The organism is Altererythrobacter sp. CAU 1778, assembly GCF_054482795.1.
In genome coordinates this window covers 1,270,899-1,497,618 of sequence record NZ_JBTLRP010000001.1, presented here as the reverse complement: position 1 = coordinate 1,497,618, position 226,720 = coordinate 1,270,899, and the positions used below count along the sequence as shown (strand labels likewise).

The following is a 226,720-nucleotide window of genomic DNA, read 5'->3' as shown; positions in this document are numbered from 1 at the left end:
TGCCGACGTCGAAGCAGCTACGCGGCGTCTTCTCGGACCGTAGTGAATGGCTGGCAGGCTGACCCATCTCGACAGCGCCGGACAGGCCCGCATGGTCGATGTCGGTGCGAAGCCGTCTACTCAGCGGACAGCTGTGGCGACGGGATTCATTACTATGTCGGCGGCAGCCCTCGAGGCTGTACGATCGGGCGATGCCGCCAAGGGCGATGTCTTGGGCACAGCGCGCATCGCCGGGATCATGGCGGCCAAGAATACCAGCGGGCTGATCCCCCTGTGCCACCCGCTTCCGCTGAGCGCGGTCGCGGTGGATTTCACCTTCGAGGCTAACGGCATTCGCGCCGCGGCCACAGCCAGCCTGAATGGCCAGACGGGCGTGGAGATGGAGGCGCTGGCCGCCGTGTCCGTCGCGCTTCTGACCGTCTACGACATGACCAAGGCCATCGACAAAAGCATGGTGATCGACGGCGTGCGCCTGCTCAGCAAGACTGGCGGCAAATCCGGCGACTGGCACGCCGACGCACCGTGAGCGATCAGGCCGACGACCTTCCCGTTCCGCTTCCACTGGAAGATGCGCAAGAGCGGATGCTCGAAACCGTCGGACCGCTCGGGTCCGAGAGAATTTCAATCAGGGAAGCCGCAGGTCGTTTTCTCGCCGAACCCGTCGTGGCGTGCCGGTCCAATCCCCGCGCCGACTTGTCGGCGATGGATGGCTATGCCGTGCGCGCAGGAGATGCCACCGGCTCGCTAGTCGTGATCGGTGAAAGCGCCGCCGGAAGGCCGTTTCCCGGCGCGATTGGCGCAGGTGAGGCGGTGCGCATCTCCACCGGCGCGCACTTGCCTGCGGGCGCCGATGCGGTCGTGATTCAGGAAGTGGTGACACGCAACGGGGAGCGAATCTCGACGCAATCCTCCGCTGCCCAAGGCCAGAACGTGCGACGCGCGGGCTTCGATTTCGCGGACGGTGACACGTTGCTCGAACGTGGCTGCCGCGTCACTCCGGCACGGATGGCGCTCGCCATGGCCGGCGGAGCCGAGACACTCGCGGCCGGTCGCCTGCCGAGCCTGACCGTGATCGATTGTGGCAATGAGCTGTTGTCGGGCGCCGGTGAAGCATCGATCGTGGCTACCAATGCAGCGATGATCGCGGCCCTCGCAAAGCCGTTTGCCTCTCTCGTGCGATCGGTTGGCCCCATCCCAGACGATGCCGCCGCCCTCGCAAATGCCCTTGCTGGGGCCGACACCGATGTGGTCGTAACCTCCGGCGGAGCTTCCGTGGGGGACCATGACATGCTGCGGCCGGCGCTGGCTCTATGGGGTGCGGAGACGGGCTTCTGGCGAGTATTGATGCGGCCGGGGAAGCCACTGCTCTATGGCACGCGCGGGCAGCAGCGCGTGCTCGGTCTTCCGGGCAACCCGGTCTCGGCTTTCGTCACGACCCATATGTTCCTCCTGCCGTTGCTGCGGGCATTGGCGGGTGCTTCGATTGCGGAGGCTCTTCCACGCTTCACCATCGCACCGCTGGCAGGCCCCTTGCCCGCAGCGGGCAAACGGCTGGAGCTGGTTCGTGCACGCTGGAGCGACGGTGGAGTGGAAGCGCTCTCTTCGCAGGACAGCAGCGGTCTATCTGCGCTTGCCAACGCTGAACTGCTGATCCGGCGCGAGCCGCAGGCGATTCCGGCCAGCATTGGAGACATGGTCAGGATTTACCCGCTGCGATAGGCGTGTTGACATGGCAACAGAAGTTTCCTAATTGTTCCGCATTCGTTCACTGTAAAGACCGGAAAGCGACGGACAGGATGTTGACAGCCAAACAGCACGAGCTGCTTCGTTTCATTCAGCAGAAACTGGAAGAAACCGGCATCTCGCCTTCATTCGAAGAAATGAAGGAAGCGCTGGATCTCAAGTCCAAGTCCGGTGTGCACCGGCTGATCTCTGCACTAGAGGAGCGCGGTTTTATCCGCCGTCTCCCCAATCGTGCACGGGCACTGGAAGTCCTCCGGCAGCCTGAGGATGCCACCGCGCAGGGTCCGAAGGTCGATGACCGGTCCGGTGCCATTTCCCGCACCGTTTCCGTTCCGGCGGTTGCTCCGCAACCGGCAAACGATGTGATCGAGGTGCCGCTGCACGGCCGGATTGCTGCCGGTGCACCGATAGAAGCTCTGGAAGATCATCAGTCGCTTCCCGTTCCTGCTGCCCTTCTCGGCGCAGGCGAGCATTACGCGCTGGAAGTGTCTGGCGATTCCATGATCGAAGCGGGCATTCTCGACGGTGACTTCGCTCTCGTCCGCAAGGCGGACGCCGCGCGCGATGGCGAGATTGTGGTTGCTCTCGTCCGCGGTGAAGAGGCGACGCTAAAATACCTGCGTCGCGAGAACGGCATGGTTCGTCTGGACCCGGCCAATGGCGCTTACGAACCACAAATCTATCGCGCGGACGAGGTGCAGGTTCAGGGCAAGCTAGCCGGGCTTCTGCGCCGGTACCACTGATCTGCCGAGGCACGGTCAACGGCGATCTGCCGGATAAACATCGGATTGCGAGTTCGTCAGCGTCGCTGCGCTCCCCGCCACCAGCCATGCGCCCCTCGGCTGTCGGCGACGCTGACGACCCTCTCCTGTTCCAGATAAATAGCCAGCCCACCGCTTTCGCTCAGGTGGCGGCGGTCAGCGGTCAACCAGCGCGACTCGCAGCTGCGCGGCAAAAAGCGATCGGCCACGACGATGTCCGCGCGCTCGCACGCGGCGGCAAGGGCCCGTTCCTCGACGACCTCCCCCGAACGGGCCGCGAGCACGTTCCAGTCGCGACCATCCCGGCGGAGGGTAAAACTACAAAAGTCCGCGCTGCACCGCGCACGGCTCCAGCTGTCGATAGTGCGGGTTTCGTCGCCAGCGCTGGCCAGTTCCAGCAGATTGTCGCGGGCGTAACTGCTCTGGGTATCACGGAGAAGGAACAGACCTGCATCCGCGCCGTCCTCGATCACAGCCAGGTGACGCCCATCAGCGCTGACGAGAAGGTCGGGGCCGGGGTTAGTCAGAGTCACAAGCAGCGCGATTCCAGCGGGCAACAGTCCCAATAGGCGCGCCCTCCCCTTCCACAGCGCAAGCCACAGACCACCAAGGACGAAGAGCGCGAAAGTCATCTCGCTCATCTGCGGAAGACGTTTCACCGCCCCGGGCTGCGCGGCCGTCCAATGTGCTATCCATAGAAGGGCGTCGAGCGACTTACCCACCAGCCACCACGCCGGAGCGCCGGCTCCCACCGTGTCCAGCAACAGTCCGAGCGCAATCAGCGGCATCGACACGAATGTCGTCAGCGGAATGGCGACCAGATTGGCGAATGCGCCGTAAACACCGGCCTTGTGGAAGTGGTACAGGCCAATGGGCATCAGTGTGACCTCGATGACGATGCCCGTCAGGAAAAGCATGGCCGCGCCGCGAGCGACACGCCTGCCGAAACTCTCCTCACGCGGTGCCAGGAAACGCTTTACCGGCGCGCTGCCAGACAGTGCGACAATGGCAAGAACGGCAGCGAAGCTCATCTGGAAGCTCGGCCCGACGACTGATTCCGGCCACAATATCATCACGACCATCGCTGCAACCGCGACCATACGCATCGACAGCGCTTCCCGGCCGATGACTAGCGCGCCCAGCACCAGAAGTGCGGCGATGCAGCTTCGGACCGTCGGAACCTCCGCCCCGGTCAGCAAGGTGTAACCCAGCCCTGCAAGCGCCCCCACGGCGGCGCCCGCAATCGGCAATCGCATCCGCAACGCCAGCCAGGGGAAGAGTGCGAGCAGGCGGATTGCAAGCACATAGGTCGCCGCGATCACCGCGCTGACGTGCAGGCCGCTGATCGATAGCAGGTGCGTCAGGCCCGAATCTCGCATGGCGTCCTCGTCCGCCGCAGAGATGGCCCCGCGATCGCCGCTGGCGAAAGCCGCGGCAATTGCGCCTGCCGAGCCGGTAACCTCCCCTCGCACATGGGCGGACAGGCGCCGCTGCAATTGCGCCGTCGCGTCGCCATCGCCCGCCGAGGCCAGCAGTTCCACTTCGCCGACAGCCGAACCGGTCGCCGCGAGACCGTCGAACCACGCCGTGCGGGCAAAGTTGTAAGCGCCCGGCAGCATCGGCGGCGCTGGCGGCATCAGCCGGGCGCGGAGACGCACCGTGCTTCCCTCTCCCACGCCATCCGGCAATCCTTCGGGCTCGACATTGACGCGCACCTTGATCGCTTCGCCGCTATCGGGTTGACGTGTGGCGACAACTAATCGCACGCGGTCTTGCGCGGGTTGCTCGATCCGCTCCAGCACCCGTCCATCGAACTCTGCGAAAACCGGTCGTTCCAGCGGCTCCGCGCCGACCATTTCGGAGCGCGCCCAGATCAGCCCGACCCCCAGCGCGAAAGCGAACGACAGCCCGACGGCGGCCAGCAGGAGATTCGCCCGATCCTCCCGTCCGCGCCACGCGGACAAGGCGGCCAGCGATACGATCGCCGCAAGTGCCAGCAGCAGAAGCCACTGGTCACGGCCCGAAGTGCCGAACCAGGCCGCTATGCCGGCCAGAACAGCCGCCGTCAGCCATGGCGCGCGGTCGAGGCCGGCGCGCCCAAGGAAACGCTCGGAGGCTTCCGCTGCGCTGGACAAACGCCAACGCATTCGCCAAGGCCTTTGCCGCACCGCAACATCGGCGGCGGCCGGCTCCGGCCCGATCGGAATGTCAGGTCTACCGGTTGCCCCCATATTCGTATTGGAAGGGAAATTCAGTCACATGGCAAGCGCTGGCAACACCGCTGCTCCTACCGGAAAAGCCGTCGTCACGCGGTTTGCCCCCTCCCCAACCGGTTTTCTGCACATTGGCGGTGCGCGCACTGCGCTGTTCAACTGGCTGTTTTCCCGCCACCACGGCGGCAAGGCGCTGTTGCGGATCGAGGATACGGATCAAAAACGCTCCACCACGGAAGCCATCGATGCGATCATGGACGGGCTGGACTGGCTGGGCCTAGAATATGACGAGGAGCCGGTCTTCCAGTCGGCACGGGCCGAACGTCATGCAGAGGTCGCCCACAAGCTGCTGGAAGCGGGGCACGCCTACAAGTGTTTCGCCACCGCAGAGGAACTCGAACAGATGCGCGCCGATCAGCGCGCGGCCAAGCAGCCGATGCGCTACGACGGCCGCTGGCGGAATCGCGATGCTTCCGAAGCGCGGGAAGGTGCGCCCTATGCGGTCCGGCTCAAGACGCCGGAACATGGCGAAAGCGTGATCGAAGACGCCGTGCAGGGCCGCGTGAAGGTCCGCAACGAGGAAATCGACGATTACATCATCCTGCGTACGGACGGTACGCCGACCTACATGCTCGCGGCTGTGGTCGACGATAACGATATGGGTTGCACCCATATCATCCGTGGCGATGACCATCTGAACAACGCTTTCCGCCAGCTTCCGCTGATCCGCGCGATGGCAGAGATCGAGGATGGCTGGGCGGAACCGGTGTATGCCCATATTCCGCTGATCCATGGTTCGGACGGGGCCAAGCTGTCGAAGCGCCACGGTGCTCTCGGCGTCGAGGCCTATCGCGACGAGATGGGCCTCCTTCCCGAAGCGGTCGCCAATTACCTGCTGCGCCTTGGCTGGGGGCATGGCGATGCCGAAATCCTCTCCATCGAAGAGGCTATCGCGCTGTTCGACCTCGACGGCGTGGGCAAGAGCCCCTCGCGGCTCGACATCAAGAAGATGGAAAACATGAACGCGCACTACATCCGCGAGGCGGACGATGCGCGGCTGACGCAATTGGTTGCGCCGCGGATCGATGGCGAGGTCGATACGGCTTTGCTGGAACGCGCCATGCCGGTGTTGAAGGAACGGGCCAAGAATCTCAACGAACTGGCCGAGGGCGCAGCGTTCTTGTTCAAGCAACGACCGCTCGAGATTTCGGAGAAGGCGAACGCCCTTCTGACCGACGACGCGCGTGCGCTTCTGGCTAGGATTTCTGCCAGTTTCGCAACGGGAAATGACTGGACAAGCGAGGCGCTGGAGGCCAATCTAAAGGCGATGGCCGAAGATCTGGAGCTGGGTCTCGGCAAGCTGGCGCAGCCCCTCCGGGCGGCGCTGACCGGGCAGACCACATCGCCCGGAATTTTCGACGTTCTGGTTCTGCTCGGCAGGGAGGAGAGCCTTGCGCGGATTGACGCGCAGGCCGCCTGAGCCGGGATAACGCACAAGTGAAATGAGGAGTAGCATCTTGGCGGACAAGCAAGCGAAGCTGGCGATTGGCGGTTCGGAGCACGAATATCCCGTTCTGGAAGGTTCGATCGGCCCCGATGTCGTCGATATTCGCAAGCTTTACGGGCAAACCGGCACATTCACCTACGATCCGGGCTACAAGTCGACCGCGAGCTGCGAGAGCGCGCTGACCTATATCGATGGCGAAGAAGGCGTGCTGCTGCACCGCGGCTACCCCATCGGTCAGCTGGCCGAGCAATCGAGCTTCATGGAAACGGCCTATCTGCTGCTGAACGGCGAGCTGCCGAGCGGCGACGAACTCAACGACTTCACCTACACCATCACGCGGCACACCATGCTGCATGACCAGCTACGTCAGTTCTACCAGGGGTTCCGCCGCGACGCGCACCCGATGGCGATCATGTGCGGTGTGGTCGGCGCTTTGTCCGCGTTCTACCACGACAGCACCGACATTTCCGATCCCGAGCATCGCAAGATCTCGAGCCATCGCCTGATTGCCAAGATGCCGACGATCGCGGCGTGGGCCTATAAATACTCGATTGGCCAGCCCTTCATGCATCCGGACAATTCGCTCAGCTACACGGGCAATTTCCTGCGCATGACCTTCGGCGTACCGGCGGAGGAATACGAAGTCATTCCGGCGATCGAAAAGGCGATGGATCGCATTTTCATCCTCCATGCCGATCACGAGCAGAATGCCTCGACCTCGACGGTGCGGCTTGCCGGTTCTTCGGGAGCAAACCCGTTCGCCTGCATGGCGGCCGGCATCGCCTGCCTGTGGGGGCCCGCGCATGGCGGTGCCAACGAAGCGGCGCTCAACATGCTGCAGGAGATCGGCACACCCGACAAGATTCCGCACTATATCGAGCGTGCCAAGGACAAGAACGATCCGTTCCGCCTGATGGGCTTCGGTCACCGGGTCTACAAGAACTACGATCCGCGTGCGACGGTGATGCAGCAGACGCTGCGGGAAGTGTTCGACGCGCTGAACGTGAACGATCCGGTATTCGAAACCGCGCTCCGGCTCGAGGAACTCGCGCTCAGCGACGACTATTTCAGGGAAAAGAAGCTCTTCCCGAACGTCGATTTCTACTCGGGCATCATCCTGAACGCGATCGGCTTCCCGACGACGATGTTCACCGCATTGTTCGCTCTCGCCCGCACCGTTGGCTGGGTCGCGCAGTGGAACGAGATGATTTCCGACCCCGGCCAGGTCATCGGTCGTCCGCGTCAGCTCTACACGGGTCCGACGCAGCGGGATTACGTGCCCGTCGACAAGCGCTAGGAGCAGTCCGTGAAGTACATCCTGCAGGTCTTCGGTGTCGCCCTGATACTATCGGGCGGGCTGTGGACCTTGCAGGGGCTCGGGCTGGTGATGTGGCCTGCGGAAAGCTTCATGCTCGCAGAGCGCCAGTGGGCGGTCTACGGGCTTATCACGGTCGCTATCGGGGCCGGTCTGTTCTGGCTGGGCAGCAGACGCCGCCGGCGCTGAGGTTCAGCGCCTTGCCGGGACCAGCAAGGTAAATCGGGCACCTTCGCCGGGCGCGGTGTCGAGCGCGATGTCTCCGCCCATCGCTCGCGCAAGCTGGCGCGAGATGTAGAGGCCGAGGCCCGATCCCCCGTCGCCCGAGCGCCCGAGACGTTCGAATTTCCCAAACGCGCGCGCCTTCTGTGCGTCGTCCATGCCCGGCCCTTCGTCGCCCACGGTCACGCTGGCCATGCCCACATCACTGCCAAGAAACACGCGGACGCTGGTTCCGCGCGGCGAGTAATTGATGGCATTGCCGATCAGATTGAGAAGCACCTGGAGAACCCGCCGGAACTCTCCTGTGGCCGGGGCGGTCTCGCCTGCATCGGGGCCGACAAGCGTAATTCCCTTGTCCTGCGCACGCACGCCGAGGATTCCGATGGCCCTCCGCACGACGTCGGCGAGGTCGATCTTGTCCGGCGCGGTGCGAAAATCGCCCGCTTCGACCACCTCCAGATCGGCCAGATCGTCGATCAGCGCGAGCAGGTGCTGGCCCGCGTGCGAAATGTCTGCGGCATATTCGCTGTACTCGTCCGGCAAAGGTCCTGCGAGGCGGCCACGGATGGTCTCGGCATTAGCGATGATGCGATTGATCGGACGGCGCAGGACACCGGCAAGGTCGCGTCCTACCGAAATCTCGTCACCCGGCTCCGTCGCCACGGCGGGTGCAGCCCTTGCAACCCTGACCGACTGATTTGCAGGCGTGTCCGCCACCAGCACAAGTTCGAAACCGTCGTCGCCGGGCAGACCTCGGCCTGCCGGACGCAGCGCAGCCTTCCAGCTTCGGTCGCTGCCGGCGATGGCCAGCTTCGCGCCGTCGAGCAAGCGCCAGTGGAGAGGCTGGCGATGGGCGCTGCCTTCGACCTGCACGAAGTCCGTCCAGGGCTTGCCCCGCCCCTTCGCCATGGTGCGCGCCAGGCTGGTGAGCGCCGGTCCCTGCGCCTGCACGGCAAGAATGTTCTGAGATGCATCCAGCTGCGCGATCAGTTCCGCACATTGCCGGTCGATCTGGAAATGCCGGTCCGCCGTCTCGCGCAGGTCTTCCTCGGCCAGCGGCTCGGTGTGCCAGGTCGCCAGACCGATCCGGCAACTGCCGTCGGCGGGATCGGGCTGCACTTCCGTCCATGCAACGATCTTCTCGTCCTGATCGACCGCCATGATCTCGCGCGCGAGCTTTCGCTCCGTACGCCGCGCGCTCGCGACGAGATCAAGCAGCATCGGCACGGCGAGCGGCCCCGGAATCGTCCCGCCGCAGCGCCGTTGCAATCCGGCCAGCGGCTCGTCGGCGCGAACCAGGCGGTTTTCTGCGTCGCAAGTTCCGCTTGCGATGAAGGCACGATCCGCCATCCCCTATGCCCCTGCCGTAAGATTGCTGTCCGCGAGCAGCATGGCTGCGCGGTCGACCGACAGGTGATCGAAATTGGGCGGCAGCGAGACTTCGGGATGGAGGTAGAGAAACTGCTGTTCGATGGCATCCGGCTTCAAGCCGGCAGCACGCAGGGCGATGGCCAGCCGCGCGAGCTGGCGCTCGGTGGTCGACAATGTGACCGTCTCGCGCGGTTGTCCCGAACCCATCGCGAGTGCGGTCAGGAACAGCGCCACACCCGCGCGATCGACATCGAGCGCGGCAAGGAAGTTCGAACCGAGGTTTTCCGCTACCTGCGTCATCAATTCGACACGGGTGCTTTCACCTTCCGCACGTTCCTGCAGGGCGGACAGTGGCGAGACGTCCACATCCGGGAAGGCTGCGGCCGCCTGAAACGTCGCTCTCAGGAGCATCCTCGGCAATTCGGTCAGCGGAAGCTCCATGCGGCGCATCTGCTGCATGAACCGCGCTTGCGCTGCCAGTGCCTGCATTGCGACTTCGGCCGCCTGCGCGTCCCTGGTCGCGAGCATCGACTGCAAGACGGAGGACACCACCGGATCGGTGGCATTGCGGGCGTTCAACCGCTCGGTCAGTTGAAATTCCAGCGCGAGCGCGTGAACGTGCTCCAGCACGCGCGCATCGCCGAGGAATTGCTCGTTAAGATGTTGCCGGGCATCGGCTGCGCCTTCGCTCCCGTCCCGTCCGAACAGTTCCTCCGAGAGTTGGCGGGAGACATCGTCGACCATGCCGCGAACCCGGGCCATGATCTGGTCGCTGAAGATGCTGCTGTCGTCGCTGATCAGGAGGTGGCGCACGATCCCGACGGTCGACGCAAGTGCAGCGTCGCCCAGCGCGAGTTCTTCGCGCAGCACCGCCTCGACCGGCGGTAGACTGGTATCCATGGACGCGCCCTGTATCACCGCAACTTGCTAGCCTTGGTTCGGTTAATTCGCAGTTAGCCTTGAACCCGCGTTTTTGCGCGAGGAAACGCCGCTCGATACCAACGGTAGAAGCACGAGAGCCGCAGTCAGGTATTGCAACCCGCCTTCCAGCCAACCTCCGTAAACGATCACCGCAAGCAGCAAAGCCCAGGACAGGCGGTCTGTCACCCAGTCCCGGACTTGTGTCACCAAGACCATCTCCGACACACGGATCAACCCCACCAGCAGCAAAGGCAAATACCAGACCTGGCCCCAACGATAGTAAAACGCGAACAATGCCAGCGCCAGAACCGCGAACAATGCCCCATCGCACGCCCACTTCAGCGCCTGGCTTGCTGTCGTCGCGCCGTTGTCCCCCGCGGCACGTTGCAATTGTTCCGCTATCGCCTTCAGCAGCGAAGCGACGCCGACGAGGAGGATTCCGGCGACTGGCGACCAGAACCAGGCCAGCATTACGGCCAGCAGGAGCGCCACAGCCGTCACCACGCGGAAACGGCCCGCGTTCCACCCCCGATTGAGCAGCTGCGCTCCGAAGCGGCGCATGATTGCATCCGCAATCGTCTGCTCCAATCCAGCGGCAGGCGCGCCTCCGCCGCGAAACATGGTCTGCGAGAGCTCGTCGAGCTGCTCGCCCGCACCGATCAGCGCCCACTGTTCTTGCCGGCTATCGCTCAGCTCCAGCGGAACCACCGGCACCCCGCCCTGCAATCCGATCCGCAGCAGGGCAGAGGGAATGTCGGTATCACGCGGCAAATCGCCGAGACGGTCGATCAACCTTCCCGGCAACACCATCGCACCGGACCAGTGACGGTCACGGTCGATCCGCTCGAAATCGGCGCTGTGCACGGCATGGTCGCTGGCGTGGTAGAGGATGGCAGGCTTCTGGCCGAGAACGCCCAAAACGCTCTCCGCGCGCGGCAGCAAATCGCTTGCGATCACCAGCACCTGATCTTCGGTATGCACCATGCCCAGCAAGCTTGCGACGTCTGCTATGACATCGAAGCGCGCCCCGCCCTTCTCTGCCGTTTCCTGCAAAGCGAAGGCGGCAGCGTCGGCTTTTGGCGCGACCACGACGATGCGTTCGCACCCGGCTGCGCAGGCGAACCGCACTTGATGCTGACCGAGAGTCAGCCCGAGCAGTTTCTTATCGGCAACAACGGGACTTGGCGTTTGGAGGAGAGCGATACGCATGGCGCCGCTGATATGGCATTGCGCGCGCCGTGCAAAGCGCCAGCGCAGTCAATCGGACGGGCTAGTCGGCCAGTTCGGCAAACTCTTTGGCATAGGCGGACAATTGGCGCACGACGACCGGGTCACCCGGCGCGCTCGACAGGGCCCGGTCTGCCAGAGCGATAAGGTCGTCGGCGTGGAAGCTGGCGGCGAGGCCCTTGATCCGCATGGCCGCGACGTTCCAGTTCCCGTCGCAGCGAGCGCGGGAAAGAAGGTCGATCTGCCGGTCTAGACTATCACGAAATGCGCTGCGCAGTTCACGCATCAGCTGGGCGTCATCCCCAGCCGCAGCGGCGAGATTCGCGTCGAGAGCTCCACATTCGATGGCCATAATGCCACACCTATCGGCGGAATGGTTAAGGCAGGGTTACGGTCCTTCAACATGGTGATATATTGGCAGGATGGTGGGGAAATCGCACATCGTCTCGATTGGCGCTGATCAGCGCGACAAGGATCCGCTCGAGCTTACGGAGGCGCTGCCTGACTACGGCCCCGCCTCCGCGATCGAGGCCGAGCCCGAAACCGTCGCGGAGAGCGATTGGGATACGGATTGGGACGCCGAGGTCGCTTCGCGCGGTGCCAATGGATCTGCATATGCCCTTCCCGCGCTGGCCGGTCTTGCGATTGCCGGTTGGACGGCGGTTTTTGCCTACGGTCATCGGGCGGAAATGATGGCTGGGGCCGGTCTGACCCAATGGCTCGACTGGATTTCGGCCTGGGCGATGCCAGTCGCGCTCATCGTTGCATTATGGCTGCTTGGCTTGCGTACGAGCCGGCGCGAGCAGTCGCGTTTCGCGGATACCGCCGCGCTGATGTCGACGGAATCCGCGCGCCTTGAGGAGCGGCTCAGCGTCGTCAACCGCGAACTCAGCCTCGCGCGTGAATTCATTGCCAGCCAGTCGCGCGACCTTGAATCGCTCGGCCGCGTCGCGGCGGAGCGCCTGTCTGCCAACGCTGCGGAACTGCGCGAACTCATCGCCGACAACGGCCAGCGTATCGACCAGATCGCGGACGTCAGCGAAGCCGCGATGGAGAACATGACGCGCCTGCGCGGCGATCTGCCTGTCATCGCGAATTCAGCGCGCGATGTGTCGAACCAGATCGGTGCTGCCGGCCGGACGGCGCATGGTCAGGTCGAAGAACTCGCCACCGCTCTCCAGCGGGTCAATGAATTCGGCAAGGCGAGCGAGCGGCAGGTGCAGAGCGTGAAGGATCATGCTTCGGGCACGATCTCCTACCTCGTGGAGCAGGTCGACAACATGGCCGACCTGGCCGACACGCGCTTCGGCGAACTGAAGGCGCGCGGCGAGGAATTCCGTTCCGACCTCGACGGGCAGGAAGTTGCCGCGCTCGCCGGTATCCGCCGCCGGGCCGAAACCTTGCGCGAGGAATTGCAGGCGAGCGGCAATGCGCTCGAAGGCGAGGAAGAGCAGGCGCTCATTTCGCTCCGCGCCCGGCTCACCGCTCTGCGAGACGAAGGCGCGACCATCTCGCGCGCGATGCGGGAGACAGAAGAAAGCGCCGGCGCGGCATGGGACGAGGCGATCACGCGGATCGATGGGCAGATCGCACGGCTCGACCGCGACCTCGCGACCCGCGGCGAGCAGGCTGCAGAACGCGAGGCCGAGGCTCTCGAAGCGACACAGGCCCGCCTGGCCGACTTCGATGCTGCGACTTCGGAACGTCAGGCTGCGCTGATCGGTCGTGCGGATTCGCTGGCGGAGCGTGAGACCGTCCTGGCCGAGCGCATGGCCGCGCTGGTAGAGGAAAGCGAGCGCCTGGCGGAGTTCGGCGACCGGGCGGAGCGGACGCTTTCGCAGGCTCTTTCCGATCTGCAGGCGCGGTTTGCGACGGGCCGCACGACCTTGGCCGAAACCGAGACTGCGATTGGCGGTCTGACGGATGCGAGCGTGCGTTTGCTAGAACTGGTGCAGGCGACCGCGCAGCAGAGCCAGACCGATCTTCCTCGCGCCATGGGCAACGCCGAGACAACGCTGACGGATCTCGAACAGCGCACCGCCTCCTTGGGCGAATTGTTCGAGCGGCTTCGCGATACCGGAGCGGCCACGGTCAGCACATTGCACGAAAGCAGCGCCGCCACGGTCGAAGGGGTGGAACGGCTGACCGACCTGCGCCGCAATGCCGAGGCAGATCAGACAGCGGCAACGCAGCGCCTGTCGGATCTGCAAGGCAGCATCGCAGAACTCGATACGCAGACCAGGGCGCTGTCGGGCCGCGTGAGCGCCGATCTCGCGGATGCCATCGCAAAGCTTCGCGCTGCGCATGGCGAGGCGATCAGCACGCTCGAGGACGAAAATGCCGCGCGCGTGCAGACGCTAGCCGACCAGCTGGGCCAGCGGAGCGCCGATGCCATCGAACGTGCGCTAAACGAGCGCAGCCGGGTGGCGATCGAGCAACTCGACAGTGCCATCACCGACGCCACCGCGCGTAGCCGCGAAGCGACTGGGCAATTGCGTGACCAACTTGCGAAAGTCGCCGAACTCACTGCCAATCTCGAAAGCCGGATTGCTCATGCCCGCCAGCGGGCCGAAGAGCAGGTGGACAACGAATTCGCGCGCCGTGTCGCCCTCATCACCGAGAGCCTCAATTCCAACGCCATCGACATCAGCAAGGCGATGTCGAGTGCGGTAACGGATACCGAATGGAATGCGTATCTGCGGGGCGATCGCGGCATTTTCACCCGCCGTGCGGTGCGCCTGCTCGACAAGGAAGATGCGCGCGACATCGCGACATTGTTCGAACAGGACAGCAATTTCCACGAACACGTCAGCCGCTACATCCACGATTTCGAAGCGATGCTGCGGACGATGCTGTCGACCCGCGATGGCAATGCCCTGGCGGTCACGCTGCTCAGCTCGGATATGGGCAAGCTCTACGTTGCGCTGGCGCAGGGAATAGAACGCCTGCGGAGCTGATCGTTCAGCGGTATTCCGGCTCGCCCGCCGGGGCGTAGCTCATGATGTCGAAGTCAGCTATTTCGACCCAGCCATAAGTGTAATTCAGCACGAAAATGCCGGTGACGATGGCCGAGAGGATGGTCGCGCGGATCGCCACGCGACCGGGCCGGAAATTCGCAGGGGCACTGTCGGCCTGACCTTTGATCTTGGCGACGCCCTCCTCATCGTGGGTACGAATGCCGACAGGTAGCAGCACGAAGGCGCAGAACGTCCACGCGAGCGCATAGATGGCGATTACGGAGGTCCAGTTCATGCGCGCTCTCAGCCTGCCAGGATGACGCGGGTCTGCGGCTTCTTGCCGGACCAGCGTTGCGCTGCGCGGCGGGCGGCCAGTCGCGCAGTTTCCTGAACATCGGCGTCCGTCGTCTTGTTGCGCGACAGCTTCTTCAGCGCTTCTCGCACGTCCTGCGTCGCCTCGGCGATGAAGTCCGGCATATCCTCGTCCAGCGGCAGGCCCAGCGCTTCGATAGAGATACCGCGGTTGGCGTCGAGCACCACAATCAACACTCCATCGCGCGCCAGGCGGCGGCGCATGGTAATCGCCTCCCCGTCGGCAGGCGCGATGATGTCGCCGTCGAGGACGAGCCGGCCCGTCGCAATTTCACCGATCTTGCCCGGCTTACCGGGCGCCAGGCGAACGATATCGCCATTCTTCTGAAAGACGTTGTGCGGAATTCCGGCAGCTCTGCCGACGCGCGTCTGCTCCTGCATATGCCGTATCTCACCGTGCACGGGCACCAGGATCTCAGGCTGCAGCCAATCGTAAAGAGCTTCGAGTTCCGGGCGACCGGGATGACCGGAGACGTGGATGAAGCTCTGCCGGTCGGTGACCATTTCTATTCCGCGCCCGGCCAGCTGGTTCTGCATTTTCCCGATGGAAATCTCGTTGCCGGGTATCTGGCGGGACGAGAACAGCACGACATCGCCGCGCGACAGTTCGAGCGGGTGGTTCTCTTCCGCAATGCGAGAGAGGGCTGCGCGCGGTTCGCCCTGCCCGCCGGTCGCGATGATCAGAACCTCGCCGCGCGGCAGGCCCATGGCGGTATCGAAATCGATGGGGTCGGGGAAATCGTCGAGATAACCATGCGTTCGGCCGACCTCGATCATGCGGTCGAGCGAGCGTCCGGCCACGCACAGCTGGCGATTGGTCGCCTTGGCAACCTCTCCGAGCGTTGCCAGCCTCGCGACGTTGCTTGCAAAGGTGGTGACAAGCACGCGCTTGCCGGAGTGCTTCGCAACTTCCTCCATCAAGCCGGTATAGACCGCGCCTTCGGACCCGCTCGATTGCGGATTGAACACGTTCGTCGAATCGCACACCAACGCCAGCACGCCTTCGTCACCGATCGCGCGCAATTCCTCTTCGCTGGTCGGTTCGCCGATGATCGGTTCCTCGTCCAGCTTCCAGTCGCCGGTGTGGAAAATGCGCCCGTGCGGGGTCTCGATAAGCACCGCGTTGCCCTCTGCAATCGAATGGGCAAGGGGGATGTAGGTTACCTCGAACGGGCCGAGTTCGATCGAACCGTGATCGTCGTCGATGACGATAAGTTCGATGTCTCCGGCAATGCCGGCTTCCTCGAGCTTCCGCCGGACAAGATCCGCGGTGAAGGGTGTGGCATACAGCGGCACGCCCAGCTCTTCGGCGAAGTACGGGATCGCGCCGATGTGATCTTCGTGCGCATGCGTGATGACGATGCCGAGAAGGTCGTCGCGCCGCTCCTCGATGAAGTCGAGATCCGCGAAAACCAGCTCGGTGCCGGGATATTCGTTCGCACCAAAGGTCATGCCGAGATCGACCATCAGCCATTTGCCCTGACAGCCGTAGAGATTGACGTTCATGCCAATTTCCGCCGACCCGCCAAGCGCGAGAAAAAGCAGTTCGTCTTCCGGGGTGTAATCCTTCTTCACGCTGCGCTGCGCCCGGCAAGAATGGCCAGGCCCTGTATGGTGAGATCGGCGTCGACGGCGTCGAAGATGTCTGTCGCTTCGTCGAAAAGGATGGCGAGGCCGCCGGTTGCGACGACCTTGACCGGACGGCCGATTTCCACGCGCATCCGCTCTATCAGCCCCTCCATCATCGCAACATAGCCCCAGAATACGCCGATCAGCATCTGGTCTTCGGTGTTGCGGCCGATGACACTGTCGGTGTCGGGCGCGCGGATGGCGATGCGGGGCAGCTTCGCAGTCTTGCCGACCAGCGCGTCGAGCGAAAGGTTGATGCCCGGCGCAATGATCCCGCCCTTGTAGGCGCCGTTGAAGTCAACCGCCTCGAACTTGGTGGCGGTTCCGAAATCGACGACGATCAGGTCGCCGCCGTAGATCTTATGAGCGGCGATGCAGTTGAGCGCGCGGTCGGCCCCCAGCGAGCTAGGCTGCTCCACGTCGATCTCGAAGCCCCAGGCGGCGCTGCCCTGCCCGGCCACGAGCGGTTCTATGCCGAAGTATTTCTGGCATAGTACGGTGAAATTATGGTCGGCGCGGGGGACGACAGAGCCGAAGATAATCTGCGTGATCTGGTCGCGCGACACGCCCTGGATCGACAGGAGTTGAAGCAACCAGACGGCGTATTCATCGCCCGTGCGTCGCGGATCGGTCGCGATGCGCCAGCGCGCGCGGATGTCCTCGCCTTCGAACAGGGCGAAGACGACATTCGTGTTTCCGACGTCGATGGCTAGCAGCATTGGTTGGGTATCGTCCTCAAGCTTCAAATGGTGTCGCCGAGCACGACGTCGCCCGCGTGGATAGTGCGCCGCTCGCCATTCGCCAAGGTCAGTCTGAGTGCGCCGGCCTCGTCCAGCCCGGCGAATGTTCCGCTCAGCCGGTGACCGGAGCCGTCGTGCACGCTGAGCGCCGTGCCGAGCGGGTGCGCTGCGGCCATCCAGCGCCGAAGCATGGGGGCGAGGCCGAAATTGCGCCAGCGTTCAAGTTCGATATCGAGCGATCGCGCGATATTGCTGGCGAAAAGGTCCCGATCCGGAGCCGGTCCGAAGGCGGAAAGAGTGACGGTTGGGCGATCGGGCACGTGCGGCGCATGGGCAAGATTGACGCCGATGCCAACGACGATGACCTCGCCCTCCCCTTCGAGAAGAATGCCGGACAGCTTCGCCCCGTCGACCAGCAGATCGTTCGGCCATTTCAGCATGGGCTGCGACGTCGCCGGGCAAATCGGGGCAAGAGCTTCGTAGAGGGCCAGACCGGCGAGCAGCGACAGGCTCGCGGCAGGCGGGTCGCCCGGGCCGGGGCGAACGACCGTGGAGCCCATGAAGTTGCCGTATCCATCGGACCAGACGCGGCCCTGCCGACCGCGCCCCGCAACTTGCCTGTCCGCGACGAGCCAGTCACCTTCGCCAACGAACTGACCGGATTTCAAACGGTCGATCAGGTCCGAATTTGTCGAGCCGGTCTCCGCAACGGTTTCGATCAAGGGCAGGTCAGGCAGCGAAGAAAAGCGCGGCCGATGCCGTATCGGTCAGATTGCCCAGCCAGCCGTTCAGCAGATATCCGAGCGGCGAAACGAACAGCGTGGCGATCAGGAGAAGCACGCTATGCGAAAGCTCCGACTTCCCGGTAATCACGCCGACGGGCTCGTCGAAATACATGATCTTGACGATCTTGATGTAATAGAATGCGCCAATCACGCTGGCTGCGATGCCGATGGCGGCAAGCTCGATATATCCTGCGGCAACGGCAGCCTGGAAAACCACGAACTTGCCCCAGAAACCGAACAGCGGCGGGATACCGGCGAGGCTGAACATCAGCACTGCAATGGCGAGTGCCAGCCAGGGCCGCGTATTCGAAAGGCCACCAAGCTGCGCAATATCCTCGACATGGGCGCCAGCCTCGTCCTTCAGCATCAGCACGGCAACGAAGCTGCCCATGGTCATCGCGACGTAGATAGCGAGGTAGAACAGCATCGCGCTGGCCCCTGCCTGCGTCGCCAGAGCGAGGCCGATCAGGATGAAGCCGACGTTGTTGATCGACGAATAGGCCAGCAGCCGTTTGACGTTGCTTTGCCCGATGGCGCCCAGGGCACCGATCACGATGGACGCGAGCGCGGCGAACATCACCACTTGCTGCCAGGCAAACGCCTGCGTGCCGAATGCATCCAGCGCAACGCGCATCGTCAGGGCAAGCGCCGCAACCTTAGGGGCACTGGCAAAGAAGGCGGTTACTGGCGTCGGCGCGCCTTCGTAAACGTCGGGCGTCCACATATGGAAGGGCACCGCGCTGATCTTGAACGCGAGGCCTGCCAGCACGAAGATCACGCCGAACAGCTCGCCGGTCGAGAAATCGCCTGCGATCGCGGCCCGGATGCCCGTGAAGTTGGTCGTGCCCGCGAAACCGTAGACGAGGCTCATGCCGAACAGCAGGATGCCCGAAGCAAGCGCGCCGAGGACGAAATACTTGAGGCCCGCTTCCGCAGAACGATCGTCAGGCCGCAGGAAGGACGCCAGCACGTATGCCGCAAGGGAGTTCAGCTCCAGACCGATGTAGAGCGTCATAAGGTCGCCCGCGCTGACCATAATCGACATGCCCAGCACAGCAAAAAGCACAAGCACCGGATACTCAGTCCGCATCGCACCGTAGCGGTCGAAAAACGAGGGTGCGACCATCAGCGCCGCGGCGCCGGAGATGAAAATCAGGATCTTGGCGAAGGCGGAGAATGCGTCCGCGCGGAACTGGCCGGCAAAGGCGGTGGCCTCTGCGCCCATGGCTCCGCCAGACAGAGACGGGATGACCAACGCCGCAGCAGCTACGAATGCAGCCACGGTCAGTATGCTGACGAGACGGGCGCTCTTCGAACCGGTCCATGCCGCGACCAGCAGCAGTACGAGGCCCGACAGGCTGAGTACAATTTCCGGGGCGACCAGCGACAGGGAGGAGGAGAAGTTCATCAGTGTGCTCCCTCGCTCGCTTCGCTGCCTGGTCCGGCACCATGTTCGGCAGAGTGCTCCCCGGCCATGTAGTTCGCGGCGCGGGTGCGAGCCTGACCTTCGCGGGCCGGTGCAGGCTTGGCGTCGCCTTCAGGGGCAGCGCGGGCAAGGCGCGCGTCGAGCGCGGCAATGTCGTTACGCATCGGTGCAAGGAAGCTTTCGGGGTAGACGCCCATCCACAGGACGGCCGCGGCGATCGGTCCAAGCATCAGGTACTCGCGCAGGTTGAGATCGGGCATGGCGGCGGCGTCGGCGTTTTTCTGCACGCCGAAGGCCACGCGCCAGTAAAGATAGAGCATGTATCCAGCACCAAGGATGATGCCTGTCGTGCAGACCAGCGTGACCCAGCTCGATACTTCGTAAATGCCTGCCAGCGAGAGAAACTCGCCGACGAAACCGCTCGTGCCGGGAAGGCCGATGCTCGCCATGGTGAACAGCAGGAAGAACACCGCGTAATGCGGCATGTTGATGCTGAGGCCGCCGTAGCGCGCGATTTCACGCGTGTGCAGCCGGTCGTAGATCACGCCTACGCACAGGAACAGAGCCCCCGAAACGAGGCCGTGGCTGAGCATCACGATCATCGATCCTTCGAGACCCTGGACGTTGAAAGCGAAAAGCCCCACCGTCACGATTGCCATATGCGCGACCGAGGAATAGGCGATCAGCTTCTTCATATCGTCCTGGACCAGCGCGATCAGACTCGTGATCACCACCGCGGCCATGCTGAGCGCGAACACCAACCAGGCAAACTGCGCCGAAGCCTCCGGGAACATCGGCAGGCTGAAGCGGATGAATCCGTAGCCGCCCATCTTCAGCAAGACGCCCGCGAGAATGACTGAGCCGGCAGTCGGTGCCTGAACGTGTGCCGCCGGGAGCCACGTGTGGACCGGCCACATCGGCATCTTCACCGCGAAGCTCGCGAAGAAGGCCAGCCACAACCACGTCTGAGCATCGACGGGGAAGTCGTACGCCATCAACGTCGGGATGTCGGTGGTGCCCGTCTCGTTCACCATCCACAGCATCGCAACCAGCATCAGCACCGAGCCGATCAGCGTGTAGAGGAAGAACTTGTAGGCGGCGTATTTGCGGTCCGCCCCGCCCCAGATGCCGATGATGAGATACATCGGGATGAGACCGGCCTCGAAGAAAATGTAGAACAGGATCAGGTCCTGCGCTGCGAAGACGCCGATCATCAGCACTTCCATGAACAGGAAGGCTGACATGTATTCGCCCACACGCTTGGTGATGCTGTCCCAGCTTGCAGCGATACAGATCGGCATAAGGAAGACGCTGAGCACGATCAGCAGCAGCGCGATCCCGTCGATCCCGAGCGCGTAGGAGAAGCCGGAGAAAATCTCGGCCCGCTCGGTGAACTGCCACTGCGCGCCGCCGATGTCGAAGCTCGCCCACAGCAGGATGCCTAAGGCCAGATTGGCCAAGGTGGCGAACAGGGCAATCGAACGTGCAAGGCGGTCGCCGGCGAACAGGCAGGCAATCGCACCGACCAGCGGCACGGCGAGCATCAGCGATAGGATTGGAAAGCCCCCCATGTCAGCGCACCAGCACCCAGGTCACCGCGGCAACCAGGCCCAGCAGCATGATCAGCGCGTAGGAATTGAGATAGCCCGACTGCACCCGCTTCGCGAGGCCGGAGCCCTGCGAGACGACATTGGCGACGCCATCCGGCCCGAACCTGTCGATCACGCCGACGTCCAGCTCTTTCCAGAACACCCGGCCGAACCAGAACGCCGGACGGACGAACAGGAAGTGATAGAGCTCGTCGAAATACCACTTGTTGTAAACGAAGGCGTGCAGTTGCGGCAGTTTCTCGACGAAGGAGGCAGGCACGTCAGGCCGCTTGATATAGGAATACCACGCGCCCAGCAGGCCCAGCAGCATGACGAATGTCGCCGTCAGCTTCACCCAGTAAGGAACGCCATGCAGGGCGTGGATCAGGTTCTCGTTGTAATAGATCGATCCGGCCCAGAAGCCTTCGTTGTCGATGAAGCTGGGCGCGAAAAGCCAGCCCGCGAAGACTGCGCCGAGACTTAGCACACCCAGCGGGATGAGCATCGGCCACGGGCTTTCGTGCGGATGATACCCACCGTCGCCCGCGCCATAGGCCGGGGTCGGCAGCGGAGCTACGACGTCGTGGCCGGAGTCTTCCTGCTTCGGAGGATTGTGATCTTCCGGCTCGTCATGCCCGGCGTGAACGGCGTGCTGGATATGCTCCGACGCGGCCCAGCGCGGCTTGCCCCAGAAGGTCAGGAACATCAGGCGCCAGCTGTAGAAGCTCGTCAACAGCGCGGCGAAGGCACCGAGGAAGAAGGCAAGCTGGCTCAGCTCGGTCCCGCGACCCCATGCCGCTTCGAGAATGGCGTCCTTCGAATAGAACCCTGCGAAGCCGAACACGTAGAGTACGCCCACACCGGTGATCGCCAGCGTGCCGGCCATCATTGCCCAGAAGGTCAGCGGGATTTCCTTCCGCAGCCCGCCGTAGAAGCGCATGTCCTGCTCGTGGTGCATGGCGTGGATCACGCTGCCCGCGCCGAGGAACAGCAGCGCCTTGAAGAAGGCGTGCGTGAAGAGGTGGAACATCGCCGCACCGTATGCTCCCACCCCGGCGGCGAAGAACATATAACCGAGCTGCGAACAGGTCGAATAGGCTATGACCCGCTTGATGTCCCACTGCGTCGTGCCGATCGTCGCTGCAAAGAAGCAGGTGGCTGCGCCGATGAAGGTGACGAAAATCAGCGCAATCGGTGCCGTTTCGAACATCGGCGAAAGGCGGCAGACCATGAACACGCCTGCGGTCACCATCGTAGCGGCGTGGATCAGGGCGGAGACTGGCGTGGGGCCTTCCATCGCGTCGGGCAACCAGGTGTGCAGGCCCAGCTGCGCGGATTTGCCCATCGCACCGATGAACAGCAGAATGCAAATCACGTCCATCGTATCGGCGCGGTAACCCAGGAAGCCGATCGTGTTGCCCGCCATGCCGGGTGCTGCTGCGAGAATCTCCGGGATGGAGACCGTGCCGAACACCAGGAAAGTCGCGAAGATGCCGAGCATGAAGCCGAGGTCACCCACACGGTTGACCACGAAGGCCTTGATCGCGGCCTTGTTGGCGCTGGGCTTTCGGAACCAGAAGCCGATGAGGAGGTAGCTGGCCAGGCCGACGCCTTCCCAACCGAAGAACATCTGCACGAGGTTATCGGCGGTCACCAGCATCAGCATGGCGAAGGTAAAAAGGCTCAGATACGCGAAGAAGCGCGGCTGATCCGGATCCTCGTCCATGTAACCCCAGCTGTAGAGGTGGACGAGCGCGGAGACGGTGGTGATGACGACCAACATGACCGCGGTCAGCGTGTCGACCCGCAGATCCCAGTCGAAGGTGAGTGTACCCGACTGGACCCATTGCAGCACACGCACGACTTCCGCGCTTTGGCTGCCGCTCACGAACCCGAGGAAGATCGGCCAGCTGAGAGCGCAGGACACGAACAGCGCGCCGGTCGTCAGCAGCTTGACCGCCAACGGACCCAGCGACTTGTTGCCCAGCCCGCCGACGATGGCGGCCAGCAGCGGCAGGAAAACGATGAGGATTATCGGATGCACGCGCGCGTTACCCCTTCATCCGGTTGACGTCGTCGACCGCGATGGTCCCGCGGGTGCGGAAATAGATGACCAAAATGGCAAGCCCGATCGCTGCCTCGCCCGCCGCGACGGTGAGTACGAACATGGCGAAGATCTGCCCCGTCAGATCGCCGAGGAAGGCGCTGAAGGCGACAAGGTTGATGTTCACCGACAGCAGGATCAGCTCGATCGACATCAGGATGACGATCACGTTCTTGCGATTGATGAAGATGCCCAGCACGCCAAGCACAAACAGCAGCGAACTGACGACGAGGTAATGTTCGACGCCGATCATATCTCGACCCCCTGCCCGACTTCGGGCCGCGTGTTGACTGTCGCATCTTCCGGCCGCCGCTGAACCTGCCGCGACACGATCTGCGGCCGCTGGTCCTTGCGCTCGCGCAGGGTCAGCACGATCGCGCCGACCATTGCGACGAGCAGGATGATCCCCGCGGTTTCGAACAGGAAGAGGTACTGGCCGTAAAGCAGCGCACCGATGTTCTTGATGTTACTTTCGCCCACGATGGGCGCCGCAGCGCCATCGGGCGTGCCCAGGTCGAGCGAGCCGGCCTGCCACGCCCCGATGCCGAGCACCAGTTCCGCCAGCAGGACGAGCGCAATCGCAATGCCAAGCGGGAAGTTTCGAATGAACCCGGCCCGCAGTTCCGCGAAGTCGATGTTGAGCATCATGACGACGAACAGGAACAGCACGGCGACAGCGCCGACGTAGACAATCACCAGCAGCATGGCGATGAACTCCGCCCCCACCAGCACCATCAGGCCGGCAGCATTGAAGAACGCCAGGATCAGCCAGAGGACCGAATGCACCGGGTTCTTCGCCATGATGACGAAGACCGCGCTGCCGATCACGAAGGCGGCAAACAGGTAAAAGGCGAAGATTTGGATCATGAGGCCCCGTTCAGTGTGCCGCGCCGTTAGCGATAGGGCGCGTCGGCTTCAAGGTTCGCGGCAATCGCACGCTCCCACTTGTCCCCGTTCGCCAGCAATTTTGCCTTGTCGTAGAGCAACTCCTCGCGCGTTTCGGTCGCGTATTCGAAGTTGGGCCCTTCGACGATCGCATCCACCGGGCAGGCTTCCTGGCAGAAACCGCAATAGATGCACTTGGTCATGTCGATGTCGTAGCGAGTGGTCCGGCGGCTGCCGTCTTCGCGCGGTTCGCTCTCGATGGTGATCGCCTGCGCCGGGCAGACGGCCTCGCACAATTTGCACGCGATGCAGCGTTCCTCGCCATTGGGATAACGGCGCAGCGCGTGCTCACCCCGGAAACGCGGGCTGAGCGGGTTCTTCTCGAACGGATAGTTGAGCGTCACCTTCGGCTTGAAGAAATACTTCAGCGTGAGGGCGTGCGCCTTCACGAATTCCCATAGGGTGAACGACTTTACGAGATGGGCGACGTTCATGCCGCACCTCCATAACGGGTAAGCATGAGGTAGCCGCTGATCACGACGACGAAGATGAGGCTCAGCGGCAGGAAGATCTTCCAGCCCAGGCGCATCAGCTGGTCGTAGCGATAACGCGGGACGGTCGCCATGACCCAGCTGAACATGAAAAAGAAGAAGAAGGTCTTCAGCAGGAACCAGACGATGCCCGGGATCCAATAGAGCGGCGCCCAGTCGATCGGCGGCAGCCAGCCACCGAAAAACAGCAGCGTATTGAGCGCGCACATCAGCAGGATGTTGGCGTATTCACCCAACCAGAACAGCGCGAAACTCATGGAACTGTATTCGGTCTGGTAGCCGGCAACCAGCTCGCTCTCCGCCTCGGTGAGGTCGAAGGGAACGCGCGCGGTTTCCGCCAGCGAGCTGATGAAGAACATCACCCACATCGGGAAGAGCAGCAGGTTGAAGGCGAAGCCGTTTACGATGCCGAGCCCATGCCCGCGCTGCGCCTCCACGATTTCGCTGAGGTTGAACGTTCCCGCCCACAGCACGACGCAGATCAGGATGAAGCCGATCGAGACTTCGTAACTGATCATCTGCGCGGCGGCGCGCATCGAGGAGAAGAACGGGTATTTGGAGTTCGACGCCCAGCCCGAAATCACCACGCCGTAAACGCCGAGCGAGCTGACCGCGAGGATGTAGAGCAGGCCGACATTGATGTCCGCCAGCACCACGCCCGCATCGAATGGGATTACCGCCCATGCGAGCAGCGCCACCGTAAAGGTGACGATCGGCGCAAGCAGGAACAGGCCCTTGTTCGCCGCACTCGGCACGATGGTTTCCTGCAGGAAGACCTTGAGGCCGTCGGCGAAGCTTTGCAGCAGGCCGAAGGGGCCAACCACATTGGGCCCGCGTCGCAGGTTGATCGACGCCCAGACCTTGCGGTCGACATAGATAATCATCGCCACGCTGAGCATCAGCGGCAGCGCAATCAGCAGGATACCCGCGATGGTGGCGGTGAACCACGACCATTCGTAGTTCATGCCGAGGGATTGGAAGAACTCGGTCATTCCGCTGCCTCCGCCAGTTCCTCGCTGTGGAGCAGTTCGGCGCTGCATTGCTGCATCACCGCGCTGGCCCGCGCGATGGGGTTGGTGAGGTAGAAGTCGGCAATCGGATAGCGTTCCATCGTGCCTTCCGCTTTTGCCTTGGCGTCTGCCTTGGGCAGCGTGCCGTAGTCTGCGAGGCCTTCGACGCCCAAGGCCGGCACTTCGGCCACCATTGCGGCGCGCAATTCGTCGAAACTGTCGAAACCCACGTCGACTTTCAACGCATCGGCCAAGGCGCGGAGGATGGTCCAGTCTTCGCGCGCGTCGCCCGGCGCAAAGACCGCCTTGTCCGCGAACTGTACGCGTCCCTCGGCGTTGACAAAAGTGCCGTTCTTCTCGGCGAAGCTGGCAGCGGGGAGGATGATATCCGCCGCGTGCGCGCCCTTGTCGCCGTGGTGGCCGATATAGACTTTCAGGCTGCCGTCGAACTGGCTGAAATCGACCTCGTCCGCGCCCAGCGCCAGCAGCACCTTGGGAGCAGCCTTGGCGATGTCGGCCACGCCGCCCTTCTGCGCGAAGCCGAGCATCAGCCCGCCCATGCGCGCGGCGGAGAAGTGCAGGACGTTGAACTCCGCCCCCCAGCCCTGCGCGAGCGCCAGCGCCTTGCTATGCGCGCCCTTCAGCGCGCCACCGCCGACGATCACCGCCGAGTTGTCTGCGTTCTCAAAAACGTCCGACACGTCGCTGGAGAGATCGTTCAGAACCGCCAGATCATTGCCGAGGAAGGTCGCGGGGAACGTCGTGTCCCACTCCGGTCCGACGACGAAGACCCTGGCCCCGCGCTTCACCGCCTTGCGGAGGCGAGCATTGAGCAGCGGCGCTTCCCAGCGGATATGGCTGCCGACGATGAGGATCGCCTGCGCGGTCTCGATCCCTTCGAAGGTCGAGTTGAAAATGACCGCCGCGAGGTTCGAGGTGTCGTAATCCATGCCGGTCTGGCGACCCTCGATCAGCGAGGAGCCGCAGGCGTTTAGCAGCGCCTTGGCCGCGAACATGGTTTCGCAATCGACCATGTCGCCCGCGATGGCAGCAATGCTCGATTTGTCGTTGCCCTTCAGCGGCTTTGCGATGGCCTTGAAAGCCTCATCCCAGCTTGCTTCGGACAGTTTGCCGCCCTTGCGGATGAACACCTTGTCGAGGCGGCGGCGTTGCAGGCCGTCCACCTGATAGCGACCCTTGTCCGAAAGCCACTCCTCATTCACCGCATCGTTCACGCGCGGCAGGGCGCGCAGCACTTCGCGGCCACGCGAATAGAGCGTGATGTTGGCGCCCATCGCATCCGACACGTCGATGCTGAGCGTCTTCTTCAGCTCCCAAGGCCGCGCCTCGAAGGCGTAGGGGCGCGAGGTAAGCGCACCGACCGGGCACAGGTCGATCACATTGGCGGACAACTCGTGCTCAGCGGCGCGTTCCAGATAGGTGGTGATCTGCATGTCCTCGCCGCGACCGATCGCGCCGATCTCGTCAACGCCCGCGATTTCCTCGCTGAAGCGCACGCAACGGGTGCAGTGGATGCAGCGCGTCATGATCGTCTTGATCAACGGGCCCATGTATTTCTCGGTCACCGCGCGCTTGTTCTCGTGATAGCGCGATCCGCCGCGACCATAGGCGACGGACTGGTCCTGCAGGTCGCATTCGCCGCCCTGATCGCAGATCGGGCAGTCGAGCGGGTGGTTGATGAGCAGGAACTCCATCACCCCTTCGCGCGCCTTCTTGACCATTTCGCTGTCGGTTCGGATTTCCTGACCTTCGGTCGCGGGCAGCGCGCAGGAGGCCTGCGGCTTGGGCGGCCCCGGCTTCACTTCGACCAGACACATGCGGCAATTGCCCGCAATGCTGAGGCGTTCGTGGTAGCAGAAGCGCGGGATTTCCTTGCCCGCAAGCTCCGCCGCCTGCAGCACGGTGGCGCCGTCGGGAACCTCGATTTCCTGTCCGTCTACGGTGACTTTGGGCATTAGCGAATGACCTCAATATCTTTCCAGCAGAGGGACGGTGTTGATGTATGCGGACCCACCATCCGGATGCCCCAGCCTTGTTCAATTAGGTAGGCTGCTTCCTCCAATGTCGCCACGGACCGGGAATTGGGAAGACGATTCCAACGACGTTTTCCATCGTCACCCATCACTCCTTCCGGAGAGAAAAGACGGTACATGCCATCGCTATGCTTGTGAGGGTGACGCACCTCGGTGAGGCCTTTACGCGGACCACGGTCAAACGCATGCTTTTTGCGGATCACAGTCATTCCGCCGCCTCCGCCATATTGCCCGCTTCGGCAATGCGCCGCTCCAGCTCCGGGCGGAAGTGGCGCAGCAGGCCCTGGATCGGCCAGGCCGCCGCATCGCCTAGCGCGCAGATGGTGTGGCCTTCGACCTGTTTGGTCACTTCGAACAGCATATCGATCTCTTCCGGCGCGGCGTCGCCGGTTTCAAGCCGCTTCATTACGCGCCACATCCAGCCCGTGCCTTCGCGGCAGGGCGTACACTGGCCGCAGCTTTCGTGCTTGTAGAAATAGCTTAACCGGCTGATCGCGCGGACGATATCGGTGGACTTGTCCATCACGATCACCGCCGCCGTGCCGAGTCCGGAGCCAAGTTCCTTCAGCCCGTCGAAATCCATCGGGGCGTCCATGATCTGCGCTGCGGGCACAAGCGGAACGGAGGAGCCGCCGGGGATCACCGCCAGCAGATTGTCCCAGCCGCCGGTGATTCCGCCGCAATGCTTCTCGATCAGCTCGCGGAAGGGGATGCTCATCGCTTCCTCGACCACGCACGGCTTTTCGACATGGCCGCTGATCTGGAACAACTTGGTGCCCGCATTGCCTTCGCGGCCGAAGCTGCTGAACCAGCTGGCGCCGCGCCGCAGGATCGTAGGCACCACCGCGATGCTCTCGACATTGTTGACTGTCGTCGGGCAGCCATAGAGGCCCGCGCCGGCCGGGAACGGCGGCTTGAGGCGGGGCTGGCCCTTCTTGCCTTCGAGGCTTTCGATCATCGCGGTTTCCTCGCCGCAGATGTAGGCGCCCGCACCACGGTGCATGAAGACATCGAAGTCAAAGCCCGAGCCGCTGGCGTTCTTGCCGATCAGGCCGGCGTCGTACGCTTCCTGGATGGCTGCCTGCAGCGTTTCCGCCTCACGAATATATTCGCCGCGAATGTAGATGTAGGCCGCGCGCGCGCGCATGGCGAAACCGGCGACAAGCGCGCCTTCGACCAGCTTGTGCGGATCGTGGCGGATGATCTCTCGGTCCTTGCAAGACCCCGGCTCGGATTCGTCGGCATTGATGACGAGGAAGCTCGGGCGACCGTCCTTGCTCTCTTTCGGCATGAAGGACCACTTGAGGCCGGTCGGGAAGCCCGCCCCGCCCCGTCCGCGCAGGCCAGACGCCTTGATCTCGTCGATGATCGCGTCCTGTCCGCGCGCGATCAGCGCCTTGGTGTCGTCCCAGTCGCCGCGCTTCTGCGCAGCCTTCAGCCCCCAGTCCCGGAAGCCGTAGAGATTGGTGAAGATGCGGTCCTTATCGGCGAGCATCGAGGCCTCCGGGCGGTGTGCGCGAAAGAAGGATGGCGGAAACGAACAGCAGCAGCCCGCCGAAGATCATCAGGGCATCGCCAGCATCGGCAACGCCCTGCCAGATCATCAACCCGCCCACGACGAAGCACAGCGCGCCGATGCCGACGCCGATGCGGGCAAATTTCCGGTTGCGTGCAATGTGCTTCACCACTCGCTCCGGTAATCGTGATTGGCGTCGACCATTGCGGTCAGCGTGCTCGGCCCGCCGCTCGGTTCGCTGGTGTGGCGGCCGGGTTCCTGCGTGCCGGCCTTGGGCGTCTCGCCCTTCGCCAGCGCGTCGAGCACGGCGTCGAGCCGTTCCGGCGTCAGGTCTTCGTAATTGTCGTCGTTGATCTGGACCATCGGCGCGGTGGCGCAATTGCCCATGCATTCGACCTCGGTCAGGGTCCACAACCCGTCTTCCGAAACGTGGCCCTTTGTCATCCCGCGCGCCTTGCAGGTATCGAACAGTGCGTCCGATCCGCGCAGCATGCAGGGCGTCGTGCCGCAGACCTGCACGTGGTACTTACCCACCGGCACGAGGTTGTACATGAAGTAGAAGGTTGCGACCTCGAGCACGCGGATCACCGGCATGTCAAGATAGGCGGCGACATATTCGATTACCGGCAGCGGCAGCCACCCTTGCGTATCTGTTTCCGCCCCGACCTGCCGCTGGGCAAGGTCGAGCAGCGGCATAACCGCGCTTTTCTGCCGGCCTTCGGGATATTTGGCGATGTGCCAGTCGGCCGTCTTGCGGTTCTCGTCCGTCCAGGCGAACGAGCCCCACCGCTCGCGCAGCTCGGGCGTATCGGGTGCGGGGGAACGATCAGCCATTGCGGCGCCTCCAAGCAGCGGAGGTTGCACTCTCCGTCGAGTGATATTCGTTCGACAATTTGAATTTCTCGGAATGGTCGTAAGTGCGATCAGAACGGATCGCAGTCGCTTTCATCATGCGCCAACCACGCCAAGCAACGAACGCAAACCAAGCGACCGCGAGAGAGATTGCGATAACCCACACGAAGGCGTTCGACCCGGTAAATGCCGGGAGAAACAGCGGCGGGAATGCTGGAAGGAGGACGCCGCGCGAACGAACGCCTTCGGCAAGCATGTGGTCGACCCAATCACGCATCGAGCGATACACACTCACCGGTCACACTCCCCGAACACGACGTCGATGGCGCCGAGGATCGGCACGGCGTCGGGCAGCATGTGGCCCTTGCTCATGAAGTCCATCGCCTGGAGGTGGCTGAAGGCCGTCGGGCGGATCTTGCAGCGGTAGGGTTTGTTGGTGCCGTCGCTGACGAGGTAGACGCCGAACTCGCCCTTGGGGCTTTCGGTGGCGACATAGACCTCGCCTTCGGGCACGTGGAAGCCTTCGGTGTAGAGCTTGAAGTGGTGAATCAGCGCTTCCATCGACTGCTTCATCTCGGCCCGTTTGGGCGGGACGATCTTGCGGTCGGTGCTGGCGACCGGGCCTTCGGGCATTTCGGCGATGCACTGCTTGATGATCTTGGCCGACTGGCGGACTTCCGCGATCCGCACCATCAGACGGTCGTAGCAATCCGAATTGGTGCCGACGGGCACCTCGAAATCCATGCGGTCGTAGACGTCGTAGGGCTGCGACTTGCGCAGATCCCACGGGATGCCGGCGGCGCGGATCATCGGGCCGGAAAAGCCCCAGGCCAGCGCGTCTTCCTTGCTCACCACGGCGATATCGACGTTGCGCTGCTTGAAGATGCGGTTGCCGACGACGAGGCTCATGGCGTCGTTGAATCGCTCGAAGAAGTGGTTGTCGAGCCAGTCACCGATGTCGGTCAACAGCTTCAGCGGCACGTCCTGGTGAACGCCGCCGGGGCGGAACCACGCCATGTGCATTCGCGCGCCGCTCGCGCGCTCGAAGAAGTTCATGCAGTCTTCGCGCAGATCCATGATCCACAGGTTCGGCGTCATCGCGCCAACATCGAAGACATGCGCGCCGATGTTAAGCATGTGGTTGGAAATGCGCGACAATTCGGCAAACAGCACACGCAGGTACTGGCCGCGCAGCGGAACTTCGAGGTTCAGCAGCTTCTCGATCGCGAGCACGTAGGAGTGCTCCATGCACAGAGGCGAGCAGTAATCGAGCCGGTCGAAATACGGCAGCGCCTGCAAATAGGTCTTGTGCTCGATCAGCTTTTCGGTGCCGCGGTGAAGCAGGCCGACGTGCGGATCGATGCGTTCGATGATCTCGCCGTCGAGTTCCATCACCATGCGCAGCACGCCGTGCGCCGCAGGGTGCTGGGGGCCGAAGTTGATCGTGTAGTTGGCGATTTCCTCGTCACCGGTGGTGGGCGAGGTTTCCTGGATCAGAGTGCTCATGCCTCGTCTCCCTTCGCGTCATCTTCTTCGAGGGCCGGAGGATCGGATTCGGTCCTCTCGGCAGCCTTCTTGTCCGTCGCTGCGCCCGCCCCGGTATCGGAGGGTTTTTCGGTGGTCTTCGGATCGTTGATCAACGGTGCGCCCTTCGATCCCGCATCCGCCACCTCTGCGCCTTCGGCCTTCTCGTCGCCCGGCAGCACGTAATCCGCGCCTTCCCACGGAGAGGTAAAGTCGAAGCTGCGCATGTCCTGCGCCAGCTGCACCGGTTCGTAGACCACGCGCTTTTCCTCTTCGGAATAGCGCAGCTCGACATAGCCGGTCATCGGGAAGTCCTTGCGGAAGGGATGCCCTTCGAAGCCATAGTCGGTCAGGATGCGGCGCAGGTCCGTGTTGCCGTCGAACACGACGCCGTACATGTCGAACACCTCGCGTTCCAGCCAGCCGGCAACCGGCCACAGCCGCGTGGCGGTGGGGACCGGCGTGTCTTCGTCCGTGGTGACCTTCAGCATCACGCGGTGGTTCTTGGTGACCGAAAGCAGCATGTAGACGACATCGAACCGCTCGGCCCGCTGAGGATAGTCGGCCCCGGCAATTTCCATGAGCTGCTGGTAGTCATGCTCGTCGCGAAGCAGGCGCAGCGCATCTTCGATACGGTCGCGCGCGATGGTGAGCACGATTTCGCCATGATCTTCCTTGGCGGAGAGCATCATGTCGCCCAGCGCCTTGCCGAGCGTGTCGCGCACGCCCGCATTGCTCGCGAACTTCGGAGCTGGGTGAACCACGGCGGCCATTTCAGCGCGAGCCCCCCTCATCGTTCAATCGTACCGGTGCGGCGGATCTTCCGCTGCAACTGCATCACGCCGTAAAGCAGCGCTTCGGCGGTTGGCGGGCATCCGGGAACGTAGATATCGACCGGCACGATCCGGTCGCAGCCGCGGACCACGGAATAGCTGTAGTGATAGTAACCGCCGCCATTGGCGCAGCTGCCCATGGAGATCACGTATTTCGGCTCCGACATCTGGTCGTAGACCTTGCGCAGCGCCGGGGCCATCTTGTTGCATAGCGTACCAGCGACGATCATCACGTCGTTCTGGCGCGGCGATGCGCGCGGCGCGGCTCCGAACCGTTCCATGTCGTAGCGCGGCATATTGACGTGGATCATCTCGACGGCGCAGCACGCCAGGCCGAAGGTCATCCACCACAGACTGCCGGTGCGCGCCCACTGGAACAGGTCCTCGGTGCTGGTGACGAGGAAGCCCTTGTCATTCACCTCGGTCTGGAGCGCGTTGAAATAGTTCGCATCGGGCTGAAGGACGTCGCCCGGTTGCGCGGTGGGCTGGATAAACGCGTCGCGCCCGTGCGGGCTGAGTGTGCTCTGCTCGCTCATGATTTCATTCCCACTCCAGCGCGCCGACCTTCCAGGCGTAAGCCAGGCCGATCGCGAGTTCGCCAAGGAAGAACATCATCGTGATCCAGCCCGGCCAGCCAGTCAGGTCGAGGCTGACTGCCCAGGGAAACAGGAACGCCGCTTCCAGATCGAAGATGATGAAGAGGATGGCGACGAGGTAGAAGCGCACGTCGAAACGGCTGCGCGAATCTTCGAAGGCAGGAAAGCCGCACTCGTATTCAGCCAGCTTGTCACTGGTGGGCTGGTGCGAGCCGGTCAGGCGCGAGACGCCCATCGGCAGGAACACGAACAACGAGGACAACGCGACCGCGATGAAAAGGAAGATCAGGATCGGGAAATACTGGACGAGGTCGACCAAGGGGCTTTTCCTGCAAGCTTTGCGTGGTTTGACCGCGCCCTAGTCCCCTCCCCCGCGAGGCGCAAGGGCACGAATCGCGAAATCCGCGCACGTTGGCTTGCGCGGCGTTTCACCTAGTCGGAGGCGGCGTTTTCCCGCGCCTTGCCATAGGGCGGTTTCATCTTGGCGAGCTTCGCCACATCGACCTTTGGCTGGTGATAAACGCTGCGTGCGTGGCTGAACTCGCGAAAGCCCTCTACCCCGTGGTAAGAGCCCATGCCGGACGGGCCGACGCCGCCAAACGGAATGTCTTCCATCGAGACGTGAAAAACCACGTCGTTTACCGTCACGCCGCCGGAGATGGTGCGCGACAACACTCTTTCGCGATCCGCTTCGTCCTGCCCGAAGTAGTAGAGACCCAGCGGTCGGTCGTTGGCGTTCACGTAATCCACCGCCTCGTCGAGCGAGCGGTAGGTCTTCACCGGAAGCACGGGACCGAAGATTTCTTCCTGCATTGCCTGCATGTCGTCGTTGACATTCTTCAGGATGGTCAGCGGCATCTTGCGAATGTTGGCGTTGGAGAAATCCTCCCCGGCCGGATTGACCTCGATCACTTCCGCGCCCTTTTCCCTCGCATCTGCCACCATCGACTGAAGCCGCTCGAAATGCCGGTCGGAAACGAGCGAGGCGTAATCGTCGTTTTCCAGCAGCGTCGGATACATGGTGTGGACGCCAAGCTCGACTGCGGCGATCGCGCCGTCCGCAGCCTCTTCAGGAACCATGAGGTAGTCGGGCGCAAGGCAGATCTGGCCCGCATTCAGCATCTTTCCGAGTGCGATGCGTTCCCCCGCCTGTTGCAGGTTCGCGTCCTTGCCGAGGATGACCGGCGATTTTCCGCCCAGCTCCAGTGTGACGGGGACGAGGTTCTTCGCAGCCGCTTCCATCACCTTGCGGCCGGTGGCGGTGGAGCCGGTGAAGATGATGTGATCGAACTTCAGTTCGGTGAACTTCGCGGCGACGTCCGGGCCGCCGGTGATGACCGCCAGCTCCTCCTCGGCGAAATACTTGGCGGTTAGTTCCGCCATGAGCTGTGAGGTGCGCTCGGTGAACTCGCTCGGCTTGATGATCGCGCGATTGCCGGCGGCGAAGACCTGCATCAGCGGACCGAACGCCAGATTGACGGGAAAATTCCACGGGCTGAGAATGCCGACAATGCCCTTGGGTTCGTAACGCACTTCGGCTCGAGCACCGAGCAGACCGAGCGGAAACTGCACCTTGCGGCGCTGCGTGCGCGACCAACCGTCGATATTCTTCAGCGCGTATTTCCCCGCGCCGATCGTCCCGGCAATATCGGTCAGTTGCGACTGATAGAGGCTGCGATTGCCGAAGTCCGCGCTCATCGCGCGGTTGAGGGCATCGCCGTTGTCTTCGAGCAATGCCATCGCCCGCCTTATGCGATCCTTGCGGACGGACAGTTCCTCTGGCCGCGCCGTGTCGAAACTGGCGCGCTGCTTGTCCAGAATGCGCTGCATCTCTTTGCCAGAGTCATCGGCCATGGATCGTCTCCGTTTGATTTCGCTGCGGTGCAACACTACACCATTTGCAAGTTCGCAATCAGGTTACGTTTCGAACAGCAACAGGTTTCAAGACGAAAGGCAAGCAATGGCCCAGTTCTCCTCCTCCGACCCGGTGGTCATCCTCTCCTACGCGCGCACGCCGATGGGAGGCATGCAGGGCGTCCTCTCCGATGTCTCCGCGACGGAGCTTGGCGCAACGGCGGTCAAGGCTGCGGTCGAGCGGTCGGGCATTGCGGGTGACAAGTTCGACCGCGGTTACATGGGTTGCGTGCTGCCGGCAGGGCTCGGCCAGGCGCCCGCCCGCCAGGCGATGATCAAGGCAGGTCTGCCGAAGTCGGTGCAGGCGACGACCGTCAACAAGGTGTGCGGCAGCGGAATGCAGACCGTTATCATGGGCGCCGAAGCGCTCGCCAGCGGCTCGGCCGACTTGATTATCGCAGGCGGGATGGAGAGCATGACCAATGCGCCCTACCTGCTGAAGAAGCACCGCAGCGGCGCACGTATCGGCCACGACACGGTCTATGACCATATGTTCCTCGACGGGCTCGAAGATGCCTACGAGGAAGGTCGCGCGATGGGCACCTTCGCCCAGGAAACCGCCAACGAATATCAGATGACGCGCGAGGAAATGGACGATTATTCCATCGAATCGCTGCGCCGCGCCAATGCCGCCATCGAAGGCGGCGCGTTTGAAGGTGAAGTGGTTCCGGTGACCTTCTCCACCCGTGCGGGTGAACAGACGGTCGACAAGGACGAGCAGCCAGGTCGCGGTCGCCCCGACAAGATCCCCACCCTGCGCCCCGCGTTCGCCAAGGACGGCACGATTACCGCGGCGACCTCCAGCTCGATCTCGGATGGCGCGGCAGCCATCGTCCTTGCGCGGGAAAGCGTCGCGAAGGAAAACGGTGCGACCCCGGTCGCGCGGATCGTCGCCATGGCCGCTCATGCCCACGAGCCGGCGAAGTTCACCACCGCCCCGATCGGCGCGATCGAAAAGGTGCTCGACAAGGCCGGATGGGACAAGGACGACGTCGACCTATGGGAAGTGAACGAGGCGTTTGCCTGCGTTGCCATGTTCGCGATGCGCGACATCGGCATCCCGCATGAAAAGATCAACGTGAACGGCGGCGGCACCGCGCTCGGTCACCCGATCGGTGCGAGCGGTACGCGCATCCTCGTCACCCTGCTCAACGCACTGAAGAAGCAGGGCAAGACGAAGGGCGTTGCCAGCCTGTGCATCGGCGGCGGAGAGGCCACCGCGGTCGCAGTCGAGCTGGTGTAGTCGGTTTGGAGAAGCCGCGAAGCGTGCTACGCCTCGCGGCTTCTCGCACATGAAGGGAGAGTCGAATGAAGAAATTTGTGATCGCCGCCGGTGCCATCGCGCTTGCCGCCTGCAACCAGGCAGAAGCGCCTGAAGCACCCGAAGCGACCGAAACCGCACAGACGCAGGCAGCGCCTGCGGCGACGGGAATGCAGGCTGGCATGTACGAAGTGACGCTCGCCAATGGCGACACCGGCACCACCCGTATCAACGCCGACGGCACTTATACGGACATGAATCCCGACGGCACGGAAGGCGCCAGCGGCACCTGGCGTCAGGACGCGGGCCAGACCTGTTTCACTGCCGAAGGTGCGACCGAAGCGTGCTGGAACGACGGCCCGATCGGCGTCGACGGAAGCTGGACTTCGACCTCCCCCGATGGGGATTCGGTCACCATTCGGCCGATGGCGGAAAGCAGCGCGATGTAATTGCCCGGCTTCTGCTGGATTTCGGAAAAAGGCGGCTTTCGGGCCGCCTTTTTTCATTCGGGGGAGAGTTCCTCGCTGCCCCACAGGCGCGCGGACTTGATGAAGCCGCGCTTTCCCGCGACGTCGAACTCGCACCAGCCGTCTTTGCATTTGCCGAGGGCGCCGGTGACGCCGGGCTCGACCTTCCAGAGCATCCGGCCGCCTCCGGCCTCGCTCCGCATCTCGGCCAGCCCTTCCCCGCTCACGATAGCGCCGCGATCGAGGCGCAGTGACCGGGCGATGACCCACCCCTGTTCCCCATCCGGATCCTGCACCAGACGCCAGCCTTCGACGACACGCACGACCTTCAGCGGCAAGCCACGGCGCTTGTAGACCCAAGAGATCGGAAAGGATTCGCTCGGGCCGACCCGCATGTTGACTTCCTCCCAGCGGATCGACGCCCAGTAGGGCACCTCGCGGTCCTGCGCGAAGGCTGCGGTCGGCGCGGTGGCGAGACTGATCGCCGCGAGCATGGAAAGCCATTTCATGCGCGCCGCATTACCGCGTTTGCGGGAATTCTGGCAACCGGCTTGACCTCGCGCGGCTGTCGGCCCAATCGGCGTTGCGATGACTTCGACAGCGCCCGCGTCCGAAACTCGCAAAGCCGGTGCCCGGCGCTTTGTCGGCACACCCCGCATCGTCGTGACCCGCCATCTCGCGCCCAGCGTGGAAGACCGGATGGCGGAACTGTTCGACGCGCAGCTCAATCGCGACGACACGCCTCTATCGCGCGAAGCCCTGCTGGCGGCGGCCGCCGATTGCGACGTGCTCGTTCCGACCGTCACCGATCGTATCGACGCCGAACTGATCGAACACGCCGGCGAACGGCTCGGCCTGATCGCGAGTTTCGGCGCGGGCGTCGATCACATCGACCTTGCAGCCGCCCGTCAGCGCGGCATCATCGTGACGAACACGCCGGGCGTCTTCACCGACGATACGGCGGATCTCACGCTTTCCATGATCATCGGCGTTCCGCGGCGCGTGCGCGAAGGCGTGTCGCTGATCCGCCGCGGAGAGTGGACCGGTTGGGCGCCGACCGCGCTGCTCGGCCGCCAGCTGGGGGGAAAGACGCTCGGTATCATCGGCATGGGCCGGATCGGACAGGCCGTCGCCCACCGCGCGCGCGCGTTCGGTCTGAATATCATTTACCACAATCGCCACCGTCTGCCCGAAGCGATCGAGAATATGCACGGGGCAACCTACGTCGCCGATCTCGACGAACTCGTGGCGCAAAGCGACATTCTTACCCTGCATTGCCCGTCTACCAAGGACAGCCATCACCTGCTTGACGCCCGGCGCATCGGTTTGATGAAGGACGGCGCGTGCCTGATCAACACCGCCCGAGCGGATCTGGTCGATCACGAGGCGCTGATCGCGGCCCTTGAAGCCGGTGTGCTGGCGGGCGCCGGCCTCGATGTCTACCCGGACGAGCCTGAAGTCGATCCGCGGCTGATAGCGCATCCCAATGTCATGACGCTTCCGCATATCGGCAGTGCCACGCGCGAGGGGCGCGAGCGTTCGGGAGAGAAGGTCATTGCCAACATCCGCTTCTGGATGGACGGGCATCGCCCGCCGGACCAGGTGCTGGAAGGCATTTCCTGAACAGCGGACTATCGGGACTTACGGGGGCGGAATGGGAACGAAGCAACGGGCTGCTCTGGCCGCAATAGTCGGCGTTTCCGCCATCTCCGCCGCGAGTCCCGCCGCAGCGCAGGTAACGCAGGAGGTGCTTTCCGACGGCGGCGACACGGCGTGGGTGCTGGTGTCGTCTGCGCTAGTGCTGCTGATGACCCTCCCTGGCCTCGCGCTGTTCTATGGCGGACTGGTCAGGGCGAAGAATGTCCTGTCCGTAATGATGCAGATCGGCGCGGTTGCCGCCTTCGCCAGCGTGCTGTGGATCGTGGTCGCCTATACGCTCGCTTTCGGTGGCGTTAGCGGAGGATGGATCGGCGACGGACGCGCTTTCATGCTGATCGACCTCGGGGCTTTGCGGGAAGGAACGACCCTTCCCGAAAGCACCTTTGCGCTGTTCCAGATGACATTCGCTGCGATCACGCCTGCGCTGATGGTCGGCGCCTGGGTCGACCGCGCGCGCTTCGGATGGGTCGTGGCATTCTGCGCATTGTGGGGCCTGATCGTCTATGCGCCCGTCGCTCACTGGATCTGGGGCGGAGGGTGGATGGCGCAGCGCCTCGCCGTGCTCGATTTCGCCGGCGGGATCGTGGTGCACACCACGGCAGGCGTTTCCGCGCTGGTCATCGCGCTGCTGCTCGGGCGCAGGCGGGGTTTTCCCAGGACGTTGATGCTGCCGCACGCCCCTGCCCTGACAATGCTCGGCGCAATGCTGCTGTGGGTGGGCTGGTTTGGCTTCAACGGTGGATCCGCGCTTCTGGCAACCGACGATGCATCGATGGCGATCATCAACACGCACGTTGCGGCTGCAACGGCGGCGCTGGTCTGGATAGCCATCGAACGGTTCAAGGTCGGCAAGGCAACGACCGTTGGTTTCGCCACCGGCGCGATTGCGGGGCTTGCCACGATCACGCCTGCTGCCGGTTTCGTCTCGCCGGGATCGGCGATCGTCCTCGGCCTGCTGGGTTCGGGGGCCTGCTACGGTGCAATCCAGTTGGTGAAAAACAAGTGGCACATCGACGATTCGCTCGATGTGTTTGCCGTTCACGGCGTCGGCGGAATGATCGGTTCGGTCCTGCTCGGCATCTTCATCGCACCCACGTTTGGCGGCGTCGGGTACGATGGCGGCGGCAGTTTGATCAGCCAGATCATCGCGGTTGCCATGGTCGCGCTCTATTCGGCTGTCGCAACCTCGATCATCGCGCTCGCAGTGTCGCTGTTCATGCCGATGCGGGTCAGTGACGAGGAAGAGGTCGAAGGCCTCGACATCACCAGCCACGGCGAGCGTGGCTGGGATTTCGATTGAGCCTTGATCAGTCTCCCGTCAGGATGCGCTCGACCAGCTCCTTCACGCTGGGCGTGTAGTTGTTCGAATAGAACGGATCCTGCTTGAAGCGGTAGGCCGCGTGGCCTGCAAAGGCGAGATTGTCGTCCGGATCTCCGCCGTGCGCGATGTCCTGCAAAGTCTTCTGGATGCAGAAGCTGCGCGGGTCGGCAAGGCGCCCGGTCGTGTGGTTGTCGTGATCCATCCAGCTCGAGAACTGGCAGTGCGACAGGCAACCCATGCAGCCCTGCTGGTCGGCACGGATGTGCTCGGCGCTCTCGGGGGTGACGAAGACGACCGTGTCGTCGGGCGTCTTCAGCGCCTCGGTGAAGCCTTCGTGCATCCAGCTCTGCGCCTTGCGCTGATCGCCGGGGTGCACGAAGAAATACTTGGCCTTGCCGTGGTCAGCCAGCGGAATGGTACCGTCTTCCTCGTCGCGCTTGAAGATCGGAATCTGCCGCTCGCTCCGGTGCATCAGATCGTAGAGGAACGGGGTCTTGACCGCGCTCGAATAGAAACCGGTGGGCGAGAATTTGTGCAGCAGGACGTCGCCCGGCTCGACCGTGCGGAGCATATCCTTCCACACTTGGGGGATCGGGCTTTCGCGGGTCAGAAGCGGCCGTGTGCCGAACTGGAAGGCGATCTTGCCGAGTTCGGGGTTATCGATCCAGTCGTTCCATTCGCGCAGGAACCAGACGCCTCCGGCCATGACGATGGCGGTTTCTTCCGAGACGCCTTCCTTGCGCATGGTGTCGCGAAGGTCCTTCACGCGCGGATAGGGATCCTGCGGCTCGCGCGGGTTCTCCGCGTTGGAAAGGCCGTTGTGCCCGCCCGCCAGCCAAGGATCTTCGTAAACCACTGCCGCCATGAGGTGCGGGACCTTCGAATAGCTGCGTTTCCACAGGGCGCGGAACGCGCGCGCCGAGCTGACGATCGGCAGGTAGTGCACGTTGTAATGCGCCGCGATCTCAGCAAGCTTGTAAGGCATACCCGCCCCGCAAGTGACGCCCGTTACCATGCCGGGACAGTTTTCGAGCACGCCTTCCAGCACACGCTGAGCGCCGCCCATTTCCCACAACACGTTGATGTTGATGGCGCCGTTGCCGCCAGCGATCTCGTGCGCGCGCTTTACCTGTTCGGTCGCGCCGTCGATGGCGTAGCGCACCAGCTGCTCGAACCGCTCTACGCGGGTCGCCTGCGGATAGATTTGCGGGATGGGGTTGCCGTCTTCGTCATAGCTGTCCGCATTCACAGCGCTGACCGTGCCGATCCCGCCCGCCGCAGCCCAGGCGCCGGAGCTTTCATGGTTGGTCGCAGACACGCCCTTGCCGCCTTCGACCAGCGGCCAGACTTCGCGACCGCCGTAATTGATCGGCTTCAAACCTTTGAAAGTCATAAATTTTCCTGTCCCTACGCCAGCAGGATCACTCGCTGGCGGCAATGGTTTCGCCGGGCTGGCTGCACGGTTCAATGTCGCCCGGATCGGGGCGCTCGCCTGAGGCTTCGAATTGCGCGTAATAGCCGGCGATTTCCGGCTTTCGGATGAATTCGACGAGCCTGAAGCCTACGGCCTCGAACTCGCAGAAAAGAAGTTTCGGATCGATCCCATGCTGGTCGGTCGGCCGGTCGACGTCAACCACGATCACCTGACCGCCACGCTTAAGCGCGGGTCGCAGACGCCACAGAAAAGGATAAGGCTCGCTGACCTCGTGGTACATATGGACGAGGAAAATGCGGTCGAAGCTCTTGTCGGGCAGCTTCGGATCGTCGGGCGAGCCGGGCTTGAGCGATACGTTGTCGAGCCGTTCGCGCTCCACCCGCGCGCCGAGACGCTTGAGCGCGCTCTCGTCGATGTCCTGCGCAAGGACCCGGCCCTGCTTGCCGACGCGGGCGGCCAGGCGGACGGTGTAATAGCCGTCCCCTGCGCCGATGTCGGCCACCGTCATGCCAGGCGCAATCTGGGCGAGGTCCATCACACGTGTCGCTTCGCGCCTGTCGTCGCGGGCCTGCTCGGTCGAGAAGGCATTGCCGCCAAGAACGGATACCGGGCGATAAGGGCGCGGAAACTCCATTGCCGTTGCCGGGCGATCATTGTCGGCAGGGCTGCAGCCTGCCAGCACCGCGAGCACGGGCAGCAAGACTGCGGACGGTTTCACTCGACGTCCTCTATCTCGACTTTCTCACCCGTCACGCGCTGCGCGAGAGCGGCGGAAACGAACGGATCGATGGCCCCGTCGAGCACGTCGCCGGGTGCGGTCGAGGTGACGCCGGTGCGCAGATCCTTGACCATCTGATAGGGCTGGAGGACGTAGCTGCGGATCTGGTGGCCCCAGCCGATCTCGCTCTTTTCCTGGTATTCGCCGCTGGCCGCCGCCTCCCGTTCGGCCATTTCACGTTCGAACAGGCGCGCCTTCAGCATCCCCATCGCGGTTGCGCGGTTCTTGTGCTGGCTGCGGTCGTTCTGGCTGGCGACGACGATGCCGGTCGGTTGGTGCGTGATGCGAACGGCGGAGTCGGTGGTGTTCACGTGCTGACCGCCTGCCCCGCTGGCGCGGTAGGTATCGATCTTCAGATCGCTTTCGTTGATCTGGATATCGATGTCGTCGTCGATGACCGGATAGACCCAGACCGAGCTGAAGCTCGTGTGCCGCCGGGCGGAACTGTCGTAGGGGCTGATCCGCACCAGGCGATGCACGCCGCTTTCGGTCTTGGCATATCCATAGGAATTCTCGCCCTTGATCAGCAGGGTGGCGGATTTGATGCCGGCCTGATCGCCTGCCTGATATTCGACCGTCTCGACCTTGAAACCGCGCCGCTCTGCCCAGCGTGCGTACATCCGCAGCAGCATTTCGGCCCAGTCCTGGCTTTCCGTCCCGCCCGCGCCGGCATGAATTTCGAGGTAGGTGTCGTTGCCGTCCGCTTCTCCGGACAGCAGCGCCTGAACCTTGTCGGCATCGGCCCGGTCGGCCAGCTTTTCCAGCGATGCGAGGCCGTCCGCGACAACATCGTCATCGCCTTCCGCCTCGCCCATTTCGATGAATTCGACTGCGTCGGCCATCTCCGCGGAGATCTGCCGGACGGTGTCGATCGCGTCCTTGAGCTGTTTCTGCTCGCGGCTGATGGCCTGTGCTTCCTTGGGATTGTCCCACAGCTTGGGGTCCTGCACACGCGCATCGAGTTCGTCGAGGCGGCGCAGGGCCTGTTCCCAGTCGAGCGACTTGCGGACCAGCGCCAGCGCGGCTTCGATGCGGTCGATATGGGCCTGCCCTTCGGCACGCATTACGTTCTCTCCATGACAATTGAGGCCCGCTTAGCGGAGCGTCGCGGCAGGCGAAAGTGCCCGAATGGACATTCGCTGACCCAAAAGCGCGCGTCTAGCGGCGTGCGGCCTTCATGGCCCGGACACGGGCGAGCGTGAGGCGGACGTGGTCGCGCCAGTCGAGGTCGGAGTGGACGAAGGCGATGCGCCCGTCCTGCCCGATGACGTAGCTCACGCGATTGGTAAGACCTGTCGACTTTCCTTCACGAATAAGATCGACGTCATACGCCTTGACCAGCGCGCTGCTGGCTGAAGCGACGGCAAATTCGTCGCGACATTCCTCGCGGCTGAAGCGGATCAGCGTGGGCAGATCGTCGTTCGACATACCGACGACCGTGGCGCCCGCAGCGCGGAAATCATCCATGGCTTCGGCAAAGGCATTGGCTTCCAGCGTGCATCCCTGAGTGTATGCTTTGGGGAAGAAATAGAGCACAACCGGCCCGTTACGCAGGGCCTTCTTCAAGTTGAAGCTCATGGGCTTGCCCGCCTTGGCACCGCGTGCCGTGAAGCCGGGAGCGTCTGCGCCGCGAGGCAACTCAGCTGCGAGCGGGGCGGAGGCGAGTGCGGCGAGGGCTGCCGTCAATGCGATCTTGCGAAACATGGCCGACTGATGGGCTTTCCTCGCGCCTCTGTCCAGCGCGACTTAGCGGCGCCGCACCGAGATCAGTAGATGCCGCCCTGCTCTTCCACGAAGTCGATCTGCTCCTCGACCACCTGGTTCTCGCGCGGGGCTGCGCGACGGATGGGTTCGCGCGCTGCGCGCAGCTGGGCGATGATCGTGCGGCGCAGCACTTCGACTTCGTCCTGTCGCTCCGTCCGGCGGGGTTCGGTATCCGGCTTGAAGGCTTCCCAGATAACATTGGCGCGAGGATCGTCGGACGGCGTGCCGTCGAACACCCGCGTTCCTGAGATACGGTCGACGCGCACCATTCGCACGCCTTCCGGTGCAACGAACGGACGCCCGCTCCACTTGTCGCGGCTTTCGCGCACGAACTGCTTGAAGATCGGCGCGGCCAGCGTGCCGCCCTGTGCGTAGCCGCCCATGTTGCGCGGCTGATCGAAGCCGAGATAAACGCCGGCCACAATGTCGGGCGATCCTCCGACGAACCACACGTTCGTCGGCCCGGTGGTCGTTCCGGTCTTGCCGAACAGCGGCATGTCGAGATCCCGCAGCACCGTCGCGGTGCCCCGCTGCACCACGCCTTCAAGCATGTGGACGGTCTGAAAGGCGGTGCGCGGGTCCATCACCTGCTTGCCCCGGGGCTTGAAGCGAGGCATCGCCTTGCCGTCCCACTCGGCCATGTTGCAACGCCCGCATTCGCGATTGTCGGCTTTCCAGATCACCTTGCCGCGGCGATCCTGCACGTAATCGATAACCGAAGTCTGGTTGAGCCGCCCGTGGTTCACCAGCGCAGCGTAACCGGCGACCATCTTCTCGACCGTCGTGTCGCCCGCACCGAGTGCGAAGGCAGGATAGGGTTCGTAGCTGCCGATGCCGACACGCTCGAACGTCTTGATGACATTCGGCATACCGGCGTCCATCGCGATGTGGACGGTCATCAGGTTGCGCGATTGCTCCAGCCCCCAGCGCATCGTGTGCTCTCCGCCACCGCCAGCGCCGCCGAAATTGCGGAAGCACTTCTGGCCGAGTTGCGAGCCCTGATAGTAGCAATAGGTCTTGTCCGGCACCATCGAAGCCGGGGTGAGCCCGTTGTCGAGGCCGGTTGCGTATACGAAGGGCTTGATCGTCGAGCCGGGCTGGCGCTGGGCCTGCGTCGCCCGGTTGAACGAACCGAGGCGGGAGTCGAACCCGCCCTGCATGGCAAGGATGCGGCCGGTGTGCGGATCGGCGGCGAGGAACGCGCCCGACACTTCCGGCACCGTGCGGACACGATAGCCGTTGCCGCTTCTGGAGGCCGCGACGACGTCACCGGCCTTCAGCGCATCGGGCAAGCCGGTCAGTGGAAGCTCTTCCCCGTTGGTAAACCCGATGGAGGCCGAGTTGCCGCTGCGCTGCGTGACGACACCGACGCGCCAGTCGTCGTAACTTATGCCGAGGTATGAACTGGCGAGCTGGCTCCGCCAGGGGCCGTCGTTCAGATCGATCGTCGCGATCGGACCCGTCCAGTCGCGCCCGCCCTGATAGCGCAACAGGCCGGCACGCAGAGCATCGCGAGCGGCGTTCTGCAACTCCATGTCGAGCGAGGTCCGCACCCACAAACCGCCGGCGTACACGCTGTGCGGGCCGTCTTCCGCTTTCTCGCCGTACTGGTCGATCAGTCGCCTGCGCACTTCCTCCAGGAAGTACCCTGCGTCGACCGAGCGAGTGCTGGATTGCTGCTCAACGAGGCCAAGCGGTTTGCTCTTGGCTTCGGCGGCTGCCGCGGCGGTTGCGAAATCATTGTCCACCATCTGGTCGAGGACGAAATTGCGCCGCGACAATGCGAGCTGTTCGTTCTGTGCGCGGCCATAACGCTCCGGCGCCTTGGGCAGGATGGCGAGGAAGGCCATCTCGTGCAGGTCGAGATCAGCCACGTCCTTGTCGAAATAGGCGCGCGATGCGGCCTGGACGCCAAAGCTGCGTCGGCCGAGCGGGATTTCGTTGAGATAGAGCTCGATGATCTGCTGCTTGTTGAGCACCCCTTCGATGCGGCGAGCGAGCAGCATTTCCTTCAGTTTGCGCGTGATCGAATATTCGTCACCGACGAGGATGTTCTTGGCCACCTGCTGCGTGATGGTCGAGCCACCGACGGCGCGTTCGCCGCTGCCGATCTTGCTGACATAGTCGATGACGGCGCCGACAAATCCGCCGAAGTCGATGCCGCCGTGGCTCCAGAAGGTCTTGTCCTCCGCTGCCAGATAGGCGTTGATGAGCGGGCGCGGAAAATCCTGGAACTGCAGCTGCACGCGGCGTTCGCGGGCGTAGGAATGGACGATCTCGCCATCCATCCCGCGCACCACGGTCGGCAAGGGCGGTTCGTAATCGACCAGCGTTTCGGCGTCGGGCAATCCGCTCGACAAGGCTATCCAGAGTGCGAGGAACGCGGCCAGCCCCAGCGCCACGAGGTAGCTCAGCCAGCGCAGCCACCGCTTTTCTCGCCAGTGAATTTTCGCGAACGACAACGCGCCCGACGCGTCGCGCCTGATTTTGTAGCGAAAATCGGTCTGTACGGATGCGTCTGACATGGTCGGCGCGGGCCTTAGCACGCCATTTCTGTCAAGTGCCAGAACGAAAAAGCACCCATCGTCAATTGCTGGACTGGCGGGCGAAAAAGACCCTGATCGCCTGCTCCAGCGTCTCCGACAACTTGCTGCGCTCAGCCTGCGAATTGAGCCGCTCGGCATCGCTCTCGTTGGAGACGTACCCAAGCTCGAACAAGACGGAAGGCATGTCAGGGCTGCGCAGCACGACGAAAGCCGCGGAGCGCACTGGATCGGTGTGGAACGGAATGTCGCCCCGCCCCTCCCGCACCAGGAGTTGTGCGAATTCGCGCGAACCGGCCTGCTTGCGGCGCTGGGACAGGTCGATAAGGATGTCGCTGACGGCGTCGCTCTGCTCCGCCATGTCGACGCCGTTGATACGGTCGGCGCGATTTTCGCGCGCGGCGAGCGCTGCTGCTTCGGGATCGCTGGCACGCTCCGAGCGGGTGTAGACGGTCGCCCCGGTCGCTTCCGTATTGTCGGCAGCGTCGGCGTGGATCGACACGAACAGGTCCGCGCCCAGGCGTCGGGCGATCGAGGCGCGTTCCTCCAGAACCAGAAAGCGGTCATCCTCCCTTGTCAGCGCCACGCGGATGCCGCCGTTTTCGACCAGGCGGTCGCGCACCTGCTTCGCCAGGGAGAGAACAATGCGCTTCTCCTGCACCGATCCCCGCACGGCACCCGGATCATGCCCGCCATGGCCGGCATCGATGACGACCAGCGGGCGGGACAGGTCCTGAGGTCCGGAAATATCGGGCAGGCCGATGCGGCTGTCGGGATCGGGCAGGCCGACCCTCACCACATAACCGCGTCCCAGCTCGGGGACGGGAATGGAAAGGCCAAACGCGTAGAGCGCCCCCATCAGCACCAGCGGGAGGGCAAACAGTGCGGGGATGGCTAGCCGCTGGAACATTGCTTGCGGGTTCTGAAGCGGTCGGGTCCTCGCGACAAGCAGGTTTTGGAAACTAACCACAAGCGCGACGCAATATGGTTGTGCAATGCAACCCATGCTGCTAGCCATATCGGTGCAAAGCGTTGCGACCGCTGAGCAGATCGGCATGGTTCGTTTTACCGAACTCTTTGCCGCCAACCTCAGCAGGCCCCGCCCCGCCCTATGCAATCCGTCTGCTGAAGAAAGCGGACGGCAATGAACAGGTTGATGCCGAAATGAGAAGTCCTGCACTTGCGCGAACGATACGGCTTTCCGGCCGTGTCGCCGTGTCGCCGTGCAGCACAGCGCGCTGGAACGATCCGCGCATTCTCATCTCCGCAGACGCAATTCGCACAGCGGCTCCGCTTTACGCGGGCCGCCCGAACCATCCATCCGCCCGACCGAGCGTCAATCGCTCCACCATCGGCGGATTTCATACAGAGAACCGCGCCGCTTCCTTCCTCAAGGGGGCGAGGCCGCGCGGACGGAGACATTTGAATGGCTACGCGCATGTTGATCGATGCGCGCCACGCGGAAGAAACCCGGGTGGCGGTGCTCAAGGGCAATCGTATTGAGGAATTCGACTTTGAATCTGCTGATCACAAGCAGATCAAGGGCAATATCTATCTCGCAAAGGTAACCAGGGTCGAACCCAGCCTTCAGGCTGCGTTCGTCGACTTCGGCGGCAATCGCCATGGCTTCCTCGCCTTCAGCGAAATCCACCCGGACTACTACCAGATCCCGCAATCGGACCGCGAAGCACTGCTCGCGGAAGAAGCCGAAGCTGCCGAGGAGGAAGCGCGTCTTCGCGCCGAGGAAGAAGACCGCGGGGAAATGCCCGGCGACGAATACGACGCCGATGACGAAAGCTCCGAATCCCTCGCCGAGGAAATCGCCGAGGACGGGCTCGAAGAAATTGACACGTCCGAAAAGGACGACGTCGCGACGATCGAGGAAGGCCATCTCGATGGCTCCGACGACGACGATGACGACGATCCCGACGAGGAAGAAAGCTCTCGCGGCAATGGCGGCCGTAGCCGTCGTGGACGCGGTCGTGGTCGCGGCCAGCAGAAGGCGCGCGACAAGAAGGTCGACGAAGTGCGCGAAAAGCGCATGGCGCTGCGCCGCCGTTACAAGATCCAGGACGTCATCCAGCGCCGCCAGGTTCTGCTGGTTCAGGTCGTCAAGGAAGAACGCGGCAACAAGGGTGCCGCACTGACGACCTATCTCAGCCTTGCCGGTCGCTACACCGTGCTGATGCCCAACAGCAGCCATGGCGGCGGTATCAGCCGCAAGATTTCGAGCGCGGCGGACCGCAAGCGTCTGAAGCAGATCGTTTCCGATCTCAGCCTGCCGAAGTCTATGGGGCTGATCGTTCGTACCGCTGGCCTCAGCCGCACCAAGACGGAAGTGAAGCGCGACTTCGACTATCTCGCCCGCCTGTGGGACGAGATACGCGAAAACACGCTCGGTTCGGTCGCGCCGGCGATGATCCATTCGGATTCGGACCTGATCAAGCGCGCCATCCGCGACATCTATAATCGCGAGATCGAGGAAGTGGTCGTCGAAGGGGAGGAAGGCTACAAGGCCGCCAAGGCCTTCATGAAGCTGCTCATGCCTAGCCACGCCCGGCGGGTGAAGGCCTATTCGGACCCGGTGCCGCTGTTCCAGCGCTACGGCGCGGAAGATCAGCTTTCGGCCATGTACGATCCGATGGTGCAGCTGAAATCCGGTGGCTACCTGATAATCAACCCGACCGAGGCGCTGGTGTCGATCGACATCAACTCGGGCCGGTCGACCAAGGAGCACGGGATCGAGCAGACCGCGCTGCACACCAATCTGGAAGCCGCGCGCGAGATCGCCCGCCAGCTGCGCCTGCGCGACATGGCCGGTCTCGTCGTGATCGACTTCATCGACATGGATTACACCTCCAACGTGCGGAAGGTCGAACGCGCGATGAAGGACGCGTTGAAGAACGACCGCGCGCGCATCCAGGTCGGTCGCATTTCCAGCTTCGGCCTCATGGAAATGAGCCGCCAGCGTCTCCGCACCGGGGTGCTGGAAGCGACGACGCGCGAATGTCCGCATTGCGACGGGACCGGGCTTGTCCGCCTTGCCTCGTCTGCGGGACTTTCGGCCCTTCGCCTGATCGAGGACGAAGCGGCCAAGGGCAAGGGTTCGGTGATTTCGCTTTACGCTTCGACCGAAGCGGCGGTGTACCTGCTCAATGCCAAGCGCGCCGACCTCGCCGAGATCGAGGAACGCTACAACGTCACCGTCGAAGTGATCCCCGAAGGCGAGAACGAAGGCGCGAAGATGCGCGTCCAGAGTTCCGGCCCGAAGCCCAAGGATCCGCCAAAGTTCGAACCGATTGTCGAAGACGACGATGACGATGTGGTGATCGAGGAAGATTACGACGACGAGGAAACGTTCGAGGAACGCGGCGACGATAACGGTGGCTCGAAGAAGCGCCGTCGCCGCCGTGGCGGTCGTGGCCGCAACAAGGGCCGCACGGGTGACGAAGGCGAAAGCTCCACGTCGGACAATGGCTCGGACTCCAATTCGGACGCCGGATCGGACAGCGGTCGTGACGAGGACTCGCCCTCTGATAATGAGGACGATGGCGAGCCGCGCAAGAAGCGTCGCCGCCGTCGCGGTGGCCGCGGGCGGAAGAAGAACGGCGAAGGTGCCGCTGTCTCGGAAGACAATGCCGAAGGCGACGCAGAAGCCGAGGCCGAGGCGGTGACTCGCGACGAGACGCCTGCCGAACCGCAAGCGGAAGAAGCGCCGGTCGAAAAGCCGAAGCGCAAGCGGGCGCCGCGCAAGAAGAAGGTCGAAGCGACCGATGAAGTCGCAGAGCAACTGCAGGACGACATCGCCGTCGTTGCCGGACCGGACGATGCTCCGCAGACAGCCGAAGCGGCCCAGACCGAAGCGGCGGAAACCGTGGAGAAGCCCAAGGCCAAGCGCACGCGCAAGCCGAAGGCCGATACCGCCCCGAAGAAGCCGCGTGACAAGGCCAAGGCCGCTGTCGAAGCAAAGCCGGAAGCCGAGCCGGAAGTCGCACCGATCGCTCCGGCTCCGGAAGTCGCTGCCGCTCAGGCGGAGGTTGCCGAACCCGTTGCGAACGATGCCGCTGGCGACAGCGAAGCCAAGCCGCGCCGCGGTTGGTGGCAGCGCACCTTCGGCGAATGAACCAAAGATCCCGCGCACGGTGTTGCAAAACCTGCGCGCGGGACTTTCCCATTTTGCGAGGCTCCGGCGCTTGAGTTAGCCCGGACTTGCGTTAGATAGGCGTCCAAACCAACGCTGGATCGAGACGACGATGGCCACTTTCACGCTCCCCAAGAACAGCAAGATCACCAAGTCCGGGCAGGTGCACCGGGCGCAAGGGGCCAGCCGCGTCAAATCCTTCAAGATCTATCGCTACGATCCCGACAGCGGCAAGAACCCGCGCTACGACACCTTTGAAATCGACCTCGACGAATGTGGTCCGATGGTTCTCGACGCGCTGTTCAAGATCAAGAACGAGATGGATCCGACGCTGACCTTCCGCAGGTCTTGCCGCGAAGGCATCTGCGGTTCGTGCTCGATGAACCTCAACGGCAAGAACGGGCTCGCCTGCACCACGGCGATCGAAGATCTGAAGGGCGAGATCCGCATCACGCCCCTGCCCCACATGGAAGTGATCAAGGATCTCGTTCCCGATTTCACGCACTTCTACGCCCAGTATGCCTCCATCCGGCCCTGGTTGCAGACGGTATCTCCGACGCCGAGCGGCAAGGAGCGTCTGCAATCGCCGGAACAGCGCGAGCAGCTCGACGGGCTTTATGAGTGCATCCTGTGCGCCTGCTGTTCGACCGCATGTCCCAGCTATTGGTGGAACAGCGACAAGTTTCTCGGCCCCGCAATCCTGCTCCAGGCCTATCGCTGGCTGGCAGACAGCCGCGACGAGATGACGGGAGAGCGGCTCGACGAGCTAGAAGACCCCTTCCGCCTCTATCGCTGCCACACGATCATGAACTGCGCGAACGTCTGTCCGAAGGGTCTTTCCCCGGCCAAGGCGATTGCCGAAACGAAAAAGATGATGGCCGAACGCCACATCTGACCGGCAGGTGAAAAACCCGCCGAGCTTTTTCGATTGTGCGCCTGTGCCCGGTGAACCGGGCTGGTTCAGCTGGAACTTGGTCGACGACCGCCGCTTCAATCAGCAGGTCATGGGGCCGCTCAAGGTGCGCAGCGACGGGGACCGTGCGCGCCTGCGTATGACGCCGGAATTGCGGCACTCCAACCTGCAGGACATGATCCACGGCGCGGTGACGCTTTCGCTGATCGACATTGCCCTGTTCGCCGGAATGCACGTGCTGGGCGACGGGGATGCGGGCATGGCAGTGACGCTCGAGTTGTCGACGCAGTTTGTTGGTGCCGGGCGCATGGACGAACCGTTGGATGCCGTTGTCGAGAAAGTGCGAGAGACCGGGCGATTGATGTTCCTGCGCGGCGAAGTCGTCCAGAGCGATCATGTGGTCGCGGCCTTTTCCGGCATTATTCGCAAGGCTTCCCGAAAGTGAGCGGAATGCTGCGCCGCTATATGGCATTGGTTTCGGCGGGCGAGCTTCGGCCGGATCCGAACCAGCAGGCGGCGGCCACCGCGCTCGACGATCTGCAAAGCTCGCTTGAACGCAGAACGGAAAAACCGGGCCTGCTCGGTGGCCTGTTCGGCAAGAAGCCTGCCCTTCCGCGCGGCCTGTACATCTGGGGCGGCGTCGGGCGCGGCAAGTCGATGCTGATGGACCTGTTCATCGAGACGCTCGATATCGAGCGCAAGCGCCGCGTACATTTCCACGCCTTCATGCTGGATGTCGACGAGATGATCCGCGGCGAGCGGGCGAAGGAGACCGGCGACCCGATAATGCCGGTCGCTGCGCAGATCGCAGACAAAGTGCGCTGCCTCGCATTCGACGAAATGGTGGTAAACAACACAGCCGATGCGGCGATCATGAGCCGCCTTTTCACCGCTCTCATCCGCGACGTAGGCGTGACGGTCGTCACCACGTCCAACCGCCCGCCCCGCGACCTCTACAAGGACGGGCTGAACCGGAGCCTTTTCCTGCCCTTCATCGACCTGATCGAAGAAGAACTCGACGTGATCGAGCTGAACGGACCGACCGACTATCGCCTCGACCGGCTTGGCGGGCTCGACAGCTGGCACACGCCGCTGGGGGAGGAGGCGACCGCGCAGGTGCGCGAGGCTTTCTTCCGTCTGACCGACTACAAGCCCGAAGATGCCGATCACGTCCCCTCGACGGAGCTTGACCTTGGCGGGGGGCGCTCCTTGCACGTTCCGAAGAGCCTGAAAGGGGTCGCCGTTTTCAGCTTCGCCCGGCTTTGCCGCGAGAACCGTGGAGCGGCGGACTATCTCGCGATCGCCCGCGCCTATCACACCGTCATCGTCGTCGGCATTCCCCGCATGGGGCCGGAGAACCACAACGAGGCGATCCGTTTCACCAAGCTGATCGATGCGCTTTACGAAAATCGCGTAAAACTGTTCGCCACCGCCGCTGCGGACCCGGAGGAGCTGTACACCTCTGGCGAAGGCAGCTTCGAGTTCGACCGCACGGTCAGCCGCTTGAAGGAAATGCAGAGCGAGGCGTACCTTGCGCTGGGACACGGCGCGGAGGCTTGAAACCGCTCCGGCGCTGACTACCTCAGGCGTATTCCGGCGGTCCCCCTTTTCACTCCAGACCCGCCGAGGTGGATGATTGCCATGATCGACGTCCGACCCTTCGACAGCCTTGGTGCTGCCGACCACGGCTGGCTGGACGCCCGCCATCATTTCAGCTTCGCGAATTACTACGATCCCAACCGCATGGGCTGGGGCAGCATTCGCGTGTGGAACGATGACACGATTGCCGCGCGCAGCGGCTTCCCCCCTCACCCGCACAGCGACATGGAGATCGTCACCTTCGTTCGTACCGGAGCGATCACGCACAAGGATTCGCTCGGAAATCAGGGCCGCACCGGCGCTGGCGACGTGCAGGTGATGAGCGCGGGTACCGGTATCACCCATGCGGAATACAACCTGGAAGACGAAGCGACGACGCTGTTCCAGATCTGGATCATGCCCGACCGACAGGGTGAGGCACCCGGATGGGGCCAGCGCGAATTCCCGCGCTCCAACCGGGCGGGCGGGTTCTCCATCGTCGCCAGCGGCACACCCGACGCGGACGACGCCTTGCCGATCCGCACCGACGCGAAGGTCGCGGCCGCGACGCTCGAGGCTGGGCAAAGCGCCGTGTGGCAGACCGATGGCTCGCGCCACCAGTATCTCGTTTCGCCCACTGGCCGCATCCGCGTGAACGGGGTCGAAGCGCAGCCGCGCGACGGTGTGGCGATCACCGGAGAAGACGAGATTACCGTCGAGGCAATCGACGATTGCGAAATCGTGATGGTCGACGCGCGCTAGTCTATACCGAGATGCTTGAGCGATCGTTCGAGCATCAGCAACTGCCACAGCGTGCGGCCATGGTCGCGGCGGCCGGAGATATGTTCTTCGGCCATCCGCTCCAACGGCTTGCGGTCGAACCACCCCGTGCGGGCGATTGTCGCATTGTGAGCAATCGCCCGCGCGTCCCCCGCAAGCGGCCCGCGCAGCCATTGGGCGACCGGCGTCACGAAGCCCTGCTTGGGCCGGTACAGGATGTCGTCGGGCAAGTAGCTCTCCATCGTTTTCTTGAGCACGTACTTGCCTTGCGCGCCGCGAATGCGCTGCCGTTGCGGCAGGCGCGCGGCGAATTCGATCAGGCGGTGGTCGAGCAAAGGCTCGCGCGCTTCGAGGCTTACAGACATGCTGGTGCGGTCGGTCTTGGTAAGAATGTCGCCCGGAAGCCAGAACTTCAGATCGGCATATTGCGCGCGGTCCAGCCCGGTTCGAGCGGGTGCGCCCTCCATCATGGCGATCAAAGGATGCTCAGCCCGATATTCGCCCCGGATCCGGGCAAAGTCGTCAGTGTAAAGGTGCTCTCGCTGTTCAGGTGAGGTGATAGCGAGCGCCCGCGCGTAACCTTCCGCCCCGTCGCTGGCGAGTGACTGGAATGTCGATTTGAACCGCAGCGGTCGCGGGGCCCAGTCGGCCTTCGGGTAAAACCGTCCAAGCGCCGAGAATACGGGCTGGCGCACGGCGGAGGGAAGCAGCGCCCTCGCCTGTTCTTCGCGCGCGTGGAACACCTGGCGACGGTAACCGGCAAAGGCTTCGTCCGCCCCATCGCCGGACAGCGCCACGGTGACCTGCTCGCGCGCGAGTTGCGAAACCCGCCAGGTCGGCAGGGCCGATGCATCGGCGAAAGGCTCATCGAACATGGCGCTCAGGCGGTCGATCTCGACGAAATCCTCAGAGCCGACCCTGCGCATACGGTGGTCGCAGCCGAACAGTGATGCGACCTTTTCGGCGTGGCCCGTTTCGTCGACCTCGGCAGCGTCGAAGCCGATAGAGCAACTGCGAACAGGCGCACGGCTCGCTTCCGCCATCAACGCGACGACGGAGGAGGAGTCTACCCCGCCGGAGAGGAACGCCCCAAGCGGTACGTCCGCCACCATGCGCGACGTGACCGCCTGCCGCATCAGGTAGAGCAATTCCGCCTCGATATCGGCGGGTTTGCGAGTGTCGCGTTCTGCAAAGGACACGTCCCACCACTGGCGCGGTTGCGGTAGGGGCTTGTCGTGCTCCAGCAGCATGGCATGACCCGCTGGCAACTTGCGAACCGACTTCAGAATGCTGCGATGGTCAGGAACGTAGCCCCAGGTCAGATAGTCCTCGATGGCGAGCGGATCGACGTCGCGCCGCAACTGCGGATGCGCCAGCAAGCCCTTGAGTTCCGAAGCGAACGCGACGCTGCCGTCGCTGAGTTCCGCATAGAACAATGGCTTCACGCCCAGTCTGTCGCGCGCCAGCAAGAGGCGGCGCTGGCGATGGTCGTAGAGCGCGAAGGCGAACATTCCGTGCAGGTGTTCGAGACAGTCCACGCCCCAGCGCGCGTACGCCGCAAGGATGACTTCGGTGTCGCCGTCCGTGCGGAAATTTGTGCCTTGTGCGACAAGCTCCTTCCGCAACTCGCGGAAGTTATAGATCTCGCCGTTGAAGACGATCGTGGCCTGCTCGTCCGTCGAATGCATCGGCTGCGGCGAGCCTTCGAGATCGATGATGGAGAGGCGGCGATGGCCGAGGCCCACGCCCTGCGCGGTCCACACGCCCGATCCGTCCGGCCCACGATGAGCGAGCGCATCCGTCATGCGGCCGATGCGCGCGGGATCGACCGGCTTGGCCGTTCCGCAGTGAAAGATCCCGGCGATGCCGCACATGGTGCTTGCGTTACTGCCCGTGCATCGCTGCGTCTACTATCGCGCCCGGCCCGCCGGCATCGCGCAGGAATTGCCCCATTGCCCTGCGAGAGGTGACTTCACTGCCTTCACCGGAGACTATGACCATCGCAACCGGCTGCGCATCGAACAGCAGCTTGTCTGTCAGCACGCCGAGTTTGAACTGGGCGCGGGAGGCGCTGATCTTCCCGTCTCGGATGAAAGCCGTGGCGGCGGATCGCCTTGTCGTGCCCTCGGCTTGCATGACGGTCGTCGGCAGCCCGGCAAGGGGCGCAGCATCCTGCAACCAGCGCCAGGGGCTGTCCGGAGTAAGGGCGCCTTCGCCATAGCTCGCCGGATCTGCTTCGTCCGAAGTGTGCGAATACATGGCTACGAACAGGTCGACGGTCTGACCGTCCCCGCTGCGATAGCGGGCAAGGATGCGATGGTCGGCTCCGCTCGCACGCGGTTCCCACCAGATATCGGGCGCGTAGTCTTCCTGCGTCCAGCCCGGAACGGCGGGTGCATAGATCTGCTCCGGCACCTGTGCGCGACTGGCGCTGGCGAGGTACGCCCAGCCTCCGGTGATCAGAACCAATGCCCCCGTCGCCAGGATTAAGAATCGGGGCAAGACCTCGCGACGTTCCAATGCCGCGATCCACCGGTTGGAGCGGATCGCCTCCAGATCCACCACCGCCGCCCCCGGCGCGCGGTCGAAGAACCGCCAGCCGAGCGCCAGCGTAAGTGCCATGACGAGTGCGAAGAAGATCCAACCGTAAATGATATGGTCGAAGCCGGCGGCCCGGTCGATGCCCACGATCTGCGCCATGTAGATCGTGCCCCAGGCTCTTAGCCCGTTGGCAACGATCGGGACCGCGATAGCCAAGGCCAAGAAGCCCGCACGCCGTTTCCAGCTTCGGAACGCGACGTTGCAGACAAGCGCCCCCAGCGCCACCATCGCGACGAGGAACTTCACTCCGGAGCAGGCCTCTGCCACCTCGAAAAGTCCCGCTGGGGTGTCGATGAAGACCCCGTCGATCTCCGCCGGAATGCCGCTTGCGTGAGTGAGCCAGATGACGATCCGGGCCGTGACCATCTGCATGGTGGGGACCAGTTCGTCACCGAACGGAACGAGGAAGACCATGTACAAGATCGGAAATATCAAGGCATAGCTGGCCCGAAGACCCAACGCCGTGATGACCGCGAACTGAAGCATCGCCACCGCCGCAGCCTGCGCGCCGAGATCGAAACCAGCGAGCCGCGAAAGCAGCCAGACGAAGCACGTCCCCGCCAGACCGATCAGACCCGGCCACCAGACCCGCGGTGCGACCGTTCGCACTTGCTCCCAACGCATCGCGACCAGCCAGCCGAGTATCAACGGCACCAGCAGGATATGGTTGTAGGTGGAACTGTTCCACCATTGCCCCAGCATGTTGGCCCAGTCGCGACCTGCCAGAATGACCAGCGCCGCGGCGACAAGGGCCAGACGCTTCAGCGCCGATTGCCACTCACGCGGGATGGTGCGCGAACCCGGTTTGGCAGCGCCGCCCATAGGCACAGCGGCTTCATGCGGCATCGCGCGTCTCAGCCGTCGGTCGCGGCAGCACCAGTTGCGGGAGAGCGGCCAATTGCGCATCCCAACTCTTGTGCACCAGCACGAATTTGCGAGCGGACATGGCAATCGCAGATCGCTTCGCAGGATCGGTGCACAGGCTGACGAGGTGTTCCGCGAGCTGTTCGTCGCGCTCTCCGATCAGCAAATGTTCGCCATCCGTGGCACCGATCCCCGTCGCGGCCTGCGGCGTGAGCACGACAGCGCATTTCATCGCCATGCCTTCCAGCACCTTGTTTTGCACGCCACGCGCAATCGCAAGAGGAGCCACCATCGCCGTTGCATGCGCGATGAAGGGGCGCACGTCCGCAACTTCGCCCCAGACGGTCACACCGGCGACGCGGTCAAGTGCCCTGACTTCTCCCGTAGGAGCGCGTCCGACGATGTGGAAATGTGAGGCAGGCAGGCGTTTCCGGACGAGCGGAAGTATATGCCTGGCTGCCCGCTGTGCCGCGGCGACGTTCGGGGCGTAGTCCATCTGCCCGGTGAAGACGAAGTGCGGCCCCTCGCCTGTGTACGGCGAACCGTCGGAAACCTCGGCGGGATCGAAATGGGTGGCGTCTATGCCGTTGGACACCGCTGCCACCTTCGCTTCGGGAGCGTCGATCCGCTGGCGCAGCAGCTCAGCCTCGCTCTCGCTTACGAGAAGGGTGACCGCCGCGCGTCGCGCGAGCTTTCGTTCTTCACTGGCGAGGAGACGTCCTTCGCGCGCATCGATCCAGCTGCGCGGACCTTGGCCATCCTTGGCGTAGGCTTCGAACTTGGCAGAATCGACGTCGCAAAGGTCGATCACGACGCGCCGGCCAAAGCTGGCAGGGATGTATTGCCCCATCTGCCCGGAGAAAACGAAAACTGTTTCGATATTGCGTTCCGCTATCGTGCGCTCGACGAAGCGCGAGATTGCGGGGTTATGGAACGCCGTCAGGCTTACCGGCAGGCCGCGCAGAAGTGCCTGTGCCCCCGCGACCGCCATCGGCTTGCTGCGGCGAACCAGGCAGTGGCTGGCGCAGTTGTCGTTCAGCCATCCGGCGGCGTTCATGTCGGCATCGCTCTCGCCGAAGCAGGCGAGATGCACCGGCGCCAGCTGGGCCAGGGATTTGAGCAGATGGTGCGACCGGATCTTGTCCCCCCGGTCGGGCGGCCATGGCACGCGATGCGCTAGGAAGAGAATGTCGCCCATTGATGTGCGCTTCTCAGCCCAGCCCGCGCGAGATCATGGGACCAAGCCGGTTTGCGACTGGCAGTGGCAGCTTCTGCCACAAAGCGCTGAGGAGGCTGTTGCCCGCGCTCGTCGGATCGGCGTCCCGCTGCGGCGTTCCGGGTTGGTTCCAGCGAGAATAGGTCAGAGGTTGCGGTTCGAATCCCCAGTTTCTCTTGAAGTTGTAAGGCCCGCTTCCGGTCTTGGATCGGCCAAAATCGAACCGTGAGCACCCGCGCTTCCCCGCGTGGAGCATGAGCCGATAATACATCACGTCGTTGGCGCGCAGGAAGCGGGCGGAAGGCGTACCACCGCCCCAATACGGCAGTACAGCGCCGTCATGGTAGAGCGACAGTACGCTGGCGACCGGCGCGCCTTCGTGCAGAACGGTGAGAATATCCGCGTCCAGGCAGTCCAGCACCGCATCAAACAGGGCGCGCGGAAACACCGGCGTGCCGAGATTGCGAACGCTCTCCGCGTAAACGGAGTAATGCGAGGCGCGGTCCTGTTCGCCCTTACCGATCCGCACCTCGAGATCGTTCGCCAGTCCCTTGCGAACCTCCGCGCGCTGCTTGCGTGGAATGGAGAGGAGTTGCGCCTCGTCGTCGTCGGCAAGATCGCTGGCGAAGCCGCTGTGTTTGCCCGAAATTGCATCCCAGCCGTCGGGCGTCATGCCGCCGCGCAGTTCGATCGTCGGACAGGAACGCGCAATCGCGAGGTCTTCAGCCGCTAGGTGCAATGCGCGCGCGGCGCGAGCGTCGCTTGCCAGGATGCCGCCTCCGACTGCGAAACCGCTCGACGCGAGCATCCGTCCGAAGATCGGGCAGTGAATGAGGTGGAGGGGGAGCCAACCCCGGATCGCAGCACCTTCCGTTGCCAGAAGGCCCAATGGCTCGTTTCCGGTTCCTTCGGCAATCGCCGTCAACCATGCCGGACGATGGAACACGCTGCCGCCATTTGCCGCGACGAACGCTTCGATCCGCGCGACCTCGTCAGGCTGATCGAGCCGGACTTGCCCGACTGTTGGTCCGATATGGCGGAACGGCGCGTTCATGCCGCCTCGGCGGCAACGCGCTGCGCCTCCCGGTGCGCGATTACATCCATACGGCTCCACTCGAACTCGGCGATGACGTCGCGCAGCTTGTCCGCCATTGTGTCGAGATTGGTGTAGTGACGCAGGCGCGATTTCAGGCGTGCTCCGGCAACGCGGGGCTGGCCGGGGTCGATCTCCCACGGGTGGAAGTAAAAAACTGCCGGTCGCTGGTCGCGCGTGTTCACCTGCCGGATGGCCCAGCGCGAGAAGGCGTATGGGAGCACGCGGAAGAAGCCCCCTCCCCCTGCGGCCAGGCGCTTGCCAGCGAACTCCGCAGTGGTGACGGGGATTTCCACGATGTCGGCCCAGGGCAGCGGCTTGAAAGCGAAACGCGGGGCTTCGCGCCAGCCGTAATGGTCATGGGCAATCGGAGCGACGCTGCTGGAGTAGACATAGCCCTGTTCCGCAAGTTCGGCGTAGGCCCACGGCGTGCGATGATCGATCGAGAAACTGGGTGCTCGATACCCGGAAATGCTAACGCCTGATGCATCCTCCAGCACCTTGCGCGAGATCTCAAGGTCCTTTGCGAACGCCTTCCGATCAAGCGTAAAAACTCGCGCGTGGTCCCAGCCGTGGCTGGCAAGTTCGTGTCCGCGTGCGACAATGTCCTGCATCAAGGCGCCGTGGCGTTTTGCCACCCATCCCAGCGTGAAGAATGTCGCCTTGACGTCGGCTGCATCGAACAGGTCGAGCACTTCGCGCGTGTTGCGATCGACCCGGTCAGTCAGGCCCGACCAGTCGTCGCGCGCAATCACGTCCTCGAACGCGCCGACCTGGAACCAGTCTTCGACATCGACCGACAGGCCGTTCACGATGCGGGGGAAGGAGGACACGCGCGGTTCCTCCGTCACGCCGCCATGGAGGCGCCGGTTTCACCCTCGACCCACTCGATCAGCATGATCAGCGTGTGGCGCATGGCCGCTTCCTGTTCGGAGAGCTTGGCTTCGAGCGCAGCGAAGCGGTCGTTCAGATCCTCGCCGTCACCGCTCGAGCCCTTCGCTGCCTGTATGGAGGAAAGTTCGTCGGAGAGTTCGATAACCGCCTGTTGCAGTTCGGCAATCTTGTCATCACGGTCCTTGATCAGCGCGACCACCTCGTCCGGATCGACTGCCTTTGCAGCCAGGTCCGCCAGGCTGGCGTCTTCGCGCCGACGACCGAGGGAGCGGCGCTGCACCTTGATCGGTTCCGGAGCCGGGCCCGGCTTCGGCATCGGCTTCGGCGCAGCGGCGGGAAAGGCATTGTCCTCGCTCATCTCGTCGAGGACGGCCTTGAGCATGGCTGCATCGATGCGCGAGCGCTGCTCCACCGCGCCAAGCAGCATCAGCCGATTGGCGAGCTGGTTGATCTTGCGTGGCACCCCGCCGGTAGCCTTGGCGAGCTCCGTGAAAACACGCTGATCCCATGCCGGATTGCCCTGCCACCCTACGTGGGCGAGACGGTGCTTGATGTAGGGCTCGATCTCCTCCGCTTCCATCGGGTCGAGGTGATGCGTGGCGATAACCCGCTGGCGCAGCTGCTCCAGCGCGTTGCTGTTCTGCAGCGTGTCGCGAAACTCCGGTTGCCCCAGAAGCAGCGTTTGCAGCAGCGGGTGAGAGCCGAGCTGAAAATTGGAGAGCATCCGCAGCTCTTCCAGCGCATCGACCGAAAGGTTCTGGGATTCGTCCATCACCAGCAGGCAGCGACGCCCCTCGCGCGCCTCGCTGTGGAGGAACCCCTCGATGGCGGCGAGCGCGGAGGCCTTGTCATGCCCGTCGATGTCGAGGCCGAAACTGCGCGCGACGACGTGAATGATCTCGTCCTCGTCCAGCTTGCTGGTAACGATCTGCCCGATGGTCAGCTCTTCGGGCGACACGCTGGAGACGAGATGCGCTACCAGCGTCGACTTGCCTGCCCCGACCTCACCGGTGATGACAATGAAGCCTTCGCTCTGCGCCAGACCGTATTGCAGGTAGGACAGCGCCTTGCGGTGCGTGCCGCTGGGGAAATAAAAGGCCGGGTCCGGCGTAAGCTGGAAAGGCTTGGCGTGGAGGCCGTAAAAGTCTTCGAACATCATTCTTTCCTTGTGCGACCTCAGAACGAATAGCGCAGGCCGAGCTGGGCCGAGGCGGTCCAGTAGTCTTCGAGCTGATCGCGGGTAATGCCATCGAGGCTGACCGCGACGGAGCCTTCAAGCGCATCGAGAATATTGCGAGCGTAGATCCCGTTCGCGCCGTAGATCGTGGCGTCGTTCAACGGGCTGAGCCCGCTTTCGAACCAGTTGGCGTAGATTGTCCCGCTGAAGCTGGAGCGCCGGTCCAGCTGCGCGCCGACGAAGGCATTCACCCAATAGGTTTCGTCTGTGAGACCGTCGGCTGCCTCCAGGACGGTGCCCTGCGCGGCATAGAAGCGGCGACGGTCGTATCCGGCGCCGATGCCGGTGGAAATGCGGCCAAGCTGCTCCGTGGCGCTGACCTGCACGCCCCGACCGCGGAATAGCGAGGAACGGACCGATCCAAGCACGCCGGAAAGGCAGTTGCCGCCCTCCTCGCTCGCCACGCAATTGTCGAGATCGCCAGTAACGGAATTGCGGATTGCGCGGAAGCTGGTGGGCAGGTTGTCCAGCGCATTGGTGATCTGGCCGCCGAACCCGGTAACATTGTCATAGGCCGACACGTTGATCGAAAGCCGCTGGTTCGGCCGATAACCGAAGCTGCCGTAATAGGTCGTCGAGCCGTAGCGGCGACCGACGTGGGCTTCCAGTGCGGTACGGTTGCTGGGGCGCCACATCACGCCTGCGTCCCAGATAATGCCGTCCGCTTCGTAAGCGATACGCCGCGGTGCGGTGCCGTCGGTCACGTAGCGGCCATCGTTCCCGATGACCGCTGCACCGGAGGCTTCGCGAACCGCGTCCCGGCTCGATAGCTCGACATTCTCGTAACCCACACCGCCCATCAGGGCGACGTCGCGCGTGATCGGTACGGTCACGTCGACGCGGCCGTAGAGATCGCGCGCCCGCTGATCGAGATTGGAGATATCCTCCTGAAAAAGGCCTGCCGCCGCAGTAACGCCGACAGGCAGAACCTCGCCCGCGCGCGTTCCAGCGCTGAGCTGGGCTGACTGCACGATGCTCTCGTCAAAGGCGTCGATCGGGTCGGAGCCCGGCCTGATGGCGACCGCATCGTTGCTGTCGACGCGCGTATAACCCGCGCGATAACCTGCATTGACTGCGACATCGCCCGCGCGTGTCGATACGCTCGGACCGGCGTATACGGAATAGACGGTGCTTGTCTGGCTGTCGTCCTGCGTGACCAGTGGCGAGACATTGCCCCGGTCGAAGCGGGACCGGGTGGCGAGTGCGCCCGCGTCCACCGTCACCGTTTGCGGCACGACTTCGGCGGAAATGCGCGCAACGCCGGAGAGATAGTCGCCCTGCACCTTGTCGTCGCCGTAACCGATGCGCCGCTCGTAGCGCAGCGAGACGCCGCCAGCGGTGCGGTTGCCGACGATATTGGCTTCGACGCCCGCCGCCACGCGCGAATAGGTGACAGTATCGTCACCCGGCGAAAGTTCCGTCGTCAGAACCTGTGCCACTTCGATGTAGGGCGTCACTTCGGTGCGGGCAGCGGCACTGCCGCGCGTGCCAGCTTCGTCCAGGCCGGAGGAATCCTGCGCGAATGCCGTTTGCGGCACAGCACTGGCTACAAACAGGGTAGCGAGGCGCAAAGTGGTCACCTTTGCCACGATCATCCGCCGTATCCGTAATAGGATCCAAACCGGCGACCGCTGGGGCTGAAGTGCGCGGCATTGAGCAGCAGCTTGATATCCGGGCAGTTCGACAGCAGTTGCACGGCATCTTCCAGCGCGGACTGACCGGTGCGGTCCGCACGCGCTACCAGCAGCGCCTGCCCGGCGTGACGCGCCAGATCGGCGGCAGGCGAAGCAGCCAGCGCTGGCGGGCTGTCGAACAGGATGATGCGCCTGGGCGCACCCTGCGTCAGCCGGGCAAGCACCTTTGCGGTTGTGTCCGAGGCGATATATTCGCTGTCGGCATCGGTCTGTTTGCCCGCAGGCAGAACGAACAGGCCGGGGATGTCCGTGCGGATCACGAAATCCTCGACCTTGGCCTGAGGATCGACGATCGCGTCGAGGAACCCCGGACCGGTGGCCAGGCCGAGGGTGGAAAGCACGCTGGGCTTGGCGACATCAGCGTCAACCAGCACCACTTCGCACTCCCGCTCCGCCGCCATGGCGAGCGCAAGGTTGACGGCGCAGAAGGTTTTTCCCTCACCGGTGTGAGGCGAGCAGACCAGCACGCGCTGCGCGCGCTCGCGCGTCTTCACGTCGCTCGACGCCTGCCCCTGCCGCGCGGACTGGAGCACCTGCCGTTTCACGATACGGAATTCTTCGAGCAGACCGCTGACGGGCGCTTCCGGCACGATCATGCCGAGATCGGCCAGGCCCGCACGATCGACCGTCTGGATGGGACCGCTGAACGAAACGGGGTCGGGCTCCGGCACGCGCGCGGCGGGCGCGGTGGCCTCTTCCGCGCGGGTTGGCAAAGTTTCCTCGGCATCCGCATCCACCGCTGGCTTCACCATCGGCACCTTGATCGCGGGGCGGGCCATGCGCTTGCCAGCCTTGGCGATCAGATCTGCGGGCACGGGCGCGGGCTTGAAGCCCTTGTCGTCCCCGGCCTGAGATCGTTCGAGCAGTGACTTGCCGCTCGGCAGCGGGATCTTGCTGTGTTCAGTCATAGTCCCTGCCCCCTCAAGCCACGGTCACGCGCTGGGCGAATTCGACGACAAGCAGCAGGACGAACATTCCGCCCAGTCCCGCGCACGCGCCCGCAAACTGCCGCGCGCGCTTGCGGCGCAGTTCGCGACCGGCCTGGTTGAAGGTCATCGAGATCGTGCCGAGCACCGGCAGGTCGAGCGCGTCTTCCAGCTTGCCAGCCGTCGCAAAGGTATTTCGAAGCAGGCTGATGGCAAACCCAGCACCGATGCCGCCGGCAATCCCCAGAACGAGCACACCGAAGAGCCACAGCGGCCTGTTCGGCGCTGCGGGCGAGCGAGGCGCTGTGGGCGGATCGATAACCTCGAACTTGATGGCGCTACGCTCGGTTTCGACCTGTCCGCGCAGTTTCAATTCTTCGCGATCCTGCAGCAACTCTTCGTATTTCTTCTGCAGCACCTCGTAGTCGCGGCTGATGCGCTGCGCCTCTGCGGCAACGGCAGGCTCCGCGGACTGGCTCGCGGTCGTGGCCATGATCTCGGACTGGAGCGCCGCGCGGCGGGCGTTGAGCGCCTGCAGGTTAGCATCGCGCTCCGACTTGATCGACAGAAGCGAACTGTACGCCGGATTGGGCATGGAGCTGGTCCCGCCGCCTCCCGACATGAGCTGCTGTTCGCGCATCAGTTCCACCTGCTTGCGCGCGGCAACGACGTCGGGATGGCTGTCGGTCAGACCGCGTGCCCACAGACCTGCCAGATTGGCCTGCGCCTGCGCGAGCCCCGCCGCCGGGCCGCTTTCCGCCCCGCCGGGAATGGCGATGGTGCGGGGTGTTCCGGCAAGCTGGCCGTTGATCGAGGCAAGCGCGCTTTGCGCGGCGGCAAGGTCGGCCTCCACGCCGCGCAGTTCGGTGCGCGTCGTGTCGAGCTTGCTCGCAATGGCCGTGGCCCCGCCCATCAGGTCGGGATGCTGGGCTTCGAAAGCGAGGCGGCTCTGCTCGGCCGCTTCGAGTTCCTTCTGACGTGCAGCGAGTTGCTGATCGAGGAAATCGAGCGTTTCGCTCATCTCGCCGCGCCCGCTGGTAAGGTTCTCCTCGCGGAAGATGTCGATCATCTTCGTTACGATGTCCTGCGCCAGGACCGCATTCTCCGCCTCGGACAGTTCGGAACGTCCGGACGCTGCCGTGATCTCGAACAGATCGTCCTGCTCGGACTTGACGGAGATGTCCTTGGCGAGCCGTTCGATCGCGATCTGCATTTCACGCGGCGAGGTGACCGTTTCACCGATGCGCGTGTTCTTGATAACCTGTTCCAGATTGACCGCGCTGACGAGCGTCTGGCGCACGCGTTCGATATCGCGCTGGCGGCTCCCCGCGCCGATGCCGATCTGGTCGGCAAGCACGTCGTCGAGCTGCACGAACAGACGCGCGCGCGATTCGTAGCTGTTCGGAACCATCGCGACTGCCAGCCAGCCAAGAGCGCAAATGCCCCAGGCGACGGCGATCACCAGCCACCGTCGGTGCCATACCGAGTAAGCGGCGGAGCGCAGTTCTTCGAAGATCTGGTTCATCGGATGCGGCTTCCGGTCAGAACATGCTTTCCGGGATAATCACGACATCGCCGGGCATGAGCATCACGTTGGCGCTGCTGTCGCCATCCTTCAGGAGGTCGGAAAGGCGCAGCTTGTATTCCTTCTGCGCGCCGGTCTGCTTTTCGAACCGGATCAGCTTGGCGCGGTTACCGGAGGCATATTCCGAAAGGCCGCCAACCGCGATCATCGCGTCGAGAATCGTCATGTTGGCGCGGTAGGGAATGGAAGCCGGCTTCTCGGTCGCGCCGACGACGCGGATCTGCTGACTGAACGTCCCGGCAAATTCGTTGACGATGACCGAAACGATCGGGTCCTGGATATATTGCGACAGCGCGACCTTGATGTCGTTCTGGAGCATGGTCGGCGTCTTGCCCACGGCGGACATGTCGGTAACCAGCGGGGTGGTAATCCGTCCGTCAGGGCGGACCTGGACCTTCGCGCCCAGTTCCGGATTGCGCCAGACATGGATGGTCAGCTCGTCGAGCGGACCGATCACATACTCTTCACCCGGCCCCTCTTGCGCCGTCACGAACTGCGCGGGGCGCAGTTCGTTGGTCGCCGTGGAAGATGCACAGCCACTGAGGACAAGGCCGCTCAAGGCGATGGCGGTGACGGGAAGATTCGTGCGGAAAATCGACATGGAAAGCCCTTGCAAAAACTGCCCTGTTCCGCGTCAGCCGCCGACCGGCCGATCCGCGGAGATCGGTTCAGAAGCGCTGATCGTCGAAAAGGGTGAACATCCCGTTAGTCTTGGCGCAAAACCACGCGAAACGGCGGGCCGAATACGGCACCGTCTCATTTCTGGACTGAGGGCGCAGGGTTTCTAAACGAGGATTTCTGCTGCCGGGCCGTGGCCCAGAAAGGCCGAAGGACTGGCCGTGGCACCATAGGCCCCGGCACAGAACACTGCGACGATGTCGCCGACTTCCGCGCGGGGCAAGTGCGCCTGATCGGCCAGACGGTCGAGCGGGGTGCACAAGCATCCGACAACGTTCACGACCTCTTCCGGCTCGGCATCGAACCGGCTCGCGATGGCGAGCGGATAATTTCGCCGTACGACCGTGCCGAAATTGCCCGATGCAGCAAGCTGGTGATGCAGTCCGCCGTCGGTGATGAGAAACGTCGTACCGTGGCTCTCCTTCCGGTCGACGATGCGGGTCAGGTAAACTCCGGCCTGTCCGGCGATGAAGCGTCCGAGCTCGACACACAGCTCAGTTTCCGAAAGTGGTTTCGACAGGTTTCTCAGTTCGTTGGAAAGAGCTTTTCCCACAGCATCGAGGTTTAGCGGTTCGTCGCCGGGGAAGTACGGGATGCCGAACCCGCCGCCCATGTTCAACTTCGGCAGCGGCAGTCCCACGTCACCGGCGATCCGTGCGGCCAGCTCCAGCGTACGCGCCTGCGTATCGATAATAGCATCCGCAGACAGCGCTTGGGAGCCTGCGAAGATGTGCAGCCCGCGCCATTCCGCTCCCGCCGAGATCAGCTTGCACGCCAGGCCGGGCACCTTATCCTCATCGATCCCGAATTGCTTGGCTCCGCCACCCATCTTCATGCCCGAGCCCTTGATCTCGAACGAGGGATTTACGCGCAGGGCAATGCGGGCGGTGGTATTGGTCTCCGCAGCGATTGCCAGCGTACGGTCCAGTTCGCCCTCGCTCTCGCAGTTCAGAGTAACGCCGCTCGTCAGCGCGGCGCGCAATTCCTCGTCGCGCTTGCCGGGGCCAGCGAAGCTCACGCGCCTGGGATCGATGCCGCAGTCCTGCAGGATGCGCAGTTCGCCACTCGAAGCAATGTCGAAACCATCGACGAGACCGGCAAGATGTCGCAGCACATCCGGATGGGGATTGGCCTTGACCGCGTAGTTGACCCGGACACGCTCCGGCAGATGCTTCCGCAGCAACGCGATACGGTCGCTCAGCAGTTGGCGGGAATACACGAACAGCGGCGTGCGGCCCGCATCATCGACCAACTGCGAAGTGGTCAGGCCGCCGACTGAAAGCTGACCTTTGATCGCCGTATATTCCGAAGGAATGGGGCCGACTGGCTTCACGACGTCAGTTCCTGATAAAGCATTGTTCTGTCGATCTTTCCATTCGGATTGGTCGGCATGGCATCGCGCCAGTGTATGGCGCTGGGCTGCATGAAGTTGGGCAATTCCCGCTTCAGATGGGCGATAAGTGCTTCCGCGACGTCGCCCTCGCCTCGTGGGGTCGCGATGAGATGGATGGCGTGTCCAAGGCGTTCATCGGGAATACCCAGAGCAACTGCCTGCGAGACGACGCCCGAGGCGATGGCGCAATCCTCAAGCTCCTGCGGACTGATCCGATTGCCCGCGGACTTTATCATCGCGTCGCGGCGGCCAGCGAAATAGAGTAACCCGCTGGCCGATCGCGTCACGCGGTCGCCTGACCATACCGCCGTCCCGCCGTGCGTCGATGCAGGGGGAGCAGGCCGGAACCGCTCCGCCGTCCGCTCTGCATCCTGCCAGTACCCTTGCGCGACCAAAGGACCGCAATGGACAAGTTCGCCCTCCTGATCGTCGGCCGTGATCTGGCCTTGGTCATCAACGACAAGGATTTCTGCGAACGGGATCGCCCGACCCATCGATGTCGGGTTTGCGTCAACCAGTTCCGGTTCGAGATAGGTCGAGCGAAATGCCTCCGTCAGACCATACATCGGATAGATGTTCGCCGCCGGAAAGAGTTCTTGCAAGCGCCGCACCATCGGTTCCGTCAAGGCACCGCCGCTGTTCGTCAGACGGCGCATGGTCGCGGCGACCTCCTCCGGCCAGTCGAGTTCGGTCAGCTGCGACCAAAGCGGCGGGACCGCGGCAAGTGTCGTGACGCCATGCTTTGCACAGGCCTTTATGACGTCACGCGGCATGAGGTAATCGAGCGGCGCCACGCGCCCGCCAGCGTACCAGGTGCTCAGAAGCTGGTTCTGACCGTAATCGAATGACAGGGGCAGCACGCCGAGCACGACGTCGTCGGATTCGAGCCGCAGGTAACTCGCCACGCTGACTGCGCCGAGCCACATATTGGCATGGCTGAGCATGACCCCCTTGGGCCGGCCCGTCGAACCGCTGGTGTAAAGGATTGCCGCGAGATCCTGCGGATCGCGCTGCGAGAGCGGAGAAGGGTCGCACCGCGCTGCTTCCGCGAGAAAAGCCGTGTCCTCGATCACGGCGCAATCGCCCGGCGCATCGCCCGCTTCCAGAGAGTCGATCCGCCCGTTGTTGGCAATCAGCCCTCTCGCTCCGCTATCCGCGAGGATATGGGCCACTTGCGCCCGCTTGAGCAGCGGGTTGATCGGCACATGGATCAGCCCCGCCCGCGCCGTGGCCAGTGGCATAAGGCAGGTGAGTTCCCCCTTGCCCGCCCAACTCGCCACACGCGCGCCGTTCGAACCGAACCGCTTTGCCAGACAGTCCGCCATCTTCCCGACACGGGAGTTTAACTCCTTGTAGCTAAGCACCTCGCTGCGCAGGACCAGCGCAGGCGCATCATCCTGCCCGCAAGTGGCAAGATGATCGAGCGGCCTGGGTTCGGGATCGAGCGCGACGGGCAAGGAATTCTCCGGTTGAAACGTGCAGGCGTAAGTTCGGACAGCTATCATCGCGACGCAGGGGTTCTGCAACCCTTCGATGAGGCCGCCACTGCGCCGTTTCAGCGTGCCGAGTGGTTCTCCTTGCTCGCGGAAGGTAAAAATAATGCTGTCTTCGTCCAGGCCGAGCTTGGCGATGCGCGCGCGGCCATGGCGCTATGGCAGCATGGCAAACGTCTGGAAGCTTTGACGAACTGGTACAGTTTCAGCTGGACACCACTCATCGCTAATGATCCAGGCTGCGCGGCATTGGTCGCGCTCTGCAAGGCACTGCATTCCAGGGCTGCCAGCGTCCACCTGTCCCCGCTCCCCGACGAACACGGAACGGCCTCTCGCCTCGAAAGCGCCATGCAATCGGCAGGCTGGATCGTTTTCCGTCAGGCGTGCGATACCAATCACTTCCTGTGCATCGAAGGGCGCAGCAGCGCAGAGTGCCTTGCTGCGACGCCAGGCCGCCTTCGCACCACATTGAAGCGGAAGGCGAAGAAAGTCCGATGCCAGATTATCACGGAATTTTCGGACGATAGTTGGTTCAGCTATGAAGAAATCTATGCCGAGAGCTGGAAACCGGAAGAAGGCGACGCCTCACTTTTGCGCGCGTTTGCAGAGGCGGAGGGAAAGGCAGGCCGCTTGCGTCTCGGTATAGCTTATGATGGTCATCAGGCTGTCGCAGCGCAATTTTGGACAGTCGATAACGGCACGGCCTACATCCACAAACTGGCTTACCGGGAAAACGCCAAGCCATTGTCTCCGGGATCGAGCCTGACAGCGGCGCTGATGCAGCACGTCATCGACGTGGACGGCGTCCAGTTCGTCGATTTCGGTACGGGTGACGATGGCTACAAGGCGGACTGGATGAACGACGCCAGGCCGCGTTATCGCCTAGACTGCTACCGCCTTTCCGAACCGCGCAACTGGCCTCGCATCGCCAAGGCTGCAGTGCGGCAACTTGCGTCGAAGCGCGGTAGCGGCTAGTCGGCGGCCCGATTTCGGCACCGGGGGTTATGGTGACAGACGACACGCCATCGCAGGCTATCATCGTTCGCGACGCGGACCATCAGCAGACCGATCTGGTGCTGCGGCAGGTTCTCAGCGATGTGCTGGGGCTCGACGCGGAGCGTGTGGCGGCATTCGAAGCCGAGACCGGGCTGTTTGGTGACTTGCCAGAACTTGATTCGATGGCGGTCGCCGGATTGCTAACCGAATTGGAAGATCGTCTTGATATCATCATCGACGATGACGAAGTCGATGGCGAAATGCTGGAAACCTATGGCGGGCTGCTCGCCTTTTGCGAAGCGAAGCACAAGGGCTGACCGCGCCGCGGCGGGCTACGTGAGGCGTCGCCCGTGATTTCCAGCTGGACCACTCCTGATGGGTTGCAGGAACTGGCGATAGCCTTCGACCGGGCACGGTCGCGGCGTGTTCTCGTAATTCCCGCCCTGTTCGACGAGGCGAGCAAGATGCGGCGCCTGACGGTCGAGGTCATGCGGCGGCTCGACGGGGCCGGCATCGACAGCTTCCTGCCCGACCTGCCCGGAACGAATGAAAGCCGTCTGCCGCTGTCCGAGCAGACTGTTTCCGGATGGCGAGCGGACGTTATTGCGGCGGCAGGCCTATTTGGTGCGACGGGAGTCCTGGCGATCCGGGCCGGAGCGATCCTGGCCCCGGCCCCCCTTCCCGCGCGGCTTTACGCGCCACAATCCGGCACGAAGCTGCTTCGCACCCTGCTACGCGCACAGGCGTTATCCTCCAAGGAGGCGGGTCGGCCCGAGACGATGGAAGAATTGCTCGCGCGCGGGCGATCTGACGGAGTGACGCTGGCGGGATACAGTCTGGGAAGCGCCATGGTGGAGCAGCTTGAAAGTGCAGGGATTCCATCACACGAGCGTCTCGAGACCGTCACCCAGCCCGCCGTTGGCGGCGCTGGACTATGGCTGCGGGCGGAGCCCGATTACGATGCGGCGCAGGCTGACGCCTTGGCAGACGTCCTTCTTCGGACCGCGGCAGCATGACGCGGCGGCATATGGCATTTTCCTGCGAGGGGGATACGCTCGTCGGGACGCTGGACGATAGCGATGTGGCAATCGGATTGCTGATTGTCAGCGGTGGCAATGAACTGCGATGCGGTGCGTTTGGCGGATCGGCAGACCTAGCCGCTCACATGGCGCGAGAAGGCTTTCCCATATTCCGATACGACCGCCGGGGCATTGGCGACAGCGAGGGAGAAAATCGGGGTTTCGCGAACTCGCGAGAGGATATCGCGGCCGCGCTTGCCGCCTTCCGCGCAATGAAGCCGAACCTCCGTCATGTGGTCGCGCTCGGCAATTGCGATGCGGCAAGCGCGTTGATGTGCGCGAACCTGCCTTTCGACGCGATGGTGCTGACCAATCCGTGGACCTACGACGAGGAGGCGAAGGAGGGTCCGCTACCCGCAGCAGCCATTCGTTCTCGCTATATCGCCAATCTTCGCAATCCGCGTGAAGTATGGCGCTTGCTGCGCGGCGGTGTGGATCTGCGCAAACTCGCTGCGGGACTTCGGCAGGCCGCCGCCCCCTCGCCCACCGTTTCGGACCTGTCGCGGGAAATGCGCTCGTCTCTCGACGCGTTCGGCGGCAAGACCACTATCCTTCTGGCAGAGGCCGATCGTACTGCGCAGGCATTCGATGCCTGCTGGAATGCAGGTGCCGAAACCATCATCCGACGCGCTGCTGCAGATCATGCATTCAGCAAGCCGGCTGATCAGGTCTGGTTGCGCGACCGGATACTCGAAGTGCTCAAGACTTTCGCGTCAGCAGACTGACCAGCTCGACGTGAGTGCTCCAGGTGAATTGCCCGACGGGGCGCACTTGCTCCAGCGTGAAGCCACCTTCGACCAGAGTACGGACATCACGCGCCCAGCTCGAAGGATTGCAGCTGACGTAGACCACTGTCTGCACGGAACTCTGCGCCAGTGATGCGACCTGTTCGCGCGCACCGGCACGCGGTGGATCGAGCAGAACTGCATCGAAAGCCGCCAGCTCTTCGGATTGCAGCGGGTTCCGGAACAGGTCGCGGTGCGATGTTTCGACATTGCGGCCGCTGCGTCGCGCAGCCGTGGTGCAGGCAAGATGAGCGTCGCGCGCGGCTTCGACAGCGACAACGCTGGACTGGTCCGCAAGGGCAAAGGCAAAAGTGCCCAGACCGGCGAACAGGTCCGCGATCCTCGCACAGCGGGAGAGCCATTCGCGCGCTTGCGCGACCATTACCGCCTCGGCGTCTTCGGTGGCCTGAAGAAACGAGCCCATGGGATAACTCACGGCAACACCCGACAGGGTAATGCTGACCGGCTCGGGCTCCCAGACAGGTTCGGGGCCGTAGCCGTAGTCGATTGCCAGCCTTGCCAGCGATTGCGCCTTCGCGAACTGGGTCAGGGCCTCGCTTGCAGCGAGACCTTCGAACGCAAAACCACGGATCGCGCAGTCGATACCCTGATCGGTCACCGCAAGGTCGATGTCCCCGGTCTTGCCGTCTGCCAAGTCCAGCAGCTTGCGGAGCGGCGCGACGAGCGCAAACAGTTCCGGCGCGAGAACTTCGCACTGCCGCATATCGACCACCGCGTGCCCTCCCGCCTGCCGAAACCCGACGGAGAGGTTCTTGCCTTTCCGCTGGACGTGCAGCGTGCAGCGTCGCCGGGTGCGCAGTGTGCTGAGGTGAGGTGACAGCAGCTCACCGATCTCGAGTTCTTGACCGGATGCTGCGTATTCAACACGTTGCGAAACAAACTGCGCAAGCGATACGAAGTCGCAATGCTGCAACTGGCACCCGCCGCATTCGCCGAAGTGACGGCATGGCGGTGTGACGTAATGTGGCCCGCGTTCGATCTGCTTGCCATCGGCCAGCACTCTGTCGAGTGGCGCGGTATTGGGCACGTGCCGACCGCTGGCGGTAACGCCATCGCCCTTCGCCGCAATCCGTTCGATAGTTTCGTATTCGCTCACAGGAGCCGCGCGTAAGCTTCCGGCAGGCAATCGACAAGGCCGCTTGCGCCGAAAGCAGAGCCGGCGAGATGCGCGGCCTCACGATTTAGGAAATACCCCTCGATCGCCGCGCGCGATGGCGTGACGCCGGTGGCGAGACGACTGGCGATGATCCCGGCAAGAACGTCTCCGCTGCCCGCAGTGCTGAGCCACGGGGATGCTGGCGGAAAATACGTCAGCTGGCCATCGGGTGTTGCCAGGATCGTGTCGGAGCCCTTTGCGAGGATGTGACCATTGGTAGCGGCAGCAAGCGCGCTCGCCCGCCCGGCTTTGCCAGATGCGTCGACGCCAAACGTCTCGCACAGCTGGCGAAGTTCGCCTTCGTGGGGTGTGAGGAGGACGGGCGCGCGCCTGTCCCTGAGAAACGCGGGATCGAGCAAGATCAGGGCATCGGCATCGATCACGGTCGGCTTTCCGATAGCTAGAACCGCGCGAAGCTTGGCAGCGGACTCTTCCGAGCGTCCGAGGCCCGGACCAATCAGCGCGGCACGCACACGATCGTCGCTTAATCCGTCCGCATCTTTAACGATCTCTGGCGGCAATTCGCTGCTTGAGGTGCTGCCGACCGCCTTTACGTATCCCGCCCCGGCGTGAAGCGCCGCGCGGCTTGCCAAGGCGGCAGCGCCAGGCATTTCTCCAGCGACGATGGCGACAAGTCCGCGGGTGTATTTGTACGAGTCGCGCGAAGGCGCTGCGAGTTTTGGCCGGTTGGCCAGCTGCGCCGCGCCCTCCACGAACGGGATGCCAAGGTCGATTAGCCGCCGTTCTCCCATGATTGCCGAAGCAGGCATGGTCCAGTGGGCGGGTTTCCACGCCCCCAACGCCAGCGTGAGATCGTACGGCGGGATTGCACCATTGGCGAGGCTGCCGTCATCACTGAACACTCCGCTCGGAAGGTCCACTGCGATCCTGCACTCGTGCGACAAGCGAAGCACCCGCAGTCTATCCTCCAGATCGTCGGGGATAGGGCGCGACAGACCGGTTCCGAACAGACAGTCGACCAAGATGCCATTGGCGGGATCGACACTCGCTTTCCCGCCCCATGCCTTGCAGGCAGCAATTGCGGCGTCCGTTGCAGGAGGCATCGGCGCGACGACGTCGACGGGCAACCCTCTTTCCGCCAGCACGCGCGCTATGACGTAGCCGTCGCCGCCATTGTTGCTTGGGCCGCACAGCACGGTGACCGGGCGGCCGCCCGCCATGCGCCAAACCCATTCGGCCGCGCCGCGCCCGGCGCGTTCCATCAGCGCATCGACAGAGGAGCCCGCGTCGATCAATTGCTGCTCCGCCGCGCGCATTTGCACGGCGGTGAGGACCAGCTCAGCGTCCATCGGCCTGCACGCCCAAAAGAGAAAACGGAATGACGTATCGGTCCTGTTCGACAGCAATCGAGACCTTGTCCGCAGACACAGCCACAATTGCCGGGTCGGCACCGTCGGCGGTCTCGATTGTCGCCGGATCGTCGTTGTATCGGAACCGGCGAAAGCCACCGTCCTGATGTCGAACCGTCAGAATATGTGCTCCGCCATCGAGCGCCACCACGGCATGGCATTGCACCTGATAGGCTTCGTTGCCGGATGCGCACTCGACCGGCGTGCCGATTGCGGGCTCACCTTCGCCGTTGCAGGCTGCCAGCCCGGCCATTGCGAACGCGGCGCAGAGGCCTGCGCATCTCATTTGCCGAGCTGATCGACGTCCCGCACCGCGCCGCGTGCGGCGCTGGTGGTCATTGCGGCATAGGCACGGAGGGCTGCCGTGACCTTGCGCGGGCGATCCTTCGCGGGTTTCCAGCCGGCTTCATCCTGCGCGGCGCGGCGCGCGGCGAGCTCGGCTTCCGGTACGTGAAGTTCGATGGTGCGCGCGGGAATGTCGATGGCGATCATGTCGCCTTCCTGCACCAATCCGATCACGCCCCCTTCCGCGGCTTCGGGAGAGACATGGCCGATGGACAGGCCCGACGTTCCGCCGGAGAACCGGCCATCGGTTAGCAGCGCACAGGCCGCCCCCAGTCCCTTCGACTTGAGATAGCTGGTCGGATAGAGCATCTCCTGCATACCCGGCCCACCGCGCGGCCCTTCGTAGCGGATCACGACCACATCGCCTGCGATGACCTGATCGGTCAGGATGGCCGCGACGGCGGCATCCTGGCTTTCGAAGACCTTGGCAGGGCCAGTGAACTTGAGGATGCTCTCGTCCACGCCGGCGGTCTTCACGATGCATCCGTCGCGGGCGATATTGCCGTAGAGGACGGCGAGCCCGCCATCCTGGCTGAAGGCGTTATCGGCGCTGCGGATCACCCCGCCCTTGCGGTCGAGGTCGAGATCGTCCCAGCGGCGCGACTGGCTGAAGGCGGTCTGCGTCGGGACGCCGCCGGGCGCGGCCATGTAGAATTTCTGCACCGCCGGGCTGTTGGTGCGGGCAATGTCCCATCCGTCGAGCGCGTCTGCCATCGTCGGGCAGTGAACGGTGGGCAAGGCGGTGTGAAGCAGGCCTGCGCGGTCCAGTTCGCCAAGGATCGCCATGATCCCGCCCGCACGGTGCACGTCTTCCATGTGCACGTCGGACTTGGCCGGAGCGACTTTCGACAGGCACGGCACCTTGCGGCTCAGCCGGTCGATATCGGACATGGTGAAGTCCACCCCCGCCTCGTGCGCGGCGGCGAGAAGATGGAGCACGGTGTTGGTCGAGCCTCCCATTGCGATGTCGAGACTCATGGCATTCTCGAACGCTTCAAAGCTGGCGATGGAGCGCGGCAGCACGCTTTCGTCGTCCTGCTCGTAATAGCGGCGGCACAGTTCGACCGCGAGTCGCCCGGCGCGCAGGAACAACTGCTTGCGGTCGGCATGGGTCGCCAGGGTCGAGCCATTGCCCGGCAACGAAAGGCCCAGTGCCTCGGTCAGGCAGTTCATGGAATTGGCGGTGAACATGCCAGAGCAGCTGCCGCAGGTCGGGCAGGCGCTCCGCTCGATCTCGGTCACTTCCTCATCGGTGTAGCTTTCGTCAGCCGCTGCGACCATCGCGTCCACCAGGTCGAGCGCAACTTCCTTGCCCTTCAGCACGACCTTGCCCGCTTCCATCGGTCCGCCGCTGACGAAGACGACCGGGATGTTGAGCCGCATTGCCGCCATCAGCATTCCCGGCGTGATCTTGTCGCAATTGGAGATGCAGACCATCGCGTCGGCACAGTGGGCGTTGACCATGTATTCCACGCTGTCGGCGATCAGGTCGCGGCTCGGCAGGCTGTAGAGCATTCCGTCGTGACCCATCGCAATACCGTCGTCGACCGCGATGGTATTGAACTCCTTGGCGACGCCGCCCGCATCCTCGATCTCGCGCGCGACCAACTGTCCGAGATCCTTCAGGTGGACATGGCCCGGCACGAATTGCGTGAAGCTGTTGACCACGGCGACGATCGGCTTGCCGAAATCCTCGTCCGTCATGCCGGTTGCGCGCCACAGCCCGCGGGCGCCGGCCATGTTGCGGCCATGGGTGGATGTGCGGGAACGGTAGGCGGGCATCGGGTCTGTCCTGTCGGTTATAGCGCCGCGCTACACTAGGGGAGCGTCGGGGCCAAACCGAAGCGGAAAATCTTCATCGCGGGCAAGCGATGGCTGATGTGAGTCCCTACTCGCTTTCGAGCGCGAGCGCGGTCAGTCCAGCAACCTCGGCGATCAGCGAGGCCCAGCGCGCCTGCGCCGCCTCGTTTCCGATCTGGTCCTGCCGCACCTCGATGGCGAGATAGGGTCGGCCATGCGCCTCGGCGTGGCGGTTCATCGTCGCGTTCAGTTCCTTGCCCGAATAGGGCTGGTTGTCGCCAACCAGCAGGCCGCGCTCGCCGAACAGGCGGATGGCGTGGCGCGCGGCGCGGTCGTCCCGATTGTAGAGCAGCGCGACTTCCCAGGGACGTTCCTCCGCGCGGGATTCCAGTTCGGGCGTGAAGCTGTGCAGCGAGAGGATCAGCGCAGGCTCGGCAGCGTCGAGCCACTCGGCCAATGCAGCATGGTAGGGGCGATGGAAGCGGTCGAGCCGCTTGTCGAGGTCCGCGCCGATGTTGCCGGGGATGAGGATGCCGTCGCTTTCGGTAGGCACAACGGCAGGATGGTCTTCCTCGCGGTGCAGGTCGCAGACGAGGCGGCTGACGGTCGCGATATGCGCTGGCACGGAATGGCGTCGTGCGAGGCGCTCGGCGACGCCCTCAACTCCGATATCGACCGCAATGTGCTTCTCCAGCGCCGAAGGATCGACGCCGAGGCTGATGTTGTCCGGCACGTGGTTGGAGGCATGGTCCGCCACGCACACGATCCCGCCGCGCACGGGTTGCCCGACCTGGCGGTACGGAAGGTCGTCGATCATCATGCGCGCAATTGTCCTGTCATCTGCCACCATTCGGGATGTGCGGCGGCGATCTGTTCGGCGGCACGGTCGCGGGCTGCGGCATCGTCGAACAGCGCAAAACTCGTCGCGCCCGAACCCGACATACGGGCGAGCACCGGCTGCGTTCCGCGCAGGGTGGCGAGGACATCCGCGATGACAGGACAGAGCGCGGTGGCAGGCGCTTCGAGATCGTTGCGTCCCTCCAGCGCGATTTGCATGGGGTTGCCTTCCGGGAGGGGGCCGCGATCCTTTCCGTCCCACGCCTTGAACACCGGTCCAGTGGAAAGAGGCAGGCGCGGATTGACCAGCAGGACAGGCGTGCCTTCCAGACTACCCTCCACTGGCTCCAGCTCCGTCCCCGTCCCGCGCCCGATGCAGGTGCGGCTTTCGACGCAAGCCGGAACATCGGCCCCGAGCCGCGCCGCCCGCTCGCGCCAGTCGTGGGGCAAGCCGTAAAGATCGCGCACGATCCGAAACACCGCCCCTGCATCAGCCGAGCCGCCGCCCAGCCCCGCTGCGACGGGGAGGTTCTTTTCCAGCGTAATCGCAAGACCATCGGAGCGCGGCAAAACCGAAAGAGAGCGCGCCACGAGATTGTCGAACGGATCGTCCAGCCCGCCAGCAAACTCGCCAACAGTCTGCACGCTGTCCTGCCTGGTAGATCGTGCCGTCAGCACATCGCCAGCGTCCACGAATGCGAACAGTGTTTCGAGTTCGTGATAGCCATCATCCCGCCGCCGCCGGACATGCAGCGCGAGGTTGATCTTGGCGAAGGCGGTCTCGGCGGACACTTGCGCTTTCCTACTTCGCTCGACCCACCAAAACCACTGCGGCTCCTTGGAATTGCTGGTCGGTACTTTCACATTTGCGGAAAAGTTCTCGAAAAGCGTCAACTTCGCTTTGTCGCCGTTTTCGGCGGTTTTCCGCGCTCAGGAAGCGACGATCAGCGCTCTCACTGTCTCAACTTCGTCAGCCTTACCCTTCCGCTTCACATATTCGGATAGTTCGGCCCGCCGCCGCCTTCGGGCGTGGTCCATTCGATGTTCTGGTTCGGATCCTTGATGTCGCAGGTCTTGCAGTGGACGCAGTTCTGCGAGTTGATCTGGAACTTCGCCTCGCCCGTGTCCTCGTCGGTCAGCCATTCGTAGACGCCCGCTGGGCAGTAACGCGTCGAGGGACCGGCATATTCGCCAAGCTCGCTGACCTTCTGCAATTCCATGTCGCAGACCTTGAGGTGGACCGGCTGATCCTCCGCGTGGTTGGTGTAGCTGTAGGCGACGTTGGTAAGACGGTCGAAAGTGATCTCGCCATCGGGCTTGGGATAGTCGATGGGCTTGTAGAGGTCCGCGCGGTGCAGATGCTCGTAATCCGGCTCGTGCTTCATCGCGATCGGCAGGCCGATCTTGAGGTAGCGCATCCACATATCGACGCCCGCAACAAGCGTGCCGAAATCGCCGCCGAACTTGGCGACGGCAGGCTCTGCATTCTGCACCAGCTTGAGCTCGTCCGCGATCCAGCTGTCGCGCACGGCGGCGTCGTATTCCATCAGTTCGGTCTTCTCGCTCCCCGCTTCGATTGCGGCAGCGACGCTCTCAGCAGCGAGCATACCGCTCTTCATCGCGGTGTGGCTGCCCTTGATGCGGGGCACGTTGACGAAGCCCGCCGCGCAGCCGATCAGCGCGCCGCCGGGGAAGGCGAGTTTCGGCACGCTCTGCCAGCCGCCTTCGTTGATCGCACGCGCGCCATAGGCCACGCGCTTGCCGCCTTCGAGGTATTCGCGGATCGCCGGATGGGTCTTCCAGCGCTGGAATTCCTGATAGGGCGAGACGTAGGGGTTTGCGTAATCGAGCGCGGTGACGAAACCGAGCGCCACCTGACCGTTCGCCTGATGGTAGAGGAAGCCCCCGCCCCAGCTCTCGCTTTCCGAAAGCGGCCAGCCTTGCGTGTGAATGACGCGGCCCGGCACGTGCTTGGCCGGGTCAATGTCCCACAATTCCTTGATGCCGAGCCCATAGACCTGCGGCTGGCAGTCCGCCTCGAGGTCGTATCGCGCTTTCATCTTCTTGGTGAGATTGCCGCGCACGCCCTCTGCGAAGAGCGTGTACTTGGCGTGGATTTCCATGCCGGGCTGGTAATCGGGCTTATGGCTGCCATCGGCGGCGATGCCCATGTCCTGCGTGATGACGCCGCCGACCGCGCCGTTTTCATCGATGATGACCTCTGCCGCCGGGAAGCCGGGGAAGACCATCACTCCAAGTGCTTCGGCCTGTTCGGCCAGCCAGCGTGTCAGATTGCCGAGCGATCCGGTGTAGCAGCCCTTGTTCGAAAGGAACGGTGGCATCATCAGATGCGGCATGCCGTACTGCTTGGTCTTGCTGAGCACCCAGTGCCAGTTATCCGTCACCGGCGTTTCGGCCATCGGGCAACCCTGATCGCGCCACTCGGGCAGCAGCTCGTCGAGAGCCTTGGGATCGACCACTGCGCCGGAAAGGATGTGCGCGCCGATTTCGGAGCCTTTTTCGAGCACGACGACTTCGAGGTCTTCCTTCACCTGCTTAAGCCGGATTGCAGCGGCCAGCCCGGCAACTCCGCCGCCGACGATGACCACGTCGCAGGGCATCGATTCACGTTCGCTCATGGAAGTCCTCTTATATTCGATCGATAAAGCGCATCCGTGCCTTGATTGCTGCCGTGCGGCAGGTCAAGACCGCAACAGGTTCACCTATGTCCGCCACCGAAACACAAAATCTCGCCTCTGCGCTGGCTGCCGCTACGGATTGGTGGCGGGAGGCGGGCGTTGACTGCGCCTTCGTCGATGAGCCGCAATCATGGCTGCAGGCGAAAGAGGTTGAAGCCGCTGTCAATCCGGAGCCTCGGCGCGCAACAGACGTGCTTGTGAAGGCACCGGAGCCAGTGCGTCCTTCTATCGGCGGAGCGGCGTCCGAATGGCCCGGCGATCTTCCCGCCTTCCAGGAATGGTGGATGACGCAGGACACCCTCGCCCCGCCCGGCGCGTTGCGGGTAAGACCGTCAGGTCCGGTGGGCGCAGAGCTTTTGCTCGCCGTCGCCCATCCCGAGCAGGCAGACGGCGACACGCTTCTTTCCGGCCCATTGGGACGCTTCTTGCGCAGTTTCACGAAAGCGGCCGGGCTGGACGAAACTTCGCTGTATTTCGCGAGCCTGCTTCCCGCCTGCACTCCGCATGAGGATAGCGCCGAACTTGCTCAGGCGGGTATCGCAGATATCTTTGCGCACCACGTCTCGCTGGTAAAGCCCAAGCGCTTGCTGGTCTTCGGAGCAGACGCTTTGTCGCTCATGCAACACGATCCGGCGCAAGGCCCTGCCGAAGTGCGGGAATATGCGATTCAGAGCGGGACAGTACCAATGCTCTGCGCCTGGGGACCGGACCGGCTCGGCCAGCGGGCAAGAGCGCGAAAGGCATTCTGGAACACATGGCTTCAATGGACCGCCCACGCCGACTGATCCTCGCGGCAGCTGCGCTCGCCACGGGAACCGCGCTTGTGCCGACCGGCGCGAGTGCAAGTTCAGCAGAATACTTCATCGCCAAGGCGCGCGGCACCGAGGTGCCAGCGCAGCTTTCGGCCGAGGACCGTGTTTATTACACCAACCTTTTCGACGCTGTCGACGCGGAGGACTGGGCGCGCGTGGATAGCTTGCTTGCAAGCCGTACCGACGGGCCGCTGCATGGCACGGCACGTGCAGAATACTACCTCCACGCAAACAGCCCGCGCGTTGAGCTTCCGCAGATCGAGGCATGGCTGGCCGCCAATCCGAACCTGCCTCAGGCCGAGCAGATGGCCGCGCTTGGCGCGAAGCGCGGCATGGTGTCCGCACCCTACCTGCCGCCCGCTCAGTCGCTGACCTGGCAAGGCAGCGCGCCAAAGCGGATGCGCCCGCGCGAAACCGACGACGGGACGATGCCGCGGGACATTGCCAACACCATCCTCCAGCATATCAAGGATGACGATCCGGACGGCGCCCGGCAGCTGCTCGACGGAATCGACGCGGCGCTAAGCAGTTCTGCGAGGGCTGAATGGCGGCAGCGCGTGGCATGGTCTTACTATATCGAAAACCGCGACACCGCCGCGCTGGCGATGGCCAACACGGTCGGCGAACGTGGCAGCGGGCCCTGGGTTTCCGAGGGCGATTGGGTCGTCGGATTGGCTTCCTGGCGCCTGGGCGATTTCCAGACGGCAGCAGCAGGTTTCCACCGCGCGGCGAGCAGTGCCCACAGCCTGGAGCTGGGGGCCGCGGCCTATTACTGGGCGTCGAGAGCCTACGTCCGCAGCCGCCAGCCCGAAAAGGCGGCGGAAATGCTGCGCGGCGCGGCGCGGATGGATGAGACGCTTTACGGGATGCTCGCCGCCGAGCAACTCGGCAGCGATCTGCCGCGGCGCACGGCCGGCTCGGACTTCACCGCACAGGATTGGGCAGGGCTCAGCCAGATCGATAACGTGCGCGTTGCTGCGATGCTCGCCGAACTCGGTCGTGACGAACTCGCCGATCAGACCTTGCGTCACCAGGCACGGATCGGCGATCCTTCGCAATTCGAAGCGCTTTCGCGGCTCGCCCGCGCGATGGGATCTCCGCAGACACAATTGTGGATGGCCCACAACGCTCCTCGGCGGGCGAGCGCGGATCCGGCTGCGCGCTATCCCGTCGCCCGTTGGCAGCCGATCGCGGGCTGGAAGGTCGATCCCGCACTGGTTTACGCCCATGCGCTTCAGGAATCGAACTTCCGAGCCTCGGTCGTCAGCCCGGCAGGTGCGCGCGGCCTGATGCAGATCGTCCCCGCCGCCGCGCGCGATCACGCAGGCAAGTTGGGTGTCGCCGGCAATGCGCGCGACCTCAACCAACCCGAAGTGAACCTTGCTTTCGGCCAGGAGCATCTGGGTATGCTCAGCCGTTCCGGCGCGACGCAGGGTCGGTTGCCGAAGATCATGGCGGCCTACAACGCGGGGCTGACCCCGGTGACCCGCTGGCAGGGCGAGATACGCGATCAGAACGATCCGCTGCTGTGGATGGAGTCGGTTCCCTATTGGGAGACGCGCGAATACGTCGCGATCGTGATGCGCAATTACTGGATGTACGAGCGGCAGGCCGCTGCCACGTCACCAAGCCGCGTTGCGCTGGCGCAAGGGCAATGGCCGGGGTTCCCGGCGGTCAGCGCGAGTACCCGCCTGTCCTACAGCGGTGCGGACTGAGCGTGGCGATCGACGAAAGCCTGCCCTTCAAGCCTGTCCGAATCGCCGTTCTCACGGTGTCCGACACGCGCACGGCGCAAGATGATACGTCCGGCGACATCCTGACCGAACGGGTCAAAGGCGCGGGCCATATCCTCGCAGCGCGCGCAATAGAGCGGGACGACGTCGCCGGTCTGGCTGCGCGGTTCAGCAACTGGATCGACGATCCGCAGATCGACGTGATCGTTTCGACCGGCGGTACCGGCATGACCGGGCGCGATGTGACGCCGGAAGCGCTCGACCGCATCAAGGACAAGGACATCCCCGGGTTCGGAGAACTGTTCCGCTGGTTGAGTTACAAGACCATCGGCACCTCGACGATCCAGTCGCGCGCCTGCGCGGTGCTCGCTCGCGGGACCTATATCTTCGCCCTGCCGGGTTCCAATGGCGCCGTGAAGGACGGTTGGGACGGCATCCTTGCCGAGCAGCTCGACAGCCGCAACCGGCCCTGCAATTTCGTCGAATTGATCCCGCGTTTGCGGGAGCGCTAGATTTCCCGGAGGCCCGCACGGCGGGCACGCCGCTTCATTTCCTCGATCTCACCTGCCGCAAATGCGCGCTTGGGGAACATCGAATAGAGCATTTCGGACTGATAGAGGATCAGGAGCGAAGCGGTATCGGCGAATGCGTGGAAGTCACTCCAGGCGAGCCTGCTGTTACCGCGTGCCGAAGCCATCCTCACGCCCTCATCGTCCCAACGCAGGGCAATCTCGTCGCGCAAGGCCGCAGTCTGGCGATAGTGCCGCCGCGCCTGCCAAGGCACGACCCACCACAGGGTCACGGCGAAAGCGATCGGCAGGGCCAGCGCCGCTGCGATGGCGAACAACATCACCTGTCCCTTGCCGACCGAAATTGCGGCGACGGCAAGAACCACGAGAAGTCCGATCAGCAATGGCAGGAGCGGGCGCGAGAACAGTCGCTTCATCGAGGTGAAACGGGCGGCTTCGACCACCTCGTCCTCTGCGATGAAGAAGACTGCTTCGCCCAATCGACTAACGCGCGAGGCGACCGAAAGCGCCCTCGCCTGCGTAACGGGCCGTAGAGCCGAGCTCTTCCTCGATGCGGATCAGCTGGTTGTACTTGGCGAGCCGGTCCGACCGCGCGAGCGAACCGGTCTTGATCTGCCCGCAATTCGTGGCGACGGCGAGGTCCGCAATAGTGGCGTCCTCGGTCTCGCCCGAGCGGTGGCTCATTACGGAGGTATAGCCGTTGCGGTGCGCCATATCGACGGCTTCGAGGGTTTCGGAGAGCGTGCCGATCTGATTGACCTTAACCAGCAGGGAGTTCGCAAGACCCTTGCCGATGCCCATTTCGAGACGTGCGGGATTGGTCACGAACAAGTCGTCGCCGACCAGCTGTACGCGCTGCCCGAGCTGCTGCGTCAGCGCGTTCCATCCATCGAAATCGTCTTCGCTCATGCCGTCCTCGATCGAGCGGATCGGATAATCGTCACACAATTTGGCGAGGTATTCTGCCATGCCCTGCCCGTCGAGCGTGAGGCTTTCGACAGAAATCTCGTATTTGCCGTCGCGGTAGAATTCGGTCGCTGCGCAATCGAGCGCGAGTGCAATGTCCTCACCCGGCGTGAAGCCGGCAGCCGCGATCGATTCCATGATGAAATCCAGAGCGGCGCGGGTGCTGGCAAGATCGGGGGCGAAGCCGCCTTCATCACCGACAGCCGTCGCCAGGCCCTTCTGCGACAGGCCCTTCTTCAGCGTATGGAACACTTCCGCGCCCCAGCGCACCGCCTCTGCAAGGCTTGGCGCGCCGATCGGCATGATCATGAATTCCTGGATGTCGATCGGATTGTCCGCGTGTTCGCCGCCATTGATGATGTTCATCATCGGCACCGGCAGCACGTGCGCCGATACGCCGCCGATATAGGAATAGAGCGGCAGGCCGCGCGCATTGGCAGCGGCCTTCGCAACGGCCAGACTCACGCCGAGAATGGCATTCGCCCCGATAGCGCCCTTGTTGTCCGATCCGTCGAGGTCGATCATCGCCTGGTCGATCTCGCGCTGATCCTCGGCGTCGCGCCCGAGCACCGCGTCGGCAATCGCATCGTTCACGTTGTCGACCGCCTTGGTCACGCCCTTTCCAAGATAACGGCTCGCATCACCGTCGCGCAGTTCGACAGCTTCGTATGCGCCGGTCGAGGCGCCCGAAGGAACTGCCGCACGACCGAAGCTGCCGTCTTCCAGCAGAATGTCGACTTCGACGGTGGGATTGCCCCGGCTGTCGAGGATTTCGCGGCCGTGAATGTCGATGATGGCGGTCATGAGAATCTCCGGGTGAATGTTGCGCTGCAACCTAATTTCGTCGCGGTCCCTAATCAGTGGAACCTTGGCAGGCAAGCTGCGTTACTTAGATAAGACACGCGCGTCACCTGACGCCGCTATCTGCGCATTCATTTTAGGGAGCTCAACACGATGGCCGATACCCCCGCCAAGAAGACCACGAAAACCGCAACCGCCCAGCCGGTGACCGCTACTGCCACCGCTGCAAACGTTGGCGTCGTGGATAACAAGGCCGAAGCCAAGACCCGCTTCAACCGCGCGCTCGACGAGGCAAAGGCCGGTGCCGCCGCTCTGCGCGACGAAGCCAAGGTCCGTGCCGACGGCTACCGTGGCAAGGCCAAGGCAAAGGGCGATACCTATCGCTCCGATGCCGAAGACTACGCCGGTCAGGCGAAGGTCAAGGCAGTCGAACTCGCGCGTGATGGCAAGACCACGGTGAGCGACGGCCTCAGCGGCCTCGGCAAGCTGGTGTCGGACAATGCCGCCACGCTCGATGAAAAGTTCGGTCCGAAATACGGCGATTACGCCCGCACTGCTTCGCGCACCCTGCAGGAAACCGCGGTAAAGCTCGACAACAAGGAACTCGACGAACTCGCGGAAGATGCCCGTGCGGCCGTCCGCAAGAGCCCGGGCCTCGCAGTCGGTCTGGCGGCAGTTGCCGGCTATATGCTGGCCCGCCTGTTCACCAGCAACCGCGATTGATCGTGGCGACAAAGCCCGAAGACGGGCGTGTCGGCACGTACAGCGATACGGACGCGGTCGGGGTGGGCTACACTCCGACCGCTGTCCCGCATGACGAAACCCTGGATGCACCGGCGGGCCCCGATCATTCTCTGATCGACGATGTGAAGGCCATGATCGACGATGGCCGCACCTACGTCGAGGCCGAACTGCATTTCCAGAAGAGTCGCGCCAAGTTTCTCTCCGGCCGCGTAGGCCGCGCCGCAGTTCTTGGCGGCATCGCCGCGCTATCGGCGGTGCTTGCCCTGGTCGCGCTGACGGTGGGGCTCGTGATCGGGCTGACCCCGATCCTCACCATCTGGGGCGCGACGGCGGTGGTGATACTCCTCTGGCTGATTGTGCTCGGCATATGCGCGATCAAGCTGCGGACACTTTCCAAACAGCTGTCGGCAGCGTTCACGGAGGAGGAAGCATGAGCGCCCTGCCCCCTGAGCTCGTTCGCGACCGGGTGCTGCGCAATGCGGCCCTGACGCTGTTCAAGACCGACATCGCCCAGTTCCGCGCTGACATATCCGGCAAGGGCCTTGGCGAGAGGTTGTCCGATCGTATCGGCGAAGGCGCAAAGGACATGGCCGAAGAGGCAGCCGAGCTGGCGGAGCGCAATCCGGGCAAGATCGCGGCCGTCATCGCAGGTCTCGGCCTGTGGTTGTTCCGAGGCCCGTTGCTGGACTGGCTTTTCGGAGACGACGAGCACGACACAGCTTCGGAACATTCCGCGTCACAGGACCATTGGGATAACGACCCACAATTTTACGGAGACGAACATGACTGACGACGCCAAACGCGAAGAACTCGAACGCCGGATCGAAGAAGGACAGGCGCGACAGGAAGAACGCACGCTCGCAGACAAAGCCAGCGAAGCCGCTGAACAGGCGACCGAATTCGTCAAGGCTCACCCGATGGCCACCATTGGTGGCGCTATCGCTGTCGGCTTGCTGATCGGCGCGATGACTCGCCCGGGGCGTCGCCTCGGCGCAAAGGGCGTATCGCTTGCGAGCGCTGCGGCTGATCTGGCAATGGTCTACGGCCTGAAGGCTCTCGACGCCGCCGAAGATGCCGCACGCTACAGCGGCGACCGGATCGAGGACATCGGCGACACGCTGGGCGACAAGGCTCGCAAGGCCCGCCGCGAACTCGGTTACCAGCTTGGCGGGGCGCGCGATGCGGCCGGCATTACAGCGCGCGAAGGATCGAAGAAGGCGGGCCGCACGACCCGTTCGATCCGCGACCGCATCGGTGTGTGACCGCGACCATCGGGTGACTTGCGAAAGCCTGTGATCCGTCTATGGCGCGCCGCCATGTGCAACCCAATTGATTGACGGGGCGACCAGATGAAAGAACAGGAAACGACGCAGCAGCTCTACCTGGTGATGGGCGGGCGCGTCACGGATCCCCGCGGTTCGGAATTTCAGGACCCCGAGAGCATCCACGCCGCCGGCATCTTCAGCGATTACGACGTAGCTGTAGACGTCTGGCGCGCCAACGCCCAGCGGACGGTCGACGATGCGGAGATGAAGTACGTCATCGTCCACCTTCACAAGCTTCTGACGCCGGAAACCTGAAGCTCATCGCCGGAAACAGAAAACCCCCGGATCGCTCCGGGGGTTTTTCTTTGTTCGTCTCAGAGCGAAATGCTCAGATGAACTCGATCTTGTCGATCATGTAGAACTTGTCGCCGGACGGCACCGTCACCTCGACCTCGTCACCAACCTGCTTGCCGATCAGCGCGCGGGCGATGGGCGAGTTGTAGGAAATGCGACCCTTGTTCGCGTTGGCCTCCGTCTGACCGACGATCTGGTATTTTACCGGCTTGTCATCTTCGTCGAGCAGGCTGACGGTCGCGCCGAACACGATACGGTCGCCCGAAAGGGTCGAGGGGTCGATAATCTGCGCGCGGGTAACGCGGTCCTCGATATCGCCGATCATCGCTTCGACCTGGCCCTGCCGTTCCTTGGCAGCGTGGTATTCGGCGTTTTCGGAAAGGTCGCCATGCGCGCGCGCTTCCTCGATCGCATCGACGATCTTCGGCCGTTCGTCACGCAGTGCCTTGAGTTCACGGGTCAGCTGTTCGTAGCCTTCCGCCAGCATCGGCACTTTTTCCATCGTCATCCTACCTCTTGAAGCTGTGCTATCCGGCGAAAAGCACCCTCCCCGCCCCCGTTTCGGGAGCGGCGGGCGGGCCTGATTGTCGGGAATTCGCGTCTATTCGTCAGCTATAATAGTCTTGCAGCGAGCGGACTTCAAGCTGGCTTGCCTTGACCGATGCGATTGCGCGCACCGCAGCGAGCGAAGCGGCCGCCGTCGTATAGTAGGGCAGCTTCATTTGCAGCGTGGAGCCGCGGATCGACTGGCTGTCTTTCAGGCTCTGCCATCCCTCGGTCGTATTGAAGACCAGGTCGACCCCGCCATCGACGATCCGGTCGACGATATGCGGACGGCCCTGGGCGACCTTGTTAACCAGTTCGACCGGAACGCCCTGTTCCTCGAGGAAACGGTGGGTGCCGGAGGTGGCGATGATCGTGAAGCCGAGTTCGACGAGCTGGCGCACGGCGGGCAGAATGACCGGCTTGTCGGTATCCTTCACCGATACGAACACCGTGCCGCTTTCCGGCAGGATCACTCCTGCACCTAGCTGCGACTTGACGAAGGCGGCAGGAAAATCCCTGTCCAGCCCCATCACCTCGCCCGTGGACTTCATTTCCGGCGAAAGCGCCGGATCGGCACCCGGGAAACGCGCGAAGGGGAAGACCGCCTCCTTCACAGCCATGTAAGGCAGGTCGCGGCGGAAAGGCTCGAAATTGGTGAGCGGTTCGCCCGCCATCACGCGCGCCGCAATCTTGGCGATGGGCTGGCCGATGGCCTTCGCGACGAAGGGCACGGTGCGCGAGGCGCGCGGATTGACCTCGATCAGATAGACCTCGCCATCCTTCACCGCGAACTGCACGTTCATCAGGCCCACGACGTCCAGCGCGAGAGCCAGCGCCTGGGCTTGGCGTTCCATCTCGTCGACGATCTCGGCATCGAGGCTGTAGGGCGGTATCGTACACGCGCTGTCGCCCGAATGGACGCCGGCTTCCTCTATATGCTGCATCACGCCCGCGATGCGGACTTCCGTGCCGTCGGAAACGACGTCCACGTCGCATTCCACCGCGTCGCGCAGATACTGATCGATCAGAACCGGGCTTTCGCCCGACACGTTGACCGCCGTGGCGATGTAGTCGTCCAGCTGCGCTTCTGAATCGACGATCTCCATCGCGCGACCGCCGAGCACGTAGCTGGGTCGCAGCAAGACGGGATAACCGATCTTCTGCGCCACCGCAGCAGCTTCGTCACGGCTGCGCGCAATGCCGTTCAGCGGCTGCTTCAGCTTCAGCCTGTTGACCAGCTGGGCAAAGCGTTCGCGGTCCTCGGCAAGGTCGATGGCGTCGGGCGACGTGCCGAGAATGGGAATACCCGCATCCTCCAGCGCCTGCGCCAGCTTGAGAGGCGTTTGCCCGCCGAACTGAACGATCACTCCGACCAACTCGCCTGCCTGCTGTTCGACGCGCAGGATTTCCAGCACGTCTTCAGCAGTCAATGGCTCGAAATACAGGCGGTCGGAGGTGTCGTAATCCGTGCTGACCGTTTCCGGGTTGCAGTTGACCATGATGGTCTCGAACCCCTGCTCGGCCAGCGCGAAGCAGGCGTGTACGCAGCAATAGTCGAACTCGATGCCCTGCCCGATGCGGTTGGGTCCGCCGCCGAGGATGACGATCTTCTGCGCGTCGCTGGGGATTGCCTCGTCCTCGGCCTCTCCGAAGGTGGGCGCTTCGTAGGTCGAGTACATGTAAGGCGTGATCGCCTCGAATTCCGCCGCACAGCTGTCGATGCGCTTGAAGACCGGCAGCACGCCGAGCTTGTACCGCAGCTTGCGAACCTCGTCTTCGCTGGTCGCGCCAGCCATGGCGCGCACGGCGTCATGCAGCAGGCCAGAGCGGGTCGCCTGGGTTTCGCCCAGCCCGCCCGCGACGTGGACGGAACGAACCGCGAGGGTCGCCAGCCGCTTATCGGAGAAGCCCATCGCCTTCAGGCGGCGTAGCCCCTCGGCGTCGGTCGGCAGTCCGTCGCGCGACACCTGCGTTTCGGCTTCGATAATCGCTTCGATCTGGCGCAGGAACCATGGGTCGTAACTGGTAATGGCGTTGATGTCCTCGACGCTCATCCCCTCGCGGAAAGCCTGTGCGACCTTCAGCAGGCGGTCGGGCGTACGCTGACTGAGCGAGCCGGTAAGAACATCGCGGCTGACGCCTTCCAGTTCGACCACGCGGTTGAAGCCGTCGAGCCCGGTTTCCAGCCCTCGCAGCGCCTTCTGCATCGATTCCGCGAAATTGCGGCCGATCGCCATGACCTCGCCCACGGACTTCATCGCCGTGGCAAGTTCGGGCTTCGCGCCCTTGAACTTCTCGAAGGCGAAGCGCGGGATCTTGGTGACGACGTAATCGATTGTCGGCTCGAAGCTCGCCGGCGTCGCGCCGGTGATCTCGTTCTCGATCTCGTCGAGCGTGTAACCCACCGCCAGCTTCGCCGCGACGCGCGCGATGGGGAAGCCGGTGGCCTTGGACGCCAGCGCGGATGAGCGCGACACGCGCGGGTTCATCTCGATCACGATCAGTCGCCCGTCCTTGGGATTGACCGCGAACTGAACGTTGGAGCCGCCCGTCTCCACCCCGATCTCGCGCAGCACCGCGATGCTGGCGGAGCGCATGATCTGGTATTCCTTGTCCGTCAGCGTCAGCGCCGGGGCGACCGTGATGGAATCGCCGGTGTGGACACCCATCGGATCGACATTCTCGATGGCGCAAATGATGATCGCATTGTCCTTGCGATCGCGCACCACCTCCATCTCGTATTCCTTCCAGCCGAGGAGCGATTCCTCGATCAGGACTTCGGTGGTGGGGCTGGCGTCGAGGCCGGAGCGGACGATCTGTTCGAACTCGGCGCGGTTGTAGGCGATGCCGCCGCCCGTCCCGCCGAGCGTGAAGCTGGGGCGGATGATCGCGGGCAGGCCGGTCGTCTCCAGCACTTCGTAAGCCTGTTCGACCGTATGCGCGACGCCGCTGCGCGCGCTTTCGAGGCCGATGGCGTCCATCGCGGCGCGGAAACGCTGGCGGTTCTCCGCCTTGTCGATGGCGTCGGCCTTGGCGCCGATCATCTCGACCCCGTATTCGGCGAGCACGCCCATTTCTTCAAGCTTCAGCGCGCAGTTGAGCGCGGTCTGCCCACCCATCGTCGGCAGGACGGCATCGGGCCGCTCCTTCGCGATGATCTTGGCGACGATTTCCGGCGTGATCGGCTCGATATAGGTGGCGTCGGCGAACTCCGGATCGGTCATGATCGTGGCCGGGTTGGAGTTGACGAGGACCACGCGGTAGCCCTCCTCCTTCAACGCCTTGATCGCCTGCGTGCCGGAGTAGTCGAACTCGCAAGCCTGGCCGATGATGATCGGGCCAGCGCCGATGACGAGGATCGAGGAGATGTCAGTGCGTTTGGGCATTCAGGTTCCAAAAATCTTAGTAGCAGCTACGCCAAGGGCGGCACCAAGGCCAATCTTGAATAGATCCCACCCTGCCGAGCCGAGTGGCAACTTTTTTAGTCGACCAATGAACGTTCGCGATGATCGAATGAATTCCGCTTGCTCAATGCATTGCCCACCAGCCTTAAATGAGACCGCGAACGGACTGAACGTCCCATGTCCCAAGCCGCTTACCTGTAAATCGCGAACCAGCTGATCGGCCCAGCCCCGAGGACAAGGAGTCCCTCGATCGACAAGATACTTTTCCAAATCTGGTGTTCCAGTTTTCCCAGCGACAGCATCTTCCGCGAGGGCAACTATTAGGTCGGCTCGAACCTTTCCATAGTTTGGCAGGGCCTCGCTCACCCCAACATCCCCACGAACTTCTCGAACAGGTAGAAGCTGTCCTGAGGGCCGGGGCTCGCCTCCGGGTGATACTGCACGCCGAATGCCTTCTTCCCGCTGATCGCGATGCCGCAGTTGGAGCCGTCGAACAGCGAGACATGGGTCTGCTCCACACCCTCCGGCAAAGTATCGCCATCGACCGCGAAGCCGTGGTTCATGCTCGTGATCTCGACGAGGCCCTCAGTCTCGCCCCAGCCGTCGCCTACGCGCTGGACCGGGTGGTTGGCGCCACGGTGACCCTGGTGCATCTTGGCGGTCTTCGCGCCTGCGGCCAGTGCGAGCATCTGGTGGCCGAGGCAGATGCCGAACAGCGGCACGTCCCGCTCCAGCAGCGCCTTGATGATCGGCACGGAATATTCGCCCGTCGCCGCCGGATCGCCGGGGCCGTTGGAGAGGAACACGCCGTCCGGCTCCAGCGCCAGCACATCCTCCAGGCTGGTGCGCGCCGGGACCACGGTGACCCGCGCCCCTGCCTTCACCAGATTGCGGAAGATGTTGTCCTTCGCGCCATAATCGATCGCGACAACGTGCGGGCGGCTTTCGTCGCGCGAGCTGCGGCCGTAGCCTTCGCCGAGCCGCCAGTAGCCGCCTTCCCACCGCTCCTTGTCCTTGCGCGTGACACGCGGGGCGAGGTCCATCCCCTCCAGCCCCGACCATTCGCGCGCGCGCTTCACCAGCGCCTCGATATCGAACTGGCCGTCGGGGTGGTGCGCGATTACAGCGTTGGGCGCGCCGGACTTGCGGATCATGCGGGTCAGAGCGCGCGTGTCGACGCCCGAAAGGCCGATCTTGAGGTGGCCCTTCATCCAGTCTTCGAAGCTGCGGTCGCTGCGGAAGTTGCTCTGCTGCGTCACATCCTCGCGCACGATGCAGCCGACTGCGCCTTCGACCGCGCTTTCCATATCTTCGTCGTTGGCGCCGACATTGCCGATATGGGGGAAAGTGAAGGTGACGATCTGCGCAGCGTAGCTGGGGTCCGTCATGACCTCCTGATAGCCGGTCATCGCGGTGTTGAAGCACACCTCGCCCACCGCGTCACCGACATGGCCGAAACCGCGTCCGGGAATGACGGTGCCGTCCGCCAGCACGAGAACGCCGGTCGCCACTTTGGCTTGCGCGCGAGTTGATGCGGGGTCGGCCATTGTGGGCGCTCCGTTCCTATAGTTTCCGGCGATGCTTGCTAAGGCCCACCCGCTAGGCTTGCCCCCGCCCGGCGTCAACCTATCTCGGCATCGCAAAAGCGGCTATGCGCGCCGCAATCCCGATCCATCCACAGGAAAGACTTTCTCATGCCCCAAGCGACTCTGCGCGATGATATCAAGGCCGCCACCGTGACCGCCATGAAGGCCGGCGACAAGGAGCGGACCGCCGCGCTCCGCCTGATCGGCGCGAAGATCAAGGATCGCGACATCGAGGCCCGGACCGGCAAGGCACCGGACAATGACGACGACCTAGTGATCGACGTGCTCACAAAAATGGCGAAGCAGCGGCGCGAATCGATAACCATGTATGTTGACGGTGGCCGCGAGGAACTGGCCGAGAAGGAACGTTTCGAACTGGCCGTCATCGAGGAGTTTCTGCCGCAGCAGATGAGCGATGAGGAAACCCGTGCCGCAATCGAGGAGGCGAAGGTAACCACTGGCGCCACCGGCGTTAAGGATATGGGCAAGGTGATGGCGGAACTGAAGGCCAGGCATGGCGCTTCTCTCGACATGAGCAAGGCGAGCGCCTTGGTGAAAGGGAGTTTTTCATGAGCCGTCTGACTACGCTTTTGGCCTGCGCCGCGCTGGGCTCGCTGGCCGCCTGTTCCGCTGCCGAGGACGATAAGGACAACGACACCGAACTCGAAACCGCCACCACCGATGGAGAGGCGGCCGCGCTTGCACAGGCGATCGAGGCTGGCGACTTCGCCGACCTTCAACTGGGCGCGCGGGTCGAGGGGCCGCAGGGAGCCGAGGTCACCTCCGCCATGTCCAACGCGGAAGGCAATTTCGCAGACATCACCAGCTTCGTCGCCTGCCCTGCAGGGATGGATCCATGCGATCCTGCCAATGCGCCCGAAGGTACCGTCTTCACTTACGTTCACACCGTCTATCCAGGTGAGGACAACGATCCGGGAACGGGCGTCGGCTCCGGCAATAGCTCTTCCGACATCGAGCGCGCAGCGGGCTTCCGGATGACGCAGGCCGCGCACGGCTTTACCGGCGCAGCGGGCTATTCGAAGGGCGAAGTCGTCGCGGCCACCGGCGCCACCGGACAGGTCGTCGTCACCTGCAACGATGGAAAGCTGCAATGGACCGTAGATTCGGGGGATGGCGGCGACCAGTGGGAGAATCGCGAGCCGATCACCTTCTGGTGGCAGTCCACCCTGCCCCCGGCCGGACCGGCCAAGGCCTACGCCATCGATGCGAACTACACCGAAGCAAGTGGCGACGGTCCGTATCCAGCGGCGCGCGAGGGTGCGGTCAACGCGTGTGATGCACAGGCTAAGCGCCCCGCTTGAATTTCAGGCCATGCGCGCGCAAGGGTGTGTGCATGGCCCTGTCCCCGCAATGGCTGGATGAATTGCGCGCACGCGTCACGCTTTCGGGCGTGATCATGCGCACCACCAAGCTGCAACGTGCGGGTCGCGAATGGAAGGCGTGCTGCCCCTTTCACGACGAGAAAACACCCAGCTTCACCGTCAACGACGCCAAGGGTTTCTATCACTGCTTCGGCTGCGGCGCGCATGGCGACGTGATCCGCTGGATGACCGATCAGCGCGGCATGGCCTTCATGGACGCCGTGAAAGAGCTTGCGGCGCAAGCCAACCTCGAAGTTCCCGCTGCCGATCCGCAAGCCGCGCAACGGGCGGAAAAGCGCGCCAGCCTTCACGACGTGGTCGGCGCAGCGCAGGAATGGTTTGTCGACAACCTCGCCTCGGCAGATGGCGCGGATGCCCGCGCCTATCTCGAGCGGCGCGGCTTTTCGCAGCGGATATGCCGGGAGTTTGGCTTCGGTTTCGCGCCAGACAGCAAGACCGCCCTCGCCCGCAACCTGTCGCGCATCGAGGAACCGATGCTGGTCGAAGCCGGGCTGCTTATCGATGTCGAAGACAAGGCGCCCTATGATCGGTTCCGCGGACGGCTGATGCTGCCGATCCAGGATGCGCGCGGCCGCGTGATCGCGTTCGGTGGGCGCATCATGGAAGATCGCGCCAACCAGCATGGGGGCGTTGCGAAATACCTCAATTCCCCCGACACGCCGCTGTTCGACAAGGGGCGCACGCTCTACAATTTGCACCGCGCGGCGCCTGCCTCCCGCCAGACCGACCGCGTGGTAGTGGTCGAAGGCTATATGGATGTCATCGCGCTGGCCAATGCGGGGATCGGCGATGCCGTCGCCCCGCTCGGCACCGCGCTGACGGAGAACCAGATCGAATTGCTGTGGCGGCTCGTCGACAAGCCGGTCCTGTGCTTCGATGGCGATGCCGCGGGACAGCGCGCGGCGATGCGCGCCGCGAGCCGGGCCTTGCCGTTGCTGCGGCCGGGCAAATCCCTGCAGTTCGTCTATCTGCCGACCGGCCTCGACCCGGACGACCTTCTCAAGCAACGCGGGCGCGGCGCAATGGAGGAACTGCTCGCCAATCCGCGCAGCTTGCTCGAGGCAATCTGGTTGCACGAGCGCGAGGCAGCCCCGCTGCACTCGCCGGAGGACAAGGCGGGCCTGAAGCAGCGGATGCTCGAACATTCCGAAGCTATCGGCCATCCCGACATCAAGGCGCTCTATCGCCGTGAGTGGATGGAGCGGTTTTCCGCGTTCGCCTTTCCCCCCCGCCAGCAGTCAGCGCGTTTCAACGGACAGGGCAAGTGGCAGCCGCGTACCCCAAGCCTTGCTCCGGCCAATGCCGCTGCCATGCGTCAGGTCGGCACCGGCGGTCATGATCGCCTGCTGAGCGCCGTCATCGCAGGTCTGGCGCGCCACTCGGATCAGCTCGCCCGCCATGCGGAGCGGCTTGCCGGCCTGAAAACGGCAGATGCGAAAATGGCACGGGCGGTGGATATCTTGCTCGACCACGCGGAAATGCTTGAAAAAGAGGGGGGCGACACCATAAGAGAACTGGAAGACTTCGCCGCGCCGCAGGATAAACTCCGCTATAGCTTCCTTATGGAAGGCACAGATCCGCTGGCCGCCCGTGAAGACCTTGCCGAAGCCGTCGCCCTGGTGGTGGAACGGCCCGCCCTCGAAGCAGCCCTTAAGGCGGCGACGGAGCGGTTCGATTCCGATCCCGAAGGGGCGTTTGCGGAGCAGCAGCGACTGCGGCAGCGCAAGCAGCATTTCGACGAACGGCTGAAGCAGATGGGGCGCCGCCGCATGGCATCGTCCGACGATGGGGTAGAAACTATCGGCTCTTCCGGGCACGGCGCCCAGGCAGACGCCAATGAACAGACAGTGGACTGAAACCGGACATGGCCACCAAGGCAAAAACGAAGACCAGCAAGCAAGACGATGACGCTCCGCTGATCGATCTCAATGAAGCTTCGGTCAAGAAGCTGATCGCCCAGGCGAAGAAGCGCGGTTACGTCACTTATGACGAGCTGAACGAAGCGCTGCCGCAGGACCAGATGAGCTCCGAGCAGATCGAGGACGTGATGTCCGCGATTAGCGAAATGGGCGTCAATATCGTCGAGAACGACGAAGAAGCCGAGGCCGAGGCCGAAGCCGAACGCGATTCCGAGGTCGAGGAAATCGAGACCGGGAAGGACGAGAAGAAGGACGGCAAGAAAGCTCCCGCCGCCGCCAAGAAGACTGCCACCGGCGATCGCACGGACGATCCGGTCCGGATGTACCTGCGCGAAATGGGCGCGGTCGAACTGCTCAGCCGCGAAGGCGAGATCGCGATTGCCAAGCGCATCGAGGCGGGGCGCGACATGATGATCATCGGCCTTTGCGAAAGCCCGATCACCTTCCACGCCATCATCCAGTGGTCCGAAGCGCTGAACAACGAGGAGATGCAGCTGCGCGAGATCCTCGATCTCGACGCCATGCTTTCCAAGGAGCCGCCTGCCGACAAGCTGTCGGACGATGCCGACGACGATGACGACGGCGAAATCTCCGAAGAAACCGCCGGCCCGACCATCCGCGACGACGATGACGACGATTCGGATCACGAAGAATCGGACGAAGACGACGAGGAAGGCGGCGAAGCCAAGTCGAAGGACGAGGACGACGAGGAAGACAACACCATGTCCCTCGCCCAGATGGAAGCGGCGCTCAAGCCCGACGCCATCGAACGCTTCGCGCGCATTACCGCCCTGTTCAAGAGCTTCGAGAAGCTGCAGAACGAGCGTGTCGAAACGCTTGCTCGCGGCGAGGAATTGCCCAAGGCGAAGGAAGCGAAATACGAAAAACTCGGCGAAGAACTGACCGCCGAGGTCGAAAGCATGCAGTTCCACGCGACCAAGATCGAATTCCTGGTCGACAATCTCTACGCCTTCAACCGCCGCCTGACCACGCTGGGCGGCCAGATGCTTCGGCTTGCCGAGCGTCACCGCGTCAAGCGCGCCGATTTCCTCGAAGCCTATATCGGCAACGAACTGGATGACGCGTGGATCGCCGAACGCGCGAAGAAGGACAAGAAGTGGGCGGCCTTCGCCGATAAGGAAGCCGACGCGATCGAGCGTATCCGCGTGGAAATCGCGGACATTGCCAGCCAGACCGGCATGGCGCTGCCCGAATTCCGCCGCATCGTGAACATGGTGCAGAAGGGCGAGCGTGAGGCACGCATCGCCAAGAAGGAAATGGTCGAGGCGAACCTGCGCCTCGTGATTTCGATCGCCAAGAAGTACACCAACCGCGGCCTGCAGTTCCTGGATCTGATCCAGGAAGGGAACATCGGCCTGATGAAGGCGGTCGACAAGTTCGAATACCGCCGCGGATACAAGTTCAGCACCTATGCGACATGGTGGATCCGGCAGGCCATCACCCGCTCGATCGCCGATCAGGCGCGCACGATCCGTATCCCGGTCCACATGATCGAGACGATCAACAAGCTCGTCCGCACGAGCCGCCAGTTCCTGCACGAGCAGGGCCGCGAACCGACGCCGGAGGAAATGGCAGAGCGCCTTTCCATGCCGCTGGAAAAGGTTCGCAAGGTGATGAAAATCGCCAAGGAACCGATCAGCCTCGAAACTCCGATTGGGGACGAAGAAGATTCGCATCTCGGCGATTTCATCGAGGACAAGAACGCGATTATCCCGGTGGACGCGGCGATCCAGGCGAATCTCAAGGAAACGGTTACGCGTGTCCTTGCCAGCCTGACCCCGCGCGAGGAACGCGTGCTGCGCATGCGTTTCGGTATCGGCATGAACACGGATCACACGCTGGAAGAAGTCGGCCAGCAGTTCTCGGTCACGCGCGAACGTATCCGTCAGATCGAGGCCAAGGCACTTCGCAAGCTCAAGCATCCGAGCCGCAGCCGCAAGATGCGCAGCTTCCTCGACCAGTAAGGGCCAGTATGGGCAAAGCCGCCGCTGCCGTCTTGCGGCGCGGCGGCGGCTTGCATATATCGCGATTCGCTTGCGTGACTGACGAGAACAGGCGGAGTACCGCCGTGGAGCGTGAGCCTTGATTTGCCGCTCGTCTGGGCACCCTCGAAAATGAAAGGTGTGCCATGCGTATTGCCATAGCTTCCGACCATGCAGCCCTCGATTTGAAGGCCGTCCTGCGGGACTGGCTGATCGAACAGGGTCACGAAGTGGCCGATCTCGGACCGGACACGACTGACAGCGTCGACTATCCCGATTTCGGCTACAAGCTCGCCAGCGTCGTCGCCGACGGCACGGCAGAGCGCGGCGTTGCGCTTTGCGGAAGCGGCATCGGAATTTCCATGAGCGTCAATCGCAACCCGGCAATTCGCTGTGCCCTCGTTTCGGAGCCGCTCTCCGCCGCTCTCGCGCGTGAGCACAATGATGCGAACTGCATCGCCATGGGCGCACGGCTTACCGGCGTGGACATGGCCAAGGCGTGCCTGACGGCATTTCTCGGCACCGAATTCGCCGGCGGCCGTCACCAGCGCCGTGTCGACAAACTTTCCAATCCGGAGATCTGAAGTGGCAACCCAGCCTGCACCCGAAACCCGCGAAACGATCGACCGCTTCTGGCACGACTCCCTTGCCGAAGCCGATCCGGAAATCCACGCCGCGATCCGCAACGAACTCAAGCGGCAACAGGACAAGATCGAGCTGATCGCATCGGAGAACATCGCTTCGAGCGCGGTTCTCGAAGCGACCGGCAGCGTCTTCACCAACAAATATGCCGAGGGTTATCCGGGCAAGCGTTACTACGGCGGCTGCGATTACGCCGACGTGGTCGAAACCCTGGCAATTGAACGCGCCAAGCAGTTGTTTGGATGCGAGTTTGCAAATGTTCAGCCCAATTCCGGTTCGCAGATGAACCAGGCCGTGTTTCTCGCGCTCCTGCAGCCGGGCGACACGTTCATGGGTCTCGATCTGAATTCCGGTGGGCACCTGACGCATGGGTCGCCGGTCAACATGAGCGGCAAGTGGTTCAACCCTGTCGCCTACGGCGTTGGCCAGGACGACGAACGGATCGACATGGACGCGGTGATGGCGACCGCGCGGGAACACAAGCCGAAACTGATCATCGCGGGCGGCACCGCCTATTCGCGCGTGTGGGACTGGGAAGCCTTCCGCCGCATTGCGGACGAGGTCGGCGCGTATCTGATGGTCGACATGAGCCACATCTCCGGCCTTGTCGCCGGGGGCGCGCACCCTTCCCCTTTCCCGCACGCTCACGTCGTTACGACAACCACGCACAAGAGCCTGCGCGGCCCGCGATCGGGTGTCATTCTCTGGAACGACGAAGCGCTGACGAAGCCAATCAACATGGCGGTGTTCCCCGGAATGCAGGGCGGTCCGCTGATGCACGTCGTCGCCGCAAAGGCCGTTGCTTTCGGTGAGGCGCTGCGTCCTGATTTCAAGGATTACGCCCACCGCGTGGTCGAGAATGCCCGCGCGCTCGCGGCCAGCATCGAGGCGAACGGCCTGCGCGTCGTATCGGGCGGCACGGACAATCACTCCATGCTGGTCGATCTCAGCGCCAAGGATGTGACCGGAAAGGCTGCGGAGAAGGGTCTCGATCGCGCCTGGCTGACCTGCAACAAGAACGGCATCCCGTTCGATACGCGCAGCCCTTTCGTGACCAGCGGCATCCGCCTCGGCACCCCGGCGGGCACGACTCGCGGGTTTGGCCCCGAAGAGTTCACCAGGGTTGGCGAACTTCTGTGCGAAGTCGTTGAAGGCCTGTCGAAAAACGGCGACGATGGCGATGCCCAGATCGAACAGCGCGTGCGCGACCGCGTGAGCGAACTGTGCGCCGCGTTCCCGGTGTATCCGGGACGATAGGACCGACCCATGCGTTGCCCTTTCTGCGCGCACGATGATTCGCAGGTCAAGGACTCGCGACCGACGGAGGACAGCACCTCCATCCGTCGCCGGCGCCAATGCACCAGCTGCGGGGCCCGGTTCACGACCTTCGAACGCGTGCAATTGCGTGAAGTCACTGTCGTAAAGTCCGGTAAGGATGGCGATATTCTGCGCCGCGAGGCTTTTGACCGGGGCAAGATCGAACAGTCGGTGGCCCTCGCTTGTCGCAAGCGCGATGTACCGCAGGAACGGATCGACCAGTTGGTTTCCGGCATCCAGCGGCAGGTCGAAACGGCAGGTGAAAGCGAGATTCCTTCAAGCCGCATCGGACAGATGGTGATGGACGGCCTTCGCCAGATCGACGCCGTTGCCTACATTCGTTTCGCTTCCGTCTATCGCGATTTCAGCGAGGCCCGCGATTTCGAGGAATTTGCCGGGACGGTGCAGGAAGCGGGCAATCCCACCGCAACCCATGACTGAGCGGCCCGCCATCGTGCTCGTCCGTCCGCAATTGGGCGAGAACATCGGCAAGGCTGCGCGCGCCATGCTCAATTTCGGGCTGACGGACATGCGGCTCGTCGCTCCGCGCGATGGCTGGCCTAACCCCTCCGCCGGGCCCGCCGCCTCGGGGGCGGACGAAGTGCTCGCCAACGCGCGAGTGTTCGAAACGACGGCTGAAGCAGTGGCGGACTGTGCCAACATCTACGCCACGACCGTGCGGAAGCGCGGCGATCACAAACCGGTGGTCACGCCGGAGCAGGCGGCACAGGAAATTCACGCGTTGCCTGGACGCTCTGCCTATCTCTTCGGAGCGGAAAGGTCCGGCCTGGAGACAGAGGATGTGACGCTGGCGCGCAAGATCCTCACCGTCCCGGTCAATCCCGGGTTCGGCTCGCTCAATCTCGCTCAGGCCGTGATCCTTTGCGCTTACGAGTGGTCCAAGTCATCGGATGCCGTCCGGCCGGGCATTGGAGAGGAATTGCCGCCTGCTCCGCAGGAAGATCTCGAAGGCCTGATTGCCGAGCTGGACAGAATGCTAGAGCCGAAGGGCTATTTCCTCCCCGAAGATCGCGCTGTGGCGACCCGCCGTACGCTGCGGAACGTCCTGACCCACGCAAGATGGAACCACCTGCAGGTGCGGACCCTTCGTGGGGTTCTGTCGACGCTTCGACGTTCGCCAACCAGCGATCGCTGATAGCGGAATATGCGATTGGTCGAAGATCGACCAACCTTTGCTTCGTGGCTCTTGACCCAAGCAGCGCCGGATCGACGGCGCAGGTTTCACTTCTGCCGAAGACGGTCCCATTCGACCAGTTCGTAGAAGATGGAGCTCTCGACCAGGTCGTTCCAGATCGCCGCGACGTCAGCTGACGGGAGGCCCGCCTTGTCCGCGCCGGTTCGCATCGCCTCTATCACGGCAGCCTTGCGCGCTTCGTCGCGCACTGCATCGCGCGTTGTCTTTATGCGCGCTGCGGCGCGCATATAGCCGTAGCGCCGCTCCAGCAGCGCAAGCAGCGCCCGGTCCGTTTCGTCGACGCCCGCGCGCACGTCTTCCATGGAACAGCAATCTTCGGGCATTTTCGCTCTGTCGCTCATGGTCTGCGCCCTTGCCGACTGGCGCCTGCAAAGTCGAGCCTCGTCTCCATCGCGCTTGACCTGAGCGACGATCATGGTAGGGCGCGCGCTCGCAATTGGCCCCGCACCCCGGTGAAGCGGTGGCCGCGCCGGAGGATACTCCGTCGGTGCGATGCCGGGTTCAATGGCGGGCATCGGGTCCGTCCAGCAAATCGAAGGAAAGACTTATGTCGAAGCGCAAGAGCGCCAAGTACAAGCTCGACCGCCGGATGGGCGAGAACATCTGGGGTCGGCCCAATTCGCCGGTCAACAAGCGTTCCTACGGTCCGGGCCAGCACGGCCAGCGCCGCAAGAGCAAGGTTTCGGACTTCGGCCTGCAGCTTCGCGCCAAGCAGAAGCTGAAGGGCTATTACGGCGACGTTACCGAAAAGCAGTTCAAGCGCACCTACACCGACGCAACCCGCATGAAGGGCGACACCGGCCAGAACCTGATCGGCCTGCTTGAGCGCCGCCTCGACATGATCGTGTATCGCGCCAAGTTCGCCCCGACGGTGTTTGCCGCGCGCCAGATCGTCAACCACGGCCACATTTACGTCAACGGCGTGAAGTGCAACATCCCGAGCCGCCGCTGCGACGTCGGTGACGTCATCAGCCTGGGCAAGAAGGCACAGGAAATGGCGCTGGTGATCGAAGCACAGAGCCTGCCCGAGCGTGACATTCCCGACTACGTTGCCCCCGACGGCAACGAAAAGGTGACCTTCAACCGCGTGCCTTCGCTCGACGAAGTGCCTTACCCGGTCACGATGGAACCGAACCTAGTCGTCGAGTTCTACTCGCGCTGATCGTTCGCCATCATTTCATTCGAAGGGGCGGTCCTGCGGGGCCGCCCTTTTCGTATCAGGGTGCGATCCTTTGACCGTCCCATGCAAAGTGCCCTCCGCTGTCCCTTGGCTCCAAGCCATCCAGAACATCGAGCATGGATCGTGCAGACTGGCCTGGTGTGAACAGTTTGGCGGCAGGCACATTGGCCTGGAACGGCTTGCTCAACTCCGTGTCGACCGTGCCGGGATGCAGTGCAACGCACAGCGAATGCTTGCGCGAACGCGCCAGTTCAATACTGAGCGTTTTGACGAGCATCGCCAGCGCAGCCTTGCTGGCACGGTAGCCGTACCAGCCACCGAGCCGATTGTCGGCGATACTCCCGACGCGGGCACCGATGACAGCAAAGGCTGACCGCCCTTCCCTCGGCAACAGCGGGAGGAAATGTTTGGCAACGAGTGCCGGCCCGGTCGCGTTCACCGCAAAATAGGTCGCAAGCTGGCTCGCGGAAAGGTCGCGCCAGCTCTTTTCGGGTCCAGCCCCATCGACGTGGAGAATACCGCTCGCAACGATCACGAGATCGGGCGGGTCGTCCCGCATTCGGCGGACGGCGGTTATGATACTGGCTTCGTCCTCCAGATCGACCGGCTGATCTCCCTGCCTACTGAAGCGGGAAACCCTGCAACCTCGCAGCTCCAGCTCATCACAGAGCGCTGCACCGATACCGCCCGATGCACCGACGATGGCAGCGTGCTGCCAGCTCATAACGATTTGAGGTAATCCCGCCGGAACGCGTCCGCGAACACGGCAAATTTGCCTGCCGCGATTGCGTCCCGCATCGCCTGCATCAATTGCTGGTAGAAGCCGATGTTGTGCTCGGTCATCAGCATCGCACCGAGGATTTCTCCCGATTTGACGAGGTGGTGCAGATAGGCACGGGTGTAGGTGCCGCAGGTCGGACAGGCGCAACGGCTGTCGAGCGGCTCCTGATCCTCAGCGAAACGCGCGTTCCTGAGATTGAGTGGCCCGTTCCAGGTAAAGGCCTGCCCGTTGCGGCCCGAGCGGGTGGGCAGCACGCAATCGAACATATCAACGCCCCGCTCTACCGCGCCCACGAGGTCGTCGGGTTTGCCGACGCCCATGAGATAGCGCGGGCGGTCAGCCGGCAACTGCCCGGGAGCGAAGTCGAGCGTGGCGAACATCGCCTCCTGCCCCTCCCCCACGGCCAGACCGCCGATCGCGTAGCCATCGAAGCCGATCTCGGTGAGAGCCTGTGCGCTCGACCGGCGCAAATCTTCGTCTAGCGCGCCCTGCTGGATCCCGAACAGCGCAGAGCGCGCCGCGTGCTCTTCGCCCGCATCGAACCCGTCACGGCTGCGCTTCGCCCAGCGCATCGAGAGTTCCATGCTGCTGGCAATGACTTCGCGTGGCTGATCGGCACGCGGACATTCGTCGAAGGCCATGACGATATCGCTGCCAAGCAGGCGCTGGATCTCCATGCTACGCTCCGGCGTCAGCATGTGTTTCGAGCCATCGATGTGGCTGCGAAATTCGACGCCCTCTTCGGTTAGCTTGCGTAGGGCGGAAAGGCTCATCACCTGATACCCGCCGCTGTCGGTCAGGATCGGGCGGTCCCAATTCATGAACCGGTGCAGGCCGCCGAGGCGTGCCATCCTCTCTGCGCCTGGCCGCAGCATGAGGTGGTATGTGTTCCCCAGAATGATATCCGCGCCGCTGGCCCGCACGCTTTCGGGCTTCATTCCCTTGACGGTCGCCGCGGTGCCAACCGGCATGAAGGCGGGCGTCCGGATCGTGCCGCGCTGCATGGCGATCTCGCCGGTGCGCGCCCTTCCATCGGTCGCATGAATCTCGAAAGCGAAGCGGGTCACCGGGTCAGAACCCGTAAACGAGCGAAAAGCGGGATAATGTGTCGGTGTTCTCGGTCCCGGTAGGAGGACTGCTTTCGTAATCGACCTGATAGGTCAGACGCGTCGAGACCTTGTCGCTGACCTGGAATTGCAGGCCGCTGATCAGATTGACCGAAACGTTGCTCGAATCGATGAACACTGTCGCAGCGCCGCCGGTCTCGGACGTGACATTGCTGTCCTGCGTAAACTTCACGCGGTCGGTAATCGACCAGTCGAAGTCCAGCCCGGCGAGAGCGGCAATGCGGCTCTGGCTCGTACCATCGGTGTATTCGGTATGGCGGAATGCAGGGCCAAGCTTCGCGTTGAGCGTCAGGTCGCTTTCCTCGATCACCTTGAGGCCCAGTCCCGCGGACACGGCGTAGCGGGCGTCGTATCCCTGGAAACGGTCGCCTTCATATTGCGCGAGCCCATAGGCAAACAGGTCCTCGTCGATCTGCTTCCTCGGCTCGTAAGCGGCGAGATAACGTTCGCGCGTGGTTGTGCCGTTGCTGCGCTGATAGTCGCCGCGCAGGCGCAGGGCATGGCTCCAGTCGATACCCTGCCGCTTCAGTTCGAGCGCGCCAGACAGACCGGTGTTGGCGTTGCTGCCGGTGGAGCGGAAAGCCCCGACTTCGCCCTTGCCGGACCAATTTTGCCATAGCGACGCCTGCAGAAGCTTCTCGCGCTGGGCAGCCTGCTCCGCGGCTTTCGCCTCCGCCCGCGCCTGACGGAAAGTCTTGTCCATCGCGGCGATTTGCTCGACGTCGTCGGGATTCGTCGCTTTCGCTATCTCGACCACTGCGTCGACCTTCGCGGGATCGCCGGTGGCAATCGCAGCTTCGATCATGGCGCGTACGGGATCGGGAAGTTCTGCCGCCACGGGGGCGGACAGCACCAGGGCGGAGAGACCGAGGGCGGCGAAACGAACAGGCATGTGCCGCGTGCTAGCCGAGCCTCGGCTCGCGATAAACCCCAGAACTTGCCGCGAATCAGGCGCGCAGCCGCCATCCCGTTCGGAAAATGAAGGCGATGACGCCCACGCAAAGCGCCAGGAACCCCAGCGTGATTGCCAAGGATATGCCGAAGTCGACATCAGCGCTGCCGTAAAAGGTCCAGCGCAGTCCCGACACCAGATAGACGATGGGATTGGCCAGCGCGATCTTGTCCCAAGGCGAAGGCAGCATGTCGATCGAGTAGAAGGTGCCGCCGAGAAAGGTCAGCGGCGTCAGAAAGAGCATCGGAATGATGCCGAGTTTCTCGAAGTTGTCGGCCCAGATCCCGAGGATGAAACCGAACAGGCTGAAGGCCGAAGCGACGAGTATGATGTAGATCAGCGCCAGCAACGGATGGGCTATCGAGTAATCCACGAACAGACGCGCGGTGAGCAGGATGATCGCGGCCAGTATCAGGCTCTTGGTCGCGGCGGCGCCGACGAAGCCGATCAATGTCTCGGCCACGCCCACCGGCGCGCTGAGCAACTCGTAGATGGTGCCGGTGAACCGCGGCATATAGATACCGAAGCTGGAATTGCTGGTCGTCTCGCCCAGCAGTGTCAGCATGAGCAGTCCGGGAATGATGAAGGCCCCATAGTCGACGCCGCCCAGATCGGGCATCCGCCCGCCGATCGCCGCCCCGAACACGATGAAATACAGCGAAGTCGTCAGCACCGGCGCGAGGACGGATTGGAAAGCCGTGCGCAAGAAGCGCCACAGTTCGCGATTGTAGATCGACCAGGTGGAGCGCCAGTTGATCATGCCGCCTCCTCCTTCTCACCCAGCAAGGACACGAAGATGTCCTCCAGACTGCTCTCGCGCGTCTCGATGCCCGTATAGTCGATGCCGTGCGCGATTAGCGCCTTGGTGAGTTCGGCCACTTCGGTCTTTCCCTTGCCGGTCCCATCGCCGCCCCGATAGACGAGCGACGTGCCCTCGCGCTCCAGCTCTACGGGGTAACGAGCGAGCGCCGCAGGTATCTCGGTAAGCGGCTGGGCCAGCGCGATATGGGCCTCGGTTCGGCCGAGACGCGCCATCATCGCGTCCTTTTCATCGACCATGACGATCTGCCCCTTGCGGATGATACCTACGCGGTCGGCCATTTCCTCGGCCTCTTCGATGTAATGTGTGGTCAGGATCACCGTGACACCGCGTTTGCGCATTTCTCCGATGATGGCCCACATGCCCTTGCGCAGCTCGACATCCACGCCGGCTGTAGGCTCGTCGAGGAACAACAAGTCCGGTTCGTGCGCCAGCGCCTTGGCAATCAGGACACGGCGTTTCATTCCGCCCGACAGCGCCATGATCCGCTCGTCGCGCTTCTCCCACAGACTGAGGGAACGCAGGATTTCCCCGATCCGCGCAGGATCCGGCGCAAGTCCGAACAGGCCACGTGAATAGGACACCGCGTTGCGGACCGATTCGAACATGTCCGTGCTGAGTTCCTGAGGCACCAGTCCGATGCGCGCGCGGGCCTTGCGCCAGTCAGTCGCGAGATCGTGGCCGAAGGCTGTCATGGTGCCGCCGGTCGGACGCACCAGCCCGCACACCGCGCCGATCAGTGTCGTCTTGCCCGCCCCATTGGGCCCCAGCAGCGCGAAAATTTCGCCCTTGCGGATCTCGAGATCGACGCTGTCGAGGGCTTTCAGGCCGCCCGGATAGACCTTCGACAGGCCTGCGAGCGTCAGGATAGGTTCGTTCATGCAACGCAGTTAGGGCAGCAGCAGCGAGGAGTCACCATAGGAATAGAAGCGATACCGCCCGTCTATCGCATGAGCGTATATCTCCAGCATCCGCTCGCGCCCCATCAATGCGCTCACCAGCATGAAGAGCGTTGATTTCGGGAGGTGGAAATTGGTCATCAATCCATCGATGGCGCGGAACCGGTAGCCCGGTGTGATGAAGATGGCCGTATCGCCTTCGAACGGGGCAATGACCCCGTCCTCCGCCGTCGCGCTTTCGAGCAGGCGCAAGCTGGTCGTTCCCACCGCGATGATCCGCCCGCCCCGTTGGCGTGCGCCATTGAGGCGGTCGGCGGTGGCAGCGTCGATGCGGCCCCACTCGGAGTGCATGGCGTGGTCGGCGGTGTCCTCCGCCTTGACCGGCAGGAAGGTGCCCGCGCCGACGTGCAGCGTCAGGGTCTCGCGCTGAACGCCTGCGTCGTCGAGAGCTGCGATCAGTTCCGGGGTAAAATGCAAAGCTGCGGTGGGTGCCGCGACGGCCCCATCCTCCCGCGCGAACATCGTCTGATAGTCGCTCTGGTCACGCTCGTCGGTAGGCCGTTTGGCTGCGATATATGGGGGCAGCGGCATACGGCCCGCGCGTTCGAGCAGCACTTCGACCGGTTCGTCGCCTGCGAAGGCGAGCGTCGCGCTCCCATCGGCATGGCGGGCTTCGGCAACCGCTTCCACGCCGCCGCCGAACACCAGCGTGTCGCCTTCGCGGACACGTTTGGCGTTACGCAGGAACGCCTGCCAGCGCCGCAGGTCGAGCCGCTTGTGCAAGGTGGCGCCGATCCGTGCCTCTCCGCGCCGCCCTTCCAATTGGGCGGGGATGACGCGGGTGTCGTTGAAGACCAGGACATCCCCTTTGCGCAACAACTGCGGTAGGCGGTTCACGACCGAGTCCGCTATGTCGGAGGGGCCTTGCGCCACCAGCATACGCGCGCTGTCGCGCGGCGACGCAGGGCGCAGGGCGATCAGGTCGTTGGGAAGGTCGAAATCGAACAGGTCCACGCGCATGGCGCGCGACCTAGTCGTTCAGACCCGCAAGGTCACTCGGAAACCGAATTGCTCAGCATATCGGCGGTAATGTCCCCCGCTTGCGGGGCGACCGGCGCGGACATGCGTTGCGGCTTGTTGTCCGAAGCGAGCGAGGCTTGCAGGATGCGGGTCGGGTTCGCGGGCGGCTCCCCACGGGTGATCGCATCGACAGCAGGCATGTTGCCGATCACGCGGCCGAAATTGGTGTACTGCCGATCGAGCTGCATCCGCGGGTAGAAGACGATGAAGAACTGGCTGTTGGCACTGTCTTCCTCTGCCGCGCGGGCCATCGAAACCGTGCCACGAATGTGCGGCATCTTGTTGAATTCCTGCGCAAGGTCCGGAAGCTGCGAACCGCCACGGCCTGTGCCCGTCGGATCGCCGGTCTGCGCCATGAAGCCTTCGACCACCCGGTGGAAGATCACGCCATCGTAGAAACCCTGCCGCGTCAGCGTCTTGACCCGTTCCACATGATTGGGCGCCCAGCTGGGCATCAGGCGAATTGCCACGCGCTGGCCGTTCGACAGATCCAGCAGCAGCACGTTCTCCGGATCGACCGAAACGTCGTAATTGATCGGTTCGAAGACGCGCGGAGCAGACTCCGCCGCGGGGGCCGCTTCCTGCGCTGCCAGAGCCCCTGCCGAAGCGGCAAAAGCAAGCGAGGCGACGGCGGCTAGGATACGCTTCATGAATTCAGGTCTCGGTCGATAATTTCGGGGAACGGTGGCGCATTAGCCACGCAGGAATGACGGCGCAATGAACAGCTTTCAGTAGTCGCCCAGACGGCCGTTCTCATCGACACGCGCGACGACCGCATCCTTCACCGCCGGGCTGACAAACGGCGCAATATCGCCGCCGAACATCGCGATTTCCTTCACCAGCTTCGACGCGATGGGTTGAAGGGACACGTCGGCCATCAGGAACACCGTCTCGATCTCGTCGTCGAGTTGCTGGTTCATGCCAGCCATCTGATATTCGTATTCGAAGTCCGCGACAGCCCGGAGCCCACGGATGATGACATTCGCGCACTGCTTGCGGGCGAACTTCATCAGCAGCGCGTTGAAGCCGACGATCTCGACATGGGCAATGCCGATCCGGTCCACTTCCGCACGGACCATCTCGCAACGCTCCTCGAAGGTGAACATCGGGTTCTTCGACGGATTTGTGGTGACGCCGATGATCAGCTTGTCCACCAGCTTGCTGCCGCGCCGGATGATGTCGGCGTGGCCCAGCGTGATCGGGTCGAAAGTACCGGGATAAATGCCGATCCGTTCGCTCATCAACGGTCCCTCTCCACGATGAAACGTGCCAGCTCGCGCAGCAGGTCCGCCTCGCGATCATACGGCGTCAGGTGACCGATGGCCTGATCGATCAAGGCGTGCGCCTGCTGCCGCGCGCCGTCGATACCCATCAGCGAGACGAAGGTGGCCTTGCCCTGCCCCTCGTCCTTGCGGAGCGCCTTGCCCGCCTTGTCCTCGTCTCCGGTCGCATCGAGCAGGTCGTCGACGATCTGGAACGCAAGCCCGATGTCGCGCGCGTACAGCCGCAACTGGCCGCGGTGATCTTCGGTTACGTGCCCCAGGATTGCGCCCATCTCCACCGCTGCGCCGAGCAAGGCGCCGGTCTTCAACTGCTGGAGGCGCGTGATCGAATGCAGGTCGAAATCCTGTTCTTCGGCCAGCATGTCCATCATCTGGCCACCGGCCATTCCGTCATGGCCACTGGCGGTGGCGAGGCAGGAGATCAGTTCGACGCGCGTATGCGGCGCGGGGCTGGTCGCCTCGTCGGCCAGTATCTCGAATGCCAATGCATGGAGCGAATCGCCCGCGAGCACGGCCGTCGCTTCGTCGTACTTGCGGTGCACCGTCGGCTTTCCGTGGCGCAGCGCGTCATCATCCATGCAAGGCAGATCGTCGTGCACCAACGAGTAAGCGTGGATCGCCTCGACTGCGCAGGCCGCGCGAATCGCAGCCTCGCGTGCCACGCCGAACATATCCGCCGTTGCCGTCAGCAGAAGCGGGCGCACCCGCTTCCCTCCGCCGATCGCCGCATAGCGCATAGCCTCGACCAGCTTCGCCCGCGCATCGTTCGGCACCGGGAGCAGGTTATCGAAGCAGGCATCGACCTCGCCCTGGACCTGGCGCAGCGCTGCGCGCAGATGGTCGAGATCGGCAGCGCCGGCTGCGGCCATGTCAGCCAACCTCGTCGAAAGGCGCAGTGCCGGTGGGCTTGCCATCCGGACCGGCGACAATCTTTTCGATCCGCGCCTGCGCCGCGTCGAGCCGCGCCTGGCAATGCAGCCTCAGCTTCTCTCCACGCTCGTAAAGCGCGATCGAATCGTCGAGCGGCACGTCGCCGCTTTCGAGCTTGGCCACCACTTGTTCGAGCGAACGCAGCGCATCCTCGAACGACATTTCGGAAAGGTCGGATGATTGTTCCGTCATGGCGCCGACCATTGGCGGCGAGCATCGCGCGGGTCAAGCTGGCGCCTTACGCCAACGAAGAAAACCGGCTCTCGGCTTTGGACAAGTTCGCAAGCGCTCTAGCGAGAGCACGGGCGGCGGGCTAAGGGGGCGCGCATGGCTACCCAGACTTCCGAAATCACACCCGAGATCGTTGCCCAGCACGGCTTGTCCGAGGACGAGTACGAGCGGGTTCTGAACGCGCTCGGCCGCGAACCGAACCTCGTCGAACTCGGCATCTTCTCGGTCATGTGGTCCGAGCATTGCAGCTACAAATCCTCGCGGCTGCATCTCAAGAAACTGCCGACAGAAGCACCTTGGGTGATTTGCGGTCCGGGCGAGAATGCCGGGGTCATCGACATAGGCGACGGGCAGGCAGCGATCTTCAAGATGGAGAGCCATAACCACCCGTCCTACATCGAGCCCTACCAGGGCGCCGCGACCGGCGTGGGCGGTATCCTTCGAGATGTTTTCACCATGGGTGCGCGTCCGGTGGCGAATGCCAATGCGCTGCGCTTCGGGCGGCCGGATCATCCCAAGATGCAGCATCTGGTCAAGGGCGTGGTCGCGGGCATCGGCGGCTACGGCAACTGCGTCGGCGTACCGACCGTCTGCGGTGAGACCAATTTCCATCCGGCCTACGACGGCAACATCCTCGTCAACGCGATGACGGTGGGCGTCGCCGATGCGGACAGGATCTTCTACTCCGCGGCGACGGGCGTCGGAAACCCGATTGTCTACGTCGGCTCCAAAACCGGGCGCGACGGCATCCACGGCGCTACGATGGCGAGCGCGGATTTCGAGGAAGACGCCGACGCCAAGCGTCCGACAGTGCAGGTCGGCGATCCGTTCACCGAAAAGCTGCTCATCGAAGCTTGCCTGGAACTGATGGCAACCGATGCCATCGTCGCGATTCAGGACATGGGCGCGGCTGGCCTTACCTCGTCCAGCGTCGAAATGGCGACCAACGGCAAGGCAGGCATCCGGCTCGACATGGACAAGGTGCCGTGTCGCGAAGAGGGCATGACGCCCTATGAAATGATGCTGAGTGAAAGCCAGGAGCGTATGCTCATGGTGCTCAAGCCCGGAAAGGAAGCAATGGCCGAAGCCATCTTCCGCAAGTGGGAACTCGATTTCGCAGTGATCGGCGAAGTCACCGACACGCGCCACATGGTGCTGGAGTTCGGGGGCGAGGTGGTGTGCGACATTCCGCTCGGCCCGCTGGCAGCCGATGCGCCGGAATACGACCGGCCTTATCTCTCGCGCGAGGAATATGCCGAGTGGGCCGGCATCGTGCCGATGTCCGATCGTCCCGACAGCGCCGACCCCGGCGCGGACTTGCGAGCCATGCTCGCCAGCCCCGCCCTCGCCTCACGCCGCTGGATCTGGGAACAATACGACAGCCAGGTCGGGGCCGACACGCTTCAGACCGGGGGCGATGCAGGCGTCGTGCGCGTGCACGGAACGAAGAAGGCGCTCGCGATCAGCACCGATTGCACGCCGCGTTACGTTCACGCCGACCCCTACGAAGGCGGCAAGCAGGCCATTGCCGAGGCATATCGCAATCTTTGTGCGGTCGGCGCGCGTCCGCTCGCTGTGACCAACTGCCTCAACTTCGCCAATCCACAGCGCCCGGAGATCATGGCGCAGTTCGTCCACGCGCTCGACGGCATGGGCGATGCCTGCCGCGCGCTCGACTTTCCGATCGTGAGCGGCAACGTCAGCCTTTATAACGAAAGCAAGGCGACGGGCGGTGGTTCAGCCATTTTGCCTACCCCCGCAATCGGCGGTGTCGGCATTATCGACGACTACGCGAAGATGGCGACCGTGCCGTTCAAGAAGGCCGGCGATGCGATCTATCTGCTCGCGCCCGAATTCTGGACGCGGCCCGATCCGGTGCGCTCGCACCTCGGCAAGTCACTGTGGCTTTCCATCGTACACGGGCGCGATGAAGGCCGTGCGCCGCCGGTCGACCTCGCCGCAGAGCGAGGCGCGGGCCAGATTGCGCGTCGCCTGATCGACGAAGGGCTGGTTTCCGCCGTGCACGACGTGTCGGATGGCGGCCTGGCGGTTGCGCTGGCGGAAATGGCGCTGGCTGGCGGCATCGGCGCCGAGCTTCAGGCCGGGGCGAACTACACCGCGGCACAGTGGTACTTCGGGGAAGATCAGGCGCGTTACGTGCTTACCGTCTCGCCTGAGAACGACGAGGCGTTCCAGCGCATCGTTGCCCAGGGGCCGGAAATCGAGGAGGCCGAACTTATCGGCTTCCACCGGATCGGTACGGTTGGCGGCGACAGCCTGCTCGGCCAGTCGCTCTCTGATCTGCGCGAGGCAAGCGACAGCTTCTTCCGCGACTGGATGGAGGGTTGAGAGGCGGAGGGTAGCTCTTCCCGCCCTCACCGCCGTTCAAGCGGCGGCGAGCTCTTGCTTCTCAACTGACTTGCCGAGCAGGTCGTACGGGTCGATGCCTTCCTGAGCCCATACGCGGTGGCATTCGCGATACCAGTTCGGGTCGGGAATATTGAGCTGACGCCGCGCTTCGGCGAGGTCCATCGCGAGAAGATCGCGGATCGACATCCCGACCAGAGACGGGCAGGCTTTGCCCGTGCGATGCGCCTGCCGGACTGCCTTGAACACCGGCGCATTGCTTTTGACCTGACGGGTCATGTGCGCTGCACCGGCATAGCCGATCAGCATATGTCCGTGGCTGGGGTTCTGGCCGTGGGTGAACAACAGCACGCACTGTTCGCCCAGTGCATCGCGTCCATAGCCGGTCAGCACGTGCATCAGATCGTGCGTGTCACGAAGGCGGAAGCCGTACCATTGCAGCAGATCGTCGAATTCGTCGCGTCCCGCCTTTTCCGATTCGGCCACGAGCCCGGCGGCCGTCAGCCCTTCGCTTTCCATGAAATCGCAGTAGGCGTGCGCAACCGATCCGCGCGGCAATCGGCGCAGAGCGTCGTGATCGTCGAGAAGGCCCGGCAGGTCGCTCTCGCTCGCACGCAAGCTTTCGCCGCGCTCGCTCAAAGCAAGACGCTCGACCCGCGGTTCAAAATCTTTGTGCGGAAGCGCTTCGAAGATCTTGAAGACCTGCGAAGTGTCTTCCTTGTCCTTCAGCAGGGTGCGGAAGTGGTGCCAGGCCTTAAGCGGGCGATATCTCGCCTCCGGCCGGTCGGCTGCGCGCAAGGGCGTTCCGTCACTGGCGGCGGAGGTCGAAGTGTGGTGCTGGGTCATCGCGAAGCTCTCTACTGACACAATTGTCAATATAGAGTTTCCAGCGAAGTCTGCAATCGTGACGGGCTCAGGCGTGCACCCAGTCGGTCTCTCCGATGCCGAGCAGTTTGAGCACCGAGGTCAGAGTGCCGCTCTGTATGTCCGCGTCCGCTGCGGCACGCGCCTTGGGTTTCGCATGGAAGGCGATACCGTATGTCGCCGCTTCGATCATGGGAATGTCGTTGGCGCCGTCACCTGCCGCCATCGTGACGACGTCGTGGCCAAGCGCGCCCGCTTCATCCAGAAGGACCGACAGCTTCGTCGAGGCGTCGCTGATCGGCCCGTCCAGCTGACCGGTCAGTTTGCCGCCTGCCACTGCAAGCCGGTTCCCGACGACCCGGTCGAACCCCAGCGTCGCGCCCACTTCGTCCGCGAAGTGATGGAAGCCGCCGGTCACCAGAACGCAGCGGCACCCCCTGGCCCTCAGCGTGGACACCAGCGTCTTCGCGCCGCGCGTCGGGCGAATGCGATCGTCGAGGCATTGCGTAATCGCGCCTTCATCCAGCCCGCCGAGCAGGCCCACCCGCTCCCGCAGCGCGCTTTCGAAGTCAAGTTCGCCCTGCATGGCACGTTCGGTAATTGCGGAAACCTGTTCCTTCAGCCCTGCGAAATCGGCCAGTTCGTCGATGCACTCCTGCCCGATCATGGTCGAATCCATGTCCGATACGAACAGGTGAGGCATCTGCACCTCGCGATCGCTGATCAGCGTATCGGCGCCCGGAAAATGCTCTGCGAGCACCGCGCGCAGGCTTTCACGATCCCCTTCCGGCAATGAAATCTGCAGCACGTCGCCGCAGAATTCCAGCATCCCGGCCATTGCCACGGACATGCCCTTTACCTCCAGCGCCGCGATCGCGGCGTCGAGCCGTGTTTCCAGCCCGGTAGAGAATCGTTCGTCGTCTGCTATCAGCCGCGCAATGAGCAAGGCGCAATCTCCGGTAAAAACAGGCGGGAAGCCGCCGCTCGCGCTCATCGCAGGGCCGACTGCCAGCGGCAAGAGCGATCTGGCCGTGAAGCTGGGACAGGGCATTGCAGATGCAGGTCGCCGCGCCGTCGTCATCAACGCAGACAGTCAGCAAGTCTATCGCGACCTGCGCGTGCTTTCTGCACGACCGAGCGAAAGGGACATGGGCGGCATCGAGCATCGCCTGTTCGGAACGTGGGATGGGGCAACGCCATGCAGCGCCGCAGAATGGGCCGCCGCAGCGAAGCGCGAAATTGCCGCCCTGCATGCCGAGGGCGCGGTGCCGATCCTCTGCGGCGGAACCGGGCTTTACATGCGGACGCTTCTGGACGGAATTTCGCCCGTCCCGGCCATCGATCCCGCCATTCGAGAGGAGGTGCGGCGCTTCTCCGCAGCGGAGCTGCGCGAGCACCTCAAGCGTGAAGACCCCGCAGCGGCGGCCCGCCTCGGCGAGAACGACGTCCAGCGCATGAGCCGCGCGCTTGAAGTCGTCCGCTCGACCGGACAATCGCTCACGCAATGGCAGAACAGGAGCGAGGGCGGGATTGGCGGTGAGGTTTCTCTGTTTCCCGTCATTTTGCTGCCCGAACGGGAGGAATTGTACCGACGCTGCGACCGGCGCTTCGAGGCGATGCTTGACGAAGGCGCAATCGAAGAGGTCGTCAGATTGCTGGAACGCGGGCTGGCACCATCCCTTCCCGTCATGCGGGCAATCGGCGTTCCTGAGATTGCTTCGCTGATTTCAGGTTGCATGACGCGAGAGGAAGTCGTGATCGCGGGTCAGATGGCGACGCGTCAATATGCCAAGCGACAATTCACCTGGTTCCGAAACCAGCCTCCGATCGAATGGCCTAGGCTGCAATATGAAAATGTCAGTTTGACCCTGCTGGTTGAAAATATCTTGCGCGTATAGCTATTGACAGGATATTTTCTGTCTCGTAGCAAGAGCAAATCCAATCCCCTTGGATAGCGATCATGACGATCAGCATTTGACCCGGCACCACCCTGTGCCGGGTCAGTTTTTTGTGTAGAAGCGCAGCGAATTGAAAACGGGAATTTTGAAGTGAGCCAGGAACGCAGCGGCGCGCAGATTTTGGTGGAAAGCCTCGTCAAGCAGGGGGTCGAATTCGTGTTCGGCTATCCCGGCGGTGCGGTGCTGCCGATCTATGACGAGCTTTTCGCAGAAGAACGACTGCGGCATATTCTCGTGCGCCATGAAGCCGGCGCCGCACACGCGGCGGAAGGTTACGCCCGCTCGACCGGCAAGCCGGGCGTCGTGCTGGTCACATCCGGCCCCGGCGCGACAAACGCGGTCACCGGGATTGCCGACGCTTTCCTTGATTCCATTCCTCTGGTGGTCATCACCGGACAGGTTGCGACCAATCTGATCGGCTCCGACGCCTTTCAGGAAGCCGACACTGTCGGCATCACGCGGCACTGCTGCAAGCACAACTACCTGGTGAAAGACCCGGAATCGCTTGCCGCGACCATCGAGGAAGCGTTCGAGATCGCAACCACCGGCCGTCCTGGACCGGTCGTGATCGACATCCCCAAGAACGTACAGGTCGCGAGCGCCGTCTGGAGCGGCGAGCCGAGCGGCCGTAACATCCGCTACGCTCCGCAAACCCGTGGCGAAGATCGCGCCATTGCCCGTGCCATCGAACTGATCGCCAACGCTCGCGCGCCCGTTTTCTACACCGGCGGCGGCGTCATCAATTCCGGCCCTCGTGCGACCGAATTGCTGCGCGAATTCCAGCGCCTCACCGGCGCGCCGGTCACCTCTACGTTGATGGGCCTCGGCACTTTCCCCGCCGACCATGCCGACTGGCTCGGAATGCTGGGAATGCACGGCACTTACGAAGCCAATATGGCGATGAACCGCTGCGACGTGATGATCAATGTCGGCGCGCGGTTTGACGACCGGGTAACGGGACGGCTCGACGCCTTTTCACCGGACTCGACGAAGATCCACATCGATATCGACCGCAGCTCGATCAACAAGACGGTGCCGGTCGACCTGCCGATCATCGGCGACTGCGCCGAGGTTCTGGAGCAGCTGATCGCCGCATGGGGTGATCGCAAGGGCCAGGATCTTACCGAGTGGAAGGCGCGCATCGACGGCTGGCGGGCGCGCGAAAGCCTCGCCTTCCCCGACCGCGAGAGCGAGATCATGCCGCAAAAGGCCGTGCAGCGACTGTTCGAGCTGACCAAGGCGCGCGATCCGATCATCACCACCGAAGTCGGCCAGCACCAGATGTGGGCGGCGCAGTATTTCGGCTTTTTCGGCCCGAACAAGTGGCTGACCAGCGGCGGTCTCGGCACGATGGGCTACGGCCTGCCTGCGGCTATCGGCGCGCAACTGGGCAACCCTGACAGCCTCGTCATCGACATTGCGGGCGAGGCGAGTATCCAGATGAACATCCAGGAACTCGGCACGGCGAGCCAGTATCGCCTGCCGGTCAAGATCTTCATCCTCAACAATGAATACATGGGCATGGTCCGCCAGTGGCAGGAACTGACCTACGAAAGCCGCTATTCGAACAGCTATTCCGACAGCCTGCCCGATTTCGTCGCACTGGCCGAAGCCTACGGCTGGAAAGGCATCCGCATTACGGACAATGACGGCCTCGATGCGGGGATCGAGGAAATGCTGGCTTATGACGGCCCGGTGATTGTCGACTGCGTGGTGTCGAAGGACGCCAACTGCTTCCCGATGATCCCGAGCGGTGCGGCGCATACCGAGATGCTGCTCTATGGCGATGCCCATGCGGGCACGATGGCCGACGAAGCCAAGGCTCTGGTGTAGGAACGCAGACATGAAAATTCAGCATCGCGAGACAGAGCGGCACGTGCTTGCCGTTACCGTCGACAACGAGAGCGGCATCCTTGCCAAGATCGCCGGTATGTTCACCGCGCGCGGTTACAATATCGACAGCCTGACCGTGGCGGACATTTCCGAAGACCACGCGATCAGCCGTATCACCATCGTCACCAACGGCCCGCCGCACGTGATCGACCAGATCCAGGCGCAGCTCGAACGGCTGGTGCCGGTTCACAAGGTCGTGGACCTGACCGAGGAAGGGCCGCACGTCGAGAGAGAGCTGGCGCTGGTCAAGGTCGCCGGCACTGGCGATCACCGCGTCGAAGCTCTGCGTCTTGCAGACGTGTTCCGTGCCAAGCCGGTCGATACGACGACGGAAAGCTTCATTTTCGAAATCACCGGCGCGCCGGAAAAAATCGACAGCTTCGTCGCTCTGATGCGCGGCATCGGTCTGGTCGAGGTGGGACGCACCGGCATCGTGGGCATGATGCGCGGGCCTCAACCGGCTTAAGTCGACACAAGAACAAATTGGTCGCCCTGAACTTGTTTCAGGGTCCATTTCTCCACTAGCGCGGGCGCTGATGGCTGGATGGATGTCGAAACGAGTTCGGCATGACGGTCCAACGAGGAAAAGAACATGAAAGTCTATTACGACGCCGATGCCGACCTGAACCTGGTCACCGAAAAGAAGATCGCCGTCCTCGGCTACGGTTCGCAGGGCCATGCCCATGCGCAGAACCTGCGGGACAGCGGCGTGAAGGACGTCGCCATCGCGCTTCGCCACGGATCGGCATCGGCAAAGAAGGCGGAAGACGCGGGCTTCAAGGTGCTGTCGAACAGCGAAGCTGCCGAATGGGCGGACATCCTCATGATCCTCGCGCCCGACGAACACCAGGCCGCGATCTGGGAGAACGACCTGAAGGGCAAGATGAAGCCTGGCGCCGCGCTAGCCTTTGCGCATGGCCTGAACGTCCATTTCGGCCTCATCGAGCCGCCGCAAGATATCGACGTCATCATGATCGCGCCCAAGGGCCCCGGCCACACGGTGCGCAGTGAATATCAGCGTGGTGGCGGCGTACCCTGCCTGATTGCGGTGCATCAGGATGCCAGCGGCAACGCACATGACGTCGCCCTCGCCTACGCCAGTGGCGTCGGGGGCGGTCGTTCAGGGATCATCGAGACCAACTTCCGGGAAGAATGCGAAACCGACCTGTTCGGCGAGCAGGCCGTACTGTGCGGCGGTATCACTCACCTGATCCAGGCCGGATTCGAAACGCTGACCGAAGCCGGTTACGCGCCCGAAATGGCCTATTTCGAGTGCCTTCACGAAACCAAGCTGATCGTCGACCTGCTGTATGAAGGCGGCATCGCCAATATGCGCTATTCGATCAGCAACACCGCCGAATATGGCGACATCACCACCGGCCCGCGGATCATCACCGATGAAACCAAGGCCGAAATGAAGCGCGTGCTGGACGACATCCAGTCGGGCCGCTTCGTGAAGAACTTCGTGCTCGACAACCGCGCTGGCCAGCCCGAACTCAAGGCTGCCCGCAAGCGTGCCGAAGCCCATCCTATCGAACAGACCGGCAGCAAGCTGCGCGCGATGATGCCCTGGATCGGCAAGAACAAGCTGGTCGACAAGGACAAGAACTAAAGGGCAGGCTGCGTCCAGCGAGGTAAGCTTGGATGGACGCAGCCCCCACCCTACCCTTCCATTGTGCCTGCGAGCAAATAGCCGGAAGCGTGCGCGACACGTCGCCGGGGCGGACGACCTTCGTCATTTGTCATTGCAGCAGTTGCCAGGCCTTCGCCCGACTTTTCAGTGCGGAGAATCGGATTCTCGATGACGCTGATGGAACGGAGCTGCTCCAGATACCCTGCGCCAGTCTCAGGCTGGATCGCGGCGCCGACAAGCTCGGCTGCATCCATCTTACCAACAAGCCGACCTTGCGGTGGTACGCAACGTGCTGCGACACGCCGCTATTCAACAGCTATAGGAATGCGCGTTGGCCGTACATCACGGTCTTGCTTGCCAATACCGAGGAAAGCGCTCGCCGGCCCTTCGTTGCAAGACCGGCTGGCCATCTCTTCTTGGGGGATACGGACAAGCCGACGGCGCATCTTCGTGCGGCCTTCGTGCCACAACTGGTCGGCGGAGTGGTCAAACGTATGGTACGTGACGTATTGTCGGGCGACCGCAAGCGGACAGCCCTGTTCGCTCGGGAAACTTTCGCACCCATCGCGACGCCCCGGCGCGTCGGGAAAACAGGAGATATATCATGAAGAAGTCCGCCGTTACCCTTGGTAGCGCACTGGCGCTGACCGCCGCGACCTTCGCTATGCTTCAGGCCCAGGATGCGCCCATGGCCCTTCCGGGCCAACCGGATGCCGGGCGCGTCACCGCGGGCACGTATTCAGTCGATCCGGCGCACACGCTGGTTCAGTTCCGGGTCGACCACTTCGGGTTCAACGACTATTTCGGCATCTTCGGCGACACGACGGGTACCTTGCAGCTCGATCCGGGGAACCTGTCTGCCGCGACGCTGGACGTGAGTGTTCCCGTCGCGTCTGTGACGGTAGCCAGCGAAGGATTGCGCGATCACCTGCTTCGCCCTGGCAAGGACGGCGGCTCGCCGGACTTCTTCGGCGCAGCGCCGGTGCCCGCGCGCTTCGTATCGACGGCCGTCTATCCGCTCGGCCCCACGGAAGCGGCTGTCGCTGGCAATCTGACTCTCAACGGCGTGACAAAGCCGGTGACGATCCTCGCCGAGTTCACGGGCGCAGGGGCAAGCCCGATGGGCGGAGCCGAGACGGTCGGTTTCCATGGCCGTACCACGATCATGCGAAGCGAATTCGGCGTCGATTACGGCGTGCCCATGGTCTCCGACGAAGTCGAGCTAATCATCACCGCCGCCTTCGAGAAAAAGTGAGCCGTTAGCACTCGTCCTGTCCCGTCGCTGCGCGCGCTGCGGCCTGCACGCGCGCGGCGTCGGCGATCATGATCGTGCTGGTGCCCTTCGCGAGGACATCGCCCGCCTCGTTCAGGATGCGCCCCTCGTAGAAGGACAGGCGTTTACCGTGCTTTTCGACCCAGGCTTCCGCAATAACGCGACCGGGGCGGGTCGGGCCGAAATAGCTGATCTTCAATTCCAGCGTCATCGGGACGGTCCCGCGCCCGTTCCTGGCGATGCAGGCGTGTGCCATCGCGCCGTCGATCCATCCGGAAACGAAGCCGCCCTGCACCACGCCGCCGGAATGGCAATGGTCCATCCGCGCCTCGTATGCGATCCGGGCGCGCCCGGCCTCGGCGTCAATTTCGAGCACTTCGACGAACCCCAGCGTCGATCCCATCGTTGCCGCCGGAGCTACCTTTGCCGTTTCGTCGGCCATCCCAACTCTCCCTGTCGGTGAAATTTTGTAACACGCATTGGCGGCTGCGCTTTGCCTTTACAAGCGCGAAGGGGTTGCCCATAGAAGCCCGCATGACCGAACGGCTCGACCTGCTTCTGCGACTTACACGCCCTTGGGCGTGAGGCGGCGCTTGGTCTAGACCGGCGCCATCCGCGCCCAAGGGATTGCCGCAGCCTTCCAAGCCCTTTCGTCGAGACCGTTTTCCCATGACCATGCTGACCGAACCGAGCCGCAAGTACCGGCCCTTCCCGCAAATCGACCTGCCTGACCGCCAGTGGCCGGGCCGCACGATCACGACGCCGCCCCGCTGGCTTTCCACCGATCTGCGGGACGGCAACCAGTCGATCATCGACCCGATGGATGCGGTGAAAAAGACGCGTTTCTTCGAACTGCTGGTTGAGATCGGCGTGAAGGAAATCGAGGTCGGTTTCCCGAGTGCAGGCGCAACAGAGTTCGATTTCATCCAGAACCTCGTCCGCTCCGGCGCGGTGCCCGACGATGTTACGGTGCAGGTGCTCACCCAGTCGCGCGAAGACCTGATCCGCACCAGCTTCGAAAGCCTCGAAGGCGCCCGGTCCGCAATTGTCCACCTCTACAACGCAGTTTCGCCCGCATGGCGCGACATCGTGTTCCGCATGACGCGCGACGAGGTTCGGCAGATCGCCGTCGACGGTGCCCGGGTCTTGCGGGACGAGGCAGCGAAACGCCCCGACACCCATTGGCAATTCGAATACTCGCCGGAGACGTTCTCTACCGCAGAACTCGATTTCAGCATCGAGGTTTGCGCTGCGGTGATGGATGTCCTGCAACCGACGCGCGACGCGCCGATCATCCTCAATCTCCCCGCCACGGTCGAGGCGGCGACGCCCAACATCTACGCCGACCAGATCGAGTATTTCGCCCGGCACCTGCCCAATCGCGGGGCGGCGGTCATCTCGCTGCATACGCACAACGATCGCGGCACCGGCGTGGCCGCGGCGGAACTCGGCCTGATGGCGGGCGCTGATCGGGTCGAAGGTTGCCTGTTCGGAAATGGCGAGCGGACCGGCAATTGCTGTCTCGTGACGGTCGCGCTGAACATGTACACGCAGGGTATCGACCCTGGACTCGATTTCTCGGACATCGACCGGATCATCGAGACCGTGGAATATTGCAACCAGATCCCGGTGCACCAGCGGCATCCCTATGGCGGGGAGCTGGTCTATACTGCATTTTCCGGCAGCCATCAGGATGCGATCAAAAAGGGTTTCGAAGCGCAGGAAGCGCAGAACGACGAGCAGTGGCGCGTGCCCTATCTGCCGATCGATCCGGCGGACCTCGGCCGCAGTTACGAAGCGGTCATTCGCGTCAATTCCCAGTCCGGCAAGGGCGGCTTTGCGTGGGTGCTGGAGAAGGATCAGGGGCTCAAGCTGCCCAAGAAGCTGCAGGCGGATTTCTCCCGCCATGTTCAGCGTGTCGCAGACGAACAAAGCCGCGAACTCAACGCCGCCGACATCTGGGACGCCTTCAAATCCGCCTATCACGTGCAGACGACCGACAAGCACTTCCAACTGGTCGATTACGAGGAATCGCGCGCCAGTGACGGGACGCGCATCTTCGCGGGCAAGATCGCGGTCGGTGGCGAGGAAAAGAGCGTCAGCGGGCGAGGCAACGGGCTGATTTCCTCGGTCGTGGGCACGATCCACGACAGCTTCGGCGTCGATCTGGAAATTTGCGATTATTCGGAGCACGCGCTGGGTACCGGCACCAATGCGAAAGCGGCAGCCTACCTCGAATGTCGCAATGCTGCGGGCGAAACCATCTGGGGAGTCGGCATCGACGACGACGTGGCGACCGCCAGCGTGCGCGCCGTGCTCAGTGCAGCGAACAGCGCGGTCGCATGAGCGCGCCGTAGCGGAATGGACAAGGCCGCAACCGCGTCTTAGGAACTGCTGAAGGTTTCAATATAAAACGGAGCTTCCATCGCATGGCCCTTCCCCCGCTGTTCGACAATCTGCGCCTTCCCGTAATCGGCTCGCCGCTGTTTATCATTTCGCAGCCGGACCTCGTGATCGCGCAGTGCAAGGCGGGGATTATCGGTTCGTTTCCGACGCTGAATGCCCGCCCGATCGAGCAGCTGGACGAATGGTTCGGCCATATCCGCGCGGAACTGGACTCCCACACCGAGGCAAACCCTGCCGCCCCCTCCGCGCCCTTCGCCGCGAACCTGATCGTTCACAAGTCGAACAACCGGTTGCAAGAGGACCTCGCGCTGGTCGTGAAGCACAAGGTGCCGCTCGTCATCACCTCGCTCGGTGCGCTGACCGAGGTGAATGACGCGGTACATTCCTACGGCGGGATCGTGATGCACGATGTCATCAATGATCGCTTCGCCCACAAGGCGGTCGAGAAAGGCGCGGACGGTCTTATTCCCGTGGCCGCCGGAGCCGGCGGCCATGCCGGGATGCAATCGCCCTTCGCGTTGGTGCAGGAAATCCGCGAGTGGTTCGACGGCCCGGTCGCCCTGTCAGGCGCCATCGCGCATGGACGGTCCATCCTTGCCGCACTCGCCTGCGGAGCCGACCTTGCCTATATCGGCACGCCGTGGATCGCCACGAACGAAGCTGTGGCGAATGACGGGTACAAGCAAGGCATCGTCGACGGTTCGGCTGCCGACATCGTCTATTCCAACCTCTTCACCGGGGTGCATGGCAATTATCTGCGCGCCTCGATCGAGAATGCCGGTCTCGACCCAGACAATCTGCCCGAAAGCGACCCGAGCAAGATGAACTTCGGTTCCGGCGGCAACACCGACGCAAAGGCCTGGAAGGACATCTGGGGTTCGGGACAGGGCATCGGCAGCGTGAAGGCGGTCGAATCAGTATCCGACCGCGTGGCCCGCCTTTTGGCTGAGTACGCCGATGCGAAGAGCGCGCTCGCCGCCAAGCAGGACTGGCCGCGCCGCTAGTCAGCTTCGGTCGGCGCTGTCGCTCCCCAGATCCGATCGGCCATCGCATCCAGTTCGCTGAAGTCGCGGCCGGTGCCGATCGGGCATATGCTGTTGAGCAACCCCATTCCCACGGGTGGCGAAAGCAGCTGGAGACGCAACGCCTGCGTCAATGCGCGCAATTCCGCGGCCGCCTGACGACCGGCTCCTCTTGGCCGGGCGCGAAGGGCGCGATGGAAACGCCGGTCGATCCCCGCCACGCGTTCCAAGACCATGGCGTTGTAGCGACGATGACGTCCGCGATGCAGCGGCAATCCCGTTTCGAGGCAAGCGTCCTCCACGCCGGGCAGCAGCATACCGTTCCAACGGAAGTCGCCGAAATCAAGCACCGCGGCCTCGCCATGTTCCATCATCGCGCGAAAGTGTGGGCGGACGACGATTTCTATCGGTACGATATGATGGCGCTGGAACCGCGGGTCGTATTCCGCGCTTCCCCGGCGATTGACCGACCCGAACGGAATCCTGCGCCTTTGGGCCTTACCCTGCATCCCCATTCCTGCCGCCCCCACGGCTATCTCAGGACGCGGAGCACCTCGCCCTGTTCGCTTGGCGAAAGCAGCAAAAGGCTGCCCCCCGGCCCCATCACGGTGCATTCCCCCGCGAGTGGCGGGTTGCCGACGAGTTCGTCGATGAGCCGAACGGCAATCTCTGCAATTTGCCGAGGATTGGCAAAGGTTTCTTTCGAAAAAACCAGTTCCTGGCTCCCGAAGTAGCCCATACCCTGCGTGCGAATATCGCCCGACGCGTCGGGTTTGAGAGATACAAGGCCAAGGCCGGGGAACACGCCACCCTTCAGCCAGGTGCCGATCACCTTTTCGAAATAATCGACGCTCATGATGCTCCGTGCCGGCAACCAGCGGATCACTTTGACACCCTCCAGGCGCGCCAGTCTGCAGAGCAGGCCCGTCATTACCCGGACGACCGGCAGCATGGCCGCCGCGCCGCTGATATGGGGGCCGGTGGACAAGTTAAGCGCACCATAAATCTGGTCTGGCTCAAGATCGAAATCGAAACTTTGATCGTGCTGGTCGACCGGCGCAGGCGTTTGATCCCAGCCCGTCAGATCGAAGGTGAGACCGGAATGGAGCAATTCCATCAGGGCTATCTGCCCGCCCTCAAGCGTCTGCTCATGCGTGATATTGACATGGGCGTCGGCGCGGGCGAGCGCACGGATCGCTTCGGGGCGCGGCACGGGGGCGCTTAACAGCACAGCCGGTGCTGCTGCCCCTTCCCCCTGTGAGGCGATCGTTTGCATTCCGTTTCGAACCCCATCCCGTTCACACGGTCCGCCGGTGGGTTTGGCCGCAAAGCGACCGCGCGTCGAGTCTTCAGCCTTGAATCACCTCCAAAGTGGAGCAAGATCGTGGTGTCAGAAGATACCCTGCCGCAGACCCTCCGCAAAACCCGCACCCAGTTCGTGGCATTGAGCGAGTACGCTGTCGGGCACGCTTTTTGGTGCGAGGATCGCTTCGGGCGTCTGCGCGTCGGTACAATGAACGATCGGCTCGGCGATACGGCGCAGGCGCCATCCCTTGGCGATCCGGTCGATCTGCGCCTGCGCCCCACTTCCGTCGCTGCCGCCCGCGATCAGGGTCGCGTAGGGGCGTCCCTCGATGCGGCCGAGCAAGGGGTAATAGGCGCGGTCGAACATCTCCTTCATCATGCCGGACATGGTCGCAAGGTTCTCCGGACAGGCGAAGATGTAGCCGGAGCACTTCAGCAGCCATTCCGCGTCCGCATCGGCTGCCTTGCAAAGCTGCGCCTTGCTGCCTGCGCCCTGCGCTGCCGATCGCGCCATTGCCTCCGCAGTATCGGTGCGGCTGTGCCAAACGATGGCGAGGGTTGCGCCGTTGCCACTCATTGCCGCGCACCTTGCCGCAGTTGGAGATAATCCTCTGCCCAAGCCTTCCGCGTCGCACGCGCCTCATGTATCGGACACATCATGGCAAACACCGTATCCCGCGCCGTCTGCGGTGTCGAACGCTCGCTTTCCGGAAGGGCCTGGCGCTGGCGCGAAGGCAACATGGCGATGGACGACAGTTCGTCGCTGGCGATGGACGACATCATCGCGCAATTGCTGCTCGCCCGCGGGGTGGAACGCGGCGATCTCGACCGGCAACGCAACCCGACTCTGCGCGCTTTCCTGCCGGATCCGTCGGTGTTCCGCGACATGGACCAGGCTGCGGAGCGAATCGCCCAGGCTGTCATCAGCGGCGAAACGATCACCATCTATGGCGACTACGACGTCGACGGCGCGACGAGTTCCGCGCTGCTGATTCGCCTGTTGCGCGATCTCGGCGTCGATGCTGCACATTATATCCCTGACCGCCTGCTGGAAGGTTACGGCCCTAGCGGAGAGGCACTGGTGCGCATTGCCGAACAGGGCAGCAGCCTCATCGTGACCGTGGATTGCGGAGCGATGGCCCATGACGCACTTTCCGCCGCGCGCGACGCTGGCGTGGACGTGATCGTTGTCGACCATCACAAATGTTCGCCCGATCTTCCGGTCACAGCAGCGCTGGTCAATCCCAACCGCCTCGACGAAAGCGATGAAGGTGCGGCGCACGGGCATCTGGCTGCGGTCGGGGTCGCCTTCCTGCTTGCCATCGCGCTGGTTCGCGAATTGCGCAGCCGGGATTTTTTCGCGGCGCGCAAGGAGCCGGACCTTCTCGCCCTGCTCGACCTCGTTGCGCTCGGCACGGTAGCCGATGTCGCCGCTCTGCACGGCCTCAATCGCGCCTTCGTGGCACAGGGCCTTAAGGTAATGGCGAAGCGCGACAACATCGGCATGGCTGCCCTGATCGATGCGAGCCGGCTTAATCGCGCGCCTGTTTGCAGTGATCTCGGTTTCGCGCTCGGCCCGCGAATCAATGCCGGCGGGCGGGTCGGCGAAGCCACGCTTGGCGTGCGGTTGCTGACGACGATGGATCGGGCGGAGGCGGATGCCATCGCCGCCCAGCTGTCGCAGCTCAACGAAGAACGCCGCGCGATCGAGGCCGAGGTGCAGGAAGCTGCCGAAGCGCAGCTGACAGCGCAGCACAACCGCTCCGTCATCGTGTGCGCGGGCAAAGGCTGGCACCCCGGCGTGATCGGGATCGTGGCGGGCCGGATAAAGGAAAAGACCGGGAAGCCCACGCTGGTCATCGCGCTCGACGCGGACGAGCAAGGTCGCGGCAAGGGATCGGGACGCTCGATCTCTGGCGTCGATCTGGGCGCAGCGATCATCGCCGCGCGCGAGAATGGCTTGCTGGATGCGGGTGGCGGCCATGCCATGGCAGCGGGCCTGACCGCGCCGCCCGACAAGATCGAAGCGCTCCACGACTGGCTCGACGAAATGCTCGCGTCGAAGGTCGCGCGCGCTCGCGAGGATCAGGCCATGGTGCTCGACCTGTCCCTGAGCGTCGGCGGGCTGACGCCCGACCTGATCGAGACGATCGAGCTGGCCGGACCTTTCGGCGTCGGCTGGCCCGCACCGCGCATCGCCATCGGTCCGCTTCATCTGGTCAAGGTCGACTTGGTCGGCAAGGATCATGTCCGCATGATCGCGGCAGGCGCGGACGGTCGCTCGATCAAGGCAATCGCCTTCCGCCAGGCCGAGAGCGAGCTGGGTCAGACGCTGCTCCACGGCAGCCAGGGGCGCAAGCTGTGGCTGGCCGGCCGTGCGAAGATCGACGACTGGGGCAGCCGTCGGCAGGCCGAACTCCACGTGGAGGATGCCGCCTTCGCAGGATAAATTGCAGGCAGCCCATGCACGCGCTTGACGGGTTCGGATTCGGCCCCTAAGTGCGCGGCTCGCGTTGCCGCTGGCCCCTTCGTCTAGCGGTCTAGGACGCCGCCCTTTCACGGCGGAAACACGGGTTCGAGTCCCGTAGGGGTCACCACTTTCCAGCTCATATGTGTCACGCAGACAGCGCCGCTGGCCAAGTGCCGCAGGCGGCGCTAGGGCCGGATGCAACGATGGCAGACCGCGACACTCCATGGCCGGGAATCATGCTGGCAATCGCGGGATCGCTCACGGTCGCGCTGGTGACGAGCTCGCCCTGGCTGGCACTCGCCGTCGCCGTCCTGTGGATCGGCACTCTTTATATCGCACCGCCGCCCCAACCCGTCGCGGCGGAAAGCACCAACGGTGTTTCGTTAAGCCACGACCGGATGCGCGCCATGCTGGAACATTCGGGCGTGCCTCTGTTGCTACTCGACCGGGATCGCATCGTGCTCGCCAATGCTGCCATGCGCGAAGTGCTCGGCAAGCATATCCTCGGCCAGGACGCGCGAATCGCATTTCGCCATCCCGCTGCGGTCAGTCTGCTTCAACGCGAGGGAGACGGAGAGACGATCATCACCGGCCTCAGCGGGCATCGCAGCATCTGGGCGATGAACGTGACGCGAATCGATACGCGATACACGCTCGTCGAATTGCACAATCGCACGGCAGAAGCTGACGTCAGCCGCGCCCATACCGATTTCGTCGCCAACGCCAGCCACGAGTTGCGCACCCCGCTGGCCTCCATCATCGGCTATGTCGAGACGCTGGTCGAGGACGATCAGATGCCGACCGAGGCACGGCGCAAGTTCCTTGACACCGTGCTGCGCGAAGCGCGCCGTCTGCAGACGCTTGTCAGCGATCTAATGTCCCTGTCGCGCGTGGAAGCGGAGAAACACGAACTGCCGAGCGGGCGCATCGACCTTGGCAAGCTCGTGCGCCGCGCCGCCGCGGACTCTGGGCGACCCGAGGATCGCGACAGGATCGCCTGCGAGATCGAGGGTGGTCCCATCGTCATCACTGGGGACGAGCGCCAGCTCGAACAGCTCGTCCGCAACCTCGTGGACAACGCCCTGAAGTACGGCGCTTCGGACAAGGAGGTTTCGGTGAGACTTGAGGTCGGCGACCTGGATCGCGCCCTCCTCACCGTGACCGATCAGGGGGAAGGTATCGCGGAGGAACATCTGCCGCACCTCACCCGCCGCTTCTATCGGACCGATCCGGGGCGTAGCCGCGCGGCAGGTGGCACCGGGCTCGGCCTCGCCATCGTAAAACATATCGTGGAACGCCATCGCGGCAGGCTCGACATCGCCAGCCAGCGCGGTCAGGGGACCAGCGTGACCGTGAAGCTCCCCTTGGCCGAAACGCAATCTCCGGACAGTGAAGATGCGCTGTCATAAAACTGTCACAAAGATGCCGCAGGCGCGCAATTGCACCTCCTTGGATCCAGCCAACCGCAGCGAATCATGTTGCGAAACAGGACAGCCATGACCTGCCCCGCTCCTCGACTGTTCGGCCAATCCGGCCCGTGTTCAAACGCCGGGCAGCGCTAGAATCGTGTCTGTCGCACTGCTCCTTCTGCTGGCGCTCGGGCTGGCGCTGGCCGGCTGGCTCGCGGCCCGTGCCCGTGCCTACACCTTTCGCCGCAATCAGAACGGTGCGCGCCTTGCGGCCCTGCCCAGCTACCATGGCTGGTACGTGGCATTGTGGATCGCCCTGCCCGTCCTCGCCTTCATCGTGCTGTGGTCGATCATCGCACCCGATCTGGTAAACCAGACCGTACTCGCACATCCCGCTGCCGCCGACCTGCCCAGCTTCGGTTTGCAGCGCCAGACGATCCTCGCGGAAGCGCGCGCGGTTGCAAGCGGCAACGCCAATGCGGTCTTCAATCCGCTGGCGCAGCCACTGGTGGAACCTTACCGCGAGGCGTTGTCGCGCTACAACGTCATCGGCTTTGCGGTGACGATCGCGATTGCCCTCGCTGCCGGGGCATGGGCGTTCCTGCGGCTGAAGCCCGACTTTACCGCCCGCACGCGGGTAGAGCGCACGGTGATGGGCCTGCTCCTCGCGGCATCGCTAATCGCCATCCTAACGACGCTCGGGATCGCAGCCTCGCTCATCTTCGAGACAATCCGCTTTTTCACGATGATCAACCCGCTGGACTTCCTGTTCGGCACCCATTGGGGTCCGGACCCGATGACCTCGCCCGACGTGGCGGACGCAAGCCGGTACGGGGCAATTCCATTGTTCTGGGGCACCATGTTCATCGGCGCCATCATTGCGATGCTCGTTGCGATCCCGCTGGGCATGATGAGTGCGATCTACCTCACCCAGTATGCCGCACCGCGCGCGCGCAAGATCCTGAAACCCACGCTGGAAATCCTCGCGGGGGTTCCGACGGTGGTTTACGGATACTTCGCCGCGCTGACGGTCGCTCCGGCCATCCGGGACATTGCGGTTTCGCTGGGCGCGAGCAATCCGTCGAGCGAAAGCGCGCTTGCCGCCGGCATCGTGATGGGCGTGATGATCATCCCGTTCGTTTCTTCGATGGCCGACGATTCCATTGCCGCCGTGCCGCAAGCCATGCGCGACGGCAGCCTCGCCATGGGCGCCACCAAGTCCGAGACGATCAGGCGCGTTCTCGTACCGGCTGCGCTACCGGGTATCGTCGGCGGCGTAATGCTGGCTATCAGCCGCGCGATCGGCGAAACCATGATCGTGGTGATGGCCGCTTCGACAGCGGCAAACCTTTCCGCCAACCCGCTCGAAGCCATGACGACCGTGACCGTGCAGATCGTCGCGATGCTGACCGGCGAAGGCAGCTTCGATCACCCGGCAACGCTCAGCGCCTTTGCGCTCGGCTTCGTGCTGTTCCTGATAACGCTGGCGCTCAACATCATCGCGCTGCGCGTCGTGAAGAGGTTCCGTGAAGCTTATGAGTGACACGATGTCCCCGAACTTCAATCCGCCCACGCGGACGCCCGCCTTCGAAGCGCGGCTGAAGAAACGCTATGCTGCGGAGAGGCGCTTCCGCTTGCTCGGCCTCGGCGCGATTCTGTTCTCGGTCGCGGTGCTGGCGTTCCTGCTCTTCACCATGACGATCAACGGCTACGGCGGCTTCCAGCGCGTCGAGGCGAACATCACGATCGATTTCAGCGAGACGCCGGTCACAGTTCCGCCGCAAGGGCTGGGCGTGGTCGAGGCCGAAGGGGCACTCCGGTCCTCCGGCCTGCCGGACATCGTGCAATATTACGCCGGCGAGACTCTGGGCGAAACGGCAGCTGCTGAGCTCGATACGGGCGCATGGCGCCTCGTCGGGGAACAGCTCATCGCCAATCCCGGCATTGCGAACGGACCGGCGGCCTTTGCGCTTCCCGTAAACGGTGACATGGCAGAGGCCTTCAACGGCAATGGTCCCGACGACCTGCGCAAGGAAGCCGCGCGATTGCAGCGCGAAGGATTGCTCGAAAAGAATTTCGATTCGGGGTTCCTGTCGCGGTCCGATGCCACGGATCCTCAGGTGGTCGGGATCTGGGGCGCGCTGAAGGGCTCGATCCTTACCATGGTGTTCACGCTGCTGCTGGCGTTCCCGATCGGCGTGCTGGCAGCGCTCTATCTCGAAGAATACGCGCCGAAAAACCGTTGGACAGACCTTATCGAGGTCTCGATCAACAACCTCGCGGCCGTGCCGTCGATCATCTTCGGCCTGCTCGGCCTTGCCGTGTTCCTCTGGATTTTCCCGGGCTATCGTTCGGCGCCGCTGATCGGCGGGATGACGCTCGCGCTGATGACGATGCCGGTGATCGTGATTTCCGGTCGCAACGCGATCAAGTCCGTGCCGCCATCGATCCGCGATGGTGCTCTCGCGATCGGAGCTTCGCCCGTACAGGTGGTCTTCCACCATGTCCTGCCGCTTGCCCTACCCGGCATCCTTACAGGCACCATCATCGGCATGGCGCGCGCACTGGGCGAAACAGCACCGCTGCTGATGATCGGGATGCGCGTATTCGTGGCGAGCCCGCCGGCTGGCTTCACCTCGCCGTCTTCGGTGCTGCCCGTGCAGATCTTCTTGTGGTCGGATGAAATCGACCGCGGCTTCGTGGAGCGCACATCGGCGGCGATTATCGTGCTATTGCTCTTCCTCCTCGCGATGAACGCCGTCGCGATCTACCTACGCAACCGTTTCGAGAAACAATGGTGACAGAAATTCACGACAATCTGGAGCCGACCGAGGCCAAGATGAGCGCGCGCAACGTGAACGTGTTCTACGGTGCGAAGCAGGCCATCGACAACGTCTCGATCGAGATACCGACGCAGTACGTCACGGCCTTCATCGGCCCGTCCGGCTGCGGGAAGTCGACCTTCCTTCGCTCGCTCAACCGGATGAACGACACGATCCCGGTCGCGCGCGTGGAAGGCGAGATCTTTCTCGACGGGGAAGACATCTATCGTTCGAAAATGGACGTGGTTCAGCTGCGCGCGCGGGTCGGCATGGTCTTCCAGAAGCCCAATCCGTTCCCGAAATCGATCTATGACAACATCGCTTACGGCCCCAAGATTCATGGCCTGGCGGAAGGCAAGGCGGACATCGACAACATCGTCGAACAGTCCTTGCGCCGTGCCGGCCTGTGGGAGGAAGTGAAGGATCGCCTGGCAGACAGCGGCACCGCCCTTTCCGGCGGTCAGCAGCAGCGTCTGTGTATCGCGCGCGCCATCGCCGTCGATCCCGAAGTCATCCTGATGGACGAGCCGTGCTCCGCGCTCGATCCCATCGCGACAGCAAAGATCGAGGAACTGATCGACGAACTGCGCGGACGCTACGCCATCGTCATCGTTACCCACTCAATGCAACAGGCAGCGCGCGTGTCCCAGCGCACAGCGTTCTTCCATCTCGGCAAGATGGTCGAGTACGGGCGCACGTCCGACATCTTCACCAATCCACGCGAGGAGCGGACGAAGGATTACATCACCGGCCGTTACGGCTAAGGCAGACGCATATGGCAGAACATACAGTCAAGGCATTCGACGAAGACATCACCCGGCTACGCGGCCTGATCGCGGAGATGGGCGGGCTTGCCGAACTGTCGATCGCGGAAGCGATGCAGGCACTGATCCGCGGCGACGAGGAACTCGCCAAGCAGGTCATCAAGCGCGACAAGAAGCTCGACGCGCTGGAATCGGAAGTCGACAAGCTCGCTGTCCGGGTCATCGCCCTGCGCGCGCCGCTGGCAGACGACCTGCGCGAAGTGATCGCAGCTCTCAAGATCGCCGGCGTGACCGAACGCATCGGCGACTATGCGAAGAACATTGCCAAGCGGATCGGCAAGATCGAAGGCAAGAACCTGTTCGAGCCTCTCACGCTACTTCCCGCGATGGGTGAAGTCGCGACCGAGATGGTTCACGACGTTCTGACCGCCTACGCCGCGCGCGACCCCATGCTGGCGCGCGAAGTCATCGCGCGCGATGCAAAGGTCGACGCGTTCTACAACTCGATCTTCCGCAATCTGGTGTCGTTCATGGTGGAAAACCCGGCCACCATCAGTACCGCGGCTCAGCTCCTTTTCGTTGCCCGCAATATCGAGCGGATCGGCGACCACGCGACCAACATTGCAGAGATGGTGCACTACGCCGCCACCGGCGACTATCCGCCGGACGAGTGACGATCGCTGGTCCCATCGCTGTCACGCCTGTGTAACATTGCGCGGCTTTGGCGAGTTTCAGAAACGGAGGGACCGTGCCGACGAAACCGAAACTGCTGCTGGTCGAAGACGATCCGGCGTTGTGCGAACTGCTGGAATATCGCTTCCGTGCCGAGGGGTACGACGTGCGTTCGACCTCGGACGGGGACGAAGCAATCGTGATGGCGGCAGAAGCGGCGCCCGACCTCGTAATTCTCGACTGGATGATCGAAGGGACGAGCGGCATCGAGGTTTGCCGCCGATTGCGCCGCACCGAAGGCACCGCGCACGTTCCGATCATCATGCTCACCGCGCGCGAGGAAGAGGACGACCGTATCCGCGGGCTCGAAACCGGCGCGGACGATTACATGACCAAGCCGTTCAGTCCGCGCGAATTGCTCGCACGCGTCTCCGCCGTGTTGCGCCGCGTGCGCCCCGCGCTGGCAGGGGAAGAAGTGTCGGTCGGAGACTTCACCCTCGACCCGGCAGCGCATCGCGTCTCGCGTGGGTCGGAGCAGCTCTCCCTCGGTCCCACCGAATACCGGTTGCTGAAGTTTTTCATGGAACACCCGCGGCGGGTCTTCAGCCGCGCGCAGCTGCTCGACGCGGTGTGGGGCAACGACAGCGAAATCGAGGAGCGCACGGTCGACGTCCATATCCGTCGCCTCCGAAAGGCGATCCAGGGCAGCGATCTTCCCGACCCAATCCGTACGGTTCGCTCCGCGGGATACGCTTTCGAACCCGGCTGATTTTTAGCGGCAGAACGTCCAGTTGCGGGCGGCCTGATCGAAATGCAGGTGGTCCCTGTGTGCTTCATTGTAATCCGGCGACAGGACGCTGCCGAAGACCGGGCACGCCTCGTCGCGGATGCGGCGCAGAAAAGCGGCACTCTCGTCGTCAGCATTCCAGTCCGAGAGGACTGAAACGCGGCGGCCGTCTTCCAGAACGAAAGCGGCAAGGTCGATGGCGTTGGCGGTTGCGTGTTCGCTCCACGCGCCTTCGTCGGCGCCGTACAGGCGGCGGCAACTAAACGTGCCGTAGTGCTCGATCCGCGCGACGGGTGAGCCGAGCTGTTCCTCTGCCGCTGGTTGAAGGGACTGACGCACCCACAGCGCCATCGCTGCCTGCACGGCACAGGTCGCATCCGGGCGAGCGGGTGAGAAACCGACAGTCTCGGTCAAGGCTATTCGGTCGGCGCGGCGGCACGCCCCTTCCCCCGCAGGCTCCAGTCTGTCGTAGGCAATCTCGCTGCGATCGAGCACGGCGGCGCAACTGGCGGGATCTCCGCGCAAAGCCACCAGCTTGTCCTGCGTCGCCCAACCCGGCGGGTCGCGCAGATCGAGAGGAGCCCACGGATCGTGTTCCGGGTGGCGCGCAAGCCACGCCTTTCCGCCGACCAAAACAGCACCGACGATCAGCACGCAGATAAAGAACCTGTCGAGCCGGAAGCAGCCTATCTCACGGCGGAACCTGGTGGATATCATGACCCAACTACGGTTTGCGCGTCAGGCCAGTTCCTCCATCCGCGCTTTCACGGCCGCAAGGTCGGCTGCGAACCGGCGCCCCTGCTCTTCTCGCGCCTCCCCATCGAGCCGCAAGAGGTAGGACGGATGATTGGTCACCCACAATTCGCTGCCATCCTCGAGCATCATCGGCTGGCCCCGAACCTTCGATATGCTGACAGTCTTGCCCAACATGGCGCGCGCCGCACTGGCACCCAGTGCGAGGATCACCTTCGGCTTCACGATGTCCCGCTCGCTTTCGAGCCACCAGCGACAGGTGTCGATTTCCCGCGCCTGCGGGTTCTGATGGATGCGCCGCTTGCCCCGCTGAACGAACTTGAAATGCTTGACCGCATTGGTGAGGTAGGTCCGGTCACGCGCGATTCCGGCCTGACCGAGAAATTCATCGAGCAATTGCCCGGCAGGGCCGACGAAAGGTCGGCCTGCCAGATCTTCGCTATCGCCCGGCTGTTCGCCCACGATCATCAGGTCGGCCGATGCGAGACCTTCGCCCATCACGGCCTGCGTCGCACATTCGCCGATGGGGCATTTCCGGCATCGCTCGATCGCCTCCGCAATGGCATCCATAGTCGTCGGCCGTTCTTCAAACTCCAGCGCGCCGCTGTCGACCATTGCCGCCTCCCGGTTCTGCGCATTGGCGATAAGATCTGGGATGATCTGCGCCTCCGGAAGGTTCTTCCAGTACTTGCGCGGCATTTCCGACAGCATCGCACCTATCTTCAGCCGCGCCGGGTTGAAGATCGAGGCATAGTAGCTGCGCCACATATCTTCCATCGGATCGCCATCGGGCGCGTCGGATCGACTGGCTGGCGGGCCCTCGGTCACGGTTTCCCCGTCCCAGTGCAGCGACCCGCTCGGCGTCAGGATCGACCAGTTCATGCTGGCAAACCTGCGTACGAAGAAACTCGCATTGGCGCGCAATATGTGATGATCCGGCTCGAACCAGGCGACGTAGCGCGTGCTCTCGTGCTCACCCTCGCCCACGCTGATTTCGCGAAACCGCACGAAGGCGTGCATCTTGTGGCTATCGCGGCGAACGTTCTTCTCCAGCTCTTCGAGCTTGCGAACGTCGGGATCGGCCTTGTCGTCCATCAGCTTCGGATTGCGCTGAAGACGCCAAAGCAACCCGTATAGCAGTGCGAAGCGTTGTGGATCGGAATGCAGCGCCGCGTTCTTCGCAAGGCTGAGGAAACGCTTGCTGCTCCTGACCGGCGGCGCATCTGCGGGAGCGACCGGCAAGCCCTCCCCTCCGTCGGCGAACAGATCGCCGCCCCCGCCCGGCTCGCTCCAGCTGACCCGCGCAGGTTCGACACCAGCTTGCACCAAAGCGCGCGCGGCATCGCGCCAGTAATCGAAATCATCGGGGCGCGGCATCGCGACCGCGTAATGCCTGCTGGAACCGGCCAGAGCCTGGTGCATCATGCCGCAAACAGCTCCAGCTGTTCCTGCTTCGGCGCGAGGAGCGATCGCAGGTCCGCGCGGTCGGTCAGCAGCGTCGGCCGCCAGTCTGCGGTACAAATGAACGGGCGGATCTTGGAAACAGAAACCGTCAATCGCGCCACGTCGTCGAGGCGAAGGGTCCGATGCCGACGTGAGGCCAGTATCTTTGCGACCGCCTTCACGCCCAGACCAGGAACGCGCAGCAATTGTTCCTTCGAAGCCCGGTTGACGTCGACCGGAAACTGCTCGCGAAATTTGAGCGCCCATGCGAGTTTGGGATCGATGTCCAGCGGCAGATTGCCGTCTGCCTCCGCTGCCTGCATGACCTCGCGCGGCGCGAAACCATAAAAGCGCATCAACCAATCCGACTGGTAGAGACGATGTTCGCGGATCAGAGGCGGCCGCTTCAGCGGAAGAACCGCGCTGGCATCGGGAATGGGCGAGAAGGCGCTGTAATAGACGCGTCGCAGGCGGAAACCATCGTAGAGGCGGCTCGCCTTCCCCACGATATCGACATCACTCGCTCCGTCCGCGCCGACGATCATCTGCGTCGACTGACCCGCCGGAGCGAAGCGCGGCGCATGGCGAAAACGCTTTCTTTCATCCAGCGATTCCCGGATCGCCATCTTCATACCGCCCATGGCCCCTTCGATCTGTCGCGCATCTTTGTCCGGTGCGAGGCGCGTCAGTCCCTGATCGGTAGGCAATTCGACATTGATCGAGATACGATCAGCATAGAGGCCTGCCTGGTGGATCAGCTGCGGGTCGGCTTCCGGAATGGTCTTCAAGTGGATGTACCCGCGGAAATCATATTCCTCGCGCAGGATGCGCGCGCACTCCACGATCTGCTCCATCGTATGGTCGGAATTCTTGATGATGCCGGAAGAGAGGAACAGCCCTTCGATATAATTGCGCCGATAGAAGCTGATCGTCAGATCCGCGACTTCCTGAGGCGTGAACCGGGCCCTTCTGACATTCGAACTCTTGCGATTGACGCAATAATGACAGTCGAAGACGCAGTGATTGGTCAGCAAAATCTTCAAAAGCGAAATGCACCGCCCGTCAGGTGCGTAGGCATGACAGATGCCCATCCCCTCGGTCGAACCGATCCCCTTGCCGCCCACGCTGTTACGCTTTGCCGTGCCCGATGACGCGCAGGATGCATCGTACTTCGCCGCATCGGCCAGGATTTCGAGCTTCTGCATGAGATCGAGTTGCGCCATAGGTTCTTTATATGTTCTCCGCCATCCACCGCCAATAGACGTATGTTGGTTTGTGCGAAATTCTCTCACCCGCCGGGTAAGGTCGTGGAACCTTCGCCGCTTCGACTCCTTAGTTGTGAAACAAAGGAGATTTTATGCCTCACGCAACCACCAAGGACGGTACACGTCTGCGCTACAAGGAACTCGGTGAAGGGAAGCCGGTAATCCTGATCCACGGTTGGCCACTTTCTGCCGACAGCTGGGATCCGATCATGATGAAACTGGCCGAGAACGGTTATCGTGCAATTGCTTACGACCGGCGCGGTTTTGGCCATTCGGACCATGCGCCGAGTGGTTACGATTACGATACGTTCGCTGACGATCTTGCAGACGTGATGACGGAAACGGACGCAACAACCGACGTCGCGCTTGTCGGCTTCTCGATGGGAGGCGGAGAGATCGCTTGTTATATGTCGCGCCATAGTGGCAAGGGCGTCAGCAAGGCCGTTCTGGTAAGCTCGGTCGTCCCGTATATGCTGAAGACGGACGACAATCCGGAAGGGGTTCCGCAGTCGACCTTCGACGAAATGACCCAAGGCATGAAGGACGATTTCCGCGCCTTCTTCACCGACTTCTTCAAGAGCTTCTACGGCAGCAAGCCGAGCGATGAAGAAAGGCATTGGGCCTGGCAGACCACCATGCACGCGAGCCAGTACGCGACGCTGCAATCGGCAGCGGCATTCGCCACTACCGATTTCCGCCCCGATCTCCCCAGCCTCACAGTGCCGACACTCGTGATTCACGGCACCGAGGATGAGACCGTGCCGATCGATGCGACCGGCCGCGCCGTTGCCGAACAGGTGCCGTCGGCCGAGTTGATCGAGTACGACGGCGAACCGCATGCGGTCTTTGCCACGCAGACGGAGCGGCTGGGCGACGATCTTCTGGCCTTTCTCGGCCGCTGAGCCGGACGGCGCTGCGGAACGCAAGCTTCGCAGCGCCGTTGGTTTGGAAACCCCCAAGGAGATCACGCATGAAATATTCGGAAGGCAAGGCGGACCAGCTCAAGGAAAAGTTCTGGAAGTCGTTGGCTGATTCCTCGTTTCTTTTCCTGCAGCTGGATGGAGACCCCGACAGCGCGGTGCCCATGACAGCGCAGCTCGACAAGGACGCGAACAGCGCCATCTGGTTCTTCACGCAAACCAAGAGCAGCTTCGCGAAGCTCGGTCCGGTCACGGCAACGTTCGAGGGCAAGGACCACGACATGTTCGCGCGCTTCACTGGCACGCTGGCCAAGGAAACGAGCCAGGAGCGTTTCGACCAGTTCTGGAACAATTTCGTCGAAGCCTGGTACGATGGCGGCAAGGATGATCCGGACATCCTGTTCCTGCGCATGGATCTTGGCGATGCGGAGATCTGGAGCGGCGAGATGGGCCTCGTCGATACCGCGAAGATGGCGCTCGGCATGAATGTCCACGAAGACGCCGAAAAGCGTCACGCGGAGACCGCGCTTTAAGCTGACAACCCAATGCGTTCGACACGCATGAACGACCGCCCTTTCCGACTAGGAGAGGGCGGTTTTTCTATGCCGGGAGAATGCTGGGAAACAGTCCGGTGACGAGAATGATCGCAACTGCGATCGGACACAACCAGGCAATCAGGAAGCGGTAGATATTGAACGAGAGCGGCGAGAGGCCGGTCGTCGTGCGGAGCAGGTTCGTGTCCGCCTTCCATCCGACGAAGATCGAGGTCAGCAGTGCGCCGACCGGAAGCATGACCTTGCCGGTGAACCCATCCACCGTGTCGAGAATGTCGGTTTCCGCGAAAAGCGGCCAAAACCCCAGCGGGCGTACATCCGACCAGACATTGTAGCCAAGCAGGCAGGCGATCCCGATTACGAACGCCCCGCCGCCGAACACCAGCGCGGATTTCGGTCGGCTCCACCCGCGTTCGCCAATGCCCCACGCCGTCGGCACTTCGAGCAGCGAGATGGAACTCGTAACGGCTGCGACGAGGATCAGGACGAAGAACAGGAAGCCGAACAGGGCGCCACCGGGCATTGTCTGGAAGGCGAACGGCAGCGACTGGAACACCAGCGTCGGACCTGATGCAGGATCGAGGCCGACGGCAAAAACGATCGGAAAGATCATCAGGCCGGCGAGTATGGCGACGCAGGTGTCGGCAACCGCGATGAGAGCGGACGTCCCGCCGAGCCGCGAATGATCCTTGATGTAGGAACCGTAAGTAATGAGGCCTGCTACACCCAGCGACAGAGAGAACAGCGCTTGACCCAGCGCGGAGTTCATCACCTGGGGTGACAGTTTCGACCAGTCCGGCGTGAACAGGAATGCGACGGCACTGCCGATCTCACCCTCGATCGCGCCGTAGATGACCAGCCCGACGAGAAGCACGAAGAAGGCCGGCATGAGGTAAGTCGCCGCCTTTTCGATCCCGGAACTCACACCGCGCGCGACGATGTAGAGCGTCATTCCCATGAAGGCGAAATGCATTGCGAGCAGAAGTCCGGGGCTGGCGAACATATCGCCCAGGCGCTGCTGGATCTGTTCCTGGCTCTCACCTGCCAGCGCGCCGCGGAACGGTTCGCCAGCGCCGATAGCCGATAGCAGGTCCCAGCCCATCACTCCGGCGTAATACAGCACCCAACCCGCGACGACCGAGTAGAACGACACGATCAGGAACGCGGCAATCGCGCCGATAGCGCCGAACACGGACCATGCCGGCGAGGCGCGGGATTCCGCCGCCACTCGGCGGATGGAGCCGACGGCATCCGTCTGGCCGACGCGCCCGATGAAAATTTCCGACAGGACCAGCGGCAGGCCGAGCAGGAACACGCAGCCGATGTAGAAAATGACGAAGGCGCCGCCGCCACTTTCCCCGGCAAGCGTCGGGAAGCGCCAGATATTGCCCAGACCGACCGCTGCACCGATGGCGGCAAGGATGAAAGCACTGCGAGACGACCATCCGTCCGTGGTCGTTGCACTGTCCATCGAAGATATCGCCATGCTGTCCGTCGCTCCCCGCGCAATTTTATTGTGCAAGATGGTGCAACAATTTCCCCCTCGCGTCGAGGGGGCGATTTGCTAGAAGGCGGCCATGTCCACCACTTTCCAGCTCGATACGGCCACGAGCCGCGCCAATCCCACGCCCGCGCCGATGAAGCGGCTGACGGTCCCGGCCATCAAGCGACGCAAGTCGGACGGGCGGACGGAAGAACCGCTGGTGATGCTGACGGCTTACACCGCGCGCCAGGCCCAGCTGCTCGATGCCCATTGCGACATCCTGCTGGTCGGGGACTCGCTGGGCCAGGTGATCTACGGCTTGCCGAGCACGCTGCAGGTGACGCCGGAAATGATGATCGCGCACGGCGCCGCCGTGGTTCGCGGCAGCTATCACTCGCTGGTCGTCGTCGATCTCCCCTTCGGCAGTTACGAACACAGTCCGGAACAGGCCTTCGACACGGCAAGCCGGGTAATGGCCGAAACGGGCTGCGCGGCAGTGAAGCTGGAAGGCGGGGAGGCTATGGCGGAAACCATACGCTTCCTCTCGGCTCGCGGCATTCCGGTGATGGCGCACGTCGGTCTTACCCCGCAAGCGGTCAACGCGCTGGGAGGATACGGGGCGCGCGGTCGCAGCCAGGAAGAACACGCCAAGATCATCGGCGATGGGGAGGCGGTGGCCGCCGCAGGGGCTTTTGCCGTTGTCGTCGAAGGCGTCGTCGAACCGATTGCCATTTCCCTCACGGGGGCGCTCGACATTCCCGTCATCGGCATCGGAGCGTCGGCCCAGTGCGACGGCCAGGTGCTGGTGACCGAGGATATGCTCGGCATGTTCGAGCGCGTGCCACGCTTCGTGAAGAAATACGGAAACATCGCCGAAACGATAGAAGCGACGGCCCGTCAGTATGCGGAGGAAGTGCGAGCGCGCACCTTCCCCACCGAAGCGCAGACCTACCAACCCAAGTAATCTATCGGCGCCCTCCCCTCAGGATATTACGGACACCTCATGGCAACCTTGCGCCAGTTCTATGGCTTCTCCTTCATCTTCACCATTATCTGCCTCGCGCTTGGCGCATGGTACGGGTGGTCGAGCACCGGGAGCGTATCCGGCACCGCGGCGATGTTGTGGATCATCGTCGTACTCTCGGTGCTCGAGATATCGCTCAGCTTCGACAATGCGGTGGTCAACGCCTCGGTCCTGAAGGACATGGACAAGGTCTGGCAAAAGCGGTTCCTGACATGGGGGATCGCCTTCGCGGTGTTCGGAATGCGCGTCGTGTTCCCGCTCGCCATCGTGGCGATCGCGGCGGGTCTCGGGCCGATCGAAACGATCAACCTGTCGCTGAACGAGCCTGCGGAGTACGAGCGTATCGTCAGTTCCGCCCATGTCGGGATTGCCGGTTTCGGCGGCGCCTTCCTTGCGATGGTCGGCCTCAAGTTCTTTTTCGACCAGGACAAGGACGTGCACTGGATCCGCAAGATCGAGGAATGGCTGTCCAAGTTCGCTGCCCTCCCCGCAGCCGAAATTGCCATATTGCTGCTCGTCTTGTGGGGCATTTCGGGCCTGCTGCCAGACGAGGAAGCCCTGACCTTTCTGATCGCGGGCATCCTCGGCCTCGTCACGTTCATCGCGGTGGAGGGCGTGAACGCCATTCTAGAACTGAACGAGGAGAAGAAGCGACTTGCCGGCGCGGTGGTGCGTAGTGGCCTGGGCGGGTTCCTCTATCTCAACGTGCTCGACGCCAGCTTCAGCTTCGACGGGGTGATCGGCGCTTTCGCACTTTCGAACAACATGATCGTGATTGCGCTGGGCCTTTCGATCGGCGCGATGTTCGTTCGTTCCATGACCATCCATCTGGTCGAGAAGGGAACGCTGACGGCGTATCGCTACCTTGAGAACGGCGCGTTCTGGGCCATTATCGCGCTTGGTGGGATCATGCTGTTCTCCGCACGGTTCCATATTCCCGAGACGATCACCGGACTGATCGGTGCTGTGCTGATCGGCCTTTCGCTGTGGTGGTCCGTCCGCCACAACCGGAAAAATCCAGAGGACGTCGCGGGCTGAGCTATTCCGCTGCGCGCAGCCGCGAAGCTAGCGGCGCCGCGATCAGCAATTGCAGGAAGTGGTAGGCGATCACCGGCAGCAGGATCATTCCTGCAACGGCCGGTGCGAACAGTATGGTCGCCAAGGGCGCTCCGAGGGCGATGCTTTTCTGCGAACCGGCGAACAGGAACGCGATACGATCATCGCGCCGCAGGCGAAGCGCGCCGGAAGCCAGCCACGCACCGAACGATGCGAGCGCCAGCATGATGCACACCGCCAGCATCAGGATCGCCCATCCGCTAAGGCCGAGCCGAGTGCCGACGTTCTGTTCCACGGCGCCGGACATCCCGACATAGACGGCCAGCGCGATGGCTATCCGGTCGAACCACTTGGTTAGCCCGGCATGGCGCGTCACCAGTCCGCCGAACCACGCTTGCAAGGCTTGGCCAAGCAGGAAAGGCAGCAGCAGGATCGTGGCCACTCGCACGAGCACGTCGGTGTTGAACGGCACGCTTTGCGAACCCGCCAGCAGCGCGAACAGCGGCGCAGTCACGAAAACGCCCGCGATGTTGAGCAAAGCCGCGGCGATGACCGAGCTTGCGACATTGCCTCCGGCAAGCGAAGTATAGGCGGTGGCGGACTGCACGGTGGATGGCAGCGCGCCCAGGAACACGAAGCCCAGCGCCAGCAATTGGGGCAGCACACCGGCACTGACCTGCGACACGCCCCAGCCAAGCGCGAGCATCACACCGAAAACCCAGATCAGCAGTGAGACTTGCAGCCGCCAGTTGCGAAGGCCCGATATCACCTGATCGCGGGGCAGCCTCAGTCCGTTCAGCAAGAACAGGACGAAGACCGCGGCGTTCGCTACCATCTGCGCCGTCGCCCGTCCCTCTCCCGTCGCTGGGAAAAGAACAGCCAGCAGCAGCGCTGCCAGCAGGAGCAGGATCATCGGATCGAGTTTGAGGCGCAGGCGCATGACCGCCCGCGCGTTGCCGCGCCAAAGGCGCTTAGGCAAGCGTCATGCGGACAGATCGTATTGCTTGAGCAGGTCGTAGAGTGTGGGACGACTGATGCCGAGCATCTTGGCCGTGCTGGAAATGTTTCCTTCCGTGCGTGCCAGCGCGTGGCGAATGACCTTGCGGTCCGCCTGCTCGCGCGCGCTCTTGAGATTGAGCGGCGCAACATCGTCGTCTTCGCTGGGCACCAGATCGAGATCTTCGGCGTGGACCAGCTTGTCGTCGGCCATGATCACGGCGCGCTTGATGCGGTTCTCCAGCTCTCGGACATTGCCGGGCCAGGTCCACGCATCGATGGCGACGAGGGCGTCGCTCGCAAAGCCCTTCACCTGCGGATTCATTTCCTTCGCGAACCGCTGGAGGAATGCCTTGGCGAGCAGGGTCGCATCCCCGGCGCGTTCGCTCAGCGCCGGAATTCTCACGACGATCTCGGCAAGTCGGTAGAACAGGTCTTCGCGGAAAGTGCCCTGCGCAATCATGCTCTCGAGGTCCTGATGCGTCGCACACACGATGCGCGTGTCCACGTTGATCGCCTTGCGCCCGCCGATCCGTTCGATCTGGCGTTCCTGGAGGAAGCGCAGCAGTTTGACCTGCAAGGGCAGCGGGATGTCGCCGACCTCGTCGAGGAACAGCGTGCCGCCATGCGCCTGCTCGATCTTGCCCTCGGTCGTCTTGACCGCCCCGGTAAATGCGCCCTTCTCGTGCCCGAACAGTTCGCTTTCGAGCAGGTTTTCGGGGATCGCCGCGCAATTGATCGCAACGAAATTGCCGTGCGCCCGGTCGCTGGAATCGTGAAGACCACGCGCGAGCAGTTCCTTGCCCGTCCCGCTCGCGCCGAGCAGCAGGACAGAGACATTCGCATTGGCCACGCGCTCTATGGTGCGGGCGACCTTCACCATTTCGGGGGCGGCGGTGATTAGGCCGCCGAGCACAGTGTTGCCATCGTCGGCCCGCGCGGCAAGGCGGCGGTTCTCCGCCTCGATGGTCGCGAGATTCAGGGCGCGTCGCACAATCAGGCCGAGCTGTTCGATATCGACCGGCTTGGGATAAAAGTCATACGCGCCGCGCTCGATTGCCTGCAACGCGCTCTCGCGCGCGCCATGGCCGGAAGCGACGATCACTTTCGTATGCGGCGCTATGGCCATTATCTCGTCAAGCACGGCCATGCCCTCGCTCGTTCCATCAGGATCGGGCGGCAACCCGAGGTCAAGCGTGACGACAGGCGGCATCTCGGAACGCAGCGCCGCAATAGCCGAGGCGCGGTCGGAGGCGATGATCACCTCGAAATCCTCATACGCCCACTTCAACTGAGCCTGTAGGCCTTCGTCATCTTCGACGACGAGCAGTTTGACGGAATTATCGGGCATCATGCCACCTTCTCGTGATTGTTATCGGCCGCACCGCGGAACCCTTCGGTCGTTGCCAGCGGCATTCGCACGGTAAAGCGCGTGCCCAGACCTTCGCGGGATTCGACCTCGAGCCGCCCGCCCATCGCGCGAATGGTCTCACGCGCCTCGAACGCACCAATACCGAAGCCGCCCTGCTTGGTCGAATGGAACGGCTTGAACAGGCGCGTCCGCACGAAATCGACATCCATGCCGGTGCCGGTGTCGATCACCTCGATCCGCGCCTGCAAAGGGTCGTCGACGACGTTCACAAACACCGGCGTTCCCTCGCCGCTGGCATCGATGGCGTTCTGGATCAGGTGGACCAGAGCCTGTTCCAACGCCACCGGGTCGGCCATGACCGAGCACGCGCGCGCCTGCGCCACGGCGACCGGATGGCTGTTGGCCAAATTCCTGACGATGCCTTCGACGAACGGCTTGAGATCAACCCGCTGCATCGTGTTCTGCGCCGAGGCGCCATAGCGATCGAGCCGCGCCAGCAAGGTGTTCAGCTTGTCCGCGCTATTGCGCAGCGTAACGAGCATATCGGCACGAAAGGCCGGGTTCTCGGAATGCTTTTCCGCATTCCGCGCGAGCAGTGACATCTGGCTCGCCAGGTTCTTGATGTCGTGCATGACGAAGGCGATGCGGCGATTGAATTCGTCGAACCGGCTCGCCTCGTTGAGCGCTTCCTGCCCGGATTGTTCGGCGAGATAGGATGCGAGCTGCTGCCCGACGATCCGGAGAAGGTCGAAATCCTCCCAATCGACCTGTCGGACATAAATCGGCCTCGCCAGGACGACCACGCCCACGAGACGTTCGAAATGCACCAGCGGCACCATCAGCCAGACGCGTTCGCTGTCGCGCAGCCAAGCTGGCAATTCGTCGATCCGAATGCTTGCCTTCGGGTTCTCGCGGCCCCGTTCGAGGGTGAGAATATATTGCGAAGCCTCGAAACGCTGCGCGAGTTGTTCGCTCAGCGCTTCCCCCGGTACGTCGAGACTGGCCCAGCGCCAGCGTGCCGACAGCCGCAAGCCGCGATCCTCATCCGGTACCAGTAGCACGCCGGCCGGGCTTTCCGTGATGTCCGCCACAGCCTGCACCGCGCGTTCGTGCAGCGAAAACTCGCTATTGCCGCCGCCGCTGACTGTGCGGTTGAAGCGCATCCACTCCGCGCGGTAATCGTAGCGATGCTGGAACAGATGCTTCGACAGCATGACGCGAAACCATCCGCCGATCCTCGTCGAAGTGAGGCTAAGCCCGCCGATCGCGGCCATCAGCGCGACGAATCCGACCTGCATCGCGCCGTTGAAGCTGCCCCCGAGCAGCGAAATCCCGCGCGCGATCGCGATCATTCCGACGACGTAGGTGCCGATGAGCAGCAGGGAAAAGCTCTGGAACGTCACCGCGCGCGAAGGCCGGACCGTCCGCAAGGCTGACCGTCCGAAGCAGGCGATCCCGATCAACAGCGCCGCTATGGCCGAGGCGATGCCCCGGAAATCGAGAACGGCGGGCGCCGCTTCTCCGGTCACATAGCCAAGCGTCAACGCGTGAAGATCGAATCCCCAGACGAGCGCCAGCGCCAGTGCCGGCGCGCGTAGCACCTGCCGCGCAGCGCCGGAGGCGCCGACATACAGGTTATGGACCAGAACCAGCGCGCCGATGACGAACAGCGCTTGCAGCACGGCGGCAAGCTGATTTGTCGCTGCGAGCGCCTCTGGCACGGCGACGATGAGCGGCAATCCGATGCCGACGACGCTGCGGAGTATCTCGATCCCCGCGAGTACGGCGAAGACGGGCCGTGAACCGCGCAACTGGTCGAGCCGGCCATCCTGTCGGAACAGCACGAACAGCAGCCATAACCAGGCCAGGTAACTCGGCGCGACCGCCGCGCGTGTCAGCGTGTGCGAAGGCCCCAGCGTGAGCGCGCAGATCGATGCGATGGCGCAGAACGCGAGCGCACAGATGTAAGCTGCAACGTTCGGCCCGACCCGCCGCTTGCGGGCTGCGACTGCGGCTACCAGCGCTGCCGAAATCGCGGCAGCCGCGACATGGCCCGCCTTGGCAAGGAGAAGACCTGCCGCCGTCACCGTGCGCCTTCCGGCCAGAGCACCACGCGCACCGTCTGCAACAGGATGAGCAGGTCAAGGAAGGGCGTATAGTTTTTCGCGTAATAAAGATCGTACTCGAGCTTGCTGCGCGAATCCTCGATCGATGCGCCGTAGGGGTAATTGATCTGTGCCCATCCGGTAATGCCCGGCTTCACCATGTGCCGTTCCGCATAGAAGGGCAGCTTGTCTTCCAGATCGGTGACGAATTGGGGGCGCTCAGGGCGCGGACCGACGAAGCTCATTTCGCCCTTCAACACGCTGTACGCCTGCGGAAGCTCGTCGATGCGCGTCTTGCGAATGAAGCGGCCGATGCGCGTGATGCGCGGGTCATCCTTCTGGGCCCACTGAGCCTCGCCCGCTTTCTCGGCGTCGGAACGCATCGAGCGCAGCTTGAGCAGTTCGAACTCCTGCCCGTACAGGCCGACCCGGGTCTGGCGGAAGAAGGCCGGTCCCTTGCTGTCCAGCTTCACCAGCAGGGCGAAGATGAGAATGAAGGGCAGAGTAAGGACGAGCAACAGCAGGCTCGCCAGCACATCGAAGAGCCGCTTGAGCACGGAAGACACCGCCCGGCCCGATGAAAAGCCGTCCGAGAATATCAGCCAGCTCGGGTTGAGGGTGTCGAGGTCGACGCGGCCCGTCTCACGCTCCATAAAGCTGGAGAAGTCATTGACGTGCACGCCGGTGGTCTTGATCCGCAGCAGGTCTTTCAGCGGAAGAGAATTGCGCCGTTCCTCCAGCGCAAGGACGACTTCGCTTGCGCCGAGATTCTCGACGAAGCGCGTGAGATTGTGAATGGCGCTGCGTGGAATGGCCTCTTCCACCGCAACCGACCCTTCGTTCATGGCGACGAAGGCGACGATGGCGAAGCCGCTCTCCTCCCGGTCGCCAAGTTCCTTGAGCCGCTTGGCGCGGTCGCCCGAACCCAGCACGATCACGCGCCTGCGAAAAGCATGAGCGCCGAGGATGCCGCCGACGATCATCCGGTTCGCCGTTAGCGCAACGATCGCCAGCGCCATCGAATATGCAAGTGTCGATCGCCAGAACGTCTCGCTCTGGGCGACGAACGAAAGAAACGCGATCGCCAATACCGCGAGGCTGACCGCGACCAGCAGGCGCGCGACCGCGAAACGCATGGATCGAAGCGCGTCCGCACCGTAGACGCCCACGGCGATCATCGCCGTAAGAACGATGACGGCAAAGGCAGCCATGCCGGGCATCCGCTCGGCCAGGGGACCGGGGTCCATTGCGATCTGCGCCGCGCGGATTTGCCACGATGCTTCGCCCACACCGACCAGCAGGGCTAGGTCGATCAGACCCAGCAGCAGCACCGCGTGCGGCACGTAATGTTTGAACAGACGGATCATCGCGCACCCGGATTAGGGGTGAGAAGTGAAATGTCGGTAAACTTTACACCTAAGGAAAACCGCCGCCTGCTGCGACGTGCGTCAGTTAGCGGGCCGTTAACCATGCGGCGCCAAGCAGCATTAACCTGCCCGCGATAAGGCGAGGCCCATGGCCCGCAAGTCCACCCCTGTCCTGACCGGCAAGCAGTATCGCGAATTCGCATTCGTGACGCTGGCGGTGACGCTGACGTTGGCGATCTTCGTCGATGGGGAGAACACAGAAACGGTCGCTCGTGAACAAGCGACCGAGCTGGCGATGCAGGGAGAGGAGCTTGTTAAGGAAGCCCCCAAACTGATCGTCAGTCCGACCGTGTCCCGCGCCTCAGGCACTGGATTCGGATCGGATACCGACACCAGCTTCGGAGAGCCGACCGAGGATGCAGGCGGCGGCTATGGCTGGAGCGGCGATTACGAAGGCAGCGTCGACGCGAGCCCGGAGGAGGCGATGTACATTCCGCCGGGGATCTCTGCGTCCGAATGGCAGAATATGACCGAGGAAGAACGTGCCAAGCTGTTAAAGCGAGCCGGCCGCAAAGTGCCCCTGTCAGATCAGGAACGGGCCCGCGCGCTGGTCGCCCTGGGCGCGCAATCGGCGCAGCGCGCGAGCGAATAGCGCCGCGCTACATGCCGTAGGTAATGGCGAGGAGGACCGACAGCGTGGTCACCATCAGCAGGACCAGCGGGACGCCTGTGCGGATATAGTCCGCGAACTGGTAATCGCCCTCCGCCATGATCAGCATGTTGGTCTGATAGGCAATCGGCGTCGCGTAGCACAGGTTGCAACCGAACAGCACGGCGAGGATCAGCGGTTCCTGCGGCAGCCCCAGTTCCGCGCCGATGCTGAAGGCAATGGGCGTGCCGACGGTCGCCGCCGTGGCGTTCGAGGCGAAATTCGTCAGCACGGTGACGAACAGCATGACCGCCGCGATAACCAGAGCCGGAGGCAGATCACCGAGCCCCAGCGCGAGCAGTTGCCCGAGCCAGGCGGCCGCGCCGCTGTCGAGAATGACGCGGCCAATGGCGATGCTGGCTGCCACGACGACGATAACCTGCGCCGAAAGCGCTCTGCCGACGCGGTCGAACTTAACGCAGCCGGTCAGGAACATCATGATCGCACCAGCCAGCGATGCGATGGCGATGGGCAGAACGCCGATCGACGCCGTGAAAACCGAAACGCCCATGATCGCCGCCGCGAGCAAGGCCTTGCTGCGGCGTGGCAATTCGCGCGCACCGTCGAGCACCAGCAGGCTATCGCTCTGGGCGAAGGTCTGGATGTCCCGCCGCAACCCCATGACCAGCAGCACATCGCCTTCCGCGATGCGGATGTCACCGCGCTCGTCCTCGCGTTCGGCATTGAGCAATCGGCGTGGCTTGTGAATGCCAAGCACGGCGACGTCGTAAAGGTCGGCGATGCCCGACGTGGCGAGCGTGCGTCGGATGAGCCGCGAATCGGCCGTGACGGCCAGTTCGGAGACGATCACGTCCTCGCGCTCCGCCCGCGCATTGCGCTGGATACGGTCGACCACCCAGGCGGGGGCCAGCCCTCCCTTGAGAACGCGCACCGCCTCTTCCAGTCCGTCGTGCGTCCCGGACACGCGGATCATCTGGCCGGGCACAAGAGCGCCTTCCGGGTTCTCGTCGAAAGAGAAATCGTCCGGCAGCGCGCGCTCGAAACTGGAGAGCTGCGCGCCGTCCAGCGGCCCGCCGCCCCCTACCCTCAGCTTGGTATAGAAGCGCCTGTCCTCATGCTGGTTCGCCACCCGGTTGTCGCGCAACAGGCGCGGCATGACGAGCCACATGTAGGGTAATGCCACCAGCGAGGCCATCAGGACGATCGGCGTGAAATGGAACACGCCCATCTCCGGCATTCCGAGGTCGCGTCCGATCGAGACGACGAGGATGTTGGTCGATGTCCCGATCGTCGTTGCCAGGCCGCCGAGCAGTGCCGCCGCATTCAGCGGGATCAGCGTCTTCGAGGCAGGAAGCGCGCCCCGGGCCGCGAGGGCGACGAATATCGGTATCAGGAGCACCAAAACCGGAGTGTTGTTCACGACGCTCGACAGCAGGAACGCGATCAGCAGCGAGAACAACAGGCCGATCTGCAAGTTGAACTTGAATACCCGTTCGAGGAACCGCGCCGCAGGCTCTAGCGCGCCGGTGACGACGAGACCGCGGCCCATGATCATCAGCGCGCAGATGGTGATCAAGGCATAGTGACCGAACCCGCCGAACGCGACGGCAAGGCCGTCTGTGCGCGTGGTGTGCGGCAGGGGGAAGAAGTACAGGCCCACCGCGATCACCGCGATGACGAGCAGCGAGATGATCTCGATCGACATGCGTCCGCGCGCGAAGGCGACGAACATGGCGACGGTCACCGCCAGCGCGGCTATCGCGTGATAAGAGGGCATCCCGATCATTATTTCTGGCAGGCTTCCCAAAGGATGCTGCGCTTTTCAAGGCCGAAGGCGAGAGAAAAGCGCGTGGTGCCCCTGGTCCGACTCGAACGGACACTCTGTGAAGAACTCGATTTTGAGTCGAGCGCGTCTACCAATTCCGCCACAGGGGCATGTCCCGCGGGAGCGGCGCTGTTACCGCCACGCGCCGGAGGCATCAAGCCTTCAGCGTCCCGGCCAGCAATTTGTGCAATTTCGAATGAAGGGCATCGTTCGCCGCCAGCACCTGATCTGCTGCAATCGGAAGCGAACGACCACGATAGTCGCTGACGAAGCCCCCGGCCTCTCGCACCAGGAGACAACCGGCTGCGGTGTCCCAGTCCTTCAGGCCGCTTTCCCAGAAGCCGTCGAACCGGCCCGCTGCCACCCATGCGAGATCGAGCGAGGCGGCACCGAAGCGCCGGATCCCCGCAACGCGCGGTCCGATCGCCGCGTAGATTTTCGCCCATTCGGCCGGATTGCCAGCGCCCTGAAACGGGATACCGGTCGCTATCAGCGCATCGTCGAGGCTACGGCGCGAAGACACGCGCAGGCGCGCATCGTGCAGCCATGCACCACGCGTCTTTTCGGCCCAGTAGGTCTCGTCGGTGATCGGCTGATACACGACTGCTGCGGTCACTTCGCCCCAGCCCGATCCGTCGGGCTTTGGTTCCTGAACCGCGATGGAGACCGCGAAGTGCGGGATGGCGTGCAGGAAATTGCTCGTCCCGTCGAGCGGATCGATGATCCAGCGCGGCTTGGTCGGATCGCCTTCGATAATTCCTGCCTCTTCCAGCACGAAGCCCCAATCGGGGCGTGCATGAAGCAGTTCGTCGTAGATCGTGCGTTCCGCAATCCGGTCGGCCTTCGATACGAAATCGCTCGGCCCCTTGCGGCTGACCTGCAGGTGCTCGACTTCGCCGAAGTCGCGACGCAGACGGCCACCCGCCTTGCGCGCCGCCTTTTCCATCACGCGGATCAGGGCTGAATACATCGACATGGGTGCGCTCTCAGCTCGCCTTGCCGACGTAGGACTGTTCGTAGACGTCCACCACGATGCGCGTCCCGCTCTCGATATGCGGTGGCACCATGATGCGCACGCCGTTGTCGAGGATTGCCGGCTTGTAGCTGGAGGAAGCCGTCTGCCCCTTCACCACCGCGTCGGCCTGAACGATCTCGGCCTCGATCTGCGAGGGCAGTTCGACGCTGATGGGCTTTTCTTCCCACAGTTCGAGCTGGACCTGCATCCCGTCTTGCAGGAACGGGCGTGCATCACCGAGCAGGTCGCTCGGCAGGCTGATCTGTTCGAAGGTTTCCTGGTCCATGAAGACCAGCATGTCACCGTCGCCATAGAGGAACTGGAATTCCTTCGTGTCGAGACGCACGCGCTCGATCGTATCCGCGCTGCGGAAGCGCACGTTGGTCTTGCGGCCATCCTGCAGGTTCTTCATCTCGACCTGCATATAGGCCCCGCCCTTGCCGGGCTGGGTGTGCTGAATCTTGGCGACCTTCCAGATGCCGCCTTCATATTCGAGGATGTTGCCGGGACGAATGTCGACGCCGCTGATCTTCATGGTGCCAGTGCTTTCAAGGAAAACTGTTCGGGATTGGCGCGCGCCCTAGCCGCTGGCGCGCCTGCGGGCAAGCGCGGCCGGTTCTTGACGCTCAGTTGCGACTGAGCAGCGGATACGGGTTGATCGCGGTTGCAGGTTCCCACCACTCGGCATCGGGTGTCGTACGCAGCAAGGCGAAGTGCAGGTGCGGCGCGGAGGGATCGGCATTGCCGGAGGAGCCGACCTCACCAAGTCGCTGGCCGCGGCGGATCTGCTGGCCCTCGCGCAGCCCGTCGGCGTATTTCGAGAGATGCGCGTAGTAGTACAACGTCTGCCGGTCTTCGGAGCGCACGTATATCGTGTTGCCCCCTGCGTTGGACTGGTAGAGTTTTTCGACCATGCCCGGAGCGGCTGCGACCACGGTCGTTCCCCTGGGGGCCATGATGTCGATGGCCTCGTGCAAGCGCTCCCCGCCATCGCGCTCGTCCCGGAACGTGTTGAGCAGGTCACCGGGCTTCACGTTCAGAACCGGCACCACGAGGGTGGAGGTCTGAGCGGTCTCCGGGGAGAGCGCAGTTGTTTTTCGCATCGTCGGCGACGCATCGGAAGATCCGCGGGCCACTTCACCGACAGCGCCGGCAACCACGCCCTGATCGCCACTTCGAACTGCTTCCGCGTCGCCAGCGGCGGTCACCCGCGTGCGCGACAGGACGCCCTCGTCTTCGAACAGGTAGCTGCCGAACACGATCCACGCCGCGGAAGTCAGCGTGACCGTGATGACGATGGTCAGGATGCGGTCGACAAATCTCATCGTGCCCCGGCAGAAATTACGACTGGAAGACGACCTTCGTAGAGGTCGAGACCATTTCTGCCAAGCGCGCCGCGTCCCAGTTGGTCAGGCGCACGCAACCGTGGCTTTGTGTACGACCGATCGTCTGCGGTTCGGGCGTGCCGTGAATGCCGTAATGTTCTTTGGTCAGGTCGATCCAGACGACACCGACGGGTCCGTTCGGTCCAGGGGGAAGCTGCTGCTTCTCCTCACTGTCGGGAACGTCCCAGAACAGTTCGGGATTGTAGGCGAAGGTCGGGTTGTGACCGACACCGTTGATGCCCCAATTACCGATTGGGAGCGGATCGTTGGTCGATCCTGTGGTGACGGTGAAGGCGGCAATAAGCTTGTCGTTCGCGTCATAGCCACGCAGCCAACCGTCCGACTCGTCAACGACGATCCTCGCAACGTCCGGTTGATCGCTGCCCACGCCGAGCGCCATCAACGTCGATTGCCAGTCGGTGTCGTCGACGGAGCCCTTGGCGATGCGATCACCGCCGATGTTCGGGACGCGGATTTGCTGACCGGCCCGGAAAACGGATACCGTCGCTTCGTCCTTTGCCGAGGATGAATCGTCGGCCTCAGCGTCGGGCGAGGTCGAGGTCGAACCGGTCGATTCGGCACCGCCAGAAGAACCTGCCGGACGACCGCCGGGGTTCAGTTTCTTGAGGACGTCGACAGTCGTGTGAAAGCGCTCTGCAAGCCGCTCGTCGAGCGTTTCGTATCCGAGCTTCTCCATTTCCGCCTGTTCGGCCGCGTCGTCCGGTATGGCGCTGTATTCCGCATTGCCCCAGGCAGCAGGTATCGTGACGACGCGCGTGGCCGGGATCTTCTCCCACTCGGCAAGGGCCTGCTTGGTCGCCTCGTCGTGCTTGCCGGTCACGTCCAGATCGTTCGCTTCCTGGAAAGCCTCCAGCGCATTCTCGGTCGAAATGCCCATTTCGCCGTCGATCACGCCCGGCCCGAAGCCCCGCCGGTCTAGGACGACCTGCAACTGCATGATCGGCCGCTCTTCGCTGTCCGGGATCTGTGAGGTGCCGTCTTCGTCATTCGAGGCCATGCTGTCCGCAAGATTGTCGGACTGCGTGCTTTGCGAAGAGCTAGCGTCTGCCTCTGTCTCGTTATCGGTGCCCTTCAGGCCGCAGGCGGCGAGCAAGGCAATGGGGGCAACGGCGAGCAGCAGGCGCATGAAATTCCTCCACGGGCGGAATGCCCGGTTCGGAAGCAGGAACGCGCGATTGGCGGGAAATATCCGCCGCTTAGCGCAATTTCGCCGCGAAGGCCTTCATGGCTGCCCCTTCGTCGCCGCCCCAGATCGCGTGGCTGACGGCCAGAAAGTCTGCCCCTGCCTCGATCAGCGGCTGGCAATTGCCCGGCGTGACGCCGCCGATTGCGACGCATGGTATTTCAAACAGCCCGCTCCACCATTCGAGCAATTCTATGTCGGGCCGGTGGTCGGAAGCCTTGGTCTCGCTGGGGAAGAAGCTGCCGAACGCGACGTAATTTGCGCCCGCTTCACCCGCCTCCATGGCGAGGTGACGGCTGGCGTGGCAGGTGACCCCGATCTCTGCATCTGGCCCAAGTTCGTCGCGCGCCTCCTTCAGCTCGCCATCGCCCTGCCCCAGATGCACGCCATCGGCCCCAAGGCGCTTCGCCAGGGAAATGGAATCGTTGACAATGAAGGCGACTTCACGCTCGTCACAGATACGCTGCAGAGGTTCGGCAAGTCGAGCCGCCTCGTGCTGGTCGATGTCCTTCACCCGAAACTGAAACGCGGTGGCCAAACCCGGTGCGGCATCGAGTGCGCGGGAAAGGCGGTCCGGGAAACTGCCGGACACGTCGAGCGGCGAGATGAGGTAAAGCTGGCAATCGGTCATGAATGCCGCCCTATCGCGCCCTTGCCTCCGCGTCACCATTCAGATTGGCGCAAGCCCTCGAAGCGCTACATCGCACGATGAAACTGATTGCCCTTGCGCCCGTCCTTGCCCTTGCCGCTTGCGTCGTCGTTCCTGAAGCGCCGAATGTCGCAGGTACGCCCTGGCCCGAGAACACGCCGGTGCCCCTGCGTCAGCCCGTGCAGCTGGGCGAACTGGCGGTCACGCCGGTGAAAGTGGTCGAGGACAGTCGCTGCCCCTACAACGCACGCTGCGTCTGGGCCGGGCGGCTGATCGTCGAGACGCGGATCGACGGCGCTGGCTGGCGCGACACGGCGAACATCACTCTTGGCGAAAGCTACGGGACGCACGGGCGGGTCATCGCGCTCGTCTCCGGCACGCCAGAAAAGCGCACCGACGCCGAGACCCAGGCGACCGAATACCGGTTCGTCTACGAAGCGCGCTGAGCCCTACGCCGAAGCGGCGGCGATCTGGTCGATCGCCTTGCCGAGCGTGACGTCGAATGCATCGTCGTCCTGATCGGCACGCAGGTCCTGCAAAAGGCCGCGGCTGAAGCTGGCGATCATGCCGGGGTTCCTGGCGAGATGCGCGCAAGCGTCTTCGGTGGAATAGCCGCCAGACAGCGCCACGACGCGCAGCACATTGCCATGCTCGATCAGCGGCCGGTAATGATCCGCTTTCACCGGGATAGAGAGTTTCAGCATCACCTTTCGCTCGGCAGGCAGAGCGTCGAGGCCTTTCATCAGCTCAGCGAGCAGGATGTCCTCGCCATCGCTGCGATCGTCCGATGTGATGTCGTATTCCGGTTCGAGCATCGGCATCAGGCCTGCATCGGCAATGCGATTGCCGTATTCGAACTGCTGGGCGACATTTGCCGCGATCCCGGCCTCGTTCGCGGACTTTATGACCGAGCGCATCTTCGTGCCGAACATGCCTTTCGCAACCGCCTTCGCAAGCAATGCGTCGAGCTTGTCCATGTCCTTCATCAACTGGACGCCGTTCGACTCGTCTGCGAGCCCCTGGTCCACCTTGATGAAGGGGACGACGCCGCGGTCCTTCAGCGCATCGGGCGTCGGCTTGCCTTCGACTTCGCCGTCCATCGTCTTTTCGAACAGGATGGCGCCCAGAACCTTGCCCTTGCCGAAACAAGGGGCGGTGATGACGCGGCTGCGCATTTCGTGGATCTTGGCGAACATCTCGTCGTCGCCCGACCATTCGCTGTCATCGACGCCATATCCGCGCAGCGCCTTGGGCGTGGACCCGCCGGACTGGTCGAGCGCGGCGATGAAGCCCTCTCCGTCGGCGATCTTGGCGGTCATGTCCTGCTTGTTCATTGCAAATCCTCGAATGGCGTGAATAGGTATGCACGCGGGCCATTAGCCAGCCCGCATCGGGGCATCAACCCGCGTCGAAACCTTTCCGCGGCGCGGCTCGTTCGGATGGAAAGGAGAACATGATGCTCGACCAAACCCACGAGAAACTTTGTGACGAGAATACCACTGACTTCAGCGACCTGAAGGCAGTGATTGTCAACTGCACCCTGAAGCCTTCGCCGCAGGGTTCGCATACAGACAAGCTGCTTGGTGTCGTGGAGACGATCATGGTGCGCAACAAAGTCGGCATCGAACGCGTCCGGCTCGTCGATCACGACATTGCCCCGGGTGTCTATCCCGACATGACGGAACACGGCTGGGATACGGACGACTGGCCCGGCATCGCGGACATGGTCAAATCGGCGGACATAATGATCATCGGCACGCCGATCTGGCTCGGGCAGGCTTCGTCGGTCTGCCAGCGCCTGATCGAGCGGCTTTATGCCCACTCCGGCGAGACGAACGACAAGGGGCAGGCAGGGTTCTATGGCAAGGTCGGCGGCTGCATCGTCACCGGGAACGAAGACGGCATAAAACACGTCGCGATGGGTGTGCTCTATTCGTTGCAACACGTGGGCTTCACCATCCCGCCGCAAGCCGACGCGGGCTGGATCGGAGAGGCGGGCCCCGGCCCCAGCTACGGCGACGAGATCGACGGCCAGGACGCGCCTGCGGGCCTGGACAATGACTTCACGCGAAAGAACACGACCTTCGCCACCTGGAACATGCTCCACATGGCACGGATGCTGAAAGACGCAGGCGGTTTGCCGGCCCACGGGAATTCCGCCGATTTGTGGGAGAAGGGTCGCCGTTTCGACGCGCCCAATCCGGAATATCGCTGACACTGCCATGACGCTTGGCTAAAACGGCGCGCAATGACACGCGACCAGGCCGAAACCATCATCCAGCAGCTTCTCGGCGACGAGAGCTATGAGCGTTTTTTTGCGGAAATCTTCGGCAGGGAGATGCTGTATCTGCCCGCCGGAGAAAACGGGTTTCGCGACACATTCGGTGATGATCCGCGCAGCACGATTCTCAAGCACTTCGCCAGCCACGCCAGGGGTATGACGTGCCACACGGCGCGGCCGAGAGGACCGGTGCCGAAGATCGGCGAACTGCAATCGGCGGAGGAATTCGGCGAACTGATCCGGCGCTACAATATCAATGGCTATACCGTGCGGATCCCGAACGCGATCGCCTTCAGCGAAGAACTTGCGAACATCGGACGCGCGCTGGAACTGCTTTTGCTGAAGCCAGTCGATGCGGTCATCTTCTGGAGCGGGCCTGATGCGACGGCCCCGGTTCATCACGACGAATACGACGTGCTGGCGATCCAACTGGTCGGGACCAAACGCTGGTTCATTTCAGGCGAAGAACCTGCATTGACCAACCCGTGGAAGCGGATCGGGGAATTGCCCCCTGCCCTGAACGACCCGCGACAACTCGATATGCGACCGGGCGATCTTCTCTATCTGCCGCGTGGTACGCCGCACACGGTGACCGCCGGGGAAGAAACGATCCACATCTCCATCGGCCTCACGCCGACGACCCTGCGCGATGCGCTGGTCGGACTGGTCGATTACGCTTCCGATGGAGAACGGACACTGCGCGAAGGGGCGACGGATCGGCTCGATCAGCCGCTCGGACCGGACCAAATGGCCGGCCTTCGCGAACGGCTGCAACAGGCGCTGGCTCTCGTTGCGAGCTATGCTCAGACGGACAATGCCGTTTCGGCGGCGATGCATTATCGCGCAGGCCGGATGGTGAATGAACTGCCGCGCCTGAAACAGGCGTCTGCGCAGCTAAGTCTGACCGCTGACACCCGTTTGCGTCACGCGGCGGGCGCGATCGCGATTGTGAGCGACACGCCCAATGGCTGGAATTTCGCTCAGCCTTCAGAGCACCTGATGGTCAACCACCCGGTCGAGGATTCGCTGGCTTTCATCCGGGACACGGGAGAATTCCGTGTCGGCGATATCCCGAGCCGCTTCGGCGACGATATTCGCATCGCGCTCGCTACCCGCTTCGTGCAAAGCGGGTTTCTCGAACTGGTCTGAGCCTAACGCCTGCCGGTCTTGCGAATGATGCCGGTAAAACTGAGGATCGGCGTTCCGTCGGCGCGCACCAGTCCCCGCACGAAGACGGTCTTGCCGCCCCCGCGCGTCACTTCGCCACGCGCTTCGATAAACTGACCCGGTTTGGCCGGGGCGAGAAAATCGCCCGAGAGGTTCATCGTGACACCGAAGCTGCCCTGCATCTCGTTTCGCGCAATGGTGAACAGTGCTGCGTCCGCGAAGGTCATCAGGCAGCCGCCATGGAGGAAGCCGCCGCCATTCATGTGGCGATCCTCCGTCCGGAAAGCGCTGATCCAGCTGCCGTCATCGTCCTGGCGTTCGTAGAACGGACCGGCGCGTTGTTCGAAAGCGTCCGAGACCCAGGTGTCCCAGCCTGTCCACTCGCCTTCGGTGACCGGTTGCGGGCCGCGCTTCTTCTCGACGATCTCACTCATGCAGAGAGCGCCGCCACGCCGGGCAATTCCTTGCCTTCCATCCATTCGAGGAAAGCACCGCCCGCTGTCGAGACATAGGTGAAAGCGTCCGCCACGCCCGCGTGCTTGAGGGCGGCCACGGTGTCGCCGCCGCCCGCGACCGAAATCAGCGAACCGTCCTGAGTCAGCGCGGCAGCGGTCTTCGCCAGTGCGACCGTCGCCTCGTCGAACGGCTCCGTCTCGAAAGCGCCGAGCGGGCCGTTCCAGACCAGTGTGCGGCAGGTCTTGAGGACGTCCGCGAGCGCCTCGACCGCCTGCGGGCCGATGTCGAGGATCATTTCGTCGGCACCAACCTCGTGGACGTTGCAGGTTCGCAGCGACGCCGGATTGGCGGCAAATTCCTTCGCCACCACGACATCATACGGCAGGTGAACCGTGCAGCCTGCGTGGTCGGCCTTGTCCATGATGGCATTGGCCGTCGCAGTCAGATCGTGCTCACACAACGATTTCCCGACATCGACCCCGCGCGCCGCAAGGAAAGTGTTGGCCATCCCGCCGCCGATGATCAGGTGCTGCACCCGACCGACAAGATGCTCCAGCACGTCGAGCTTGGTCGACACTTTCGCGCCGCCAACGACAGCCGCGACCGGGGTTTCCGGGTTGCCGAGTGCCGTGTCGAGAGCCTTAAGCTCCGCTTCCATCGATCGTCCGGCGTAGGCAGGCAGGTAATGCGCCAGCCCTTCCGTACTCGCATGGGCGCGATGCGCGGCGGAGAAAGCATCGTTCACGTAGAAATCGCCATGCGCGGCCATTCCATTTGCGAACTCGGCGTCGTTCGCTTCTTCGCCCGGCCAGAAGCGGACGTTGTCGAGCAAGCCGATATCGCCGTTGCGCAGAATGCCGATCGCCTGTTCGACGACCGGGCCCATGACCTCTGGGATGAACATGATCTCGCGACCGATCACCTCGTCAACGTCACCCTGCACGAAGCTCGTGCTCATGGTCGAATGGCGCTGCCCCTTCGGCCGTCCGAAATGCGCCAGCAGCAGGACCTTGGCGCCCTTGTCAGCGAGTTCGAGGATGGTCGGCTTCACTGCCTCCACGCGGGTCACGTCGGTCGCGGACCCGCCCTTCATCGGCAGGTTGAGGTCCACCCGGACGAGTGCGACCTTGCCGGTCACGTCCCCCAGATCGTCGAGCGTTTTGAAGCCGGCCATCAGATGATCCTTACAGGAACTTTGCCATCACGCCGGCGGTGTCGATCATGCGGTTGGAGAAGCCCCACTCGTTGTCGTACCAGCTGACGACGCGGGCGAGCTTGCCTTCCATCACGCTGGTCTCGAGGCTGTCGACCGTCGAACTGGCGGGGTAATGGTTGAAGTCGCTGCTGACGAGAGGCTGATCGGTGTAGTCGAGCACGCCCTTCATGGCGCCTTCGGCGGCGGACTTGAGCGCTGCGTTCAGTTCTTCCGCGCTCGTATCGCGGCTCGGCGTGAAGACCAGGTCGATCAGGCTGACATTGGGCGTCGGCACGCGCACGCTCGACCCGTCGAGCTTGCCAGCCAGTTCCGGCAGCACGAGGCCGACCGCGCGGGCAGCGCCGGTCGTGGTCGGGATCATGTTCTGCGCCCCACCGCGCGCACGCCGCATGTCGGAATGCATCTGGTCGAGCATCCGCTGGTCGTTGGTGTAGCTGTGGATCGTGGTCATGAAGCCGCGCTCGATACCCACCGTTTCGTGCAGCACCTTCGCGACCGGCGAAAGGCAGTTGGTGGTGCAGCTGGCGTTGGACACGATCACATCCTCTGCGGTCAGCGTCTCGTGGTTCACGCCGTAGACGATCGTCGCACTCACGTTCTTCGCCGGGGCGGAGATCAGCACGCGCTTGGCACCTGCCGTCAGATGCGGCTCTGCCTGTTCGTGGCTCTGGAAGAAGCCGGTGCACTCCAGCACGATGTCGACACCCATCTCGCCGTGCGGAAGATTGCCGGGATCACGCTCCGACGTTACCTTGATGGTCTTGCCGTTGACGACGATCGCGTTGTCGCCGGTCTCCACCGTACCGGGGAAGCGGCCGTGGGTGGAATCGTACTGGAACAGCAGGGCGTTCGACTTGGTGTCGGCCAGATCGTTGATCGCCACCAGTTCCAGATCGTGGTCGTCACGTTCCAGAATGGCGCGAGCGACGAGCCGCCCGATACGTCCGAAACCGTTGATCGCAACCTTGGTCGCCATGGGAATTATCCTTCCAGTTTTTCAAGAATCTGCGGGACGATCGCGTCGACTGTGAAGCCGAAGCGTTCGAAAAGCTGTTCTGCGGGCGCGCTCGCCCCGAAACGGTCGAGGCCAATGTTGAGGCCGTTCGCCATCGTGTAACGCTCCCAGCCAAGAGTGCTGCCCGCCTCGATGGAGACGCGCAGGATTTGCGAGGGATCGACATCGGGCAGAAGGTCGCGCTTGTAGGCTTCGTCCTGCTGCTCGAACAGTTCCATGCACGGCATCGAAATGACGTCCGCGCCGATACCGTCTTTCTCGAGCGCGTTGGCGACATCCATCGCCAGCGCCACCTCGGAGCCGGTCGCGATCAGGATCACCTTGCGCGCCGCATCGGCCGATTTCAGGCGATACGCACCCTGCATCGACTTGTTCTGTGCCGGCGTCCATTCGGTATCGCCCTCGCCACGCATCGGCGGGAGATTCTGGCGGGAAAGAGCGAGAGCCGAGGGCGTCTGCGTGTTGGCCATGGCGATCGCCCAGCACTCCGCCGTCTCGATCGCGTCACAGGGGCGCATGACGTTGAGATTGGGGATCAGGCGCAGGCTCATGACCTGTTCGACCGGCTGGTGCGTCGGCCCATCCTCGCCCAGCCCGATGCTGTCGTGCGTGAACACGTAGGTAACGCCGATCTGCTGAAGAGCGGAAAGGCGCACGGCATTCCGGCAATAGTCCGAGAAGATCAGGAAGGTACCACCGTAGGGCGCGATCCCGCCATGCAGCGCCATGCCGTTCATCGCCGCGGCCATGCCGAATTCGCGGATGCCGTAATAGACGTAGCTGCCGCCGTAGTTCTCCGCTGTCAGCGGGCCGGTGGAGGCGGTCTTGGTGTTGTTCGATCCGGTAAGGTCGGCTGACCCGCCGATCATGTTCGGAAACGCCTCGGTCAGAGGGGCGAGCGCCATCTCCGACGCCTTGCGACTTGCAACCTTGGGCGGATCCTTCGCGAGACCGCGAATATAGTCCTGCAGGACCTCGCCTGCGTGCGAGCCGGGCAGCGTCGTCGCCTGCTTGTAGGTCGCAGCGCGATCGCTGTCGCTTTCGAGACGCTTTTGCCACTCGAGGCGAGCGTCCGCCCCGCGCTGGCCGGTCTGGCGCCAGTCGGAAAGGATGTCGTCGGGGACCACGAAAGGCTCGTATTCCCAGCCCAGTTCCTGCCGGGCAGCCGCAATTTCATCCGCACCGAGCGGGGCGCCATGAGTGGCGCTTGTGCCCTGCTTGTTCGGGGCGCCCTTCCCGATCACGGTCTTGCACGCAACCAGCGAGGGCCGCGGATCGGCGATAGCTTCATCGATAGCGCGACGAATATCGTCGGGATCATGGCCGTCGCAGCGCACCGTGTGCCATTTGGCAGAGCGGTAGCGCGCCTCGATATCTTCGTTCGAGGACAAAGAAACGGGACCGTCAATGGTAATGTCGTTATCGTCCCACAGCACGATCATGCGGCCAAGACCGAGGTGGCCAGCTAGCCCGATCGCTTCGTGATTGATGCCTTCCATAAGGCAGCCGTCGCCTGCGATGACCCAGCTCCGGTGGTCGACCAGATCGTCGCCGTGCTTGGCATTGAGATGCCGCTCCGCCAGCGCCATGCCGACCGCCATCGCGAGGCCCTGACCCAAGGGACCGGTCGTGCATTCCACCGCGTCGAGCAGGAAGTTCTCCGGGTGCCCGGCGCACGGACTGCCGAGCTGGCGGAAGTTGCGAAGGTCGTCCATCGTCGGACGCGCGTAACCGGTAAGGTGCAGAAGGCTGTAGATCAGCATGGAACCGTGGCCGGCGCTCAGCACGAAACGGTCGCGGTCGTCCCAGTCGGGCGCGGCCGGATCGAACTTCAGATACTCGCTGAATAGCACAGTGGCCACGTCGGCCATGCCCATCGGCATGCCCGGGTGCCCCGAGTTGGCGGCCTGCACCGCATCCATGGAAAGGGCGCGGATGGCATTGGCCATGCGGGTGACATTGCGGCTCATCGAAGAAGCTCCTGCGCGGATAACCGGCCGCTGTGGCCGCCTGCTGGGTTCCGCCCGCGAAAGGCGGCGATTCGGTGCGGGGTTTCTCTCGCGGACCGGCCCGAAGGCGTCAAGCAGGGCAGGCCATGCAATGCCCAAGCTTTCCTGTCGCAGAGTTATTGACAGCTAATGGCTCCAAGCCTTTGCCGGACCACGCAAGTTGGACTAAGTTGACGGCCATCGGGTGAGAATTCGCAATGCAAAACGACGACGAAAAGCGGGCCAGAGAACGGATCGACGCAGCAATTGCGCGGATCGAGGCTGCTGCGCGCCGCCCCTCGCCTGCACCGGCCCAGCGCGCCGACAGTGAGATTTCCCTGAAGCACGAACGTCTGCGCGCCCGCGTGAGCGAGGCGCTGACGCAGGTCGACGCCCTGATCGGTCGGCTGGAGCGATGAGCAACGTCGTCCTTCATATCGGCGGCCGGGAATACAAGGTCGCCTGCGCCGACGGCGAGGAAGCGCATATCGCGGATCTCGGGCGGCTGATCGACCGGAAGCTTTCGGAGATGAGCGGGTCGGGTACGATGAGCGAGCCGCGCCTGCTGCTGTTCGCCGCGCTCCTGCTCGCGGACGAGGTTCACGAGCTGCGGCAGAACGCTGGCAGCAGACCTGCCCCGGCAGCTTCGCCAGCGCCGGCGCTTGCCAGCATCGCCGAACGGCTTGAAAAACTCGCGGACGCGCTTGAGAGCAGCGCTGCAACACCCTAGATAGGCTGCGGCGGGACTGCCCGGCACGAGCCGTTCGAATATCCCTGAGGCTATAAGCAATCCTAGGGAGCTGTCCCTGTCTCGGTTAACGGGTTCGTCCTGGGGGCCAAGGCATACGGCGCCCACCTGACGTTTTGGCGTCAGAGGATTTCACTGGCACCGACCCATGGTGGTTCCGTCACTCTGATTTTCTGGCCGCCGGCACCGACAGCCGCATCTGCGGCCTTTCGGACCGGGGCCTGCCGACACTTATGGACAAATCGACCTTGCGGAAGACCTTGCGCGCGGCTCGCACAGAGCACGTTGCCGCATTGCCGGAGGCCATGCGCGGGCTGGTGTTTCGCCATCCGCCTTCTCCACTTCTTGCCATCATCCCTTCCGAAGCCGTCGTCGGCCTCTATCACGCCACGCAGGACGAGGCGCCGACCAAGGCCTACGCGGGTTATTTCCTGGAGCATGGCCATCGTATTGCGCTTCCCCGCATGGGGGAGCAGATGGAGTTTGCCGAATGGACGGATCCGTTCGGCGAAACCGATCTGGAAAACGGCACCTTCGGCACGAAACAGCCGGGCCCCGATGCCCAAGTTCTGGTTCCCGATGTGATGATCGTTCCCCTGGTCGGCTTTACGGAGCGTGGCCAGCGGCTCGGTCAGGGCGGCGGGCATTACGATCGCTGGCTGGCATTGCATCCGGGCACTCCCGCAATCGGACTTGCCTGGGACTGTCAGAAGGTCGATGTCCTGCCGATGGAACCGCACGACCAGCGCCTGACCGCCGTTGCCACGCCAACTCGCTTCTACGGCCCGTTCGATGCGTGAAAACCCGACCTGGCGCATTCCGGTAGGCATTCTCGCGCTGATTGCGGCGCTGATCGTCTATGCGGTCCTGATCGCGCGTTACGTGCCCGACCTGATCGGCGGATGGCCCACGCTGGCGCAGACGATCGTCTACCTCGTTCTGGGCATCCTCTGGCTGTTGCCGCTAAAGCGGTTTCTGATCTGGATGGAGACCGGGCGCTGGTCACCCCCGCCGGCAGGTTGAGGAACCGTCTCCGGCGGGTGGGTGTTCCTCATTCATGCCGGAGCTTCCCGAAAACGAAGCCCAGCGCCTGACGCTGGAGCGTGAGTGCCTCAACCGCACGATCGAGCGCGTCGAACTGGGCAATGATGTGACCTATATCGAACTGCCCGGCGACAACGAGCGCGCGAGGCTGGTCGGTCGGCAATTCACGCAGACGCGGCGGCACGGGAAGAACATTTTCGCCGGTTCGACTACCGCACCCTGGATGACGGTGCATCTTGGAATGACCGGGAAGCTGATCCCATTCGACGCGCCTGCCGCTCCGCCGGATCACACGAAACTGCTGATCACCTTCGAAGGCAATCGCCGCCTCGCCTTCCGCTGCCCGCGCAAGCTGGGTCACGTGCGGGTGATCGACGACCCGGACGACTATATCTCCGAACAAGATCTCGGACCGGACGCTCTCGCAATCTCGGTCAGTGAGTTCAGGGCGGCCTTCAGCAAGACCCGCAGTCCGATCAAATCGGCGCTCATGGCGCAGAACAGGATGGCCGGTGTGGGCAATCTCTGGTCAGACGAAACGCTGTATCGGACCGGCCTGCACCCGGAACGCCGGGCCGACGAATTGTCGGATGACCTGCTCGGGAAACTGCATCGGTCGATGCAGGACATTCTGAAGACCGTCGTCGCAACCGAAGCGGTCTACCGCAAGCTGCCCGATGACTGGCTGATCCGGCATCGCAAGAAAGGCGCGAAGTGTCGCCAGTGCGGCGGAAACATAGTCAGCACGAAGGTCGGCGGACGTACCGCCTACTTCTGCGACAAGCATCAGAAATAAGGAAATTACCCAAGTGGCGCGAGTGACGGGACTCGAACCCGCGACCTTCGGCGTGACAGGCCGACACTCTAACCAACTGAGCTACACCCGCCCACAATCAAGCGGTGCCACTTGGGAGCCGCGCCACTAAGGCAGGGTCCGATTCCTGTCAATGGCCCGCAGCTAGGATTTTTGCGGTTATTTTCCCCCACCCTCGCAGCGCCGGAAATTGTCCCCGCGTTAACCATATTTGAAAGGCTTGTCGGCAAACAGGCAGCAGGCCGCCGGACGGTCTGCGACGGGGAATTGCGATGCGACGGATGCTGGCCTGGATGGCGATGCTGACGATGTTCACAGGGCCTGTGTACGCGCAAGCGCCGCAGATTGCGCGCAGCGTGTTCGTGGAGCGTGTCGCCAAGGGCGAGCGGGGCGATATTCGCACCGTCGAAAGCCTTGAAAGCGTGCGCAGCGGCGACCGTGTCGTCACCGTACTGCAATGGAACGGCGCCCGGCGTGATCCCTTCACCGTGACCAGCCCGGTACCGCGCACGCTGCGCTTCGTCGATTCCAGCGTGCCGCAAACGCAGGTCTCGACGGACGGAGGCCGCAGCTGGACGATGCTCGCCGCCGTTCGGCCAGAGAGCGTCACGCACCTTCGCTGGAAAGTGCGGCCCGGCATCGACCGGCTGAGCTACAGCGCGGTCGTGCGATAGAGATTACTCTGCGAGCAGGCGAACCGGCTGCTCGATCAGTTTCTTCACATCCTGGACGAAGCTGGCCGCGTCGTAGCCGTCGACCACGCGGTGGTCGCAACTGATGGAGATATTCATCAGTTTGCGCTTCTCGACGCGCTCCCCGCCCTGCCCGTCGCTAACGAACATCGGGCGTTCGACGATGCGGTTGGGTCCGATGATCGCGACTTCCGGGCGGTTGATCACCGGGGTCGTCGCTACGCCGCCAAGGGGGCCGAGCGATGTGACCGTCAGCGTAGAACCGGAAAGTTCGTCCGACTTGGCCGAGCCATCGCGTGCCGCCTCGGCCAGTCGCATGATTTCGCTGGCCAGCTGCCACAGGTTGCGCGCCTGGGCATTGCGGATCACCGGTACCATCAGCCCGGCATCGGTCTGGGTCGCCATGCCCAGATGCACGGCACCGTGGCGGGTCACGATGCCTGCTTCGTCATCATAGCGCGCATTGATCATCGGATAGTCGGGCAAGGTGCGACAGATCGCATTGATCAGCAGCGGCAACATGGTGAGCTTTGGCTTGCTGCCGCGCGCTTCGTTAAGCTGCGCGCGCAGGCGCTCCAGCTCGGTCACGTCGCATTCCTCGACATAAGTGAAGTGCGGGATGTTGCGCTTCGCCGCGGCCATGTTCTGGGCGATCCGCTTTCGCAGGCCGATGACTTTCACTTCCTCGTCAGCGCGCGCCTTGCCCGCCGGGGCGAAGCCGCCGCCGGCGTTGTAGGCGAGAAACGAGTCCAGATCGGCGTGACGGATGCGGCCTTCCTCGGAAGGGCGCACCTCCGCCAGGTCGATGCCCATGTCCTTCGCCCGCTTGCGGACGGCAGGGCTGGCAAGAACCTTGGCTTCCGCCTTAGACGCATGATCTTCGGCGGCCCGCTGCGGAGCAGGAGTCGGGGTCGGCGCAGGTGCGGGATCGGCAGCAATCGCATCGTCAGCATCGCTCGCGTCGGACGTCTCGACCTCGATCCGCTCCTCGACAACCTCGGCCTTGGGTGCGGGAGCAGCATCGTCGCCCACACCATCGTCGGCCCCGCCCTCGGTCTCGATCACCAGCAGCATGGAGCCGACTGCGACTTCGTCCCCTACCGCACCGGCCAGTTCCACGACCTTGCCGTCGACAGGGCTTTCGATGTCGACAGTTGCCTTGTCGGTCATGACGTCGACGAGGTGCTGGTCCTCGCTGACCGTATCGCCGACCTTGACGTACCATTCGACGATTTCCGCCTCGGCAACGCCTTCGCCCACGTCGGGCATGTTGAATGTGAATTTCGCCATGGTCGCGTTACTCGCTCAAGATCTTGTCGATGGCCTCGCCAATGCGGACGGGTCCGGGAAAATATGCCCATTCGAGACTGTGCGGATAGGGCGTGTCGAAACCGGTCACGCGCTCCACCGGCGCTTCGAGGTGATAGAAGCAACGCTCCGTCACCAAAGCCGAAAGCTCCGCGCCGAAGCCGCTGGTGCGGGTCGCCTCGTGCACGATTAGGCAGCGCCCGGTCTTTTTCACCGATGTCTCGATCGCCCCGATGTCGAGCGGCACGAGCGTTCGCAGATCGAGGATGTCGGCCTGCACGCCCTTCTCCTCGCACACGGCCTTGGCGACGTGGACCATGGTGCCATAGGCCAGCACCGTCAGCGCGTCGCCCTGCGTCACCAGGCGCGCCTCGCCGAGGCCGATTCGGTAGTAGCCTTCGGGCACTTCGCTGTCGGGATGGTTCTTCCATGCCTTGGTAGGGCGGTCGTAATACCCGTCGAACGGTCCGTTGTAGATGCGCTTCGGCTCGAAGAAGATGACCGGATCGTTGTCTTCGATCGCGGCGATCAGCAGGCCTTTCGCATCGTAGGGCGTGGACGGAATGACCGTCTTGATGCCGGATACGTGCGTGAAGATCGCTTCGGGGCTCTGGCTATGGGTCTGCCCGCCGAAGATGCCGCCGCCGAACGGCGAACGCACCGTCAGCGGCGCAATATATTCGGTCGCCGAACGATAGCGCAGCCGCGCAGCCTCGCTGATAAGCTGGTCGAGGCCCGGATAGATATAATCCGCGAACTGGATTTCCGGCACCGGTCGCAGGCCGTAAGCGCCCATCCCGACCGCGACCCCGATGATGCCGCATTCGGAAATCGGCGTGTCGAACACGCGGGTCTTGCCGTGCTTCTGCTGGAGCCCGGCGGTGCAGCGGAACACGCCGCCGAAATAACCGACGTCCTCGCCCAGCACGATGACGTCGGGGTCACGGCCCAGCATGACGTCGAGCGCTTCGTTTATAGCCTCGATCATGTTGATCCGGCGGGCTGGCCTGACTTCCGCTTCGGGAGCGGGCGATGTTGCCGTATCGCTCATGACTTGGGCCTCCCCTCGGGCCATTTGATCTCGCGTTCGCGGGTCGCCTGCTTGGCCTGTTCCTGCAGGTGCCAGGGCAGCTCCTCGAACACGTCCTCGAACATGGTGCGGAAGGGATGATGCAGACCATGGCCGAGAATGCCGTTGGCCTCCGCCTCCTTGGTTGCCTTCTTCACGCGGTCGGCGCAGTCGGCGTCCATGGCCTCCTGCCGTTCCTCGTCCCATTCGCCCAAGCGGATGAGATGCTTCTTCAGACGCATGACGGGATCGCCCAGCGGCCATTCGGTCCGTTCCTGCGCGCTGCGATAGCCCGTTGGATCGTCGGAGGTGGAATGCCCCTCCGCCCGATAGGTAAAGTGTTCGATCAGCGTCGGTCCGCCATTGGCGCGGGCGCGGTCTGCGGCCCATTTCTCGGCAGCGTAGACAGCCAGCGGATCGTTGCCATCGACTCGCAGACCGGCAAGGCCATAGCCCAGCGCGCGTGCGGCAAAGGTCGTGCGCTCCGCCCCTGCAAAACCGGAGAAGCTGCTGATCGCCCACTGGTTGTTGATGATGTTGAGGATGACCGGCGCGTTATAGACAGTGGCAAAGGTGCAGGCGGAGTGGAAGTCTCCTTCCGCCGTGCTGCCCTCGCCCACCCAGGTTGCGGCGATGCGGCTGTCGCCCTTGATCGCGCTCGCCATCGCCCATCCCACCGCCTGCGGTGTCTGCGTGGCGAGGTTGCCGGAAATGCTGAAGAAGCTGTGCTCGCGGCTCGAATACATGATCGGCAGCTGGCGGCCCTTCAGCTTGTCGCCCTTGTTCGAATAGATCTGATTGATCATCTCGATCAGCGGGTAGCCGCGCGTGATCAGTATGCCCTGCTGGCGATAGCTGGGGAATACCATGTCGTCCGCAGCGAGCGCCATGGCGGCAGCGACGCTGGTCGCCTCCTCGCCGGTACACTTCATGTAGAAGCTGGTCTTGCCCTGCCGCTGGCCGCGAAACATCCGTTCGTCGAAAGCGCGAACCATCGCCATGTTGCCGAGCATGGTTCGCAGCGTTTCCGGGTCGAGCTTCGGATCCCACGGGCCGTGCGCCGCATCGTCTTCGCCGAGCACCCGGATCAGGTCGTGGCAGAGCGGCGCCGTGTCCTTGGCCTCGCACGCCTCGTCGGGCCGCGGCTGCGCGCCGGCATCGGGAACGTTCAGGTGGGTATAATCAACCTCATCGCCGGGGCGAAAGCGCGGCTCCGGCACGTGCAGTTCGAGTTGCGGCCGGTTGCTCCGGCTCGTCGCGGACGGATCGTCCATGGGTTTCTCCCGCGAGTCCGCCCTTGAACCGGGCTGACTTTGATAATTCTACGCGAGTGTTATTTTATTGCGCGCAGCCGTCGCGGTCAAGCCGCGCGCCCCTACTGGAATAGCGCCTCGCCAGACGTGAGGTTTCCGACGACAAAATCACACCGCGACAGGAGCCTTGATCGGCGGATGCGGCGTGTAGTCGGTAACCTCGAAATCCTCGAGTGCGTAGTCGAACATTGAGTCGGGCTTGCGCAGGATTTCGAGCCGGGGTCGCCCCTGCGGCTCGCGCGACAGTTGTTCCTCGATCAGATGTGCGTGGTTGAGATAAAGATGCGTGTCCCCTCCCATCCAGACCAGCTCGCCCGGCTCCAGCCCCGCCTGCTGCGCGAGCATCCGCTGGAGAAGCGCCGCGGACCACAGGTTGAACGGCAAACCCAGCGCGACGTCGCAACTGCGCTGGTAGAGCAGGCCGTTGAGCCGCCTGTCCGCAACATGGAACTGGTAGGTCTTGTGACACGGCGGCAATGCCATCCGGTCCAGCTCCGCCACGTTCCAGCCCTCGATAATATGGCGGCGGCTACCGGGATTGTCGCGCAGACTGTCGACGACCAGCTGCACCTGGTTAATGCCGGGCCCGGCGCGGAACAGGCCCTCGCCCGCCGGCTCATAGGTCGGCCAGTCCACCCATTGCTTGCCATAAACCGGGCCAAGGTCGCCCCAGCGCGCGGCGAATGTTTCGTCATCTGCGATTCGCTGGACGAAATCGTCGAGCGAGATGTCGTCTCCCGTCTCGCGGACATATTTCGCGTGGGGCCACTCGTTCCAGATCTTCACGCCTTGCAGCACCAGCGGACGGATGTTCGTCTCGCCGGTGAGGAACCACAACAGCTCGCGAGTCGCGGTCTTCCAATAGACGCGCTTGGTCGTGATCAGCGGCATGGCGCCATCGGAAAGATCGAACCGCAGCACCGAACCGAACACGGAGCGCGTACCGATCCCGGTGCGATCAACCCGTTCCGACCCGCTTGCCCAGATGCGCCGCATGAGGTCCAGATATTGCTGTTCGAAGTGTTCGCTCATCGCTGGTGACCTAGCGCGAAAATGCCCGCTTGCCACCCCGCCCATCCACACCTATAGCGCCGCCTCTGCCTCGCGGGGTCCGCCCCGCAACGCATCCGGTCGGGGAGTAGCTCAGCCTGGTAGAGCACTGTCTTCGGGAGGCAGGGGCCGGAGGTTCGAATCCTCTCTCCCCGACCATTTTTCGTCGTTTCCGACAATAAGCCCCAGAATTCGGCCGTTTTCCTTCAACCGAGGAAATCGGTCGGGAATCTTGCGCACCGATTGTGCCACAAATTGTGCCACAGATCGTGCCCGCACTGTGTCCTGCCCGGCTCCTCGCAGCCAAGGTTCAAATGGCATGGCTCTCTATCGTCGCGGTCCCGTCTTCTGGTGGAAATCCCGCCTGCGTTTCTCTTCTGTTCCCTCCCGTCATACAATGGTGAGAATGTCGCTACGCACGGCGAGCCCCCAGCAGGCTCGTTCGCGCGCAGCCGAACTCGATCTGGCGAAGGACGCGATGATGGAACAGATGCCGATACTGAGGCGCAGCGTGAAGGCAGACGACATGCCCGCGCTCTACAAGCAGGCCTTCGAGCGCGAGCTCGATCGGATCGTCATGTCGCAGTTCCAGGAGCCAGGCCGGGTCGATGATCATCTGGCGTTCAATCGCCACTACGCCCGTTACTTCTCGCTACTGGCCACCGAACCGAAGCTGCTCGATGCGAGCATGGACAACTATCAGGAACTCGTGGGGCGTGGTCTTGGCGAGAACGATGCTGATGCGCTTGCCGCCATAGCAAGCCGCCACAAGCACCAGCGCCCGATTTCGATCGGACAACTCGCTGATGACCTGCGTGCCCAAGGTATCGAGCCGAGCGAGCGAAACCTTGCTGCATGTGCGCGGATTGCAGCTGCGGCCTACCGAAACGCCAATATCGAGGCCTGCAAAGAGCTGGGATCGCCGTTGCCTCAAGGCGACGTCTGGCCGCTACCGCAGCATCTTGAACAACTGGCCGATGTTGAGACGGTGCCCGCTGTCCCGCCCCCACCCAGCCCGCAAAAGATACCTCGGAGGCGATGACCACTGTAGCAGATCAGGGCGTTCCAGCACGCGAAGCACCCCTGCTCTCCGTATTCGCCACACAGTCTCTAGACAAGAAGATCAAGGACGGCGCCTGGGACGAAGGTCGCAGGCGCGACATCGAAGGTGCGGTAAGGATATTCATCGCGGCCAATGGAGACATGCCGGTAAATATAATCACCCAGAAGCACTTGATCGCCATGAAGGATCTCCTTGCTCGCCTGCCAGTCGTTTATGGACGGAAGCGGAAAGATGAAAACGGAACAGAAATCCGGGAGACGATCGAGGAAGCTCTGAAACGCGGGGATGCTCTTCGCTCCAAATGGGACGAAGATCCCACTGCTGCCGATATCGACGGGCTCCCATATGTGGGTCTAGCGCTAACCACGCAGCGCAAGCACATGACTTGGATGAGTTCGCTCATCACCCATCTGGAGGGCAATGATCCCGACCTCGCTCCCAAAAGCCTGAATTTCAAAGCAGTTCGCAAGACACTGGTGAATCCGAAGAAACAGGGCGACCGTCATGCCATAAAGAACAACCATAAACGGAATTCCGGGCGGCTGCCTTGGCAACCCAATGAGTTGCGGCGGATGCTCGAAGCGCCTGTCTGGTTTGGGTGTGCTGGTTTATGGAAACGTTTCGAGGCGGGCGATGAAGTTATCCATGACGGAAGTTACTGGGTGTTGCCGCTCGTAATCTCCACGCTCGCGCGAACGAGATCGCTGGACTAGGTGTCGCAGATGTCGTTCTCGATTGCGACGTGCCCTTCTTGTGTATTCGCGAAACCAATCTGCGGCGCATCAAGACGGTTTCTTCAACGCGCAAGGTCCCCATAGCGAGCAAACTGCTGGAACTCGGCTTTCGCGAATATGTCGAGGCAATTAGGGAAGCAGGCCATCAGGCACTTTTTCCTGAGTTCCAGCACCCGACTATGGATTCGGAAAAATGCTTCTACAAGGATCTATTCGCTCCCCTGCGCAAAATGCTTTTCCCTAACGGCACCTCCAGAAAGAGAGGCCGCAAGGACGTCGACGTGCCAGCGATCCGCACACTCGGGTTCAATGTTCTTCGCGACAAGGAAAGCGAAACAGGACTGAAAGTTTTCGACGAGCATCATCGCAAGGGACTCGGTGGCCATGAGCCAGATGATACTGAGGGCCGACACTACGACGATGACTTCGAACCCCATGAGCTCGTGGAACTCGTTGAGGTTCTCGCCAGCCTACTTCCCGAAATACCGAAACGATCTCTTAACCTGAGGCCGCTCGAATATCAGAAATTTGGAAAGCCTCGAGGCAGACCAAAGAATCGGATTTGATGAAGGGCAACTGCGTCAGCTTTGCGCCCTCATCTCGGTCATTCGAAGAGTCGTCGACGCGACTTGAAAGCCGCCGTTCATCCAAATAGAGTGGACGGCAGCTTTTGGCCCGTGCTGCTCGCAGAGATGCGCATACCGAGCATCTGGATCAGCTTCAGGTCGTCATCGTCCGTCTCGAACTGTCAAAGCCCATCGGTGATGTTCACGGCTTGCTCGGCCACGTCCGCTTGCAGGCAAAGAAGATCATAGCTGGTCCGCAGCGGTCCGAAGCCTAGATGTCCCGTCCAGTGTGCTGCTTGATCAACGCGGCATGGGTATGGGGCCGCTCCGCATTACCGATCCGAAAATTACCTCCTGAAGACACCTCGCAACGATGACCTCAAGATCGCGCGTCGCGTCTTCCTCATAGCGTTTGTAGTATCGATGATAGTCGCTGGACTCGTAGACGTTCGGGGCACCCCCGTGGATGACGCTCGCCCGCAGGCCGAGCAGGAGCTTCAGCCGCTCATAATCGTAGGCCGGACCCATGACAGGCCCGACAGCATCAATGACGCTCTGCGTGGCCCTTCCGGCGTCCCCATAGATGGCGTCGAGCGCTCCGAACAGCGTTGGAAAACGGCGCGTCGGATCGGGCACCCAAGCGCGGTAGAAATACTCCAGCGCTCGCATTTGGCGCTTGTCGACCCTCACTGGCGAGACGATCTTTTCTGCCAGCACGACCAACCACGCATGATCTGCGCTTCCGATTACAACGTCTTCCGATAGTGCCGGAGTATGGGGGTCGCTGCTCGTCATGCTAAGTGAGCCGTTGAATGTGGAGACGCCGCCGAACAGCTTCCGGCCGGTGAAGAGATAGCGTTCGAGGCGGTGAGGCAGGAGCGCGACCGCGCCTAAGATGGCCGCCCGGTTCCGCTTCGCCACCTCTAGGGTGCCTGCCCGCACGCCGAGCCATGACGCCGGAGAATTGCGAACACCATCCCAGCGCCGAAAGGGCGGGAAGCTCTCCACCTGTAGATCGGCATCGACATAGCCCGGTGGCAATCGACCTAGCGTCAACCCTTCGGGTTTAACCAGGAGGAACTCCGGGCAGTCGAACTCCTGATCGACGCGCACGACCAACAATGGGAAAGCGAAGAGATGGCGAGGTTCGGTAAAGAGATCAGATGCCGATATCGCATCAGCCAGACGCTCCTTCGTGGCCTCTGTAAGGAACGTGGAGAAGGGTGCATCGCTTGCTTGGCCGGGCCCTAGAAAACAACCGTCCCATGCCTCATTGCCGATGATCCAGAAATTGACGCTGATGAAGTCCGTAAGGGCGCGCTCGACGTCGCTCACAGACAGCGATCGGAGATGCGGTGCCGCGTTTCGACGCATGAAGAGTGCCGCCTGAAGCAGTCCGCGAATGTCGTAGTTCACCTCAAAGCCGGCACTGCCCATGAAGGGGGACCGTCCGGGCTGACTATACATGAAGCTGTGCTGCCGCCGATCGGCGTGGCGTTGGCAGAACATAGCGGCCAGCATTAGGTCGATCGCGCGGCGGGGATTGGAGCTTGTCATCGATCGGGCAATAGCGGATCGATCGGGGAATGAGACCCCACCCCTACCTAGACCCGCCTACCGCAGCGATGATCCGCCTGGCAGAGCAACGGCTACGACTGATGTTCAACGAGCCTTCTGAATATCATTCTCTCATCGCGAAGGGGCTCAGCTTCCACCACCGGCCGAACTCAACCGAGAAGCTGAAGCTTTCCGAGTCCGGCTACTTCTCGCTTGAGCTGCTCGAAGCGCTCATCTGCGGTGGAGAGACTTACAAGACGGGGCCGCTGAATTTCATCTGGCAGCGGCTAGTTGCCGCTCGCATCGTGCTGCCTGCCTTTGGCCACATGCCGGGTGCGTTCGTGGACCACGCGGTCGACACTCCGACCTTGCTGGAGCACTTGCGGGGCGACACGTTCCAAAACCTCTTCGCACCGCCCGCCGCCCTCGCCGATCGCTACAGTGGCGCGCTTCTGGCGATCGACGTGCTAAAGGATGGTGAGCCGTATCGGGGGAGCGGATTCATCGCGCAGACCATCCACGAAGGCACCCCGTTCGTCGTCACCTGTCGTCACAATCTTGATCCGGCCGCGGGCATCGAGATGCAGACGGTCACAACAGCTTCAGGCCAAACGGTAGTCACAGGAGAGCCGATCTTTTCTGACCGTTACGATCTCGGTCTGTTGCCGCTGGTCGACAGCGTGCCCGCTCCAACATTCAGGTTCAGCAGTTCAGTGGCCATGTTCGATGAAGTCTACACGCTGGGCTATCCGAACTTGCCCGGTGCATTGCCAGTCCTGATGGGCCACCGCGGCGAGGTGAATGCGGTTGCGGACCTTTATCTTCAGAAGTCGCCGGCGATCATTATCTCAAACTTGGTCGCGCCCGGCAGTAGCGGTTGCCCCGTGCTCCTATGTGACGGGCGTTGTGCAGGTATGACAATCTCTTGGCTGGAAGGAGAGGGTGACGGCGGCGCTAAAACCCGTTTCAGCGGCGTTGCCTGCGGAGAGAATCTTAGAATTCGCGACACATCGGGCTTAGCGAAATGCGCGTTTGGGGTCTGTTTGCTGTCAGAAGTCGCGCTCCTTAAAGCCGCCTGTCAGCTACCGGCCCACATGCTAACGGGCAGCTCCTAGGAAAAGCGGTCAGTCCGTAAAGCGCCCTGAGCTCAGATTTCGAGCTCTATGCTCCGAGCGCCGGAAAGCGGATACTAGATTCCGGGAGCTTGATCGACCACTTCGGTTGCTGTCGACACCGGGAGGCTCAGGCGACCAAGCGGTCCGGCTCGAAGCCTAGCACGTTTGTTGAATAGTCGGTCGACCCATCGGGCGACTTGCTGATCTCGACGGTGATGAGCTTGTCGCCGGGAAAGGCCGGGCTGAATTCGAGAGCTAGATAATCGAACAGCTGCCTTTCGTGAATTGCGATAATGATTTGGCGATCCTCGCGCTTGGCAAGTGTTCGCAACAACGCGGCGAACTGTGCGACATGCAGTTCGTCCATTGACTGAACAGGGTCGTCCAGCACTAGCCATGGTAGTTGGGAATTGACCGACAGGTGTAGTGCCAAGAACAGGGTCAATGCTGCGGTGTTCAGGTTACCCGCACTCAGCATAGCGCCCGGACGGCCATATGTGCCGCCATCCCGATGCACGGTTTCCAGCAGCGCAGAAATTGGATCGCCGTCCTTCGACGGCAAGACAAATGCGGGCACAAAGGGTTCATTGGGCGCGAGCCGGACGAAGAGATCGCGCCAAATCGTGTTAAGGCGGTCGTTGAACACCCGGCCGACGATCGCGGTCCGCGCTTCGCTTGCTGCAGCACGCAGACGATTGGCCATGTCGCGTTCGGTGCGCACAACACGCTGGGCTGCCTTCAGCCGCTCGAGCCGCTGTCTTCGCTCGATATTCTCCGCGTCGCGCCGTGTCTTCTCGAGCTGTCGGGCTTGAATATCGAGAATGATCCGCGCGGCAGACTGGCGATCTTCGGCCTGCTTTTTGGCGTTGTCGCGCCGGGCCTCGACAGCGGTCAGCAAGCGTGAGAGCACGTCATTTGTTGGTTCCGCATCAGTGATCTCAGGCGCGGCGATCGTGACCGCCAAGTCCGCAAGGGCCGCACGGATCTCACCGCTGGTCGAATCCCTGAGCCGAGCCCGACCTGTCCGGCTGGCGGCCGCGGCATGGCGATCGCGAAGCTGCGTCGCCTGCCCCGCAATGCCGGCCAGTTCCTCCAGCTCGGATCTGGCCAAGCGCAAGGTCGCAAGCCGCTGCTGATGTCTGGTCAGATCGGTCTGGGTTAATGCTCGAGCTTGGTCGGCGCTCCTTGCGCGATCGGCTTGAGCGATTTGATCCTGCACTTGCTTGCGCTCGGCGATAAGTTCGTTGAGCCGGTCGGACTGCCCGACGAGCCGCGCAATCTCCTCCGCGACATGGTTCTTGAGATTGACCCCAGGGACTTCGCTGAAGTCGCGGTGGCAGACCGGGCAGGTGTCGTCATGGATATGTGGTAGCAGCGAGGCGAGTGCCTGACCCAGACCTGCGGTATCCCCGGCGACCTGTTCAACCTGCGTGTCCAATACCGTTAGTCGGGCGCGATGCTGCCGCAAGTGCTCATCTGTGACCCTAAGTGCTTGAGTCGAAATCGCGGATGTGGCGACCAGTCCTTCCAGCCGGGTAATCTCGTCAATCACGAGCGCGAGTGCTACGCTGCGCGCTTCCTCCGGATCATTCTGGTCGGGATTAGGAATATCGGGGAAGATAGACCGCAGTGTGTTGATGGCGCCAGCGAGCTGCTTTCCCGGTCCCTGGCGATGGCGCGTCAGAGCGTTGGCTGCTTCGGCTTCTGCCCGCTCCAGCGCGGCGATGCTCACGGTATCGTCCTCGGTCGCCAGCTGCAACCATTGGTGCTGCAGGCTGACGACGCTGTTCACCCGCGCGACCTCCCGTGCCAACGCATCACGACCGTCAATAATAGCGAGCTGGTTAGCGGCGGCGATCAGGTCGTCCGGAAGTTCGAGCGATACACAAAGTGGCGCCAGCCGATCCTGCAGTTCCGCGATTTCCGTCGCGTCGCTATTGTCGAGTGCATTGACCTCGCGCATCTCGGCCTCAAGGCGACGCTGAAGATTATCTGCCCGATCAAAGTCACTGCTTAGTTTCGCCATCCGGCGTTTGTCGCCGGCGGCATAGAGACCGTCGATCAGGGATTCGAGCTGGTCGAGGCCCAGCAGGCTTTTCACAAAGTTCGTGAGCGGGGTGTTGGTCGGATCACGGGAGGCAGGCATCTGATAGATGTCGAGCAGGCGTCCGAGGGTTGATTGTGAAAGGTAACACCGGTCGGAATAGAAGGTTTGATGTTCCCGCCCGAGCAGCGGCCTGCCGTCGATGATGCCATTGCGAACCGACAATTTAGTCTCTTGCCGCAAATCGCCCGAAACTTTGAGGCTGATTTCTGCCCTCTCAGCATGACGATTGACCAGATGCGCCTGCACGTTGTCGTCGTTCCGTCGGAGCGCAGCTACATCGCCCGTAAGCGCCAGCTCGAGTGCGGTGGCGATGCTAGTCTTGCCTGCCCCGTTCGGACCGTGGATGAGGATAATTTGGGCGTCGAGGGGGATGGACACCGTCCCACGGATGCTCCGGAAATTGGTGACGACCAGCTCGGTGAGCAGTGCGCTCATGACAGACCGCCCGATAGTGCACTATCAATCCGTCGGCGCAGTTCATGGCGGACCCCGGCCTCGCCCTGCTCGGCGGCGGAGAGGTAGGTTGCGGCTACCCGATTGGTGTCGGCGGATAGGCGCTTGCGCACCTCAGCGCTCCAGTCACCCTGCAGATCAGTCGTCGGGGGTAACTCAAGCGGCAGCAGCACGGCAAGACTGTCTCGCAGCTGAGTATCGTCTGCGGTCGCGCTCACCATTAAGAGGCGGCAGATCTCCGACAAGTCTTCGGCGACATCGGCATCGATCCGCTTTCCGACCAAGACGAGCGTCAGAGTGCGACGAGAACCCAGCACATCCAACGACCGACCGAAGGCCAGCAGCTCCCGGCGAAGTCGCTTAATCGAAGCGGCCGATGTATCTTGGAGGATGACGAGGTTCAGGGTCTTGTCGGCGGTCAGAACTACATCGAACCTAAACGTGGCTGAGCCGATACCGAACGGCTGCTGCGCGTCCCGGAACCCCTCAGCTTTTAAGAAGTCGATCACCCTATCAAACGGTCTCATAGACTTGCGCTCCGCTTGAAAGATTCGAGCAAGTCGGTGGCGTCGGTGGCATCCTCGATCACCGAGGTCATGCAGATTTCGCGCAGCATGGCCTTGCCGTCGCGACCATATTTTCCGCCCGGAAAACGTGCGTTGCGCTGCCGGGCAGAAGCGCTGAGCAACACCACTGTATTGTCGGTTTCGTTATCGACATGCCCATTCTGTAGCATGCTAAATGCGACATAGTCATTGGCGGCGAGGAACACGCGGGTTGTCTTGCCGTCCTGATGGAGCAGGATGGGCGTGTTGCCGGCGGCGTGGTTGGTGAGCTCCCAATCCCCGGTTTCGGCGCCACGACCCAACAGGGCCAGTGCGACGGAGGCCTGGCGAAGTCCGGTCGCCGCATTCACGCTACCGATCTGTTGGAGCGACTCGCGGCTGATCGGCAGATAGAGCCCATGGTCGGTGTTGCCATGCTGGAAGAGATCCTGGCCATGATTGAGTGCGCGGATCAGTGCGCGAACGAAGGCGAGCGAATCGGCTGCTGTCGCTGCGGCACCATCGCGCAGGTGCCGCAAACCAGTGGTGACGGCAGCTTTCTCATCCGCCAGCCACGCCGGAGGCAACGCCAGATCACAAAGGGCGGCCGCCTTTAATTCAAGGACACTGAGCAGCAATGCGATCAGTAGCGGCTTGGCGAAAGCTCGCACCTGCGCGTCACCTTCGATCGCAATGCGATTGGCATGATAGTCCGCTTCGCCATAGGCGCTGGTGAGCACGCCTTTCTGACCCTGTTTCAGTGCTTCTTCGGCAAAGACGAAGGCCTTAGGGACCGCCATCCAATCCCAGTCGCTGTGCTGGGCGCCCTCGACGAAAATCTCCTGAACATCATTATCCTGAGCCGAGAAGCCGATCATCAGGGTGCGGCGCTGCTGCACGAGCGTGACTAGATGGCCGCGCATGACGTTGTAAGCCGCGTTGTGTCGGTAGCCTTGAATCTGTGGCGTTCGGGCGATCAGCAACGGGCGATAGATGTCAGGCTCAACCACCGCCTTCACGGCGCAGCCATGATATTTGAGGAGCTTCGCGCGACCGCTGGCATCCTGAAAATCGCCGGCACGAATACAGACGTCCATCTGCGCTCCGACGGCGCCAGCCAAGTCCCGCTCGGCGGCTTCGATCAGATAATCCCAGTTGGCTGAGGAGATGTCTCGAAACGCGCCCTCAAGGGCCAGCATCACAATGCAGAGATGCTCAGCGTCAGGATCGTCGCCAGTAAAGCTGCCTTGCACATCAACGGCCTGCCAGAGCAAGAAGTCGGCGTCAGCTTCGCCCTCGAGCTGGGTCTCGAGGACTTCAGAATAAAAGCCTGCCAGCCGGCAAGTGATGGCTTTTCTGTCGTCCGCCGGCCAATCTTCGATCGGCTGGTCGAGATGCAGGAGTTGACGCTCCGGCGGCGAAAGCTGCGCAAGCACTTGGTCGAGCGCAATCTTGTAGCGGCAGGCATCGCTCGCCGGGTCCATCCGCGAGCGCAGATATTCTATGACGCGGCCGATCACGGCAGGAACACCGACCACCCGCTCGAGCGAAATGCCGGATCCGAGCCACAGCGCGTAGAGACCGCGCGCGACGCCATCTGCCAGCCCCGGAGAGCTCGTCTCCAGCAACTTCAGGGTTTCAGCAACTGTGATATCGCCCGCAGTTGGCAAACATCCCCCCGTGACCATGCCCCCGCATAGCTTTATTCGTCGCGGATTTGATCAGCGCACCGCCAGTCGCCAGACTAAATCGAATTTCATTGCCGATCCAGCTACTTTGCAGCGACACCGTGTGCAGCGTCCACGTATCCACTGACGCGGATTTGTTCAAGTCGACGCGGTTCAATCCGGCGCAGTTCTTGCGCTTCCGAATAACCGTCCGCTTGTAGTGATCGGATGCAGCAGCAAAACATAGCACCGAAAATGGCAGCGATGACTTTGGGAATGCCTCATAGTCGTCAAGCAGCAAGCGGCCCCTAGGCGAAATGGCCGCCCCGCCCTCGAACCGGACTGTCCGAAACCGCGATGGACGCGATGCGGCGGTTCGAATCCATCGCCTTGCGGCGCAGTTCGGCATAGGCTTGGGGCTCCGAGCATTTGCGTTCGTTCATCAGGATGCGCTTGGCACGATCCACGGTTTCGCGCTCCTGCAGACGTCCGCGCGCCTCCGCCAAATCCTCTTCGAGGCGAGCGAAGGCGTTGAACCGGCGGATCGCCAGGTCGAGCAGCGGGCGGATACGCGGCGCGGCCAGACCATCCACCACGTAGGCGGACACGCCGGCGTCAATGGACGCCGCAATCGCCTCGTCATCGCTTTCGTCGACGAACATGGCGATTGGCCGCGCCAGTGCGCGGCTGACGGCGAAGTATTCCTCGAGCACATCGCGCGCCGGATTGCCGAGATCGATCAGTACGATGTCCGGTTCTATCTCCGCTATCCGGGCGATAAGGCCCGTGCGGTCCGACAGGACGAAGATCTCGGCGTCGTCGAAATGACGCAGCCCGTCCTCGATGATCGAGGCCCTCGCCCTGCTTTCGTCGATGACGGCGATCCGCATGGTGCCGTTGTGCGGCGCAACATGGCGTTTGGCAAGGCGAGAGAGCGCCCTACTCCACCGTGATCGTACCCACCAACCTGCGACCGTCGGCATCGGGCCGCATTTCAACGTCGATCACGCGTTCGCTCTGTTGCGGGGTTGCGAAGCCGCGAATGAGGCGAACCGTCGCGGTCGAAGGGCCGTTTGGATCGCGCCGGTCGGCGGCGAAGGTCTTCAGTTCGATCCGATAGGTGCCGTCAGGCGCCTTCTTGATCGCATATTCCTCCGGTCCGTAGCCCAGCGTGATGTCGTGCAGATAGCGCGCCCCGGTCTTGGAGTTGCGGTTGTTGAAACCGACTTCCTCGCGCGAGGGCTCGCGCACCCACAGGTCGATATCGGTGCGCGGCGTGTTCCATTGCGATACCACGCGCAGGTCGAGCGGCAGGGCGTCGATGAACTTCCTGTCCAGCGTCACCTCCTTCGCATCCGCCCCGCCCAGCGCGACGATAAGCGCATTGGCTTCTGCCAGAGCGAATTCGTTGACCCGCTGGTACTCGCCCGGCCAGCGTTCCATCGCGACCTTGGTCATCAGCTCCAGCGCCTTGGCCGTGTCGGCACGATTGCCGGTGTCGCGCCCGCGCTTGGCATAGGCATCGGCCAGCGCCATCCACGGATGCGGGCGCTCCGCCTCGCGGTCGGTCAGTTGTTCGAGCAGCCAGATCGCGCGCGCCGCATCACCGTAGCGCAGCAGCCGCTGGGCGACGATGTAGAGCGTCAGATTGTCGCGCGAGGGCAGGTCGAGCGCGGCCTCGGCAGCGCGCATCGCCTCGACCTTGCGGCCCTTGGAGAAGTGCCACTCCGCGAGGTCGAGATAGAACAGCGGCAGTTCGCCGTTCTCTTCCTCGGTGCGGCGCACGGCGTCGGCCCAGCCGGAACCGGCCTTGTCCCATGTGTCGATGTAATCGCGGTCGGCAGACCATTCGGCTGTGACGATCTGGACGCCCTGCCCGGCAGGACTGCCTTCCAGCCCGACGTATTCTGCGGAAGCGTCAGCCGCGGATTCCTCGACATCGACAGTCGTCACGCGCTCGACACTCTGCCGCACGGCCCGTCCGGTCACGACTATGTTTTCGGGCTTGGCTTCTTCGTCCGGCATCGGGCGCGTCTGGACGGCGACGGGAGGCGGCGGAGCCACGGGCGGTGGGGGCGCCATGACCGGCACGGGCGGAGGTGGCGGCGGAACCGGCATATTCGGATCTCGGCGCGAGCCCGTCAGCACGATCTCGTTGCTGTTGTCCGACCATTTGCCGGTGCGCCACCACTCCTTGCGCTGCTTCCACATCGCTTCGAGCCCTGCGTAATGCTGCGTGTCCATCGCCTTCGCGTTGGCCGCGTTTTGCGCGACGAGACGGTCATATTCCGCGCGCAGGGGCTTGGGGTAGGAATCCGGCGGAGTAAAACCGCTGTCGGCATAGTCCCACGGCGTTTCGAGCACGATGAAGCTGACGCCCGGCGTCGCCACCGACCAGCGGCGCGCTTCCTCGGCGATTTCCTCGATGCTGCGCCCGTCCTGCATCAGCGAGAGGCGCTGCGAGGCCCACAGCGCGCCCGGTGCGGCGAACATGGGCACGGCGCGGCGGTTAACCGGGATGCCGCGGCCATTCACTTCGATCCGCATATCCTCCGGCATCTGGCCGACCATGCGAAAGCGTCCGTCCGGCGCAGGAAGTACGCGGACGGGTATCGCGGCGCCCGAACTGTCAGTCAGGCGCGGCAGGTTCGGCGCAGACAGAAGGGCATCGACAGGCGACCCCGCACCTTCGTCGCGCAAATCGACGAACGAGCCACCCTGCAAGCGCGCCTGCGCCTCGAGCCAGGCCTTGTCCGCCTCCGCCCCGGAAGTGACCGTACTCAACCGGCAGGACGTGCGGCTGAAATTCGCGCGGTCGCCGATGGTGGCGCGCCCGTCAGAAAATAGAACGCAGGTGCCGGTAGCGTCAGCGATTTCCTCAGGGAGCGCTTCGTAACTGGTTCCGCCCGCGTAGCGCACCTTGCCGAGGGTTTCTGCAATGTCCCCTGCATCGACGCTCAAGCGTTCGATCGAGCGACTGTCGAACAGGACGAGGTTGACCTTGCCAACGCGCAGCCGCTGGGCGAGCGTCTGGGCAAGATCAGCCTCGGCGGCGAGGTCGTCGTCGAGCCGCGAGACGGAACGGTCCCACAGGATCGTCAACGGTCCGCGGGCCGAAGCATCGCCGCGCGGTGCCTCGCCCGCCAACTCGAAGAACTGGCCCTCGCCCGGATGCTCGCTCAGCGTGAGGCCATCCCCGGAAGGGGCGCGGAACTCAATATCGCCGGTCACGCTGCTATTGGTGCCGCTGGCGATCCAGGCCCCGCCGGATTGCGTCCAGTCGATGCCCTTGCCCGGCGCAGTTTCACTGCCTTCGACACGAAGCGAATATGTCTTCACGGTCTGCGTGTTGAGCGGCAGGCGATAGGTCCCGTCCGCCTCCAGCGGGCTGGCGAAGAGGATGCGAATGGTTCGGCCGTTCTGCGGGAAGATCGGGTAGACGCGGGTTTCGAAGCGGTCGGAAAAGCTGACCTCCGCAAGGCCAGGATCGATCCGGCGAACCACGCGCCGTTCGAATGCCTCGCGCGCCCGGTCGCGGGGTTGGAGGACGCCTTCGATCATCTCGCCGCCGACGTCGAGCGCATAGCCGGTGAGGACGCTACCCTTCGGCAGGTCCATCGCGAACTGGCCTTCGAGCGTGTCGTTGCCGGGATTGTCGAACCGCACGGTCATCTCGGTCATCGCGAGCCCGCCGTGAGTCATCACGTTCACATCGAGTGAACCAATCTGCAACTGCTTGCTATCGGCCCCGACCACACCTTCAACGGTAGCGGTCAGGCTGGGCGACACCGTGGAGGCCCGGTCCTCTTTCTGGGCCGACAGGACAGCGGGAACGCTGATCCCGACCAGTCCGATAACCCCTGCAATAAGTCCGAGCCGCATAATCGACCCCTCCAGATAGCCATTCACTCGTTTCATCGCTGCCCTGCCTCACCTGAACGACTCATTACCGTTATATAATACTATCACATTATATCGGGGGTCAAGTTGCTGTACGCTCCGAAGCCTGCGCCAGCCCCTTGTAAATGCGCGCGCGAACCGCCATTGAAGCGGCCCCTGCGCAACCCCCAATCGGGCAGACCATCGGCATGAACCTGACGAACCCTTTCCTCGACGCGGACGGCGACAAGCTCCGCGAAGAATGCGGCGTCTTCGGCGTCATCGGCGCGCCCGAAGCGGCGCCCGTTGTTGCGCTCGGCCTGCACGCCTTGCAGCATCGCGGACAGGAAGCGGCAGGCATGGTCAGCTTCGACGGGAAGGAATTCTTCACCCGTCGCGGCCTCGGCCACGTTGTCGCCAATTTTTCCAGCGCAGAAGCGATGGCGGAACTCCCCGGTGCAATGGCAGCGGGACACGTTCGTTATTCGACCACGGGCGGCTCGGGCCTCCGCAACGTGCAGCCGCTCTACGCGGACCTTGCCGCTGGCGGCTTCGCCATCGCGCATAACGGCAATATCTCCAATGCCGCCGCGCTGCGCCGCGATCTGGTGGCCAAGGGATCGATCTTCCAGTCGACCTCCGACACGGAAGTCATCATCCATCTGGTCGCGACGAGCCGTTATCCCACCGTGCTCGACAAGTTCGTCGACGCACTGCGGATGGTGGAAGGCGCCTATTCGCTCATCTGCATGACGCCCGAAGGCATGATTGCCTGCCGCGACCCGCTGGGCATCCGCCCGCTGGTGATGGGCAAACTCGGTGACGCAGTCGTCTTCGCCAGCGAAACCGTGGCGCTCGACGTGGTTGGCGCGGAATTCATGCGACAGGTGGAACCGGGCGAGCTGATCCAGGTCAGCCACGATGGCTCGATCAAGCAGCATCGCCCCTTCGGCAATCATCCCTCGCGGCCGTGCATCTTCGAGCATGTCTATTTCAGCCGACCGGATTCGGTGTTCGACGACCTTTCGGTCTATGCGGTTCGCAAGCAGATCGGCGCGGAACTCGCCTCCGAATCTCCGTGTGAGGCGGATTATGTCGTGCCCGTGCCCGACAGCGGCGTGCCTGCCGCGATCGGCTATGCCCAGCGCAGCGGTATTCCGTTCGAGCTGGCAATCACCCGCTCGCACTACGTCGGTCGCACTTTCATCCAGCCCAGCGACGGCGCGCGCCACGCGGACGTGAAGCGCAAGCACAATGCCAACCGGATGCTGGTGGAAGGCAAGCGCATCGTGCTGATCGACGATTCGATCGTGCGCGGCACGACCAGCCTCAAGATCGTGCAGATGATGCGCGATGCCGGCGCGAAGGAGGTCCACATGCGGATCGCCAGCCCGCCGACCAGCCACAGCTGCTTCTACGGCGTCGACACGCCCGAACGTTCCAAACTGCTTGCCGCGCGCATGGAAGTGAAGGCGATGGCGGAATTCATCCATGCCGACAGCCTCGCCTTCGTGTCGATCGACGGCCTTTACCGCGCCGTCGGCGTCAAGGGCCGCAACGCCGATAGCCCGCAATATTGCGATGCGTGTTTCACCGGCGACTATCCCACTCCGCTGACCGACCTGACGGAACGCGAAGGCAAGACGGCCCAACTGACTTTGCCGGTCGGCAAGGTAGCCTGATGTCCGCAGACAAGCCGTTCGACGGCCAGCTTGCGCTGGTCACGGGTGCCAGTCGCGGTATCGGCGCAGCCGTTGCCAAGGATCTTGCCGCCAAGGGCGCGCAGGTCGTCATCGTGTCGCGAGATGCCAAGGCGCTCGAAAAGGTCGAGGACGAGATTCACGCCGCGGGAGGCCACGCGATTATCGCGCCGATGGACCTGGCGGAGCAGGATGCCATCCCCCGTCTCGCGGCCGCGCTGGCGGAGCGGTTCGAGTCGCTCGACCTGCTGGTGCTATCCGCCGCCGTCCTGCCCAGCCTGACGCCCGTTACGCAGATCGATGCAAAGCAGTTCGGCAATGCGCTGACGGTCAACGTGCTTGCAACCCAGACCCTGCTCGCCTCGCTCGATCCGATGCTGAAGCGCAGCAAGGACGCGCGTGTCGTCGGACTGACCAGCAGTGTCGGCGAAGCGCCGCGCGCCTACTGGTCCGCTTACGGGTCCACCAAGGCGGCGTTCGACAATCTGCTGGAAAGCTACGCGCAGGAAGTCGCCAAGATCGGACACATCCGCGTCGCCATCGTCGACCCCGGCGCGACCCGGACGCAGATGCGCGCACGCGCCTATCCGGGCGAAGATCCGAAGACGGTCAAGCAGCCCGAGGTCGTGGCAACCCGCCTCTCGGAACTCGTGCAATCGGACTTCACGACCGGACATCGAGAGCGCGTGGACGGCTGATTACCGCCATCGTTGGCGCGCCGTTAACCATTCTCTTTCAGACGCTCTAAACCCTTGTCAGCGGATACGTGGGTGACTGGCCCGTCGCGCGCGGGCTGGTTTCGCAATCCTGCGAGGGGCCCGCGCGAGCGAAAGGGTGGACTATGACCGTGGATTCACGCGACAAATATGCGCTGGCAGCGCAGGAAGACCGCTCTGCCCCGCGCACGCGACTCGTCATTCCGGCGCAGCTTCGCCAGTCCGGCGGACGCGGATTCCAAACGGTCGTGCATGATCTGTCGTTGTCGGGTTTCTCCGCCACTGCCGTAAGCCGCATGCACATGGGCGCGATATGCTGGCTGACCCTCCCCGGCCTCGAGTCCCTGCAGGGCGAGGTGATCTGGTGGGAGAACAATCTGGTCGGCTGCGCTTTCAGCCAGCTGCTCAGCCCGATCGTTCACGACAATCTGCTCGAGCGTTACCGCCAAGGCACGCCGCAGCCGCGCGCTTTCTAAACTAGTCGGCGGCGATCTGCGCGACGAGGTCGCGGAACGCCTGCCGGTTCGCATTGCTGGTCGCCGTCGGCCAGTTGCTTACCACGGCCACCACCAGGTTCTTTTCCGGCACGATGGTAATCGCCTGCCCGAAAATACCCTGCGCGCCGTAGCCCTGCGGGTAGGCCCACCACTGGTAGCCATAACCGAAACCCGGCGCGTTCGGACCGAAGCTCACCTGTGCCTTGCTCGCTTGAGCGAACCATCCCGGCGGAACGGTGCCGTTCCCGCCTTCGAGCACGAACTGCCCGAAACGCGCGTAATCGCTCAGCCGCAGTGAGATACAGCAACCCGCGATATTGCTTCCAGTGAAGTCGAGCATCCAGAACAGACTGCCTTCGAAACCAGCAGGCCGCGCGATCTTCTCCCCAGCGTAATCCGCCAGCGAACGGCCCACCGCACGCTCCACGATCAGGCCGAGAAGGTTGGTCTCCAGCGTCTTATAGACCCACTTCTCGCCTGCCGGAGCCTCCCGCCCAAGCGTGCGGGCGTAAGTGATTATCATCGATTCGCCCTCGACCGGGTCGATGGTCAGCATTTTCGCGACGTCACTGTTTGGGTCGGTGTAGTCCTCGTTCCACTTCACGCCCGATGTCATCGTGGCGATCTGGCCGACCGTGACGCCATCGTAGGCGGTTCCAGCCAGTTCAGGGACGATCTCGGTAACAGGCGTTTCGAGGCTGGCGATCTTGCCATCGAGGATCGCCGCACCGAGCAGGGTCGAGGTGAAGCTCTTGGCGACGGAGAAGCTGGTCCAGCGCCCGTCCGGCCCGAAGCCGAGACCGTACTGCTCGAACCGCACCTTGCCATCCTGCAGCACCATTAGCCCGGCAGCATTGGTGCCGGCGATGAAGTCATGCGCAGCCTTGCCGGTGGCGGCAGGCAGCGCCTCGCCCTGCGGCATCACCCGCACCGGGCCGGTCTGCGCCGCTTCGAGGCCCGTGAAGAGGCCTTCCATGTTGCGGAAAGCGGCGGAGCGGCGCTCGTCGCTCCAGAACAGGATAGAATTGGCTGCGCTGCGATCGACCGCTGTTTCGGGCACCGACTGCGTCACGATGGGCGCCACATCGGCGCTATAATTCGCGGGGCTCGCCATGCATGACGCCAGCGTCAGCGCACTCGCGGCGATTGCCAGTTTGCGGAACATCATTGCTCTCCCTTGATCAGCGTGACCTGATGGACGTCGATCCCGCCACCATGAAAACCGCCCTCGCAATATTCGAGGTAGTAACGCCACAATCGCACGAAGCGTTCGTCGAACCCCGCCGGAAGCCGCCCCGCCTCCGCCGCGGCGTCGAAGGCGATGCGCCACGCCTTGAGCGTATCGGCGTAGTCCAACCCAAAATCGCGCTGGTCGGTCCAAGCCAACTTGCGCGCTTCGGCCAGTTGCCGGAACTCGCTGGTGCGGATCAGCACGCCGCCGGGGAAGATGTAGGCCTGGATGAAGTCGGCGCTCTTGGCATAGGCATCGTACACTTCGTCGCGCATCGAGATATACTGGATCGCTGCCCGCCCGCCGGGCCGCAGATTGCGGTCGAGGCTGTCCATGAAGGCTGGCCAGTATTCGCGGCCCAACGCCTCGACCATCTCTACGCTGACGATGGCATCGAACTGGCCCGCGACGTCGCGGTAATCCTGCTTACGGTAGTCCGGGCCGGGGTTATGCGCCCGCGCCCATGCCAGCTGCTGGTCGGAGAGGCTGATCGCCGTCACCTCCGCCCCGCGCCCGTCCAGATAACCGGCCAAGCCGCCCCAGCCGCAGCCGATTTCCAGCACCTCGCGCGCATCGCCAATCCGCCGCGCCAGTTCGTCCCACTTTGCGCGCTGGGCGTCTGCGAGGCTCTGCACAGCGCCAAGCGCGCTCGAATAGCTCATCGTCTCGTCGAGCCATTGCGCGTAGAATTCGTTGCCGAGATCGTAATGCGCGGCGATGTTTCGCTGCGCGCCTGCGATGTCGTTCCGATTGAGCAGATGCGCGATTTTCGCCGCCCATCGGAACGGCCCCTTGGCGCGGCCTATGTCGCCGAGCGAGAGGGCATTATCGCTGAAAAGCGCGAAGACGTCAACGAGGTCGTCGCTGGACCACTCGCCCGCTTCCCAGGCCTGGTACCAGCCGATCGAGCCGTTGGTGGCGAGCCGGAGCAGTCCGCGCCAGTCGTTGAGCGCAATCTCGACCTCGAAACCGGGCGCGCGTCCGCCCAGCCGCCGCGTCGTGCCGTCCGGCAGGCGACCGACGATAGCGCCGCGTTCTATACCTGCGTCCAGCCGGTCGAGCATCTTGTGGAAGCCGGGCGCGAAGGCCCGCGCCAGAAGGCCGGGCGAGCGTTCGAACCGCTGCCCCCCTGCCAGAAGGTGCTGGCCGCCTGTCATCCCCTCTGCATTCATGCGCGCCTCTATGGCGTGACCTGAACAGACGGGCAAGAAGGGTTCAGCCGTTCTTCGCCTCGCGGTAGGCCGAAAGCGCTCGCTCCCGCGCTTCCTTGTGGCCGATCATCTTGGCCGGGTATTTGCCGCGCCTGTTATCGGGCGGATCGTGAATGCACGCCTCCTCGCAATTCGCCAGTTCGGGCACATATTCGCGGATATACCCCGCCGCGTCGAACTTCTCGCTCTGGCTGAGCGGCGCCATGATGCGGCTGAACATATTGCTGTCGACGCCGGTGCCGGAAATCCACTGCCAGTTGACGCCGTTGTTGCCGTAGTCCGCGTCGACAAGGCAGTCCCAGTACCATTGCTCGCCCTGCCGCCAGTCGATCAGCAGATGCTTTACGAGAAAACTGGCGCAGATCATGCGCACGCGGTTGTGCATCCAGCCGGTCTGCCACAGCTGGCGCATCCCAGCGTCGACGATGGGGTAGCCGGTCATTCCCCTCTGCCACGCTTCGAGGTCTTCTTGGATCAGGTGCCCGCGGCTGGGGTGGCGCCACAGAGTCTGCTCGTCGTAATCGCGGTAGCTTTCCTTGGGATAGGCCGGGAACTGGCAGATCACGTTCTGGGCATAATCGCGCCAGATGATCTCCTTCTCGAAAGTCTTCCAACCCTGGCTGCGCTTGTCCTTCATGCGGTGCCATATCTGGACCGGCGAGATTTCGCCCCAGTGGAGGTGCGGCGACATCCGGCTGGTGGTGTCCTGCGAAGGCAGATTGCGCCCATCGTCGTAGTCGTCGACGTGATCTAGCCACCAGTCGAGGCGGTCGTGAGCCGCCTCCTCGCCCACTTCCCAGAAATTGGCGATCCCGCCCGACCAGTCGGGCTTCGTGGGCAGCAAGGCCCAATCATTCAACGCGTCACTTTTCGGCCAGCTATCCGGGTGCGTGAAGCTGTCGGGCGCAGGCAGTTCATCGCGCGGCGGCATCTGTTCGAGCATGGCGCGGGCAAAGGGGGAGTAAATCTTGTACGGATCGCCCGATCCGGTTGTGACGTGACCGGGCGGGAAAAGATAATTCCCGTCGTAAAGCTGCAAGTCCAGCCTATCGGCCAGCGCCCCCTGCGCCTTGCGCCACCACGGTTCGTAATGGCGGTTGGCGTGGATGGTTTCGGCCCCGACCTCCTCCGCAATCTTAGCCAGTTCGTCCGCGGCATCGCCGCGTCGAAGTGTGATCGGCACGCCATGCTTGCCAAGACTTTTGCCAAGGCTTTGCAGCGAATGATGCAGCCACCAGCGCGACGCACCCCCATAGGCATGATCGCCCGCAGCATCGTCGTCGAGGATGTAGACCGGCACCACCGGCCCTTCCTGAGCTGCGTGATATAGCGCGGGATTGTCCGCCATGCGAAGGTCGCGGCGGAGCCACACGATTTGCGGTTTTGTCATTCCTGCCCCTGTTATCCCTGCCCCTGCTTTGCCGGCAGGTGCGATGGGAACGAGGGGCCGCGCCGAAGGGTTCCCTCGCCATGCACGCCGCCGAACCTCCCGTACCTGCAGAGCGTGTGACCCTGCCCGCCAGAGGCTTTACCATCAACCGGCGCAAGGCGCTGATCGCAGCGGCGGTGTGCTGGGCAGGGTTTGCCGTGATGGTCTACCTCCTCACCCACGACCTGACCGCCGGTTTCGACGCGCGTGGTCTCCTGTCCTACCGTACAGGCGAAGACCTGCATCCGCGCGGGCCGGAATTGATCTTCGAAAGCGTGCGCGACGTTACCGCGCTGGGCGGCGTCTTTCTGCGCAACCTGTTCGCCATCGCCGCGGTTGTGGCCCTCCTGTTCCTCAAGCTGCGGCGCGAGGCGGTGCTCTATGCCGCCACGGTCGTATCCGGCTGGCTTGCCAACACCGGCGTCAAGCTTCTGGTCGGGCGCGAGCGGCCGCAGATCGTTCCGCACCTGACCGAAGCTGGCGGAGAGAGCTTCCCCAGCGGCCACAGCTTCGGCGCGGCGGTCGTGTATATCGGCATGGCCATCGCCTTCGCCTCGCTCAGCCAGCGGGAGAGCGTGCGTTATACCATCCTCCTTTCCGCCATGGCGATCAGCGCGCTGGTCGCATGGAGCCGCGTGATGCTGGGCGTGCACTTCCCCAGCGACGTCATCGCCGGGTGGTTGGGAGGTGCTGGCTGGGCCTTCCTCGCCGCCGCCCTGCTCTATCGCCCCGCCCGCGCCACTGCCGACCGCCTGGCCGACCCGGACGCGTCGCACACGCCCTGATCCAGATCGACGCTGAAGCGGTCGCGTGCCAGCGGATCGTAGAACCGCGCATCGCGCAGAACCGCGCTCCCATCTTCGCGCAGCTGGACGAATGGCGCGCGCGACCAGAAGAGGAAAGCGTCGAGGTCCGGGTCTGTCCGTCGTGCAGCATCCAGATCGCACCAGTCGAGCGGCACATCCCACGGCTGGTCCACGTTCAGACGATCGCTCGACGGACCAGTGTAGCCCGGCACAATGGCCACCCGCCCCTGCGCCTGCGGATAGACAAGCTCGCGCTCCCAGAAGCGTGCCGGCACGGGTGAAGCGATCGTTTCGCTATAGACATCGCCGTTCAACGCCAGCCGTTCGGCATCGCGCGTGATTGTCCAGTTCGTGCCGATATAGAACAGCGCCACCGCAATGGCCGCAATCGCGACCTTGCGCCCGTTCTGCCCGCGCCTCTCGCGCCGAAGCGACCACCATGTCGCGACGATCATCAGCGCCCATAGCCACACATCGACGATGAACAGCGTATCGCCGTAGAACCATTCGCTGCTGAAGGGCTCGAGCAGCCGCACGCCATAGACGTTCATCCAGTCGAGCGCCGGGTGGGTCAGGCAGCCGAGCAGCGACAGAGCATAGAGCCAGCCGAAGCGCAACGGCAGCCGCCCCTCCGGCCGCTTGCCACGTTTCGTTTGCCAGCGGTCGTACCAATACAGCGCGCCTGCCAGCAGCAGCGGCAGCAAAACCATTGCGATCGGGCCGTGCGTGATCCCGCGCCGCATGGCGAGGCTTTGCAGGCCGTAGATCGTGCAGCTCGCGTCGATATCGGGAATGTTCGCGCCGATAATCAGCGCGGGCATGGCGAGACCCGTCTTGCGCTTCAGCCCCGCCTGGCCGAGCAGCGCGCCGGTGAGGCTGTGGGTCAGATTGTCCATGTGCGCGCGTCCTCAAACCTGTTCGATGCAACACATGGAACACAGTCCTGTCGCAGAAAACCCGCGCCCCCTTCCCGCCCGTGCAAAACACGGAATGCGGGAGGGAAGACGCGGGTCATAGCGCCGGGTTTAGAACGCCCGGCAACGTTGGGGAAGTCTGAGGCTCAGACCAGTTCGCGCAGGTGCTGCGGCGTGAAGCCTTCGAGCTTGTCGACTTCGTCCGCGCGGACCTTTTCCACCCAGTCGGGGTTGGAGATCAACGCGCGGCCCACGGCGATCAGGTCGAACTCGCCCGCTTCCATGCGGCGTTCGAGCTGACCGAGATCGGCGGCGCTGCTGTCCTTGCCCCCGAAGCTGGTGAAGAAATCGCGGTCGAGCGAGACGGAACCCACGCTGATCGTCGGCACACCGGTCAGCTTCTTGACCCAGCCCGCGAAGTTCAGCCCTTCCTCGCCGTCGAGTTCGGGGAACTCCGGGTCCCAGAAGCGGCGCTGCGAGCAGTGAAGTACATCCGCGCCGGCATCGACCAGCGGCTGCACCCATGCGGCCAAATCGTCAGGCGTGGTGGCGAGGCGGCGGGCGTAGTCCTGCTGGTTCCACTGGCTGATGCGCAGGATCAGCGGCGTGTCGCCGATGCGCGCGCGCACGGCCTTGACGACATCGGTGGCGAAGCGGGCGCGTTCCGTCAGGGTGGCGCCGCCCCACTTGTCGTTCCGCTGATTGGTGCCGTCCCAGAAGAACTGGTCGATAAGATACCCATGCGCGCCATGCAACTCGACCGCGTCGCAGCCGATGGCAACTGCATCCTCGCAGGCCTGCGCATAGGCTTCGATCGTGTCGATCACATCGTTCTCGGTCATCGCATTGCCGAGCGGTTCGTCGGGCTTGAACAGGCCGGAAGGGCCTTCCGGCTCACCGGGGCGCGGCTTGTCGGGGAACTGCGGCTTCACGATGCCGGTGTGCCAGATCTGCGGGGCGAACAGGCCGCCCTTGGCATGAACATCGTCGACCACCTTCTTCCATCCGGCGAGCGCCTTTTCGCCGTGGAAATGCGGAATACCGCTGTCGTTCGCCGCGCCGGGGCGATTGATCACCGTGCCTTCCGATACGATCAACCCGACGTTCGCTTCCGCCCGCTTCGCATAATAATCAGCGACGTTCTGTCCCGGTACGCCGCCGGGCGAGAAATTGCGTGTCATCGGCGCCATGACGACGCGATTGGGCAGCGTCAGATTGCGGATCGTGAACGGTTCGAAGAGGATGGACATGCGGTTTCCTTCTGCGTGAATATGCTCCGCCAAACTGGCGCCTGCGTTGCGATTTGCAACCGGCATTGCAGGGGTGACAGGAAATCTTGGCCGGTCAGCGCGCAAGCTGCGTCAGATCGGGTCCTGCGCGGTACCGCTGACGGTCCAGGTCTGTCCCTGCGCGAGCAGCTTGGCGAGGTTGGCTTCCTTGCCAGCGCTTGCCTTTTCCTTCTCCGCAATGACAGCCGCTTCGAAGGTCGGGCGAGGATCGTCGTAGAGCACGCCGAGCGCCATCGGGAACGGACCGAACGGCATTTCGACCAGCATATGCGCCACGGTGCGATTGGTGACGTCGTGGACGATTACGCCCGCCGCTTCCCAGTCCCCATCGACAACGTCGACGACTTCGAGCCTCAGCGTGTCGCGGTTGAGCGTCAGGCCCTTGCTGTCCTTCGCGAACAGCATCGGCTTCCCGTCTTCGAGCCAGAGCTGGCGATCTTCCGCACCTTTCGGAGCGGCGAAGTCGTCGAACACGTCCTTGTTGTAGACGATGCAGTTCTGGAAGATCTCGATGAAGGCAGCGCCCTGGTGCGCGTGCGCGGCCTTGAGCACTTCGGGCAGATGCTTCGACACGTCGAACCCGCGCCCGACGAAGCGCGCACCAGCGCCCAGCGCGAAGGCGGCGGGCCGTGCCGGATGGTCGTAGCTGCCGATCGGGGTGGAGGGCGATTTTGTGCCCTCACGACTGGTCGGGCTCGCCTGCCCCTTGGTCAGGCCGTAGATCTCGTTGTTGAACAGCATGATCTGCATGTTCACGTTGCGGCGCAGGACATGCATCAGGTGGTTGCCGCCGATGGACAGACCGTCTCCGTCGCCCGTCACCAGCCAGATATCGAGATCGGGATTGGCGAGCTTCGCCCCTGTCGCAAAAGCCGGCGCGCGACCGTGGATGGTGTGGAAGCCGTAGCTCTCGACATAATAAGGAAAGCGGCTGGAGCAGCCGATGCCGCTGATAAACACCGTGTTTGCCGGGTCGCAGCCCAGCTGCGGCAGAGTGCGCTGCACGGCCTTGAGAATGGCGTAGTCACCACAACCCGGGCACCAGCGGACCTCCTGGTCGGTTTCCCAGTCCTTGAGCGTGGTTTCGAATTTGGCAGGCGCGTTCATTCTTCTACTCCTACCGGATTGGGCAGCTGTTCGTCGTTCACTTGGACCTGCCCGCCTTCATTGCCTTCGATCCCGTCGAAGAACTTGGCGATCTCGGCTTCCAGTTCGGCGATCTGGAAGGGCTGGCCGCTGGTCTTGGTCAGCGGCTGGGCGTCGACGAGGAACTGGTCGCGCAACACGGTCTTGAACTGGCCGGTGTTCATTTCCGGCACGAGGATCTTGTCGAACCCGCGCAGCAGCTCGCCGAGGTTCTTCGGCAGCGGCCAGATGTGGCGCACGTGGATGTGGCTCACCTCGCAGCCGTTGGCGATGGAGCGGTTCACGGCCTGATGGATCGGGCCGAAGGTGCTGCCCCAGCCCACCACGGCGAGCTTGCCGGAGGATGCGCCTGCGGCAATGTCCTGATCCGGCACGGCGATGCCTTCGACCTTCGCCTTGCGCGCGTCGGTCATGCGCTGGTGATTGTCGGGCGAGTAATCGATATTGCCAGTCAGCTCGTGCTTCTCGATCCCGCCGATGCGGTGCATCAGGCCGGGCGTACCGGGCTTGATCCACGGACGCGCACCCTTGGCGTCGCGCTTGTAGGGGAGCAGTTCGTCCCCTGCGTTCTTGCTCTCGAGAAACTTGACCGGGAACGGCGTGAAGCTGGCCGGGTCTGGCACCTTCCACGGCTCGCTCGCATTGGCGATGTACCCGTCGGTCAGCAGCATCACCGGCGTCATGTACTGAACCGCGATGCGGCAAGCCTCGATCGCGCATTCGAACACGTCGGACGGGCTGCGTGCGGCAACGACCGGCATCGGCGCGTCGCCGTTGCGGCCATAGACCGCCTGATACAGGTCGCTCTGCTCGGTCTTGGTCGGCAGGCCGGTGGAGGGGCCGCCGCGCTGCGAATTGACGATCACCAGTGGCAGCTCGGTCATGATGCCGAGGCCCATCGCCTCTGTCTTGAGTGCGATGCCCGGCCCGCTCGAACTGGTGACGCCCAGCTGCCCGGCATAGCTCGCGCCGATGGCGGCGCAGATCGCGGCAATCTCGTCTTCCGCCTGGAAGGTAGTGACCCCGTATTCCTTCAGCCGCGCAAGGTGGTGGAGGATCGCACTGGCGGGCGTGATCGGATAGCCGCCGAAGAACATCGGCAATCCGGCAAGCTGCGCGCCCGCGACGAGGCCGAGGCTCACCGCCTCCGCGCCCGTGACCGTACGATAGAGACCCGGCGCGCTGGGAACGGCATCGAGATGGACCTGGCGAAGCGGGCCGGAAAGCTCCGCCGTCTCGCCATAGGCGTGTCCTGCATCGAGCGCAGCGATATTGGCACCGGCGATGTCAGGCTTGTTCTTGAACTTCGCCTTCAGCCAGTCGTGGATGGGATCGCGCGGTCGATCGAACATCCACAGCGCGAGGCCGAGCGTCCACATGTTCTTGCAGCGCAGCGCGTCCTTGTTGCCGAGGCCAAAGTCCTTCACCGCCTCGATCGTCAGCGCGGAAATGTCGAACGCCAGCAACTGCCACTTGGCAAGGCTGCCGTCTTCCAGCGGATTGGCGTCGTACTTCGCCTTGTCGAGATTGCGCTTACCGAACTCTCCGCTGTCGGCGATGATCAGTCCGCCGGGCTTGAGCGCCGCGACATTCGTCTTCAGCGCGGCCGGGTTCATCGCCACGAGCACATCGGGCGCGTCGCCCGCGGTGTTGATCTGGCGGCTGCCGAAGTTGATCTGGAACGCAGAGACGCCGAACAGCGTGCCTTGCGGGGCACGGATTTCGGCCGGGAAATCCGGGAAGGTGGCAAGATCGTTGCCTGCCAGCGCGGTAGACAGCGTGAACTGCCCGCCGGTCAGCTGCATTCCATCGCCGGAATCGCCGGCGAAGCGCACCACCACGGCATCGGGAGAGGAGGCCTCAGTGGCCGGGGTTTCGGCAAGGCTTGCCATTCATCACATCCTGTCAGCGCGGGAGACGTCGGCCCCGCATTTCATCCCGGCGCACCTATGGTTGCCCCATGGTCGCTTCAATCAAGAAATTCTGTGCTAACCGACAAAATGCGCTGTGGACAGGGCCAAACCCGCCGCCTTATCAATTCGGCCGCAAGGAGAGCACGAGAGCGATGAGCGAGACAGAACACTACGTGCGCGACGATGTGCGGGCATTCCTCGATATGCTGGCACAACTGGGCGGCCCCGAAATGCGCGACATCGGCGCGGTCGAGGCGCGCAGTCAGATGCGCGCGATGGGCGGTCTGGCGGAAGCGCCGGCGCGCGAAATGGCGGTCGTGCGCGATCTGACCTGCCCCGGTCCGGCAGGGGAAATTCCGCTGCGGTTCTACGACGCGCGCGAAGAACGCGGCCCGTCCCCGATCGTCATCTTCATCCACGGCGGCGGCTTCGTGATCGGCGATCTCGACGTCTACAACAATTTGTGCACCGAATTCGCGCATATTCTCGACCTGCCCGTCGTGTCGGTCGACTATCGCCTCGCGCCGGAACATCCCTTCCCTGCTGCGCCCGACGACTGCGAGGCCGTGGCGCGCTGGGTCGCTGGTTCGCCAGAGGCACTCGGCCGAGAAGTCACCGGCCTCGTCATTTCGGGCGACAGTGCGGGCGGCAATCTGACCATCGTCACCACCAACGCAATGATGAACGATCCGGCCGCTGTGCCGGTGCTGGTTCAGGCACCGATTTACCCGGTGGCGAGCGATATCACCCGGCACCAGAGCTTCAGCAGCTTTTCCGACGGCTACCTGCTGACCGCCTCCACCATGGCGTGGTTCACCGCGCAATATGGCGGCGATGCGAACGACCCGCGCCACACGCCGATGGTCGGCCCCTGCGAGAACACGCCGCCGACCGTCATCTGCACCGCTGGTCTCGACCCGCTGCGCGATTCAGGGCGCGAATACGCTGCGCATCTGATCCAGCAGGGCACTGAGGTGAGCTATTTCGAATTTCCCGGGATAATCCACGGCTTCACCACGCTACGGAAAGCCATTCCCAGCGGTCAGGCCGATGTCGAGGCATTCCTGGGCGCCATCAAGGTCAAGCTGGAGCGGATTGCGGCATGAGCGAGCTGGGTTACCGCCCCTGCGTGGGCGTGATGCTGGTCAACCGCGAAGGCCTGGCCTTCGTTGGCCGGCGCATCGACACGAAGGAAGGCGACTGGTGGCAGATGCCGCAGGGCGGCGTCGATCCGGGCGAAGATCTGGACGCAGCTTTGCTGCGGGAATTGCACGAGGAAACCGGCGTCACTCACGCCCATGTCGATGTCATCAGCCGGATGAAAGAGCCGCTGCGCTACGACCTGCCGGACGATCTCATCGGCAAGCTTTGGGGCGGCAGATACCGCGGTCAGGAACAGCATTGGTACCTCGCCCGCTTCACCGGGGAAGATGGCCACATCGATCTCGACGCCCACGATCCGGCGGAATTCTGCGACTGGAAATGGGTCGAGCCGGAGGAGTTGCCCCGCCTCATAATTCCCTTCAAGCAGCGCGTGTATCGCGCTGTTGTCTCGGAATTTTCATCGCTGATCTGACGCTCATTCCGAAATACTGTCGGGAGATCGCGAAGCCGCCAAGCCCGCCGCCCAGCATCGCGACGAAGGTGCTGGAAATGCCGAACACGTTCCACGTGCGCGGGTCGAGTTCCAGCGTGGCGATTGGCGGCAGCAGCATGATGATTGCACCCACACCCGCCCATAACAGGGGCGAGGCGCGCCAACTGTCCGGCGGCACGTGGCGGTCGATCAGGAAGCCGATCGGCACGGCGACCAGCGGATAGACGAAAGGCGTCACGATCACCGCGTAGCCCGACGCGAGCAGCAGGGCGATCCAGACCCCGGCGAAACTCGTCTCGAGTTGAGAAGGCCGGAAATCTTCCGGCCCGTATTGCCAGTCTTCCAGATTCAAGCCGAGATAGGCCAGCCCGATAACCGCACTCAGGGTTAGCAGGATGACGATGATGCTGAGGAAAAACAGCTCTAGCGCCAGCAGCCCTTTCCAGAACGCCGCGAAGGCGCTGACCGGTTTCGGCTGCTTGTCATGCTGGATTGCCGCCACGCCCCTCTCCCCTTTGCGGATCAGGAGCTTAGCGGGCGAAGTTTAATTCTGCGTCACCACCGGTTCGGGCAGAACGGCCTCGGCGGTCAGCGTTTTCGCCTGCGGGCCACGCGCGATGACCTGCGCGAGCTGCTGCGTCTCGGCGCAATTCGAACCGCACAGGGATTCAAGCCGTGTCAGGCTCTGCCGCGCACGATCGACCGCGCCCTTTTCCGCAAGCGCGGCACCTTCGCCCGCGATGGCAGGCAGGTTGCGCGGATCCTTCGCCAGCGCGGCGCGATAATAGCGGATCGCCTTGCCCTGCAGCTTCTGCGCGCGCGCCGCATCGGCCAGCGCGACGTAGACGCGCGGCTGTCCGGGATCGAAGGCAAGCGCGGTCTCGAAAGCGTCGATCGCGGCATCGGCCTGTCCCGCGGCCAGTTGCGCCTCGCCCTGCGCGATCAAAGCCGCGGCACGCGGATCGACGCGCTGCTGTTCCGCATATCCAACGCTGGCCGTCACCGCGACGGCGAGCGAGAGGGCAGCTGCAGCGGGGAAAAAGCGCATGATGAAGTCCTTGATCGCGGGAGGCTTGTCTGGTCCGGAATGTCCCATCGTGCCGGCGACGCTATCAGAGCTTCCTTAAACGCGCGATGAAAAATCCGTCCGTTCCATCATGGTGCGGGGTAAGTCGGATACCGTCTCCGCGCGGGCGACCGGCAGGCAGATCGAGCGGGTCGGCAACGAAGTCCTTGTGCCCGGCCAAGAAGCGCGTGACCTGCTCGCTTCCCTCCTCATCGAAAACCGAGCAGGTGACGTAGACCAGCGCTCCACCCGGCTTCACCAGTTTCGCCGCATAATCAAGGATATGCCGCTGCGTTTCGAGAAGCCGTTCCAACACCTTGTCGGTCAGTCGCCAACGCGCGTCGGGTTTGCGCCGCCACGTTCCGCTACCCGAACATGGCGCATCGACGAAAACGCAATCGGCCTGCCCCCTCAGGTCTTCGAGCGAATCCAGCTCGCGGCCCGGATCGAGCAGGATCGTCTCGTTGATCTGCGCCCCGGCACGCTCGGCGCGGGGGGCGAGGTTGGAAAGGCGGGTGCGGTCGGTGTCGCAGGCGACAAGCTTGCCGGAATTCCCCATCGCCGCCGCCAGTGCGAGCGTCTTGCCGCCCGCGCCTGCGCACAGATCGATAACGGTCTGACCCGGCGCGACCTGCGCTGCGAGACAGGTCAGCTGACTGCCGCAGTCCTGCACCTCAATCGCTCCGTCGCGATAGGCGGTCCATTGCTCGACATTCGTACCGGATGCGAAGCGCAGGCCTTGCGGCGCCACGAGCGGCTCGCCCTGCTCAGGGAGCTCGACCGTGGTGCGATCGACTTTCAGCGTGTTGACGCGCACGTCGAGCGGCGCCCGATCAAGCAAGGCCTCTGCTTCGGCGCCTTCGATCCCGCCCGCCTTGAGCTTCTCAAACACCCATTTGCGCGCGATGCCGCCCTTGGCCGGGATTTCCCGTTCGCCAATCGCGGGCGGGCCGTATTGCGAGCCATCGAACGCCTCGCGCACTTCCGGCTGCACCTCGGCAAGCCTCAGCATGGCTGCGCGCCCTGTCTCAGGCGTCGGACCGCAAGCGCGAATGGCAGAAAACACGAGTTCACGCACCGCTCGCCGGTCCTTCGACCCGGCATAGCGACGCTCGCGCATGGCGTTGGCGAAGACGCGGTCCGCGGGCGCGGCGTTGGCGCGCGCGGCGGCAATGACCTGATCGAGGATTTCGATGGCCGTCTGGACGCGTGCCGCAGGTGTCATGGTCTAGCGCGTCGGATAATTCGGCGCTTCGCGAGTGATGCTGACGTCGTGGACATGGCTTTCCGACAGGCCCGCATTGGTGATCCGCACGAATTTCGCATTCTTGCGCAGTTCCTCCATCGTGGCCGAGCCGGTGTAGCCCATCGCCGCCTTAACGCCGCCGACAAGCTGGTGAATGACGTCGCGCGCCGGGCCCTTGTAAGGGACCTGCCCTTCGATGCCCTCAGGAACCAGCTTCATCTGGTCCTTGATGTCCTGCTGGAAGTACCGGTCGGCGCTGCCGCGCGCCATCGCGCCGACGCTGCCCATGCCGCGGTAGCTCTTGTAAGCGCGGCCCTGGTAGAGGAAAGTTTCGCCCGGTGCCTCTTCCGTGCCCGCCAAAAGCGACCCGACCATAAGCGTGGATGCCCCGGCGGCAAGTGCCTTGGCCGCATCGCCGCTGGTGCGAAGACCGCCGTCGCCGATCACCGGAACGCCCGACTTGTCCGCCTCTTCCGCGCTTTCCATGATCGCGGAAAGCTGCGGCACGCCGACGCCTGCGACGATGCGCGTGGTGCAGATGCTGCCCGGACCGATGCCGACCTTCACGGCGTCCGCGCCGGCGTCGATCAACGCACGCGTCGCTTCCGCCGTGGCGACGTTGCCAGCGATGACCTGCACGGAGTTGGAGAGCCTCTTGGCTCGCTCCACCGCCCTGCTGACTTCGGCGTTGTGGCCGTGGGCGGTATCGATGATGATGACGTCGACCTCTGCATCCACCAGCGCCTCGCTGCGCTCGAAGCCCTTGTCGCCCACCGTGGTCGCCGCAGCGACACGCAGACGGCCGCCCGCATCCTTGGTGGCGTTGGGGTTGAGCACCGCCTTTTCGATGTCCTTGACCGTGATCAGGCCAACGCAGCGCCCTTGGTCGTCGACCACCAGCAGCTTCTCAATCCGGCGCTGGTGCAGCAGGCGGCGCGCTTCTTCCTGCGATACGCCGACGCCGACGGTGGCGAGGTTCTCGCTCGTCATCAGTTCGCGCACCGGCTGGTCCGGGTTCGCCGCAAAGCGCACGTCGCGATTGGTGAGTATACCCGCGAGCTTGCCGTCGCGGTCGGTCACGGGAATGCCGCTGATGCGGTTTTCCTGCATGATCGCCTGCGCTTCGCCCAGCGTCGCGTCGGGCGCGATGGTGATCGGATTGACGACCATGCCGCTTTCGAACCGCTTGACCCGTCGCACGGCGGTGCACTGCTGCTTCACCGACAGATTGCGATGGAGAACGCCAATGCCGCCCATCTGCGCCATGACGATCGCCATTTCGGCTTCCGTCACGGTGTCCATGGCCGCCGAAAGCAGCGGAATGTTCAGGCGGATGTCGCGCGTCAGCATCGCGCTGGTATCGGTCTGCGATGGCAGGATGTCGCTGCGCGCAGGGCGCAACAGCACATCGTCAAAAGTCAGGCCGAAAGGAATGTCGTCGGTTGCCACTGCTGCCTCGAGCGCTTGGAAGAATCGTGGCGGCCCATGTAACCGCACTTGGTGACAGTGGGAAGGCCAGTGGCCGGACTAATCCGGCACATTCTCACTCAGAGCTATTCGGCGGGCGCGCCTTCGGTCTGCGGTTCCACCGGCGGCGCGTATTTCGCCGTGTCGCCAAAGTGGCGCACCAGCTCGACATAAAGCGCCACGTCGCGCGTCACGCCGCCGAAATCGACGGTGTCGTCATACTCGTCGCTGGCGCTGTGATAACGCTCTGACAAAAACGACTCCAGCGCACCCCGGTCACCGAAGGAACTGCTGACGAGTGGTGCCGGAATGCCCGCCGCGGTAAGCGCCCAACCATCGTGGCGGCGCGCGAACTGCTGGTCTTCCTCGCGCACGTCGACCTTGCGGCCCAGCTTCGCGGCGACTTCCTCGATCCCGGCATCTAGCGGGGTCAGGCCGTAACCGATGATCGTGACCGGCGCATCGCGCGATCCGATTGCCAGCGTATCGAGGCTGAAGCCCGCGACGAAATAATCGAGCGGCACGGGCGGATTGTTGACGAACGCCTGCGCGCCGAGCAGCCCCATTTCTTCCGCCGTGTTGCCCATGATGTAGAGATCACGCTCCGTCCGCTTGCCCGCGGCCATGATCCGCGCGACTTCGAGCATCGCCGCAACCCCGCTGGCGTTGTCGACCGCGCCGTTGCAGATGCGGTCTGCGTCGTCTTCCGAACCGCACTGGTCACCCAGATGGTCCCAGTGCGCGAGCAGGATCACCGCGCCGCTTCCCGGCCTGGTTCCCGCGAGCCGGCCCAGCACATTGGCCGAGGTAATCTGCTTCACATCGCGTGCCACGCCATAGCTGATCGCGGTGGCGGTATCGAGCCGCCCGCCGTTCTTGCGAAGGCGCGGCGCAAGCTTTGCGAAGGTCGTGCCCATGCCCGTTTCGAGCTGAGCCAGCGCATCGGGACCGAGGTAGAACAGCGAGGGACCGGTGTCGACTTCACTTGCGAGCCGCCAGCGTCCCGAACCGACGCTGCCTGCAACCCGGCCAAGCCGCGCTTCGTCGCGCACCGGGATCAGGACTGCGGCCGGGTTGGCTTCCATCAGCGGGCCGAACAGCGCGGCGCCGGGTTGCAGATCTTCAAAAACCACGGCCTTGCCAGACAGATCGCCAAACTTTCCATCGAAGTCCGAAGCGAAGGCAATCAGTTCGAGCCGCTTGCCCTCCCCGTCTGCGGAAGCGGACAGGACATAGAGATCATCGGCGGAGACGACGGTGCCGCCATCGCCAGCGAAGGTCAGTCGCGGTGCAGACACGACGGTCTTGTCGAGCGCGACAGGCTGCGTCCATTCGCCGATGTAGCCCGGTTCGAAGCCGTAGGCCTTCAGCGCGTCGACCTGGTAGGCGACGGACAGATCCTCTCCCTTCGTGCCGGGCAGGCGCCCGCCGAATTCGTCGCTGGCGAGAGTTTCGACGTGGCTGCGAAGATTGCGCTCCACCGTGGCGCTGCCAACGCCTGCGGTCGTCGCGCACGCGGCGAGCGCGGCTGCAACGCCGCACAACGTGGCAAACCGACCGATTTGCCGGACCTTCCCCCTGACTGTCATTCCCTGCACGCCCGCTTCAATTCCTATCCGGCGGTCCAGCCGCCATCGATGCTCCAGTTCGCGCCGGTGACATTACCCGCTTCCTCACGACAGAGGAAGGCGGCAAGTGCGCCAACCTCTTCGGGTTGCACGAATTTCTTGGTCGGCTGCTTTGCGAGCAACACATCGTTGATCACGTCCTCCCGGTTGAGGCCACGCGCCTTCATCGTGTCGGGGATCTGGCCCTCGACCAATGGCGTCCAGACATAGCCTGGGCTGATGCAATTCGCCGTTACCCCGGCCGGCGCCAGTTCGAGCGCGATGGTCTTGGTGAACCCTTCGATGCCGTGCTTGCTGGCGACATAGGCGCTCTTGAACGGCGAGGCGGTTTTGGAATGCGCGCTGGCGGTGTTGATGATCCGGCCCCACCCGCGCGCCTTCATGCCCGGCACGGCAAGCCGCGTGGTGTGGAAGGCTGCGGTCAGGTTGAGGCCGATGATCATGTTCCACTTGTCGACGGGAAACTCGTCCACCGGGCTGACGTGCTGCATCCCGGCGTTGTTGACGAGAATGTCGATGTCGCCCGCGTCCGCCATCATCGCCTCGATCTCGGAGACGTCGAGCAGGTTGGCGCCGCTGTGGGTCGCGCCCAGTTCCTCGCACAATTGCGCGATTTCCGTTTCGTCACCAAAGCCGTTGAGGACAACTTCGGCTCCTTCGCCATGCAGGGCGCGGGCTACGGCAAGGCCGATGCCTGAGGTCGAACCGGTGACTAGCGCGCGTTTTCCCTTGAGGAACATTGCAAACTCCGCTGAATGATGGGCTCATGAGGGTCTGCGCGGGGCAGGACGCATTTGTCCAGCGACAATTGCCGCAGATGCGTAACAGGAGAGTTCGATGCGTCTCAATCCCTTCGATACCAGCAAGATCGACGTGCGTGGCGGAGGCGGCGGCGGCGGAATGCGCGCGGGCGGCGTCGGCTGCGGCGCCATCGTGATCGCGCTGATCGGGGCGCTGGTGTTCGGCATCGATCCGATGGACACGCTGTCCACTGTCGAAGGGATGCAGGGCGGACAGGCGACGCAGGAATCGTCCGACATGACCGAGCAGCAACTGTGTTCGCAGAACCAGTATGCGAGCGAAACGTGCAGCGTCCTGGGCTCGCTCAACGAGACATGGGCAGGCGTCTTCCAGGAACAGAACGTGCAGGGTTTCAACACGCCCTCGCTGACCTTCATCCAGGGCGGCGGCGTCCGCACCGCCTGCGGCGCGGCATCGAGCGCGATGGGGCCGTTCTATTGCCCGGCTGACGAAGGTATCTACATCGATACGCGCTTCTACGATCAGCTCGCGCAGATGAGCGGCGATCGCGGCGATTTCGCCCGACTCTACGTCATCGCGCACGAATACGGCCACCACATCCAGAAGATCACGGGCATCGCGGACGCCATCCGCAGCGCGCAGCAGCAGAACCCGCGTGCCGCCAACCAGCTTCAGGTCCGCATGGAGCTGCAGGCCGATTGCTACGCCGGCGTTTGGGCGGGCCGCAATCGCAACCGGATCGATCCGGGCGACGTCGAAGAGGGGATGCGCGCCGCCAGCGCCATCGGGGACGACACGCTGACGCAGGGCCGCGTTTCGGCGGAGAACTTCACCCACGGCACCAGCCAGCAGCGGATGCAGGCGCTTGAACTCGGCATGCGCGGCGACGACCGCCAGTGCGACGCGATCACGCAGATCCGGTAGGGAGGCGGGGCGTATGGCGGAGGGCATTCTCGAACCGGACCTGCCGATCATCGATCCGCATCACCATCTGTGGGATCTGACCCCGCTGCTGGCGGCGGCAGGCGGCGGGGATGAGGAACCGCACGACTTCATCGCTGCGGTCGCGCTGAGCCCCTACTACACCTTCCCGGAACTGCGCGCCGACTGCCAGACCGGGCATAATGTAATCGGCACCGTCTTCATGGAATGCGGCGCCTTTTACCGCTCTGGCGCAGACGAGGCGCTGAAGCCGGTGGGCGAGGTTGAATTCGTCAACGGCGTTGCAGCGCAGAGCGCTAGCGGCATTTACGGCGACTTGCGCGCCTGTGCCGCAATCATCGGCCATGCCGATCTGACGCTCGGCGACGGCGCAACCCGTGTGCTGGAGGCGCTGGTCGCCGCAGGAAACGGCCGCTTCAAGGGCATCCGCCATACGGCGGCGTGGGATGCCGACCCTACCGTCCTCGGCGCGCCCTTCCACGCGCCGGAGGGGCTCTATCGCGATGCGACCTTCCGCGCAGGCTTCGCGAGGCTGGGCGAACTGGGCCTGACATTCGATGCCTGGCTGCTCGAGCCGCAACTGGGCGACGTGATCGACCTTGCCCGCGCCTTTCCCGACCAGCCCATCGTGCTCGACCACTGCGGCACTCCGCTGAACATTGCGTCCTATCGCGGCAAGCTGCCCGAACGCTTCGACATCTGGCGCGAAAGTATCGGCGAAATGGCGAAGTGCGAGAATGTCTCGGTCAAGCTCGGCGGGCTGGCGATGGCGTTCTGCGGGATGCCGGAGGAAGGCCCGCTATCCGGCGAAACGTCGGAGGCATTGGCAACGCTGTGGAAGCCTTATCTCGAAACCTGCATCGAGGCCTTCGGGCCGGAACGCGCGATGTTCGAAAGCAACTTCCCCGTCGACAGATGGGGCTGCGACTATCCGACCCTGTGGAACGCCTTCAAGCGCGTGACGGTCAATGCCTCGCCGGACGAGAAGCGCGCGCTCTACGCAGGGACGGCCGCCAAGGTTTACGGCATCAAGCATCTGCTTCCCGCATAGAAAAGGCGGGCTCGCATCGCTGCGGCCCGCCCTTCCTCTTTGTCGGGAGGCCTACGCAGTCAGCGTAGCGTCCTCCTCGTCCCTGCGGCGTCCGACTGCCGACCAGTCGATGCCGCGCGTGGCGTACATCACACCGGCCAGCGCCAGGAACAGCATCACCGAACCGATCAGGAGCGACAGCCCTTCGAGGTTCAGCAGCACGAACAGCAGCGCGTAAAGGCCGACCAGCATGGCGCCCATGAACTTTGCGCGCTTCCAGCTTTTCAGCACGGCGGCGCTGTAAGCTGTCAGCAGTCCGATGATCCCCGCCGCAGCGATGACGTAGGCGAGCGTGAACCCGACCACTTCGGCGAAAGCCAGCAGCAGCACGAAGAACAGGACCAGCGCCGCGCCGGTCAGCAGATATTCCGCCGCCGCAACCCGCGCCCCGCCGACGATGTCGAACAGCAGGTAGGCGAGGAAGGTGAAACCGATGAACAGGAAACCGTACTTCACCGCACGGTCGACCTTCGAATAGAGGTTCACCGGCTCGACCAGATCGACGCTGATCGCTCGACTGTTGCCACTGACCTTGGTGGTGCCGTCGGGAGCGGCCACTTCGATCAACGGCGCGGTGGCGAAGTTGTCCCGGCTATAATCGAAGGCTGGCGGCCCGTAATCAACGGTCGATACCGGCGGCTGGCCGAGTGCGATCTTGTCGATCCGGTAGTTTGCCTCGAACCCGTCGGGGCCGATGGTCGGGCCGGCGGGCAGGAAACCGTGGAAGCTCGGTTTCTGCCAGGGAGAGCTGACCTTCCAGTCCGTCACACCGCCACGCGGTACGAGGCTGAGCGAGCGGCTGCCGCGCAGGCCGTAGCTGTAGGAGATGTCGAGATCGCCCTCGCCCGTCCACGGCAGGAAGGCGAAAAAGCCCTGTCCACCGGTCGCGCCGGGACCACGACCGGGCCGCAGTTCGAGCGGTTCGTCACCAGCGGAAATCCTGCCGCCATCGGTCAAACCGCGAGCGTCGGAGATGCCGAAGCGCAGCTGGGCCTTGTCCCACTGAAGCTGCTCGGGCGTAACGCCGAAGCGTTCCAGATCCTCTGGCAGGGCGAACCGGGCCTTTCCCGTCACATTGGCGTCGTAGAGCACCGATTTGTAGATCGACTTCTGCTTCTCTTCAGGCGTCATGGTGGTGACAACTTGGTTGCTTTCCGGTGAGAGGTAGAGCGTCTTTTCGACCGCCACGGTGCGCGTCGATGTGCCGCCGTTTTCCTGCACAGTCTGCTGCTCTGTGTCGGTGTAGGGGACGGAGATGACCGGACCGGCAATGACCTGTGGACCGCCCCACCCCTCCACGATCGAGGTTTGCGCGGTCTGCGCCTGGTTCTGTCGGTCCCACACCAGCGCGTAAACCATCATCAACGGCACGATCAGCACTGCGGCGACAAGACCCGCGAAGAGCAGTTTCACGCCAGGACTTCGTTCTCTATTCATCGCGAAATCTCCCTCTGTGGATTGCGATGAAGCGTTGTTTGGAAGCGACGAACTGAATTGCTAGTGAACACCTGTTCAGCCGCTTCGCGATTGCTTAGAACTGACTGCTATGTCCCAGTTCACCGTACCGCACTGCGTCCGCTCGCTCGCGGACTGCCACAATATCTCGGATTTCCGCGCCCTCGCCCATCGACGTCTGCCTTATCCGGTGTTTCACTATATCGATGGCGCTGGCGATGACGAGATCACGCGTGCGCGCAACACCGCCGCTTTCGACGATTGCGATCTCGTGCCCAACGTGTTGCGGGGCGTCGAACAGATCGACACGTCGGCCACGATCATGGGCCGCAAGACCTCGCTGCCACTGTTGCTAAGCCCTACTGCGCTGCAGCGCCTGTTCCATTGGCAGGGAGAACGCGCGGTGGCCCGGGTGGCGGAACGACACAATCTGTGGTTCGGCATCTCCAGCCTGTCGAGCGTCAGCATAGAAGAGATCGGCGCGAACTATTCCGGGCCGAAGATGCTCCAGTACTATTACCACCGCGACAAGGGGTTGAATGCCGCGCTGCTGGACAGGGCGCGCGCTGCGAAGTTCGATGCAGTCACGCTGACCGTGGATACCATCGTTTCCGGCAACCGCGAGCGCTGCAAGCGCACCGGCTTCACCACTCCGCCCAGGATCACGCCGCGCAGCTTCCTGTCCTACGCAAGCCGGCCTTCATGGGCACTCAACTTCCTGTTCCGCGAGCGGTTCTCGCTTCCCAATCTCGAAACCCATGTCGGCGAAGGCACCAACGAGTCGATCTCGATCCAGGACTATTTCGACAAAATGCTCGATCCGGACATGGATTGGGCTGCGGTCGAGAAGCTTCGCAACGACTGGGGCGGCAAATTCTGCCTTAAGGGCATAATGTCGGTCGAGGACGCGCGCCATGCAGCAGACATCGGCTGCGACGCGATCATGGTGTCGAACCACGGCGGACGGCAGCTCGACGGCAGCCGCGCACCCTTCGACCAGTTGCGCGAAATCGTGGACGCGGTGGGCCACCGGATAGAGGTGATCTGCGATGGCGGCGTGCGGCGCGGCACTCATGTCCTGAAGGCGCTGGGCATGGGCGCGACGGCTGCGTCGGGCGGGCGGCTCTATCTCTACGCGCTGGCTGCTGCCGGAGAAGAAGGCGTCGAGCGTGCGGTCACCATCCTGCGCGACGAAATCGCACGCGGTATGCGGCTGATGGGCGCAAAGTCGGTTGGCGATCTGACGCGCGAGAACCTGCGCTGCCGCTAGAAATGCGAGGCGGGCGCCGGGCTGGAGAGGTGCCCATGCGCCCGCCTGCCGGGGGTATCGAATTCTTGCAGCCGGGACAGCCGCAGAAACTTATTCCACTTCCGCGAGATCGAAGGTCAGATCCTTCTGACCCTTCTGCGTCAGTTCCTTCTGCCAGCCCTTGAACTCCTGCCGGCTCAGCAGATAGCGCCAGCGCGCCTCGTCGAAACTGATCAGCCGGTCACGCACCGCGCGGACCACATCCGCCTTGCGCGCATCCGACCAGTGGACGTCGTAGGATTCAGGCAGGCGGCCACGCCGCGTGTCGATTCCGCTGTTATGTGTCTTCACTTCGCTCATCACCAGGGCTCCTTTGAGTGCCCCCCTGTCGAAGCTGAATCTTGACCCAAAAGGCTAATCTGGGGTTTCCAAATATGGTTAAGACGGACTTTGCGGCGGCCAGATCACGCCGTTCGTCGCATCCTCAGCACACTTCCGCGGTGTTCTGCGGAATCGGACCTGGGGGGACGCGCGCTTCGCTCATGTAGAAGGGGTCGGATTCGATCCGGTGGCGTTGGCCGTATGCCGCCATGAGGACTTCGGCCAACGCAGGATCGTAGTCGATCAGGTCCACATGGTTCAGGATCTGGCGCCCGTCGACCACCACCAAGGCCGCGGAATTGAACCAGAACTGGCTACCGACCGCCCAGTATTCGTCAATCGTGGTCATGGCATATTCGTCGCGCCAGCGACCCGCAGCCTTCGCCGCATCGTAGGCGCGCTGGACCTCCCCGTAGAGCGCGGGATCGACCTTCTCGATCGCCTGCAGGACGTTGTGCGAGAATTCGTGCAGGAAGATGGTCTGCCCGTAATAGCGCGAGGCCTTGAGGCCGAGCAGGTCTTCCTGCGCCCCGACGGTGCGATCCCCGCCAATGCCCCGCACGCGCGCGTTCCAGTATTGCCGATCGCTCAGCGCGCCGATGCGGGCGTCGTAGTGCTTGCGCTCGCACCGGGTCAGACGCGGATCTGTAGTGGTCGGCTTTTTCCAGTGCGCCATTTCCGGAAGGTCGGTGATCGCCTCTTCCTGCGCCATGATGGCGACGCGGTAGTCCTTTTGCACCAAATAGGCTCGAAGGTCCGGGCGATGGGCGAGCAGGCCTTCTACGATGTCTTCGGCGATCTCAAGCGTAGCCGGGTCAACTTTGTCCGAGGAGAGGATCGGGACACCCGCAGCGTCGCGATACTGCGTGTAGAACGGCGCAGCTCCCAGCGCGGCGGGCGGGGGGCTGGCCGAGGCGGCACAGGCGGAGAGCGATATGGCAACTGCCAGCACCGTTCCCCTGCGGCTCGCTGGAGAACGAAGCGGGCGCAACATCCGAACCATTGTCCGGGGCTCATTTAGCGAGAACGAGTTCCGATTGATCCTCCTTATCCTCGCCGTCCGCTTCGTCCTTTTCGGCAATTTCAGCCTGGAAAAAATCGTTGTACCGCTTATCAAATTCCTCGCTTCGTATGAATTCGAGCAACTCTTCTCGCTTTTCCCCCTTATCGATTCGCTCGATCAGCTTTCGCATCGGGTTATCCTGCTTGAGGTGGGGATAGAATGCCGCCGGAGCCAGAACCGATCGCGCTCGCTTGATATCGCCAGATCGAATGAGTTCGATGGCGGCGCGCGACCGCAGTGATATATCCTGAGGCATGAGCACAATGGCACGGTAAAGCCCCCCCACTGCACCTTCAGGCGCAAGCTCGCCTGCTGCCAGGAAGCTGTCGTAATACAGAACGAACGGCAAAGGATGATTGGGATCGGTCTTGTTGGCCTTGAGAAGCCATGCACGAGCAGCCTTCCAGTCGGCTTCCGATCCATTGTCCATCGCACGCTGGACCCCGATCCGTCCCTTGTAAGCCATCGCCATCAAATTTTCGGGATCGGCCGTCAATGCACGATCCGTGGCAGCTTCGGCAGCATCAAAGGAGCTGTCATTCAGGCTTGCGACGTCATATTCGATCTCGGCCATCGCGCGTTGCACGAACGGATCGTCGGGGAACCGCGCGCCAACTGGGCGAGCCTCGGCAGCCACCTTGACCGACCTTTCTTTGTCGACACCAAGCAATGACTTCATCCGCGGTTCGAGAATTGCCCGTTCTCCTTCAGTGAGAGCGCGGACCGAAACTTCGGTCGACGCATTGATCTGATCAGCGGTGAGAGTGGATGATGGAAAACCACTCCGGCGGAGATAGGCATTCACCTCGCGGTTTAGTTGGTCGAGATCACCGAAAGCTTCCTTGCCGGACTTCAAAGCGTCGCCGTTTTCATTCAGCAATTCGAGGAACTTGGCGTATTGGCCGGGGCGCTCCCCGCTCATCCAGAGATAATGAGCGAGCGCCCATCCGCGGCTATAGAGTTCTATTCGCTCGACCCGCCCGATCTTCTCGCTATCGCTGCGGAGCAGCTTCTCAATCGACCACCGCGAGGCGCCATAGGTCGCCTGGCTGAACGCAGGGTTGGGTGCGCCGACGGTGATCGCACCATTTCCATCGAGCCGCGCAGTCATGAACATCGTGGCAAGACCCTCGGTTGCCCAGATAGGAACGTATTTGTTGAGCCCACCAAGCAGCATATGATGGGCGTATTCATGGAAAGAGACAGTCTCGGCTGTATACCCTTCCTGGTAGTGCGGCAGCGAGTTCGGCATGAATCCATATGCCAGCTGAGCGCTTGCATTGTAGAATCCGCCAACGTTCGGATTGTTCGCTAGACGCTGAACGTCACTGAGACTCGGCAGGAAGAAGACTTGCACTTTTACAGTGTCTTCGACGGCCAGCAGGGTGCGCATCAAGGCATCGAATTTTTCGAGCCTCAGCACCTTCTCGGTCAATTCCTGCTCGGATGAATCCGCATAAGCGATAAAGTGATCGGTCTCGGCGCGGTGCCATTCAGCAGTTGCAGGCTCTGAAACGAGTGCGATTGCAATGATGGCGCCAATTGCGCGAGTTAAATTCTGAAACATGATGATTGCGCCCCGCTCCAACTAAGAAACTCAAGTTTAACATGACTTTGGAGCTTAGCCAAGCGCGTGTGCGCTTACCCTGCAAGGATCACGAGGCGGGCGGAGACGATCGCGGCTGAATCGCTTTGACTGCACTACGGTAAGGTGATCGAAGTTGACGGTCGAGATCTGCGTCGAGTCGTAGACTCGGAACAGCCTTCCCGCTCGCGCGCTGCATGGGCATGAACGATCCGCAAGTCAGCCCGCAGGACAAGAACGACCTGCTCTCCGCCCCGCAACTTCGGCTCGTCGGTAGCGTCGACGAAGCCATGTATGCCGAATTTCGCAACCAACTTTCTGCGGCGCCCAAGGACGGCCCGCTGGTCATCGCGATCACGACGCTCGGCGGCAATCCCGAAGTAGCGCGCGCCATGGCCGACGACGTCCGCCTGCTGCGCGAGGCCGGGCGCGACATCTATTTTCTCGGCAAGGCCGCGGTCTATTCCGCGGGAGCGACTTTCATGGCGGGCTTCCCCGTCGCGAACCGCTATTTCACCCGCGGGTCGAGCATCCTGCTGCACGAACGGCAGATCGCCAAGACCATCCAGCTCAATGGGCCGCTCAAGAGCTGCATTGCGCAACTCAAAGCCGCGCTGAACGAAATCGAGCACTCGATCGCGATCGAGGAACATGGCTTCCGCGCCATCGTAGACGAAAGCGAAGTCGCGTTCGAGGAGGTTTGCGAGAAAGCGCCCGACAACTGGTACATCCCCTGCGAGGAAGCCGCGGAAAGGGGGATAATCGCCGGGGTGGTCTGATCAGCGCGCGGCGATCCGCACCACCATGCAGCAGCCCCGCTCCACCCGATCGTGGATTTCGATATAACCGTCGTGCAGGTTCGCGATGCGCTGGCAACTGGTCAGCCCAAGGCCGAGACCGCCGGATGCGCTGGCCTTGAAAAACTGGCTGAACACCAGATCCGTCTTGTCCGCTGGGATGCCGACCCCATTGTCTCCGACGTAGAAGATATGCTCCCCGTCTGTTTCCTGGTGGTGGATCGTCACCACCGGACGTTCCACCCCGGCGTGCCTGATGGAGTTCTCGATCAGGTTCTGGAACAATTGCCGCAGCAGGTTGGGTTCCACGATGGCCCGGGGCAAGCGCGTGACGTTTAGGCTGAGATTGGCTTTTTCTATCGCTGCCGAAAGGTTGAAGCGCACTTCTTCCAGCAGGATATTGAGGTCGTAGGGCTGGAATTCCAATCCCGTCGTCTCGTCGGCAGCAGCCTTCAACGTCGCAGAGATCGACCCGGCAAGTCCGGTCGCGCTGTCTTTCAGCGCGTCTATCACCATCCGCGCGCGCTCGCTGAGATCGGAATCCTTATCGCGTTGCAGGATGTTGAGCCCGCTGACGATGCTGGCGATCGGCGATTTGAGGTCGTGCGCGATCGAGTGCGAATAGACCTTCAGCTGAGCGTTGAGCCGCACCAGCCTTCTTTCGCGAGCGGCAAGAGCGGTGATGTTGGTTGAGTTGCAGACCAGGCGCTTCTGACCATCGGCTGTTTCGAACAAGGCCTTTCGCGACAGAAAGGTGTGGCGCTGCCCCTTCCAGTCGGTGATTTCCTCGACCAGTTCGGTCGACCCTTCACGAAATGCCCTGCGGTCTTCGCTCAGGAATAGCTCGGCTTCCTCCGGTGGGAAGCTGTCGACGGTGGTGGTTCCGATTATTTCGGTACGCTGGGCTGGCTCATACAGGGCTAGGAAAGCGCAATTGGCATAGAGAATGCGGCTATCCTCATCCTTGATGAAGATCATGTTGGTGCCGAAATCCAGCACCGAAGCCGCCAGCCCCTCATCGTCAGGAAAAGTCAGGGGTCCGGCTTCTTCGAGATGCGAGAACGGCATTGCTGACAGACCCCCCTAATCGACTACCTAGCCGAAAAGCGTGGTCGATCAGAATCGATCTCGCTCAAGCGCCACAGGACTAAGTCCTTATAATTCTTGCGCTTCTCGTGTCAATCTAGCGGCAACGCCGCCGCGTTGATCAATAGACGCGCGCCTTGGGCTTGATGTAGGTCGCATCGTCGGTGAGCGTGTATTCGTGGACCGGGCGGTAGTCGATCTTGACCGATCCGCCCTTGCCGCCCCAGCCTTCGAACCACGCTGCGGTATGCTTCATCCAGTTCTTGTCGTCACGCTCCGGGAAGTCTTCATGCGCGTGGGCGCCGCGGCTTTCCTTGCGGTTATGCGCACTCGCCATAGTGACGCTGGCTTGCGAAATGAGGTTGTCGAGTTCCAGCGTCTCGATCAGGTCGCTGTTCCAGATCAGCGAGCGGTCGGCGACGGAGACGTCCTCCATCTTCTTGTAGGTCGCGGCGAGCTTGTCGACACCTTCCTTCATCACCTCGTCGGTGCGGAAGACGGCGGCGTGCTGGCTCATCGCGCGCTGCATTTCGCCGCGGATCTGCGATGTGGGCGAGCCGCCGTTGGCATTGCGGAAATGGTCGAGCCGGGTCAGCGCCATGTCGGCGCTGTCGGCAGGCAATTCGTCATGCGCGGTGCCGGGCTTGATCGTTTCCTTGAGGCGATGGCCGGTCGCGCGGCCGAACACGACAAGGTCGATCAGCGAATTGGAGCCGAGGCGGTTTGCACCATGCACCGAGACGCAGGCCGCTTCGCCCACGGCGTAGAGACCCTCGACCACGGTTTCCGGATTTCCGTCCGCGCCAATGGTCACGACTTCGCCGTGATAGTTACAGGGGATGCCGCCCATGTTGTAGTGAACGGTCGGGACGACCGGCAGCGGCTGGCGCGTCAGATCGACGCCTGCGAAAATCTTGCCGCTTTCGGTGATGCCTGGCAGGCGTTCCGCCAGCACTTTGGGATCGATGTGATCGAGGTGGAGGAAGATGTGATCCTTCTCCGGCCCCACGCCGCGCCCTTCGCGGATTTCCAGCGCCATGGAGCGCGAGACGACATCGCGGCTGGCCAGATCCTTCGCGCTCGGCGCGTAGCGTTCCATGAACCGCTCGCCTTCGGAGTTGGTCAGGTAACCGCCCTCGCCCCGCGCGCCTTCGGTGATGAGCACGCCGGCACCGTAGATGCCGGTCGGGTGGAACTGCACGAACTCCATGTCCTGAAGCGGCAGGCCTGCGCGCAGCACCATGCCGCCACCGTCGCCGGTGCAGCTGTGCGCGCTGGTCGCGGTGTAATAGCAACGGCCGTAGCCGCCGGTCGCCAGCACCACGGCGTGGGCGCGGAAGCGGTGGATCGTGCCGTCGTCCATGCACATGGCGATCACGCCGACGCACTTGCCGTCCTTCATGATCAGGTCGATCGCGAAGTATTCGATGAAGAAGTCCGCGTCGTACTTCAGGCTCTGCTGGTAGAGCGCGTGGAGCATGGCGTGGCCGGTGCGGTCGGCGGCGGCGCAGGTACGCTGCACCGGCGGGCCTTCACCCATGTTCTGCATGTGTCCGCCGAACGGACGCTGGTAGATCGTGCCGTCCTCGTTCCGGCTGAAGGGCACGCCCGCGTGCTCCAGCTCGTAAACCGCCTGCGGTGCCTCACGCACGAGGTATTCGACCGCGTCCTGGTCGCTCAGCCAGTCGGACCCCTTGACGGTGTCGTACATGTGCCAGGTCCAGTGGTCGGGCGAGTTGTTGCCGAGGCTGGCGGCAATGCCGCCCTGCGCCGCCACGGTGTGACTGCGCGTCGGGAACAGCTTGGAGATATTGGCGGTCCGCAGCCCGCTTTCCGCAGCACCCATGGTGGCGCGCAGGCCCGATCCGCCCGCACCCACGACGACGACGTCGTAAGTGTGATCGATGATGTCGTAGGCTGGTTTGGTCGATGCGGTCTCGGCCATCAGGCGGCTCCGGTCAAAGCAAGGCGAATGATGCTGAAAAGGCCGAACGCGGCCCCGCCGAACGCGGCGAGGTTGAGTGCGGCCATGCTGGCGAACTTCAGGCCTTCGTCATGGACGTAGTCCTCGACCAGCACCTGGATCCCGAGGCGCGCGTGCCAGAACACGCTGATCACCAGCAGTGCCACGGCGGTCGCGGGTACGGGGCCCGAAATCCATTCCAGCACAGTCTCGTAGGAATAGTTCGGCAGCAGCGCGAGGCTGGCGGCGAGAAACACTGCAAGAACGACATTGCCGATCGCGGTGTAGCGTTGCATCAGCCAGTGATGCGTCCCGTGCTTGGCAGAGCCGAGGCCGCGTACCCGGCCGATGGAGGTTCCGTTACCCATTGTCCGCTCTCCTCAAACCAGCCAGACCAGCGCCCAGAACCCGGCAGTCAGCGCGAGTCCGATCAGTGGCGATGCGACCGACCACATCTTGTTGGCGTCGAGTTCGTAACCCGCGCCGATGTCGAGCACGAAGTGGCGCAGGCCGGAGGTCATGTGATTGAAGAACGCCCAGCTGAGGCCGACCAGCACGATGATGCCGATGGGCGATCCCAAAACGCTGACAAAGGTTTCGTACGCTTCCGGCCCGCTGGCCAATGCGCCCAGCCACCACAGCAACACCGGCAGGCCGACCAGCGCAAGGCCGTCGCCCGTTACGCGGTGCAGGATGGAAACCAGCATGTGCGGGCCCCATTTCCAGATTTGCAGATGCGGTGAGAGCGGTCTTGCGGCCATGGTTCGTCCGTCTGTCCTGTCGTTTCGTCTCACGCGCCCGGCTCGGCGCGTCTGGCGGTTCCCTTAGCGCATGTGGCCGGGGAGGCAAGGCGAGCATCGCTCGACTTCGCCGGGAAAAATCGGAATAGACCACGCATATGACGCAACAGCCAACCGTTCTGCTTACCGGCTCGTCGCGCGGAATCGGTGCCGCCATCCGCGCAGAACTCGAATCGCGGGGCGCGAAGGTTATCGGCCATGCCAGTCGCGCCCATGACGAGCGGACGATCGGCGCCGACCTTTCCGACCCCGCCGCGCCGGAGGGACTGTGGCACGAAGCGCTCGACCGCGCGGACGGGCGGATCGACGTGCTGATCAACAATGCCGGGCTGTTCGATGCGAACCCGATCACGCGCGGCGATCTCGAATGGCTGGACAAGTGGGAGGAGACGCTGCGAATCAACCTCACCGCTGCCGCGCAACTGACCCGATACGCCGTGACCCACTGGCAGGCTCGCGAATATCCGGGCCGCGCCGTCCACGTCGCAAGCCGCGCCGGGCATAGGGGCGATTCGCCCGACCACTGGCACTATGCCGCCGCGAAGGGCGGGATGCTCGCCATGCACAAGAGCGTCGCGCGAGCCTACGCTGCGAAAGGCATACTGAGCTTTGCCATAACGCCCGGCTTTACCGATACGGCAATGGCCGGCGACTACCTCGAAAGCCGTGGCGGACCCGGCCTGCTCGCCGACATCCCGCTGGGCAGAGTGGCCGAGCCGGAAGAGATCGCACGCATTGCCGTATTCTGTGCTCTCGACGCTCCGCCCAGCATGACAGGCACCACAATCGACGCCAATGGAGCGAGCTATGTACGTTAGATTTGCGGTCCTTCTGCCGGCAATTGCGTTTGCCGGGTGTGCTGCGAGCACCGAGGCTGCCGACAACCCGGCCCCGATTGCTTCCGCAGCCGAATGGACGGCGCAGTGCAAGGACTGGGACGAGTGGGAGAAACCCGCCCCGCCCTTCCGCATCCACGCGGATACCTATTACGTCGGAACCTGCGGCATCACGGCGATCCTCGTCACCTCACCGGAAGGGCACATCCTGATCGACAGCGGGATGGAGGGAGCAGCGCCGGAAGTGCTCCAGAACATTCGCGACGCGGGCTTCGACCCGGCGGAGGTCCGCTACCTCCTCCACAGCCACGAACATTTCGACCACACCGGCGGGCACGCCGCGATCAAGGCTGCCACCGGTGCTCGCGTGGTCGCGTCCGAAGCGGCGGCTCTCGTCATCGGCACGGGGCAGGACCACCCGGACGACCCGCAGCACGGAATGCACGAGCCGATGCGCGCCGTTAATGTGGACCGCGTGATCCTCGATGGTGAGACGGTGGAAGTGGGCGGCAAGACGCTCACCGCCATTGCCACGCCGGGACACACACCGGGCGCGCTCAGCTGGCAATGGCAGAGCTGCGAGGGGGACACCTGCCGTTCCATCGTTTATGCCGACAGCCTCAGCCCGATCAGCAGCGATGGATATGCCTTCAGCGACCACCCTGAATACACGGGCGCGTTTCGGCAGGGCCTCGGCAAGCTCGCCGCGCTCGATTGCGACATCGTGCTCACTCCGCATCCTTCCGCGAGCGACATGGTTGCGCGGTTGAAGGGCGAAGCGCCGCTGGTGGACAGCGACGGTTGCCGAAAATACGCGGACGCCATCGGCAAACGCCTCGACGAACGACTGACGAAAGAGGCGCAATGAGCAGCTGGAAAGTTACCGCATTTGCCAACCGGGAGACGGTGCAGGCAGCCCTTGCCATGCTCGAACTGGCAGATTGGGACAGCGAGATCGCGGTCAACGGGTTCGAGATTGCGGACGACCGGCCCGAAGACTGGCAACTCGACGCTTACCTGCCGCGCCGGCCGACCAAGGCGGATCGCGCGGCGATTTCCGGCTTGTTCGGAGAGAGTGCGCCCGACCTAAGCGTCGAGAAACTGCCGGAGGAGGACTGGCTGACGCTCAGCCAGCAGGGCGTCGCGCCTATCCGCGCAGGACGGTTCCACGTCCACACGCCCGACTATCCTGCCGAAGCCGACGCCGTGAATTTCGCGATCCCCGCCAGCCAGGCATTCGGAACCGGCCAGCATCACACCACTGCCGGCTGCCTCGCCATGCTCGATGCGATGAAGCGCCGCGGCGTGATCGCGCGCAATCTGGCAGACATCGGGACCGGCACCGGCCTGCTTGCCTTCGCCGCGATGAAGCTTTGGCCCGCCGCCCTCGCAACCGCGACCGATATCGACCCGGTGTGCGACGAGGTGGTGAGGACGAATGCCGCGCTCAACGCCATTTCGCTGGGCGCTGGATCGGACGAATTGCTGATGATGGTGGCGGACGGGATGGATCATCCGCTGGTCGAGGTGCGCGGGCCGTTCGATCTGCTGATCGCCAACATCCTCGCCCGGCCGCTTATCGAGCTGGCGCCCGATTTTGCCGATGCGGTTGTGCCGGGCGGCAGCGTGGTGCTTGCCGGGCTGCTCGAGACGCAGGAGGCGGCGGTGAGACACGCTTACCGCCTCGCGGGCTTCCGCCTGGCCGCTCGCATCGTGCGCGGAGACTGGAGCATATTGTGGCTGCGGCGGCGCGCTATCTAGGGCGTTTCGCTGCCTGGCTGGCGCTTGTTGTCGGCTTGTTCATGGCGGCGGCGTGGATCGGTTCCTCGATCCCGCGCAATGCCGACTGGCAGGAGAAGGAGCCGCAGGACCCTCAGGCGGTCACGATCCTGATCGAAACCAACGGCATCCACACCGGCATCGTCATGCCGCTGGTGACGCCGCAGAAGGACTGGCGTGACACTTTTCCCGCCAGCGACCTGCCCGCACCGACCCGACCGTACACCCACGTCTCCGTCAGCTGGGGGGAGCGCGAAGTCTTCCTCAACACGCCGAGCTGGTGGGACTTGTCGCCCGCCAAAGCCATCCGTGCCGCCACGGGCGGCGACGGCCTGCTCCACGCGGCGCATTACGTCCGCCCCGCCCCCGCCGACGATACTCGCCCCATGCGGATCAGCGGGCAGCAGTATGCTAGGCTGGTCAGGGCGATCGAGCGGCAGGTGCCGACCGGCCCGGCCCGCCGGGTCTATCCCGGCTACGCAAGCTACGACGTCTTCTACGATGCGCCGGGCACCTATCACCTAGGCAATACCTGCAACCAGTGGGTCAGCGACACGCTGGCAGGCGCTGGTATTCGCACTGGGTGGTGGACGCCCTTCCCCGGCGGCGTGATGAAATGGGTGCCGCCGCTAGGCGGGGACTAGCCCGCGTCCGCGACGATCTGCGCCCAGGCGGCCTCGTCGATCACTTCGATGCCGAGTTCCGCCGCCTTCTTGAGCTTGCTGCCCGCGCCCGGCCCGGCGACAATGAGGTCGGTCTTCGCGCTGACGCTGCCAGAGGCCTTCGCACCGAGCCGCTCGGCCTGCGCCTTCGCTTCGTCGCGGCTCATGGTTTCGAGCTTGCCGGTAAACACCACCGTCTTGCCGGAGACCGCGCTGGCAGTCGTCTGGACCTCGTAGCGAGGCGGCGACACTTCGGAGAGGAGGTCTTCCCATACGGCGACGTTGTGGGGCTCGTGGAAGAAGTCGCCAAGCGCCTCCACCACAGCGCTGCCGATGCCGTCGATGGCGGTAAGTTCGCCTGCCGCTTCGCCATCGCCGCCGTGCGCTTTCTCCGCTGCGTCGCGCAACGCCGGCAGATCGTGGGAATGCTTGAGCAGATCGCGCGCCGTCACTGCGCCGACGTGGCGGATACCGAGGCCGAACAGCAGCCGTGCCGCGTCGGGCGATCGGCGGTTTTCCACCGATGCCAACAGGTTTTCGACAGACTTTTCCTTCCACCCGTCGAGCGCCAGGATGTCCTTCCGCCGATCCTTCAGCCGGAAGATGTCCGCCGGGCTTTCCAGCCAGCCGAGCGCGAAGAACTGGTCTATGGTCTTCTCACCCAGCCCGTCGATGTCGAGCGCGCCACGGCTGACGAAGTGCTTCAGCCGTTCGGTCCGCTGGGCCGGGCAGACCAGCCCGCCGGTGCAGCGCACATCGACCTCGCCTTCCTCCGCCACCGCCTCGCTGTCGCATTCGGGGCAGTGATCGGGAAAGACGAAGGCGTCGCGCTCAGCATCGGGCGTGAGGTTGCGGACCACCTGCGGGATCACGTCGCCCGCGCGCTGGATCACCACGCGGTCGCCGGGGCGCACCCCGAGCCGCGCAATTTCGTCGCGATTGTGCAGCGTGACATTGGTCACGGTAACCCCGCCGACCAGCACCGGCGCGAGCCGCCCGACCGGGGTCAGCTTTCCGGTCCGTCCGACCTGTATGTCGATACTTTCCAGCGTCGTCTGAGCCTGCTCGGCCGGAAACTTGCGGGCAATCGCCCAGCGCGGAGCCTTGGCGACAAAGCCCAGCCTCTGCTGCTGCGCAAGGCTGTCGACCTTGTAAACGACGCCGTCGATCTCGTACGGCAGACCGGTTCGCGCCTTGCCTATCTCTTCGTAGGCGGCGAACATCTGCTCCAGCGTCTCGCACCGCCGGAACAGCGGGGAAACCGGAATGCCCCACCTCTCCAGCAGCCGAACCACGTCCTGCTGCGTCTCGCCCGGCACCTCGCTGGCAGCGCCCCAGCCATGCGCCCAGAAGCGCAAGGGGCGCTTTCCCGTGATGCTGGCATCCTTTTGCCGCAATGATCCGGCGGCAGCATTGCGCGGGTTGGCGAAAGTCTTGCCCCCAGCCTTTTCCTGCGCAGCATTGAGCGCGGCAAAATCCTGTTTCGCCATGTAAACTTCGCCGCGCACCTCGAACTCTTGTGGCACGTCGCTGCCGGACAATTGCTGTGGAATATCGGCGATATGCTGCACGTTCGGCGTCACGTCCTCCCCCACGCTGCCGTCGCCGCGCGTCGCGGCGCGCACCAGCCTGCCGCCCTCGTATCGCAGCGAGCAGGAAAGGCCGTCGATCTTGTCTTCCGCCGTGAATGCCAGCGGTTCGTCAGCGCCGAGATTGAGGAACCGCCGCACCCGCGCGACGAATTCCGCGACCTCATCGTCGGCGAATGCATTGTCGAGGCTCATCATGCGTACCTCGTGGGTCACCTTGCCGAGCGGGGATGCAGCCACCTCGTGCCCGACCGAACGGCTGGGCGAATCCGCACGCACCAGATGCGGGAACGCCGCCTCCAGCTCCTCGTTACGGCGGACCAGCGCATCATATTCCTGATCGCTGATCTCGGGCGCATCGTCGGCGTGATAGAGCCGGTTGTGATGCGCGATCTGCTTGGCCAAGCGCATCAGTTCGTTTGCAGCGTCGGCTTCGGAAGTCTTCACGACATCCATGAGGTGGTGCCCCTTTTAATCGTCCAGCCCGATGGCGTGGGCTTCAGGAAATAGCTCTGCCCCTCTCCCCCGAGATTGCCGTAGGTCACGGCGCTCTCGCCAACGCAGCCGGCCTTGCCGTCGCATTGCACGCGCACATCGACGGACGCGGCCGAGCGATCATTGGCGCGCAACACGACACCGCCGCCATCCCAGCGACAATCGCCAACACGGTACAGGCCATCGAATTGGCCCGAGAGGCGCGCGAAAAGCGCATCGTCGGTCTGGCGCAGGCAGGCAGGGCGGTCGCCGCGCTCGCTCTCGCGAAGCTGCGTCAGGACATGGACGAACAATGCCTCACGCGGGGACGCGACTTCGAAAATCGTGCTCGTGCTACCATTGGTCTGAGCGCCGCCCGATTTCGCGCTCTCGAGAAAGTCCGAAGACGGAGAAGGCGGCGGTGGTGGTGGCAGCGGACGGCGGAAAGCGGGGTCATCTTGATGGACCCGCTCGACCTTTTCGATCGAGTGGATCTGAATCGCCGGCAATGTCGCGCAATCGTCTGGCACCGTTTCGCGCGCGAAATCCTGAATTGGCTGGGCAGCGGGCAGCGCGCCGCCGCCGCCCTTGATAGTGTCGCCGATGCCGATCCGCAGGCCCTGCGGGGTGATGATGACGACACCGCGCTCCTGATCGTTTAGTTCAAGCCGCGTACCCTCTTCCCATAGGATGACCGGCTCGTCCCCGTAACTGAGCACGAAGCAGGAGCCCCTGCGGACGACGGGGCCACCGACGACAGCCTCCATCGCGCCGACGTTCTTTGCGGTCAGGATCATCGGCAGGGTCACGCGAGCTTCAGGATCCTGACCCAACGGCACTTTGCTCTCGGTCTCCGAAGAGGAGCAGGCCAAAACGCCCAAAGCAATTGTCGCGGAAATCCCGGCGCGGATTATCACACCCCCTCCAACAACCGATCAGCCTGCGCCTTCGCCTCCGGCGTCACTTCCGCGCCGCTGAGCATACGCGCGATCTCCTCCCGGCGGCCATCGGGGTCGAGCAGGACGACGCCGGTTTTCGTGACGGTGCCCTGCGAACTCTTGGCGATGAGGTAGTGGTGACCGCCGCGCGCCGCGACCTGCGGGCTGTGCGTGACGGCGAGCAGCTGGCCCTGCCCGGCGAGGCGGGAGAGGCGGTCCCCGATGGCGCTTGCAACCGCGCCGCCGACCCCGCGATCGATCTCGTCGAAGATCACCGTCGCCGCGCCGCCCTGCTCCGCCAGGGCGACCTTCAGCGCGAGGATGAAGCGCGACAGTTCGCCACCGCTGGCGATCTTGCCCAGCGGAGCGAAGTCGGCACCCGGATTGGTCGCGATCAGGAACTCGACACTGTCCATGCCATGCGGGCCCCAGCGTTCTTCGGGAAGTTCTGCCACCGCCGTCCTGAAGCGCGCCGCGTCCAGTTTCAGCGGCGCGAGTTCGGCCGCCACCGCCTCATCGAGCCGCATGGCAGCGGTCACGCGATTGGCATGCAATGCGTCGGCACGTGCGCGGTAGATTTCCCCTGCGGCATCGGCAGCCTTCTGCAAGTCCGCCAGCGCGGCATCGCCTGCCTCGATCGCGTCAAGTGCGCCGCGCATCTCGCGCATCTTGGCCGGAAGATGATCGACCTCGCAGCGGTGCTTGCGGGCGAGCGCGCGCAATTCGAACAGGCGTGTCTCGATGCGGTCCAGTTCGGCGGGGTCGTGTTCCAGCGCACGAGCGGCTTCTTCAAGCTTCTGTTCGGCCTCGCCCGCCTCGATCACCGCGCGGTCGAGGCTGGCGAGCGCATCGCCCAGCAGCGGATGCTCTGTGCCGATCCGGTCGAGCCGCCGCGCGGCGCTCCGCAAGGTTGCCAGCGCGCTGTCGGAGCCTTCCCACAGCAGCCGCAGTTCGGAGAGGTCGCCCGACAGCTTCTCCCCTTTTTGCATATCCGCGCGGCGCAGGGCGAGGTCGCTTTCCTCGCCTTCGACCGGCTCGATCTGCGAAAGTTCGGCGAGATGGGCGAGCAGCAGTTCCTGCTCGTCGCGCGCGGCTTCTATGCCGGCGCGCTCCGCATCGAGCCGGCTAACGGCCGCGCGCCACGCTTGCCAGGCGCTCGCTACCCCGTCGGCATCGTCACCCGCATAGCGGTCCAGCAAGGTGCGGTGACCGCGCGGATTGACCAGGCCGCGATCGTCATGCTGACCATGCAATTCCACCAGTGCGGGGGCGATCTCGCGCAACAGCGCCACGCCTACAGGCTGGTCGTTGATGAAAGCCTTGCTGCCGCCATCCGCCTTCACGCGGCGACGGATGATCAGCGGCTCGCCGGATTCCAGCTCCACCTCGGCTTCGTTCAGCGCGTTGGCGACGCTGGCGGGCAGCCGGTCGAACTCGAAGGTCGCGGTGACACTTGCCTGATCCTCGCCAGCGCGCACGAGAGCGGTCTCGGCGCGGTTGCCCAGCACTAGGCCCAATGCGTCCAGCAGGATCGACTTGCCCGCACCCGTCTCGCCCGTCAGCACGCCCAACCCGCCTTCGAAGGCTAGGTCGAGCGCCTCGATCAGTACGATATTGCGGATGGAGAGCGCGGTCAGCATGGATCAGCGATACTTAGTCGCGCGCCGCCCGCCCCGCAACGGCGCTGGTTGCCCTACCCACCATCTGCTCGGGCTGCGGAAAAGCGGCGGTGAGCATTTGTTAACACCCCTGCCGTAGCGTCACCGTCGGGGCCATTCGGATATTGGGGCGAGCCGGAACATGTCGATACTCACCATTCGCGCGCAAAAACGCTTCGCCGTCAGGCGCGACGTGCGCTTGAGTGACGACAGTGGGCGCGAGGCGAGCGGCCTGATGATCGAACTGTGCGCCGAAGGGTGCCGGATCAGCCAGGTCGACGGCGACAGTTTCTCCGCGCTGCAATCGGTCGTCCTGTCCATCGGCAATAAAATCCATCACGGAATCGTGCGCTGGACTCGCGAGTCCACGCTGGGCCTGAAGCTGGATAAGCCGCTGCATCTCACCGAGATCACGGAAATCCTGAAGCAGAGCCACTCTGCCGGCAATTGCGGCCCGCAACTGCGCTACGGCACCTGAAAACTCACCGTGTAAGCGGAAGTTTCGCCGGACGCCTAAAAGGCAGCGCTTAGGCAAAGGGCGCCAACCGACGACATGGCCAAGAGTACGCCGCGACAGCGTTGAAGACGCAGTGAACGCGCCTCGGTGGTCTTATCGAGCAGAACGGGCGGTCAA

At 63.3% G+C, this 226,720-nt stretch carries 216 protein-coding genes, 4 tRNA genes, 1 other RNA gene and 1 riboswitch (1 of these 222 running past the window's edge); of the genes, 90 read left to right on the top strand and 131 right to left on the bottom strand.

The annotated features are described in order from the left end of the window. The 4 genes from trpC to lexA all read left to right on the top strand — a co-directional run. A protein-coding gene (gene trpC / locus ACXYN8_RS07080; protein ID WP_458888638.1) for an indole-3-glycerol phosphate synthase TrpC crosses the window boundary here: on the top strand, positions 1-43 show its final stretch. Its footprint begins 746 nt before the window's first position; 43 of the gene's 789 nt are visible here — the last part of the coding sequence; its start codon lies beyond the left edge, outside the window; its stop codon occupies positions 41-43. 3 nt (positions 44-46) lie between these two features. Beyond that, entirely contained in the window at positions 47-526 is a 480-nt protein-coding gene (moaC, locus tag ACXYN8_RS07075; protein ID WP_458888637.1) for a cyclic pyranopterin monophosphate synthase MoaC, read from the top strand. Then, positions 523-1,719 (top strand): molybdopterin molybdotransferase MoeA, encoded by a 1,197-nt coding sequence (locus tag ACXYN8_RS07070; RefSeq protein ID WP_458888636.1) that lies wholly within the window; start codon positions 523-525, stop codon positions 1,717-1,719. Before moaC ends, ACXYN8_RS07070 begins: the two co-directional genes overlap by 4 nt. A gap of 77 nt (positions 1,720-1,796) precedes the next feature. After that, positions 1,797-2,486: a transcriptional repressor LexA gene (gene lexA / locus ACXYN8_RS07065; RefSeq protein ID WP_458888635.1), complete on the top strand. Its 690-nt coding sequence runs from the start codon at positions 1,797-1,799 to the stop codon at positions 2,484-2,486. 56 nt (positions 2,487-2,542) lie between these two features. On the opposite strand, the gene ACXYN8_RS07060 is transcribed toward lexA, so the two are convergent. After that, positions 2,543-4,651, bottom strand: a complete 2,109-nt coding sequence (locus ACXYN8_RS07060; protein ID WP_458888634.1) for a ComEC/Rec2 family competence protein — start codon at positions 4,649-4,651, stop codon at positions 2,543-2,545. A 112-nt stretch (positions 4,652-4,763) separates the two neighbouring features. Between ACXYN8_RS07060 and gltX the strand changes: the two genes are divergently transcribed. From gltX to ACXYN8_RS07045, 3 genes are read left to right on the top strand one after another with little or no spacing between them, the layout of a single operon-like run. Beyond that, positions 4,764-6,197, top strand: a complete 1,434-nt coding sequence (gene gltX, locus ACXYN8_RS07055; protein WP_458888633.1) for a glutamate--tRNA ligase — start codon at positions 4,764-4,766, stop codon at positions 6,195-6,197. Between the two features lie 37 nt (positions 6,198-6,234). Continuing rightward, positions 6,235-7,521 (top strand): citrate synthase, encoded by a 1,287-nt coding sequence (locus tag ACXYN8_RS07050; protein WP_458888632.1) that lies wholly within the window; start codon positions 6,235-6,237, stop codon positions 7,519-7,521. 9 nt (positions 7,522-7,530) lie between these two features. Further along, positions 7,531-7,728 carry a hypothetical protein gene (locus ACXYN8_RS07045; RefSeq protein ID WP_458888631.1) on the top strand — a complete coding sequence of 66 codons (198 nt, stop codon included), beginning with the start codon at positions 7,531-7,533 and terminating at the stop codon, positions 7,726-7,728. A gap of 3 nt (positions 7,729-7,731) precedes the next feature. On the opposite strand, the gene ACXYN8_RS07040 is transcribed toward ACXYN8_RS07045, so the two are convergent. The 4 genes from ACXYN8_RS07040 to ACXYN8_RS07025 all read right to left on the bottom strand — a co-directional run bounded on the left by ACXYN8_RS07040 (position 7,732) and on the right by ACXYN8_RS07025 (position 11,632). Beyond that, positions 7,732-9,111: a sensor histidine kinase gene (locus ACXYN8_RS07040; protein WP_458888630.1), complete on the bottom strand. Its 1,380-nt coding sequence runs from the start codon at positions 9,109-9,111 to the stop codon at positions 7,732-7,734. 3 nt (positions 9,112-9,114) lie between these two features. Then, complete coding sequence (locus ACXYN8_RS07035; RefSeq protein ID WP_458888629.1) at positions 9,115-10,032, bottom strand: hypothetical protein; 918 nt, start codon at positions 10,030-10,032, stop codon at positions 9,115-9,117. 42 nt (positions 10,033-10,074) lie between these two features. Then, a complete protein-coding gene (locus ACXYN8_RS07030) occupies positions 10,075-11,262 on the bottom strand; it encodes a hypothetical protein (RefSeq protein ID WP_458888628.1) in 1,188 nt (395 codons plus the stop codon). Between the two features lie 61 nt (positions 11,263-11,323). After that, positions 11,324-11,632, bottom strand: coding sequence for an Hpt domain-containing protein (locus tag ACXYN8_RS07025; protein WP_458888627.1), 309 nt, complete (start codon positions 11,630-11,632; stop codon positions 11,324-11,326). A 70-nt stretch (positions 11,633-11,702) separates the two neighbouring features. Between ACXYN8_RS07025 and ACXYN8_RS07020 the strand changes: the two genes are divergently transcribed. Beyond that, the gene (locus ACXYN8_RS07020; RefSeq protein WP_458888626.1) at positions 11,703-14,237 is read left to right on the top strand and encodes an ATPase; all 2,535 of its coding nucleotides are present in this window, start codon (positions 11,703-11,705) and stop codon (positions 14,235-14,237) included. A 4-nt stretch (positions 14,238-14,241) separates the two neighbouring features. On the opposite strand, the gene ACXYN8_RS07015 is transcribed toward ACXYN8_RS07020, so the two are convergent. The 22 genes from ACXYN8_RS07015 to ACXYN8_RS06910 form a co-directional block, all read right to left on the bottom strand. Next, positions 14,242-14,532 carry a DUF1467 family protein gene (locus ACXYN8_RS07015; RefSeq protein WP_458888625.1) on the bottom strand — a complete coding sequence of 97 codons (291 nt, stop codon included), beginning with the start codon at positions 14,530-14,532 and terminating at the stop codon, positions 14,242-14,244. Positions 14,533-14,540: 8 nt separating this feature from the next. Beyond that, complete coding sequence (locus ACXYN8_RS07010; protein ID WP_458888624.1) at positions 14,541-16,184, bottom strand: ribonuclease J; 1,644 nt, start codon at positions 16,182-16,184, stop codon at positions 14,541-14,543. After that, on the bottom strand, positions 16,181-16,957 hold the full coding sequence (locus tag ACXYN8_RS07005) for a type III pantothenate kinase (protein ID WP_458888623.1): 777 nt from the start codon (positions 16,955-16,957) through the stop codon (positions 16,181-16,183). Before ACXYN8_RS07005 ends, ACXYN8_RS07010 begins: the two co-directional genes overlap by 4 nt. A gap of 23 nt (positions 16,958-16,980) precedes the next feature. After that, the gene (locus ACXYN8_RS07000) at positions 16,981-17,700 is read right to left on the bottom strand and encodes a biotin--[acetyl-CoA-carboxylase] ligase (RefSeq protein WP_458888622.1); all 720 of its coding nucleotides are present in this window, start codon (positions 17,698-17,700) and stop codon (positions 16,981-16,983) included. A 7-nt stretch (positions 17,701-17,707) separates the two neighbouring features. Continuing rightward, positions 17,708-19,171: an NADH-quinone oxidoreductase subunit NuoN gene (gene nuoN / locus ACXYN8_RS06995; protein ID WP_458888621.1), complete on the bottom strand. Its 1,464-nt coding sequence runs from the start codon at positions 19,169-19,171 to the stop codon at positions 17,708-17,710. Beyond that, positions 19,171-20,760 (bottom strand): NADH-quinone oxidoreductase subunit M, encoded by a 1,590-nt coding sequence (locus ACXYN8_RS06990; protein ID WP_458888620.1) that lies wholly within the window; start codon positions 20,758-20,760, stop codon positions 19,171-19,173. Before ACXYN8_RS06990 ends, nuoN begins: the two co-directional genes overlap by 1 nt. A 1-nt stretch (position 20,761) precedes the next feature. Continuing rightward, a complete protein-coding gene (gene nuoL, locus ACXYN8_RS06985) occupies positions 20,762-22,822 on the bottom strand; it encodes an NADH-quinone oxidoreductase subunit L (RefSeq protein WP_458888619.1) in 2,061 nt (686 codons plus the stop codon). 7 nt (positions 22,823-22,829) lie between these two features. After that, the gene (nuoK, locus tag ACXYN8_RS06980; protein WP_458888618.1) at positions 22,830-23,135 is read right to left on the bottom strand and encodes an NADH-quinone oxidoreductase subunit NuoK; all 306 of its coding nucleotides are present in this window, start codon (positions 23,133-23,135) and stop codon (positions 22,830-22,832) included. Continuing rightward, complete coding sequence (locus ACXYN8_RS06975; protein WP_458888617.1) at positions 23,132-23,749, bottom strand: NADH-quinone oxidoreductase subunit J; 618 nt, start codon at positions 23,747-23,749, stop codon at positions 23,132-23,134. Before ACXYN8_RS06975 ends, nuoK begins: the two co-directional genes overlap by 4 nt. A gap of 26 nt (positions 23,750-23,775) precedes the next feature. Next, positions 23,776-24,261: an NADH-quinone oxidoreductase subunit NuoI gene (nuoI, locus tag ACXYN8_RS06970; RefSeq protein ID WP_458888616.1), complete on the bottom strand. Its 486-nt coding sequence runs from the start codon at positions 24,259-24,261 to the stop codon at positions 23,776-23,778. Beyond that, positions 24,258-25,310: an NADH-quinone oxidoreductase subunit NuoH gene (gene nuoH / locus ACXYN8_RS06965; RefSeq protein ID WP_458888615.1), complete on the bottom strand. Its 1,053-nt coding sequence runs from the start codon at positions 25,308-25,310 to the stop codon at positions 24,258-24,260. Before nuoH ends, nuoI begins: the two co-directional genes overlap by 4 nt. Beyond that, positions 25,307-27,304, bottom strand: a complete 1,998-nt coding sequence (gene nuoG / locus ACXYN8_RS06960; protein ID WP_458888614.1) for an NADH-quinone oxidoreductase subunit NuoG — start codon at positions 27,302-27,304, stop codon at positions 25,307-25,309. The genes nuoH and nuoG overlap by 4 nt, the downstream gene beginning before the upstream one ends. Then, complete coding sequence (locus ACXYN8_RS06955; RefSeq protein WP_458888613.1) at positions 27,304-27,591, bottom strand: hypothetical protein; 288 nt, start codon at positions 27,589-27,591, stop codon at positions 27,304-27,306. Before ACXYN8_RS06955 ends, nuoG begins: the two co-directional genes overlap by 1 nt. Beyond that, on the bottom strand, positions 27,588-28,877 hold the full coding sequence (gene nuoF, locus ACXYN8_RS06950) for an NADH-quinone oxidoreductase subunit NuoF (RefSeq protein ID WP_458888612.1): 1,290 nt from the start codon (positions 28,875-28,877) through the stop codon (positions 27,588-27,590). Before nuoF ends, ACXYN8_RS06955 begins: the two co-directional genes overlap by 4 nt. Then, the gene (locus ACXYN8_RS06945) at positions 28,864-29,067 is read right to left on the bottom strand and encodes a hypothetical protein (RefSeq protein ID WP_458888611.1); all 204 of its coding nucleotides are present in this window, start codon (positions 29,065-29,067) and stop codon (positions 28,864-28,866) included. Before ACXYN8_RS06945 ends, nuoF begins: the two co-directional genes overlap by 14 nt. Then, positions 29,064-29,732 (bottom strand): NADH-quinone oxidoreductase subunit NuoE, encoded by a 669-nt coding sequence (gene nuoE, locus ACXYN8_RS06940; RefSeq protein WP_458888610.1) that lies wholly within the window; start codon positions 29,730-29,732, stop codon positions 29,064-29,066. The genes ACXYN8_RS06945 and nuoE overlap by 4 nt, the downstream gene beginning before the upstream one ends. Beyond that, the gene (locus tag ACXYN8_RS06935; RefSeq protein ID WP_458888609.1) at positions 29,725-30,045 is read right to left on the bottom strand and encodes a hypothetical protein; all 321 of its coding nucleotides are present in this window, start codon (positions 30,043-30,045) and stop codon (positions 29,725-29,727) included. Before ACXYN8_RS06935 ends, nuoE begins: the two co-directional genes overlap by 8 nt. Further along, positions 30,042-31,256, bottom strand: coding sequence for an NADH-quinone oxidoreductase subunit D (locus tag ACXYN8_RS06930; RefSeq protein ID WP_458888608.1), 1,215 nt, complete (start codon positions 31,254-31,256; stop codon positions 30,042-30,044). The genes ACXYN8_RS06935 and ACXYN8_RS06930 overlap by 4 nt, the downstream gene beginning before the upstream one ends. After that, positions 31,253-32,047, bottom strand: coding sequence for an NADH-quinone oxidoreductase subunit C (locus tag ACXYN8_RS06925; protein WP_458888607.1), 795 nt, complete (start codon positions 32,045-32,047; stop codon positions 31,253-31,255). Before ACXYN8_RS06925 ends, ACXYN8_RS06930 begins: the two co-directional genes overlap by 4 nt. 17 nt (positions 32,048-32,064) lie before the next feature. Next, on the bottom strand, positions 32,065-32,643 hold the full coding sequence (locus ACXYN8_RS06920) for a NuoB/complex I 20 kDa subunit family protein (RefSeq protein WP_458888606.1): 579 nt from the start codon (positions 32,641-32,643) through the stop codon (positions 32,065-32,067). 4 nt (positions 32,644-32,647) lie between these two features. Then, complete coding sequence (gene ndhC / locus ACXYN8_RS06915; RefSeq protein WP_458888605.1) at positions 32,648-33,022, bottom strand: NADH-quinone oxidoreductase subunit A; 375 nt, start codon at positions 33,020-33,022, stop codon at positions 32,648-32,650. Positions 33,023-33,135: 113 nt separating this feature from the next. After that, complete coding sequence (locus ACXYN8_RS06910; protein WP_458888604.1) at positions 33,136-34,557, bottom strand: coniferyl aldehyde dehydrogenase; 1,422 nt, start codon at positions 34,555-34,557, stop codon at positions 33,136-33,138. A 106-nt stretch (positions 34,558-34,663) separates the two neighbouring features. Here ACXYN8_RS06910 and ACXYN8_RS06905 point away from each other — a divergent pair, with 106 nt between their 5' ends. After that, positions 34,664-35,860, top strand: coding sequence for a thiolase family protein (locus ACXYN8_RS06905; protein WP_458888603.1), 1,197 nt, complete (start codon positions 34,664-34,666; stop codon positions 35,858-35,860). Between the two features lie 65 nt (positions 35,861-35,925). After that, a complete protein-coding gene (locus ACXYN8_RS06900; protein WP_458888602.1) occupies positions 35,926-36,327 on the top strand; it encodes a hypothetical protein in 402 nt (133 codons plus the stop codon). Between the two features lie 53 nt (positions 36,328-36,380). Here the strand turns inward: ACXYN8_RS06900 and ACXYN8_RS06895 are convergent, their stop codons facing one another. Next, positions 36,381-36,854, bottom strand: coding sequence for an SH3 domain-containing protein (locus ACXYN8_RS06895; RefSeq protein ID WP_458888601.1), 474 nt, complete (start codon positions 36,852-36,854; stop codon positions 36,381-36,383). A gap of 79 nt (positions 36,855-36,933) precedes the next feature. On the opposite strand from ACXYN8_RS06895, the gene ACXYN8_RS06890 reads away from it, so the two are divergent. Both ACXYN8_RS06890 and ACXYN8_RS06885 read left to right on the top strand, forming a co-directional pair. Next, positions 36,934-37,968 (top strand): 2-hydroxyacid dehydrogenase, encoded by a 1,035-nt coding sequence (locus tag ACXYN8_RS06890; RefSeq protein ID WP_458888600.1) that lies wholly within the window; start codon positions 36,934-36,936, stop codon positions 37,966-37,968. Between the two features lie 31 nt (positions 37,969-37,999). Continuing rightward, positions 38,000-39,304, top strand: coding sequence for an ammonium transporter (locus ACXYN8_RS06885; RefSeq protein ID WP_458888599.1), 1,305 nt, complete (start codon positions 38,000-38,002; stop codon positions 39,302-39,304). 7 nt (positions 39,305-39,311) lie between these two features. Here ACXYN8_RS06885 and ACXYN8_RS06880 read toward each other — a convergent pair whose 3' ends face one another. The 6 genes from ACXYN8_RS06880 to ACXYN8_RS06855 form a co-directional block, all read right to left on the bottom strand. Beyond that, on the bottom strand, positions 39,312-40,718 hold the full coding sequence (locus ACXYN8_RS06880; protein ID WP_458888598.1) for an NAD(P)H-dependent flavin oxidoreductase: 1,407 nt from the start codon (positions 40,716-40,718) through the stop codon (positions 39,312-39,314). A gap of 28 nt (positions 40,719-40,746) precedes the next feature. Then, positions 40,747-41,478 (bottom strand): class I SAM-dependent methyltransferase, encoded by a 732-nt coding sequence (locus ACXYN8_RS06875; RefSeq protein ID WP_458888597.1) that lies wholly within the window; start codon positions 41,476-41,478, stop codon positions 40,747-40,749. Next, a complete protein-coding gene (prfB, locus tag ACXYN8_RS06870) occupies positions 41,475-42,602 on the bottom strand; it encodes a peptide chain release factor 2 (RefSeq protein WP_458888596.1) in 1,128 nt (375 codons plus the stop codon). The genes ACXYN8_RS06875 and prfB overlap by 4 nt, the downstream gene beginning before the upstream one ends. A gap of 94 nt (positions 42,603-42,696) precedes the next feature. After that, positions 42,697-43,242 carry a peroxiredoxin gene (locus ACXYN8_RS06865; protein WP_458888595.1) on the bottom strand — a complete coding sequence of 182 codons (546 nt, stop codon included), beginning with the start codon at positions 43,240-43,242 and terminating at the stop codon, positions 42,697-42,699. Positions 43,243-43,304: 62 nt separating this feature from the next. Next, on the bottom strand, positions 43,305-45,827 hold the full coding sequence (locus ACXYN8_RS06860; RefSeq protein WP_458888594.1) for a penicillin-binding protein 1A: 2,523 nt from the start codon (positions 45,825-45,827) through the stop codon (positions 43,305-43,307). Between the two features lie 61 nt (positions 45,828-45,888). Next, on the bottom strand, positions 45,889-46,755 hold the full coding sequence (locus ACXYN8_RS06855; RefSeq protein ID WP_458888593.1) for an N-acetylmuramoyl-L-alanine amidase family protein: 867 nt from the start codon (positions 46,753-46,755) through the stop codon (positions 45,889-45,891). A 516-nt stretch (positions 46,756-47,271) separates the two neighbouring features. Here ACXYN8_RS06855 and ACXYN8_RS06850 point away from each other — a divergent pair. The 5 genes from ACXYN8_RS06850 (at position 47,272) to ACXYN8_RS06830 (ending at position 53,239) form a co-directional block, all read left to right on the top strand. Beyond that, positions 47,272-49,968 (top strand): Rne/Rng family ribonuclease, encoded by a 2,697-nt coding sequence (locus tag ACXYN8_RS06850; protein WP_458888592.1) that lies wholly within the window; start codon positions 47,272-47,274, stop codon positions 49,966-49,968. Between the two features lie 130 nt (positions 49,969-50,098). Next, the gene (locus tag ACXYN8_RS06845) at positions 50,099-50,881 is read left to right on the top strand and encodes a succinate dehydrogenase iron-sulfur subunit (RefSeq protein ID WP_458888591.1); all 783 of its coding nucleotides are present in this window, start codon (positions 50,099-50,101) and stop codon (positions 50,879-50,881) included. A 7-nt stretch (positions 50,882-50,888) separates the two neighbouring features. Beyond that, positions 50,889-51,344: a PaaI family thioesterase gene (locus tag ACXYN8_RS06840; RefSeq protein ID WP_458888590.1), complete on the top strand. Its 456-nt coding sequence runs from the start codon at positions 50,889-50,891 to the stop codon at positions 51,342-51,344. Further along, complete coding sequence (gene zapE / locus ACXYN8_RS06835; RefSeq protein ID WP_458888589.1) at positions 51,341-52,459, top strand: cell division protein ZapE; 1,119 nt, start codon at positions 51,341-51,343, stop codon at positions 52,457-52,459. Before ACXYN8_RS06840 ends, zapE begins: the two co-directional genes overlap by 4 nt. A gap of 81 nt (positions 52,460-52,540) precedes the next feature. Beyond that, complete coding sequence (locus ACXYN8_RS06830) at positions 52,541-53,239, top strand: pirin family protein (RefSeq protein ID WP_458888588.1); 699 nt, start codon at positions 52,541-52,543, stop codon at positions 53,237-53,239. Here ACXYN8_RS06830 and ACXYN8_RS06825 read toward each other — a convergent pair. The 12 genes from ACXYN8_RS06825 to ACXYN8_RS06770 form a co-directional block, all read right to left on the bottom strand. Next, positions 53,236-55,131, bottom strand: a complete 1,896-nt coding sequence (locus tag ACXYN8_RS06825) for an XrtA/PEP-CTERM system amidotransferase (protein ID WP_458888587.1) — start codon at positions 55,129-55,131, stop codon at positions 53,236-53,238. The two genes, ACXYN8_RS06830 and ACXYN8_RS06825, sit on opposite strands and share 4 nt — an antisense overlap. A gap of 10 nt (positions 55,132-55,141) precedes the next feature. Further along, positions 55,142-56,680, bottom strand: a complete 1,539-nt coding sequence (gene xrtA, locus ACXYN8_RS06820) for an exosortase A (protein WP_458888586.1) — start codon at positions 56,678-56,680, stop codon at positions 55,142-55,144. A 13-nt stretch (positions 56,681-56,693) separates the two neighbouring features. Continuing rightward, a complete protein-coding gene (locus ACXYN8_RS06815) occupies positions 56,694-57,920 on the bottom strand; it encodes a TIGR03087 family PEP-CTERM/XrtA system glycosyltransferase (RefSeq protein WP_458888585.1) in 1,227 nt (408 codons plus the stop codon). A 13-nt stretch (positions 57,921-57,933) separates the two neighbouring features. After that, a complete protein-coding gene (locus tag ACXYN8_RS06810) occupies positions 57,934-58,992 on the bottom strand; it encodes a FemAB family XrtA/PEP-CTERM system-associated protein (RefSeq protein ID WP_458888584.1) in 1,059 nt (352 codons plus the stop codon). Continuing rightward, complete coding sequence (locus ACXYN8_RS06805; RefSeq protein WP_458888921.1) at positions 58,989-59,846, bottom strand: XrtA system polysaccharide deacetylase; 858 nt, start codon at positions 59,844-59,846, stop codon at positions 58,989-58,991. The genes ACXYN8_RS06810 and ACXYN8_RS06805 overlap by 4 nt, the downstream gene beginning before the upstream one ends. A gap of 32 nt (positions 59,847-59,878) precedes the next feature. Continuing rightward, entirely contained in the window at positions 59,879-61,081 is a 1,203-nt protein-coding gene (locus ACXYN8_RS06800) for an XrtA/PEP-CTERM system-associated ATPase (protein ID WP_458888583.1), read from the bottom strand. A gap of 20 nt (positions 61,082-61,101) precedes the next feature. Next, positions 61,102-62,751, bottom strand: a complete 1,650-nt coding sequence (locus ACXYN8_RS06795; RefSeq protein WP_458888582.1) for a porin family protein — start codon at positions 62,749-62,751, stop codon at positions 61,102-61,104. Positions 62,752-62,753: 2 nt separating this feature from the next. After that, the gene (locus ACXYN8_RS06790; protein WP_458888580.1) at positions 62,754-63,764 is read right to left on the bottom strand and encodes a P-loop NTPase family protein; all 1,011 of its coding nucleotides are present in this window, start codon (positions 63,762-63,764) and stop codon (positions 62,754-62,756) included. Between the two features lie 13 nt (positions 63,765-63,777). Further along, complete coding sequence (locus ACXYN8_RS06785; protein WP_458888579.1) at positions 63,778-65,307, bottom strand: XrtA system polysaccharide chain length determinant; 1,530 nt, start codon at positions 65,305-65,307, stop codon at positions 63,778-63,780. A 16-nt stretch (positions 65,308-65,323) separates the two neighbouring features. Beyond that, entirely contained in the window at positions 65,324-65,968 is a 645-nt protein-coding gene (locus ACXYN8_RS06780) for an XrtA/PEP-CTERM system exopolysaccharide export protein (protein WP_458888577.1), read from the bottom strand. Between the two features lie 183 nt (positions 65,969-66,151). Continuing rightward, the gene (locus ACXYN8_RS06775) at positions 66,152-67,378 is read right to left on the bottom strand and encodes a pyridoxal-dependent decarboxylase, exosortase A system-associated (protein ID WP_458888576.1); all 1,227 of its coding nucleotides are present in this window, start codon (positions 67,376-67,378) and stop codon (positions 66,152-66,154) included. Further along, a complete protein-coding gene (locus tag ACXYN8_RS06770) occupies positions 67,375-68,895 on the bottom strand; it encodes an acyl-CoA ligase (AMP-forming), exosortase A system-associated (RefSeq protein ID WP_458888575.1) in 1,521 nt (506 codons plus the stop codon). Before ACXYN8_RS06770 ends, ACXYN8_RS06775 begins: the two co-directional genes overlap by 4 nt. 12 nt (positions 68,896-68,907) lie before the next feature. On the opposite strand from ACXYN8_RS06770, the gene ACXYN8_RS06765 reads away from it, so the two are divergent. The 4 genes from ACXYN8_RS06765 to ACXYN8_RS06750 are packed head-to-tail and all read left to right on the top strand — an operon-like array spanning position 68,908 to position 71,731. Continuing rightward, the gene (locus tag ACXYN8_RS06765) at positions 68,908-69,906 is read left to right on the top strand and encodes a GNAT family N-acetyltransferase (protein ID WP_458888574.1); all 999 of its coding nucleotides are present in this window, start codon (positions 68,908-68,910) and stop codon (positions 69,904-69,906) included. 29 nt (positions 69,907-69,935) lie between these two features. Next, entirely contained in the window at positions 69,936-70,244 is a 309-nt protein-coding gene (locus tag ACXYN8_RS06760; RefSeq protein WP_458888573.1) for a phosphopantetheine-binding protein, read from the top strand. A 33-nt stretch (positions 70,245-70,277) separates the two neighbouring features. Further along, positions 70,278-70,943, top strand: a complete 666-nt coding sequence (locus ACXYN8_RS06755) for an alpha/beta hydrolase family protein (protein WP_458888572.1) — start codon at positions 70,278-70,280, stop codon at positions 70,941-70,943. 11 nt (positions 70,944-70,954) lie between these two features. Then, the gene (locus tag ACXYN8_RS06750; RefSeq protein ID WP_458888570.1) at positions 70,955-71,731 is read left to right on the top strand and encodes a hydrolase 1, exosortase A system-associated; all 777 of its coding nucleotides are present in this window, start codon (positions 70,955-70,957) and stop codon (positions 71,729-71,731) included. Here ACXYN8_RS06750 and ACXYN8_RS06745 read toward each other — a convergent pair. From ACXYN8_RS06745 to ACXYN8_RS06715, 7 genes are all read right to left on the bottom strand, one after another. Beyond that, a complete protein-coding gene (locus ACXYN8_RS06745) occupies positions 71,706-72,908 on the bottom strand; it encodes a class I SAM-dependent RNA methyltransferase (RefSeq protein ID WP_458888569.1) in 1,203 nt (400 codons plus the stop codon). The two genes, ACXYN8_RS06750 and ACXYN8_RS06745, sit on opposite strands and share 26 nt — an antisense overlap. Beyond that, the gene (locus ACXYN8_RS06740) at positions 72,905-74,278 is read right to left on the bottom strand and encodes an NAD(P)H-hydrate dehydratase (protein WP_458888568.1); all 1,374 of its coding nucleotides are present in this window, start codon (positions 74,276-74,278) and stop codon (positions 72,905-72,907) included. The genes ACXYN8_RS06745 and ACXYN8_RS06740 overlap by 4 nt, the downstream gene beginning before the upstream one ends. Next, entirely contained in the window at positions 74,268-74,624 is a 357-nt protein-coding gene (locus ACXYN8_RS06735) for a hypothetical protein (protein WP_458888567.1), read from the bottom strand. The genes ACXYN8_RS06740 and ACXYN8_RS06735 overlap by 11 nt, the downstream gene beginning before the upstream one ends. After that, positions 74,621-76,465, bottom strand: a complete 1,845-nt coding sequence (gene ilvD / locus ACXYN8_RS06730) for a dihydroxy-acid dehydratase (RefSeq protein ID WP_458888566.1) — start codon at positions 76,463-76,465, stop codon at positions 74,621-74,623. The genes ACXYN8_RS06735 and ilvD overlap by 4 nt, the downstream gene beginning before the upstream one ends. A 106-nt stretch (positions 76,466-76,571) precedes the next feature. Then, complete coding sequence (locus ACXYN8_RS06725; RefSeq protein ID WP_458888565.1) at positions 76,572-77,303, bottom strand: N-formylglutamate amidohydrolase; 732 nt, start codon at positions 77,301-77,303, stop codon at positions 76,572-76,574. After that, positions 77,300-78,112, bottom strand: a complete 813-nt coding sequence (locus ACXYN8_RS06720; protein WP_458888564.1) for a 4-(cytidine 5'-diphospho)-2-C-methyl-D-erythritol kinase — start codon at positions 78,110-78,112, stop codon at positions 77,300-77,302. Before ACXYN8_RS06720 ends, ACXYN8_RS06725 begins: the two co-directional genes overlap by 4 nt. A 197-nt stretch (positions 78,113-78,309) precedes the next feature. Then, positions 78,310-79,959, bottom strand: a complete 1,650-nt coding sequence (locus ACXYN8_RS06715) for an electron transfer flavoprotein-ubiquinone oxidoreductase (RefSeq protein ID WP_458888563.1) — start codon at positions 79,957-79,959, stop codon at positions 78,310-78,312. Between the two features lie 86 nt (positions 79,960-80,045). On the opposite strand from ACXYN8_RS06715, the gene ACXYN8_RS06710 reads away from it, so the two are divergent. Genes ACXYN8_RS06710 through moaB form a run of 3 tightly spaced genes read left to right on the top strand, consistent with a single transcriptional unit; the run spans position 80,046 to position 83,076 of the window. Then, entirely contained in the window at positions 80,046-80,804 is a 759-nt protein-coding gene (locus tag ACXYN8_RS06710; RefSeq protein ID WP_458888562.1) for a hypothetical protein, read from the top strand. Then, positions 80,783-82,546: a lytic transglycosylase domain-containing protein gene (locus ACXYN8_RS06705; RefSeq protein WP_458888560.1), complete on the top strand. Its 1,764-nt coding sequence runs from the start codon at positions 80,783-80,785 to the stop codon at positions 82,544-82,546. The genes ACXYN8_RS06710 and ACXYN8_RS06705 overlap by 22 nt, the downstream gene beginning before the upstream one ends. A gap of 2 nt (positions 82,547-82,548) precedes the next feature. Beyond that, positions 82,549-83,076, top strand: coding sequence for a molybdenum cofactor biosynthesis protein B (gene moaB, locus ACXYN8_RS06700; protein ID WP_458888559.1), 528 nt, complete (start codon positions 82,549-82,551; stop codon positions 83,074-83,076). On the opposite strand, the gene ACXYN8_RS06695 is transcribed toward moaB, so the two are convergent. Both ACXYN8_RS06695 and eno read right to left on the bottom strand, forming a co-directional pair. Next, positions 83,073-83,573: a YcxB family protein gene (locus ACXYN8_RS06695; RefSeq protein ID WP_458888558.1), complete on the bottom strand. Its 501-nt coding sequence runs from the start codon at positions 83,571-83,573 to the stop codon at positions 83,073-83,075. The two genes, moaB and ACXYN8_RS06695, sit on opposite strands and share 4 nt — an antisense overlap. A gap of 4 nt (positions 83,574-83,577) precedes the next feature. Further along, positions 83,578-84,864, bottom strand: coding sequence for a phosphopyruvate hydratase (gene eno, locus ACXYN8_RS06690; RefSeq protein WP_458888557.1), 1,287 nt, complete (start codon positions 84,862-84,864; stop codon positions 83,578-83,580). Between the two features lie 150 nt (positions 84,865-85,014). Between eno and ACXYN8_RS06685 the strand changes: the two genes are divergently transcribed. From ACXYN8_RS06685 to ACXYN8_RS06665, 5 genes are all read left to right on the top strand, one after another. Further along, positions 85,015-85,584, top strand: coding sequence for a hypothetical protein (locus ACXYN8_RS06685; RefSeq protein WP_458888556.1), 570 nt, complete (start codon positions 85,015-85,017; stop codon positions 85,582-85,584). A gap of 2 nt (positions 85,585-85,586) precedes the next feature. Further along, complete coding sequence (locus ACXYN8_RS06680) at positions 85,587-86,039, top strand: phage holin family protein (RefSeq protein WP_458888555.1); 453 nt, start codon at positions 85,587-85,589, stop codon at positions 86,037-86,039. Continuing rightward, complete coding sequence (locus ACXYN8_RS06675; RefSeq protein ID WP_458888554.1) at positions 86,036-86,395, top strand: hypothetical protein; 360 nt, start codon at positions 86,036-86,038, stop codon at positions 86,393-86,395. Before ACXYN8_RS06680 ends, ACXYN8_RS06675 begins: the two co-directional genes overlap by 4 nt. Then, entirely contained in the window at positions 86,388-86,867 is a 480-nt protein-coding gene (locus tag ACXYN8_RS06670; RefSeq protein WP_458888553.1) for a hypothetical protein, read from the top strand. Before ACXYN8_RS06675 ends, ACXYN8_RS06670 begins: the two co-directional genes overlap by 8 nt. An 87-nt stretch (positions 86,868-86,954) precedes the next feature. Beyond that, positions 86,955-87,185 (top strand): DUF4170 domain-containing protein, encoded by a 231-nt coding sequence (locus ACXYN8_RS06665; protein ID WP_458888552.1) that lies wholly within the window; start codon positions 86,955-86,957, stop codon positions 87,183-87,185. 73 nt (positions 87,186-87,258) lie between these two features. Here the strand turns inward: ACXYN8_RS06665 and greA are convergent, their stop codons facing one another. From greA to carA, 3 genes are all read right to left on the bottom strand, one after another. Beyond that, positions 87,259-87,732, bottom strand: coding sequence for a transcription elongation factor GreA (gene greA / locus ACXYN8_RS06660; protein ID WP_458888551.1), 474 nt, complete (start codon positions 87,730-87,732; stop codon positions 87,259-87,261). A gap of 100 nt (positions 87,733-87,832) precedes the next feature. Further along, positions 87,833-91,156 carry a carbamoyl-phosphate synthase large subunit gene (gene carB, locus ACXYN8_RS06655; RefSeq protein ID WP_458888550.1) on the bottom strand — a complete coding sequence of 1,108 codons (3,324 nt, stop codon included), beginning with the start codon at positions 91,154-91,156 and terminating at the stop codon, positions 87,833-87,835. Between the two features lie 380 nt (positions 91,157-91,536). Then, on the bottom strand, positions 91,537-92,721 hold the full coding sequence (gene carA, locus ACXYN8_RS06650; RefSeq protein WP_458888549.1) for a glutamine-hydrolyzing carbamoyl-phosphate synthase small subunit: 1,185 nt from the start codon (positions 92,719-92,721) through the stop codon (positions 91,537-91,539). Between the two features lie 147 nt (positions 92,722-92,868). Here carA and ACXYN8_RS06645 point away from each other — a divergent pair, with 147 nt between their 5' ends. The 8 genes from ACXYN8_RS06645 to ACXYN8_RS06610 all read left to right on the top strand — a co-directional run bounded on the left by ACXYN8_RS06645 (position 92,869) and on the right by ACXYN8_RS06610 (position 101,200). Further along, complete coding sequence (locus ACXYN8_RS06645; RefSeq protein ID WP_458888548.1) at positions 92,869-93,333, top strand: GatB/YqeY domain-containing protein; 465 nt, start codon at positions 92,869-92,871, stop codon at positions 93,331-93,333. Further along, positions 93,330-94,082 carry a hypothetical protein gene (locus ACXYN8_RS06640; protein ID WP_458888547.1) on the top strand — a complete coding sequence of 251 codons (753 nt, stop codon included), beginning with the start codon at positions 93,330-93,332 and terminating at the stop codon, positions 94,080-94,082. Before ACXYN8_RS06645 ends, ACXYN8_RS06640 begins: the two co-directional genes overlap by 4 nt. A gap of 32 nt (positions 94,083-94,114) precedes the next feature. Continuing rightward, positions 94,115-96,019 carry a DNA primase gene (dnaG, locus tag ACXYN8_RS06635; RefSeq protein WP_458888546.1) on the top strand — a complete coding sequence of 635 codons (1,905 nt, stop codon included), beginning with the start codon at positions 94,115-94,117 and terminating at the stop codon, positions 96,017-96,019. Positions 96,020-96,027: 8 nt separating this feature from the next. Then, positions 96,028-98,067, top strand: a complete 2,040-nt coding sequence (rpoD, locus tag ACXYN8_RS06630; RefSeq protein WP_458888545.1) for an RNA polymerase sigma factor RpoD — start codon at positions 96,028-96,030, stop codon at positions 98,065-98,067. 64 nt (positions 98,068-98,131) lie between these two features. Then, a riboswitch (ZMP/ZTP riboswitch) is annotated at positions 98,132-98,214 on the top strand. Between the two features lie 17 nt (positions 98,215-98,231). Further along, positions 98,232-98,669 carry a ribose 5-phosphate isomerase B gene (gene rpiB, locus ACXYN8_RS06625; protein ID WP_458888544.1) on the top strand — a complete coding sequence of 146 codons (438 nt, stop codon included), beginning with the start codon at positions 98,232-98,234 and terminating at the stop codon, positions 98,667-98,669. Position 98,670: 1 nt separating this feature from the next. Continuing rightward, positions 98,671-99,984 (top strand): serine hydroxymethyltransferase, encoded by a 1,314-nt coding sequence (glyA, locus tag ACXYN8_RS06620; protein WP_458888543.1) that lies wholly within the window; start codon positions 98,671-98,673, stop codon positions 99,982-99,984. A gap of 9 nt (positions 99,985-99,993) precedes the next feature. Continuing rightward, a complete protein-coding gene (gene nrdR, locus ACXYN8_RS06615) occupies positions 99,994-100,485 on the top strand; it encodes a transcriptional regulator NrdR (RefSeq protein ID WP_458888542.1) in 492 nt (163 codons plus the stop codon). Further along, entirely contained in the window at positions 100,478-101,200 is a 723-nt protein-coding gene (locus ACXYN8_RS06610) for an RNA methyltransferase (RefSeq protein WP_458888541.1), read from the top strand. The genes nrdR and ACXYN8_RS06610 overlap by 8 nt, the downstream gene beginning before the upstream one ends. A gap of 86 nt (positions 101,201-101,286) precedes the next feature. Here the strand turns inward: ACXYN8_RS06610 and ACXYN8_RS06605 are convergent, their stop codons facing one another. Beyond that, positions 101,287-101,601 carry a chorismate mutase gene (locus ACXYN8_RS06605; protein ID WP_458888540.1) on the bottom strand — a complete coding sequence of 105 codons (315 nt, stop codon included), beginning with the start codon at positions 101,599-101,601 and terminating at the stop codon, positions 101,287-101,289. Between the two features lie 206 nt (positions 101,602-101,807). Here ACXYN8_RS06605 and rpsD point away from each other — a divergent pair, with 206 nt between their 5' ends. Next, on the top strand, positions 101,808-102,422 hold the full coding sequence (rpsD, locus tag ACXYN8_RS06600; protein ID WP_458888539.1) for a 30S ribosomal protein S4: 615 nt from the start codon (positions 101,808-101,810) through the stop codon (positions 102,420-102,422). A 55-nt stretch (positions 102,423-102,477) separates the two neighbouring features. On the opposite strand, the gene ACXYN8_RS06595 is transcribed toward rpsD, so the two are convergent. The 10 genes from ACXYN8_RS06595 to ACXYN8_RS06550 form a co-directional block, all read right to left on the bottom strand. Continuing rightward, on the bottom strand, positions 102,478-103,164 hold the full coding sequence (locus tag ACXYN8_RS06595; RefSeq protein ID WP_458888537.1) for an SDR family NAD(P)-dependent oxidoreductase: 687 nt from the start codon (positions 103,162-103,164) through the stop codon (positions 102,478-102,480). Further along, complete coding sequence (tgt, locus tag ACXYN8_RS06590; RefSeq protein ID WP_458888535.1) at positions 103,161-104,288, bottom strand: tRNA guanosine(34) transglycosylase Tgt; 1,128 nt, start codon at positions 104,286-104,288, stop codon at positions 103,161-103,163. The genes ACXYN8_RS06595 and tgt overlap by 4 nt, the downstream gene beginning before the upstream one ends. Before the next feature lie 4 nt (positions 104,289-104,292). Beyond that, a complete protein-coding gene (locus ACXYN8_RS06585; RefSeq protein WP_458888533.1) occupies positions 104,293-105,240 on the bottom strand; it encodes a DUF481 domain-containing protein in 948 nt (315 codons plus the stop codon). 55 nt (positions 105,241-105,295) lie between these two features. Next, positions 105,296-106,060, bottom strand: coding sequence for an ABC transporter permease (locus ACXYN8_RS06580; protein WP_458888532.1), 765 nt, complete (start codon positions 106,058-106,060; stop codon positions 105,296-105,298). After that, positions 106,057-107,001 (bottom strand): ABC transporter ATP-binding protein, encoded by a 945-nt coding sequence (locus tag ACXYN8_RS06575; RefSeq protein ID WP_458888530.1) that lies wholly within the window; start codon positions 106,999-107,001, stop codon positions 106,057-106,059. Before ACXYN8_RS06575 ends, ACXYN8_RS06580 begins: the two co-directional genes overlap by 4 nt. Before the next feature lie 9 nt (positions 107,002-107,010). After that, the gene (gene queA, locus ACXYN8_RS06570; protein ID WP_458888528.1) at positions 107,011-108,039 is read right to left on the bottom strand and encodes a tRNA preQ1(34) S-adenosylmethionine ribosyltransferase-isomerase QueA; all 1,029 of its coding nucleotides are present in this window, start codon (positions 108,037-108,039) and stop codon (positions 107,011-107,013) included. Between the two features lie 32 nt (positions 108,040-108,071). Further along, on the bottom strand, positions 108,072-108,749 hold the full coding sequence (locus tag ACXYN8_RS06565; protein ID WP_458888527.1) for a peptidylprolyl isomerase: 678 nt from the start codon (positions 108,747-108,749) through the stop codon (positions 108,072-108,074). Between the two features lie 78 nt (positions 108,750-108,827). Beyond that, complete coding sequence (gene coaD, locus ACXYN8_RS06560) at positions 108,828-109,340, bottom strand: pantetheine-phosphate adenylyltransferase (RefSeq protein ID WP_458888525.1); 513 nt, start codon at positions 109,338-109,340, stop codon at positions 108,828-108,830. After that, positions 109,340-110,251, bottom strand: coding sequence for a polyprenyl synthetase family protein (locus ACXYN8_RS06555; RefSeq protein ID WP_458888523.1), 912 nt, complete (start codon positions 110,249-110,251; stop codon positions 109,340-109,342). Before ACXYN8_RS06555 ends, coaD begins: the two co-directional genes overlap by 1 nt. 1 nt (position 110,252) lies before the next feature. Beyond that, positions 110,253-110,504, bottom strand: a complete 252-nt coding sequence (locus tag ACXYN8_RS06550; protein WP_458888521.1) for an exodeoxyribonuclease VII small subunit — start codon at positions 110,502-110,504, stop codon at positions 110,253-110,255. Positions 110,505-110,639: 135 nt separating this feature from the next. Here ACXYN8_RS06550 and purL point away from each other — a divergent pair, with 135 nt between their 5' ends. After that, positions 110,640-112,892, top strand: a complete 2,253-nt coding sequence (gene purL / locus ACXYN8_RS06545) for a phosphoribosylformylglycinamidine synthase subunit PurL (RefSeq protein ID WP_458888519.1) — start codon at positions 110,640-110,642, stop codon at positions 112,890-112,892. 36 nt (positions 112,893-112,928) lie between these two features. Here the strand turns inward: purL and ACXYN8_RS06540 are convergent, their stop codons facing one another. Further along, positions 112,929-113,756: a Coq4 family protein gene (locus ACXYN8_RS06540; protein WP_458888920.1), complete on the bottom strand. Its 828-nt coding sequence runs from the start codon at positions 113,754-113,756 to the stop codon at positions 112,929-112,931. A 67-nt stretch (positions 113,757-113,823) separates the two neighbouring features. After that, positions 113,824-114,720 carry a phosphoserine phosphatase SerB gene (gene serB / locus ACXYN8_RS06535; protein ID WP_458888517.1) on the bottom strand — a complete coding sequence of 299 codons (897 nt, stop codon included), beginning with the start codon at positions 114,718-114,720 and terminating at the stop codon, positions 113,824-113,826. Here serB and miaA point away from each other — a divergent pair. The 6 genes from miaA to ACXYN8_RS06505 all read left to right on the top strand — a co-directional run bounded on the left by miaA (position 114,713) and on the right by ACXYN8_RS06505 (position 120,513). Continuing rightward, positions 114,713-115,672 carry a tRNA (adenosine(37)-N6)-dimethylallyltransferase MiaA gene (gene miaA, locus ACXYN8_RS06530; RefSeq protein WP_458888515.1) on the top strand — a complete coding sequence of 320 codons (960 nt, stop codon included), beginning with the start codon at positions 114,713-114,715 and terminating at the stop codon, positions 115,670-115,672. The two genes, serB and miaA, sit on opposite strands and share 8 nt — an antisense overlap. Before the next feature lie 150 nt (positions 115,673-115,822). Continuing rightward, a complete protein-coding gene (ilvB, locus tag ACXYN8_RS06525; protein WP_458888513.1) occupies positions 115,823-117,565 on the top strand; it encodes a biosynthetic-type acetolactate synthase large subunit in 1,743 nt (580 codons plus the stop codon). A 10-nt stretch (positions 117,566-117,575) separates the two neighbouring features. Continuing rightward, positions 117,576-118,091: an acetolactate synthase small subunit gene (gene ilvN / locus ACXYN8_RS06520; RefSeq protein ID WP_458888511.1), complete on the top strand. Its 516-nt coding sequence runs from the start codon at positions 117,576-117,578 to the stop codon at positions 118,089-118,091. A 126-nt stretch (positions 118,092-118,217) separates the two neighbouring features. Beyond that, entirely contained in the window at positions 118,218-119,237 is a 1,020-nt protein-coding gene (ilvC, locus tag ACXYN8_RS06515) for a ketol-acid reductoisomerase (protein WP_458888509.1), read from the top strand. Between the two features lie 32 nt (positions 119,238-119,269). Then, on the top strand, positions 119,270-119,866 hold the full coding sequence (locus ACXYN8_RS06510) for a DUF6151 family protein (RefSeq protein ID WP_458888507.1): 597 nt from the start codon (positions 119,270-119,272) through the stop codon (positions 119,864-119,866). Then, positions 119,863-120,513, top strand: coding sequence for a YceI family protein (locus ACXYN8_RS06505; RefSeq protein WP_458888505.1), 651 nt, complete (start codon positions 119,863-119,865; stop codon positions 120,511-120,513). The genes ACXYN8_RS06510 and ACXYN8_RS06505 overlap by 4 nt, the downstream gene beginning before the upstream one ends. A 4-nt stretch (positions 120,514-120,517) precedes the next feature. On the opposite strand, the gene ACXYN8_RS06500 is transcribed toward ACXYN8_RS06505, so the two are convergent. Beyond that, a complete protein-coding gene (locus tag ACXYN8_RS06500) occupies positions 120,518-120,973 on the bottom strand; it encodes a PaaI family thioesterase (protein WP_458888504.1) in 456 nt (151 codons plus the stop codon). A 227-nt stretch (positions 120,974-121,200) separates the two neighbouring features. Here ACXYN8_RS06500 and leuA point away from each other — a divergent pair, with 227 nt between their 5' ends. Continuing rightward, positions 121,201-122,877, top strand: a complete 1,677-nt coding sequence (gene leuA, locus ACXYN8_RS06495; protein WP_458888503.1) for a 2-isopropylmalate synthase — start codon at positions 121,201-121,203, stop codon at positions 122,875-122,877. Positions 122,878-122,960: 83 nt separating this feature from the next. Beyond that, positions 122,961-123,941: an NAD(P)H-dependent flavin oxidoreductase gene (locus tag ACXYN8_RS06490; protein ID WP_458888502.1), complete on the top strand. Its 981-nt coding sequence runs from the start codon at positions 122,961-122,963 to the stop codon at positions 123,939-123,941. Here ACXYN8_RS06490 and ACXYN8_RS06485 read toward each other — a convergent pair. The 3 genes from ACXYN8_RS06485 to ACXYN8_RS06475 all read right to left on the bottom strand — a co-directional run bounded on the left by ACXYN8_RS06485 (position 123,938) and on the right by ACXYN8_RS06475 (position 125,841). After that, positions 123,938-124,468, bottom strand: coding sequence for an AHH domain-containing protein (locus tag ACXYN8_RS06485; protein WP_458888500.1), 531 nt, complete (start codon positions 124,466-124,468; stop codon positions 123,938-123,940). The two genes, ACXYN8_RS06490 and ACXYN8_RS06485, sit on opposite strands and share 4 nt — an antisense overlap. 23 nt (positions 124,469-124,491) lie before the next feature. Beyond that, on the bottom strand, positions 124,492-125,235 hold the full coding sequence (locus ACXYN8_RS06480) for a hypothetical protein (RefSeq protein ID WP_458888499.1): 744 nt from the start codon (positions 125,233-125,235) through the stop codon (positions 124,492-124,494). A 114-nt stretch (positions 125,236-125,349) separates the two neighbouring features. Further along, entirely contained in the window at positions 125,350-125,841 is a 492-nt protein-coding gene (locus tag ACXYN8_RS06475; RefSeq protein WP_458888498.1) for a flavodoxin family protein, read from the bottom strand. Between the two features lie 81 nt (positions 125,842-125,922). On the opposite strand from ACXYN8_RS06475, the gene recJ reads away from it, so the two are divergent. The 8 genes from recJ (at position 125,923) to phoB (ending at position 134,170) form a co-directional block, all read left to right on the top strand. After that, entirely contained in the window at positions 125,923-127,713 is a 1,791-nt protein-coding gene (gene recJ / locus ACXYN8_RS06470; RefSeq protein WP_458888497.1) for a single-stranded-DNA-specific exonuclease RecJ, read from the top strand. 72 nt (positions 127,714-127,785) lie between these two features. Beyond that, positions 127,786-127,861 (top strand) — tRNA-Glu (locus ACXYN8_RS06465). A gap of 76 nt (positions 127,862-127,937) precedes the next feature. After that, positions 127,938-129,143, top strand: a complete 1,206-nt coding sequence (locus ACXYN8_RS06460) for a sensor histidine kinase (RefSeq protein ID WP_458888495.1) — start codon at positions 127,938-127,940, stop codon at positions 129,141-129,143. A 154-nt stretch (positions 129,144-129,297) separates the two neighbouring features. Further along, positions 129,298-130,686 carry a phosphate ABC transporter permease subunit PstC gene (gene pstC, locus ACXYN8_RS06455; RefSeq protein WP_458888919.1) on the top strand — a complete coding sequence of 463 codons (1,389 nt, stop codon included), beginning with the start codon at positions 129,298-129,300 and terminating at the stop codon, positions 130,684-130,686. Then, a complete protein-coding gene (pstA, locus tag ACXYN8_RS06450) occupies positions 130,679-131,944 on the top strand; it encodes a phosphate ABC transporter permease PstA (RefSeq protein WP_458888494.1) in 1,266 nt (421 codons plus the stop codon). The genes pstC and pstA overlap by 8 nt, the downstream gene beginning before the upstream one ends. Continuing rightward, entirely contained in the window at positions 131,938-132,729 is a 792-nt protein-coding gene (gene pstB, locus ACXYN8_RS06445) for a phosphate ABC transporter ATP-binding protein PstB (RefSeq protein ID WP_458888493.1), read from the top strand. The genes pstA and pstB overlap by 7 nt, the downstream gene beginning before the upstream one ends. Before the next feature lie 11 nt (positions 132,730-132,740). Then, positions 132,741-133,403 (top strand): phosphate signaling complex protein PhoU, encoded by a 663-nt coding sequence (gene phoU, locus ACXYN8_RS06440; protein WP_458888492.1) that lies wholly within the window; start codon positions 132,741-132,743, stop codon positions 133,401-133,403. A 74-nt stretch (positions 133,404-133,477) separates the two neighbouring features. Beyond that, positions 133,478-134,170 carry a phosphate regulon transcriptional regulator PhoB gene (phoB, locus tag ACXYN8_RS06435; protein ID WP_458888491.1) on the top strand — a complete coding sequence of 231 codons (693 nt, stop codon included), beginning with the start codon at positions 133,478-133,480 and terminating at the stop codon, positions 134,168-134,170. A 3-nt stretch (positions 134,171-134,173) separates the two neighbouring features. Here phoB and ACXYN8_RS06430 read toward each other — a convergent pair whose 3' ends face one another. The 3 genes from ACXYN8_RS06430 to ACXYN8_RS06420 are packed head-to-tail and all read right to left on the bottom strand — an operon-like array spanning position 134,174 to position 137,607. Next, a complete protein-coding gene (locus tag ACXYN8_RS06430; protein WP_458888490.1) occupies positions 134,174-134,905 on the bottom strand; it encodes an extensin-like domain-containing protein in 732 nt (243 codons plus the stop codon). A 21-nt stretch (positions 134,906-134,926) separates the two neighbouring features. Beyond that, positions 134,927-136,366, bottom strand: coding sequence for a UdgX family uracil-DNA binding protein (locus ACXYN8_RS06425; protein ID WP_458888489.1), 1,440 nt, complete (start codon positions 136,364-136,366; stop codon positions 134,927-134,929). Continuing rightward, the gene (locus ACXYN8_RS06420) at positions 136,363-137,607 is read right to left on the bottom strand and encodes a putative DNA modification/repair radical SAM protein (protein WP_458888488.1); all 1,245 of its coding nucleotides are present in this window, start codon (positions 137,605-137,607) and stop codon (positions 136,363-136,365) included. Before ACXYN8_RS06420 ends, ACXYN8_RS06425 begins: the two co-directional genes overlap by 4 nt. A gap of 134 nt (positions 137,608-137,741) precedes the next feature. On the opposite strand from ACXYN8_RS06420, the gene ACXYN8_RS06415 reads away from it, so the two are divergent. Continuing rightward, the gene (locus ACXYN8_RS06415; RefSeq protein WP_458888487.1) at positions 137,742-138,551 is read left to right on the top strand and encodes an alpha/beta fold hydrolase; all 810 of its coding nucleotides are present in this window, start codon (positions 137,742-137,744) and stop codon (positions 138,549-138,551) included. 68 nt (positions 138,552-138,619) lie between these two features. Further along, positions 138,620-139,102 carry a pyridoxamine 5'-phosphate oxidase family protein gene (locus ACXYN8_RS06410; protein WP_458888486.1) on the top strand — a complete coding sequence of 161 codons (483 nt, stop codon included), beginning with the start codon at positions 138,620-138,622 and terminating at the stop codon, positions 139,100-139,102. Between the two features lie 67 nt (positions 139,103-139,169). Here ACXYN8_RS06410 and ACXYN8_RS06405 read toward each other — a convergent pair whose 3' ends face one another. Beyond that, entirely contained in the window at positions 139,170-140,609 is a 1,440-nt protein-coding gene (locus tag ACXYN8_RS06405; protein ID WP_458888485.1) for a sodium-dependent transporter, read from the bottom strand. A gap of 91 nt (positions 140,610-140,700) precedes the next feature. On the opposite strand from ACXYN8_RS06405, the gene panB reads away from it, so the two are divergent. Together panB and ACXYN8_RS06395 are read left to right on the top strand one after the other, a co-directional pair. Beyond that, complete coding sequence (panB, locus tag ACXYN8_RS06400; protein WP_458888484.1) at positions 140,701-141,570, top strand: 3-methyl-2-oxobutanoate hydroxymethyltransferase; 870 nt, start codon at positions 140,701-140,703, stop codon at positions 141,568-141,570. A gap of 39 nt (positions 141,571-141,609) precedes the next feature. Further along, positions 141,610-142,668 carry a DUF475 domain-containing protein gene (locus ACXYN8_RS06395; RefSeq protein ID WP_458888483.1) on the top strand — a complete coding sequence of 353 codons (1,059 nt, stop codon included), beginning with the start codon at positions 141,610-141,612 and terminating at the stop codon, positions 142,666-142,668. A 1-nt stretch (position 142,669) separates the two neighbouring features. Here ACXYN8_RS06395 and ACXYN8_RS06390 read toward each other — a convergent pair whose 3' ends face one another. Genes ACXYN8_RS06390 through ACXYN8_RS06375 form a run of 4 tightly spaced genes read right to left on the bottom strand, consistent with a single transcriptional unit; the run spans position 142,670 to position 148,526 of the window. Then, positions 142,670-143,626 (bottom strand): bile acid:sodium symporter family protein, encoded by a 957-nt coding sequence (locus ACXYN8_RS06390; protein WP_458888482.1) that lies wholly within the window; start codon positions 143,624-143,626, stop codon positions 142,670-142,672. A 42-nt stretch (positions 143,627-143,668) separates the two neighbouring features. After that, positions 143,669-145,033, bottom strand: a complete 1,365-nt coding sequence (gene prsR / locus ACXYN8_RS06385) for a PEP-CTERM-box response regulator transcription factor (protein ID WP_458888481.1) — start codon at positions 145,031-145,033, stop codon at positions 143,669-143,671. Beyond that, positions 145,033-147,141, bottom strand: a complete 2,109-nt coding sequence (gene prsK, locus ACXYN8_RS06380; RefSeq protein ID WP_458888480.1) for an XrtA/PEP-CTERM system histidine kinase PrsK — start codon at positions 147,139-147,141, stop codon at positions 145,033-145,035. Before prsK ends, prsR begins: the two co-directional genes overlap by 1 nt. Further along, positions 147,138-148,526 (bottom strand): TIGR03013 family XrtA/PEP-CTERM system glycosyltransferase, encoded by a 1,389-nt coding sequence (locus ACXYN8_RS06375; RefSeq protein ID WP_458888479.1) that lies wholly within the window; start codon positions 148,524-148,526, stop codon positions 147,138-147,140. Before ACXYN8_RS06375 ends, prsK begins: the two co-directional genes overlap by 4 nt. A 148-nt stretch (positions 148,527-148,674) precedes the next feature. Between ACXYN8_RS06375 and ACXYN8_RS06370 the strand changes: the two genes are divergently transcribed. Beyond that, on the top strand, positions 148,675-149,178 hold the full coding sequence (locus ACXYN8_RS06370) for a hypothetical protein (RefSeq protein WP_458888478.1): 504 nt from the start codon (positions 148,675-148,677) through the stop codon (positions 149,176-149,178). A gap of 7 nt (positions 149,179-149,185) precedes the next feature. Here the strand turns inward: ACXYN8_RS06370 and ACXYN8_RS06365 are convergent, their stop codons facing one another. From ACXYN8_RS06365 to thiE, 7 genes are all read right to left on the bottom strand, one after another. Continuing rightward, positions 149,186-150,982: an SLC13 family permease gene (locus ACXYN8_RS06365; RefSeq protein ID WP_458888477.1), complete on the bottom strand. Its 1,797-nt coding sequence runs from the start codon at positions 150,980-150,982 to the stop codon at positions 149,186-149,188. Between the two features lie 64 nt (positions 150,983-151,046). Beyond that, positions 151,047-151,131 (bottom strand) — tRNA-Leu (locus ACXYN8_RS06360). 44 nt (positions 151,132-151,175) lie between these two features. Next, entirely contained in the window at positions 151,176-151,997 is an 822-nt protein-coding gene (locus tag ACXYN8_RS06355) for an inositol monophosphatase family protein (protein WP_458888476.1), read from the bottom strand. Positions 151,998-152,007: 10 nt separating this feature from the next. Beyond that, the gene (gene efp / locus ACXYN8_RS06350) at positions 152,008-152,571 is read right to left on the bottom strand and encodes an elongation factor P (RefSeq protein ID WP_458888475.1); all 564 of its coding nucleotides are present in this window, start codon (positions 152,569-152,571) and stop codon (positions 152,008-152,010) included. 91 nt (positions 152,572-152,662) lie between these two features. Then, positions 152,663-153,361 (bottom strand): M23 family metallopeptidase, encoded by a 699-nt coding sequence (locus ACXYN8_RS06345; RefSeq protein ID WP_458888474.1) that lies wholly within the window; start codon positions 153,359-153,361, stop codon positions 152,663-152,665. A gap of 16 nt (positions 153,362-153,377) precedes the next feature. Beyond that, complete coding sequence (locus ACXYN8_RS06340) at positions 153,378-154,568, bottom strand: L,D-transpeptidase family protein (RefSeq protein WP_458888473.1); 1,191 nt, start codon at positions 154,566-154,568, stop codon at positions 153,378-153,380. Positions 154,569-154,638: 70 nt separating this feature from the next. Continuing rightward, positions 154,639-155,256 carry a thiamine phosphate synthase gene (gene thiE, locus ACXYN8_RS06335; protein WP_458888472.1) on the bottom strand — a complete coding sequence of 206 codons (618 nt, stop codon included), beginning with the start codon at positions 155,254-155,256 and terminating at the stop codon, positions 154,639-154,641. A 77-nt stretch (positions 155,257-155,333) separates the two neighbouring features. Between thiE and ACXYN8_RS06330 the strand changes: the two genes are divergently transcribed. Continuing rightward, entirely contained in the window at positions 155,334-155,720 is a 387-nt protein-coding gene (locus ACXYN8_RS06330) for a hypothetical protein (protein WP_458888471.1), read from the top strand. A 3-nt stretch (positions 155,721-155,723) separates the two neighbouring features. Here ACXYN8_RS06330 and ACXYN8_RS06325 read toward each other — a convergent pair whose 3' ends face one another. Then, positions 155,724-156,608, bottom strand: coding sequence for a fructose bisphosphate aldolase (locus ACXYN8_RS06325; protein ID WP_458888470.1), 885 nt, complete (start codon positions 156,606-156,608; stop codon positions 155,724-155,726). Positions 156,609-156,727: 119 nt separating this feature from the next. On the opposite strand from ACXYN8_RS06325, the gene ACXYN8_RS06320 reads away from it, so the two are divergent. Together ACXYN8_RS06320 and ACXYN8_RS06315 are read left to right on the top strand one after the other, a co-directional pair. Continuing rightward, positions 156,728-157,489: a flavodoxin family protein gene (locus ACXYN8_RS06320; RefSeq protein WP_458888469.1), complete on the top strand. Its 762-nt coding sequence runs from the start codon at positions 156,728-156,730 to the stop codon at positions 157,487-157,489. 33 nt (positions 157,490-157,522) lie between these two features. Further along, a complete protein-coding gene (locus tag ACXYN8_RS06315; protein ID WP_458888468.1) occupies positions 157,523-158,704 on the top strand; it encodes a JmjC domain-containing protein in 1,182 nt (393 codons plus the stop codon). A 2-nt stretch (positions 158,705-158,706) separates the two neighbouring features. On the opposite strand, the gene ACXYN8_RS06310 is transcribed toward ACXYN8_RS06315, so the two are convergent. From ACXYN8_RS06310 to tkt, 4 genes are read right to left on the bottom strand one after another with little or no spacing between them, the layout of a single operon-like run. Beyond that, positions 158,707-159,156: a PaaI family thioesterase gene (locus ACXYN8_RS06310; protein ID WP_458888467.1), complete on the bottom strand. Its 450-nt coding sequence runs from the start codon at positions 159,154-159,156 to the stop codon at positions 158,707-158,709. Next, positions 159,153-160,352 carry a phosphoglycerate kinase gene (locus tag ACXYN8_RS06305; protein ID WP_458888466.1) on the bottom strand — a complete coding sequence of 400 codons (1,200 nt, stop codon included), beginning with the start codon at positions 160,350-160,352 and terminating at the stop codon, positions 159,153-159,155. The genes ACXYN8_RS06310 and ACXYN8_RS06305 overlap by 4 nt, the downstream gene beginning before the upstream one ends. A 10-nt stretch (positions 160,353-160,362) precedes the next feature. Beyond that, positions 160,363-161,370 (bottom strand): type I glyceraldehyde-3-phosphate dehydrogenase, encoded by a 1,008-nt coding sequence (gap, locus tag ACXYN8_RS06300; protein ID WP_458888465.1) that lies wholly within the window; start codon positions 161,368-161,370, stop codon positions 160,363-160,365. A 5-nt stretch (positions 161,371-161,375) separates the two neighbouring features. Further along, positions 161,376-163,379, bottom strand: coding sequence for a transketolase (gene tkt, locus ACXYN8_RS06295; protein WP_458888464.1), 2,004 nt, complete (start codon positions 163,377-163,379; stop codon positions 161,376-161,378). A gap of 236 nt (positions 163,380-163,615) precedes the next feature. Between tkt and ACXYN8_RS06290 the strand changes: the two genes are divergently transcribed. The 6 genes from ACXYN8_RS06290 (at position 163,616) to ACXYN8_RS06265 (ending at position 165,985) form a co-directional block, all read left to right on the top strand. Further along, positions 163,616-163,816, top strand: coding sequence for a hypothetical protein (locus ACXYN8_RS06290; protein WP_458888463.1), 201 nt, complete (start codon positions 163,616-163,618; stop codon positions 163,814-163,816). Next, positions 163,813-164,127, top strand: coding sequence for a cell division protein ZapA (locus ACXYN8_RS06285; protein WP_458888462.1), 315 nt, complete (start codon positions 163,813-163,815; stop codon positions 164,125-164,127). Before ACXYN8_RS06290 ends, ACXYN8_RS06285 begins: the two co-directional genes overlap by 4 nt. Positions 164,128-164,137: 10 nt before the next feature. Further along, a non-coding RNA gene (gene ssrS / locus ACXYN8_RS06280) (6S RNA) lies at positions 164,138-164,307 on the top strand. A 71-nt stretch (positions 164,308-164,378) separates the two neighbouring features. Continuing rightward, a complete protein-coding gene (locus tag ACXYN8_RS06275) occupies positions 164,379-164,945 on the top strand; it encodes a 5-formyltetrahydrofolate cyclo-ligase (RefSeq protein WP_458888461.1) in 567 nt (188 codons plus the stop codon). Beyond that, positions 164,938-165,168, top strand: a complete 231-nt coding sequence (locus ACXYN8_RS06270; RefSeq protein ID WP_458888460.1) for a DUF2842 domain-containing protein — start codon at positions 164,938-164,940, stop codon at positions 165,166-165,168. The genes ACXYN8_RS06275 and ACXYN8_RS06270 overlap by 8 nt, the downstream gene beginning before the upstream one ends. A gap of 34 nt (positions 165,169-165,202) precedes the next feature. Next, a complete protein-coding gene (locus ACXYN8_RS06265) occupies positions 165,203-165,985 on the top strand; it encodes an Fpg/Nei family DNA glycosylase (protein ID WP_458888459.1) in 783 nt (260 codons plus the stop codon). A gap of 14 nt (positions 165,986-165,999) precedes the next feature. On the opposite strand, the gene ACXYN8_RS06260 is transcribed toward ACXYN8_RS06265, so the two are convergent. Beyond that, positions 166,000-166,076, bottom strand: a tRNA-Asp gene (locus ACXYN8_RS06260). Between the two features lie 199 nt (positions 166,077-166,275). Between ACXYN8_RS06260 and ACXYN8_RS06255 the strand changes: the two genes are divergently transcribed. Further along, positions 166,276-166,677: a hypothetical protein gene (locus ACXYN8_RS06255; RefSeq protein ID WP_458888458.1), complete on the top strand. Its 402-nt coding sequence runs from the start codon at positions 166,276-166,278 to the stop codon at positions 166,675-166,677. 3 nt (positions 166,678-166,680) lie between these two features. Here ACXYN8_RS06255 and ACXYN8_RS06250 read toward each other — a convergent pair whose 3' ends face one another. From ACXYN8_RS06250 to ACXYN8_RS06235, 4 genes are all read right to left on the bottom strand, one after another. Further along, a complete protein-coding gene (locus ACXYN8_RS06250; protein WP_458888457.1) occupies positions 166,681-167,985 on the bottom strand; it encodes a dihydrolipoamide acetyltransferase family protein in 1,305 nt (434 codons plus the stop codon). A 7-nt stretch (positions 167,986-167,992) separates the two neighbouring features. Next, positions 167,993-169,054 carry an alpha-ketoacid dehydrogenase subunit beta gene (locus ACXYN8_RS06245; protein WP_458888456.1) on the bottom strand — a complete coding sequence of 354 codons (1,062 nt, stop codon included), beginning with the start codon at positions 169,052-169,054 and terminating at the stop codon, positions 167,993-167,995. After that, positions 169,051-170,346 (bottom strand): thiamine pyrophosphate-dependent enzyme, encoded by a 1,296-nt coding sequence (locus tag ACXYN8_RS06240; protein ID WP_458888455.1) that lies wholly within the window; start codon positions 170,344-170,346, stop codon positions 169,051-169,053. The genes ACXYN8_RS06245 and ACXYN8_RS06240 overlap by 4 nt, the downstream gene beginning before the upstream one ends. Positions 170,347-170,493: 147 nt before the next feature. Then, the gene (locus ACXYN8_RS06235) at positions 170,494-171,417 is read right to left on the bottom strand and encodes a thymidylate synthase (protein WP_458888454.1); all 924 of its coding nucleotides are present in this window, start codon (positions 171,415-171,417) and stop codon (positions 170,494-170,496) included. A gap of 100 nt (positions 171,418-171,517) precedes the next feature. Between ACXYN8_RS06235 and ACXYN8_RS06230 the strand changes: the two genes are divergently transcribed. From ACXYN8_RS06230 to ACXYN8_RS06215, 4 genes are all read left to right on the top strand, one after another. Further along, positions 171,518-171,594: transfer RNA gene (locus ACXYN8_RS06230), tRNA-Pro, on the top strand. A gap of 160 nt (positions 171,595-171,754) precedes the next feature. Further along, the gene (locus ACXYN8_RS06225) at positions 171,755-172,477 is read left to right on the top strand and encodes a hypothetical protein (RefSeq protein ID WP_458888453.1); all 723 of its coding nucleotides are present in this window, start codon (positions 171,755-171,757) and stop codon (positions 172,475-172,477) included. Then, the gene (locus tag ACXYN8_RS06220) at positions 172,474-173,211 is read left to right on the top strand and encodes a hypothetical protein (RefSeq protein WP_458888452.1); all 738 of its coding nucleotides are present in this window, start codon (positions 172,474-172,476) and stop codon (positions 173,209-173,211) included. Before ACXYN8_RS06225 ends, ACXYN8_RS06220 begins: the two co-directional genes overlap by 4 nt. 38 nt (positions 173,212-173,249) lie before the next feature. Then, the gene (locus ACXYN8_RS06215; RefSeq protein ID WP_458888451.1) at positions 173,250-173,798 is read left to right on the top strand and encodes a site-specific integrase; all 549 of its coding nucleotides are present in this window, start codon (positions 173,250-173,252) and stop codon (positions 173,796-173,798) included. A 300-nt stretch (positions 173,799-174,098) separates the two neighbouring features. Here the strand turns inward: ACXYN8_RS06215 and ACXYN8_RS06210 are convergent, their stop codons facing one another. Continuing rightward, positions 174,099-175,355: a hypothetical protein gene (locus ACXYN8_RS06210; protein ID WP_458888450.1), complete on the bottom strand. Its 1,257-nt coding sequence runs from the start codon at positions 175,353-175,355 to the stop codon at positions 174,099-174,101. 68 nt (positions 175,356-175,423) lie between these two features. Here ACXYN8_RS06210 and ACXYN8_RS06205 point away from each other — a divergent pair, with 68 nt between their 5' ends. Next, positions 175,424-176,470 carry a S1 family peptidase gene (locus tag ACXYN8_RS06205; RefSeq protein ID WP_458888449.1) on the top strand — a complete coding sequence of 349 codons (1,047 nt, stop codon included), beginning with the start codon at positions 175,424-175,426 and terminating at the stop codon, positions 176,468-176,470. Positions 176,471-176,597: 127 nt separating this feature from the next. Here ACXYN8_RS06205 and ACXYN8_RS06200 read toward each other — a convergent pair whose 3' ends face one another. Genes ACXYN8_RS06200 through ACXYN8_RS06175 form a run of 6 tightly spaced genes read right to left on the bottom strand, consistent with a single transcriptional unit; the run spans position 176,598 to position 185,160 of the window. After that, positions 176,598-179,012: an AAA family ATPase gene (locus tag ACXYN8_RS06200; RefSeq protein ID WP_458888448.1), complete on the bottom strand. Its 2,415-nt coding sequence runs from the start codon at positions 179,010-179,012 to the stop codon at positions 176,598-176,600. After that, a complete protein-coding gene (locus ACXYN8_RS06195; protein WP_458888447.1) occupies positions 179,009-179,539 on the bottom strand; it encodes a hypothetical protein in 531 nt (176 codons plus the stop codon). The genes ACXYN8_RS06200 and ACXYN8_RS06195 overlap by 4 nt, the downstream gene beginning before the upstream one ends. A 14-nt stretch (positions 179,540-179,553) precedes the next feature. Then, complete coding sequence (locus ACXYN8_RS06190) at positions 179,554-181,263, bottom strand: SIR2 family protein (protein WP_458888446.1); 1,710 nt, start codon at positions 181,261-181,263, stop codon at positions 179,554-179,556. After that, positions 181,214-181,543: a hypothetical protein gene (locus ACXYN8_RS06185; protein ID WP_458888445.1), complete on the bottom strand. Its 330-nt coding sequence runs from the start codon at positions 181,541-181,543 to the stop codon at positions 181,214-181,216. The genes ACXYN8_RS06190 and ACXYN8_RS06185 overlap by 50 nt, the downstream gene beginning before the upstream one ends. 7 nt (positions 181,544-181,550) lie before the next feature. Then, on the bottom strand, positions 181,551-182,132 hold the full coding sequence (locus tag ACXYN8_RS06180; protein WP_458888444.1) for an ANTAR domain-containing response regulator: 582 nt from the start codon (positions 182,130-182,132) through the stop codon (positions 181,551-181,553). 49 nt (positions 182,133-182,181) lie between these two features. Beyond that, a complete protein-coding gene (locus ACXYN8_RS06175) occupies positions 182,182-185,160 on the bottom strand; it encodes a VIT domain-containing protein (protein ID WP_458888443.1) in 2,979 nt (992 codons plus the stop codon). 170 nt (positions 185,161-185,330) lie between these two features. Here ACXYN8_RS06175 and purF point away from each other — a divergent pair, with 170 nt between their 5' ends. From purF to ACXYN8_RS06160, 3 genes are all read left to right on the top strand, one after another. Then, a complete protein-coding gene (purF, locus tag ACXYN8_RS06170; protein ID WP_458888442.1) occupies positions 185,331-186,803 on the top strand; it encodes an amidophosphoribosyltransferase in 1,473 nt (490 codons plus the stop codon). Then, positions 186,803-187,519 carry an SDR family NAD(P)-dependent oxidoreductase gene (locus ACXYN8_RS06165; RefSeq protein WP_458888441.1) on the top strand — a complete coding sequence of 239 codons (717 nt, stop codon included), beginning with the start codon at positions 186,803-186,805 and terminating at the stop codon, positions 187,517-187,519. The genes purF and ACXYN8_RS06165 overlap by 1 nt, the downstream gene beginning before the upstream one ends. A 143-nt stretch (positions 187,520-187,662) precedes the next feature. Beyond that, positions 187,663-188,013, top strand: a complete 351-nt coding sequence (locus tag ACXYN8_RS06160; protein WP_458888440.1) for a PilZ domain-containing protein — start codon at positions 187,663-187,665, stop codon at positions 188,011-188,013. A gap of 1 nt (position 188,014) precedes the next feature. On the opposite strand, the gene ACXYN8_RS06155 is transcribed toward ACXYN8_RS06160, so the two are convergent. Genes ACXYN8_RS06155 through ACXYN8_RS06145 form a run of 3 tightly spaced genes read right to left on the bottom strand, consistent with a single transcriptional unit; the run spans position 188,015 to position 191,866 of the window. Next, positions 188,015-189,202, bottom strand: a complete 1,188-nt coding sequence (locus tag ACXYN8_RS06155; RefSeq protein ID WP_458888439.1) for a serine hydrolase domain-containing protein — start codon at positions 189,200-189,202, stop codon at positions 188,015-188,017. Further along, positions 189,199-190,437: a class I SAM-dependent methyltransferase gene (locus tag ACXYN8_RS06150; RefSeq protein WP_458888438.1), complete on the bottom strand. Its 1,239-nt coding sequence runs from the start codon at positions 190,435-190,437 to the stop codon at positions 189,199-189,201. Before ACXYN8_RS06150 ends, ACXYN8_RS06155 begins: the two co-directional genes overlap by 4 nt. 43 nt (positions 190,438-190,480) lie before the next feature. Further along, positions 190,481-191,866 (bottom strand): cryptochrome/photolyase family protein, encoded by a 1,386-nt coding sequence (locus tag ACXYN8_RS06145; RefSeq protein WP_458888437.1) that lies wholly within the window; start codon positions 191,864-191,866, stop codon positions 190,481-190,483. An 80-nt stretch (positions 191,867-191,946) separates the two neighbouring features. On the opposite strand from ACXYN8_RS06145, the gene ACXYN8_RS06140 reads away from it, so the two are divergent. Beyond that, complete coding sequence (locus ACXYN8_RS06140) at positions 191,947-192,690, top strand: phosphatase PAP2 family protein (RefSeq protein WP_458888436.1); 744 nt, start codon at positions 191,947-191,949, stop codon at positions 192,688-192,690. Here ACXYN8_RS06140 and ACXYN8_RS06135 read toward each other — a convergent pair. The 4 genes from ACXYN8_RS06135 to ACXYN8_RS06120 all read right to left on the bottom strand — a co-directional run bounded on the left by ACXYN8_RS06135 (position 192,627) and on the right by ACXYN8_RS06120 (position 197,952). Next, positions 192,627-193,607 carry a metal-dependent hydrolase gene (locus ACXYN8_RS06135; protein ID WP_458888435.1) on the bottom strand — a complete coding sequence of 327 codons (981 nt, stop codon included), beginning with the start codon at positions 193,605-193,607 and terminating at the stop codon, positions 192,627-192,629. The genes ACXYN8_RS06140 and ACXYN8_RS06135 overlap by 64 nt on opposite strands. A 164-nt stretch (positions 193,608-193,771) precedes the next feature. Then, on the bottom strand, positions 193,772-194,875 hold the full coding sequence (locus ACXYN8_RS06130) for an NADH:flavin oxidoreductase (RefSeq protein ID WP_458888434.1): 1,104 nt from the start codon (positions 194,873-194,875) through the stop codon (positions 193,772-193,774). A 111-nt stretch (positions 194,876-194,986) separates the two neighbouring features. Further along, positions 194,987-196,021 (bottom strand): 2-oxoacid:ferredoxin oxidoreductase subunit beta, encoded by a 1,035-nt coding sequence (locus ACXYN8_RS06125; protein ID WP_458888433.1) that lies wholly within the window; start codon positions 196,019-196,021, stop codon positions 194,987-194,989. After that, positions 196,018-197,952: a 2-oxoacid:acceptor oxidoreductase subunit alpha gene (locus ACXYN8_RS06120; RefSeq protein WP_458888432.1), complete on the bottom strand. Its 1,935-nt coding sequence runs from the start codon at positions 197,950-197,952 to the stop codon at positions 196,018-196,020. The genes ACXYN8_RS06125 and ACXYN8_RS06120 overlap by 4 nt, the downstream gene beginning before the upstream one ends. Positions 197,953-198,125: 173 nt before the next feature. Between ACXYN8_RS06120 and ACXYN8_RS06115 the strand changes: the two genes are divergently transcribed. Next, the gene (locus ACXYN8_RS06115; protein WP_458888431.1) at positions 198,126-199,079 is read left to right on the top strand and encodes an alpha/beta hydrolase; all 954 of its coding nucleotides are present in this window, start codon (positions 198,126-198,128) and stop codon (positions 199,077-199,079) included. Next, positions 199,076-199,549 (top strand): RNA pyrophosphohydrolase, encoded by a 474-nt coding sequence (locus tag ACXYN8_RS06110; protein ID WP_458888430.1) that lies wholly within the window; start codon positions 199,076-199,078, stop codon positions 199,547-199,549. Before ACXYN8_RS06115 ends, ACXYN8_RS06110 begins: the two co-directional genes overlap by 4 nt. Here the strand turns inward: ACXYN8_RS06110 and ACXYN8_RS06105 are convergent. From ACXYN8_RS06105 to ACXYN8_RS06080, 6 genes are all read right to left on the bottom strand, one after another. Further along, positions 199,497-200,072, bottom strand: a complete 576-nt coding sequence (locus tag ACXYN8_RS06105; RefSeq protein WP_458888429.1) for a hypothetical protein — start codon at positions 200,070-200,072, stop codon at positions 199,497-199,499. The two genes, ACXYN8_RS06110 and ACXYN8_RS06105, sit on opposite strands and share 53 nt — an antisense overlap. Before the next feature lie 42 nt (positions 200,073-200,114). Next, complete coding sequence (locus ACXYN8_RS06100; RefSeq protein WP_458888428.1) at positions 200,115-200,666, bottom strand: tetratricopeptide repeat protein; 552 nt, start codon at positions 200,664-200,666, stop codon at positions 200,115-200,117. 16 nt (positions 200,667-200,682) lie between these two features. Then, positions 200,683-201,861, bottom strand: coding sequence for an RsmB/NOP family class I SAM-dependent RNA methyltransferase (locus ACXYN8_RS06095; RefSeq protein WP_458888427.1), 1,179 nt, complete (start codon positions 201,859-201,861; stop codon positions 200,683-200,685). Between the two features lie 3 nt (positions 201,862-201,864). Then, positions 201,865-203,331 (bottom strand): IMP dehydrogenase, encoded by a 1,467-nt coding sequence (guaB, locus tag ACXYN8_RS06090; protein WP_458888426.1) that lies wholly within the window; start codon positions 203,329-203,331, stop codon positions 201,865-201,867. 104 nt (positions 203,332-203,435) lie between these two features. Continuing rightward, positions 203,436-204,938 (bottom strand): M28 family peptidase, encoded by a 1,503-nt coding sequence (locus ACXYN8_RS06085; protein WP_458888425.1) that lies wholly within the window; start codon positions 204,936-204,938, stop codon positions 203,436-203,438. 23 nt (positions 204,939-204,961) lie between these two features. Continuing rightward, positions 204,962-205,717 carry a 3-hydroxybutyrate dehydrogenase gene (locus ACXYN8_RS06080; RefSeq protein ID WP_458888424.1) on the bottom strand — a complete coding sequence of 252 codons (756 nt, stop codon included), beginning with the start codon at positions 205,715-205,717 and terminating at the stop codon, positions 204,962-204,964. A gap of 97 nt (positions 205,718-205,814) precedes the next feature. Here ACXYN8_RS06080 and ypfJ point away from each other — a divergent pair, with 97 nt between their 5' ends. Both ypfJ and ACXYN8_RS06070 read left to right on the top strand, forming a co-directional pair. Next, the gene (ypfJ, locus tag ACXYN8_RS06075; RefSeq protein WP_458888423.1) at positions 205,815-206,663 is read left to right on the top strand and encodes a KPN_02809 family neutral zinc metallopeptidase; all 849 of its coding nucleotides are present in this window, start codon (positions 205,815-205,817) and stop codon (positions 206,661-206,663) included. 13 nt (positions 206,664-206,676) lie between these two features. Beyond that, positions 206,677-207,732, top strand: coding sequence for an amidohydrolase family protein (locus ACXYN8_RS06070; RefSeq protein ID WP_458888422.1), 1,056 nt, complete (start codon positions 206,677-206,679; stop codon positions 207,730-207,732). 51 nt (positions 207,733-207,783) lie between these two features. Here ACXYN8_RS06070 and creD read toward each other — a convergent pair whose 3' ends face one another. Next, positions 207,784-209,184, bottom strand: coding sequence for a cell envelope integrity protein CreD (gene creD, locus ACXYN8_RS06065; RefSeq protein ID WP_458888421.1), 1,401 nt, complete (start codon positions 209,182-209,184; stop codon positions 207,784-207,786). Positions 209,185-209,317: 133 nt separating this feature from the next. On the opposite strand from creD, the gene ACXYN8_RS06060 reads away from it, so the two are divergent. Beyond that, positions 209,318-210,496: an alpha-hydroxy acid oxidase gene (locus ACXYN8_RS06060; protein ID WP_458888420.1), complete on the top strand. Its 1,179-nt coding sequence runs from the start codon at positions 209,318-209,320 to the stop codon at positions 210,494-210,496. A 90-nt stretch (positions 210,497-210,586) separates the two neighbouring features. On the opposite strand, the gene ACXYN8_RS06055 is transcribed toward ACXYN8_RS06060, so the two are convergent. The 3 genes from ACXYN8_RS06055 to ACXYN8_RS06045 form a co-directional block, all read right to left on the bottom strand. Beyond that, complete coding sequence (locus ACXYN8_RS06055) at positions 210,587-210,835, bottom strand: DUF1153 domain-containing protein (protein WP_458888419.1); 249 nt, start codon at positions 210,833-210,835, stop codon at positions 210,587-210,589. A 124-nt stretch (positions 210,836-210,959) separates the two neighbouring features. Beyond that, positions 210,960-211,808, bottom strand: coding sequence for a glycoside hydrolase (locus tag ACXYN8_RS06050; RefSeq protein ID WP_458888418.1), 849 nt, complete (start codon positions 211,806-211,808; stop codon positions 210,960-210,962). Between the two features lie 61 nt (positions 211,809-211,869). After that, positions 211,870-213,486: a hypothetical protein gene (locus tag ACXYN8_RS06045; RefSeq protein WP_458888417.1), complete on the bottom strand. Its 1,617-nt coding sequence runs from the start codon at positions 213,484-213,486 to the stop codon at positions 211,870-211,872. Positions 213,487-213,707: 221 nt separating this feature from the next. Between ACXYN8_RS06045 and ACXYN8_RS06040 the strand changes: the two genes are divergently transcribed. After that, positions 213,708-214,283, top strand: coding sequence for an ATP-dependent Clp protease proteolytic subunit (locus ACXYN8_RS06040; RefSeq protein WP_458888416.1), 576 nt, complete (start codon positions 213,708-213,710; stop codon positions 214,281-214,283). Here ACXYN8_RS06040 and ACXYN8_RS06035 read toward each other — a convergent pair whose 3' ends face one another. The 4 genes from ACXYN8_RS06035 to sdhC all read right to left on the bottom strand — a co-directional run bounded on the left by ACXYN8_RS06035 (position 214,284) and on the right by sdhC (position 218,111). After that, positions 214,284-215,369, bottom strand: a complete 1,086-nt coding sequence (locus ACXYN8_RS06035; RefSeq protein WP_458888415.1) for a sensor histidine kinase — start codon at positions 215,367-215,369, stop codon at positions 214,284-214,286. It abuts the gene before it with no gap. 139 nt (positions 215,370-215,508) lie between these two features. Further along, on the bottom strand, positions 215,509-217,332 hold the full coding sequence (sdhA, locus tag ACXYN8_RS06030; protein ID WP_458888414.1) for a succinate dehydrogenase flavoprotein subunit: 1,824 nt from the start codon (positions 217,330-217,332) through the stop codon (positions 215,509-215,511). Further along, positions 217,332-217,718, bottom strand: a complete 387-nt coding sequence (gene sdhD / locus ACXYN8_RS06025; protein ID WP_458888413.1) for a succinate dehydrogenase, hydrophobic membrane anchor protein — start codon at positions 217,716-217,718, stop codon at positions 217,332-217,334. Before sdhD ends, sdhA begins: the two co-directional genes overlap by 1 nt. A 12-nt stretch (positions 217,719-217,730) precedes the next feature. Next, positions 217,731-218,111: a succinate dehydrogenase, cytochrome b556 subunit gene (sdhC, locus tag ACXYN8_RS06020; RefSeq protein WP_458888412.1), complete on the bottom strand. Its 381-nt coding sequence runs from the start codon at positions 218,109-218,111 to the stop codon at positions 217,731-217,733. Positions 218,112-218,248: 137 nt separating this feature from the next. Between sdhC and ACXYN8_RS06015 the strand changes: the two genes are divergently transcribed. The 4 genes from ACXYN8_RS06015 to ACXYN8_RS06000 are packed head-to-tail and all read left to right on the top strand — an operon-like array spanning position 218,249 to position 221,409. Further along, positions 218,249-218,968, top strand: coding sequence for an SDR family NAD(P)-dependent oxidoreductase (locus ACXYN8_RS06015; RefSeq protein ID WP_458888411.1), 720 nt, complete (start codon positions 218,249-218,251; stop codon positions 218,966-218,968). After that, positions 218,958-219,854, top strand: a complete 897-nt coding sequence (gene bla / locus ACXYN8_RS06010) for a subclass B3 metallo-beta-lactamase (protein WP_458888410.1) — start codon at positions 218,958-218,960, stop codon at positions 219,852-219,854. The genes ACXYN8_RS06015 and bla overlap by 11 nt, the downstream gene beginning before the upstream one ends. Beyond that, on the top strand, positions 219,851-220,747 hold the full coding sequence (locus tag ACXYN8_RS06005) for a 50S ribosomal protein L11 methyltransferase (protein ID WP_458888409.1): 897 nt from the start codon (positions 219,851-219,853) through the stop codon (positions 220,745-220,747). Before bla ends, ACXYN8_RS06005 begins: the two co-directional genes overlap by 4 nt. Further along, complete coding sequence (locus ACXYN8_RS06000; protein WP_458888408.1) at positions 220,723-221,409, top strand: DUF2459 domain-containing protein; 687 nt, start codon at positions 220,723-220,725, stop codon at positions 221,407-221,409. Before ACXYN8_RS06005 ends, ACXYN8_RS06000 begins: the two co-directional genes overlap by 25 nt. Here the strand turns inward: ACXYN8_RS06000 and ligA are convergent. The 3 genes from ligA to recN form a co-directional block, all read right to left on the bottom strand. Continuing rightward, positions 221,406-223,472, bottom strand: a complete 2,067-nt coding sequence (gene ligA / locus ACXYN8_RS05995; RefSeq protein WP_458888407.1) for an NAD-dependent DNA ligase LigA — start codon at positions 223,470-223,472, stop codon at positions 221,406-221,408. The two genes, ACXYN8_RS06000 and ligA, sit on opposite strands and share 4 nt — an antisense overlap. Beyond that, positions 223,460-224,299: a hypothetical protein gene (locus ACXYN8_RS05990; protein ID WP_458888406.1), complete on the bottom strand. Its 840-nt coding sequence runs from the start codon at positions 224,297-224,299 to the stop codon at positions 223,460-223,462. Before ACXYN8_RS05990 ends, ligA begins: the two co-directional genes overlap by 13 nt. Before the next feature lie 104 nt (positions 224,300-224,403). Continuing rightward, positions 224,404-226,068 (bottom strand): DNA repair protein RecN, encoded by a 1,665-nt coding sequence (gene recN / locus ACXYN8_RS05985; RefSeq protein ID WP_458888405.1) that lies wholly within the window; start codon positions 226,066-226,068, stop codon positions 224,404-224,406. Positions 226,069-226,228: 160 nt separating this feature from the next. On the opposite strand from recN, the gene ACXYN8_RS05980 reads away from it, so the two are divergent. After that, positions 226,229-226,564, top strand: coding sequence for a hypothetical protein (locus tag ACXYN8_RS05980; RefSeq protein ID WP_458888404.1), 336 nt, complete (start codon positions 226,229-226,231; stop codon positions 226,562-226,564). Positions 226,565-226,720: the final 156 nt, after the last annotated feature.

Bases quoted from the DNA above. Each gene is read 5' to 3' on its own strand.
- ACXYN8_RS06760 (WP_458888573.1), top strand. From the start codon at position 69,936: ATGGTGACAGACGACACGCCATCGCAGGCTATCATCGTTCGCGACGCG.
- ACXYN8_RS06645 (WP_458888548.1), top strand. From the start codon at position 92,869: ATGCCCCAAGCGACTCTGCGCGATGATATCAAGGCCGCCACCGTGACC.
- rpiB (WP_458888544.1), top strand. From the start codon at position 98,232: ATGCGTATTGCCATAGCTTCCGACCATGCAGCCCTCGATTTGAAGGCC.
- ACXYN8_RS06490 (WP_458888502.1), top strand. From the start codon at position 122,961: ATGGCCCTTCCCCCGCTGTTCGACAATCTGCGCCTTCCCGTAATCGGC.
- ACXYN8_RS06815 (WP_458888585.1), bottom strand. From the start codon at position 57,920: ATGGGCGACATTCTCTTCCTAGCGCATCGCGTGCCATGGCCGCCCGAC.
- ACXYN8_RS07020 (WP_458888626.1), top strand. From the start codon at position 11,703: ATGGTGGGGAAATCGCACATCGTCTCGATTGGCGCTGATCAGCGCGAC.
- ACXYN8_RS06285 (WP_458888462.1), top strand. From the start codon at position 163,813: ATGAGCAACGTCGTCCTTCATATCGGCGGCCGGGAATACAAGGTCGCC.
- xrtA (WP_458888586.1), bottom strand. From the start codon at position 56,680: ATGGGCGGCGCTGCCAAACCGGGTTCGCGCACCATCCCGCGTGAGTGG.
- ACXYN8_RS06250 (WP_458888457.1), bottom strand. From the start codon at position 167,985: ATGGCGAAATTCACATTCAACATGCCCGACGTGGGCGAAGGCGTTGCC.
- ACXYN8_RS06395 (WP_458888483.1), top strand. From the start codon at position 141,610: ATGGCAACCTTGCGCCAGTTCTATGGCTTCTCCTTCATCTTCACCATT.
- ACXYN8_RS06035 (WP_458888415.1), bottom strand. From the start codon at position 215,369: ATGCCGTTCTCGCATCTCGAAGAAGCCGGACCCCTGACTTTTCCTGAC.
- ACXYN8_RS06990 (WP_458888620.1), bottom strand. From the start codon at position 20,760: ATGGGGGGCTTTCCAATCCTATCGCTGATGCTCGCCGTGCCGCTGGTC.
- recJ (WP_458888497.1), top strand. From the start codon at position 125,923: ATGGCAAACACCGTATCCCGCGCCGTCTGCGGTGTCGAACGCTCGCTT.
- ACXYN8_RS06160 (WP_458888440.1), top strand. From the start codon at position 187,663: ATGACCGTGGATTCACGCGACAAATATGCGCTGGCAGCGCAGGAAGAC.
- recN (WP_458888405.1), bottom strand. From the start codon at position 226,068: ATGCTGACCGCGCTCTCCATCCGCAATATCGTACTGATCGAGGCGCTC.
- thiE (WP_458888472.1), bottom strand. From the start codon at position 155,256: ATGACCGATTGCCAGCTTTACCTCATCTCGCCGCTCGACGTGTCCGGC.
- ACXYN8_RS07030 (WP_458888628.1), bottom strand. From the start codon at position 11,262: ATGCGTATCGCTCTCCTCCAAACGCCAAGTCCCGTTGTTGCCGATAAG.
- ACXYN8_RS06190 (WP_458888446.1), bottom strand. From the start codon at position 181,263: ATGGTCACGGGGGGATGTTTGCCAACTGCGGGCGATATCACAGTTGCT.
- ilvD (WP_458888566.1), bottom strand. From the start codon at position 76,465: ATGCCCGCCTACCGTTCCCGCACATCCACCCATGGCCGCAACATGGCC.
- ACXYN8_RS06125 (WP_458888433.1), bottom strand. From the start codon at position 196,021: ATGAACGCGCCTGCCAAATTCGAAACCACGCTCAAGGACTGGGAAACC.
- ACXYN8_RS06320 (WP_458888469.1), top strand. From the start codon at position 156,728: ATGATGCTCGACCAAACCCACGAGAAACTTTGTGACGAGAATACCACT.
- ACXYN8_RS06640 (WP_458888547.1), top strand. From the start codon at position 93,330: ATGAGCCGTCTGACTACGCTTTTGGCCTGCGCCGCGCTGGGCTCGCTG.
- ACXYN8_RS06220 (WP_458888452.1), top strand. From the start codon at position 172,474: ATGACCACTGTAGCAGATCAGGGCGTTCCAGCACGCGAAGCACCCCTG.
- ACXYN8_RS06370 (WP_458888478.1), top strand. From the start codon at position 148,675: ATGGCCCGCAAGTCCACCCCTGTCCTGACCGGCAAGCAGTATCGCGAA.
- ACXYN8_RS06505 (WP_458888505.1), top strand. From the start codon at position 119,863: ATGAAGAAGTCCGCCGTTACCCTTGGTAGCGCACTGGCGCTGACCGCC.
- ACXYN8_RS06920 (WP_458888606.1), bottom strand. From the start codon at position 32,643: ATGAGCGAGCAGAGCACACTCAGCCCGCACGGGCGCGACGCGTTTATC.
- nuoK (WP_458888618.1), bottom strand. From the start codon at position 23,135: ATGATCGGCGTCGAACATTACCTCGTCGTCAGTTCGCTGCTGTTTGTG.
- ACXYN8_RS06825 (WP_458888587.1), bottom strand. From the start codon at position 55,131: ATGTGCGGCATCGCCGGGATCTTTCACTGCGGAACGGCCAAGCCGGTC.
- ACXYN8_RS06930 (WP_458888608.1), bottom strand. From the start codon at position 31,256: ATGAGCACTCTGATCCAGGAAACCTCGCCCACCACCGGTGACGAGGAA.
- greA (WP_458888551.1), bottom strand. From the start codon at position 87,732: ATGACGATGGAAAAAGTGCCGATGCTGGCGGAAGGCTACGAACAGCTG.
- miaA (WP_458888515.1), top strand. From the start codon at position 114,713: ATGAGCAAGGCGCAATCTCCGGTAAAAACAGGCGGGAAGCCGCCGCTC.
- ACXYN8_RS06725 (WP_458888565.1), bottom strand. From the start codon at position 77,303: ATGATGATCGACGACCTTCCGTACCGCCAGGTCGGGCAACCCGTGCGC.
- purL (WP_458888519.1), top strand. From the start codon at position 110,640: ATGGCTACCCAGACTTCCGAAATCACACCCGAGATCGTTGCCCAGCAC.
- ACXYN8_RS06055 (WP_458888419.1), bottom strand. From the start codon at position 210,835: ATGAGCGAAGTGAAGACACATAACAGCGGAATCGACACGCGGCGTGGC.
- ACXYN8_RS06860 (WP_458888594.1), bottom strand. From the start codon at position 45,827: ATGTCAGACGCATCCGTACAGACCGATTTTCGCTACAAAATCAGGCGC.
- ACXYN8_RS06210 (WP_458888450.1), bottom strand. From the start codon at position 175,355: ATGACAAGCTCCAATCCCCGCCGCGCGATCGACCTAATGCTGGCCGCT.
- ACXYN8_RS06595 (WP_458888537.1), bottom strand. From the start codon at position 103,164: ATGAGCTGGCAGCACGCTGCCATCGTCGGTGCATCGGGCGGTATCGGT.
- ACXYN8_RS06015 (WP_458888411.1), top strand. From the start codon at position 218,249: ATGACGCAACAGCCAACCGTTCTGCTTACCGGCTCGTCGCGCGGAATC.
- panB (WP_458888484.1), top strand. From the start codon at position 140,701: ATGTCCACCACTTTCCAGCTCGATACGGCCACGAGCCGCGCCAATCCC.
- ACXYN8_RS06850 (WP_458888592.1), top strand. From the start codon at position 47,272: ATGGCTACGCGCATGTTGATCGATGCGCGCCACGCGGAAGAAACCCGG.
- prfB (WP_458888596.1), bottom strand. From the start codon at position 42,602: ATGCGTGCCGAAGGGCAGGCCCATATCGACCGCATCGAAGCCGCGCTG.
- ACXYN8_RS06905 (WP_458888603.1), top strand. From the start codon at position 34,664: ATGGCCCAGTTCTCCTCCTCCGACCCGGTGGTCATCCTCTCCTACGCG.
- ACXYN8_RS06790 (WP_458888580.1), bottom strand. From the start codon at position 63,764: ATGACTGAACACAGCAAGATCCCGCTGCCGAGCGGCAAGTCACTGCTC.
- ACXYN8_RS07040 (WP_458888630.1), bottom strand. From the start codon at position 9,111: ATGGCGGATCGTGCCTTCATCGCAAGCGGAACTTGCGACGCAGAAAAC.
- ACXYN8_RS06365 (WP_458888477.1), bottom strand. From the start codon at position 150,982: ATGATCGGGATGCCCTCTTATCACGCGATAGCCGCGCTGGCGGTGACC.
- ACXYN8_RS06785 (WP_458888579.1), bottom strand. From the start codon at position 65,307: ATGAACCAGATCTTCGAAGAACTGCGCTCCGCCGCTTACTCGGTATGG.
- ACXYN8_RS06375 (WP_458888479.1), bottom strand. From the start codon at position 148,526: ATGATCCGTCTGTTCAAACATTACGTGCCGCACGCGGTGCTGCTGCTG.
- ACXYN8_RS06265 (WP_458888459.1), top strand. From the start codon at position 165,203: ATGCCGGAGCTTCCCGAAAACGAAGCCCAGCGCCTGACGCTGGAGCGT.
- eno (WP_458888557.1), bottom strand. From the start codon at position 84,864: ATGACCGCCATCATCGACATTCACGGCCGCGAAATCCTCGACAGCCGG.
- ACXYN8_RS06800 (WP_458888583.1), bottom strand. From the start codon at position 61,081: ATGTTCGAAGACTTTTACGGCCTCCACGCCAAGCCTTTCCAGCTTACG.
- ACXYN8_RS06880 (WP_458888598.1), bottom strand. From the start codon at position 40,718: ATGACTTTCAAAGGTTTGAAGCCGATCAATTACGGCGGTCGCGAAGTC.
- ACXYN8_RS06325 (WP_458888470.1), bottom strand. From the start codon at position 156,608: ATGAACAAGCAGGACATGACCGCCAAGATCGCCGACGGAGAGGGCTTC.
- ACXYN8_RS06740 (WP_458888568.1), bottom strand. From the start codon at position 74,278: ATGGACGCTGAGCTGGTCCTCACCGCCGTGCAAATGCGCGCGGCGGAG.
- ACXYN8_RS06750 (WP_458888570.1), top strand. From the start codon at position 70,955: ATGGCATTTTCCTGCGAGGGGGATACGCTCGTCGGGACGCTGGACGAT.
- ACXYN8_RS06420 (WP_458888488.1), bottom strand. From the start codon at position 137,607: ATGGCGCAACTCGATCTCATGCAGAAGCTCGAAATCCTGGCCGATGCG.
- ACXYN8_RS06310 (WP_458888467.1), bottom strand. From the start codon at position 159,156: ATGAGTGAGATCGTCGAGAAGAAGCGCGGCCCGCAACCGGTCACCGAA.
- ACXYN8_RS06910 (WP_458888604.1), bottom strand. From the start codon at position 34,557: ATGGCCGATGACTCTGGCAAAGAGATGCAGCGCATTCTGGACAAGCAG.
- gap (WP_458888465.1), bottom strand. From the start codon at position 161,370: ATGGCGACCAAGGTTGCGATCAACGGTTTCGGACGTATCGGGCGGCTC.
- ACXYN8_RS06095 (WP_458888427.1), bottom strand. From the start codon at position 201,861: ATGACACCTGCGGCACGCGTCCAGACGGCCATCGAAATCCTCGATCAG.
- sdhA (WP_458888414.1), bottom strand. From the start codon at position 217,332: ATGGCCGAGACCGCATCGACCAAACCAGCCTACGACATCATCGATCAC.
- ACXYN8_RS06710 (WP_458888562.1), top strand. From the start codon at position 80,046: ATGTCCGCCACCGAAACACAAAATCTCGCCTCTGCGCTGGCTGCCGCT.
- ACXYN8_RS06115 (WP_458888431.1), top strand. From the start codon at position 198,126: ATGAGCGAGACAGAACACTACGTGCGCGACGATGTGCGGGCATTCCTC.
- ACXYN8_RS06080 (WP_458888424.1), bottom strand. From the start codon at position 205,717: ATGTTCCTCAAGGGAAAACGCGCGCTAGTCACCGGTTCGACCTCAGGC.
- ACXYN8_RS07005 (WP_458888623.1), bottom strand. From the start codon at position 16,957: ATGCTGCTAGCCATCGACGTCGGAAACACGAATGTCGTCTTCGCCCTG.
- rpsD (WP_458888539.1), top strand. From the start codon at position 101,808: ATGTCGAAGCGCAAGAGCGCCAAGTACAAGCTCGACCGCCGGATGGGC.
- queA (WP_458888528.1), bottom strand. From the start codon at position 108,039: ATGCGCGTGGACCTGTTCGATTTCGACCTTCCCAACGACCTGATCGCC.
- ACXYN8_RS06830 (WP_458888588.1), top strand. From the start codon at position 52,541: ATGATCGACGTCCGACCCTTCGACAGCCTTGGTGCTGCCGACCACGGC.
- ACXYN8_RS06780 (WP_458888577.1), bottom strand. From the start codon at position 65,968: ATGTCGATTTTCCGCACGAATCTTCCCGTCACCGCCATCGCCTTGAGC.
- lexA (WP_458888635.1), top strand. From the start codon at position 1,797: ATGTTGACAGCCAAACAGCACGAGCTGCTTCGTTTCATTCAGCAGAAA.
- ACXYN8_RS06085 (WP_458888425.1), bottom strand. From the start codon at position 204,938: ATGACAGTCAGGGGGAAGGTCCGGCAAATCGGTCGGTTTGCCACGTTG.
- rpoD (WP_458888545.1), top strand. From the start codon at position 96,028: ATGGCCACCAAGGCAAAAACGAAGACCAGCAAGCAAGACGATGACGCT.
- ACXYN8_RS06290 (WP_458888463.1), top strand. From the start codon at position 163,616: ATGCAAAACGACGACGAAAAGCGGGCCAGAGAACGGATCGACGCAGCA.
- ligA (WP_458888407.1), bottom strand. From the start codon at position 223,472: ATGGATGTCGTGAAGACTTCCGAAGCCGACGCTGCAAACGAACTGATG.
- ACXYN8_RS06430 (WP_458888490.1), bottom strand. From the start codon at position 134,905: ATGATATCCACCAGGTTCCGCCGTGAGATAGGCTGCTTCCGGCTCGAC.
- dnaG (WP_458888546.1), top strand. From the start codon at position 94,115: ATGGCCCTGTCCCCGCAATGGCTGGATGAATTGCGCGCACGCGTCACG.
- ACXYN8_RS06565 (WP_458888527.1), bottom strand. From the start codon at position 108,749: ATGAAGCGTATCCTAGCCGCCGTCGCCTCGCTTGCTTTTGCCGCTTCG.
- nuoG (WP_458888614.1), bottom strand. From the start codon at position 27,304: ATGCCCAAAGTCACCGTAGACGGACAGGAAATCGAGGTTCCCGACGGC.
- ACXYN8_RS07060 (WP_458888634.1), bottom strand. From the start codon at position 4,651: ATGCGTTGGCGTTTGTCCAGCGCAGCGGAAGCCTCCGAGCGTTTCCTT.
- ACXYN8_RS06610 (WP_458888541.1), top strand. From the start codon at position 100,478: ATGACTGAGCGGCCCGCCATCGTGCTCGTCCGTCCGCAATTGGGCGAG.
- ACXYN8_RS06180 (WP_458888444.1), bottom strand. From the start codon at position 182,132: ATGCGGATCGCCGTCATCGACGAAAGCAGGGCGAGGGCCTCGATCATC.
- bla (WP_458888410.1), top strand. From the start codon at position 218,958: ATGTACGTTAGATTTGCGGTCCTTCTGCCGGCAATTGCGTTTGCCGGG.
- ACXYN8_RS06955 (WP_458888613.1), bottom strand. From the start codon at position 27,591: ATGACTGTGATCCGCAAAAAGCATGCGTTTGACCGTGGTCCGCGTAAA.
- pstA (WP_458888494.1), top strand. From the start codon at position 130,679: ATGAGTGACACGATGTCCCCGAACTTCAATCCGCCCACGCGGACGCCC.
- ACXYN8_RS06675 (WP_458888554.1), top strand. From the start codon at position 86,036: ATGAGCGCCCTGCCCCCTGAGCTCGTTCGCGACCGGGTGCTGCGCAAT.
- ACXYN8_RS06845 (WP_458888591.1), top strand. From the start codon at position 50,099: ATGGCCACTTTCACGCTCCCCAAGAACAGCAAGATCACCAAGTCCGGG.
- ACXYN8_RS06135 (WP_458888435.1), bottom strand. From the start codon at position 193,607: ATGGACAATCTGACCCACAGCCTCACCGGCGCGCTGCTCGGCCAGGCG.
- ACXYN8_RS06240 (WP_458888455.1), bottom strand. From the start codon at position 170,346: ATGGACGATCCGTCCGCGACGAGCCGGAGCAACCGGCCGCAACTCGAA.
- ACXYN8_RS06670 (WP_458888553.1), top strand. From the start codon at position 86,388: ATGACTGACGACGCCAAACGCGAAGAACTCGAACGCCGGATCGAAGAA.
- ACXYN8_RS06855 (WP_458888593.1), bottom strand. From the start codon at position 46,755: ATGTTCCAGCGGCTAGCCATCCCCGCACTGTTTGCCCTCCCGCTGGTG.
- ACXYN8_RS06480 (WP_458888499.1), bottom strand. From the start codon at position 125,235: ATGCAAACGATCGCCTCACAGGGGGAAGGGGCAGCAGCACCGGCTGTG.
- ACXYN8_RS06425 (WP_458888489.1), bottom strand. From the start codon at position 136,366: ATGATGCACCAGGCTCTGGCCGGTTCCAGCAGGCATTACGCGGTCGCG.
- ACXYN8_RS06110 (WP_458888430.1), top strand. From the start codon at position 199,076: ATGAGCGAGCTGGGTTACCGCCCCTGCGTGGGCGTGATGCTGGTCAAC.
- prsR (WP_458888481.1), bottom strand. From the start codon at position 145,033: ATGCCCGATAATTCCGTCAAACTGCTCGTCGTCGAAGATGACGAAGGC.
- ACXYN8_RS06580 (WP_458888532.1), bottom strand. From the start codon at position 106,060: ATGATCAACTGGCGCTCCACCTGGTCGATCTACAATCGCGAACTGTGG.
- ACXYN8_RS06100 (WP_458888428.1), bottom strand. From the start codon at position 200,666: ATGGGACATTCCGGACCAGACAAGCCTCCCGCGATCAAGGACTTCATC.
- ACXYN8_RS06885 (WP_458888599.1), top strand. From the start codon at position 38,000: ATGGGAACGAAGCAACGGGCTGCTCTGGCCGCAATAGTCGGCGTTTCC.
- ACXYN8_RS06410 (WP_458888486.1), top strand. From the start codon at position 138,620: ATGAAATATTCGGAAGGCAAGGCGGACCAGCTCAAGGAAAAGTTCTGG.
- ACXYN8_RS07025 (WP_458888627.1), bottom strand. From the start codon at position 11,632: ATGGCCATCGAATGTGGAGCTCTCGACGCGAATCTCGCCGCTGCGGCT.
- ACXYN8_RS06735 (WP_458888567.1), bottom strand. From the start codon at position 74,624: ATGAGATGCGCAGGCCTCTGCGCCGCGTTCGCAATGGCCGGGCTGGCA.
- ACXYN8_RS06475 (WP_458888498.1), bottom strand. From the start codon at position 125,841: ATGAGTGGCAACGGCGCAACCCTCGCCATCGTTTGGCACAGCCGCACC.
- ACXYN8_RS06665 (WP_458888552.1), top strand. From the start codon at position 86,955: ATGAAAGAACAGGAAACGACGCAGCAGCTCTACCTGGTGATGGGCGGG.
- ACXYN8_RS06355 (WP_458888476.1), bottom strand. From the start codon at position 151,997: ATGTCGATGTATTCAGCCCTGATCCGCGTGATGGAAAAGGCGGCGCGC.
- ACXYN8_RS06340 (WP_458888473.1), bottom strand. From the start codon at position 154,568: ATGCGCCTGCTGCTCGCCGTTGCCCCCATTGCCTTGCTCGCCGCCTGC.
- ACXYN8_RS06555 (WP_458888523.1), bottom strand. From the start codon at position 110,251: ATGGCCGCAGCCGGCGCTGCCGATCTCGACCATCTGCGCGCAGCGCTG.
- ACXYN8_RS06275 (WP_458888461.1), top strand. From the start codon at position 164,379: ATGGACAAATCGACCTTGCGGAAGACCTTGCGCGCGGCTCGCACAGAG.
- ACXYN8_RS06120 (WP_458888432.1), bottom strand. From the start codon at position 197,952: ATGGCAAGCCTTGCCGAAACCCCGGCCACTGAGGCCTCCTCTCCCGAT.
- ACXYN8_RS06205 (WP_458888449.1), top strand. From the start codon at position 175,424: ATGATCCGCCTGGCAGAGCAACGGCTACGACTGATGTTCAACGAGCCT.
- ACXYN8_RS06510 (WP_458888507.1), top strand. From the start codon at position 119,270: ATGGACGCAGCCCCCACCCTACCCTTCCATTGTGCCTGCGAGCAAATA.
- ACXYN8_RS06270 (WP_458888460.1), top strand. From the start codon at position 164,938: ATGCGTGAAAACCCGACCTGGCGCATTCCGGTAGGCATTCTCGCGCTG.
- ACXYN8_RS06235 (WP_458888454.1), bottom strand. From the start codon at position 171,417: ATGAGCGAACACTTCGAACAGCAATATCTGGACCTCATGCGGCGCATC.
- purF (WP_458888442.1), top strand. From the start codon at position 185,331: ATGAACCTGACGAACCCTTTCCTCGACGCGGACGGCGACAAGCTCCGC.
- ACXYN8_RS06575 (WP_458888530.1), bottom strand. From the start codon at position 107,001: ATGAACGAACCTATCCTGACGCTCGCAGGCCTGTCGAAGGTCTATCCG.
- ACXYN8_RS06045 (WP_458888417.1), bottom strand. From the start codon at position 213,486: ATGTTTCAGAATTTAACTCGCGCAATTGGCGCCATCATTGCAATCGCA.
- nuoN (WP_458888621.1), bottom strand. From the start codon at position 19,171: ATGAACTTCTCCTCCTCCCTGTCGCTGGTCGCCCCGGAAATTGTACTC.
- ACXYN8_RS06390 (WP_458888482.1), bottom strand. From the start codon at position 143,626: ATGCGCCTGCGCCTCAAACTCGATCCGATGATCCTGCTCCTGCTGGCA.
- ACXYN8_RS06155 (WP_458888439.1), bottom strand. From the start codon at position 189,202: ATGATGTTCCGCAAACTGGCAATCGCCGCGAGTGCGCTGACGCTGGCG.
- ACXYN8_RS07035 (WP_458888629.1), bottom strand. From the start codon at position 10,032: ATGGATACCAGTCTACCGCCGGTCGAGGCGGTGCTGCGCGAAGAACTC.
- ACXYN8_RS06685 (WP_458888556.1), top strand. From the start codon at position 85,015: ATGGCCGATACCCCCGCCAAGAAGACCACGAAAACCGCAACCGCCCAG.
- ilvC (WP_458888509.1), top strand. From the start codon at position 118,218: ATGAAAGTCTATTACGACGCCGATGCCGACCTGAACCTGGTCACCGAA.
- ypfJ (WP_458888423.1), top strand. From the start codon at position 205,815: ATGCGTCTCAATCCCTTCGATACCAGCAAGATCGACGTGCGTGGCGGA.
- sdhD (WP_458888413.1), bottom strand. From the start codon at position 217,718: ATGGGTAACGGAACCTCCATCGGCCGGGTACGCGGCCTCGGCTCTGCC.
- nuoI (WP_458888616.1), bottom strand. From the start codon at position 24,261: ATGAACGTCGCCCATCTCGTAAAGTCGTTCACCCTATGGGAATTCGTG.
- pstB (WP_458888493.1), top strand. From the start codon at position 131,938: ATGGTGACAGAAATTCACGACAATCTGGAGCCGACCGAGGCCAAGATG.
- ACXYN8_RS06500 (WP_458888504.1), bottom strand. From the start codon at position 120,973: ATGGCCGACGAAACGGCAAAGGTAGCTCCGGCGGCAACGATGGGATCG.
- ACXYN8_RS06175 (WP_458888443.1), bottom strand. From the start codon at position 185,160: ATGAAACGAGTGAATGGCTATCTGGAGGGGTCGATTATGCGGCTCGGA.
- ACXYN8_RS06550 (WP_458888521.1), bottom strand. From the start codon at position 110,504: ATGACGGAACAATCATCCGACCTTTCCGAAATGTCGTTCGAGGATGCG.
- phoU (WP_458888492.1), top strand. From the start codon at position 132,741: ATGGCAGAACATACAGTCAAGGCATTCGACGAAGACATCACCCGGCTA.
- gltX (WP_458888633.1), top strand. From the start codon at position 4,764: ATGGCAAGCGCTGGCAACACCGCTGCTCCTACCGGAAAAGCCGTCGTC.
- ACXYN8_RS06200 (WP_458888448.1), bottom strand. From the start codon at position 179,012: ATGAGCGCACTGCTCACCGAGCTGGTCGTCACCAATTTCCGGAGCATC.
- nuoH (WP_458888615.1), bottom strand. From the start codon at position 25,310: ATGACCGAGTTCTTCCAATCCCTCGGCATGAACTACGAATGGTCGTGG.
- ACXYN8_RS06895 (WP_458888601.1), bottom strand. From the start codon at position 36,854: ATGAAATGGCTTTCCATGCTCGCGGCGATCAGTCTCGCCACCGCGCCG.
- ACXYN8_RS06415 (WP_458888487.1), top strand. From the start codon at position 137,742: ATGCCTCACGCAACCACCAAGGACGGTACACGTCTGCGCTACAAGGAA.
- ACXYN8_RS06150 (WP_458888438.1), bottom strand. From the start codon at position 190,437: ATGAATGCAGAGGGGATGACAGGCGGCCAGCACCTTCTGGCAGGGGGG.
- moaC (WP_458888637.1), top strand. From the start codon at position 47: ATGGCTGGCAGGCTGACCCATCTCGACAGCGCCGGACAGGCCCGCATG.
- ACXYN8_RS06145 (WP_458888437.1), bottom strand. From the start codon at position 191,866: ATGACAAAACCGCAAATCGTGTGGCTCCGCCGCGACCTTCGCATGGCG.
- ACXYN8_RS06925 (WP_458888607.1), bottom strand. From the start codon at position 32,047: ATGGCCGCCGTGGTTCACCCAGCTCCGAAGTTCGCGAGCAATGCGGGC.
- ACXYN8_RS07015 (WP_458888625.1), bottom strand. From the start codon at position 14,532: ATGAACTGGACCTCCGTAATCGCCATCTATGCGCTCGCGTGGACGTTC.
- ACXYN8_RS06305 (WP_458888466.1), bottom strand. From the start codon at position 160,352: ATGGCCGGCTTCAAAACGCTCGACGATCTGGGGGACGTGACCGGCAAG.
- ACXYN8_RS06140 (WP_458888436.1), top strand. From the start codon at position 191,947: ATGCACGCCGCCGAACCTCCCGTACCTGCAGAGCGTGTGACCCTGCCC.
- ACXYN8_RS06255 (WP_458888458.1), top strand. From the start codon at position 166,276: ATGCGACGGATGCTGGCCTGGATGGCGATGCTGACGATGTTCACAGGG.
- coaD (WP_458888525.1), bottom strand. From the start codon at position 109,340: ATGAGCGAACGGATCGGCATTTATCCCGGTACTTTCGACCCGATCACG.
- ilvN (WP_458888511.1), top strand. From the start codon at position 117,576: ATGAAAATTCAGCATCGCGAGACAGAGCGGCACGTGCTTGCCGTTACC.
- nuoE (WP_458888610.1), bottom strand. From the start codon at position 29,732: ATGGCTGATCGTTCCCCCGCACCCGATACGCCCGAGCTGCGCGAGCGG.
- sdhC (WP_458888412.1), bottom strand. From the start codon at position 218,111: ATGGCCGCAAGACCGCTCTCACCGCATCTGCAAATCTGGAAATGGGGC.
- ACXYN8_RS06460 (WP_458888495.1), top strand. From the start codon at position 127,938: ATGGCAGACCGCGACACTCCATGGCCGGGAATCATGCTGGCAATCGCG.
- ACXYN8_RS06865 (WP_458888595.1), bottom strand. From the start codon at position 43,242: ATGTTTCGCAAGATCGCATTGACGGCAGCCCTCGCCGCACTCGCCTCC.
- ACXYN8_RS06900 (WP_458888602.1), top strand. From the start codon at position 35,926: ATGAAGAAATTTGTGATCGCCGCCGGTGCCATCGCGCTTGCCGCCTGC.
- nuoF (WP_458888612.1), bottom strand. From the start codon at position 28,877: ATGCTCGCCGATAAGGACCGCATCTTCACCAATCTCTACGGCTTCCGG.
- ACXYN8_RS06890 (WP_458888600.1), top strand. From the start codon at position 36,934: ATGACTTCGACAGCGCCCGCGTCCGAAACTCGCAAAGCCGGTGCCCGG.
- ACXYN8_RS06705 (WP_458888560.1), top strand. From the start codon at position 80,783: ATGGACCGCCCACGCCGACTGATCCTCGCGGCAGCTGCGCTCGCCACG.
- ACXYN8_RS06345 (WP_458888474.1), bottom strand. From the start codon at position 153,361: ATGAGATTTGTCGACCGCATCCTGACCATCGTCATCACGGTCACGCTG.
- nrdR (WP_458888542.1), top strand. From the start codon at position 99,994: ATGCGTTGCCCTTTCTGCGCGCACGATGATTCGCAGGTCAAGGACTCG.
- ACXYN8_RS06040 (WP_458888416.1), top strand. From the start codon at position 213,708: ATGAACGATCCGCAAGTCAGCCCGCAGGACAAGAACGACCTGCTCTCC.
- leuA (WP_458888503.1), top strand. From the start codon at position 121,201: ATGACCATGCTGACCGAACCGAGCCGCAAGTACCGGCCCTTCCCGCAA.
- ACXYN8_RS06165 (WP_458888441.1), top strand. From the start codon at position 186,803: ATGTCCGCAGACAAGCCGTTCGACGGCCAGCTTGCGCTGGTCACGGGT.
- ACXYN8_RS06130 (WP_458888434.1), bottom strand. From the start codon at position 194,875: ATGTCCATCCTCTTCGAACCGTTCACGATCCGCAATCTGACGCTGCCC.
- ACXYN8_RS06540 (WP_458888920.1), bottom strand. From the start codon at position 113,756: ATGACCCAGCACCACACTTCGACCTCCGCCGCCAGTGACGGAACGCCC.
- ACXYN8_RS06405 (WP_458888485.1), bottom strand. From the start codon at position 140,609: ATGGCGATATCTTCGATGGACAGTGCAACGACCACGGACGGATGGTCG.
- ACXYN8_RS06225 (WP_458888453.1), top strand. From the start codon at position 171,755: ATGGCTCTCTATCGTCGCGGTCCCGTCTTCTGGTGGAAATCCCGCCTG.
- ACXYN8_RS06485 (WP_458888500.1), bottom strand. From the start codon at position 124,468: ATGCAGGGTAAGGCCCAAAGGCGCAGGATTCCGTTCGGGTCGGTCAAT.
- ACXYN8_RS05980 (WP_458888404.1), top strand. From the start codon at position 226,229: ATGTCGATACTCACCATTCGCGCGCAAAAACGCTTCGCCGTCAGGCGC.
- ACXYN8_RS06245 (WP_458888456.1), bottom strand. From the start codon at position 169,054: ATGAGCGATACGGCAACATCGCCCGCTCCCGAAGCGGAAGTCAGGCCA.
- ACXYN8_RS06315 (WP_458888468.1), top strand. From the start codon at position 157,523: ATGACACGCGACCAGGCCGAAACCATCATCCAGCAGCTTCTCGGCGAC.
- carB (WP_458888550.1), bottom strand. From the start codon at position 91,156: ATGCCCAAACGCACTGACATCTCCTCGATCCTCGTCATCGGCGCTGGC.
- efp (WP_458888475.1), bottom strand. From the start codon at position 152,571: ATGAAGATCAGCGGCGTCGACATTCGTCCCGGCAACATCCTCGAATAT.
- ACXYN8_RS06585 (WP_458888533.1), bottom strand. From the start codon at position 105,240: ATGCCTGTTCGTTTCGCCGCCCTCGGTCTCTCCGCCCTGGTGCTGTCC.
- tkt (WP_458888464.1), bottom strand. From the start codon at position 163,379: ATGAGCCGCAATGTCACCCGCATGGCCAATGCCATCCGCGCCCTTTCC.
- ACXYN8_RS06975 (WP_458888617.1), bottom strand. From the start codon at position 23,749: ATGATCCAAATCTTCGCCTTTTACCTGTTTGCCGCCTTCGTGATCGGC.
- carA (WP_458888549.1), bottom strand. From the start codon at position 92,721: ATGGCCGACCCCGCATCAACTCGCGCGCAAGCCAAAGTGGCGACCGGC.
- ACXYN8_RS06330 (WP_458888471.1), top strand. From the start codon at position 155,334: ATGAAACTGATTGCCCTTGCGCCCGTCCTTGCCCTTGCCGCTTGCGTC.
- ACXYN8_RS06070 (WP_458888422.1), top strand. From the start codon at position 206,677: ATGGCGGAGGGCATTCTCGAACCGGACCTGCCGATCATCGATCCGCAT.
- ACXYN8_RS06005 (WP_458888409.1), top strand. From the start codon at position 219,851: ATGAGCAGCTGGAAAGTTACCGCATTTGCCAACCGGGAGACGGTGCAG.
- ACXYN8_RS06605 (WP_458888540.1), bottom strand. From the start codon at position 101,601: ATGAGCGACAGAGCGAAAATGCCCGAAGATTGCTGTTCCATGGAAGAC.
- ACXYN8_RS06715 (WP_458888563.1), bottom strand. From the start codon at position 79,959: ATGAGCGAACGTGAATCGATGCCCTGCGACGTGGTCATCGTCGGCGGC.
- ACXYN8_RS06060 (WP_458888420.1), top strand. From the start codon at position 209,318: ATGTCCCAGTTCACCGTACCGCACTGCGTCCGCTCGCTCGCGGACTGC.
- ACXYN8_RS06810 (WP_458888584.1), bottom strand. From the start codon at position 58,992: ATGAACGCGCCGTTCCGCCATATCGGACCAACAGTCGGGCAAGTCCGG.